Below are 230,686 nucleotides of genomic sequence, written 5' to 3'. Positions count from 1 at the left end.
CACGCGAGTAGACCGCCTCGATGGCGCCGGGGAGCGTCCATCCCTCGTAGGGCGTGTAGTCCATGCGCTGGTTCTGGGTCTGCGCCGAGATGGTCGTGGTGCCGTTCGGGTCGAGCACCACGATGTCGGCGTCGGCCCCGCTGACGATCGCGCCCTTCGTCGGGAAAAGGCCGAACTGGCGGGCCGGTGCGGTGGCGGTCAGGTCGACGAACTTCTCCAGCGAGATCTGGTTCTTACGGACGCCTTCGGCGTACATGACGATCATCCGGTGCTCGACGCCCGGGCCGCCGTTGGGAATCGCGCGGAAGTCGGCCTCGCCCAGCCTGCGCTTCTCCTCGAAACAGAACGGGCAGTGGTCGGAACTGACGACGCCGAGGGTGCCGGCGCGCAGCCCGCGCCAGAGCGCGGCGCGGTGTTCCTCGGTGCGCAGCGGTGGCGTCAGCACCACCTTCGCTGCCTCGAAGCCGGGCGCGTCGTAAAGCGAGCGGTCCAGCGTCAGGTAGTGCGTGCAGGTCTCCCCGGCGACCGCCCGGTCCTGGGATCGCGCCTCGGCAACGGCCTCGACCGCGCCCTCGGTCGACAGGTGCACGAAGTAGATCGGCGAGTCGGCCATGCGCGCGATCTGGATCGCCCGGTGCACGGCCTCGATCTCCGTGGACGGCGGACGGGAGATCTCGTGCGATCCCGGGCCGGTCTTTCCCGCCGCCACCAGGTCGGCGGCGAGGCGGTCGATCACGTCGCCGTTCTCCGCGTGGACACACACCTGCCCGCCGATCCGGCCCGACTCGCGCAGCACGTTGAACAGCGCGCCGTCGTGCAGCATGAGTGTGCCGCGATAAGCCATGAAGACCTTGAAGCTGGTGACGCCGGTCTGCATGATCTCGGTGAACTCGTCCACGGCGCCGTCATAGAGATCGGTGACGCACATGTGGAACCCGTAGTCGATGGCGGCGCGCCCCTGCGCCTTCGCCCGGTGCTTGTCCAGCGATTCAAGGAGCTTCTCCCCCGGCCCCTGCATCGCGAAATCCACCAGAGTGGTGGTGCCGCCGCACGCCGCGGCCCTGGTGCCGGTCTCGAAGTCGTCGGACGTGGTGGTGCCCATCATCGGCGAGTCGAGGTGGGTGTGCACGTCCACGCCACCTGGCAACAGGAGCCGTCCGGAACAGTCGACCCGCTCCACGTTGTCGATCGGGAGGCCGGAAAGATTGCCGATCGCCTCGATCTTGCCGTTGTGCACCAGCACGTCCGCATCGACCGAACCGCCGCTGTTGACGACGCGGCCGCCGGTCAGCATCAGGTATGTCATTGCCAGGCCTCCTCAGAGGGGGTCAGGTGAGCCCAGGGCGAAGCCGCCTCCAGCGCACCGGCCACCGCGAACAGGTCGACCTCCCGGAGCGTCTTCGCGACGATCTGGAGGCCTACCGGCATCCCGGAGCGCGTGAATCCACACGGCACCGAGCCCGCGGGGTTTCCGGTGAGGTTGAAGGGATAGGTGTAATAGACCCACGACACGATGTTGCGATCCGCGAGATCCGGCGGAACGTTCACGCCGGCCGCCAGTTCCGCAACGGGGAGAGTGGGGGTGATGAGCACGTCGTACGGCTCGAGGAAGCGTCTGAACTGCTCCCTGAGATCGAATCGCTTGAAGTGCTTGAGGAAATAGTCTTCCACGGTCTGACTGTAGAGCACGTCCCCCAGAACCGCCGCCACTGCTGGATCCAGCAGTTCGGGTGTGTTGTCCAATGCGGACTTCAGCCTCGCGCCCACTCCGCCGTAGAACTCCGCGTTCCAGAGCTCGATCGGATCCTCACCGAATACGCATTCAACCGTTTCGACGTGACAGCCCGCTTCCTCCAGCCGCCCGACCGCCGAGGTCGTGAGCTGTCGAACCTCGTCGTCCAGGGGCGCGTACCCCAGAGTCGGGCTCCAGGCGACCCGCAGGTCCGCAACCCCTCGCCCGCAGGCTCCGACGAAGTCGGGTACGGGCTGCGCGACGCTTGCGGGGTCCCGAGCATCGAACCCCGACAGCACCTGCAACAGGTGGGCGGCGTCACGAACGGTTCTCGCGATCGCTCCCACGTGGCCGAGGGAGGGCGTGGCACTGGCCGGGAAGACCGGCACCCGTCCGTACTGGGCCTTGATGCCCACCAGGCCGCAGAGCGCCGCCGGGATCCGGCAGGACCCGCCACCGTCGGTCCCCAGCGCCACCGGGGTCACACCGGCCGCCACGCCGGCGGCGGCTCCTGCACTGGATCCGCCTGTCGATCTGCCGGTGTTCCAGGGATTGCGGGTGATGCCGGTCAACGGGCTGTCCCCGCCACCAGCCTTGCAACCGAACTCCGTGGTGGTCGTCTTGCCCAGAATGCACGCGCCCGCCGCCCTCACCCGGCTGACCGAAGGCGCGTCCGCTGGGGCCACGTTGTCGGCCATGACCCTCGAGCCGAAGGTCGTGCGAACGTCGGCGACGTCGATCAGGTCCTTCACCGAGATCGGCACCCCGAGAAGCGGCCCGGCAACAGCGCCTCTGCTCACTTCCGCGTCCGCCTTGCGGGCGGCGTCCAGCGCCAGCTCCGGGGTCCTCGTGACGAACGCGTTGAGGGTCGGCTCCACGGAGTCCAGTCGGTCGAGGGCTGCGCTGACCACCTCCACGGCGGATGCCTGCTTGCTCGACACGAGGTGGCTGATCTCCAGCGCCGTCATGTACGCAAAGTCCGTGGCCATCAGCGGATCGCTACTCCTCGAGGATCGCGAACGCGCGGGTCGGGCCCCCGGTGCCGTTCGCCAGGGCGAGCGGCACTCCGTAGAACATGAACTCCCCCTTCCCCACCAGCTCTTCGAGATTCACCAGCCACTCGTAGTGAGTGATGCCCCGGTCCCGGCAGACACGGTGGTTGTAGAAGTAGTTGTGGTTCGGCGCGTCGGTGGAGGGTCCTTCGACGCCGTGCACCTTCGAGCCCCGGTCCGCGAGCCAGTGCGTTGCCGCCGTGCTGATGCCGGGATTGCTCGTCACCACCTCCGGCCTGGGGTAGTGCCGCTTGTGCAGGCCGGTGTTGAGAAGAACGATGTGGCCCTCAACCCTGACGCCGGACGCTGCTTCCGCCCGCTCCATGTCCTCGACCTCGATCATTCCCAGATCGGGAATATGCGTGAGGTCGAAACACACGGCCTTGCCGAAGAACATCTCGAGCGGCATCTCGCCGATCTTCATGCCGTCGGGTTTGACGTGGAAGAACGAGTCGACGTGGGTGCCGATGTGGTCGAGTGTCCCGATGTAGGACGTCGCCATCGACATCGGGTCATCGGGAACTCCGAGGCCGAGCTCGACGGAGTCCTCGTGGCGGATATGTGGCACATGGACCGGCCGCTGGAAGAACTTGTGGCTCGGCATGTTGTCGTCTATGGGAAGGGATAAGTCGATCACACGTTGAGTCATCGATACGAGCTCCTGGGAGGGGGGTGGAAGGGCATCTCAGTCACGCCGCACCTGGTGAGGCGAGACGTTGCGCGCGCCGAGGATGATGATTCCCGAGGCGAAGATCGGCAGGCATCCCCAGATGAAAGCGGCTTGGTCCCAGCTGTGGCCGCTGGCGAGCGCAAAGGTGATCAGCAGGCCACCGATCACGGCGCCGACCTGACCTGCTGCGTTGATGATCGACCCGCCCGTCGCGCGGGTGTGCACGGGGAAGCTCTCGCCGTTGAAGAACAGCAGCGCCGAGTAGGGGCCGATCAGGAAGAACAGACCGGCGCTGTACAGGGCGATGATCAGGCCGTAGCTGCCGTCCGGAGCCAGCAACATGCCGCTGAAGGACAGGCCCGAGAAGATCCAGCCGATCGCGATGGTGTTGCGGCGCCCGATCCGGTCACCCAGCCAGCCGTGGAAGAGGTAGCCGGCGAACGCGGTGGCGTTGGAGATGATGAGGATTGCCAGCGCGTTGTCGAAGCTGATGTTCTTGCCGCTCTCAGCAGTGAGCAGCGATGTGCCGAGGATGGAGAACGTCAGGACGCCGAGCCAGCTGAGCAGGAAGGCGGAGCCGATCACGAGTGTCGACCGCAGCGCCTCGCCCGTGAATGCCGAGGTCAGCGGCGCCGAGCGGTTGGTCAGATCGATGCCGGCCGCATCCGCGAGCGCGACGGCCTCCTCGCTCCGACCCTCGTCCATGAGCTTCTCGGCCTCGTGGCGGACGGCGAACTGCGGGCTCTCCTTGAGGTAGCGGGCGGCCCACACCATGAAGATGGCGGGGAACACCGCGACGATGAAGCAGAGTGCCCAGCCGCCGACGGGGAACAGCAGGTAGATCGACAAGGCCGCCAGTACGGAACCGACGGGCCAGCCGGACTGGACCAGCGAGTAGATCAGGCCGCGGCGACGCGCCCTGGCCGGGTCGGAGTACACGTGGGCGAACATCTCGTTCAGGTACGTGGCGTTGATCGCCTGCTCGGCGTAGCCCAGACCGGCGACGGACCGCACGAGGATGAGCAGCACGATGCCGATGCCGGCCACGGCGCCGACCACCCAGCCGGCAACAGCGGTCATCGCCGACGCCAGCGCGGCACCGATGACCGCGATGATGATGCCCTTGCGGCGGCCCAGTTTGTCGACGAGCGGGCCGACGCCGAAGGCGACCAGTGCGGTGCCGATGGTCACCCAGGTGTTGATCCCCGTCGACTGGGAGGAACTCCAACCGTGATCTTCGGCGAGCTTCGGGAGAAGGTTGCCGAACAACACGAAATCATAAACGGCAAAGGTCCAAGCGAAGAAACAGACCCACGTTGCGATCCGCACGTCCCGTTCGGTGACGCGAGGCACCTGCGATACCCTTTGTGCTGAAGCATCCATTGCTTCGACTCCGTTTCGAACAGTACGCACCCGGATCCGTGGACGTCATGGAGGTGCGCGACTACCCAGCGGTGCTGCCGGCGGGCAGACCGAAGTGCACGTGCGATTCGTGAGCCGGCAGCGTTGTGCCGCACGGCTCACAGACCTCTTGATCAGTGGATGTGCAACGGGCGGGAAGCGGTTCGTTGCGTCGTCAGGCCGGGGACCGCCTCGGGGACGCCCGGGACCCGACGGCCCTCATCGGCTCAGCGGTCGGCCGTGGACACTCATCTCTGGAAAGAGATCGTCGTCACCTCCGGGGGAGCGTGTACATGTCTCGGGGGACTCAGGCGAAGTCCACCGGAAGCGGGTCGCCTCGGCCCACCCGGTCGACGATGAGCGAGTAGTGCTCCGGCCGCCGGTGCGCGTCGAAGTCGAACACGCTCTGCCGGTACGGCTCGGAGTAATCCAGGTCCACAGTGGCCATCACCACTTCGTCGCCCTCGGTACGCGCCTTTGCGAGGATCTCACCGGAAGGCGCGGCGATCGCGGATCCACCGATCATGTGGCATCCGTCCTCACTTCCCGATTTGCCGGCGGCGGCCACCCACACGGCGTTCTGGTAGGCGCCGGCGCGGAGCGACAGCAGATGCGTTTCCATCTTGGCGTGCGGTTCCTCCTGCCACCCCGGCACCTCGATCGGGGTGTTGTAGCCCAGCACCACCACGTCGGCGCCTTGCAGAGCCAGCACGCGGTAGACCTCCGGCCATCGACGGTCGTTGCACAGACATATCCCGAAGCGGACACCGTCCACCTCGAACACGCCGAACCCGAGGTCGCCCACCTCGAAGTACCGCTTCTCGAGGTGCTGGACGGGGACATCCTCGAGTTTGTCCGCATGGCCGGGCAGGTGGATCTTGCGGTACTTGCCGACGATGCCGCCCATGGAATCCACAAGGATTGCAGTGTTGAAATGTTGTCCGTCGGGGGTGAGCTCGGCGTAGCCCAGGTAGAACCCGATCCGCAACTCCGCTGCGCGGTCGAAGAGCGGCTTGACCTCGGCGCTGGGCATTTCGGTCTCGAAGTACTGGTCCATGACCGCGATGTCGTCGGCCCAGTAGCGGGGGAAGAACGTCGTCAAAGTCAGCTCGGGGAAAACTACGAACGATGCGCCCTTATGGTGGGACTGCTCCAGCAACCGGATGAGCCGCTGTACTGCCGTCGCCCGGCCCTCGGAAGGCTGTATGCCTCCAACCTGGGCCACCGCAAGATCGAACTTTCTGTCCACGGTTTCCTCCAGGACGCAAACGTTCGCTCTAACGTTTGCGTAACGTATGTCGCGGGATTGCCGTCGTCAAGGGACCTGCGCGGGTCGAGCACTCTTGGCGCCGATCTCGGGGCGACGCGGCGGATCGGCGTCGGTCCGACCCGGTGACGTACCCACCGTCGAAGCGCGGGGGTACAGGGTCGGCTGCAGCAAGCGGGACCGCACCTGGCGGCCGCGCAGCAGCGAGAGCAGCACCCGCATGCTGAGTGCGCCCATGTCGAACAGAGGCGAGTGCACGGACGTCAGCGGTGTCGGCAACTCGGAAGCCACGTCCAGGTCGTTGAAGCCCACGACGGCGACATCTCGGGGGGCTTCCAAGCCCCGGTCGCGCATCGCGCCCATCACACCGACCGCCGCGAAGTCGCTCGCGGCGAAGATGGCGGTGGGTGGACGGGGCAACGACAACAAGTGATCCCCCGCCTCGCGGCCCGAGCGCACGTCGAAGCCCGAGGGGATCACATAGTCGTCCGGCGGCGGATACCCCGCCGCCGCGTAGGCCCGCCGGAACCCGAGCGTCCGCTCCGCCCCGGTGCTGGCGTGCGGGTCTCCCGCCACGATCCCGATGCGCCGGTGGCCGAGTGAGAGCAGGTGCTCGGCAGCCAGGCGACCGCCCTTCAGGTCATCGGTGCTGACGGAGATCTCCCGGGGCATTCGGCGTGCCACCAGCACGTAGGGCACGCCGCACCCCTGCAGCTCGGAAATGAGATTGGAGTCCGTCCGCGAGTCGCCCACGATTATCCCCTCGACCTGGCGCGACAGCATGAGGTCCAAACGTGAACGCTGCAGGTCCGGGCGGTCTCGGGTATTGACCACCACCGTGTTGTAGCCGGCGTCTATCGCCGTTTGGTCGATGCCGTCGTAGATGGTCGCCAGGACCACGTCGGTCAACCGCGGCACCATTACGCCGATCATCTTGGTGCGTCCCGTGCGCAAGGACAGGGCCGCGGCGTTGCGCCTGTACCCCTGCTCACCTGCCAACTGCCGCACGCGAGTGACCGTCTCGGCGCTCACTCCGACCGGGTTCTCGCTCAGCGCGCGGGACACCGTGGAGACGTGCACGCCCAGCTGTTCGGCCAGCAGAGCCAGTGTGACGGTCCCGCGAGGAGCGGGAGACTTGCGGCTCGGCATACGTTGAATTCTGCCGCAGCCGACGCCTCCTGCGCTCGGGAGGTACACGGTCGGTACAACCAGATCGTCAGCCGACACGGGATGCGCGACCCCGACCGATCCACGGACTCATTTCCGACGGAATGGCCGACTTGCTTCGAGTTCGAGGCTTTCGTCGTCTTCAGAAAGCATCCGATCAACGCGATGGCAAGAATGCTGAACTTTGGTACCGTCGCAGCCAATATCTTTTGTCGAAGCGAGTAGGACAGGGTGGAACCATGACATCCACGGCTTACGTCCCGCGTGTCCACTTGGTGGGCAGTATTCCGCTGGAGAATTCGGAAGCGGCACTCCGGACGGCAGCGACGCTCGGCAGCGGAATCGCCCGCATCCCCGATGGCGAGACCGGAGAACGCTCCAACTGGATCCGCTGGCAGCACAGCGTCTTCACCCGAAACACACAATTCTCGGAAACCCGCTCACATCGCCCTCAGTACAGCGCACGCAACTTTCTGACCGTCGCCCCAGGGGTCGCTCCGGACGACGTCGCGATCGGACCGCTGGGCTACGCCAAAGCAGCCGTGGACAGCTACCAAGTTTTCGTGCAGCTGCGCTCGGAGGGGATCATTCCCGCTGCCACCCGCTTCCAAGTCGGCCTGCCCACCCCGGTCGGCGTTGTCATCAACTTCTTCGAACCGGCCGCTCGACCGCTCATCGAGGGCCCGTACCAGACTGCCCTGCGCGCCGAGCTCGAGACCATTCTGGCCGCCATTCCCGGCCCCGACCTCGCCATACAATGGGAGGTCGTATGGGAGTTCGCCATGATCGAGGGTTGGCTTTCAGAAGCTGAATGGTGGGGCGCCGACACCTTCGCCGACATCATCGACAGGCTGGTCAGCCTGGGCAATGCGATACCCCCTGAAGTCGAGCTCGGATTTCACCTCTGCTATGGCGACGCCAACCACAAGCACTTCATGGAGCCCACCGACACCCGGGCGATGCGAGATGTCGCCAACGCCGTCCGGCAGGCAGTGCATCGAAAAGTGGATTGGGTGCATATGCCGGTTCCCCGAGGCCGCGCCGACGTCGACTACTTCGCCCCATTGTCAGAACTGGACCTCGACGACGACACCGAGCTCTATCTCGGCCTCATACACCTCACCGACGGGGTTCCAGGAGCCAACCGGCGCATCGCATCTGCACGATCCGCAGTCAGCGGGTTCGGCCTGGCGACGGAATGTGGATTCGGCCGCCGGCCACCCGAGTCCATCCGACAACTCCTCGCCATACACCGCGATCTACTCACCGCTGCGCACGATTAGATCGGCAGGCCACGCCGTCGGTCCGGTCGACACATTTTATTTCATGGACCACTGCGAGTTCGCAATGCGGGCTGCGCACAGCAACGCCGCGCACCGCTGCTACTCGACACTCAGTGGTTCCGCAGCGCCGAGATCAGGTCCTTCTTCGACATGCTCGACCGCCCGGGGATGCCGACCTTCTTCGCCCGGTCGTACAGCTCGGACTTGCTCATGTCGTCGTAGCTCGACGACCGCCCGCCACGCTTGGAGACGGTCTTGCGCCCCTCAGCGGCCGATGCGTTCGCTATCCGAGCTGCCTTCTCCTTGGACGCACCTTTGTCCCGCACCTTCTGATACCGCTTCTCGTCCTTGATACTCGGGTTCGGCACCGCGACCTCCTCGATCCACACACGATCCGGCCCAGCCGGCTCGCCAAGGGGCATGCCCCGCACACCCCCCGCGAAACACGCTCCGCTCCCCGGGACACCCGCGTGCGCTCTCGGGTCCGCGTTCCGGCCTGCCGTTCGGGGTACGCCAGTCGGGACGGAGTCGGCCGACGGTGCGTCGCGGACAGGGAGGACGTCACGATGGTGGCGCGGACGGTGACGAGGAAGCTGATCGACGAGCACCTGGTCTCGGGCGAGCCGATCGCGGGCGAAGAGATCGCCCTGCACATCGACCAGACCCTCACCCAGGACGCCACGGGCACCGTGGTCATGCAGGAACTCGAAGCCATCGGCCTGGACCGCGCCCAGACCGACGTCAGCGTCCAATACGTTGACCACAACCTTCTGCAGGCCGACGAACGTAACGCCGAAGATCACGAGTTCCTGCGGTCGGCCGCCCGCCGTTACGGATTGTGGTTCTCCAAGCCGGGCAACGGCGTCTCCCATCCCACGCACATGCAGCGGTTCGGCGTGCCCGGGGCGACGATGGCCGGGTCTGACTCGCACACCTGCGCGGCCGGATCCTTGGGAATGCTCGCCATCGGCGTCGGCGGCCTCGAGGTGGCGCTGGCGATCGCCGGCGAACCCCTCTATGTACGGATGCCCGAGGTCTGGGGAGTGCGGCTGGACGGTCGGCTTCCGGACTGGGTATCGGCGAAGGACGTCGTGCTCGAAATGCTGCGACGCCACGGCGTCGACGGTGGCTTCGGCCGGGTGATCGAGTACCACGGCCCGGGGTTGGCCGGCCTCTCCGCGATGGACCGCCACGTCATCGCGAACATGGGGGCCGAACTGGGTGCGACGACCACCGTGTTCCCCTCCGACGCCGCTGTGGCCGACTTCCTGCGTTCCGAGGACAGGCAGGACGCCTTTCGCGAGATCACTGCGGACCCAGGAGCTTCCTACGACGTCACGGACGAGATCGATCTCTCCGAGCTGGAGCCGTTGATCGCTCGTCCGTCGTCGCCGGGCAACGTCGTGCCGGTGCGGGAGTGCGCAGGTGAGCCGGTCGGTCAGGTCGTCGTCGGCTCGTCCGCCAACCCGGGTCTGCGGGACTTCGCCGTAGTCGCGGCAATGGTCGACGGCCGCCAGACGTGCGACTCCGTCAGCTTCGACGTCAACCCGTCGTCGCGGCAGATCTTCGAGGACATGACCCGGATGGGAGCAACGTTCCAGCTCATCGCCGCGGGCGCACGGATCCACCAGACGGGCTGCCTGGGCTGCATCGGAATGGGGCAGGCACCGGCGGTCGGGCACAACTCGCTGCGCACCTTCCCCCGCAACTTCCCGGGCCGATCGGGCACGGCCGAGGACGCGGTGTGGCTCTGCTCCCCCGAGACCGCGGCCGCCTCCGCACTGACCGGCGTCATCACCGACCCCCGTGACTTCGCTCGCGACAACGATCTGCCGTATCCGGCTCCGCAACTGCCCGCCGAGGCGTCGGTCAACACCGCGATGCTCGTGGCGCCGTTACCGGCCGAGGACGCGGCGGAGATCGAGTTGGTCAAGGGGAGCAACATCTCCTCCCTGCCAGATCTGTCCCCGCTCCCGGACGCACTCGACCTCCCGGTCCTGCTCGCGATGGGCGACAACGTCTCGACCGACGAGATCTCGCCCGCCGGAGCGCGGGCTCTGCCCTACCGCTCCAACATCCCGAAACTTGCCGAGTTCACGTTCACCCGTATCGACGAGAACTACCCGGCTCGAGCCGCGGAAGCCGGCGCCCATGCCGTGGTGGCCGGGAAGAACTACGGACAAGGGTCCTCGCGTGAACACGCCGCGATCACCCGGCGGTACCTCGGTCTCGCGATCGTGATCGCCAGGTCCTACGCCCGCATCCACTGGCAGAACCTGGTGAACTTCGGCGTACTGCCACTGACCTTCGCCGATCCTGCCGATCACGACCGGATCCAGCCCGGCGACGTCCTGCACCTCGCGGATCTGCACTCGACCCTGGCCACCTCGAAAGAGCTCACCGTCACCTGCGGCAACAACGACAGAGCGTTCACCGTCACGCACCAGCTGTCTCCGCGACAGATCGACACGATCCTGGCCGGCGGACGGATCCCGCAGCTCGCCGAACAGCAACGGTCCGGATAACCGACCTTGAGAGGAAGGAATGCGTATTCCTCGCTGATTAGATCGCGCCGCCGGCGGGAAGGTTGTCGCATGAGCGTCAGGTCCTGGATCGGTAGATGGCCGGTGTACCGGCAGGCCACGGGGACGGACCGCCTGGGTCGGGGCAGTGCCGCCCGGTCGTCGCGGACGGATCTGAAGCGTGCCCGCACGAGCCAGGCCGACCAGGTGACGAAGTCGATCTGCCCGTTCTGCGCGGTGGGCTGCGGGCAGCGGGTCTTCGTCAAGGACGGCGAGATCATCCAGGTCGAGGGGGATCCGGACTCGCCGATCAGCCGCGGCCGCCTCTGCCCGCGCGGGTCCTCGACGCTCTCTCTGGTGACCTCACCCAGCCGGGTCACGAAGGTCCGTTACCGGCGTCCTCACGGCACCGAGTGGGAAGACCTCGACCTCGACACCGCCGTGGACATGATCGCCGATCGGGTGCTCGAGACCAGGGCGCGTACCTGGGAGGACGTCGACGAGAACGGGCAGCACCTACGCAGGACCATGGGGATAGCGAGCCTCGGAGGGGCAACCCTCGACAACGAGGAGAACTACCTCATGAAGAAGCTGTACACGGCCATGGGCGCGATACAGATCGAGAACCAGGCCCGTATTTGACACAGCTCCACCGTCCCCGGTCTGGGGACCAGCTTCGGTCGCGGCGGCGCGACGATGTTCCAGCAGGATCTGGCCAATTCCGATTGCATCATCATCCAGGGCTCGAACATGGCGGAGGCGCACCCCGTCGGGTTCCAGTGGGTGATGGAGGCCAAGCGGCGCGGGGCCACGGTGATCCACGTCGACCCCCGGTTCACGCGGACCTCGGCGGTGGCCGACCTGCACGTGCCGATCCGGGCGGGCAGCGACATCGCCTTCCTCGGCGGCCTGATCAACTACGTGCTTCAGAACGAGGCGTACTTCGCCGAGTACGTCACGGCGTACACGAACGCGCCCACGATCCTGCGTCAGGACTTCGCCGACACCGAGGAGCTCGACGGCCTCTTCTCCGGTTACGACCCGGAGTCGAGCAGCTACGACACCGAGACCTGGCAGTACGAGGGCACGGAAGTCACGGCGGCGGCCGGCGAGCACGACCCGTACGCGACCGACGAGCCCGCTGGCGACGACGAGACACACGCGAGCTCGGACGAGCGGATGCAGGAGTCGAGCGGGGCCGAGGAGGCGGGCTCGGGTGGTGCCTCCTACCGTCCGCAACCGACGCAGGACCCCACCTTGCAGCACCCGCGCTGCGTCTTCCAGGTGCTCAAACGCCACTTCGCGCGCTACACGCCGGAGATGGTGGAGCAGGTCTGCGGAATCCCACCGGAGACGTTCGAGCGGGTGGCCGTCGAGCTGGTGCGCAACTCCGGGCGGGAACGCACCAGCGCGTTCGCCTACGCCGTCGGCTGGACCCATCACACCGTGGGTGTGCAGTACATCCGCACCGCGTCCATCCTGCAGCTGTTGCTCGGCAACGTCGGCCGGCCAGGTGCGGGAATCCTCGCCCTGCGCGGTCACGCATCGATCCAGGGCTCCACCGACATCCCGACCCTCTACAACATCCTGCCCGGGTACATCCCGATGCCACACGCCCACGAGGAAGAGGACCTCGCGAGCTTCCTGCGGGCCGACGTGGGGCAGAAGGGGTTCTGGGGCAACATCGACGCCTACACGGTGAGCCTGCTCAAGGCCTGGTGGGGCGACGCCGCCACCGAGGAGAACGACTACTGCTTCGGGTACCTGCCCCGCCTCACCGGCGACCACAGCAACTTCCAGACCGTCGTCGATCAGATCGACGGCAAGGTGCCCGGCTACTTCGTCATCGGCGAGAACCCCGCTGTCGGCACCGCCAACTCCCGGCAGCAGCGGATGGGCCTGGCGAACCTCGAGTGGCTGGTCGTACGAGACATCAACATGGTGGAGACGGCCACCTTCTGGCAGGACGGCCCGGAGATCGAGACCGGCGAGATGCGCACGGCCGACATCGGTACCGAGGTGTTCTTCCTGCCCGCGGCCACCCACACCGAGAAGGACGGCAGCTTCACGAACACGCAGCGGCTGCTGCAGTGGCACCACAAGGCGATCGACCCACCCGACGACGCCCGCAGCGACCTGTGGTTCTACTACCACCTCGGCCGGAGGATCCGGGAGAAGCTCGCCGGCTCCACCGACCCGCGGGACCGCCCGCTGCTCGACCTGACGTGGGACTACCCCACCGAAGGCCCGTACGACGATCCGAGCGCCGAGTCGATCCTGCGCGAGATCAGCGGCACCGGGCCGGACGACAAGGCCGTCTCGGGCTACACCGCCCTCAAGGCCGACGGATCCACGCGCTGCGGATGCTGGATCTACAGCGGCGTCTACGCCGACGAGGTCAACCAAGCCGCGCGCCGCACCCCGGGCCAGGAGCAGACCTGGGTCGCCCCGGAGTGGGGATGGGCGTGGCCGATGAACCGGCGCACGCTCTACAACCGGGCCTCCGCCGACCCGGACGGCAACCCGTGGAGCGAGCGCAAGGCCTACATCCGCTGGGATCCCGACGAGGGCATGTGGGTCGGTCCCGACGTGCCCGACTTCGAGGCGACCAAGCCGCCGGACTACCGGCCGCCCGACGGGGCGCGGGCGCAGGACGCCCTCGCGGGCAACGAGCCGTTCATCATGCAGTCCGACGGCCGTGCCTGGCTGCACGTGCCGGCCGGGCTCGTCGACGGCCCGCTGCCCGCGCACTACGAGCCCCAGGAGTCGCCGGTGCGCAACGCGCTCTACGGGCAGCAGAACAACCCCGCCCGGCAGCGCTACGACCGTCCGGAGAACCGCTACCACCCGGATCCGGGAGAGCCCGGCGCCGACGTGTTCCCGTTCGTGTTCACCACGTTCCGGATCACCGAGCACCACACGGCAGGCGGGATGAGCCGCTGGACGCCCTACCTGAACGAACTGCAGCCCGCCATGTTCCTCGAGGTCTCCCCCGAGCTCGCCGGCGAGCGCGGTCTGGAGCACGGCGGATGGGCCACGGTGGTCACCGCGCGATCGGCTATCGAGGGCAAGGTGCTGGTCACCGAGCGGGCGAAACCGCTGCGCCTGGGTGGCGGGCGCACCGTGCACCAGATCGGCATCCCGTGGCACTGGGGGCCGAACGGGCTGTCGACCGGCGACGCGGCCAACGAGCTGCTGTCCGTCTCGCTGGACCCCAACGTCCACATCATGGAGACCAAGGCCGCTACCTGCGACATCCGGCCGGGCCGGCGGCCGCGCGGGCCGCAGCTCGTCGAGTTCCTGACCGAGTACCGGCGCCGTGCCGGCCTGGAGGACACCGCATGACCAACCGCCTCTCTGGACCGCTGCCCGACCCGTCCGCCGATGCCGGCTACCCGGCCGACCACCCGGAGCGGGTCGGGTTCTTCACCGACACCAGCGTCTGCATCGGCTGTAAGGCATGCGAGGTGGCCTGCAAGGAGTGGAACGCCCTGCCGTCCGAGGAAGCCGGCGTTCCCGGTGACCTCACAGGGATGAGCTACGACAACACGGGCGGGCTCGGCGCGAGCACCTGGCGGCACGTCGCGTTCGTCGAGCAGACGGTGCCGGCACAGCGTTCGGCCACGGTCGATCTCGGCATGCCGGCCACGGGGCTTCCCGACGCGGCCAACGACGGGCGTGGGGACGCCACCGAGGTCCGCTGGCTGATGTCGTCGGACGTCTGCAAGCACTGCACGCACGCCGCGTGCCTCGACGTCTGCCCGACCGGCGCGCTGATCCGCACCGAGTACGGCACCGTCGTCGTGCAGAACGACGTCTGCAACGGCTGCGGCTACTGCATCCCGGCCTGCCCGTACGGGGTGATCGACCAGCGGCCCGGTGACGGCGGCGCGTTCAAGTGCACGATGTGCCACGACCGGCTCGGTGCGGGCCTGATGCCCGCCTGCGCCACGGCCTGCCCCACCGAGTCCATCCAGTTCGGGCCCCTCGACGAGCTGCGTACCCGTGCCGCGGAGCGGGTGGACGCGCTGCACGCCGCAGGCGTCACCGATGCCCGCCTGTACGGACACGACCCGAACGACGGCGTCGGCGGTGACGGGGCGTTCTTCCTGCTCCTCGACGAGCCCGAGGTGTACGGGCTCCCGCCGGACCCCGTGGTCACCACCCGCGACCTGCCCTCGATGTGGCGCCACGCGGGTGCGGCGGCGGCCGCGGTCGCGGGCGTCGTGGTGGCGGCATTCCTGGGAGCGCGGCGATGAGCCGCCGTCGCCCGGTCGACGGGACGACGAGCTGGACCGGGGACCGGGTCGGCGGCTGGGCCCCGTACGGCACCCGCGACGACCGGGCAGGCGCCACCGCGCCTGGTGGAGCCGGACCGGGAGGTGCGGGACCCGACCGGCCCACGGCCGAGGCTCCCCGGAATCGGCCGGGCCGGCGCCGCGGCGAGCAGCTGATGGTGCCCGAGGCCGACTTCCGCTCCTACTACGACCGGGCGATCATCAAACCCCCGGTCTGGAAGGTCCCCGACGTCCCGACCTACCTCTACCTCGGCGGTGTGGCGGGCGTGTCGGCCGTGATGGCTGCCCTTGCCGATGCCAGTGGACGCCCTCTCCTGCGCCGCGTCGGGCGCCTGGCGGCGGCGTTCGGGGCCACGGTCAGCGTCGGCGCGCTGGTGCACGACCTCGGCAGGCCCACCCGCTTCCTGAACATGCTGCGAGTGTTCAAACCGACCTCACCGCTCTCGGTCGGTTCGTGGATCCTGGCCCCGTTCGGGACGCTGGCAGGTGCCACCGCCGCATCCGAGCTCACCGGCGTCGCCCCCGGGCTTGCGCGCCTCACCGGGGCCGGGGCCGGCGTCCTCGGCCCTGCCCTCACGACCTACACGGCCGTGCTGCTCGCCGACACCGCCGTACCCGCGTGGCACGAGGCCTACCGGGAGCTGCCGTTCGTCTTCGCCGGAAGCGCCCTGGCCAGCGGAGGTGCCGTCGGGATGCTGGCCGGGGGCGAGGCGGGCCCGGCCCGCAGGATTGCCGTGACCGGCGCAGTCATCGAACTGGGCGCGACAGCCGCGCTGGAACGGCGGGTCGGGCCGGTGGCCCGCGCCTACCGCACAGGGCGTGCAGGCACCGTACTGAGAATGGCCCGCGCCGCCACGCTCGCCGGCACCATCGGCACCGTGCTCGCTGGTCGCTTGCGCCGTCGGCAACGACTCGTGTCGCTGGTGTCCGCGGCCTTGCTCAACGCCGGGTCGGCTGCCACCCGCTACGGGATCTTCGAAGGCGGGATGGCATCCGCACGAGACCCCGAGTACACGGTTGTTCCACAACGGCAGCGGCTGACCGACGCGCAGGGTGCCGCCACGACGAGGGACGACCCGGCGCCCCGCTGAGAGTTCTGCGAGGCCGTCCGTCGGCGGGCCGGCCCGCGGGCGCTCGTTGGGCGACAGAGCCATGACCGGCCGGTCTCATGATCGTCAATGTGGGACCGGGAACGGTGCTGGACACGGGTATGCGGCCCACAACGGTGATCATCCTCGCGGGCGGTCCGCGGCCGGCGCGGTTCGTCGACGTACAGCAGGGCTTCGGCCGCCGAACGCGATCGTGGCGGGGTCGGTGATCACGTAACCGCACATGCACGCAGAATTCTGCGTCGCGCGGAGTACAGGCGCGCCGTCCGTATCATCGGCGCTGTCCATTATATATGCAATCCGCGAGATGCTCGGCGGTGTATTCTGCGATAGATCGATTGCACCGCCGGGATCGCCGCAATACGCAATGCGGACAGCGTGGTTGGGACCGCCAAGATCGTCCACTCGGCGTGGAGTAACGGGATTCTTCGGACCGAATTCCCTCATGGGCAGTTTGGGCATAGGCCAGGGCATTCGTCAGGTCGGGGACATCGTTCGCGGTCTGCTGGGAACTAGCCCGGCGTGATACAGGATGTGAGGACATGGATCTCGAGTTTCGACTTGGTGAGCCACACGATCTGTCGGCCCTCGCGGATATGGAGGCGGCCGAGGACACCGCTCGCTATCTGACGGTCACCGGCATCGCGTGGCACGAGAAGGCGTTCGACGATCCCGACCAGGAGCACACCGTGGCCGAAGTCGATGGCGTTCCCGTCGGCTATGCCCTGCTCGCGGGCCTTGCGGGCCCGGAAGAGCCGGATCGCGCGATCGAGATCCGACGGATGGTCCTACGCCCCGAGTGGCGCGGCGCCGGCCGCGGCCGGGCCGTGTTGCAGGCGGCGGTCACCCGGGCCGACAAGGTACACAAGGCCGGCCGGGTCTGGTTGCGCGTGAAGCCGCAGAACGCCCGCGGGCGAAAGCTGTTCCTCTCCGAAGGCTTCGTGGAAGACCACGTGGAGAACAACGTTTTCCGTGAGCCGGACGGCTCGTACTCGGACCTCATCGTCATGACCCAGACGTTCGGGCCCGCTTGACCGACAGTCCTTGGTGCCCGCCGCGGCCCATCCGGGACAGAGTCCGGCCCGTCCGGCGGTCCTACCGGTAGCTCTGCGGGGAACGGTGGAACTGCTTTGCCTGCGCGGGATCGTGGCCGAACAGCAGCGTGGCGCTCTCCTCCTGGGCGATGCGCTGGAGCTTGGCGGCGGACTCGGCGGCAGCCTCGGGGTCGGCCTGGCCGCCCCACGACGCGTGATCGAGGTTGTCCTGGGTGTAGACGGCGTCACCGCAGACGACCATGTTTCCGGTCTCCGGCAGTCGGACCATGACCGACTCGTGCGCCGGGGCGTGGCCAGGAGTCAGCAGGACCTCGATGCCGGGGAACAGCTCCATCTCGCCGTCGAGCAGCTCGTACTTCAATTTCGGCAGGTTCCAGTACTGGTTGGGGAACCTGCCGTTGTCCTTGGCGAAGTCGTAGTGCTCGCGCTGGACGAAGAACGTGGCCCGTTGGAACAGGTCGTTGTTGCCGGCGTGGTCGAAGTGCAGGTGCGTGTTGATGACGTAGTCGATGTCGGTGGGCCGAACGTCGAGCTCGGCGAGCCGCACCTCGATGTTGTCCTCGGGCTGCATCTCCGGAACCAGGACGTCAGCCACCTCGGTGCCCCGCCACGTCGCCAGCGGGTCGGTGATGTGGAGGCGACTCATACCCGTGTCGATCAGCAGGTTCTTTCCGTCGTCGAGCTTGATCAGGTACGAGGGAACCGGCAGCTTGACGAGGTTGCCATCGCTCACCCCGGGCGCGACCACCTCGTAAGGGCAGTTACAGGTGCCCAAGGGGATGATGTACATCTCCACGCGAGTTCACTCCTCCAAGGCTGCTGACCAGCCAGTGCACGGACGGACGCGTCACCGCGCCCCGATCGGCGAGGACGACGCCCAAGGATCTTGCGGGACAGGGCCATGATCCCAGTCTGTTAGCCCCGGCGCTGTATGACCTGCCGACAGTAGGCCGACAGAGCAGGCACCAGCCTGCCCCGCCCGCCCGGCGATAATCATCGTTTGGACCGCACACACCTGGTGGCCACCGCGCACACGTCCTGCCATGTGTGCGGCGGCCACGAGGTATGTGCCCTGAGAGTTCAGCCTGTGGGGGTCGGGGGTGCCGCGCGCGGAGCCGGCGGCTGTCCGGGGTGGACGCAGTCCTCGACCGGCCTGCAGCCCGGCCTACGCCGAGCGCTGCGGACACCACGTTCTGCCATGTGCCGGCGCACCGCCACCACAGCCAGCAGCGACCGCAGCACCCCGGGCCGTGTGCCGCCCGGCAGCCGGTTCCGACTTGCTGATCATGGACAGCTATCGGTCCGGCCGCCCAGCAATACGGGCGGCCCGCCCGCCGCGATGATCATTGTTTGGGGCCGCGCAACCGGGTCCAGCACGGCTATCGACCCCGATCTGTCGATCATGGCCGGCACCGAGGCCGTCTCCCGCCGAGCGCCGGCCCGCCGGGGACGGTGATCGTCACTTGGGGGCGCACAACCGTGCGTCGCCCGGCTGCCGGTCCCGAATTGCTGATCATGGACGCTATCGATCCGGCCCGCCCAACAAGGCGTAAGCCGCCTCGCCCGCCGCCGAGGATGATCATTGTTTTGGGCCGTTCGTCCGTGTCCAGCACGGCTGTCGCTCCCGATCTGCCGATCATGGTCGGCACGGGGGCCGTCTCCCGCCGAGCACCGGCCCGCCAGGAGCGTTGATCGTCATTCGGGGCCGCGCAACCGTGTGCCGTCCGGTTGTGGGTCCCGAACCGCTGATCTCGGTCGGGTACAGAGCCTGGCCACCCATCAATCGGGCCGTACGTTCGCCCCGGCAGGTTCTGGGGTACGTCCGGGAATGGCCCAGCACCCGGATCCGCTGGACGTCCTCGGCGAGGATGAACGCGCTGGCTTGCCCCGCCGCGAGCCGGACTTCGTGGAGCCCATGCTCGCCCTCCTCACCCACGACCACTTCTCCGACCCGGAGTGGTTCTACGAACGCAAGCTCGACGGCGAACGGATGCTCGTCGTGCGTGACGGCCGGGGCACCAAGCTGTACTCCCGCACCCGTCACCCGTTGGAAGGCACGTATCCGGAGGTGACGGACGCGCTGGACGCATCGGCGCCGGAGAAGTTCGTGGCCGACGGCGAGGTGGTGGCGTTCGACGGAGACGAGACCAGCTTCTCGCGGCTGCAGGCGCGGCTCGGCATCACCGACCCCGACCGGGCGCGGGCCACCGGGGTGGCCGTGATCTTCTACCTCTTCGACGTGCTGGGGGTCGGCGGGTACGACGTGACGGCGCTTCCGCTGCGCTCGCGCAAGCAGGTGCTCCAGGCGGCTGTCGACTTCGCCGACCCGCTCCGGTTCAGCACCCATCGCAACACCGACGGCGAGGAGTACCTGCGGCAAGCGTGCGAGCGGCGCTGGGAGGGGCTGATCGCCAAGCGCGCGGACTCCCCGTACCGGCCCGGGGCGCGCTCCGGCGACTGGCTCAAGTTCAAGTGCGTGCGCGGGCAGGAGTTCGTGGTGGGCGGGTACACGGACCCGGCGGGCTCCCGTATCGGGTTCGGGGCCTTGCTGGTCGGCTACCACGACGGTGACGGCGCGCTTCGATACGCGGGAAGGGTCGGCACGGGTTTCGACCATCATGTGCTGGTGAGCCTGCGGGCGCGGTTCGACGAGATGGGGACGGCCGCTTCGCCCTTCGCGGACCAGGTACGCGAGCGCGGGACGCACTGGCTGAGACCCGAACTGGTGGCGCAGATCGGGTTCACCGAGTGGACGCGCGACGGGAGGCTGCGCCATCCCCGCTACCTCGGGCTCCGTGACGACAAAGCGGCCTCTGACGTGGTGCGTGAGGAGCCGCCCCGATGACGACGCAGCAGGAGATCTCCCGGCCGGACAAGGTGTTCTTCCCCGACCCGGGCTACACCAAGGCCGACCTCGCCGAGTACTACGAGTACGTCGCGGAGTGGATGCTGCCCCACCTCGCGGGGCGGCCGCTCGTGCTGCACCGCTTCCCGGACGGGATCGGGAGGTCGGGCTTCTACCAGAAGCAGGCGCCGGACCACCTCCCCGATTTCGTGGCAACCACGACGGTCGCGTCCGGTAACGAGCGCGGAAGCGTCCGTCACCTGATGGTCGGTGACGTCGACACCCTGCGGTACCTCGCCGACCAGGCCTGCCTCGAGCTGCACCGCTGGCTCTCGCGCGCCGACCGGATCGACGAACCCGACCTGCTGGTGATGGACATCGATCCGCCGGAAGGCGTAGATCTCGCGGTGCTCCGCCGCACGGTGCGTGCCACCACCGAGTTGCTGGAGGACCTCGGCCTCGCGACCTATCTCATGGCGACCGGTGGGAGCGGATACCACGTCGTCTCGCCGCTGGACCGCTCGGCGAGCTTCGACGACGTCCGTGAGCTGGTCAGGGGCGTGGCCGCGCGGCTCGCCGCCGACGCACCCGACGAGCTCACAACGGAGCAGCGCATCGCGGCCCGGCGGGGCCGGATCTTCCTCGACACCAACCGCAACGCCTACGGCCAGACCGCCGTCAGCCCGTACTCGCCACGGGCCCGGCCCGGTGCCCCGGTCGCCACCCCCATCGAGATGACGGAGCTCGGAAAGGTCGCCCCAGGCGGTTACGACCTGCGCAGCGTCCGGCGGCGGCTCGCGCAGAAGGGCGACCCGTGGGCGCGGATCCACGACGACGCCCGGTCCGCGGTGGACGCCAAGAGGCGGCTCGACGAGCGAGCCTGAGACCGACACGCGGTGTCAGCGGTCCCGCGCGGGCCGAGCGGGTGGGAGCCGTTCCTGCAACGGGCGATGAGCACGTTCCGGCTCAACCGGCGTCTGCGTCACCTCGGTCGCGATCCACGGCGCCGACGGCCGGGGAACGGCGCTCCAGAGCGTGGCGATCGAGGAACCCGAGCACGACCCGCTCGGCCTCGTCGGAGAACTCCTCCCAGTAGCCGTGCCGCGCGCCGTCGATGATGTGGACGGTCGAGCCCGGGATCCGCTCGGCGAGCAGGTACGCGTTCTGCGGAACGTTGGTCGGGTCGTCGCTCCCATGGATGATCAGGGTCGGCGCGGTGATCGAGGGCAGCCGGTCCCACGCGTCATGTGCCTGACTGGCCTCGTAGTGCCGGGCCTGCGTGAGCGGCGGGGTGCCCACCCGCCAGTCCTGGCACACGCCGGGCCGCTCGGAACGGCCCTCGAGCCATGCCGGGGTGAACATCATCGCGTCCAGGCCCGCCTTGTCGTCCGGCCTGGCCAGCAGCGCGTTCGCCCAGTCAGGGCGTGGCACGCCATGCTTGTCACCAGGGGTTGTGGCGCCCAGCACGAGCGCACCCACCCGATCGGGATGATCGATCGCGACCCACTGTGCCACTCGCCCACCCATGGAGAAGCCGTACACGTGCGCCCTGGGCACGTCGAAGGCATCGAGAACGGCCACGGCATCCGCGGCGAACCCCGGTGTGGAGTAACCGTCTTCCGGCGACTCGCTGCGTCCCGTCCCCCGGTAGTCGAACACAAGCACCCGGTGCCGCTCGGCGAGCCGGTCGATCACCGCTCCCCACATGAGGTGGCTCGACGACTGGCCTGCCAGCAGGAGCAGCGGATCGCCCGACCCGCGCTCCTCGGCGTAGAGGCCCGCCCCGTCGCGCGTCCTTACCAGCACCGTCCACTCCTTCGTCCGGTCCGTGATCATCGTCCGGCGGAACAGTACGTCCGCGGAGTCGAGATTAGGGTCATGGACGTGCCGCCACCCTCGGTCCCGCTGCAGAAACTCGGGTTCCTCACCATCGGCTCGTTCGACGGCGCCGACCCCCGCGGGGGCCACGAGAGCACCCTCAGGGTCATCGAACTGGGGGAACAGCTCGGATTCGACGGGGCCTGGCTGCGTCACCGGCACCTGCAGTACGGCATCTCCTCCCCCGTCGCCGTCATGGCCGCGGCCACCCAGCGCACCAGCCGCATCGAGTTGGGAACGGCCGTCATCCCGTTGGGCTGGGAGAACCCGCTGCGACTGGCCGAGGATCTCGCCACCGTCGACATCCTGTCCGGCGGCCGGATCAACCCCGGCGTGTCCGTGGGACCGCCCATGCGTTTCGCCGAGGTCCGCGAAGCGCTCTACCCCGACACCGCCGACGTCGAGGACTTCACCTACGAGCGTGTGAAGCGCCTGGTCGGGCTGATCCGCGGCGAGCCTGCCAGCAGCTTCCAGGGCACCGTCGGCATCGAGGAGTTCTCCGACCACGTGCAGCCCCACGCCCCTGGTCTCGCCGACCGCATCTGGTACGGCGCCGCCAGCCCCGGCTCCGCCCGGTGGGCAGGCGGACAGGGCCTCTCGCTGCTCACCAGCAGCGTGCTCAAGGCCGCGGGACCCGACGACACCACCGACTTCGCCACCCTGCAGCACGCCCAGATCCAGACCTTCCGTGCCGAGCACCCCGACGGCGCGAACGCCCGCGTCTCCCAGGGTCTCGTCGTCATCCCCACCGACACCGCCACGCCCGAGCAGCGAGCGAAGTACGCGGCCTACGTCGAGGCCCGCACCCCACGCACCGCCAGGCCGCAGGGTCCGGCCAACATGCTCTTCGCCCCCGACATCCTGGGCACCTCCGAGCAGGTCGCCGAGGCGCTCTACGCCCATGCCGGCTTCCGCGACGTCAACGAGGTGGTCTTCGCTCTGCCGTTCGGTTTCGATCACGCCGACTACGTCCAGATCCTCACCGACATGGCCACCTCGTTGGGCCCGACCCTGGGCTGGTCCCCCCGGAAGTGACCAGCGACGCAATGAGTTGAAATCAAACAATGATTGTCACCTGGCGACACCATCTGCGGCGACCGTAAATTCGGAGCATGATCGCAGAGTTGTGGAGGTCCGTTGACGACTACTTCAGCACACTACTGCTCGACCCCGATCCGGTGCTCGATGCCGCGCTCGAGGCAAACAGGGCCGGTGCACTTCCATCGATCGATGTCTCCCCGCAACAGGGCAAACTGCTGCATTTACTAGCCTGTTCGATCGGGGCCCGCCGGATCCTGGAAGTCGGCACCCTGGGCGGCTACTCGACCATCTGGCTGGCCCGCGCCCTCCCGCCGGACGGGCGGCTCATCACTTGTGAGATCGACCCGCACCGCGCCGAGGTGGCCACATCCAACATCGCGATGGCCGGACTCGCCGACGTCGTCGACCTGCGCGTCGGCGCGGCCGACCATACGCTCAGCATTCTCGACGCAGCTGTGGACGGGCCGTTCGACCTCACATTCATCGATGCCGACAAGGGTTCGGGCACGGAGTACTTCGAGCACGCCCTGCGGCTCTCGCGGCCTGGAAGCCTGATCATTGTGGACAACGTGGTCCGCGGCGGCCGCGTGGTCGACAACGAGACCACGGAGCCCACCGCGGTGGGTAGCCGCCGACTTGCCGAGGCCGTGGCCCGGGAGAAGCGGGTGAGCGCAACCGTGATCCAGACGGTGGGTGCGAAGGGATACGACGGTTTTCTGCTCGCGCGGGTCGAGTAGAGGTGGCCGATCCGGTCGATCCATTCGCCGAGTGAGTCCGTACGCGCTTTGGCATCGCGGTCGCCGTCCCGACCGCACCCTCGACGAGCTGCGCAGGCAACTCGACGTTGTCCGGCAAGGAGCTGCTCCGGCGCCGGCTCACAGCGAGGCAGGGCCGGCGTGGCGGTTCCGCCGCCCGCGCCGACCAAGCGACCACGGACGCGGGGCCAGATTCGCCGTCTCCGAGGAAGATCACCGAACCGGCAGCGGGAACCGTGGCATCGACCGCTACCGGCCCCGAACCGACGATCATCATCGAACCGCGCTGGGCTGCCGGTGGGTGGCAACGCCGACCACCGGGGCAAGATCGCCATTTCGGCCCCGGGAACGGCAGCATCTGCCGCTGCCGGCACCCAACCGACGATCATGACCCGCGCGCCGGACCCGCACAGCCACAGGAACCCGTCCCCATCCGGGATGAGCGCCGACCGGACGCGGGAACCGCGCCACCCCACCGCTGCCTAGCCGAAAAAACGATCATCGGGAGCCCAGGGCGCTGGACTCGAGCGAGCACGCCGGCTTCTGGGGGAAGATCGTCGGCCGGGACCCAGGAACGGCATCATCTACCGCTGCCCGCACCCAAACGTCGATCACCGAACCGCGCCGAATGCCGGATGCGAGCGCAACGCCGACCACTGGGGCAAGATCGTCATTCTGGACCCGGGAACGGCACTATCTCCCGCAGCCAGCACCCAACCGTCGATCATGACGCCAGGAAGGCAGGGCCAGACGAGCCCGCCGGATCTCCGGAGATCGCCGAACCGGCACGCGGCGCCGCGTCACCCACCGCTGCCGGGGCGAACCGCCGAACGGCACCGGGTTCCCAGTGCCGCAACTACGCCGGCGTCCGACCGGAAGATCGCCAGTCTGGTACCGGGAACCGCATCATCTGCCGCCGCCCGTTCCCAACCGTCGATCATGAGCCGGACTGAAGAGCCAGAGCTTGTCACCTCCCGGCGCAACCGCCCAGCCAGATCGTGGCCATGGCGTCAGTTACCCCGTCTGAGCAGCTGTCGTAGACATCAAGCGTAGACATCGGTCGTAGCCTTGGGGCATGGACGCGTACCGGCCGCCCCACGGCCAGGGAGGAGTCCAGGCGTCTGCTTGGTACGAGCCTGGTGTTCGTCTGGATGGTGGTCGCCGCAATCAAAGGTCTGGGTTCTTGCGGCCGTCCGCCCCTCCCCGAGCTCAGATCACTGCTCCTACTGGCTGAGGAACGCCCAATGACGAGCAAGCCGCTCCCCCGGCGCCGCGACGCAGCTGCCAGTCGCGAACGACTGTTGCGCGCTGCGGCTGAGATTTTCGCGAATCGTGGGTTCGAGCAGAGCACTGCCCGTGACATCGGTGAACGCGCCGGGGTCGATCCGACGATGATTGCGCGGTACTTCGGCGGGAAGGCACAGCTCTACATCGCCGTCCTCCAGGCGGAGGACAGCTCCGACACACCGGCCGATATTCGCGACCGCAGCCGACTGGCAGGCCTTCTCGACCGCTTCGGACGTCAAGGCCCCGGTCCGATCCTTCAAGCTGCCGTACGCCCGTACGACGACCCGGCAGCCCAGGCCGCCGCCGCTGCCGCACTCGAGAACCGCCTCATTGATCCACTGCGTCAACGGCTTGCTCGTGAGGGCGAAGAGCATCCTGATCTCTTGGCCGAACTGCTGGTCGCGGCGTTCATCGGTGTTGTCATCAGTCGCCATGCCGGAACCTTCGAGCACCTTGCCCAAGCCACGACCGCCGACGTCCTCTCACTCCTCGACGGTCTGCTCGGGGCTAGCTGATTCGAGGCCGGATCTTCGCCGACGGCCGGATCACGGCCATCTGCTCCACGCTCCGACGGCGAACGCCCCGCCGGACCCACCTCTGCCACAGACCGAGCAGGCCAGCCGCCGGGCTCGCGGATAGCGGGAGGTGATCATCGCCCACGGGCGGTCACCGCGGCGCCTCGGTCGGACCGGCGCCGATCCCCACCAGCCGAGCAGGAAAGCCACCTCACTCGCGGAACTGCCGCCGTCTGCGATCTCCAGTCCACGCTGCACCGTATTGGCGTCGGCGCACCGTCACCGCGCGAGAGTCGCCGTCCGGAGTCCTCGGTCGCAGCGTCACGCCCGCTGCTCGACCTCCGCCCGCAACGCCGGGAAGTCCGGCGCGAACGACTGAGCACTCTGCAGTACGCGGACGAGCGCGCCGGTGCTTCCGGCGTCGGACCAGACGCAGACCGAGACCGGCACGCCGTTGAGGGTGCCGTCGCCGCATCGGGCGAGTCCACCCAGCGGCCCGGGATCGGCCTCGATGTAGCTGTCGACGCTGAGCTCCTCGCTCACGCCGGAGATGAACTGGCTCAGCCGGCTCTGTGGTGTGCCGCTGGTCGAGGCCACGGCTGTGACGATGACGATGTCCTGGGTCGCGGCGTTGCCGTAGATCCCCTGCGCGGTGGCCGTCACCTCCGGCACCCCCGAATCGTCGGCGCTTTCATCACCGCCCGCGGTGCCGATACGCGGTCTGTCCCCCAGCGTGTCCGGGGCCACCACGGTGATCGTCGCAGCGGAGTCGGGAACTGCCGGGCCAGAGGCCCCGGCCGCTGTCGCTCCCGACCCTGCATCCGGCTGTCCGGACTGCGACTTGGCCCGCAGCGCTGTCGAACCACCGAACACGCCGGTGACCTTGTCGGGGGCCACGGCGTAGGCCCCACCGACCGCTGCGGCGCCCAACGCCACCACCACGGCGGCGATCAAGCCGACCCGGAGCCAGGGCTTGCGGGACGCGTGGACCCGTGCACCGTCTGCGCCGGTCACCACCGGAAACTGCGCTGGGCTCGCGGGCCTGGAGTACGGGATGGGGTAGGGCTTCGTGTGTGGATCGACCGGTTGCGACATCGCTGACTCCATCTCGGCGCGGACTACATGATCGTCACGCGTCTTACGAGAATCCGGTTCAGCGCCGCGTCGACGCCGGCCCGATCCGTCCGGCCTCATCAAGGGCGCCTGGCCGCCGGGTGCGCTGTCATCGAGGCGAGCGGAGGAGGTGGCCGCGGTTCAGCGGCGCCTCCCGTAGCGTCTTTCGAGCATGAGAGCGGCCAGTCCGGCTGCGATCATCGGAACTCCCATCGCGCAGATCACCGTGCTCGGCGACCACTTCGCCGTCAGCGCCGCGCCGACCACGATCGGTCCGAGGATGCCGCCGACCCTCCCGACCCCCAAGCGCCCAGCCCACCCCCGTGGAGCGGATCGACGCTGGATAGAACACGGTTGTCAGAGCGATCAAGCTGTTCATCCCGCCGACGATGCAGGCCCCGGTGAGCAGGGCGGCCGCAAGCAGGACCCACAGCGGCGCCCTGAGGGCGAGCCCGGTGAGCGCCACGAAGAGGAAGCCGCCCATTTGCTGAGCAGCGACAGTCGCGTACGCGCCGATACGGCCCATGGCCGGGCCGGTGACGACGGTCGCCGCCAGGCCGCCGATGACGATGAGTGTGGTGACGGTGACGACCACCGCATTGTCGAAGTGCAGTCCGGTCATGATCGTCGGCAGCCAGCTCTGCAGCGAGTAGAACTCAGCAATGTTGACGCCGAAGATGATCCAGAGCAGGACGGTACCCAACATACGGTTTTCCGTGAAAACGGTGGCCAGGGCGGTTCGCTTCGCCGCGTCCTCCGCTTCCACCGCGAATGCCGGGACATCGCCGGCCGGCAACGAGCGATCCATCCTGCGTAGGACACGCAGAACGCGCCGCGCATCGGCACCACGCCGGATCATGAACACCGGCGACTCCGGCAGGAACCGCAACAGCAGCACCACCAGCACGAGTGGGGCGAGCCCGCCCGCCCAGAACATCGATCTCCAGCCATACGCCGGTAGCAGCCAGCCGGACGCCACACCGGCGAAAGCGATGCCGACCACGAAGCCGGAGTAGATCACCAGCACGAACGTGGCGCGAAGCCGTTTCGGACTGAACTCCCCGGCCAGCGCCACGCAGCTCGGGCCCGCCGCACCCAGTGCCAGGCCGGTGCAGAACCGCAGCACGATCAGCTCGGTCACGTCACCCGCCCACGCCGCGCCGAGCGTGCACCCGGCGAACCCCATGGTTGCGCCGATGATCATGCGCTTGTGTCCGAGACGATCGGACAGCGGAGAGATCAGGAGATAGCCGACCATCAGTCCGACAAGCGCCGAGGAGAAGATCGGACCGAGGAGCTGAACGGAAAGGCTCCACTCGTGCGCGATCATCGGGGCCGTATAGCTGATGGCCTGGGTGTCGAACCCATCGAGGAGCATGACGAGGCCACACAGGCTGATCACGCCGTACTGGAAGGGACTGACACACCGTTCGTCGATGAAACCGGGCAGGCGCAGTGCTGACGGGCTCAGTGACATCCTCATTCCGCTCCGGGGCGCAGGCGACCCCCTCGGTAAATGATCAGGATCAGGTCGGCCATAGGACTGAATCGCGCCGCGGGCCGGGTATCTACCCTGGCCACGGAGGGTCACAATTGTTCGTTATTGACGAACGGGAACAATCGAATGTTCTGAGGCCCGTGCCGGACCTGCGGTTTCCCCAGAGCATCGGTGATGCCTCGCGAGGACAGTCGGAGCGCTCTTACATGCGTCATCGGCTGTGCACCGTCGCGGGGAACGACGACGGAAAGGGCGGCGATCACGTCGCCGCTCGGTGAGTACACCGGAGTCCCGACACCCAGCGCGTCGGGCGTGATGTATCCGTCGCAGACGACGTAGCCGCGAGTGCGGATATTGGCGAGTATTCGCCGCAGCTCGGCCGGATCGGTCGGGGTGTTGGGCGTATAAGCGCGCATCGGTGCCGACAGGAAAGAATCCTGCATGTGGAGACTGGCGTGCGCCAGCAGGACCAGTCCGCCCGTGGTCGCGTGCAGCGGTTGCCTGTCGCCGACCTGGGTGACATTGGTTACCGCGCTTCGGGTGGACAACCGCTCGATCACGAGCGCGTCGCAGCCCTCGAGAACGTAGAGCTGCGTGTGTTGGCGGGTGGCTGCATGCAGATCCTCCATGAATGGCATCGCAGCCTCGCGCAGGCCGAGCGCACGGGGCGCCCTGGACGCGATCTCCCAAAGTCGGACGCCGACATGGAGCCGGCGATCGCTGCCGCGCTCCAGCAACCCCATCTCGAGCAACTCGGCGACAATACGATAAACGGTCGGCACCGGGAGCCCTGAACGTTTCGAGATGCGGCTGACAGTGAGCGCAGAGTTGTCCTGATCGAAAGTCTCGAGCACAGCCAACACCCGCGCGAGCGCGGACCGCCCGGCTGACTTATGGGCCATCGCCATCCTTTCCGCTCTGCGCGAGATCGCGTGGGCGATCCCGTGAGACCGATGGTGCAATCGCGGATGTCTTCCGCAGCGTCCGCGCCTCTGCGGGTAGCAGCGTACGGGTCAGAACGCACCGGACAATGGAGTGATCCAGCGGATCTCTCGCGCAGCGGGCTTCGCACACCCGGCGGATCCTTACGAAAGTTCGCGAGATCCACTGGACAGTGCGCGTGGCCAGTACTAGCGTTGTCGAGAATGACAGTCGCGACGCGCTCAGGCCAACAGCGATTTCGATGAACGAGAAATTTTTCGACGGCCATGGTTCCGGTCGAATGCCGGTGCATCCGGCAGGTTCGATGGGGATGAGTCGCGCGATAACGCCGACAAACCGGCTTTGGCTGGTTGCCGTCGGGCCTTCCGCCTGGCCGACGTGCGGACGCAGCGACGGCTCGTGTAGCGATTTTGCGAAGATGGTGCCGTAGGGGCGTGTACGGGCTCGGAGAGTGGTCCCGTTTCGGTGCGATCCGGCGCAACGCGGTGTATGAGGGGACCCGCGGCATTGAGCACGAAAGTCGGGCGCAACGTCGCAGACCTGGGCCAGGGAGCGGTTCCGGTTCGCGGTGATCACGGCGAAGCGGTGGAGCGGCCGCTGCCGACCAGCCAATCCTGACGGAAATCGATCATTCCGGCCGCCTGCCGCACAGTCCATGACAGGGCGATCGGCTCCGGCCCGGATCGGCTTCTGCTGCACATCGGCTCGGCAGCGAGCTCCGCGGCGGCCGTCGCCGGTCGAGGTGGCGCCGCGATGGTGTGAGCCACTCCTCGACAGTGACACGCCATGACCTGCATCACCCCTGTCCCTCGCGTTAGCCATCAGCCGTAGACATCGAGTGTAGACTTCGTACGTCGCCTACGGGTCGGCATCGCCGGGACAGGGGCTGACTGGGTCGGGCTCAGGCTCGGTGCTTGGGGCAGATGGTCGCGCTGTAGATGACGCGGCGGCCGCCGTGGACGGTGGTGCGCCCCTCCTCCTCGAGCCCGAGTTTGGCGGCGACCCGCTGCGAGGGGATGTTGGCGGGGTCGATGATCGCGATGAGGCGTCGCAGGCCGAGGACGTCGCGGGCGAAGTCGCGGCAGGCTGTGGCCGCCTCCGTGGCGTAGCCGTTGCCCTGCAGGCCGACGCGGATGTGATAGCCGACCTCGATCTCCTCCGCGCCGTCCACTCGCTGAGGTGTGAGCCCGCAATCGCCGGCGAACTCGCCGGTGGCGCGGACGAGTACCACCCACAGCCCGAATCCGCGCCTGCGGTAGAGCTGCTGATTCCCATCGATCCATGCCTGCGCTTCGTCGCGGCGCTTCGGCGCGGGGTAGTAGCGCATCACCTCTGGATCACCGCGCAGTGCGGCCATGTCGCCGAGATCGGCGCTGGTCATTTCCCGGAGGATGAGCCGAGGAGTGGTCAGCACGGTGCGCGGGTTGTCCCCGCCCTGGTGCGGTGCAGAGCTCATGCAGAAGATCATCAACATGCAGTCACCCGACGTCGATCGGCCACGCTCGTGAGTGCACCAGCCAGCGCACCGGGGATACCCCCACCACGTTCCGCGCCCGCACACGCGGCAGCCTCGGCTGACCGGCGGTCACACGGCCGTCGAAGATTGTCCTCGGCGGATCAGCCGGGAGGAAAACCCTACGTGAGCTGGGGTGTTGTGGCTCCGGACGGTGGGGCTCGCTCTATCGCTCCCGGAGATTCGAGCGCGCATGGTTCACCTATCCCCGCCGCGGGCCGCCTGCAACGCAGAGGAAGACAGTGACCAGCGCATCCGACGTCCTCATCCGCGAATCGTCGCCTTCGGACGAGCCTGCGATGGTGAGCTCACGCGACTGCACGGTGATCGCAGTGCTGCTCGTCTCGACGTTCGTCGTCATCCTGAACGAGACGATCATGAGCGTGGCCCTGCCGGTGCTCCTGACGCACCTGCACGTGGACGCGAGCGTGGGCCAGTGGCTCACCGCAGGCTTCCTGCTCACGATGTCGGTGGTCATCCCGATCACCGGTTTCCTCATCCGGCGCGTGCCTACGCGGTTGTTGTACGGCATCGCGATGACGCTGTTCAGCGCAGGCACCCTCATCGCCGCGCTGGCGCCGGACTTCCCCGTCCTGCTCATCGCGCGTGTCGTGCAGGCCAGCGGCACCGCGATCATGTTTCCGCTGCTGACGACCATCGTCATGACGGTCGTGCCGCCGGCGCGCCGAGGCACCGTGATGGGCCACATCTCGATCGTCGTCTCGGTCGCAACGGCCGTCGGACCGACCGTCTCCGGCGTTGTGCTGAGCCTGTTCGGCTGGCGGTTCATGTTCTGGCTGGTGCTCCCGATCGCGATCAGCGCCCTGGTGCTGGGCCTGCGCCGGGTCTTCGACATCGGCGAGCGCAGCCGCGCACCGATCGACGTGCCATCGGTCGTTCTCTCGGCCCTCGGCTTCGGCGGTCTCGTGTACGGGCTGAGCATCATCGGTGGATCGTCGGGAAGTACATCGTCTGTCGTCGCGTGGATGTCGTTCGCCGTCGGCGTCGCCTGCCTGGCGATCTTCGTCGCCCGGCAGCTGGTGCTCCAGCGCACCGACCGCGCGCTGCTCGACCTGCGCACGTTCCGGTCGCGGACGTTCACGATCGCCACGGCGATGATGATGCTGGTGATGGCGATCTTCCTGGGCACCGTCGTCTTGCTGCCGATCTACCTACAGAACGTCCTGATGCTCGCGCCGCTGTCCACCGGCCTGCTGCTGCTCCCGGGAGGCCTGCTCATGGGCGTGCTCGGACCGGTGGTGGGTCGCCTGTACGACCGCTTCGGTGCACGAGCGCTCGTCATGCCCGGCGCCGTTGCGATCAGTGGCGCCCTCTGGACAACCACGATGTTCAGCCCCGAGAGCCCGATCATGGTGGTGGTGGGCTTCCACCTGCTGCTCTACGTCGGACTGGCGTTCGTCACCACACCGCTCTTCACCGTCGGACTCGGCGCGGTGTCCCCAGACCTGTACTCCTACGGGAGCGCCATCTTCGGCACCACCCAGCAGCTCGCGGGCGCGACAGGGGTGGCCCTGCTGGTCAGCGTTCTCGACCGGCAGTCGGCGGACCTCGCCGCCGGGGGCGCATCTGTCGTCGCGCAGACGGCGGGCGGGGTGCACGGCGCGTTCGTCGTCGCCGCCTGTCTGTCACTGATCGTGGTCGCCTGCGCCTTCTTCGTGCCAAGGCGCGCAGCGAACGCCGGGCCGGCACAGGAACGATCTGTCCCGTGCTCCGAGCCCGTCCGCTCGGGCGATCCCGCACTGCGGCGGCCCCGTCGGACCGGGGCAGCTCTAGCCTGCCCGCTCGCGGCTGCTGCGGTCCGTGCGGTGACCGATCTCCGGACGTTCCTTCACCCCGGCCGGGACGTACAGCACGCGTGCCGGTGACCGGCCCACCGGGACCGGACGCACGTGTCGTCAGCGTCGCTGCTGATATCCCGAAGCCGGCCCTGCGGTCTCACCGGCCGTGGGGCGTCGGCGATTCAGGCCGTCGGACGTCGCGGGGCACCGCGCACGGTGCACCAGAACGCACTCAGCTCCCGCGGATCTGAGGCCTGTCGCATCCGCGTGGATGTCTGCTCGCCGAATCGTCCACGCAGCGCGCGGGCGGCCGCACGCTCCGCTCCGCGAATGAGCTCACCGGCGTGGACGGGGACCCGCGAGCACAACACGGCGATGAAACCGAAGCGCCGCTGCCCGCTCCGGACCTTCTTCCGCCACGCCGGCAACCACAGGATCTCGGCACTCATGGGCGGTTCGCTGTCACCGCATACCGCGCGGATAAGCGCGGCCTCGAGGACATGTGGATCTGTCTCAGCGGGAGCCTTCACGCGAACGACGGCCATCACCGGATTCCCTGCCCCCGCATACAGGGTCTTGGCCTGCCGCGACTGTTGCTTGCCCATCAGTCTCCCGAAGATCAGGTGAGCGTCGATGCTCAGCGCTCCTACGATGGCACACGAAGGTGAGAGACAGGCCCACACACCTCGAACCCGACACATCGTCAGGCGACGGTGCTGGTCGGCCCCGGCGAGAGACTCAGCCGGTATCGCCCGTGTCGCTGTGAGCTGCCCCGACCGGCTTGGACTCCGGTGAGCCGCGCTGGCGCAGGTATACGGCCAGCACGGCCATCGAGCCGACAGCCAGCATCTCCGACTGCCAGTTCTGCGTGGTCCGGTTCCAGAAATCCGGCTCACCGAGGTAGCCGAGCCAGCTCACGGGGTCCTGGCGGCCACGGAGTTCCTCGACGTTGTACGCCGCCCAGCCGGCCACGGACTGGGCACCCCACGACAGCAGGAAGATACCGCCCATCACGAGGCCGAGGGAGCGGGAGAACACCGGAACGCGCCAGTCGCCCGCGCGTGCCCAGCGTGGCGAGTCGGCCGTGGTGTGACGGCCGACGAGCTGGTCCTTGTCCGACTCCGTTCCGGCCTCGTCCACCGGCTTCGATTCGGACGATCCCCGCTGCACGAGCCACACAGTGGCGAAGATGTAGAGGAAGAACTGCAGGTACTCCGACTGCCAGTTCTCCGCGACGTCCACGGCGAACGACGAGGATGTGAGGTACTGCCCGAGCGAGACGGGTTCACTCCCGTCGCTGACCTGCTGGTCGTTGAAATTGGCATGCCCCGAGAACGCCTGCCCGGTCAGCATGACGAGGAACAGCACACCGAAGACGATGCCGAGCCCGTTATCGTGCAGCACCCGCCACACGCCGCTGCGCTTTTCGGACGTTCCCACCGAGGTGCTCATCGGCCCAGCAGTCCGATCGCGATGAAGTACGCGAGGCCGACTCCGATAACGGCCAGGTAGATCACGAACAATGCACGTGTCGATGTCATGGGCCCTCCACGCGGCAGGCGTACGGCGCATCTCCGCGGGACCGGCAGCCCGCGGCGGTGACCTTCCACCCATCGCCGGTCTTGGTCAGGAACACGGTGTCGCCGACGAGGTGCACCTGCGCCTGGTCGCCCCACACCGTCGAGGACTGCACCGCCCCCCGGGGAAGCTCCAACTGGGCCGTTGCCTGGGCGCACGGCCGGCCCGACTGCGCCTCCACCGTCGCGACGGTGGCCGGTGCGAGCATCTGGCATCGGTCGGACGGGTCGGCCGCCGCCGCAAACGCTGAGGCCACCCGCTCCACCTGCTGCTGCTCCAGATCGGCGCACCCGCACAGCAACAGGGCCGCAGCGACCACCACCGCAGCCCGCACCTGCACCGATGACCGACGATGCATGCGATCGCCTACCCCTCACCCCTTGATCGGCAAACCGCCGTGTCGTGGTCGACGACCAGTTCACCGTGCCGTCGGGCTCCGGAGCGTCGGTGGGTCTCAGGGTCCGAGCGTCGTGCGCGGGGGGATCACCACCGAGGCCGCCGATCACACGCGTTTGATCAATGATCGCGGTCGGGAACTCACGATGATCCTCTGGGGCCACCCGCGCGGCGGCTGACCAGCCGACCTCTTCCCGAGGCTCGGCTGGACGAACGGCGAGGTTCGGACCGCTTCCGTGGACCGTCCACAGTGCACTGACATGCCCCCGCGGACCGCACCCGTATCGGCGAAGAAAAATCCGATCCTCAGGATCGCGTTTCATCCGGGGCACCGAACGGGAAGCTCTGAGACCAGATCACTCACCGAGTCATTCGTTCCTCGAGGAGGCCCACGGTGGACGCCACCGTACTTGCCCTAATTATCGTCGCGGTGGTGCTACTGGTTGCCGTCGTGGCGATGGGTGCCATGCTCGCGAAGCGCAGGCGGTCTGAACAACTGCAGAAGCAGTTCGGACCGGAATACGAGCGACAGGTCATGGAGACCGGCGACCGCAAGGCGGCTGAGTCGGACCTGCAGGCCCGCCAGCAGCGCCGCGACAAGCTCGATATCCGCGATTTGGACAACGAGGAGCGATCCCGGTTCCAGCACGAGTGGAGCACGGTGCAGCGCGGCTTCGTCGACAACCCGGAACGCGCGCTGGATGGAGCCGACGCGCTCGTCGTGAGCGTGATGAAGGCCCGCGGATATCCGGTCGGGGACTTCGACCGGCGCGCCGAGGACCTCTCGGTGGATCACGCCGACGTCGTGCGTCACTACCGCGACGCCCGCGCCGTCCGCGACGCCTCGGCACGCAGCGGGGCTCGCGACAACGGCGATGGGGTGGACACGGAGCAGCAGCGCCAGGCACTCACGTCCTACCGCTCGCTGGTGGAGGCGCTGCTGGGCTCGCGTTCGGCGGATCACGCCGACCCCGACACCGGTAGGAACGCCGACCGCACCGACACCAGCACCCCCATGCACACCACCACGACCGATGCCTACCGACCGACTCAGGAGCCCACACGATGACGCGGCACGTCCCACGCAGCGACCACGACAGCAACACCGGCGCCGACCTCCCGGAGACCGTCGCCGATCCGCGCGCAGGCCAGGACACAAGAGTCGACGGCACCCGTCGCGGTACGACCCACGACGGCGACATGGGCGCCGGCCGCACGACGACCGGAGCGGACCCGCGTGGTGGATATGACGCCGACCGGGGCACGGCCCATGACGGCGCGATGGGCACCGGCCGGGCGACATCCGTCCCCGGCGCCCGCGCAGATCAGGACATGGCCGTTCACGACGCCGGCCACGGCACGGACCACGGGATCGGCCAGGCCGCTACGAGTCGACAGGTCAACCACACACAGGCGAATCAGTCCGCCCACGCCGATGGCTCCGCCGAGTCCGACCGCGAGCCCCTCGTCCCGCAGCAGCGGGCCACGGAGTACGGCCGCCGCTGGGATGCCGTGAAGGGCGGCTTCGTCGACGAACCGCGACAGGCCGTGGCCGAAGCCGACCAGATCGTCGCCGAACTGCTCGAGGAACTCCAGAAGTTGTTCCACGACCAGCGCCGCGACATCGAGCAGGGTATCGACGCCGAATCCACGTCGACCGAGGACCTGCGAATGGCCTTGCGCCGCTACAGCAGCTTCTTCGCCCGGTTGCTCTCGGTCTGATCTGCAGGAATCACAAGGACTCGGACCATCCGACGGTGGCGGCCAGGAACTGTCCTGGCCGCCACCGTCGGATTCGCATGCCTACATTTTTCGATCCGACCTTCATGATTCGCTCCCGTCGCGTCAGCGACAATTCCGGCAGCGGCTCGTAGACGGCTCCCGCGCACCCCGATCCGAATCCAACGACCGCAACAAATCGGCGAGCCCGCCGGCAGCCCGGCCACGGAGCCTGGCGCTCGTGCGGACGCGCAAGATGGTGGGACATGTGAGCCGGTATCCGGCCTCGTCGAGTCGCCGCCAGAGGCCGTGGTCCTCGCCGGGTCCGTCCGCCGGAAACCCCCCGACGGCGACATAGGCGTCGGCCCGCACCCCCAGGTTGGCGCCGTAGACGTGCATGTGCCGATCACCGTCCAGACCGTTGGAGACGAGCGCGTGGTACTGCCGCTGCGCCGTGATCGAGAGACGGTTTCCCCCTCTGAGATCCGCCAGCCCGGCAACACCACACGCCCCGGCGCGGGCGTGCCGCAGGTGCGCGAGGGCCCAGTCCGGCGGCACCGTCGTGTCGGCGTCCGTGTGCAGGAGCCATGTGGCGTCGAGCGGTTGGGGACGGAGCCGCTCGAGTGTCAGCCGAACGCCCAGGTCGCGGACGGCGCCCACACCCGAACCGGCCACGGAGTGCCGTTGTTGCACCGACGCGTCGGCGCACCGGCTGCCACGACGCCTTGCATCGGCAGCGCCTCCGGTGATGGACGACGGCATCGACGACAGGCAATGGCCGTGCGGGTGCAGCACCTGCCGGACGCCGGTCGCCGCGATGCTCACTGCCGTTGCTGCGGGCCAGTGCCGCACCAACTCGTCGACGAGTGCGGGCGTGCGGTCCGAGCAACGGTCGAGCACGACCGTGACCGCCGTTGTGATGCCGCGCGGCAGCTTGTCGATCGCCACGCGGACACTTCGCAGGCACGCGCCGATTCGTTCCTGCTCGTCACGCGCAGGAACGACCACCCCGACCGCGACGATCCGGCGCCGGCTGTTCACCTGCGCCGCAGGACATGCAGCAGGAACTCCTCGTCAGTGTGCTCCACCAGGACGTCGAGCTCTGGACGAGCGGACAACAGCCGATGGGTGGCGCCGGCATCGCGCGGAGCCTCGGGCGGCCAGCCGCGCCAATGGACCACGACGACGTCGGCACCGGGTTCCAGTGCTGCCAACGTGCGATCCACGGTCGCTGCGAGCGTGGCGTCGTCGAGGTAGTAGAGGACCTCGCTGAACACGGCGAGATCCACCGCCTGCGCCGGCACCGCCTCGGGCAGTGCGGCGGACGTGACCTGAACCCCGTCTGCAGTGAGGCAGAGCCGCCGAGCGCGCGCGGCGGCCGCCGGAACGGGATCGGACGCGAGCACCTGATCACACCGGCCGGCGATCTCCAGGGTGAGCTCGCCCGTGCCGCAGCCCGGCTCGAAGGCGGCGCGGTAACGATCTCGAGGCAGGCTCGCGAGCACGACGGAACGCTTGCGCCGCTCGTACCAGGAATCCGCGTGCCATGGGTCTTTGCCCTCGGCGTAGAGAGCGGCGAAGCGTTCGATCGGGGCCGACTCGACACGCGGCTCCCGGAACAGCAGGTCGGTGTCGCGATCAACATGGTCGAGCAGTCCGGCGGCGAGAACCGGTGGCGAGCCGTCCGGCCCTGGCTCCAGCTGCGACGCGAAGCACCGGACGGCCCGGCGACGCGCCGTGCGAGCCGCCTCGTCGAGCGGCACGACTCGCGCCCGTTCCCATGGCACGGACGGGTCGGTGGGATCGATCCACGCCCAGGTCCAGATGGGATAGGACCACCCGTGCGCCGAGACCGGTGCCGCCGCAGCAGTGGCGAGGCCGACGGCTCGGTGGTCGGGATGCGGGTCGTCGGGCCACGGCGCCAGGTAGGCGTCGGCGTCCGCCAGAACGGGTTCGAGCGCCTCCCGTAATTCATCGGCGTGTGCATGCAAAGCGGAGTCCGGCAATCCGAGCCACAGCACCGCGACCTCGTCCAACGCCTGCACCCGCAGTGCAGCGGCCAGCTCTGCTCGACGGATGAGCCCGAGCTCGCGCCGTGCCACCTCCCCCAGTCCCGGGTAGGCGGCCTCACCGTCGGTGGCCACGACGAGTGTGATCACCGAGCCCGCCCTGTGCAGGGCACGCAGCGCGCCACCGGCACCGAGGGTCTCGTCGTCCGGATGCGCGGCCACGACCACGACACGCTCGTGCGCCGCCGCGTCGAAGGATGGCGGACGGCGCATCTCGATCATCCGGCTCCACGCGGACACCGGTGTGGTCGGACGCACCTGCGCCGGCGCGGCCGTTGCTTGGGCTCGGACGGCCGGGGACGGCTGAGCGGCGCTCACCGCGCAGCCCACATCGCCAGCACGCTCGCGCCGAGCGCCGCATGGTCGCGCTCGCCGTGATGCTGCCGGATGTACAGCGACAGATCAGCCAGCGTTCGGGCGAGAGCACCGTCGCGACTGAGCGCGGCCGCGCCGACCATCCGTGGGACACGCTCGACGACCTCGCGCGTGGCCCGCTCCACCGCGCAGCGCACCGCCGAGAGGCTGCAGGTGTGATCAGCACCTGGCGCGGCGTCGAGTGCGTCGGCCGTGCGCTGCAGCAGGGCGAACGCGGCCTCCATCAGGGCGTGCAGCTCGCCGAGATGGGCGAGCTGGTGGGGATCAGCGGGCGAGCGCAGATGGGCGACGGCACGGTCGAGCAGGCCGACCGCACCACCCCACCACACCGCTGCCACGCCGCCGCCGCCCGCGGCGAACCCTGACCGGGTGGTGTACCAGCCTGCCGGGCCGACCAGCGCGTCGAGCGACACCGGGACACCGTCGAACCGGACGTCGACGGTGTCGGCCGCGGCCATCGCCGCTGTGGCCCACGTGTCCGGTTCGGGCACGAGCCCGGGCTGATCGACGGCGATCTCGACCAGCACGTGGCCGTCGGCCGGCTCGGGTGCGTCGGCCACGACGAGAGCGCGGTCGATCGTGTGCGCCCCCGAGCAGAACCGCACGGTGCCGTGCAGCCCCAGTCCGTCGCCGGACGGGACGAGGCGGGCGCCGGTGCCACCGGATCGGGAGGCCCACACGCCGTAGAGCGTCTCGGGCCGCGCATGCCGCGCAGCCTCGGCCAGGATCGCCACGGCGTCGGTGTGGCCTTCCACGAGCCGGGCCAACCCGAGGTCGCGCCTGCCCCATCCGGCAAGACCCGACCACCGCTCGGCCGTACGCCCTCCGCGCGGAAGCGGGAGCTCGAGTTCTCCGGCGGACAGCAGACCGCGCAACTCGCCCTCCCCGGGTGCGACGTCACAGGGATGGTCGTCCCGCCGTCGCGCATTCACCATCGCTCGCACGACGATCTCTTACCCGAGCTCAGGCGATCCAACCCTCGCCGGACGCTGCGCCGGCTCCACATGTAATGCCGAGCTCCGACAGCCCGACGCCAGCCCCGGCGGGGTGCCGATCGTCCCCGGCAGAACCGACCTACACCCGGCCTCGCTCGCGCTCGGCGGCGTAGAGTCCGCCGGCATGGACGCGGCCACGCGCGTTCTCGTCCTGGCCAACCGGACGGCGGATTCCCCCCGGCTGGTCCGGCAACTCCTCGCCCGCCACGCCCTGGGCCCGATCGCCGTGACCATGCTTGCTCCCGCAGCATGGGAGGTCCAGGACCCGCACGGGGGCACGGAGTCTGCGTGGCGGCGGCTGCGGGCGGCGCAGAAACTCTTGCAAGCCGACGGGATCGAGGTCTCCTGCAGGATCGGCGACCCGGACCCGATGACCGCGTTCGAGCGCGAGTGGCAGTGCCGCCGCTACGACGAGATCGTCGTCTCCACCCTCCCGAGGTATCTGTCGAGATGGCTGCGCATCGACCTGCCCCATCGGATCAGGAAAGCCGCCGACGTCCCCGTCACGCACGTGATCGCCTCTCCTGAACCGGCGGACGCGAGCTGAGCAGGGCACACGATCCTCACAGTCAGTCCAGGCAGAACTCGTTGCCTTCGGGGTCGGTCATCACGATGAAGCCGGCGCTCATCGGGGGAGCAGGCTCCTCGCGACGTACCCGCCTCGCTCCCAGCGCGACGAGCCGGTCGCACTCGGCCTCCAGCGCCGCCATCCGCTCGTCTCCCTGCAGTCCGGGAGCCGCACGAACGTCGAGGTGGAGACGGTTCTTGGCGACCTTGTCCTCCGGCACCTGCTGGAAGAACAGCCGGGGGCCGTGCCCGTCCGGGTCCTCGATGGCCGATCTCGTGTTGCGCTGCTCCTCCGGTACGCCGACCCGCGCGAGGAAGTCGTCCCACGCGGCCAGCGGGTCGGCGTCCTCGGGCAGGTCGACTCCGGGCGGGCCGGGGTGGACGTAGCCCAGTACGTCGCGCCAGAAGGAGGACAGCGCCCGGGGGTCGTGGGCGTCAAAGGTGACCTGGATGTGGCGGCTGCTCGATTCGTTCATGGGGCCACCCTGGCACCATTAGCGGACAGGGTCGGTCCGCTATCTCTGGCAAGGTGGCGACATGCCCGTGGCAGGCGGTGACGAGCTAGGTACGACGGAGCGGGTGCTCACCTTGCTCGGGCTGCTGCAGCAGCGCCGGGTCTGGACCGGTCCCGAGCTCGCCGACAAGCTCGGGGTCACGCCGCGCACGGTGCGGCGTGACGTCGAGCGGCTGCGCACGCTCGGCTATCCGGTGCGTGCCAGCCAGGGTGTCGGCGGCGGCTACCAGCTCGGCGCGGGTCAGGATCTGCCGCCGCTGCTTCTCGACGACGAGGAGGCGATCGCCACCGCTGTCTCGCTGCTCGCCGGCGCGGGTGGCGCGGTCGCCGGCTCCGGCGACGCCGCACTCCGGGCGCTGACCAAGCTCGACCAGGTGCTGCCCACCCGGCTGCGGCACGAGGTGCGCGCGCTCTCCGGCTCGGTGGAATCCTTCGGCGGAGGCCGCACGCCTGTTGACCCCGAGGTGCTCATGACGCTGGCCAGAGCCTGCCGCGACGAGGTCGAGGCCGGTTTCGACTACCCGTCAGGGCGCGAGGTGCGAGCGCGGCAGGTCGAGCCGTACCGCCTTGTCGCCTCCGACCGTCGCTGGTATCTCCTCGCCTACGACCTCGATCGCGACGACTGGCGCAGCTTCCGCGTCGACCGGATGACTGATGTGTCGCCGCGGTCCTGGTCCTTCCGCCCGCGCGCGGCGCCCGATGCGGCGACGTACGTGCAGGAGGGCGTGGCGAGTCGGGTCTACCCGCACCAGGCGCGCTTCCTCGTGCACGCGTCGGCCGACACGGTGCGCGCGCAGATTCCCGCGTCGGCGGCCGTCGTCAGACCGCGAGACAGCGAGCTCTGCGAGGTACTCAGTGGTGCCGGCAGCCTCGACTTCGTGCTCATGCACGTGCTTCTGCTGGGGCACGACTTCGAGGTACTCGACCCTCCAGAGCTCGGGAGGCGCTGTCGCGCGCTGGCGGAGAAGCTGCTGGCGGCCGGTGCAACGATCCCACCGGAGTCATGAGCCGCCCGAGAAGCGCTGCCGTACCCGGCCCGACGGGCGTCGGCTCGGTCAGCCTGAGCCTGGGTGGTTGAGGGGCAGTGGGAGTTCGGCGTTCAGGGTGGTGCCTTCGCCGGGCGCGGTGTGGATGGTGAGGTGGCCGCCGAGTGCTTCGGCCCGGTCGGTGAGTCCGAGCAGGCCGGTTCCGTGGGTGGGGTCGGCGCCGCCGTGGCCGTTGTCGCGGATGCGCACCCGCAGCACGGTGGTGGTGTCGTGGTGGGTGGTGTCGATGGTGACGTGGATGGTGGTGGCGTGGGCGTGTTTGGCGGTGTTGGTGAGGGCTTCGGCGACGAGGTAGTAGGCGGCGGTCTCGATCGGTTCGGGTAGTCGGGTGTTGGTGTGGATGTCGAGTTCGACGGGGATGGGGCTGCGGCGGGCGAGGGTGTGGAGTGCGGGGGGTAGGCCGCCTTCGGCGAGGAGGGCGGGGTGGATGCCGCGGGCGAGTTCGCGTAGTTCGTCCAGGGCGTTGTCGGCGCGGGTGGCCAGGTCGTCGAGTTGGGCGGCGAGTTCGTCCGCGTCGGGGGGCACCAGCGCCTGTGCGGCGCGGGCTTGCAGGGCGAGGGCGACGAGTTCTTGTTGGGCGCCGTCGTGCAGGTCGCGTTCGATGCGGCGGCGGGTCTGGTCGGCGGTGGTGACGATGCGGGCGCGGGAGGTGGTGAGTTCGGCGTAGAGCTGGGTGTTGTCCAGGGAGACGGCGAGTTGGCCGGCGATGAGGATGACCGCGTCGAGCCGGTCGGTGGTGAAGGCGGCGCGGATGAGTCGGTTCTCCAGCAGTAGCACCGCGCGTAGCCGGCCGCGGCTGAGGATCGGCACCGCGAGCAGTGAGCAGCAGTCCCGGTCGGTGAGGTAGGGGTCGCGGGCGAAGCGGTCGTCGTCGGTGGCGTCGGGGACCACGAGTGGTTGTCCGGTGCGTTGGACGTAGCGCAGCACCGACAGTGGCGCCAGATGCTCTTCGGTAGTGCCGGTGACCTGGGAGGTTTTGCTGTCGGGTGTGGGGAGTAGCCAGTCGTTGCGTTCGGTGTTCCACAGCAGTAGCTGTACGTCGGTGGCGCCGGTCATCTCGCTGAGTACCTCGACGACGCGGGCGTGCAGGCGGTCGATGGTGGTCTCGGAGCTCAGGGCCTGTGAGGCGGACAGAATGCCCAGCAGATCGAGTGTGCCCGTGGTCACTGTGCCGTGTTGATGCAACAGATCAGCCGGCTGGTCACCGCCCTGCCCCGCGGTCGCGTCGGAGTGTGGCCGCAGGGTGGGGTAGGCCCAGTCGAGCTGGTCGACTTTCGCGCTCGCACCCCAGTCGGCGTAGAGCTGGCGGGCCTGGGCGAGCAGATCACGGCCGGCGTGGTCCAGGCCGCGGGCCAGGTAGAAGCGTGCGGCACGTTCGGCGATCAACGCCCGGTGCCACGGTCGTGCACGGCCGGCGACCTCCCGGCGAGCAGCGTCGAACCCCAGCCCTGCCGCCCGGAAATCACCCACCACCCACGCCCGCTCGGCCTCGAGCAACCGCAGCAGATGAAGAAAGTTGTCCGGCGCGTCCGCAGCGCGATCGGCCAGCCAGCGCGTCATGTCGTCCAGTTCGGACAGCAGGGCGGTGCGCTCGGCGGCATGGCCGGCGCGGGCCTGCTCGGCGAGGGCGAGTCCGTACAGCAGGTGGGCCACGGCGGTCGGGTAGAGCCCCAGAGCAGCTGGGAGCAGCGGCATCGCCGCGGCGGTGTGACGCGCCGCGACGACCGCATGGCCGAAGACGGTTGCAGCGACTGACCGCGCGATGTGTGCCAGGAGAAGAGCCAGCGGGTTGTCTGCGTACCGGTCGGCGGGAACCGCGTCATCGGCCGCGGCGAAGCTTTCACCGCGCATCACGCCGGCCAACCATCGGTAACTGTCGAACACCTGGCCGGTCTGTTCGTTGCCGGTGCGCCGTGCGAAGGCCAGCGCCGTCTCCACCTGGTCGACGAGCTGGTCGAGGGTTGGCGCGCAGTCGAGCAGGTTGTAGACCGTCGGGTAGTAGGTGTAGCCGGCGTAGGCCAGGTCACCACCCGCGATCAGCCCCTCGCGGGCGCGCTGAGTGGAGGCGAGAGAGTTCTCGATGGGCTCGAACCAGCAACTGAGGGCGGCGAACAGATAGCGCGCCTGCGAGGTCTCGGGCTCGTAGCCGCGGGCTTCGCCGACCTCCACGAGCCGCTGCACCGCGCGGTATCCGACGATGCTGGCACCGCGCTGTGCCACGGCGTGGAAAGACGCGATGGAGGCGGGACCGACAAGAGTTTGTCCCGGTCCGTGCTCGATCCAGATCCGCAGCGCCTCCAGGCTCAGCCAAGCGGACGTGGCGTGGTCGGCGACGAAGTAGCCCGCCACTTGGATCGCGTTGATCAGACGGGTCGCGGCGAGCAGCGTCGGATCTGTGATCTCCGGCCGGGTCAGCTCGTCGGAGATGTCGGTGTCCAGCCACCGGTACAGATACTCGTACTGGCGGTCGAGCTCCTGGTCAAGCCGGTCCCCCGCCGGAACGATGATGCCGCACTCGTGCAGTGACTCCAGGCCGAGAGCGATCGCTTCTGCGAAACGTTTCCGGTGGGTCAGGCTGCGTACTTGCACGGCCGTCGCGTCGGCGCGTCGGATCGCGTCGGGACACAGCCGCTCGAGGGTGCGGTACTCCTCGTCCGCCTCATCGAGGCGCCCCAGGCTGTAGAGGGCGGCGTGGCGGCCGGTGTGCACCTCGATCAGCGTGGCGGTCTCGCGCAGGTCGATCAGCCGTAGCGCGGCGACCAGCAGCGCGTTCACCAGGGCGTACTCCCCGATCAATCTGGCCTGTTCAGCGGCACGGCGCAGCAGCCCCACCACCAGTTGGTGCTCCGCCACGCCGGCGACGGCGTCGATCACCGGCAGGTACTGCTCAGCCGCCGCCGCGAACAGCTGCGGCACCTCGGCGAGGCGCCGGGCCATGGCCAACTGCAGCACGCGTCGCCGCTGCGGGTCCAGCCCATCCAAGATGACCTCGCGGGTGCGGTCGTGGCGAAACCGCACGGCCTCACGAAGCCCGGGCTCCACCACGAGGACGCCCTCGTCGAGTGCGGGCGCCAGCTGCTGGTCAACCACGCCCGCCGGTGCAGCTGTGGCGGTCTGCAGCAGGCCTGCCTCGACCCGCCCGCCCAGACACGCCATCGCCTCGACCACCGCGCGGGACGTCGGCGGCATCGCCTCGACCCGCGCCGCGAGTAGCCCGCCCACCTCGGACTCGCCCAGCCGAGCACGTGCGGCTCCGTCGTCCCACCGCCACCCGGCGGCCGTCGGAGAGAGCACACCCTCACGGCGCAACGCGTTGAGCAGCTCAACCGTCTCGTACGGATTGCCGGAGGTGTGCTCGTTGATCACCTCGACCAGGCCCACCACGGCGGCCCGGTCCACGTGCAACATCTCCGCCACCATGGTGACCAGGCCCGGCACTGGCAGGTTGTCCAGTCCCAGCCAGCGCACCCCGGCCTGCTCACGCCACCGGGACATCAGCACGGTCAGCGGATGCGCCGCGTCGACCTCGGATTCGCGGTAGGCCCCCACCAGCAACAGACCCTCGACCGGCTCCTCGGACAGCACGAGATCGACGAAGCCGAGCGAGCTACGGCCGCCCCACTGCAGATCGTCGACGAAGATCACCACCGGGCGTTCCCGCGATGCGACCGCCCGCAACCCCTGCATCCCCACTTGCGGCGCCCGCACCTGCGCGGTCAGCGGATCCCCCGCATCGGGCGCCACCCCCAACAGCGCCGCGAACTCCGGCACCACCGCGCTCAACAGGCCCGCGTTCGGACCGAGCGCCGCGAGGCCCCGCTCGCGGACCTCGCCGAGTTTGTCCTCCGGCTCCGCCAAGAGCAGCCGGCCCAACGCCCGGAACGCCTGGAAACCCGCGTCGAACTCCAGATCCCGCCGGTACTGGTCGAACTTGCCGGCCACGAACCAGCCGTCGCGTCCCGTCACCACCGGCCGCAGCTGATCGACCAGCGCCGTCTTGCCCACGCCCGGCGCCCCACCGACCAGCACCCCTCGGCAGCGGCCCGTCAGCGCCTCCTCGAACGCCGTCTCCAGCATCGCCAGCTCGGGGTCGCGTCCCACCAGCCGTGATGGCGGCAGCAACCGCAGCGGAACGTCGTGCTCGCCGATGCGCACCGGAGTCGCCGCCGGACGTGTTCGGATGTCGAGGACCTGTTCCAGGTCGTGGGCCAGGCCTTCCGCGGTCTGGTAGCGGTGGTCGGGTTCCTTCGCCAACAGATGCATGACGATCTCGGACAACGGCCCTGGTAGAGCCGGGTTCACCTGCGCCGGCGGCACCGGCACGCGGGCCAGGTGATCGTGGGTGAGGCGCAGCGGGTCACCGGTACCGAACGGCGGCCCGCCCGTGGCCAGCTCGTACAGCGTCGCGCCCAGCGCGTACAGATCGGCGCGTTGGTCCACCGACCGGCCGGTGCGCCCGGTCTGCTCCGGGGCCAGGTAGGCGAGCGTTCCGACGATCTCGCTGTGGTGGGTGAACGCCGGGCGGATCTCGGCGAACGAGGACGCCAACGCGAAGTCCACCAGGCACGGGTCCCCGCCACGGGAGATCACGATGTTGGCCGGAGTGATGTCTCGATGCAGCACCCCACGGCGGTGCATTCCCGCCACGGCCTGGGCCAGCTTGCCCGCCAGCCGGATCAGCTCATCGACGGCCACCGGCGTGGCCAGCCCGGACAGGGTGGTCTCGCCGGCGTCCGCCAGCACGACCGAGCCCGGGTACTGCGGCGCGTCCACCAACTGCGCGACCCCGACGACACCGCGCAGCCGCTCCAGGATCGCCACCTCGTGCCGCAGCCGCCGCTGCGCGTCCGGCCCCAGCGGCTCCTTACGGACAACGGCGCGCCCAGGCAGGGACAGCCGGGTCACCCGCGTGCGTGCGCTCTCGTGCAGCAGTACCTCGGCCCGAGCGGGCGGATCCCGGCCCGGCGCCATCCTGTCCGTCCCCATCCGACACCTCCGCGGCCGCTACCTACGCTTGACCGCCGACCTGCGCAAGTTCCGGTCCTCTGACCGCCGGTGGCCGGAGCATCAAGGCCGGCGGGGCCAACAACGCTGAGCATCCCCCCGGGTAGCTCGGAGACCGACGATCATGGCTGTGGCCGTGAAAGGAGTCTCTGTAGCAGCACCGGAGACGTACCCGACGAGCTGCGCGAGCGTGCGGTGCGACTGTACCGGGTGACCGAGCCCGAGCAGATGATCCGACGGCCGGCGAGACCCGCGCGCCGAGTGCGGCCAGAGTTGGCCCGTCGCGCGATCACGGCGGCCGGCTCACGCGACGAGGCACGGCGTCAGCCGTAGTAGTCGTTGCCCCGGGAGAACTCGACGAATACACAGGCCTCGTCGCCGACGGTCCAGGCGTCGTGGCCGGGCGGCAGCAGCATGACGTCGTTCGCCCCGAACTCCTCCTCGCTGCCGTCATCCATCACGACGTGCAACCGGCCGCTGAGCACGAGTCCGACGTGTGGCAGCTCGCAGCTCTGGGTGCCTGCGTAGGACTTGAGGTCGTTCGACCAGCGCGCGCCCGGATCGAAGCGCACGCGGGTCACGTCGACTCCGTCCAAAGTGGCGGTCTGCTTGCTGATGAGGCCGTGGACATCAGGCGTGACAGCGTCCAGGTCGGCCTTCTGCATGGCTGGCGATGCCGTGGACCTCACGGGCCCCACCTCCAGGGATTGTCGATCGTCCGGCAGAACGGAGCAGAAGAGGGATCGGGTGCAGAACAGGTCTATCGGGAGCCCAGCAAGCGGCGGGCAGCTGCATCGAGCACGAAACCGAGCAGCCCGATCACGAGGATCACGGCCATGACCTTGTCGTAGGCGAGCTGGTCGCGGGAGTTCAGGATCTCGTACCCGAGCCCGGAGGTGACCCCGAGCATCTCGGCGGGCACGAGCACGACCCAGGCGATGCCCAATGCGAGCCGTAGCCCGGTCAGGATGTGGGGGCGGATCGCCGGGAGCACGACGGTGACCAGGGCCTCGGTGCGTGTCGCGCCCAGCGCGCGGGCGGCGAGCAGGAAGCCGGGGTCGATCGAGCGGACCCCGGCGGTCGTGTTGAGCACGATCGGCCAGATCGCCGCGGCCGCCACGAGGAAGAACACCGGCCGATGCCCGATGCCGAAGAGCCCGATCGCCACCGGCGCCCACGACAGCGGGGAGATCATTCGCAGGAATTGGAACACCGGACCGGTGGCCGCATCGAGGAGCGGTAGGAGTCCCACCGCGAGCCCGATGGCGAGGCCGAGCACGGCGGCGACGAGCAGCCCCACGAGCAGTCGCCACAGGCTCGTGGCGACGTCGTCGAGGAGAACACCCTGCCGTGCGAGGTCGACGACGGCCGGCAGCGCGTGCTGTGGTGCGAACGCGCGCAGCATCGAGTCCGGCGCCGCCAGGACGGTGGTGGCCAGCCACCACAGGGCAGCCGCGACGACGATTCCGAGAACGGCCGGGAACAGGGTGCCTCGCGGTGGAGATGCCCCCTGCGACGGGGCGGGACGAGCGGACGCGGTCACCGTCACGGGAGGAGCCCTTCGGTGCGGGAGAGCGAGGTGGGCAGGCCGAACGCCGCAGGCCCACCGGACGCGGCCAGGCTCGCGGTGACGAATCGGTCATCGACCAGGTCCGCATGGACGGTGGCGGGGTCGAGGCCGTCGAGGAAGCGGGTGTCGCCGTCGACGACGGTTTCGCGCATCGCGGCGACGAGGGCCGTCGTGTAGCTCGCGTACGGATACGGCGCGAAGCCGATCCGTTCGCCGTGCCAGTCCGGCCGGTCGAGAACATCCGCATACTGCGCCGGGGAGCGGTCGAGCGCCTTGGTGACGGCTGGCAGCGGCTGTGGCAGGTAACGGCCACTCGTGAGCAGCGCCGCCGTCTCCTTTCGGTGCCCGCTGATCCACAGCTGGGCACCGACCAGCGAGTCCGTCAGCGCTCGCACGGTCTCCGGTGACCGCTCGACGAGCTCGCGGCGGACCACGACCACACAGCACGCGTGGTCGCGCCAGACGTCACCGAGGAAACGCAGCACCCGGCCGACCCCACGGATCTCGGCGGCGGCGTTGAACGGATCGGCGACGACGTAGCCCGCGATCGTGCCGGTGTGCAGGGCGGGCAGCATGTCGGCCGGGCTCATCACGACGAGACCGACGGTGCGCTGTGCTGCGGACGGTGCCTGGCGCACCACCGGCACGAGACCAGCCGCGCGCAGCATTCGCTGGAGCACGATGTTGTGGATCGACCACCAGAACGGGATCGCGACCTGGCGCCCGGCGAGGTCGGAGAGATCGTCGACGTCCGGGCCGACGGTGAGCGCTGAGCCGTTGGTGTGGTTCCACGCCAGCACGCGAAGCTGCGCGCCCAGGGCGTAGCGCAGCTGGATGGCGAAGGGCATCAGCATGTGCGCGACGTCGATCTCGCGGGCCAGGAACGCCTGCGCCAGCGACTCCCAGGCACGGAACAGCACGGGCCGCTCGACGGGCACGCCTGCCGCGGCGAATCTCCCGTCGGCGTGCGCGACGAGCAGCGGGGACGCGTCGGTGATGGGCAGGTAGCCGATCCTGGTCAGACCGCCGGCGCGCGCCGTCGACCGCGACGCGGTCGCCAGGTCGGCGATCCCAGCCACACCGCCGACCGCACCGGCGGCGCCGAGCGCGAGGCCGCCCGCGAGCAGCGCCCGGCGGCCGATCCGGCCGACCGTCACGTCGCTGCTCCTGTGGCTCCGGCCGCGACCTGCGAGCGGTAACCGGCAAACAGCTCCGTACGCAGCGGGTGAGCGGCGAGTTCCTCGTGTGCGACGGGGGCCAGCCGCTCCCACCGACCCGCGATGCCCCCCGTGCCGTCGAGCAACGCGATCTCGGACGCGAGGTAGAGCGCCTCGTCGACGTCGTGGGTGACCAGCACGAATGCGAGGCCCAGCCGGTCGGCGGTCTCCCGCAGCCAGGTCTGCATTCCGCGACGGGTTGCGGGGTCGAGGGCGCTGAACGGCTCGTCCAGCAGCAGGACCTCCGGCGCCACCGCCGCCGCTCTCGCGATCGCGACCCGTTGCGCCTCCCCACCGGAGAGCTGGCCGGGCCGGGCCGGTGCGAGATCGGCGAGCCCGAACAGCGCCAGCAGCTCGTCGACCCGCACCGGGTCGAAACGCTGCCGGTTGGCCCGGTAGCGCCCACCCAGTGCCACGTTCTCCCGCACGCTCAGCCAGGGCAGCAGCAGCGGCTGTTGGAACACCGTGCCGATCACACCGGTGCCGCCATCGGGCCTGCTGACCGCGCCGCCGTCGAGCGGTTCCAGCCCGGCGAGCAGCCGCAGCAGAGTGGACTTCCCGCTGCCGCTCGGGCCCAGCACGACGAGCCGGGCGTCCCGCTCGACGTCAAGGTCCACGCCGTCGAGCACGACCCTGTCCGTGTAGCGCTTCGTGGCTCCGGTCAGGCGGAGCGCGACAGTTCCCACCGCAGTTGTCCTTCCGTCGGGGCCTGGACCGGCAGGAACGACGCCTCCCGCAGGCGGCGGGCGACCGCGCTGTCGGACCGGTAGCCGGCGCCGCCGCGGAGTGTGGCCTCGAGCCGGGCCGCCGCGACGGCCACCGCGGCGGCGTCCAACCGAAGCCGCAGAAGCTCGGCCTTATCGGGGTCTCCGGGACGAGCGGCCCAGCGGTGCAGCCGCTGCTGCACGCCCGACAGGCGGGCGCTGATCTCGTCATGGTCCGGTTGCAGGGCGACGTTCACCCCGGTGACGTGGGTGGCGCTCTCCGTCACGCACCGGGCGGCGAGGCCGGTGCAGAAGGCCGACTGCAGGAGGAGGAAGCCCGGGCGGACCGCAGCGACGAAAGCCGCCAGATCAGTGGACAGCACGGCATCGGGTCCTACGGCCACACCATCGAGCCGGACCGACGACGATGCCGTCGCATCCATGGCGAGCAGCGGCGGAGCCGGGGCCACCTGCACCCCCGGATCGGAGAGCCGGATCCGGACCACGGCGCGCTCCGCCGTGACGGGATCCTCACCGATGCGCACCGGGAGCACGGCCACGGCGTCCGAGTACAGCTGGGAAGCCCAGTGGATCGGCCCGTGCAGCCGCAGCCCGGTCGATGTGCGCACGGCGACGACGGGGACGGGCGCGATTCCTGCTACGTCCCGCAGGGCGGGGGCCATCGCGGTGCAGCCGGCCAGCGCTCCGCTGCCGACACCCTCGACGAGCTCGGCGTCGGCGCGTGCGGCGGCGTTGAGGTAGGTGAGGACCATCCGCTGTGCCCAGAGGGAGAACGCCGTGCTCAGGCACTCCCCCGCCACCTCCTCGACGAGACCGATCACGCGCACGAGCGGCGCGTCGAGCAGCCCCAGCGCGCCGGCGAGCTGGACGGTGGCCCGCGGGTCGGCCCGCCCGGCGTCGACGTCGGCCGCGCGCTCCCGGGCCCGCGCGACCACCGGAGCGGCAACGTCAGCCGCTACCGCCGTGAGCGTCGCACCGGATCCGTCCGGACTCACCGGGACGTCCCGGGGTCGAGCGCGTGCAACCGGTCGATCGGGGTGTCGACGGCGGCCCGGCCGAGGCGCACCACGTCCTCATCCGGGGCGTCGTAGAAACACAGACACTTCTCCATGTCCTCACGGACGTAGGTACGCAGGAAGCTGACCTCGGGCACGTCGGCGTACCGCGGCGCCTTCGCCCGCTTGCGCTCGAGGTAGGACTCCATGTCCAGCTCGGCGGGCAGATCCCACTCGACCAGGTAGCCCGCGCGCGGGCGGGCGGCCTTGAGCGCGGCCAGGTCGGCTCCGACGAGACGAACCTCGTCCGGGCCGCTGATGCCCGCGGCGGAGGGCACGGTCGCGCCGGTGAACGCGTCGGCGAGCACCACCGCACCACTCGCCTCGACGATGGCGAAGACCCGGTCCAGCCCCGCGGTGACCTGCGACTCGATGAGATCACCCCCGGCGTCGGCCGCGGCCTTGACCACCTCGTCGAGAAGTGCGTTCACGGCCGTCCGCTCAGCAGGCGCGACGGTCAGCTCGAACAGGAACAACGGCATGGCTCTCTCCCAAAAAGCGACACAGGCGTCGGCCGAGGCGCGCGCGGCGGCGCGACGCCACTCGGATGAGTGGCGGGGATTTCCCGCGGAAAGGGTCGGCTCAGACCGACCTGGACAGCGAGGCCCGACACGCCGCGGAGACGACCCGAAGGAGGTCGACGTGGCGGCGCTGCACCAGCAGGGCGGGGCTCACGCGGCTGACAGTAGCAGACAGAATGATCGGTCTGAAGTACGTGAGGTCTATGCTGATCAGATGGCTTCCATCGGCGGTCGTCCGCTCCCGGCAGAGAGGCTCGTCAGCAGCGCGGCGCGGCTGTTCGACCGGCACGGGATCCGCGCGGTGGGCGTCGACCAGCTCGTTGTCGACGCCGACGTCGCCAGGGCGAGCCTGTACCAGAACTTCGGGTCCAAGGACGGGCTCGTCGCGGCATGGCTTGAGCAGCAGGACCGGCTCGACCGGGAGGGATACGCACGCGCCGTACGCACGATGGCCGATGACCCCGCTCCACGGATTCAGGTCCTCTTCGACAGGGCCGCTGCCGCCGCGCGGCGACGTCGTTTCCGGGGCTGCCTCTACCTGAACGCGGCCACCGAGTTCCCTGACCCCGCCCACCCCGTCCATTCCGTCGTTGCCACGCACCGCCACTGGCTGCATGCCGAACTCGCCGCAACGCTTCGACGGGCCGGCGCGGCCGACCCGGAGGGCACCGCCCAGCGGATCCAGCTGATCTACGACGGTGGACTCGCCGGCAGCAAAGCCGCACGCTCAGCCGATCCGATCCGACTCGCCGCGGAAATGGCCGCCGACGCAGCCGTCGCGGCGCTTCCGGCCCCGACCGTCACGGGCAGCTGACGCCGACGAGACGGATCGGACGACAGAGGGGCATACCTCCTCGGGCGGTCGGTCACCGGTCAGTCCTGGAGGACCGGCCGGGCAGCGCGATAGGTCACCCCGGCGATCGGGTGGTCGTGCAGTCAGTTCACGTCGGTCCCCGACGATGACGTTCGGCCTGTCACATTCGGGCCGCCCGTGGCGTCCTACGTGTGGGCATCGATCGCGATCGGGCGGGTTGCGCAGGGATGGTGCGCCGGCCCGGGAGGGGGGCATGGGGAATGAGTACGACGTCAACGTCGGCGTCCCGCGGCAGTAGCCGGACGGCGGGCGCTCTCGACGGGCTCGACCAGCGATACCACCCGGCCGCGGGGCTGCGGAGGCAGTTCAACAAGGTCTTCCCGACGCACTGGTCGTTCATGCTCGGTGAGATCGCCCTGTACAGCTTCATCGTGCTGCTGCTGTCGGGCACCTACCTTGCGCTGTTCTTCGACCCCTCGATGACCGAGGTCGTCTACGACGGCCCGTTGGACAATCTGCGCGGCGTCCACATGTCGCGGGCCTATGAGAGCGCCTTGCACATCTCGTTCGAGGTCCGCGGCGGCCTGTTCATCCGGCAGGTCCACCACTGGGCGGCCCTGCTGTTCATGGCAGCGATGGTCGCCCACATGTGCCGCACGTTCTTCACCGGCGCCTTCCGCAAGCCGCGCGAGGCGACCTGGGTGATCGGTGTGCTGCTGATGCTGCTGGGCTTCTTCGAGGGGCTGACCGGCTATACGTTGCCCGACGACCTGTTGTCCGGCACCGGCCTGCGAATCGTCTCGGGAATCACGATGACGGTTCCGGTGATAGGAACATGGGCCCACTGGTTGCTGTTCGGTGGCGAATTCCCGGGCCATGAAGTGATCCCGCGGTTCTACATCCTGCACGTGCTGCTCATCCCGGGCATCCTGCTGGCCCTGATCGCACTGCATTTCGGGCTGGTGTGGTTCCAGAAACACACTCAGTTCCCGGGCCCTGGCCGCACCGAGCACAACGTGGTAGGCGTGCGGATCCTGCCGGGGTTCGCGGCGAAGGGGGGCGCGTTCTTCGCGGTCACCGTCGGCGTGATCGCCATCATGGGCGGGCTCTTCCAGATCAATCCGATCTGGAACTTCGGCCCCTACAACCCGGCGCACGTCTCGGCCGGCTCGCAGCCCGACTGGTACGTCCTGTTCACCGAAGGGATGGCCCGCATCTTCCCGCCGTGGGAGCTCTCGCTCGGGAACTACACGATCCCGTCGGCGTTCTGGGGTACGGCAGCCTTCCTGCCGCTGCTGTTCATCATCGCCGCCATCTATCCCTGGGTGGAGCGGCGGTTCACGAAGGACAACGCGCTGCACAACCTGCTGCAGCGCCCGAGGGACGTCCCCGTGCGCACATCGCTGGGCGTCATGGGCATCTCGTTCTACGCGGTTCTCGTGCTCAGCGGCAGCAACGACCTGATCGCCTACTTCTTCAACATCTCGCTCAATGCCACCACCTGGGCAGGCCGGATCGGGGTGCTGGTCGTCCCGCCGATCGCCTACTACGTGACCTACCGGATCTGCATCGGGTTGCAGCGCTCCGACCGCGCAGTGCTCGAGCACGGCATCGAGACCGGCATCATCCGCCGCCTCCCACACGGCGAGTTCATCGAGGTCCACCAGCCGCTCAACGGGGTCGACGCGCAGGGCCACCCGATCCCGCTGGCCTACCAGGGCGCCCCGGTGCCCAAGCGGATGAATCAGCTCGGCCTGGGAGGCGCGCCGGTGCACGGGTCACTGCTCACGCCCGACCCGCCCGAGCAGACCGCGGCCCTGGAGCGGGCCCGAGCGAAGGAGACCGCTATCGCGAACGGCGATGTGCTGACGGTTGCCCGCGCGAACGATGGGCCAGGGGATCGTCCTCATGCCTGACGTCATCACCGCGCCCTGACGCCGGGCGCACCGCTGGGCCGCGCACGAGCATCGGCGCTTCACCGTCAGCTCCAAGATCCGTCGACCCGATTACTTACCCAACGTTTGCGTGACGCGGAACCGGGATGCTACGACCAGCAGGGACAGGCTGTGAACCGTGACCGGGTGCAATACTCGTGAGGGCCCTCGTACCGCCCCGCCGGGCGTTCTGAGGTGCCGATACGACACGCGGCCCGCGGGGAGGCCGGGTGTCGGGCTGCGCCAGGAAGGTGGGCCGCGAGAGTCTCCCGGTCATCCAATGGAACCACCTCTCTGTGCGAAAAAGGCCGGGCCGTGAGGCTCGGCAGAAAACGTATAGAGAGGTAGGGTATGCACTTCGCCATCGCCATTCCGCAGTTCGCCACCGACCCGCGAGAGGTGCGTCGCTTTCTGGGTCGTGTCGAGAACCTGGGTTTCGACGGCGCGTGGACCCAGGAGCAGATCATCGGCAGCAAGTCGGCGATCGGTAGCAAACCTGTGATCAGCCCACTCGAGCTGCTCGCCTATGCCGCGGCCTGCACGGAGCGGATCCGGCTGGGGTGCGCGGTGTTCGTGACACCGCTACGCAACCCGGTGCACCTGGCCAAGAGCATCACCTCGCTGGACCAGCTCAGCGGCGGCCGGATCGACGTCGGCGTAGGTATCGGCGGCCAGAACCAGCCGTTCGCGGCATTCGACTCGAGACCGGAGCATCTGGTTACCCGCTTCACCGAGGGCCTGGATCTGATGAAGCGGTTGTGGACCGAGCAGGCGGTCACCTTCGACGGCCAGTTCTGGCAGCTCGTCAACGCGCCGATGGAGCCGAAGCCGGTACAGCGGCCGCACCCGCCAATCTGGTTCGGCGCCAACCACCCGAAAGCGGTCCGCCGCGCGGTCAAGCTGGGCGACGGTTTCATCGGTGCCGGATCCTCGACCACAGCCCGGTTCGCAGATCTGGTCAAGATAGCTCGCGAGGCCAAAGACGAACTCGACCGCCCCGACTTCAAGATCGCCAAGCGGGTTTACGTGGCCCTCGACGACAACGTCGATCGCGCCCGCACCCGCATCGGCGAGGTACTGGACTCCTTCTACAACCGCGGCGACATCACGCCAGTCGCGGTTTACGGCGCCGCGCACGATGTGGTCCGCGGACTACGCGAGGTCGCCAACGCGGGCGCGGAAACCATCGTGCTCAACCCGATGTTTGACGAATACGAGCAGGTAGAGCAGCTGAAGGCTGAGGTGATCCCTCAACTGAGCTAACAGCTCTCGGCGAGCAGGTCGTGCACGGCGGCCTCGATGTGTTCGGCGTCGATACCCGCCGCGCTCAGCAACTCCTCGGGCGTGCCCGACCCAGGCAGCTCGTGCACGCTGAGGTGGACGATGTTCAACGATCTCGGCCCGTGTGCGAGCAGTGCGTCCGTTACCGCTGACCCGATGCCGCCCTCGGGATGGTGGTCTTCGGCCACCACGAACCGGCCGTTCGTCGCGTCCGCCGCGGCGATGAGGGTCTCGGTGTCGACGGGTTTGACCGAGTACAGGTCGATCACCCGCACTCGGACCCCGCGCTCTGCGAGTCGGTCGGCCGCGGCGAGGCATTCGTGGACCGTCACGCCCGCGCCGACGATGGTCACCGCGTCGGATGGGTCGGACCGCAAGGTCTTCGACCCGCCGACCGGGAAACGTTCGCCCGTCTCGTAGAGCACGGGGTAGGCGCCGCGCGTCGTTCGCATGAAGCTGATCCCGGATCTGCCGACCATGGCGTGTACCAGGGCCGCGGCGCTGGTGGCATCGCTGGGATACAGGACGGTGGAGCCCTGCACCGCGCGCATCATCGCGAGGTCCTCCAGTGCCATCTGCGACGGCCCGTCGGCACCGATCTCGACACCGCAATGCGAGCCGACCAGGCGCAAGTTCGCCTGGGAGATCGCCGCCATCCGGATGAAGTCGTAGGCGCGGGTGAAGAACGCGGCGAACGTGGAGGCGAACGGGATGTAGTGCCGCACGCTGAGACCGACCGCCGCGGCGACGAGTTGCTGTTCGGCGATGAACATCTCGAAGTAGCGGTCCGGGTAGGCCTTCGCGAACTCGTCCGCGTGGGTCGAGTTGCTCACCTCACCGTCGAGGGCGACGAGATTCGGGTACTGACCGCCGAGTGCGGCAAGAGCGTCGCCATACGCCTGCCTGGTGGCGACCCTGTCACCCACCGAGTAGCTCGGAAGAGTCGCCGACGTGCCCGGTCCGTCGACTGCAGTGGCCGCGGCAGAGTCGATGTCGGGCACCGGCCCGCGCACCAACAGGTTGCGCTCGCCACCGAGTTCGGCGATGGCGCGCTCGGCCATGTCCTTCGGGAACGTCCTGCCGTGCCACCCTTCCCGGTCCTCGACCTCGGAGAATCCACGGCCCTTGATGGTGCGCGCGAAGATCACGGTGGGCCGGCGTGCAGCACCGTCCGCTGCTTCGGTGAGCACGGAGTCGATCTCGTTGACGTCATGCCCATCAACGGTCAGCACGCGCGCGCCGAAGGCCTCGGCCCGCCGGACGTAGGTGTCGATGTCCCACTCGAGCTCGGTGGGCCCACGCTGACCGAGCCGGTTGACGTCGACGATGGCGGTGAGGTTCCTCAGCTCGTAGTAGGCGGCCTTGTCCAGGGCCTCCCAGATGGACCCTTCCGCCATCTCGCTGTCGCCGCACAACACCCACACCCGGTACGGCAGACGATCCAGGTACTTGCCGGCCAGGGCGACGCCGACGCCGTCGGGCAACCCCTGGCCGAGCGACCCCGTGGCGACATCCACCCACGGCAGCACCGGGGTGGGGTGTCCCTGCAGACGGCTGCCGAAGCGCCGGTACTCCCCCACCAGTTCCTCGTCGGACACCACACCGACCGCCTTGAATATCGAGTAGAGCAGCGGCGAGGCATGCCCTTTGGAGAAGATCAGGTGGTCGTTGCCGCGGGCGCCCGGCTCGTCCCAGTCATAGCGCAGGTGCCGAGCCACCAGCACGGCGAGGATGTCCGCGGCAGACATGCTCGAGGTGGGATGCCCGGAACCGGCGCTGGTGCTGGATCGGATGGAGTCCACCCGAAGTTGCTGGGCGAGTTCGCGCACCGTGGAGAGATCGATCGTGGTCAGCGGCTGACGTGGTCCGGTCACGGCGATTCGCCCCTTACCGCAAATGAATCAGTCATGGTCATTTCGGGTCCTCCCAGCAGGCAGCGAGAATGGATGCCGAATTCGTCGCGGCCGCAGCGAGCCACCAGATCCTGCGACCTGACGCCAGGTCGTAGCCTAGCCGCAATCTCCGTCAGCCCCCCTGGATGAAGGCGAGCAGGTCGGCGTTGATCCGATCCTGATGCGTGGCCGTCAAGCCGTGCGGGGCGCCGGGGTAGTAGATCTCCTGAGCGCCTGCGATGAGCCGTGCCGATTTCGGTGCCGAATCCTTGACCGGCACGATCTGGTCGTCCTCGCCGTGCAGGACCAACGTCGGAATATCGAACTTCTTGAGATCCTCCGTGAAGTCCGTCTCGGAAAAGGCCTTGATACTCTCATAGGAATTCTTGAGGCCGGCCTGCATGCTCCACAGCCAGAACTGATCCAACATGCCCTGTGAGACCTTGGAACCTGGCCTGTTGGCGCCGTAGAACTGTGGAGCCAAATCCTGATAGAACTGCGATGGATCTTTTGCGAGACCTGCCCGGAGGCCGTCGAAGACCTCCAGCGGTAGACCTTCTGGATTTGCCGCGGTCTGCAGCATCAACGGCGGCACGGCGGCGATGAGCACCGCCTTGGCCACTCGACCCGTCCCGTGCCGGCCGATGTACCGCGCAACTTCCCCGCCTCCGGTGGAGTGGCCGACCAGCGTGGCATCGTTCAGGTCGAGCGTGTTGAGCACCGCCGCGAGATCGTCGGCGTAGCCATCCATATCGTTGCGGGTCGATGTCTGGCTGGAGTGTCCGTGGCCGCGCCGGTCGTGCGCGACGACGCGGAAGCCGTTCTGTGCAAGGAAGAGCATCTGCACATCCCAGGCGGCGGAGCTGAGCGGCCACCCGTGCGAAAAGGTCACGACTGGCCCCTCGCCCCAGTCTTTGTAGTAGATCTCGGTGCCGTCGTCAGCTGTGATCGTACTCAATTCCTTGATCCCTTCCTGATGGCCGAATGAAGCCGCCGACCATAGCCGTCGTGGTCGTGATTGTCATGGCCTCTCCGGTTGCCGTCGCTGCTTCTGGAATTTCGACCCCGCTTCGCCGTGAGAGACCACTCTTCGGGGTGGCAGGCGCGCGGCGCCCCAGGGTGTCTCCCTGGGTTCGCACGGCCGACCCCCGGCGAAGAAGCGGCTCCCTCCCCGGTGGCGCGGAACACACAGGGCAGCCGATCACCGGGCCCGCAGCGTGTTGACGGTGAACAGGGCGTGGTCGTGTCGCCGGCCAACGGGTAGCGGACGGCGCCCGTGGTAGGCATTCGGCGCGGTCATGGAGGTTTCATTCACAAGAACCGTTGGAGGAGTCGTGGCGACGGAACCTACGAGCCCGGTGCTCGTTCTCGGGGCGACCGGCGGGCAGGGCGGCGCGGTGCTGCGTGCTCTCCGCGACTCCGGCCGTGCGGTACGGGCGCTGGTCCGCGACCCTGACGCGCCTGCGGCGGCGCGCCTGGCCGCGTCCGGTGTGCAGCTCGCCGCGGGCGGTTTCACCGACCGTGCCGCCCTCACCGGCGCTATGGCGGGGGCGGCGGCGGCTTTCGCTCTGACCACGCCGTTCGAGTCCGGGGTGGACGCCGAGGTCGTGCAGGGCCGGGCGATCCTGGGTGCCGCCGCTGATGCGCGGTTGCCGCATCTGGTGTTCGCCTCGGTGGCGGGTGCGACCTCCGGCTCCGGCGTACCGCACTTCGAGAGCAAGGCCGTGGTGGAGCGCGAGCTCGCCGGTGGGGACGTGCCCTACACGATCGTCGCCCCTACGTACTTCTTCGACAACGCGCTGGGTGGCGAGGCGGACATCCGCGCTGGGGTGCTGACGCTGCCGCTGCCCGCAGACCGGCGGCTGCAGCAGCTCGACCGCAACGACCTGGGCCGGTTCGTCGCCGCGGTGCTCGCGACGCCGGAGCGGTACGTGGGTGCACGGATCGAGATTGCCGGCGATGAGCCGACGCCGGCACAGATGGCCGCTGCCCTCGCCGCGGCGCTCAAGCGACCAGTACGTCACGAGGAGGTGCCGATGGCCGCGATCGGGAATCCGGACATGTCCGCGATGTGGAGCTTCCTGCGCGGCGAGGGCTATCAGGTCGACATCAGCGCCCTGCACCGCGACCATCCCGAGGTCGGCTGGACGTCCTTCGCCACCTGGGCCGACCGCGCGTTCGGCGGAGGTACCCGCTGATGAATCCCCCGATGCCATGTCCCGACCGACGACGGACTTGATCAATGAGCCCGAGCCGCGATGTGAGTGTCAGCTCTCGAAGCGCCAGGTCGGTTTCGGACTGACACCGTCCTGATGGGACCAGGCCCGCCGAGCGCGTGCTTCCGCGGACTCGCGCCTGGCCTCCGTTGGATCGAAAAGGGCGGCTCGGGCCACGATGCACCGCGCGGCTTCGATGGTTTCCCAATCGACTACCTTGCCGTCGACGCGCACCGCCGGCGTGTCCGAACCACCAGTGGCGGCGAGCACCCGGCGCGCCCACGCGAGCGTGCTCGGTGGCGGCGCGAATGCCGTGTTGGTCATGCGAAGCTGCCGCGGGTGCAGACACAACTTGCCGGTGAAGCCGAGACCGACCACGTGCCGCAGGTCCTCACCCAGCGCCACCATGTCGTTCAGGTCGACGCTCGGTCCGTCGATCGGACCGGGTAGCCCGGCTGCACGGCTGGCGATCACCAGGCGCGAACGTGCATAAAGCAGGGCAGCCGCCTCGTCCATGACACCCAGCTCATGCCTGAGGTCCGACGATCCGAACGCCAGCCGCAAAATTCCATGCGCAGCAGCGATACGCCCGGCGTTCTCGATACCGGCGGCTGTTTCCAACAGCGCCACAATCATCACATCCGCACGCAGCTGCGCTTTGAGCACCGCGACCTGATCCACAGATTCGGTTCTCGACAGAATGATCCCCTGCAACCCGGGACCGGCGACGACCGCGCGAATACTCTCGCTGGACAGGTCGATATCCGAACCGTTCACCCGCACCCAGGCGGTACCGCCTCCACATAAATGGCGTGTGACCGCGTAGAGAGCCCGTTCCTTGTCGTCGACGGCGCTCGACAGGTCGAGAACCAACGCGTCCGCCTCTCGAACCGCAGGTGTGCCGAACCGATCCGGGTGGTCACCGGGAACGAGTAGCCACGTTCGCGCATCGACGTCTTCAATTCTGTCCACGTTGGTCTCCTTCATCGGCGCTGCCCACGGGAAACTCGGCCCGCCTGCGACCCGTGCCGGTGTCGGCGATCGCAGACGCGCCGAGTCCCGTTCACACGGTAGACCGACCTGTCTCATCGCGCGGAATCGACGACTTCCCGTGGTCCGCAGATCGGGTAGCCGACCGGTCCGGAGGCCGGAGAATCCCAGAACGAGCTGTGCACGCCGTCGTCGCGAAGGTTGCCCTCATTGGTCCCTTCCCACGTGAATTCGTCAACTTGTAGCGTTGTCTCACATATCCGAATCGTTCGGAGCTACGGAGCGCAGTGCCCCCGGCCCGCGCACCACGATGCCGAACCGGAGGACACTCTCTTGCCAGGACGTTTGCTGTCGACCCCGGGAATCCCCCGGGTTCTTCTGGCTCGATCACGGGAAACGAGCAGGCTGTCCCGGCCGGGTCGGCGGGCGACCTGCCGGCCCGCGCTCGCGATCTGCCGCCGCTTCTGCGGGCTGATGCTACGGAGACGGAACGGCGTGGAAGGCCCACCGAGGACAACGTCACCGCCCTGCGCGAACCGCCGGTCCCCCGGCTTCCCCGTCGGGATGGTCATGTGGACCACCCGCAAGGCCGTGCGCCTGCTGCCCGATGTCAACTCCGTGCAGCGGATCTGGCGCGACCTGGAGACGATGTCGCGCCACCAGATCCTCTCCCTCGACCTCGACCACGAGATCTACGGACGCGCGCCGCTCGGCGTCGATCCGCAGGTCAGTCCCGCATCTTAGTCGGCGAGCGTCGCCCCTCCAGCGATCGACCAGCCGAACGGCGCCGTGCCCGCGATCCCGGTTCGCGAGGTGGTGCGCGATCGGCAGCAGGCCGAGGGGTACTGTCAATCGACAATGATTGTCAATGCAGATATGCGCGTGTGCTGATGTGAGGAGTGCAAGTCATGCCATTGCTCGGGCTGCGGTGCGGTGCCGCGATCGCCGGTGCCGCCGTAGTTGGTCTCGCCGTAGCCGGTTGCGGATCTTCCGCGGACACGTCGTCGGCCCCGCCCACGACGAGCGGCGCGGCGCCCGCCGCAGCGATCCCGGTGGTGGCCTCGACCAACGTCTACGGCAGCGTCGCCGAGGCGGTCGGAGGTGATCAGGTCGAGGTGACATCCATCATCAACAGCCCCGATGCCGATCCGCACGAGTACGAGACCACGCCTGCGGATGCCGTCAAGGTGGGTCAGGCCAAGGTCGTGATCATGAACGGCGGGGGGTACGACGACTTCGCGGGGAGGCTCGTCGACACGGCGAGCACCAAGCCTGCCGTGATCAACGCGGTCGATGTCTCGGGGCTCGAGACTCAGGTACCTGCGGGTGAAGAGTTCAACGAGCACGTCTGGTACCACCTCCCGACGATCAAGAAGGTGGCCGACCAGCTGGCGAAGGACCTCGGAGCCGTCGACTCGGCCGACGCGTCGACCTTCACCGCGAACGCGGCGGCGTTCAACGCCAAGATCGACACGCTGATCGCAAAGCTGGATGCGGTCAAGGCCCAGCACCCGGGGGACAAGGTCGCCGTCACCGAGCCGGTGCCGTTGTACATGACCGAGGCGGCAGGCCTGCAGAACGCCACGCCGGAGAAGTTCTCCGAGGCCATCGAGGAAGGCACAGACCCGTCTGCCGCCGTCCTGAACGAGACGCTCGGGCTCTTCACCGACAAGACCGTGAAGGTGCTGCTGGCCAACTCGCAGACCGAGAGCCCGGCCACCCGGCAGGTGGAACAGGCTGCCACCGCGGCGGGGATTCCGGTCGAAGGCGTCACCGAGACGCTGCCGGTGGGTGTCGACGACTATGTGGCCTGGCAGTCGCAGCAGATCGACACGCTCGCCAAGGACCTCGGCAACTCATAGGCCAGATGGTTCGAGAGCGGGGCTCGTGGACAGCCGGCATGCGCACCAGCTCCGCTATCGGCAATAGGCGATTCACCAGAGCGACGTACCATATCGATGGTGAGAGTGGTTCATCTCATGAACACACCGCATCGAACGGAGGTCGAGATGGAGCAAGATAACCTCGGGTACGAGCGCGATATCCGTCCGCTGTTCCGCGACAAGGACGTCAGCTCGATGTCGTCGACGTTCGATCTCGCGTCCTACGACGACGTGCGTGCCAACGCCGACGGCATCCTCGCGAGGCTCTCGGATGGGTCGATGCCCTGCGACGGTGCGTGGCCGGAGGAGCAGGTCGCGCTCTTTCGCAATTGGGTGAACATCGGATGTCCGGCCTGAAGGAGATCACGTCCACAACCGGCGCCGATTCAGCAGTTGTCTCGTAACTGACCGGCTACCCGCCGTGCCCGTCAGGGCAGTTGGACCGCAATGACCTCTGCGGCGATCTCACCGTCCGGACCGAGATAGGTGATCTTGTCGCCTGCGCGAGCACGGACCAGAGCCCGACCGAGCGGGCTGTCGCGGGTCACGGTCTGCGTCGGGTCGGGGGCCTCCTCGGGGATGGCCACGACCAGCATCGTGTTGGTGGTGCCATCGCTGAACCGCACGGTCACCTCCGTGCCGTCGGGAAGAGCGTCCGCGGCGGACCGCTCGGTCCGGCCCGCGAGCACCTCGGTGATCTCCCGGATGCGGTCGGTCACCCGGCCGAGGTCGTCGACGCGTTCGAGGCGCTGCGCCTGGTCGCCGTAGTCCTCCACGGCATCGTTCTCGCCGACGGCCTCGACGAGCTCGTGGCGTTGCGCGCTCAGCTCGGCAAGCTCCTGCTCGAGGCGTTGCTGGATCTCGCTGGTCAGCCGCGGCCCTCTGCCGGATGGCTGATCGTTCATGGTGCTCGCCTCCTCAGCGCTGGTCGACCCCGCGCGGTCGCGTCCCGCGAGGACCGCGACGTGAGCGCCCGGGTTTCCGCTCAACCTCACGACCGTAGCCCTCGGGACCGGATCCATCCTCCGTCCGACCAAGAGATCGCCGCTCGGGCATTCGGCTGAACGGCTCTGCCGGGGTTGCGTCGAATGGCGCTGGACGAGCGTGGCGGGTTCCGGCCCGGGCCGCGGCGAATTCTGTGTGCCACGCCACGAAAGTCCGATTCGGCGACTTCCTCGTCGTGGCAAATCGAGACTCGAACAGAAACGCCGGATACCTGCCAGCATTACTCCGAGGGCTCCCGTCAGCACCTGAAGATGACGACCGCTGGCGGTGATGCGCAGAGTGTGGCGGCTCCGTGATGCTGTTGCTGCGAACAGACCGGCCACCGCCCTCCGTGGCGAAGTCGGTCCGTGACGGTCGGGAGGTCAGTCGCATGAAACAGCAGGTACCCCGAGGGCAGGTGCGAACCTTGGCGAGCCATGCCTTGGCGCACTGGCTGGCCGCGGAGGACCAGGCGGAGGACGCCGGGCGACTCGACGCAGACGACCGGCTCACATGCCACGTCCACGGCCGGTGGATCCACCAGTGCGTCTCGTCACGAGTCCACGTCAACCCGGTCACGCGACACCGCTGGTGTCGTGACTGTGAGACGGAACTGACCGTTGCCGTGGACGAACTGGCGCGAACGGTGACCATGCGATGCCCACGCTGCAACCAGGGCAGCAGCACGGCCACCACCAGGCTGTTGACGGCCTGCCGTACAAGCCTCAGCCACGCAGGCGGCACGACCCCGGCACGCATCGCAGCGTGATTCGCCGGGTCAGCGCGTCCAAAACCGCACCGCAGCCGAAGCACTTCATGCCGTAACGGTAGGCAGGCTCGCTCCCGGCCTGTCCCCCCTGGAGTGCCTTCGTCAGTCGACCGGCCCGTATCGCACGGGGTCCTACCCCGCGCCAGAACGTCCGGGCGACGAACAACAGCGTCATCACCAGCAAGCGCAATATCTGAGGGAGAATGTCTTGACTGTCCAATGCGAAGAGGTGCGACATCGTCGCCTAGATGTGGCGCGACGCCGAAAGAACACGCAGAACCCCGCGGTCTCGGATCGCGGACCCATCAAGGCTGCGGCTGCGAAAACAGCGGACGGTCAGGCACCTGCGGACATCGGGACGCTGCGTCAGCTGTGGCGGTTCCGTAGCTACGGCCAGGCAGAGCTGCGGTGGCTGGTGCTCGGTGTGGGAATGCGCGCGCTCGAACTGGCCGCCGATCTGGCTACCCCGTGGCCGTTGGCACTGGTCATCGACGACCTGCTTCGGGGTCAGCACAAGAGCGGCCCGCTCAACCACGTGGCCGCGTGGTTCGGCGGATCGCCAGTGGCCATGCTCGCAGTCGCCTCGGTAGCGGTCCTGCTGATCACTGTCGCGTCCGGGGTGTTCGATTACCTCGGCGACGTGTTCATGAACGGCGCCGGCGAACGAATGAGCTCGCGCATCCGGTCGGACGTGTTCGGCCATGTGGAGCGGCTACCGCAGGAGTACCACGACCGGCAGGCCATCGGGGAGTTGACCAGCCGGGTGGTCACAGACACCGAACGCATCGAGGGCAGCCTCACCGACCTGTTCTCCGTGCTGCTTCCGGGCGTACTCGCCCTGCTCGGCACCGCCGTCGTACTGATCGCGGTGGATTGGCAACTCGGGCTGATCACGCTCTGCGCGGCGCCGCTGGTGTTCCTCACGGCCGTCCGCTATGCGCGGTTGACCCGGGTGAACTCCCGCCAGCGACGTGCCGCGGTGGGCGAGCTGACCGGGTTCGTCACCGAGTCGCTGCAGGGCATCCGCACCGTGCACGCATTCGGCAGCCAGGACCTGGAGGACCGGCGCTTCGGCTCGACCAACAGCCGGGTGCTGAACATCGGGCTGCGCGGAGTGGACCTGAGCGCCCGGTTCACCCCGGCGCTGGAGTCGGTCGCCGCGATCGGTACCGCCGTGTTGCTGTTCGTCGGCGGCTTCGGCGTACTGCACAGCTGGTGGACCGTCGGGCTCCTGGTCGTGGTCACCAACTACCTGCAGAACATCCTCAAACCGATGAAGCAACTCGCCAAGCTCCTGCCCAGCTTCACCCAGGGCGCCGCATCGGCCGAACGGGTCGCGGCCATCCTGGACGAGCCTCGCGCACACGTCGCCTCTCCGGTGGGCATGCCCGCCCGAGTCGGCGGAGAGATCGAACTGCGCGGCGTATGCCTGGACTACGGGCGCGGCCCGGTGCTCAACGGGATGGACCTGACCATCGAGGCCGGAGAGCGGATCGCGTTGCTGGGCGGCAACGGCGCCGGCAAGTCCACCACGCTCGCACTGATCGGTGGGCTGTACCAACCGACCTCGGGACGTGTGCTGCTCGACGGACTGTCGGTGCCTGACGTGGCCGAGCACTGGCTGCACCAGCAGGTGGCCATGGTCCTGCAGGACACGTTCCTGTTCTCCGGCACCCTGGCCGACAACCTGCGCTACGGCCGACCCGACGCAACCGACGAGGAGGTTGCCCAGGTCGCCGAGGACGCGCTGGTCACCGAGTTCGCCGACCGGCTGCCCGACGGGCTGAACACCACCATCGCCGCAGGCGGAGTCGGACTGTCCGGCGGACAACGCCAACGCGTCGGCATCGCCAGAGCCCTGCTCGTGGACGCTCCCGTCGTGCTGCTGGACGAGCCCACCGCCGGGCTCGACAACACCGCCGAAGAGCTCGTCGTGCTCGCACTGACCCGACTGGTCGAAGGCCGCACCGTGATCATGACCACCCACCAACCGGCACTGACCCGACTCGCCACGCGCACCGTGAACCTGCAACGGGGCCGTGTGCTGGAGGGCGAGGCGCCGCTAACCGTAGGGGCGGCCGCGTGATGGCCGGAATAAGCGAGTGGCCGCGCGCGATCGGGCCGGCCCCGGACAACCAGGTGATCATGATCATCCGGCACGCGGAGAAGCCGAAACGTTCCCGCCCGGCGCTGGCCATCACGCCTGAGGGGGAGCATTCCAAGCACTCCCTCACGGTCGCCGGGTGGATGCGCGCGGGGGCGTTGGCCGGGCTGTTCGCGCCGCACGGCGCGGAACCGCCTGCCGGGTTGTACCGGCCGGACGCCGTATACGGCCCGGCCTACGAACCAGGCCGCAGCGTGCGATCGGTCCAGACCGTGACACCCGTGGCCGCCCGGCTCGGACTCGACGTCGTCACGAGCTATGCCGCGGGCGAAGAGGCATATCTGGCCGACGAGCTCAGAACACGCCCCGGCGTCACCCTGGTGGCCTGGAAGCACAGCGCCATCAGCAAGATCGCCGAGTACCTCGGCGACGTCACGCCCACACCACCCCTACGCTGGCCGGGCTCCCGATACGACATCGTGTGGACCTTCACGAGCAACGGAAGCGGCTGGCGGTTCGAACAGATCCCGCAGATGCTGCTGCCCGGCGACCTGCCCTACCCGATCACCGATCCAGCCCTTGTGGCAGCGGCCGCCTGACACGTCGTTCCGCCCCGAGTCACCCCTCAGCTCGGGTCGGCACGACCGTGACAGACGGGACCGGCACCGGCCCTGAGCGCTCACGCGCCTCGGGGCCGGTGCCGGTTCGTTGCGTCAGAAGGGATTCCGACTACACCAGCAGCACCACGGGACCGCCGTTGGCGCCCGCCATGGCGCGCTCCAGCGCGGTCGCCGCGTCGGCCAGCGGCAGCGCGGCGCCGACGGAGAGGCGCAGCCGGCCGTTCCCCAGCAGCGTGCACAGCTCCTCGAGCTGCGCGGCGTCGGGGCGCACGTAGACGTCGGAGACGCTGATGCCGCGGATGCTCTCCGGCGGATCGCCGGTGATGGTCGCCATCCGGCCGCCGTCGCGCACCGCCAGGACGGTGTGCGGGCCCCCACCACGGGCCGTGTTGACCGCGGCGTCGACGCCCACGCCGCCGGTCAGCTCTCGGACGAGCTCGGGCCAGCGGCTGTCGTGGTAGTTGAGCACCTCTGCTGCTCCGGACCCGACCGCCCGGGCGGCGCTGGACGGTCCGGCGGTTGCGATGACCCGCGCCCCGCGGATGGCGGCGAGCTGCACGATCAGCCCACCGGTCGTCCCACCGGCGCCGTGGACGAGGACGGTGTCCCCCTCGGCGAGCCCGAGCGAATCGGACACCACCTGCACCGCGGTCAGCGCAGGCACCGAGAACGCGCCGGCGACCTCCCACGACACGCTCGGCGGCTTCCGCACGACCAGACCGGCGTCCACGACGACGCGCTCCGCCCAGCAACCCTGCTCACGCAGCTGCAGCGGGTGACCGAGGACCTCGTCGCCGGGTCTCAGACCCAGGACTTCGGAACCCACCGTGATCACCCTGCCGGCCGCCTCGACCCCGAGCGCCATCGGCGCCTCCCGACCGACTTTCCACTCACCGGTGCGGACCAAGTCGTCCCAGTTGCCGACGCCGGCCGCGGCGACCTCGACCACGGCCTCGTCCGGACCGGGATCACGGGGTTCGGGAAGGTCGAACACCTCGACCTGACCACCGAACTCGCGCACTCCGGCGGCACGCATCACACATTCTCACTTTCATCGCGGACGGTGGACATTCTGAAGTCCGGACCGTGTGGACCTGCGGTCACGTTGCCCTCTTCACCCGAGACCGTAGGCACGGGCCGACGATTCCGCCACTTCCTGTTCATCCTTTGCTTGGAAGGTATATGCCGGTGACAGCACGGGCGGGGCGAGCCGTCCGGATCGATGGTCGCCACGAACGACAGCTGTGCCTGTGCCACGATGTTCCGGACGTCCTCGTTGATATATGCCATCACTTCTCCCGATCATCCAATTGCCGCTGAGGTCGAGCGAGCTCAGACGGTGGGAGCCGACTCAGTAGTCGCGACTACTACCGATCGTCATGGCTCGTACGGTACGAGGCGGAAGCGGGTCGGCCGGGATCCAGTTGCTCAGCAGTTTCAAGGACCGGTCAGTCGGCGGAGGCAAATGGCGGTTTCTGCTTTCAGCAGCCGGCCGGGAGAAGTCAGGGAGAGGGTGCGACCCGGTCCAGGAACGTCAGGTCGATCTCGACGGTCGGGAGTGGGACGTGCAGTAGCACGGTGCCGTCCGCCCTGACCTCGGCGGCGGTCTCGTGGCCACGCACCAGCACCCGATAGCGGCCAGGGGCGGGCAGCATGGTCGACGTCCGCAGCAGCCCGTCGACGCAGCGGCCCCGCACCACGTGCGGGCGGCCGAGCACCTCCGCGGCCCGAGCCGGGTCACCGGCCCGGAGCAGCTCGCGGACACGGGTGGACGAGCAGCCCGGGACGAGGTCGACTCCGTGGGCGGTGAAGTCGTGACGCAGACCGAGGTGCGTCAGGAGCCGCACGTCGCCGGCCCCTCGGTGTCCGAAGCGGAAGTTCGCGCCGACGACGACGTCGGTGGCGCGCAGCGACCCGACGAGGACGTCGTGCACGAAGTCCACGGCGGGTGTGCGGGCCATCGTCGTGTCGAAGGACAGAACGAGCACGGCATCGGCCCCGTACTCGTGCGCAAGCTCGACCCGGCGATCCAGACTCACCAGTGGGGCGGTGTCGCGCGGCGGTCCGGCGACCGTTGCCGGGTGCGGGTCGAACGTGGTGAGGACGACGGGCCTGCGTCGGCGCCGACCCACCTCGGCCGCGTGGTCGAGGAGACGCGCGTGGCCACGGTGGAGCCCGTCGAACACCCCGAGCACCACCACGGAGCGGCCCCACTGCGACGGGATGCGGTCGGTCCCGTACCAACACCTGATGGTGCGCGGGGCGGGATGGAACATGGTGGCCGTCATCGGTCGTCTCTCAGCCGGCGCATCGGGTGTCACGGGACGCTCAGAGCGGAGGGGTGCCTGCAGAGCGGGGTGACCCGGACTGTCATGTACTCGAACAGCGGCAGGTTCCACAGGATGTCGTGCATCTCGTCGGAGGACTCCACGTCGAAGATGCTCACGTTGGAGTACTGCCCGACGACCCGCCAGAGATGTATCCACTTACCCTGCGTCTGGAGGTCACGGGAGTAGGCCTTCTCCCTGGCCAGGACCTCGACGCGGGCCCCGGCATCGAGATCGTGGGGGATGTCGACGTCCATCGTGACGTGGAAGAGCACGGACTCAGGCCGCCCTCCGGAAGGCGCGGATCTTGTCGGGGTCGAGTTCGACGCCGAGACCCGGGCCGTCGGGCAGATGGAGATGGCCGTCCGCGTAGCGGAGCGGCTCGATGGCCATCTCCTCGGCCATCAACAAGGGTCCGAAGAGCTCGCTGCCCCAGCTCGCACCTGGCGCGGCGCAGGCGAAGTGCAGTGAGGCGGCAGTGCCGATGGGCGACTCGATCGACGTCGCCCCGTGCGACGGGATCCCCGCCGCGGCTCCGATCGCGGCGATCTCCACGCTCGCACGCAAGCCGCCGCATTTGGTGGTCTTGACCGCGAGGATGTCCGCGGCACGCAGTCGGGCGATGCGCAGCGCGTCGGACGGCGTCCGCAACGACTCGTCCGCCATGACCGGAACGGGCAGGACCGCGTTGATCTCCGCGAGCGCCTCGACGTCATGTCCCGGAACAGGCTGCTCGACCATCTCGACCCCCGCCTCCGCCAGCCGGGGCAGATGGGTGAGCGAGGTGAGCCGGTCCCAGCGCGCGTTGAGATCCACCCGGACGCCCGCGACACCCACCAGCTTCTCGGCGACGGCCTCGACTCGGTCGACGTCTGCGGCCGGTTCCTGGGCGCCCATCTTGAGCTTGAACGAGTGGTGCAGGCCGGCGTCGAGCTTGCCGAGCGCCTCCTCGACGACGATCGGGGCGGCCTCGGCGCCGAGCGCCCAGGTGACGGGAACGGAGGTGCGGGCCAGGCCGCCGAGCAGTGTGTGGACGGGGACACCGAGGCAGCGCGCCCAGGCGTCGTGCAGTGCGACCTCCACCGCGGCCTTGGCGAACAGGTTCGCCGCGACGACGTCGGCGACGTCGCGCAGTAGCCGGGCAACGTCGTCGACCCGCCGTCCCAGCAGCACGGGGGCGATGTACCGCTCGATGATCACCTGCATGGTCTCGACGGACTCGCCGCCCCACCACGGACCTGCCGGAACGACGCCTTCCCCCGTGCCCGTGACGCCGCCTGCGGTGCGGACGAACACGTAGAGCACCGGCTGGGCGTCCATGCTCACCCGTGCGAACCGGTGGGGCCTGCGCAGCGGGATGTCCACCAGTACGGTCTCGACACGGTCGATCCGCAGATCGTCGCTCACGTTTTCGGATGCCTCTCAAGGGGCGGGCCGACCCCGGGCTGGGTGCGGGGCCGGCCCTGGAAAAAGGTCAAGAGCGCTCGAGCACGAAGTCGTAATCGACGCGGAGGCGGCCGTCGGGACCGGGACTCGGGTCGAGAATCAGGTCGTCCTTCACGGCCGAGGCGACGTCGCCGTCGATGTACTCGCCGCCGGCGAAGTAGAGCTGTGTCGTGATCTGACGGAATCCCTCGGCCCGGACCATGAGGTGCAGGTGTGCCGGGCGCCACGCGTGCCATCCGGCGGCCTTGATCAGCTTCCCGGTCGGTCCGTCTGTCGGGATCTGGTACGGGGCGGGCAGGATCGTGGTGATCTCGAAACGCCCGTCCTCGTCCACGGTGACGACGCCTCTGAGCAATCCCTCCGGAAGGTGAGGGGCGAAGCCGGAGTAGAACCCGTCCGCGGCGTTCTGCCAGATGTCGACCTCGGCATTCCGCAGCGGCGCTCCCGCGAGGTCGAGGACCTGCCCAGCGAACACCAGCAGAGTGCCCGGCTCGTCGTCGCGCATCGGGAGCGTGGTGACAGCAGGGAAGCGCTTCTGGCCGGGAAGGTAGTACGGCCCCTCGATCGAGCCCACGGTTCCGTGCTGCGACTCTGCCGCAACCTCCTCGACCACGTGCTCGACGAAGACGTCGAGGAACAATGGCCACTCGCCGTGCTCGCCGACCTCCATGAGCCAGCGCTTGGCGGCCTGGAACTCCGGGTAGGTGATCTGGTGTTCGCGGATGACGGCGTTCACCGCGTCGATCACGTCATGGGCGACCGTGTTCAGCCGCTCCTGCGACGACTCGGCCTGGCCGTGGCGTGCGGCACTGGCGCGCGCCGCCTCCGAGGCGTTTGCGCCGGAGCCGGCAGCCGTTGGGCTGACGTCTGGCTTGGTCGTGGTCATGTGTCCTCCTTGTGGTTACGCGTCAGCGGCAGAGCTGGGACACAACGTCGTTGTTGCCGATCGGGTCGGGAACCGACTCCTGTCGAGGTCGTCCTCGGTCAGCACAGCTCGACCAGGTCCGTGAGCCACAGCCGTGCGGCGGTGAACTCCGGGTAGGTCACGTCGTGCTCGAGCACGACGTCGTGGATGGCGGCGAGGATCGCGGAGACGATCGCGCTGACCCGTTCGGGGTCGGCGTCGGCGTCGGCGTGCTGGAGGCTCGCCAGGAACGGTTCGGTCGCCGAGCTGCCTGATCCTGCGCCGGTTGGTGGATTCCGTCTCGTGGTCATGGGCAGCTTCTGATCTGGATCTGGATCTGGTTCGGTGGTGGGTCTGGTCCGTGAGGGGTCAGGTCGAGGTTTTCCCCTTCCGATCGAGCAGGCCGACGACCTGACTGTCACCCGGGTTGATGAGGTCGGGCACGGTCCAGCCGTGGAGGTCGTACTCGGCCATGCACCGTTCGGCGAAGCCCTTCATCGCGTTCGCGGTGCCGGACTGCTCGGCGGCGAAGAGCAGTTCCGCGCGCACGCCCTCGTGATTGCCCGAGTAGTTGCGCTCGTAGAGCTCGTGGCGACCGCCGAACTCGGAGCCGATCGTGTCCCAGATCAGCTTCATCAGCTTGACCCGGTCCACGGCGTCGTAGCCGTTCGAGCCACGCACGTACTTGTCCAGGTAGGGGCGCACCTGCGGGGACAGGAAGTCGGCACTGTGCGAAGGCAGGTAGATGAGCGAGGCGCCCAGGTCCTGCATGATGATCTCGCGCACGCGCGGGTACCCGAGCGTCATGAACCAGCGATAAGCCATCCCGTAGTCGACGTTGGGCAGCTTCGAACCGTTGACCCACTCGTTCGGATTGGCACACATCGCGTCCGACAGACCCCAGAACATGTTGCGCCAGGCGATGACCTCACCGACGCGGGTCTGCACACCGCGGAAGTCCTTGCTGCCGGTGACCTCCACACCCTTCAACAGCAGCCCGGCGATGAAGTCGAGCTTGACCGCCAGACGCGTCACGCCGTGGAAGGTGAATCGCTGCAGGAACCCCGAACCGGGGAAGAACGTCGAGACCTTCTCCGGGTCCCCGTAGCTGAACACGTTCTCCCACGGGATCAGGACCTTGTCGAGCACGAAGATCGTGTCGTTCTCGTCCATCCGCGAGGACAGCGGGTAGTCGAACGGGCTGCCCATCACGGTGGCCTGCTGGGCGTACGACGGCCGGCAGATCAGCTTCATCCCGGGTGTGCCCATCTGCACGGTGCAGACCAGTGAGTACTCCCGCTTCTTGATCGGCAGACCGTAGTGGGCCAGGAAGTTGTAGTGGGTGATCGCCGACCCGGTGGCCACGACCTTCGCGCCCGAGACGACGACACCCTTGTCGTTCTCCTCCTCCACGTGCATGAACACGTCGGAGACCTCGTCCGGGTCGCGGTGCCGGTCGACCGGCGGGTTGACGATCGCGTGGTTCCAGTACAGGACCTTCTCCTGGGACTCCTCGTACCAGCGCCGCGCATTGCCGGCGTACGGCTCGTAGTACTCGGAGTTCGCGCCCAGCGTGCCCAGGAACGCCGCCTTGTAGTCCGGGGAACGGCCCATGAAGCCGTAGGTCATCCGCGCCCACTCGGCAATCGCGTCCCGGTCGGCCTTGAGGTCCTCCGCCGAGTGCGGCGTCCGGAAGAACGGGTGCGTGACCCCGGTGCTGCCGGTGTCGGTCGGCGTGGTGAGCACCTCGGCCTTGGCCGGGTCGTGCATCGAGTCATAGAGCCGGGCGGTCATCCGCACCGCGTTGCGAAACGCCGGATGAGTGGTGACGTCGGCGACCTTCTCCCCGTAGAGATACACCTCGCGCCCGTCACGCAGGCTCTCGATGTACTCGTCGCCGGTCATCGGGCGGGTTGCCCGGCCATCGGCGCTGGTGGGGGTTGGGACCGAATCCTGTTGTAAGGTCATGCGTTCCTCATTCCAGGGTGACTCATATACCAGTCGATAGCCGCCGGCGTCCGAAATGCGGTGCCGGTTCGGTGCTGACGACTCCCGCGTCAGCAGCCGGCGGAGGAGAACCAGGAAATTCCGCCGGGTCCGTCGGCGGAGTCGTCCCAGAGCAGCGGGTCGTGATTGCCGCCGAGATGGTGGAATTTTCCGGTGTGAAACAGCAAGGGCCGTCCGTCGTAGATCCGGAACTCCTGCACCTCGCCCAGATAAAGCACGTGGTCACCGCCGTCGTAATGCTGCCACGGTACGCACGAAATATGCGCCAGCGTCCCACCCAGTCGCGGAGAGCCGCAGTCGCTGTCCGCCGCCCATGCCACGTCCTGGTTGGGCCGGCCGGCGAAGTGCAGCGCGAGGTCCTTCTGCGCCGCTTCGAGCACATTGACCGTGAACGGTCGCGACTCGACCAGGCCACAGACCTTCGACCGCCGGTCCAGCGACACCAGTACCAGCGGGGGTTCGAGGGACACCGCGGTGAACGCGTTCACCGTCGCCCCGTGTGGTGCCTCGTCGTCGCCACGGCAGGTGATCACCGTGACCCCTGTGGTGAAGTGCCCCAGACATTGCCGGAGCTCTCGCGGATGAATCGCCATCGCTTGCCCCTCCGGTTCGTACCGGTTCTCCTGACGTGTACGGGAGCGTCACGGTCGAGGGGCGCGGCGGGACCGGCGTTCTTCGAGCTCGTCAGCGCCCACCGGGATCAGCATCGGCTGACCGGGTACGCAGAACATGGTGACCAGGAAATGGGTCTCGACGTCGGCGAGATTGTTGCCGTCCTGGTAGTGGATCACGTCGCCACCCGGCTCCCAGAAGCTCTCGCCGGCGCGCACGACACGCTGGGGCTCGCCCTCCAGCTCGAATATCATCTCGCCCTGAACCACGTAGCCGAAGGCAGGCCCGGTGTGCCGATGGGGCGGGTTGCCGGCGCTGCCCGCAGGCAGTTTGACGAGGAGGGTCATCACCTCGGAGGAATCGGGCAATGGCGGAGTCGGCACGGAGCTGATGACCTCGAACTGCGGCGCGGGCGTCGTTCGGTTCGGGTCGTCGATGTGGTGCGAGTGGTCAACGGACATGACTACTCCTCACTGTTCCTGTAGGCGACCTGACGTCACCGGCTTTCAGTTATGACGAGACTGCGCCCCCCATCTGTGACATCCGACCGCAGTTCTGCGGTCGTAGATAGCAGTGGCTTCTGCCACACGACAACCGCGTCCATCCCCGCATATCTGTGCTGAGCACGGACTTCGTGGCCGGCGGGTCGGAGGAGCGACCGGGTGCTCCCCCGACCCACCGGATCATGCGTGGACCCGCCGGGAATTACAGGTCACCGGCGCCGGACCGCTAGGGCTTCGCCTGTGGGTCGACCACCGGTCCGGGGTGGCGGAGGTGCTTGCGCGCCTCCAACTCCTCGGGCTCGACGTAGGTGAGCATCGGCTCATCGGGCTTGCAGGCCATGACGACCACGAATCGTGCCCAGACGTCACCAGGGTTCGCTGCCTGGTAGTGGATCCGGTCGCCGCCGGGCTCCCAGATCGTGTCGCCCTGCCGGATGACGACCGGTGCATCTCCCTCCAGCTCGAAGATCATCTCGCCCTCCAGCATGTAGCCGTAAACCGGGCCGGAGTGCCGGTGCGGCCGCGATCCGGGGTTGTTCGGCGGAATCTCGACGACCGCGGTCATCATGTGTCCGGCCGACGGGAGCTCCGACATGTCGTGCTCATCGAGCACTTTGATCTGGGTCTCGAGCTCAGGAGAACTCATGTCAGGTACCTACTTTCGACGCATTCTCGTGTTGTTGATCTGCAACTGCTGACCGCGCTGGTGGCGCGGTGCTCGGAGACGGCCGCAATCGGCCGAGTGATGCGGTGACCGGCGTGCCGGAGGCTCGTCTCGGCGTCGTCGACCGGTGGATGGATCTCCACTCCGCATTGATGGAACGGGCCGTCACCCGCCCGGCCGGCGGAAGCCCGCGCGCCAGCTCGGGTGAGCAGGCGTCCAGCCCGCTGCCCTGGCCTTCGCGTTGGAGACGGCGCGACCGACGGGGGCACCCTCGGGGAGCGGCGCCGTCTGCGGCGCGGGCGCACCGATGCCGGTCGCGTAGACCGGCAGCCATTCGGTCGCAGGCGCGGGCTCGTCGTCGACGACGTGGTAGGTCCCGTCGGGCCAGTCCAGGGACTGCACGGTCGCCGCGACCGCGTCGTCGACGTGCACGAACGACGTGATCGCGGGGTTCGCTTGCACCTGCCCTGCGGACACCGCAGCCGCGATCAGCCCGCCGGGCGCGTACCAGGTCCCGGGCCCGTAGAGGATGCCGTAGCGCAGCACGGTGGCGCGCGGGAGGCAGCGGGCCAGGCCCTCCATGACGTCGACGGCCGTGCCTGGCACGATCGGGTCGTCCTCGGTGGCCGGGGTGTCGCCGTCCGGGAAGACCCAGGTGATGCTCTGCACGATCATCCGGTCGACGCCCGCGGCCGTGGCACCGGCGACGAGGTTCGCGGTGCCCTCGCGGCGGACCCGAGCGTTGGCTTCCCGGTCGTTGCCGCTCAGATCCGTGAGCTGGTGCAGGACGAGATCAGGCGCCGCCTCGGCGAGCGTGGCGGCCACCCATACCGCGTCACGGACATCGAGGAGTACCCCGCGGGCACCGAGGCTCGAAAGGAGCGCGAGCCGGTCCTCACGGCGGGTCGTCGCGACCACCTCGTGCCCCGCGGCGACGAGCTCGGGGAGGAGCCGGGATCCGATGACGCCGGTTCCACCAGCAAGCAAGATTCGCATGCCCACAGGACGGAGCAGCCCACCCGGACGTGAGGCGCCCGACGTCCGGGCCTTGCTCCGTCACAGTGACGGAGGGAGATCACCATGACCGCGCAGGAGATCGACGCCGAGGTGATCGGTGAGCGGCGGCATCTGCTGTCGCTGGCGTTTCGCATGCTCGGCACCGTGGCCGAGGCGGAGGACGCCGTCCAGGAGACCTACATCCGGTGGTACCGGATGAGCCAGACCCAACGCGACGCCGTCGAGGTCCCCCGCGCCTGGCTGACACGCGTCGCGAGCCGCGTGTGCCTCGACGTGCTGGGCTCGGCCCGGGTGCGGCGGGAACGCTACGTCGGCCCGTGGCTGCCCGAGCCGGTGCCTTCCCTCGCCTTCACCGACCCGACGCTCGACGACCCGGCCGACCGGGCCACCCTGGACGACTCGATCAGCACGGCCCTGCTCGTGGTGCTGGAGTCGATGACCCCGGCCGAGCGGGTCGCGTTCGTGCTGCACGACGTCTTCGCGATGCCGTTCGGTGAGATCGCCGAGGTCGTGGGGCGCACGACCGCCGCCTGCCGCCAGCTCGCCGCCTCGGCGCGGCGACGCGTGCACGGCGCCCGGAGCGGCCGGGTCCCCCGAGCGGCGCACGACGCGGCCGTTCGCGCGTTCGCCGCGGCGGCGCGGGCGGGCGACCTCACCGGGCTCGTCACGGCGCTGGACCCGGACGTCGTTCTCCGCTCCGACGGCGGCGGCCTCGTGCGGGCGGCCCTGCACCCGGTTCGCGGCTCGGACAAGGTGGCCCGATTCCTGCTCGGCGCGCTGAGGAAGAACCCTGCGACAGACGTGCTCGAGCTGGAGACCCCCGACGGCCTCGGCTTCGCGCTGTGGGTCGAGGGCCGGGTGGTCGGCGTCGTGACGCTCGAGGTCGCCATGGACCGGGTCACGGACGTCCGGATGGTCCTCAATCCCGAGAAGCTGACTCTCTGGAACTGACTCCTCACGATCTCGGCAGCTGCGTCGTCCTCTCCGGTAACAGAACCGGAAGGGGACGGACACATGGCCCAGCAGGCAGGCATCGCCCGCACCGACGCCGATTACCGACGCATCGGCATCCGCCCGGACGTCGTCGCGGAGTGGGAGGACGGCGCCCGCACCGACGGGCGCCGGGGCACCTACGAGTGGTGGTACTTCGACGCCCACCTCGACGACGGCGCCACGCTCGTCGTCATCTTCATGACGAAGGACCTGTCCACGCCGGGAAAGCCGCTGAGCCCGATGATCCGGCTGAACCTCGACGTGCCCGGCGGCCACCAGCACAACGTCATCCAGAGCTTTCCCGCGACGTCGTTCTCGGCCCGGACCGAACGCGCCGACGTGCGGATCGCCGGCAACGTCTTCTCCGGCGACCTCGCCCACTACGAGATCCGGGCCGACGTCGGCGGCGTGCGGGTCGACGTCACCCTCGACGCCGAGATCCGGCCGTGGCGCCCGCACACGGGCTACGTGGTCTTCGGGGAAGAGCAGGATCTCGAGTTCTCCTGGCTCCCTGCCGTCCCGCAGGGGACGGTCCGCGGATCCTACGAGGTCGCGGGCGTGCGCACCGAGATCAGTGGCGTCGGCTACCACGACCACAACTGGGGCAACGTCGGGATGATGTCGATCATCAACGACTGGTACTGGGCCCGCGGTCAGGCCGGTCCCTACTCGGTGATCGCCTCGTACGTCACCGCCCACGAGAAGTACGGCTACGAGCCGATCCCGATCTTCATGCTCGCCCGCGACGGCCGCGTCGTCGCCGACGACGCGTCGCGGATCCGCTTCGAGGCACTCGACACCTACCTCGACGAGAAGACCGGCAAGCCCGTGGCCCGCACCACCCGATACCACTACGACGACGGCGACGACGGCTACGTCGTCACCTTCACGAAGCAGCGCGACCTGGTCGCCAACACCTTCGTCGAGCAGATCAAGGGCTGGCGCAAGATCGCCGCGCGGCTGAGCGGCGTCGACGGCGCCTACCTCCGCTTCACCGGCGACCTGACGATCGAGCACCACAAGAACGGCGAGACCGTCGAGACGTTCACCGAGGAGGCGATCTGGGAGCTGATGTACTTCGGCCACGCCCGAACCGAGACGCTCCGGCGATCGAGTCCCGCGAGCTGACGGCGGCCGCCGCGGGACCGATGACCGAGATCATCAGCTCAACGGTGGTTCGCCGAGCTCGAGCCCGCGTGTCCGGAGCAGACGCCGCCGCTGCCGTCGCCAGCGGCGGCCACCCCCGATGCGTTCCATCGCGTAGGTGAACTCGACGTACTCGGCGTCGTCCTGGTCCTGTTCGAAGCGCCGGCGTGCGGCATCCACCTCGGTCGACGAGAGCCCGCCGCTCATCCGACGACGGGTTCGTCGAGGAGGGCGACGGCTGAGGCCGTCCGGATACCTGTGGTCATGTGTTTGCCTTTGAGCCGATGTGTGGCCGCCGGCCTGCGTCAGTGATCGACGGCGGCTGGGCCGAATCGATGTCGCGCATGCGAGCGCCGATCCGGCGGTGCCGACCATCGTCGTCGGGCGAAGCGGCGGTTGGCCCTGTGGAAGTCCCCGGTCGGATCCCTGGGCCGGCCCGGGCGCCCATCCGCTCGATCGCGCCGCACCGTGTGACGCAAGCGACGGCCGTCCGGGGCCGCGGAGCGCGGCACGCTGTCACAGATGGGGAACGCAATCCCGTCTTTGAAAGGGGGTCGGTGACTCCGGGAAACCTGCCCAGGTGACACGGAACCGTCGTCAGAGCCGCATTACCGCTGAGCCATTTCGGCCGGACAGGAGATTCGCACGATGGCCGTACGACGCACGCGCACCACTCAGACCGCTTCGCACTGGGGCGTGTACCGGGTGGAGACCGACCGCGACACCGGCGAGGTGGTGTCCACCAGCGGTGTGCCGTTCGACCCCGACCCGTCGCCCATCCAGGCCGCATTGCCCGAGGTGGTCAGGGGCCGGTTACGGATCGACCGGCCCTACGTGCGCGAGGGCTACCTGCGCTCGGGTGCCGTCAGCCGGGAGCAGCGGGGTGCTGAGCCGTTCGTTCCGGTCAGCTGGGACGCCGCGCTCGACCTGGTGGTCGACGCGCTGTTGGCGGCCAGGGCTGCGGGTGGAAACGAGTCGTTGTACGGCGGCTCGTACGGCTGGGCCAGCGCGGGGCGGCTGCACCATTCCCCCAGCGTGCTGAAGCGATTCCTCGGGCTGTTCGGCGGCTACACCGACAAGATCGGAAACCACAGCTTCGGCGCTGCACTGGGCGTCATGCCCTACATTCTCGGCCGTTCCGACGTCAGCCGGCTGGTGGTGCCGTGGCCGGAAGTGGTGGCCAACACGCGGCTGTTCGTGATGTTCGGTGGCGCGTCGTTGAAGAACGCGCAGATCGATTCGGGTGGCGCGGTCAACCACGACAACGCCGAGTGGTTCCGAAGGGCGCGCGCGGCCGGGGTCGACGTGGTGTGCGTCAGCCCCTACCGGCACGACGTCCCCGACGAGGTCGCGCCGCAGTGGCTGCCGATCCGGCCCAACACCGACGTGGCGCTCATGCTCGGCCTGGCCCACACGCTGGTCGCCGAAGGCTTGGTGGACCGGGGGTTCACGCACACGCACTGCACGGGCTACGCCGAGTTCGAGCGCTATCTCACCGGCGATGAGGACGGCGTCGCCAAGGACGCCGGGTGGGCGGCCCGCGTGACGGGCCTGCCGGCGTCGACGATCGAGGCGCTGGCACGCCGGATGGCGGACACCAGGACCCTGGTCAACACGGCGTGGGCGGTGCAGCGCGCCCACCACGGCGAGCAGGCGGTGTGGGCGACTGTCGCCCTGGCCGCGATGCTCGGCCAGATCGGCCTGCCCGGCGGCGGGTTCAGCCTCGGGCACGGCGCCATGAGCGGCATCGCGCTGCCCTGTCCGGCAGGGATTCCCCGGCCGAAGTTGCCGCTGGGGCCCAACCCGGTAGCGGTGAAGATCCCGGTCGGGCAGGTGCACGAACTGCTGTTGCGACCCGGCGAGACCTTGGAGCACGACGGCAGGTTGATTCGGCTGCCACCGACCGAGCTGATCTACTCGGCGGGCGGGAATCCCTTCCACCACAACCTGAACCTCAACCGGTTCGTCACCGCCTGGCAGCAGCCCGGGACGGTGATCGTGCACGAGCCGTGGTGGAGCCCGCCGGCGAAGTTCGCCGACATCGTGCTGCCGTCCACCACCACGATGGAGCGCAACGACATCGCAGCGGCCGAGCACAGCCGCTATTGGATCGCCATGCAGCAGGTGGTGGCGCCGTATGCGCAGGCGCGCAACGACGTCGACATCTTCGGAGAGCTCGCGGACCGGCTCGGGTTCGGTGCGGAATACCACTGCGGCCGGACCGAGATGCAGTGGCTGCGATACATGTACGACGAGGCGCGAGCCACCGCCCAGGACCGGGGGTTCGACCCACCGGATTTCGACGAGTTCTGGGCGAGCGGCTCGTACGAGTTCCCGATGCTGGCAGAACCCGCCACGCTGCTCGCCGACTTCCGCGCCGGGCAGGCGCTGAACACGCCGTCCGGGAAGATCGAGCTGGTCAGTGAAGCGATCCGGGCGTTCGGTTACGACGACTGCCCACCGCATCCGACATGGCTGGAACCGGCGGAGTGGCTGGGCAGTCCGCGGGCCGTCCGCTACCCGCTGCACCTGCTGACCAACCAGCCCACGCACCGGCTGCACAGCCAGCTGGACAACTCGACGCTGTCCCGCGCGGCCAAGGTGTCGGGCCGAGAGGCGATCCTGATCAACGCCGAGGACGCCGCCCGCCGCGATCTGCGGGGCGGCGACGTCGTGCGGGTGTTCAACGACCGCGGCGCGTTCATCGCCGGCGTGCGGATCGTCGGGTCGGACACGTTGCTGCCCGGTGTGGCACAGATACCTACGGGCGCGTGGTACGACCCGTTGGAGCCCGGCGTGGCCGGCACGCTGGAAAAGCACGGCAACCCGAACGTCGTGACGTCCGACCAGGGCACCTCGAGGCTCACCCAGTGCCCGGCCGCGCAGACCTGCCTGGTCGAGATCGAGCGATGCGACACCCCGCCACCGGTCACGGCGTTCGACCTGCCCGAGGTGCTGGACGCACCCCACGTCCACCGCGAATAGCTGTCGCCGCCCCACACACCTCGTGGCCACCGTGCACACATTCGGACATGTGTGCGGTGGCCAACCGGTGTGTGCGGCGGGCGGTGATCACATGAACGGCAAGGTCGGAGCCTCGTTCGCCCACGCCAGAATTGTCTCGGCGTCATCGGTCGGCGGATAGATCAGCTCAGCGTTGATCATTTGCTTGACGTTCTTGGCGTCATCGCGGGTCGCGACGACCTTTCGCGTCCACCCTGTGGTCAGGACTGCGCCGGCCGGACCGAGATCGAGGCACGTCACATACGCGGGTGGCGCGAAGACCATCTGCTTCGTGCCGAGCAGGTCCGCGGCCGCGTTGACGCCGGCGAAGTGGCCCTGCGGCATGGCGTACTGGCAGCTCTGGGTCACTGTTTGCCCCTCCTCCACGAGCGGTGCTGCGGTGTCTCCCGCCGCGTAGACGCCGGGCACCCCCACGACTCGGAGGAAGTCGTCGACGGCCAGGCGTCCCAGGCGGTCCCGGGGCGCGGGAACCTGCTCGGTCAGCGGGCTGGCGACCATTCCGGCCGTCCAGATGACGGTCGCTGCTGCGATCTCGGATCCGTCGGAGAGCCGCGCTCCCTCAGGTGTCGCAGACTGCAGGCTCACTCCGAGTCGTCGTTCGACCCCGAGCTCGTTCAGTGCTTCGAGGATCTGCGGTCGCGGACCCTCGCCGAGCTCGTGCCCGACATTCTCGTTGCGGTCGACGAGGACGACCCGAACCTGCTCCGTGTCCCCCGCGACGGCCCGCAGCCGCCAGCCCAGCTCGGTCGCGATCTCGATGCCGGTGAAACCCGCACCCACCACGACGACCGTGAAGCGGCCCTCGGAATCCGGCCTACTCGGAAGCCGCTGAAGATGGGCATCCAGAGCCGCAGCTCCGGCGAGCGTGTCGATGTCGAACAGGTACTCGGCTCCCGGCAACGAGGGACGGACAACGTGACTGCCCGTGGCCAGAACAAGCCGATGGTAGGGCAGGACCGTCGAGGTTCCGTCCCGCCCGATCCCGATGACCTCCCGATTCTCGGTGTCGATTCCCGTGATCGTCGCCGCCACCCGTCGGACGCCGATCGGACCGAGAACCCGGTCGAGCGAAAGACGCATCCGCTCCGGATCGGCTTCGTAGAGGCGCGGTCGGATCACGAGGTCATCCCCCGCACTGACGAGCGTGACGCGCATGTCCGACTCGGGCACTCCTGCCGCCCGGCGCTGGCCGACCGCAGCTACCGCGGACCACACACCCGCGAACCCGCCACCAATGATCAGAACTTCGGACACCAGGTTTCTCCTCGATGCTCGGCGATATCATTGATAAGCAGGTCGTCAGCGCTCCGTACGAGAGGATCCAGGTGAAGCTGGTCCATGGGTGCTCGTTGCGAAGGCCTGCTCACGGCTGTAGACGAGATCGAACGCCGGTGGTGTGACAGGTTTCGCGCTCGGTAGATGTGCGTCACAGGGCGAACCGCCCGTCTGAACGGCCATCGTGTGACCTGCGAACATCTCCCGCTTGTCACAGATAGTCGGTCACTCTCGTCATATCCGCATGAACAAGAGCAGGCTGATCTCCCGGCAGGTCACAGTTCGCGGCCCCACCGACCTTCTCGCCACAGCGCTCGCCGACGCGGACAGCCGCAATGAGCTGGCGGCGTCGCGGGCCAGGATCGTGAAGGCCGCTGACGAGGCGCGCCGGCGATTCGAGCGCGACCTCCACGACGGAGCGCAGCAGAGAATCGTCTTGCTGGCGCTGGAGCTGCAGAATGCGGAGGCAATGACGCCGGAGGGTCACGAGGACCTGCGGGAACAGCTGGCCCACATCGGCAAAGGGCTTGCCGGCGCGCTCGAGGACCTGCGGGAGCTCTCCCGCGGCCTCCATCCCGCGATCCTCTCCGAGGGCGGCCTCGAACCGGCCCTACAGGTACTCGCCCGTCGCTCGGCGGTGCCTGTCGAGCTCAGGGTGGAAATCAACGGCCGATTCGAGGAGGGCATCGAGGTCGCGACGTACTACGTCGTCTCCGAGGCGCTCGCCAACGCCGCCAAGCACGCCGACGCGTCGATGGCCGAGCTCGATGTCCGAACTCGGAACGGCGTTCTGGACCTCGTGATCCGTGACAACGGTATCGGCGGGGCCGACCCGGCCAGGGGCTCGGGACTCATGGGCCTCAAGGATCGCGTCGAGGCACTCGGCGGGACGATGACAGTTGTGAGCCCCGTGGCCGTCGGCACCTCGATCCACGTCGAACTACCTGTCGGTCTCTCGGCCTCTCCATGGCCGGCAAGACATTGACCGACAATCTCTCGCACAAGAACGCGACCCACGCTTTATCACACGTGCCGAGACAGCGATCCAGGCACCGAATGCTGGATGTCCAGGGCAGTTTTCGAATGATTCCTCGATCTGCTCCGAGCGGCCGACCCGGTCGTGGTCCGGACACGGTTCTCGCAGGTGGAGGGGTCTTGCGAGAACCGTGTCCGTGGAGTCGAGCAGTGCCGTCGTCCACCGCCTGTTCACGCCGTTGTCATCGCGTCTCCGTGCTAAAACCTCGATGCTGATGTTCGCCCGACTCCGCACATCCGGGAGAAAATGACAGCACCCGATGATCCCGGATTCGATGCCGGCGATGATCCGGAGACAGACGCCACAGCAACAGAACTGATCTAGCTGCCACAAACCGCACGTACCGCGTTGCGCGAAGCAATCGCGCGACGCAACGTTGCCCTAACGCAATATGGGGAGGGCGAAATATGTGCGGAATCTGCGGGTGGGTGGATTACGAACGGGACCTGACCGCGCCCGACGCGCGGCGGGCGTTAGCGGACATGACGGCGACGATGGCCTGCCGCGGGCCCGATGACGAGGGAACGTGGGTGGACGGCCCGGTAGGCCTCGGACACCGCAGGCTCGCCGTCATCGACATCCAGGGCGGCCGGCAACCGATGACGCTTCAGGAGGGCGGCCGCACCGCCTCCGTGCTCGTCTACAGCGGCGAGACCTACAACTACCGCGAGTTGCGCGAGCGGTTGGCCGGGGCGGGCCGCCGGTTCGACACGAGCAGCGACACCGAGGTGGTGCTGCAGGCCCACCGCGAGTGGGGCAGGCGCGACCCGCGTGACGCCGTGCGCGAGCTCAACGGGATGTTCGCCTACGCCCTCTGGGATCCCGCTTCCCGGGAGCTGTTGCTCGTGCGTGACCGGCTCGGCGTCAAGCCGCTCTACTACTACCCCACCGAGCAGGGAGTGCTGTTCGGTTCCGAGCCCAAGGCGATTCTCGCCAACCCCCGCGCGGAGCGGGTCATCGACGCCGACGGGCTGCGCCGGGTGCTCGGGTTCGTCGCCGATCCGCACAACGCCGTGTTCCGCGGCATGCGCGAGGTGCCACCCGGCCACATCATCCGGGTCACCCGAGAGGGCATCGAGGAGCTGCGCTACTGGCAGCTGGCCGACACCGGGCACACCGACGATGTGCCCACGACGGTCCGGCATGTTCGTGAGCTGCTCGAGGACACGGTCCGACGACAGCTGATCTCCGATGTGCCGCTGTGCACGCTGCTGTCGGGCGGTCTCGACTCCTCGGCCCTGACCGCGCTGGCCGCCCGCTTCAGCGAGGAGCGGATCCGGTCCTTCGCCGTCGACTTCGTCGGTTACACCGACAACTTCAAGCCCACCGCGATCCGCGGCACACCCGACGGACCGTACGTGCAGGAAGTGGCGAAGTTCGTCGGCACCGACCACACGGACATCACCCTGTCCTCTGCCGAGCTCATGGACCCGGAGGTGCGAGCGACCGTATGGCGTGCCCGCGACGTGCCGACCACGATGGGCGACGGCGACACCTCTCTCTTCCTGCTGTTCCGGGCAGTTCGGCAGGGCTCGACGGTGGCTCTGTCCGGGGAGTCGGCCGACGAGGTGTTCGGTGGCTATGTGGGGTTCCACGATCCCAAGATGGTCGCGGCGGACACGTTCCCGTGGTTGATCGGCGCTTCATTTCGCGTCGCCGACGTACGCCAGTTCCTGGACCGCGGACTGCTCCAGAAGCTCGACCTCCCCGGCTACGTCGACGACCACTATCGCAGGGCGCTCGCGGAGGTGCCCGAGCTGACCGGCCCGATAGCGGCGAACCCGCACGAGCGGCGCATGCGCGAGATCTCTTACCTCTTCCTCACCCGGTTCCTCCCGCAGTTGCTCGACCGCAAGGACCGGCTGAGCATGGCCGTGGGTCTCGAGGTCCGCGTGCCCTTCTGCGACCACCGCCTCGTCGAATACGTGTTCGGCACCCCGTGGGCGCAGAAAACCTTCGACGGGCGGGAGAAGAGTCTGCTGCGGGCCGCCACCGCGGACCTGCTGCCGCAGTCGGTGGTGCAACGGGTCAAAAGCCCCTACCCGGCTACCCAGGACGCGGCCTACGACGAGATGCTGCGCACCAAGGTCACCGCGCTGATCAAGCGACGCGACTCCGCGGTGGCCCCCCTCCTCGACACCGACGCCGTCCCCGGGGATCCCAGCACGTTGGAGGTCGGCAGGGCAGGGCTGGAGCAGATGCTGTCGCTCGAAGCTGTGCTGACCGGCTACGGCGCCACGCTCGCCCTCTGAGGCGAACCGGTTGCCGGCCCCGCTCCACCAGAGAGGCAGAACGCCGTCTCCGGGCTGACCCACATCACAACGCGGACCGAGACGCCGGACGACGGCGACACACCTTCCGTGGAGTCGCGCCTGGCGAGCTCGGCGAAGACGCCGCGATCGTCTTATCCGCGCTTCATCGATTGGGAAAATTATGCCTTTATCCCTTTTTGGCAATTAGTATTTGTAACAGTGTGTCGGTGAACTGAGGTCGAGCTCCGAACCGTGTGGCAAGAGTGACGGTCGATCGGCCGGTCATTCGAGAGGGGAGCCGACGACGACGGCGCGCCACGGCCGTGCCTGTGATTCGTCGTCGTAAGTTGATCAGTCATTTCCGGACGCGGTAGCGCAGGTGGGTCACGGAGCCCGCGACGGGTTCACCCACCGGGATCAACTCGGCACGCTCCCCGGCGAACAGCCGGGTGCCCTCCCCCAACAGCAGAGGGACGAGGTGAATGAACACCTCGTCGAGCAGGCCCGCCCTGAGCAACGCCCGAGCGACCTCTGCACCCAGCACCCGGACGTCCTTGTCACCCGCGGCCTCCGTGGCGTGCCGGGCCGCGTCCTGCAGCCCCTCGAAGGTGAACGTCCCGCCGTTGTCACCGAGGAGGTCCTCCCGAGTCCGGTGGGTGACCACGAAGGTGGAGACGCCAGGCCAGGGCGTACCGCCCCACGGGCGTAGGCCGAGGTCGAAGGTGTGCCGTCCGATGAGGGCGGCGCCCACCGTCGCGTTCAGCTCCCTCGAGACGGCCAGGTCGACCTCGCCGTTCGGCCCCTTGCCGGCGTGCCACTCGTGCAACCGTTCGCCGCCGTCACCCATGGGCTCCTCGTCGCGGACGTTCGGCCCGGTCGTGAACCCGTCCAAGGACATCGACACATCCAGCACGATCTTGCCCATTGCGAGCCTCCTCGATCTGCCGGCGCCGCCGTCCGGCGCCGCTGCCGACCTTGGCCGGTGCGTCGCGATCCACCGATACTTTTAGCCAGAACTAAAGGCTCGACCCGCGGACGGAACCAGCGTGGAGACTCGATGATCGTGTGGCGGCTGCTGCCGGAGGACGTCGCGCGGATCAGGTTCGCGTTCTCGCCGCTGTTCGAGCTCGTGTTCAGCCTGGTGGTGCTGCGCGCGCCGGGCGAGCACTCGTTGCACCTGCCCTGGGTGCGTGCGACCCGCTCCTCGGTGGCCGATCTCGATCTCGCCGAGGTGTTCGCGATCGCTCCGGTGCACGGGTGGATCGCCGACTTCATCACCCCGGCGCCATCCGAACCACAGCCCGACATCGCCACCGAACTCGACGCGGTCCTGCGTACCGAACCGCAGCGGGTGATCAGCGACATCGCCGACGTTCCGAACGTGCCCGAGGAGGTGGCGCACCGGATCCGGGCGGACCCCGATGCCGCCCTCATCCGCATCGTCGACACGCTCCAGAGGTACTGGGACGTGGCGATGGCCGAGCACTGGCCCCGCATCCTGCGCCTCCTCGACGCCGACGTGCTGTGGCGGTCACAACGACTCGCCGGCGGCGGCTTGCACGCGCTGTTCGACGACCTGCACGAGACGGTCACTCTCGACGGCGACCAGCTGACCGCGGCCGATCCTTTCGAGTACACCGGACAGCTGTCGGGAACCGGGCTGACCCTGGTGCCACACGCAATGGGGTGGCCGTGGGTGCGCAAGTTGACCGGTCGCCGGAAGCCGGGGTTCGCGGGCGAGCCGTACCAGCCGATGATCGCCTATCCGGTCCGAGGCGTCGCCACCTTGTGGGAGGCCGCTCCACCACCACCGCCCGATGCACTCGCCGCCCTGATCGGCCGGACCCGCGCCGGCATCCTCAGCACCCTCGCCGAGCCGGCCACCACGACCGATCTCGCCCGCCGGATGGGGCTCACTCCCGGGGCCGTCAGCCAGCACTTGTCCGTCCTGCACGCGAGCGGACTCGTATCGCGGACCCGAACCACCAGAACAGTGCTCTACCGCAGAACCGCACGGGGCGACGTACTGGCCGAATAACCAGCCACGGGTCGGCCGGTGGCGTGCGGGTTGATCCTCATACACTGTGTCCGGACATGCTGTCCAATGATCGGGGAAGCCCTATGACGGTTCAGCGGCCCGCATTCGTCCTGGTTCCGGGCGCCTGGCACCTCCCGTCCACCTGGGATCTACTGCGCGGGGAGCTCGACGCCCTCGACTACGCAAGCCGTGCGGTGAAGCTGCCCACCACCGGCCCCGACCCGCGTGGCGGCCTGCGAGAAGACGCCGAGGCGATCCGCGCAGCGATCGAAGCAATCGGCGGTCCGGTCGTCGTCGTGGCCCACTCGTACGCCGGCATCCCTGCCACCGAGGGCGCGGCCGGCCTGCCCGACGTGCGGCGCCTCGTCTACCTGGCCGCCTACGTCCCGGACGTCGACGAGTCGATGTACACCCTGCACGGCGCTCCCGCCCCCGACTCGGCGGAGGGCCTGTTCCCGATCGGCTCGGACCCACGGGCCCAGCTCTACGCCGACGTCCCCGAGCCGGTGGCCGACTTGGCCGTCAGCCGGCTCGTCGACCAACTCCACCAGCCGTTCGCCGACCGCGTGACCAGGGCCGCGTGGCACACCGTCCCGTCCGCCTACATCGTCACCGAGCAGGACGCGTCGCTCCCGGTGGAGCTGCAGGAGCAGATGGCCTCCCGCGCCAAGACCACTTACCGGATCCCCACCAGCCACTCGCCGTTCCTGTCCCGTCCCGCCGAGCTGGCCGCGCTCCTCGACGAGATCGCCAAGGGCTGACAGCAGCCCACACGGTGCGGTGAAAGGCCGTGTCACGGACCGGATTGCCCGACCGAGGTCGCGATGGCCGAGCCTTCTTCCCGCAGGGCTCCGACGAGAGCGTCCACACTCGGCGATCGGTCGGGCCGGGTCACGACGACGGCCGAGCGACGGACCGGTCGCGGGTCGTCCACGGCGATCAGGCGGACCCCGGACGGCACCGTGTCCGCGGCCAGGGTGGGGATGACGGCCAGCCCGAGCCCGACGGCGACGAGACCGAGCCGGGCGGTCCAGTCCCGCACCGTGTACGCGATCCGCGAGGTGTCGGACAGGCCTGGCCAGACGCCGAACTGGGGGCCGTCACCACCATCGCCGACGATCCACGCCTCGCCTTCCAACTCGGCGACGTCGACGGTGCCACGCCTGGCCAGACGGTGCGTCTCGGGCACCGCCACCACGAGCCCACCCTCGATCAGCAGGTCGATGCGCAGATCGTCGAGCCGGTAGGGCGGCAGGTCCGCGCCGACCGCGATCACGGCAGCCTCCAGATGCCCCGCCCGCAAGCGGCGCAGGTGCGTCGGCGTTGATCCCTCGCGCAGGATCGTGACGACGGCGGGATGCCGTCGGCGCAAGTTCGCCAGCGCGCGCGGCACGAGCACGCCGAGCGCGGACGGGAACGCTCCGAGCGCGACCCGCCCCTCCAAGCGGTGCCGAAGTCCGCCCAGCTCCAGCAATGCGGCGTCGGCACGGTCGAGCAGCGAGCCGGCATGCCGCAGCAGCACGACACCGGCCCTGGTCGGCCGAACCCCACGGGCCAGTCGCTCGAACAGCGGGGCGCCTGCCACGTCCTCCATCGCCGCCACCTGCCGCGACACCGCGGACTGCGTGTAGCCCAGCGCGTCCGCCGCGGCGGTGAACGAGCCGCGGGCCGCCACCTCCTTCACCACCCGCAGGCCGACCAGGGTCAACTCAGCCATCCCACCCACCGCTGTCCATGACGCCAGTCTGACTCATGCGCGCTACGCATGCCTCAGATGCGAGACCTTCGCTGGTGGGATCGCTTGCTCCGACCTACCGTCGAGCGCATGACCACGACCTGGTTCATCACCGGCACCTCCAGCGGCTTCGGCCGCACCCTCACCGAACTGCTTCTCGAGCGCGGCGACCGCGTCGCCGCGACCCTGCGCACCCCCACGCGTCTCGACGATCTCGCGGCCCGGCACGGCGACCGGCTGTGGGTCCGCGCGCTCGACGTCACCGACACCGCGCAGATCCGCGAGGTCGTCGACGCCGCGTTCGCCGAGCTCGGCCGGATCGACGTCGTCGTGTCCAACGCGGGCAGCGGCGTCATCGGGACTGCCGAGGAGTTGACCGACACCCACATCGACACCCTGATCGCCACGAATCTCACCGGTTCGATCCAGCTCGCCCGCGCCGTCGTGCCCCACCTGCGCGCCCAGGGTGGCGGCCGCATCCTGCAGCTTTCGAGCATGGGTGGGCACATGTCCTTCCCCGGCTTCTCGCTGTACCACGCCACCAAGTGGGGCATCGAAGGCTTCTACGACGCGTTCGCCCCCGAGGTGGAGCCCTTCGGCATCCACACCACCTTGGTCGAACCGGGCATGATCCGAACGCCCTTCTACGACGCCGTGGTGCACGCGAACCCGCACCCGGCCTACGCCGACAACCCGGCCGTCATTCGCGGCGACATTCCCCTCGAGCAGATGGCAGGCGACCAGACCAAGGTCGCCCGCGCGATGATCGACCTCGCCCAACTCCCCTGTCCCCCGCGCCGTCGGCTACTCGGCTCCGATGCCTATGCCCGCGTTCACGATGCGCTGACCCAGCGCCTCGAACAGTTCGAGAGCCAGCGGGACATCGCCATGAGCACCGACGCCGACGACTACGTCGCAACCGCGGCGATGGCGTAACAGCGCGTCTTACGCGTGGCTATTGAATGCTGCCGAAACCGACCGCGAGAGCGGCCCCTAGGTACAGCATCTCTTCGGCCGTGCGCAGATCCAGCCGGCCGGCCATGGACTTGGGCGGGTTCGGCATCCGCGCCGCGTAGACGTTCGCCGGGAACATCACCACCATCAGCGCGAGAAGGCATACCGCGGCGGCGACGCGGGTGGGCGGATACAGCAGCCCGGCTGCGCCGAGGAGTATCAAGATTTCCGGTTGGGCCGTCGCGAGCGGTCAGGCCCGCGTACGCCCCCAGGCCGACACCAGCGGCGACGTCGCAAGGTCGGGCAGCAGGCCCGCGTCGAGGTTGGCGAGGTGCTGGTCGATGTCCGCGTCGGTGGCGATGTCCGCGGCGACGAGCCGGTGGCGGATCTGCTCGACGGTGGCGCGCTCGAGCACCGTGCACGCGGGATCGGTGATCGGGAAGTACGCGTCAGCTCCAACCTCGACGAGGCCGAGCTCGCGCAGGAGCCGCGGCAACGTGCGACCGTAGGCGAGGTCGGCGGCGCGGCCCGCCATCAGGCTGCGGAACCCGTGGCGGAGGCGGTTGGCGAGCTGCTGCGCGGGCCCGTACTCGTCGGGGCACAGCAACGGCTGCAGCCCGGGGTCCGCCTCTTCGATCAGCAGCACACCGCCGGGCCGCAGCGCCCCGACCATCAACGCCAGCGCCTCCTCCCGGCTGGCGACGTGCGTGAGCACCAGGCGCGCGTGCACGAGGTCGAGGCCCGTCGCGGGCGCGGGGTCGGCGCCGACATCGTGGCATCGCACGTCCACGACCGCCTCGCCCACGTCGTCGAACGCCTCGTCCAGCCACGACGTGTCGATGTCGGTGACGACCACCTGGCCGCCCGGGCCCACGCGCTCGGCGAGCCACCGCGGCACCGACGGACCGCCCGCGCCGACCTCCCAGCACCGCCACCCCGGCTGCACGCCCAGCCCTTGCAGATGCCGGAACGTCGTCGCGTCGAACAGGTGGGCGAGCGCGTCGAACCGCACGCCCGCCTCATGCTGTCGATTGGCCAGCAGATAGCCGTCGTCATCGCGCACGCCGCCATGGTGGCAGTCAGCGGACTCGTCGAGCGGTCAGCGTGCAGCGAGGCGTAACGAGCGCACGGTCGAGCGGACCACCTGTTCCTTCACAAGTGCGGCTTTCCGGCCGGTCACGATCATGTCTTTGGGCTTGTCATCCGCACCGACGAACTGAACCAGCCCATTGCGCCGTCCCAGGCTCATGACTTGCGCGTAGTAGCGGAAGGACAAGGGCTTCGGTCGCTGTCCACGCAGCTCGGCAACGATGTTCCTCCCGGCGCGCGACCCGAGCGGCAGAGCGGTCGCGCACGCCATCCGCAGTTCCCCGGCGGCCTCGGTGCGCGCTGCGGCCGCGTCTCCGACCACGTAGATGTCGGGGTGGGAGACCGATCGCAACATCGCGTCGACCTCGATCCGTCCGTCGACGGTCAGCGCCAGGCCGGCGGAACGCGCGACCTCGGCGTTGGCCCTCAGGGACGCCGTCCACACGATCACGTCGGCATCGAGATCCTCCGGTGCCGCCGGGCGGCCCTCCTCGAGGTTGATATCCAGATCGCGGAACATCGAGCGCACGTGGGTCCGGCCCTTCTGCGACAGGGCGGGTCCGACCTCGCCCGCGGTGACCATGCTGATCTTCCAGGCCCGCTCGGCCTCGGCCAGCTCAGTCGCCATCTCCACGCCCGTCGCCCCACCACCGACGACCGTCAGCGTGCCCGGGCCGTCGTCGAGCCGCTTGCGCAGATAACGCGCAGTTTCGGACGTGAACAGGCGCCCGTCTTCATGGGAACCATCTCCGACAGTCTGCGTCCGGCTGCCGAGCGCGTAGACGAGGAGGTCGAAGGGGTGCCGCCTGTGGTCGTCGGTGACCACCTCCTTGTGGACAGGGTCGATGTCCGTCACGCGGGCTGCCACATGCGTGACGCGCTTCTTCCGTAGGAATGACGACAGCGGGTGAGAGATGTCCTGTCGTCCGGCAGCTACCTCGTGCTCCCGGACCCGCTCTGTGAAGTGAGCCGCGGGATCGATCAGCGTGACGTCGGCCGCATCGGCGGCATGCAGCGCGGCCATCAGCCCGCCGTACCCGGCCCCGAGCACGAGAACACGATCGCCGGCCGGTTTCCTCTTGTTGGTCATGGCAGCACGACGAATCGGGGTCGGCCCGTGTGACATGGGGCGGCCGCCCGCCGGGCCGCCGCGCGTCGGGATGAGACGACGGTCGCGGTGTCACACGCCCGCGCGCTGCGTCGTCACATCACGGGTGCGGGCGAAACCGCGCAGCCGAGGCAGCGAGAGGGTGGCCGGAGATATGCAGGGAGCGGTGTATGCCGCAGCAAGGGGCCGGCCATGAACGACGAACGATCCCTCGCTACCGCCTACACGCGGGCACGCCCTCGACTCGAGCGGCTTGCCTATGCCATGACAGGTAGCCACGCCGAAGCCGAGGACGTCGTGTCCGACAGTTGGCTACGGCTGATCGCAGCACACGCGAATGAGCCCGTGCAGAACGTCGAGGCCTGGGCCACTGTGGTCGTCGCTCGGCGCGCCCTCGACACCCTGCGCTCCGCCCGCGTACGCCGGGAGACGTACGTCGGGCCGTGGCTTCCCGAGCCGTGGCTCGAGGCGCCTCCGGCATCAGATCCCGCCGAGCGGGTCACACTCGACGACTCCGTCAGCTTCGCGCTCATGGTGGTGCTCGAGACGCTCAGTCCTGCCGAGCGCACCGCATGGGTCCTCCACGACCTGTTCGGCATGGAGTTCTCCGAGGTCGCCCGGGTTGTCGGACGGACCACCGCCGCGGTGCGACAACTCGCCGCGCGGGCTCGTAAGCACGTGGCTGCCGGCACGCCACGGGTCACGGTCGACCACGCCACACACGAGGCGGTCGTCGCCGCGTTCAGGCGAGCCACGATCGACGGCGACCTACCCGGCCTGATGACCGTGCTCGATCCGGACGTGACTCTCACCAGCGATGGTGGCGGAAAGGTCCGCGCGGCCCTGCGACCCGTGCATGGAGCGGATCGGGTTGCGCGGCTGCTCATAGGACTCGCGAGCCAGTTGGACGGCGACCACCGTCCGAGGTCGGTGACGGTCAACGGCGCACCCGGGTTCGCGATCCTGAAGGGCAGCGAGTACGACTTCGTGATCTCTCTGACGGTCGAAGACGCTCGTATCACCCGGGTCGACATGGTGCGGGCGCCCGACAAACTCGCCACGCTGCCCTCGGATTCACAGTCATCTGCATATTGCACGCGATCAATCACGTGATCGACGCGGGACGCAACCGAGCAACTCCTCCGGCACCTCCACGAGCCGGCTGCGCAGGTACTCCCCCAGGCCCTTCGCCTGCGGGTCCGGTCGGGTCGACGAGGCGACACCCGCGCCGAGGATCCCGTGCACCACGACGTTGAGCGCCCGCAGATTGGGTAGCGGCCACACGTCGATCGGCAGGTCCGCGGCCTCGGGCCCGAGCAGCTCGCGAGCCTTGTCGGCAGTGAAGAAGCCGCGCAGCCAGGCGTACTCGGCATCGGTGCGTGTCCACAGCCCGACGTTGGCGTTGCCGCCCTTGTCCCCCGACCGCGCCCCACACACCACTCCCAACGGAACCCGCACGCGCGGCCCGTCGGCGATGGGCGCGGGGACGGGCACCTGCGGCGGCGGAGGCACCTCGCCGACCTCCGGATCGTCGATCACCCGTCGCTCGCCGTCGGGAAGGACGACCGTGTGCTGCACGGCCGAGCGCGCGACGGTCGCGGGCCGGTAGATCCCGTACGCGGACTCCGGGGTGGGCGGGGTGGTGGTGTGGAAGCCTGCGTACCCGCCCAGCGCCAGCTCCATGGTGGCGTTGGAGAACGCGCGCCCGACCTTGCGCGGGTCCGGGTCCTTGACCGTGATCCGCAGGTGGGCGGTGGCGCGGTCGTTCGACGGCGCGTCCGGGGTGTCGAAGCGCAACAACCGGACGTCGACCTCGGCGAACCGGTCCTTTCCGCCCAGCACCTCGAACAGGAGGGCCTCGGCGTGCGCGGCCTTCGCCTCGATGTCCAGCCCGGTCAGCACGAGCGTCATGGTGTTGCGGAAGCCACCGGCGTCGTTGAGCGCGACCTTCAGCGTGGGCGGCGGCGGGCTGCCGCGCACGCCGGAGATCCGCACCCGGTGCTCGCCCTCCTGGGCGAGGCGGATCGTGTCGAAGTGCGTGGTGCAGTCCGGACCGAGGTAGGCGGGCTCGGCGATCTCGTAGAGCAGCTGGGCGGTGACGGTGCCCAGCGAGACCAGACCGCCCGTGCCCGCGTGCTTGGTGATCACCGACGATCCGTCCGCGGCGACCTCGGCGATCGGGAACCCCGGGTAGCGGCGGTCGGTGATCTCGTCGAGAAAGGCGTAGTTGCCGCCGGTCGCCTGCGGCCCGCACTCGATCACGTGCCCGGCGACGACCGCGCCGGCGAGGGCGTCCCAGTCGCCGTGGCCCCAGCCGTGCCACCACGCTGCCGGCCCGGCGACGAGCGAGGCGTCGGTGACCCGCCCGGTCACGACGACGTCGGCTCCGGCCGCAAGAGCTTCGGCGATCCCCCAGCCGCCGAGGTAGGCGTTGGCGGACACCGGCTTGCCCTCGACGGGCGGGGTGATCGCCCCCAGCGAGCCGCGCAGATCGTCGCCCTCGACGTGCGCGACCTTCACATCCAGCCCGAGCCCGGCGGCGACCTTCCGGACAGCCGCGGCCAGTCCGGCGGGGTTCAGCCCGCCGGCGTTCGCGACGATGCGGATCCCCTTGTCCAGGCACGTTGCGAGTACCGCCTCGACCTGCGTCAGGAACGTCCGCGCGTATCCCGCGGAGGGATCCTTGGCCTGCGCCTTCGCCAGGATGAGCATGGTCAGCTCGGCGAGGTAGTCGCCGCACAGCACGTCGATCGGTCCGCCATCGACCATCTCGCGGGCGGCCTCGATCCGGTCGCCGTAAAAGCCCGAGCAGTTGCCGATCCGGATCGCGCGCCTGCTCATGTCGACTCCTCGCCTGCGCTCGTCGGCCGCGCCACTGCCGTGAACTGCCCTGGCTCGCGGCCCTTGCCCGCCTCCCCGGCGAAGGCCTGCCCGATCTGGGTCCACTCCCGCGCGGCCGGCCCGGTGGCCGTCAGCGCGAGGTCGTCGCGGTGGCGCCGTTGCGTGATGAGGAGGGCGAAGTCCAGCGCTGGGCCCGTGATCCGGTCGGCCGCGTCCGCCGGGCCCCACGTCCACAGCGTCCCGTCGGGCGCGTCGAGCTCGACCCGGACCGGGACGTCCGGCATCGCACGGCCGCGGACCGCGTAGCTGAACGCGCGCGCTCCGACCCCGATGTGGGCGACGTGCCGCAGTCGTGTGCTCGGCTCGCGCGCCACCCCGAGCGTGTCGGCGACGTCCTGGCCGTGGGCCCAGGTCTCCATGATCCGCGCAGTCAGCGATGACGCCGCGCTCATCGCCGGCCCGAACCACGGAACCCGCACGCCCGGCTCGAGCCCGCGGAACGTCTCGACCAGTTGTTCCCGCGACCGGTCGAACCAGCGCAGCAGCTCGGCCCCGGACAGGTCGCGATAGCGCGCGGCGACGGCGTCCGGGTCCACCCCGCCCGCGGCCTGAATCCGCTCCAGCTCGGCGCGGAAGGCGTCGGGGTCGACGGCGGACTGCACGGCAACATCGTCGAAGTACGCCAGGTGCGAGACCTGGTCGGCGATCGTCCAGCCCTCGGCGGGCGTGTCGCGCCGCCAACTGTCCTCGTCGAGGCCGGCGAGCAGCCCGCGCAGCTCGGCGGACTCAGCAGTGAGGTCGTCGGCGAGCGCCGTCATCGAGACGGGCACGGCTACCTCCCCTGCCAGACGGGAGCCCGCTTGTCGCGGAACGCCGCAGGCCCCTCCTGCGCGTCGGCCGACAGGTACACCGGCGCCCAGATCTCCTCCGCCCGGTCGTAGGCCTCCGCGCGGGTGTGCTCGGCCGACAGGTACGCGGTGCGTTTCGCCGCACGCACCGACAGCGGGGCGTTCGCCGCGATCCGCTCGCCCAGCGCCTGCGCACGTTCGCGCAGCTCACCGGCCGGCACCACCTGGTTGACCAGCCCGACCTCGCGGGCCCGATGGGCATCGAGCGGATCGCCGGTCAGCAGGATCTCCAGCGCCACCCGCGGGGGTACGAGCCACGACAGCGGCGCCGCCCACGGCGACCCGCGGCCCACCTTGACCTCGCTGACGGCGAACCTCGCATGCTCGGCGGCGACGACGAGATCGCACTGCTGGGCGAGCAGGAAACCGCCCGCGTACGCGACACCGTTGACCGCCGCGATCGTCGGCTTGTCCACAGCCACGTTGCGCCCGAACTGCGGCAGGAAGTCCGGTGGCGGGATCTCCAAGCCGGTCTCGGCCATCTCCTTGAGATCACCACCCGCGCAGAACGCCTTCTCCCCGGCTCCGGTCAGGACGAGCACGGCGGCGGACTCGTCGGCGACGAACCGGCGCGTGCCCTCCCACAGCCCGTCGCGCACCTCCTTGCTCAGCGCGTTGCGGGTCTCGGGGCGGTCGATCGTCAGCCAGGCGACGCCGTTCACCACCTCGTAGGTCGTACTCATCGCTCGCTCACGTGAACATCCTCCGCAGCTCCGGGCGGTTGAGCTTGCCGCTTCCGGTCCGCGGCAGCGCTTCGACGATCTCGATGCGACGCGGCTTGTGCATGCCGCGCAGATTCGGGTTGGTGGCGCACCACTGCGTGATCTCCTCGACGGTCAGGCCCGCCCGCTTCGGCACGACCACCGCCGTCACCTGTTCCACCCACCGCTCGTGTGCGGTGCCGATCACCGCGACCTCGGCCAGGTCGGGATGGCCGGCGAGGTGCTCCTCGACCATCTGCGGGAACACGTTCTCGCCACCCGAGACGATCATGTCGTCGATCCGGTCGACGTAGTACAGATAGCCGTCGGCGTCGCGGGACATGAGATCGCCGGTGCGGAACCAGCCGTCCGACCACTTCTCCGGTGCCTCCACCCCCCAATATCCGGGCGTCACCGCATCGCCCTGCACCCAGAGCTCACCCACGCCCTCCTCGCCCGGCTCGAGATCCGCACCGCCGTCGACCGGAACCACGCGGGTGGACACGACCTGCTCCAGGGGCTTGCCCATCGAGTTGGAGCGGCGGACGTCGCCGGGCGCGTAGGAGACGGCCAGCCCGCTCTGCTCGGTCTGCCCGTAGATCTCCACGCCCCGGATCCCGGTGCCCGCCTCGAGCCGCTCGATCGCCGCGGTGGGTGTGCGGGAGCCACCGAACATGCAGATCCGGAACGAGTCGAGCACGACGGGCTGCTGCATGGTCCGGTTGCCGACGTCGATCATCATCGTGGAGATCAGGCCGCCGAACGTGGGCCGCAGCCGCTGGACGAGGTCCAGCCAGACGGTGACGTCCCAGCGCGGCATGAAGGTGATCTGCCCGCCGCGCAGCAGGATCGGCAGGCTCCCGAGTTGCAGGCCGCCGACGTGGAACAGCGGCATGCAGTTCAGCACGTGGTCGGCTGCGGTGAGCTGATAGAGGTCGATGACGCCGTCGACCTGGGCGGTGATGTTGCGGTGCGTCTGGCGGACGCCCTTCGGCACCCCGGTCGAGCCGGAGGTGTACATGATCAGGGCGTCGTCGCGGTCGAGCCGCGGGATTACCGTGTGGACCGGCTCGTGGGCGGCGAGGGCAGCGGCGAACCCACCGCCGGGCCCGGTCGTGAGGATCTCCGGGGCGGCTCCGTCGAGGAGGGTCGTGAGCCGTTCTACATCGCCGGGCAGGGCGACGAGCCTGGTCAGCCCGGCATCGATGATCGCGTGCCGTAGTGGCCCGTCCGGGAACAGGTAGTTCAGCGGGACGCCGACGGCCCCCGCCTGCCAGGTTCCGAGCAGCCCGATCAGGTACTCGGGGCAGTTGGGCAGGAAGAACCCGACCCGCTCGCCGGGCGCGAGACCGGTCTCGTGCAGGTGGGCGGCGAACCGGGCGCCCTGCTCGGCGAACTGCGCGTAGCCGATCTCGGTCTCGTCCAGCCGCAGCGCGACCTGGCCGGCATGGTCGGCCGTGGCGCGGCGCAGCAGGGTGGCGATGTTCATCGTCGAACTCCCCTCCGGAAAGCCTCGGACCTCTCGACGGCCGGCCGCTTCACCCGGCCGTCTCCGGCCCGGGCTCCTCCACCACGGCCAGTACCTGTCCGGTGTTCACCTGGTCGCCGGGCGCGACCGCGATCTCGGCGACGACCCCGTCGACCGGCGCCGCGACGGTGTGCTCCATCTTCATCGCCTCCAGCACCACCAGCGGCTGCCCCGCTGTGACCGCGGCGCCGCGGGTGACGAGCACCCGCACCACGCCGCCGGGCATGGGCGCCAGCAGCGACCCGGCGTGGGCGACGGCGTTCGGGTCGGCGAAGCGCGGCACCTCGGCCAGCGCGGCGGATCCGTCGGGCCCGTCCACATACGACCAGCCCGGGACGCGGTGCACGGCGTAGGCCCGTCGTACGTCGCCGACCACCAGCTCGACGGCGTCCGGCGTCGCCCGCAGGAGCCCGACGGGCAGTGGCTCGCCGTTCACGGCCAGCTCCAGCCCAGTCCGGCGGAAGGCGTAGGTGACCTCGAGGGTCTGCTCGCCGAGGGTGTAGGCGACGCGCTGTGGCATTCCGCCGACGTTGCGCCAGCCCGACGGGAGCCCGCCCACCACCCGCGCCGCCGCCCGGTTCGCGGCCTGGGCGGCGAGCGCGGCGGCCGCGGCGTGCACCGCGCCACCTGCGGCGACCGCGCTGAGCACGGCGGGATCGTTCCTGGTCAGGTAACCGGTGTCGGTCCGGCCGGCGAGGAACTCCGGCTCACGGAGAATCCCGACGAGCAGATCCCGGTTGGTCGTCACGCCGTGGATCTCGGCCCGCTGCAGCGCCCGGGCCAGCGTCCGTGCCGCATCGGTGCGGGTGCGGCCGTGGGCGATCACCTTGGCCAGCATCGGGTCGTAGTGGGTGCCGACGACCGAGCCGTCGACGACACCGGAGTCGACGCGCACGCCGGGCAGCGCGGGCACGTGGAAGTGGTGCAGCGTGCCGGTGGCGGGCAGGAAGCCTGCGGGGACGTCCTCGGCGTAGAGCCTGACCTCGATCGCGTGCCCGGTGATCACGGCGCCGGTGACCTCCGGGGGCAGCGGCTCACCCTCGGCCACCCGCAGCTGCAGTTCGACCAGGTCCAGCCCGGTGACCAGCTCGGTGACCGGGTGCTCCACCTGCAGCCGGGTGTTGACCTCCAGGAAGAAGAACCGCCCGTCGCGGTCCAGCACGAACTCCACGGTGCCGGCGCCGGTGTAGCCGATCGCCTTCCCGGCGGCCACGGCCGCGGCGCCGAGCTCGGCGCGCAGCGCGTCGTCGACGACCGGCGACGGGCTCTCCTCGACGATCTTCTGGTACCGGCGCTGGATGGAGCACTCACGCTCGAACAGGTGCACGACCTCGCCGTGAGTGTCGCCGAGGATCTGCACCTCGATGTGGCGGGGGTCGACCACGAACCGCTCCAGGAACACCGTGCCGTCCCCGAACGCCGACTCGGCCTCCCGTCGCGCGCCCTCGACGGCGGCTGCGAGCTCGGCGGAGTCACCGACGACGCGCATGCCGCGCCCGCCCCCGCCGAACGCGGCCTTGACCAGCACCGGGAACCCGATGTCCGCAGCGACCGCGGCGAGGTCGGTGTGCTCGGTGACGGTGGCGCCGGGCAGGACCGGCACCCCGGCCTTCTCCATGAGGGCCTTGGCCTCGATCTTCGACCCCATCGACGCGATCGCGTCCGGCGAGGGACCGACGAAGATCAGCCCCGCCTCCGCGCACGCCCGGGCGAAGTCCGCGTTCTCCGACAGGAACCCGTACCCGGGATGCACGGCGTCGGCGCCGGTGGCCGTCGCCGCCGCGACGACGAGGTCACCACGCAGGTAGGTCTCCGCCGGAGTGGCCCCGGGCAGGCGCACCGCCTCATCGGCGAGCCGGACGAACGGAGCGTCGGCATCCGGGTCGGAGTACACGGCGACGGTGGCGATGCCCACGGCGTGGGCGGTTCGCATGACCCGCGCGGCGATCTCCCCGCGGTTGGCGACCAGGAGCTTGGAGATCATGCCTTCACATCCGGAAGACGCCGAAGCCACGGCGGCCGGCGACGGTGTTCGAGTGGACGGTGGACAGCGACATGCCGAGCACGGTCCGGGTGTCGCGAGGGTCGACGATGCCGTCGTCGTAGAGCCGGGCGGTGACGAAGAAGGCGTGCGACTCGGCCTCGATCTGGGCCTCGATCGCCGCGGTCCGGCTCCGGTCGGCCTCCTCGTCGAACGGCCTGCCCTGCGACGCCGCCGACGCACGGCCGACGATCGACATGACGCCGGCGAGCTGCGCCGCGCCCATCACGGCCAGCTTGGCGCCCGGCCAGGCGAACATCAGCCGGGGGTCGTACGCGCGGCCGGACATGCCGTAGTTGCCCGCCCCGAACGACGACGCCATGTTGATGGTCAGGTGCGGCACGGTGCTGTTGGTGACGGCGTTGATCATCTTGGCGCCGTCCTTGATGATCCCGCCCTGCTCGTACTGGGCGCCGACCATGTACCCGGTGGTGTTCTGCAGGAACACGAGCGGGGTGTCGGTCTGGTTGGCGAGCAGGATGAACTCGCTGGCCTTCTTGGCCTCCTCGCTGAAGAGCACGCCACGGTGGTTGGCGAGCACACCCACCGGATAGCCGTGGATGCTCGCCCATCCCGTGACGAGCGACGTGCCGTAGAGCGGCTTGTACTCGTCGAAGTCCGAGCCGTCGACGGTGCGCGCCAGCACCTCACGGGGATCGAAGGGCACCTTCGGGTCCGGGGAGATGATCCCGAGGATCTCCTCGGGGTCGTAGCGCGGCTGCTCGGGGTGCGCCGCCGCGGGCGGACCGAGCTTGCGCCAGTTGATGCGGGACATGATCTGACGGCCGAGCCGGATGGCGTCGTGCTCGTCGGTGGCGAAGTAGTCCGACAGCCCCGAGACGCGGGAGTGCATCTCCGCGCCGCCGAGCGACTCGTCGTCGGGCTCCTCACCGGTGGCCATCTTCACCAGCGGCGGGCCACCGAGGAACACCTTGGCCTTGCGGTCGACCAGCACGGCGTAGTCGCACATGCCCGGCACGTACGCGCCGCCCGCCGTCGAGTTGCCGAAGACGATCGCGACCGTCGGGATTCCCAGCGACGACAGCTCGGTCAGCTCGTGGAAGATCCGCCCGGCGGGCACGAACAGATCGGCCTGGGTGGGCAGGTCGGCGCCGCCGGACTCGACGAGGTTGACCACCGGCAGCCGGTTGACGCGCGCGATCTCCAGCGCGCGCAGCGTCTTGCGTAGCGAGTAGGGGTTCATCGCGCCCCCGCGCACGGTGGGGTCGTGGCCGATGACCATGCACTCCACGCCGCACACCACGCCGATGCCGGTGAGCACGGACGCGCCGACCGTGAACTCGGTGCCCCACGCCGCCAGCGCCGAGAGCTCCAGGAACGGACTGTCGGCGTCGAGGAGCAGCTCCAGGCGCTCGCGGACGGGGAGCTTCCCGCGGTCGCGGTGTCGCTGCATGTAGCGCTCCCCGCCGCCCGCGACGACCAGCTCCAGCTGCTCGTCCAGCTGGGCCAGCACCTCGAGCTGGGCCTTGCGGTTGCTCGCGTAGGTCTCGGAGGACACGTCGAGCTGCGACCTCAGGACGGTCATCACACTTCCCCGTAATGCCCGGCGTGCAGCTCCCGGACCACGTTCTTCTGGATCTTGCCGGTGGACGTGCGGGGCAGGGCGTCGACGACGATCACCGACTTCGGAACCTTGTAACCGTCGAGCCGCTCCTTCAGCCGCACCCGCAGCGCGTCCGGGTCGATCTTCTCTCCCGGTTTCGGCACCACGACCGCGGTGATCGCCTCGCTCCACCGCTCGTGCGGCAGACCGACGACCACGACCTCGGCGACCGCGGGCTCCGTGTCGTACACCGCGCGCTCGACCTCGATCGAGGCGACGTTCTCGCCGCCGGTCTTGATCACGTCCTTGGAACGGTCGGCGAACCAGAGCACGCCGTCGTCGCTGAACCGCCCGACGTCGCCGGAGTGGAACCAGCCGTGCGCGAACGCGGCGGCGGTGGCGTCGGGATCGTGCAGGTAGCCCTGCATGGTCGACGGCCCGCGGTAGACGATCTCGCCCTGCTCGCCGCGGGGCAGCAGCCGACCCTCGGGGTCCATGATCCCGACCTGCACACCAGTCAGCGGGGTGCCGACCGCACCGACGTGGGAGAGCTGGTGCTCGGGCCGGAACAGCGTGGTGATCGGGCTCATCTCGGTCTGCCCGAACAGCAGCGCGAAGTCGCAGCCGAAGCCCGCGAGGCAGGCCTCGATCTGCGCCTTGGGCATCGGGGCCATGGCGTAGACGGCACGCCGCAGCGACGACAGGTCCCGCCCGCCGAACGACGGATGGTCGAGTGCTGCCCGGTACATCATCGGAAGGCCGAACACCTGCGTGATCCGCTCACGCTCGATCGTGTCGAGGAAGCTCTCGGGGTCGAAACCGCGGTGGACGACGATCGTGGCGCCGACGACGACCGCGGGCGTGCAGAAGGCGTTGAGCTGCGCGGTGTGGAACATCGGCATCATGGCGATGAAGCGGTCGTCGGACCGCCAGCCCGAGTCGAGCGCCGCGGACATCGACTCCAGGTGGATCGCCAGGTGCGTGGCGACGACGCCCTTCGGGAACGACGTCGTTCCTGATGTGTACAGATAGGACAGCGGGGCCCGGTCCTCCACCACCATCTCGGGTGAGGCGGTGTCGTCGGCGAGCAGCGCGTCCAGCGTGGTCCATTGCCGGTCGGCGGGCTCGGCCGCGTACTCCTGCCCGGTGCCGGGTGCGACGACCACGTCGGCCACCGCGGCCACCTGCGCGACCGCAGGGCCGATGGCCCCCACGAGCTGGCTCTCCACCACGATCCCGCGGGCGCGGGAGTGCCCGAGCACGTATGCGATCTCGTCGGCGCGCCAGCCGAGGTTGACCGGCACGCAGACCAGACCGAGCTTCGCGCAGGCGTAGTAGACGGCGAGGAACTCCGCGCTGTTGGCCGAGGCCAGCGCGAGTACGTCGCCGGTCGCGTAGCCACGTGCGGTGAGCCCGTGCGCGAGCCGGTTGACCCAGGCGTCGAGCTCCGCGTAGCTGAAGCGGCGGTCGCCGTCGACGAGCGCGGGCGCGTCCGGGCGGGCGAACGCCACGCGGGTCAGCGCATCGCCGACGTTGACCCGCTGGATGAGGTTGTGGTGCAGGCCCATCGCAGGTCCCCCTAGTAGGAGCGCGGGAGGCCCAGGCTGTGCTGGGCCACGAAGTTGAGGATCATCTCCCGGTTCACGGGTGCGATCCGCAGCAGCCGGGCCAGACCCCAGTAGGGCAGCAGCCCGAACTCCGCCGACACGCCGTTGCCGCCGTGGGTCTGCATCGCGGTGTCGACGGCAGCGATGGCCGCCTCCGCTGCGGCGTACTTGGCCATGTTGGAGGCCTCCCCCGCCGGCAGGCCGCGGTCGTGCAGGGCCGCTGCCCGGTGCGTCATCAGCGCAGCCAGCTCGGTCTCGATCTTCGCCTTCGCGAGTGCGTGGGCGACGCCCTGGTGCGCACCGATCGGCCGGCCCCACACCTGCCGGTCCCGGGCGTACTGCGCCGCGCGGCCCAGCGCATAGCGGGCGATGCCGACACACAGCGCCGCTCCGGTGATCCGTTCGGGGTTGAGGCCGTGGAAGACCTGCCGGAAGCCCTGGCCCTCCTCCCCGACGAGCGCCGAGGCGGGCAGGCGCACGCCGTCGAAGTGCAGGGTGAACTGGCGCTCGGGGAGCATGACGTCGACCGGCAGCGGCGTGGCGGTCAGGCCGGGCGCGTTCGTGGGAGCGAGGAACAACGAGAGCTGCGCCGTGCCGCTCTCGTCGCGACCGGTGCGCGCCACGACCAGCAGCGCCTCCGCGGTGTCGACGCCGGAGATGTAGTACTTCTCGCCGTCGAGGACCCACTCGTCACCGACGCGGCGGGCCGTCGTGGCCAGTTGGTGGGTGTTGGAGCCGGCGTTCGGCTCGGTGATCGCGAAGACGACCTTCGTGCGGCCGCTCGCGAGCCCGGGTAGCCACTCCTTGCGCTGCTCCTCGCTGCCGAACTCGGCGATCACCTCGGCCGAGATCGCGGCGGTGACCAGCAGGAGCAGGATCGGAGCGCCCTTCGCCGCGATCTCCTCGCAGACGATCGTCAGCTCGGCGAGCCCGCCGCCGCCTCCGCCGTACTCCTCGGGCACGTTCACCCCGATGAACCCGGCGGCGCCGAGCGCCTGCCACAGCTCCGTGCACTCCTGCCCCGCGCGGGCGTGCTCCGCGTAGTAGGCCCCGCCGAAGGGCGCGGCGATCGCCCCGACGGCTGCCCGCAGATCCCGGTGCTCGTCGCTCTCGACGACCTCCACGCTGACTCCAAAGTGATTCGTCGTTCACTCGTGGTGGACCGTACCGTGCGGCTGTCATGATGAATAGATGACGGCTGCGCCCTCCTCCACCGCGCGTGCCCCACGCGACCCCGGTCGCCGTGAGCGCATCCTCGCCGTGGCCGCCGAGCTCGCCGCCCGACGGGGCTTCCACACGATCGGGATGGCCGACATCGGAGCAGAGGCGGGCATCGTCGGGTCGGGCGTGTACCGGCACTTCGACAGCAAGGACGCCATCCTCGTCGCCCTGCTCGACCGCGTGATGGACCGGCTGCAGGAGGGTGCGGCGCGCATCCTCACGGAGGCGCCGGACGACGCCACCGCCATGTCCGCGCTGGTAGAGGACCATGTTCGCGTCGCCATCGAGGACCGCAGCGTGCTGGCGGTGTATCACCGCGAGGTGCACAACCTGCCCGAGGAGGACCGGCGGCGGCTGCGCCGGCTGCAGCGGCACTACATCGAGGACTGGGTGGGTGTGCTCGCCCCACTGCGGCCCGATCTCGCCGACGGCGAGCTGCGGCTGGCCGTGCACGCGGCGATCGGCGCGATCCAGTCCACCCTGTTCTTCCACAGCGGCCTCGACCCCCACCGGCTCGCCACGCAGCTACACGGGATGGCTCACGCCTGCCTCGGGGTGGAACCTCCCGCGCCATCGCAGTAGTGAACCGATCTTCACTTCATCACTTGTCGTGTGGTGCCGCTCACGCCATGCTGTGAGCCGGGGACGCGACGGCGGAGGGGTGGACGATGACCGCGACGAGCGACAGGACAGGTGCCGGACCGACGGTGGACCACGAGCCGCACGGGCTCCCCCACCACCCGCACGGCTCGGAACTGCCCGCCGCCGCGACCATCGATGTGGAGACATTGCGCGGGCGGCGCGCCGTCAACCGTTGGGAACGCACGTCGGTCGGCGACGTCCTGGAACGCATCACTTGGAGCCACCCGGACAAGCTCGCGCTGACCGGGGTGGACGGCGCCTACGGCGACGAGCGTTTCGCCGCGGTCACCTACCGGCAGGCCGATGCGATCGCGAACCAGTTCGCGCACGCTCTCGCCGCCGCCGGCCTCGCCCCCGGCGACCGGGTGCTGCTGTTCTGCGAGAACTCGGTGGAGGCCTACCTCGCCAAGATCGGGGCCGCGAAGGCCGGCATGGTCGCCGTACCGCTCAACCCCGCCCTCGCCCCGGACGTCGTGGAGTACCTCATCAGGCTCACCGAACCAGGGTTCGTCGTGGTCGACGCCGAGCTCTGGCCACGGCTCGAGCCCGTGCTCGGCGCCACCGGCCCGGCGGTGGGCGCCACTATCACCGTCGGTGGTGGCGCAGTGGGCGGCAGCCCCACGTTCGCCGACCTGATCGACGGCCGGCCGGTGACCGAACCTGAGGTGCAGATCCACGGCGACGACATCTGGCAGCTGTTGTTCACCTCCGGCACCACCGCGATGCCGAAGGGCGTGATGCTCTCGCACCACTGCGCCCACGTGGCCGGGCTGAACTTCGCGCTGTCGCTGTCGCGCGGCCTGCGCCACGACAGCGACCTGCGCGTCTGCACCCACCTACCGATGATCTACCACGTCGGCGACGAGATCTTCCCCATCGGAGCCTTTCTCGCCGGTGGCGAGCTCGTCATCGGCCGGCGTCCGGCTCCCGGGCCCGTCGCAGCGTCTGTCGCGGCGTCCCGGGCCACGGCACTGTGGGCAGGGTCGCCGCAGTTCGTCGCCGCCCTGGCCGACGAGATCGACCGCCGCCCCGAGCTCGATCTGACGTCCCTCACCACACTCGTCTACGGCTGGGGCGCGCTTTCCCCGTCACTGATCGAGCGGTTGGAAGCGAGGACAGCACCGGGCTTCGTCACCCTGGGGATCTTCGGCCAGACCGAGGCCATCGCCTGCCACCGGTTCTGGCCGAGCCGTTGGCCCGAGGTACACGCCCGCACCGCCCCGGCCGCGAACTACGTGGGGCTTCCGAGCGGAATGCTCGCCTCGGACGTCGTCGACGAAGCAGGCGAGCCGGTGCGCGGTGGGGAAGCCGGTGAAGCGGTCTATCGCTCGCCGATCATGATGGCCGGCTACTACCGCGACCTCGACGCCACCCGCGAAGCATTTCGCGGCGGCTGGTTCCACTCCGGCGACAGCGTGGCCATCGACGACGACGGGCTGCGGATCATGCTCGACCGCTACAAGGACATCGTGAAGACCGGCGGCGAGAACGTCTCGAGCCTGCGCGTCGAGGCCGTGCTCCACGAACACCCGGACGTGCTCCGCGCCGCCGTGATCGGACTCTTCCACGAGCGCTGGGGCGAGGCCGTCACCGCCGTGGTCGTTCCGCGCGACGGCCGCCGTCCGGCCACCGAAGATCTCATCTCGCATTGCCGAGCCCGACTAGCCGGGTACGAGACGCCCAAAGCCGTTATTTTCGTCGAAGAACTGCCTGAGACGGTCGGGGGAAAGATCCTGAAGTACAAGCTGCGCGCCGAGCATGCACGGTTGTACGTATAGCCGCGATCCCCGTCACGACGGCTCACAAGAACAATTCACCACCGTGGTCGGTGCCCGGCAGCTGTCCATCCACGCGACGTAGCCTGATCAAGGCCGCAGTCTGCACGCCATCCACGGAAAGGCCCGCGATGGACAGCGACACGATGCTCAGCACCACACGCTCGGTCCGCTTGAAACTCGACCTCGACCGTCCCGTCGAGCACGAGGTCATCGACGACTGCCTGCGCCTCGCGTTGCAGGCCCCCACCCCGGCGAACATGCAGAACTGGCGTTGGCTCGTGATCCGCGACCAAGACGTGAAGAACGAACTCGGAAAGCTCTTCCGCGAAGAAGGCACCACCTATATAGCGGAGGAGGCTGCGGGCGCACCCGAGCACGCACTCCGGTCGGCCAGACACCTGATCGACGTCATCGAACGCGTCCCTGTGCTGGTCGTGCCGTGCCTGCTCGGCCGCCCACCAGCGGACAACAACCCCTTCGACCTGTCGGTGTTCTACGGCGGGATCTTCCAGGCCACCTGGAGTTTCCAGCTCGCCCTACGCGCGCGGGGCCTCGGATCCACCTTCACCACCTACCACCTGCGGCGAGCGGCAGACGCGGCGAAGATCCTGCGCCTTCCGGGCGACGTCACCCAAACCAGCCTCATACCCGTCGCCTACACCACGGTCACGGACTTCAAGCCCGCGCCACGCTTACCTGTCAGCGAAGTCGCCTACGCGGACCACTGGGGCACGCCATTGCTCTGAAGACTCCGTGTCCAAATTCGAGGTCAGTTTGCGCTGCGTCCGGCAGACTCCAGGTGCGTCCGCCCATTCGACGTGGACAGGCCGCCGTCGACAGCGATGCTCTGGCCGGTTATCCACCGACCCGCATCGGAGGCGAGGAAGCCGACGACGTCGGCGATGTCGGATGGACGGCCCAGCCGACCCAGCGGAGTGCGGGCGACCAAGGCTTCCACCGGTACCGAGGCCGCGGGAAATCCCTCGGTGTAGGTCGGTCCGGGTAGGACGCTGTTGACGGTGATGCCACGTGGGCCTACCTCGTGGGCGAAAACGCGGACGAGTTGCTCACCGGCGGCTTTGCTGGCCGCGTACAGGGCCTTCTCGGGCGGGCCCGTGCGGGTAGCCGTCGAAGAGATGAACACGATCCGACCTCCGTCACGCATCCTGCGTGCGGCCTCGCGGAGCGCGAGAAAGGTGGCCTGCGCGTTGAGTGCGAAGGTGTGCGCGTAATCGTCGTCGGTAGCTGTGGCCACGGGGCCCGTCGCGAAGCCGGCCGCGTTGAGCACCAGCACGTCAAGGCCGCCGTAATGGCGCTCGGCCGAATCGAAGAGGGAGAGCAGCTCGGCGGGGTCGGCCGCGTCCGCACGCTCCGAGGCGGCGCGTCCACCCTGGCTCTCGATGGTGGCGACCACGTGCTCGGCCTCGGCTGCGTGGGTGCGGTAGTTGACGACGACAGCCGCGCCATCAGCGGCCAGGCGCAGCGCGGTGGCTCGACCGATCCCTCGTGAGCTCCCGGTGACCACCGCGACCCGGTCGGCAGCCGCCCCGACCTCGCGTGACTTACCGTGCACGGACAAGATCCAGCACGCGACCGGCCAGGTCCACGGCGTGCTCGACGCTCGTGGCTCGGTCGCGGAAGGTGAGGTCGACGAAGGCGTGGTCCACCGCGGCTTCGTCGCGAGCCCGCAGGATGGTCTCGGCCATGCTGTCCACCGAGTCACCGGCCTTCGTGTTGACCCGGAGGATGACGTCCAGCTCGTCCGGATTCCGGCCCGCTCGAGCAGCCGCATCCCGGATGCGGGCCATGGGGGCCGTGATGGTGGTCGGCTCGAAGGGGCCAGGAGTCACCGCGGGGAGGAAACCGTTGGCGCGGCGTGCCACCCGGTTCACACCGGCCGGTGTGAGCGCGGGCATGTAAATGGGTGGGCCGGGCCGCTGCACGGGCTTGATGTCGACGTAGCTCGCGGCTGTTGTCCAGAACGAGCCCTTGTGTTCAACGGGGTTCGTGCTCCAGAACGCCGCGAGCGCGTCGAGGCATTCGTCGAGGCGCGCGCCTCGCTCCGCGATCGGTATGCCGACGGACCGGAATTCCTCAGGAGCCCATCCGGCACCGAGGCCGGCGATCAGCCGGCCACCGCTGAGCTGGTCGATGGTGGCAAGGGAACGGGCGAGCAGAGCCGGGGAGTACCAGGGCGTGATCAGCACGCTGCTGCCCAGCAGCGGCCGGGTGGTCACAACGGCGGCGACCGTGAGCGCCGCGAACGGGTCCAGTCCTGCCCGGAACTCTTCCGGAAATGAGGTGGTGCCCGGATAGTTGATCTCTGGTTCGAGCGGGGCCAACAGCCGGTCGCCCACCCACAGGCTGTCCGCCCCCATCTCTTCGACCTGGCGGGCGAACATTGCGATGCCTTCCGGGCGGTGCGCATGGCTGCCGAACTGCGGCAGATTGAAGCCGATCTGCATTTTCGGACTCCTCGTCCGTGTCATGGGCCAGGACGACGTTCGGAATTCGCCGCACCCGGCGGGTCAGCCGGCCGCCGGGTCAGCCGGCCAAGAGTTTCCTGTGCCTCTTCGCGCAGTTTCGCCCGCACCGGCGCGGGCATGTCTCGCAGAATGATCTCCACGTCCTCCGGGGTGCCCACCTGATCGAGGAAACCGACCAGAAGATGCGCCCCCACTCCGGGTGTCGTCGCGCGGACCTGCCGGACGAAGGCCTCCCACGCCTCTTCGGAGACGTGCTCGCTCAGCGCCGGGAGCAGGATGGGCTCCTCGTTCTCCAGATGGGCATGGACCAGGTCGCGGACAGCGACTGCCGCGTCGACGAGCGCGGTGCGGCCGGGTTGATCGATCGGGGCCGCAGCGAGCGCCTCGAGTGCCGCCTCCAGTTGGTCGTGCTCACCGCTGAGACGGGTCAGCGGCTCGGCGGCTCCAGGGGCCTGCTCCTCGATCATCGGCCAGAGGAGGTCGTCTTCCGACTTGTGGTGGCTGTCCAGATGTACGACGAGGAAGTCGCGTAGCTCGGCCAGGGCAGCCCCGGAGGCCGCCGGGTCCGCTGCGGCTTCTGCCAGCACGGTGCTGGCTCTGCGATGGGTGTCATGCACGAGGCGGGTATGGACGACCGCGGTCACCGTGGAGCCCTTCACCCACGCCACCATATGAGTATAGGCTCCTATGGTCAATATTCGGCACTGTTGCCGCTAGTAGCATCCAGCGATGCGCTCGTACAACTCACCGCGGCGTCGGGACGCCGCGCTCGCCACGCGCGAGGCGATCCTCGAGAGCGGACGGAGGCTGTTCCTCGCCGATGGCTTCGCGCAGGTGACAGTTGCGGACATCGCCAAGGACGCGCGAGTGGCCGTCCCGACGGTGTATGGCAGCACCGGCGGCAAGGCAGCGATTCTCGAAGCGCTGCTGGCGCCGGCGGTCGAGGACCCCGCGGTCGAGCAGACCCTCACCGGAATCGCCACGACCGACGACCCGCGTACGGTCATCGCGATCACTGCGGCGGGCACCCGGCAAGCACACGAGCGGCACTGGGAAATCGTCTGGGGTCTGCTCTACCGCAACCTCACCGAGCCGTCCGCGGCGCCCGTCCTCGACGCGAATAAAGCCGCCTACCTCGGCGCCCTCACGGCCGTAGCCGACCGGCTCGCCGCACTGAACACGCTGAAGCCGGAGCTGGACCGCACCGCCGCGGTCGACCTGCTCTGGTTCCACCTGGGTCGGCCGGCCTGGTACACCCTCGTCGGCGACCGGGGCTGGGACTTCGACCGAGCCGAAACATGGCTGGCCGCAGCAGCCCAGCACGCACTGCTGGACACGCCGGCATAACCAGAACACGGCACACATTCAGTGACTACGGCACAGACGTTGTGCCGTGTGTGCGGCGGCCTGGAGGTGTGTGCGGTCGACGGCTACCGCAGCGCCGCTGTGCGGCGGATCGCCACGCGGTTGACCGCCCACAGCACGACCCCGACGAGCAGCACCACGACGACTCGCAGCAGGACCTCGGCCTCCTGCTGGGTCAGTAGTGCGACGCACACCAGCGCTCCCAGAACCGGCAGCGCTGTCGGGGCGCGGAAATGCTTGTGGTCCACCTGCTCCCGGCGCAGCACCAGCACCGAGACGTTCACCATCGCGAACACGATCAGCAGTAGCGCAACGGTCGTTGTCGCGAGCACGGCCAGCCTGCCGGTGAACACGAAGATCATGGCGACCGCGGTGACCGCGACGGCGGCAACCCACGGCGTGTGCCGGGTGGGGTGCACCGTTGCCAGGCTTCCATGCAGCACCTTCTGGTCCGCCATGCCGTAGAGCATCCGCGATGCGGAGAGGAGGTTGATCAACACACCGTTGCCCACGGCGAGCGCGGCGATCACGGTGAACAGCGCGGCCGGCACGGCCAGCGGGCTCTGCCGCAGGACCTCGAGCAGCGGGGCGGATGACGTGGCGAGCCGGTCGCCGCCGACGACGACCGACGCCAGCACCGCGATGGTCAGGTACAGCGCCGCCGCCGTCAGCAAAGCGATCACCAGCGCTCGGGCGCACGCCCTGGTGGGATTTCTGGTTTCCTCCGCCATGTTGGCAGCGTCCTCGAACCCGACGAACGCGAAGAAGGCGAGGCTCGTGGCCGCCACGACGGCCGCGATCACCGAGGCGTCGGCCGCGCCGGCCTCGGCTCCACCGCCGGTGGCGGCGAAGTCGGTGAGGTTGCCCGCTGCGCCGGTGCCGACCATGATCGCCGCGATCGCGGCAAATATGACGAGTGCGAGCCCGCCGAGCTCGATCACGGTGAGCACGCTGTTGAAGCGCGCCGAGAGCGACACCCCCAGCACGATGATCGTCCCGAGCACGATGATCACGCAGACTGCGGTGACCAGGGTCGGGACGGAGAGCACCTCCTCGATGTACCCACCGGCGGCCAACGACAGCGTCGATGCGGAGTTCACCGCAGAGGCGACCATCGCGAACATCACCATGAACGTCACGAACGGTGCACGGAACGCCTGATGCACGTACGTGGCGGCGCCGCCTGCCCTGGGGTACTTGCTGGACAGTTCCGCGTAGCTGAACACGGTGAGGATCGCGAGCGCCAACGCCACCAGAAACGGGATCCAGATCGCGCCGCCGACGTGCGCCGACATCTGGCCGACCAGCCCGTAGATGCCTGCGCCCACCACGTTGCCGAGACAGATGAGGACGAGCTGGCGCTGGCTCAGCGATCGGCGCAGGCGGCCGTTCGGCTGCTCATGGACGGTGGGACCTGCGACATCAGCGTGCTCCATGCGGATTCCCCCCGGCCGCCACAACCGAACTAATCACCCAATCCGGTCAATCGAGGCAGCATGGCTGTGATCGAGACCGATGAGGAGAGCACGAGCGCCGCAGGCAACTGTCATGATCACCGCTGTGCTGGTGATGATCGCTCTGGTGCAGCTCCCGGGCACACTCACCGTCCGACGGCTGGACGAGCGGCTGTGAGCGCGGCAACGGGTCGGCCCCGGCTGTTGCTCAGCGCGTTCGTCATGGCCACCACGTCGCACATCCTCGAAGGCCAGTGGCGCCATCCCGACGCCCAGCAGCACCGCTTCGACGAGTTGTCGCTGTGGACGGACCTCGCACAGCAACTGGAGGAGGCCCGGTTCGACGCGATGTTCTTCGCCGACGTCGTGGGGCTGTACGGCAACTACCGCGGCAGCTGGGACACCTTCGTCACCGAGGGGTTGCAGATCCCGTCCCACGATCCGTCGGTGATGATCTCGGCTCTCGGGGCGGTGACCGAACACCTCGGCCTGGCCTGGACGAGCTCCGTGATCCAGGAGCACCCGTTCACGTTCGCACGCAGGGCGAGCACCCTCGACCACCTGACGAAGGGCCGGATCGGCTGGAACATCGTGACGTCGGCACTGGAGAACTCCCACCGCAACTTCGGGATGCCAGGGCTCACCCCGCACGACGACCGGTACAAGTGGGCCGACGAGTACGTGGATGTCGTCTACCGGCTGTGGGAGGGCAGCTGGGACGACGGCGCACTGCTGCGCGACAAGGCGGGAAGCCGCCACGCCGACCCCAGCCGGATCCACAAGATCCGCTATCGGGGCGAGCGGTACTCCGTCGAGGGGCCGCACCTGGTGGCGCCGTCACCCCAGCGAACGCCGGTGCTGTTCCAGGCCGGCACCTCGCCGGCCGGGATGGCGTTCGCCGCCCGCAATGCCGAGGCCGTCTTCATGTTCGCCGGCTCGCTCGGCAACGCGGAGAAGGTGACGACGACGGTGCGCAGGCTCGCGGTGCAGCACGGCCGTGCGGCATCCGACCTGCGGTTCTTCGCCGGGCTGTCGTTCGTGGTCGGCAGCACGGAGGACGAGGCCCGCAGGCGGAAGGCCGACTACGACTCCTACATGTCGCCCGAGGGGCTCGCCGCGCACATGCTCGGCGGCATGGGCGTCGATCTCGGGGACGCCCCGCTCGACACGCCGTTGAAGGACCTGGAGGTCGAGGGTGGCCGGGGAGTGCTGCAGGCCATCATCGACTCGGTGCCGGGTGGCAACCCGACGATCGAGGACATGGTGCGCTACCGCGCCGAGCGGATGCGGCTGGTCGGCACGCCGGAGCAGATCGCCGACGAGCTCGAACGCTGGCAGGACGCGGGAATCGACGGCATCAACATCATCAATCACGTCATCCCGGGCAGCTACACCGAGGTGATCGACGGGCTGCTGCCCGAACTGCGGAAGCGCGGGTTGGCGCAGACCGATTACCGCGCCGGAACCTTCCGCGAGAAGCTGTTCGCCGACGTCCCTGGCAGACCGCCCGGCGACGGCAGGCTCGACGCGCGCCACCCGGCCGCTGTCCACCGCGGAGCGTTCCGCGACACCGCTCGATGACGGTGGTCGAGGCGATCACGTACGCAGGCGCCGGCGGAATAGCCCCACGCGTCCGGGCCTGATCGAGCAGTGTCGGTTGGATCACTTCGAGAGCGCGACTCCTGTGCCTCGCGACCGGGTATTCGTGATCGGCGATGAAGCCAGCCACCACCGACCGGTCGCCCTGGCGGCGAGCACCGAGAACGGGCTGGACCCGCGAACCGCGCCCGTAGTCACCACACCGGCCGGCTGAGGAAACCCGCCGCAGCAGATTCGAGGGCTCCCTTCCGAGGGCGACCCCGGCAGCCGCTGCCGAACCCGAACGGGAGCCACCATGTCGACGATCTCGGCACCCTGCCCGCTGTACCCACGTCGACAACGGGGCGCACCAGGCCGGCGGGCGTTCGCCGTGCCCGTGACGCAGCGGGAGATTCTGCTGCACGGCCAGCAGGTGACCTTCCTCGAGGCGGGCGCCGACTGCGACGGGCCGGTTGTCGTATTGCTGCACGGACTGGCCAGCAGCTCGCGGACCTGGTCATCCGTTCTGCCGCTCCTGGGCCGCCACGCCCACGTCATCGCCCCGGACCTGCTCGGTCACGGCCAGTCTGCGAAACCCCGCACCGGGGACTACTCGCTGGGCGCCTACGCGACCGAGTTGCGTGACCTGCTGCTCATGCTGGGCCTGGACCAGGCCACCATCGTCGGGCACTCGTTCGGCGGCGGCGTCGCGATGCAGTTCGCCCACCAGTTCCCGGAGATGACCGAACGCCTGGTCCTCGAGGCGAGCGGCGGCCTCGGCCAAGGCGTCACGATCGCCCTGCGCGCCGCAACGCTCCCCGGCACCCCGCTGCTCCTCCGCGCGCTCTCCGCAATCACCCCACCCTGGCTCGCCAAGGCCGTCCACTGGGCCATGCACGCCCTGCCGACGCTCAACGGACCGGATCTCGACGGCCTGGCCAGCGCATTCGCCTCCTTCACCGACGACGGAGCACGCGGCGCCTTCGCCCAAACCGTGCGCGGCGCATTGGATTGGTCGGGCCAGCGCCTGGGCGGTCTCGAGCGGCTCTACCTCCTCGCCGACGTTCCGGTACTACTCATCGGCGGCAACAGGGACTCGGTCATTCCGTTCCAGCACACGGTGAGTGCTCACGAACTGCTGCCCGCCAGCCGCCTGGAGATCTTCGACGGAGCGGGGCATTTCCCCCATACCGAGCAGCCGCGCCGATTCGCCGATCTGCTGGCCCATTTCCTCATCAGCACAAGCGCATCACACTCGGACCTGCAGTCGCTGCGCCGCCGCTTGCAATCATCGGGCCCGACCGGTTGCGAGCCTCCGACAGAGGCAGGACGCACTGCGCGGTCGTCCTGACGGAGGAGAACGGCCTTCCGGTCCGGGCCATCACACATCAGCGGGCGGCCGAGGCTCCGCAGCCACCGTGACGGTCTCGCCTGCCTCGAGCATGAGCAGTCGGTCCCTCAGCCCGCGGCGCGCGAATGCCGGAGGGATCGCACTCGACTCCTGCGTGAGGTGCTTCCAACCCTCCAGATGGATCGGGATCACCGTCGGGGCGCCGAGGATCTCGGCCGCCTGGGCGACCTGGTCAGCGCTGAAGGTGAGGTAGGCGTCCATCACCGGACTGCGTGCGTGTCCGCCGAAGATGATCGCGATGTCGACAGGACCCGCGTGATCGGCGACATCGCGGACCACCGCGAGCGCGGCGTTGTCACCGCTCACGTAGACGGTCGGCAACCCGACGCCGGACAGAACGAACCCACGGACTTCTCCGGTCAGGTGCTCGGTGCCCGCGGGCCCGTGCTGAGCCGGCACTCCCGTGATCCGCAGCTCCCCACCGTCCGGCCGGCGCAGGACGTGGCTGCGCCACAGCGGCAGTTCACAGGTGACACCGCCGAGTCGCTCCGCCGCGCCCGCGGTGCTGAGCACCAGCGGCACATCGTCGAGGAACCGCCGTCCGGCGTCGTCGAGGTTGTCCGGATGCTGGTCATGAGACAGCAGCACCACGTCCACCCGGCCGATCTCGTCGGCCGGCACCGCAGGCCCGGTCGTCTTGACCAGGTTCCGCTCCCCGACCGGGTGGTCGCCGGGAGGGTCGAACGTGGGATCGGTGATCAGCCGCATTCCGCCGATTTCGATCACTGCCGTGGGGCCACCGACCAACTGGACCGTGATCGATGCGCTGACGTCCGCGAGGACCGACGGATCAGATGAGGGCGACACAGTCATAGCTTGATGCTGCCTCGACGACGACGCCGGGCGTGAGCGGCCGGGAAGCTGATTACCGATCGATTCCAGCCACGTCGAGCCGTTTTCCGCCAGGGTGCCCGACCGGCAGCCTTGTCGTCCACGTCGGGTAGGGCAGAACCAGTCACGGCTGGCCGGAATCAATCGAAAGTCAGCCTGGATTTCGCTCACGGTGAACTGGATTCGCGGCGCACTGTCGAGGTATGAGTGCGTCGTCAGCACGGGCGGGAACACCACCGTGCACCTGACGCCCTGCAGATCGGGAGTAATCCCGGCGGAAGGTACGTCAGGCTGTCGGGGTGAGCGGGAAACTCCCCATTTGTTTGTTCAGCCTCCCTGGAAGATCTGGATGCGGTCATGGTCGCCCGCTGCAGCAGCACCATAAATCGATGTTGCGAGCCGACGTGCACTGTCAGGCCCGCGGAAGATGGAGTGCAGTGTGAGTGGCACCGTGAACGTGCAGGCAACTGTGGCGATCGTCGGCGGGGGCGCGAGCGGGACCCTCAGCGCACTTCACCTGCTGCGCACCAGCAACGACCCCGACCTCCGAATCACGCTGTTCGAGCCCGACCCCCGCCGAAGGCACCTTGGCGTCGCCTACGGCACGACCGATCCCCGGCATCTGCTCAACCTCCGCGCACAGATCATGAGCGCATTCCCCGACGAACCCGACCACTTCGCGAACTGGGCCCGGCGCGCCGAACGCGGGTGGACACCCACCGACTTCCTGCCACGCATGGTCTACGGCGACTACCTGCAAGACCTGATCACCCAGTTCGGCGGCCACCGACTGACCACCGTCGCCGCCACGGTCCAGGACATCGAGCCCCACGGCGGTGGCTTCGAGATCACGACCGACAGCGGAACCTCCCAGGCCAGGAACGTCGTGCTCGCCTACGGCGTCTCCGCTCCCGGCCGGCTGGCCACGGCACACGGCCCGGTTCCCGACGCCTCGTGGCACCTGCAGAACCCGTGGGATCTCGGAGCCCTCGCCCACCTGCCCGACGACGCCACCGTCGTCCTCGCCGGCAGCGGCCTCACCGCCGTCGACGCGGCCATCACCCTCCTCGAGGACGCACCTCAGCGGCGGGTGGCGATGGTCAGCCGCCACGGCGAACTCCCCCGAACCCACCTCGAACACGTACTGCCCGACTGGCCCACCGCGATCCCGTCGGGCCCACTGACCGCAGACGGAGTCGCCGAACTGGTCTATGACCAGATCGGCGCAGCCCAACGCCGTGGTGTCGACTGGCGTGCAGTCGTCGACGGCTTGCGCTCACAGTCCCAGTCGATCTGGCGTCGCTTCGACCAAGCCCAGCGCCGGCGTTTCCTCACCACTTACGTCCACACCTGGCACGTGCATCGCAACCGGATGGCCCCCCAGGTCGCCGCCCGGATCACGGCCTACCGCGACACCGGGCGACTCACCCTCCATTCCGGCGGAATCCGCCACGTCGACGATCTCGCCACCCGCTGCCGCGTGCATCTCGCCAACACCACGCTCGAAGCCGACGCACTCGTCAACTGCACAGGCCCCCTCAGCGACATCACGATGACCACCAACCCGCTCCTGCGAGCCCTGCTCGACCACGGCACCATCACCCCCGACCCACTCGGACTCGGCGTGGCCTGCACCGAAAGCGGTGAACTCCTCGACGGCCACGGCGCGGTCGTCCTCGGTGTGTACACCCTCGGCCCACCCAGCAGGGCCACCGCCTGGGACGCCATGTCCGTCCCCGAAATCCGGAACCAGGCCGCCCGGCTCGCCGCGCACATCACCAGCACCAGTGCAGTAAGCCATGCCGCGATGCCCGTCGCGGGACAATGAAAGCGCAGAACGAGCCGACCGTGATCGGCAGACCCATCAGATGAGCGAGTCCGAATTCGGGCAGCGTCGTAAGTCGGCGATTCTGGCCATCTCCTGCATGGGGGTGTTCGTCGTCGGCTTGGACAACACCATCATCAACCTCGCCCTGCCCTCGATCGGCCGAGAACTGCAGGCCTCGGTGTCGAACCTGCAGTGGGTGATCGACGCCTACACCGTCGTGCTCGCGAGCCTGCTCCTGCTCGCCGGTTCGGTCGGGGACCGGATCGGCAGGAAGCGCGTCTTCCGGACCGGCCTGGTCCTGTTCGGCCTGGGGTCGCTGCTGTGCAGCATCGCCCCGAGCATCCAGCTACTGATCGTGTTCCGGATGTTGCAGGCCGTGGGCGGGTCGATGCTGAACCCCTCCTCGGTGTCGATCATCACGAACACGTTCCGCGAACGCGGAGAGCGGGCCAGGGCCATCGGCATCTGGGGTTCCGTGGCGGGGCTGAGCTGGGCGCTCGGGCCGGTTCTCGGCGGCCTGCTGGTGGACGTTGCCGGCTGGCGGTCGGTGTTCTGGATCAACACGCCGATCGCGTTGGTCGCCGTGGTACTCGTGGCGCGGTTCGTGCCGGAGTCCCGCGCAGACCGACCGCGGTCACTCGACCCGATCGGGCAGCTGCTGGTGATCGCACTGCTCGCCACGGTGACCTACGCGATCATCGAGGCGCCGCAGCTCGGCATCCGCTCGCCATGGATCATCGGCTGTGCGGTTGTGGCGGTCGTGTCGGCGATCGCGTTCGTCCGCTACGAGAAGCGCACGAACGAGCCCCTGCTGAACATGGGCTTCTTCGCGAGTGCGCCCTTCAGCGGTGCCGCGCTCATCGCAGTGGGCTCATACGGCACCGTTGCGGGGTTCCTCTTCCTCAATGCGCTCTACCTGCAGGAGACACGAGGGTTCTCCCCGCTGTCCGCCGGCCTGCTCACTCTGCCGGCGGCAATCATGATCGCGCTGCTGGCTCCCATGTCGGGACGAGTCGGGGGGAACCATCCACGCATCCCCGTCACGGTCGGGACGCTGGCGATGGCGGTGAGCTCGTTCCTGCTCGCGCAGCTGACTGAGCACTCGCCACTCTGGCAGGTGACCGGCGCCTATGCCGTGTTCGGGCTCGGCTTCGGATTCATCAACCCTGCGATCACCAATGGGGCCGTCTCGGGGATGCCTCCGTCGCAGGCGGGAGTCGCGGCGGCGGTGGCGTCCGCGGGACGACAGGTCGGCGCGACGCTGGGCGTGGCGGTGCTCGGCTCGGTGGTGACCGCGCGGATCGTCGGGCCGGTATCGACCGGCTTCGTCTCAGCTGCGCATCTCGGCTGGTTGATCATGGCCGCGGCCGGCCTGGGGCTGTTCGCGGTCGGGTTGTTGACCACGGGCCGTTGGGCACTGCGCACCGTTCAGGTGTTCGACGAGCCGCTGACCGTCCGAGCGGAGTAGTAAATTGCGGACGTGCATTAGGTCTGACGACCTCGGTCACGCGCATCACCAGCCCGGCAGGCTCATTGCAGCGTGATCTTCCGTTTCGAGCGTGGCAACTTCCGCCCTTGCGGTCGAGGACTCCGGCAAAGGGCATAGTTGTGTGGTGCGGACCGAGCCTCGCTCGGGCGAAATGATGTTCGGAGGACTCGATGACTCGTGACCGAGCCACCATTGCAGTGGTGATGTTCGACGGGGCACCCATGTTCGAGATGTCGGTGCCGATCAGTGTCTTCGGGGTCGATCGCACGGCCAACGGGGCGCCGCGGTTCAACCTCCTTTCGGTGCACGGCGATCCCGGTGTGCTCACCACCACCGGTGGCATCCAACTCAAGGTTCCCAACGGTCTGGAAGCACTGCAGCACGCCGGGATCGTGATCGTTCCGTCGTGGCGCAACTCCGGGGAACTCCCGCCAGAGCCCATGCTGCGGGCGCTGCAAGAGGCGCACGACGACGGTGCGCTGATCGTGGGACTGTGCATGGGTGCGTTCGTCCTGGCAGCCGCTGGGCTGCTCGACGGCCGACGCGCAGCGACCCACTGGTATCACGCCCCGGTCCTCGCAGCCATGTGCCCCCAGGTCACGGTCGACCCGACCGTTCTGTACGAGGACGACGGTGACGTTGTCACCAGCGCCGGCACAGCCGCCGGCCTCGACGCCTGCCTGCACGTCGTGCGCCGGTTCTGGGGAGCGGATGCAGCCACGGCCATCGCCCGCCGAATGGTCGTGCCGCCCCACCGAAGCGGAGGCCAGGCCCAGTACATCCGCCAGCCCATCCCCGATATCTCCACGGATGACGACCTCGGCAAGGTGATGACCTACGCCCTGGAACACCTCGACGAGACCCTCGACGTCGAATCCCTGGCCGCCCGAGCGCACCTCAGTCGACGCACCTTCGACCGACAGTTCCGGGCAGCGACCGGCATCTCCCCCCTTCAATGGCTGCTCCACCAACGCATTCTGCGCGCGCAACAATTACTTGAACACACCGCCCTGCCAGTCGACGCCATCGCCCGACAGGTCGGCTTCTCCGCTGCCGTTTCCCTGCGTCCGGCGTTTCGTCGGGTCGTCGGCGTCAGCCCGCAGGACTACCGCACCACCTTCCGAGCGAAGGAAACCAACCACAGTCGGCCGAGACCGACCGACGATCACCCGCAGGACAGCTGCTGCACCACGGATCGCGTGGAAGATCGCGCGCCGTCAACAGGGCCCTGATCCCGGCGAAGCCGATCACTGCTGCCTTCTCCATAAAGCGCGACCACGAATAGAAGGAGAAACGCGGCCCTAGGTCTGGTTGTCGGGATGGTGGCCTTGCCTTGTTGAGCATCGCCTCGCGGGCGCCAACGCGGATCGGAGCAGTCGAGGGGTCGGTCCGCCAGGCCCTCACCCGCTGGCGACAACGTCAGCAAGGCCATCTTCCGGGCAACTTGGCCCGCTGCTGCAGCAGCTATTCGGGCCGCGGTCGGACCAACTCTCACCACCGCCTCGCTGAAGGTCCTCTCCCGTCGAACGCCGGCTCGTCGGTCACGACATCGAGGTTGAGGACGCTCCAACACCGGCAGCAGGTAGGCATCAGCTGCACTCAGTCGCTTGCCGTCAACGATCGTGTGAACTCCGCCCAGCCGAACCCTTCCTCCACGCCGCTGTCGATGTCATCCACCACGCGGTGGCCGACCTGCCGTGCCGCCTCCAGCGCGACCTGCGACAACGGGTGCGGCGCAGCGTTCGTCCCCAGCCGCACCCGACAGCCGCGGAGTACACGACCCGCCGTACCGGCACTGACGATGACGAAGTCGTACGACTGTGAATGATTCTTCATCAAACGATCTCCATGCAGATCGGACTGAATCAATCCTCGGTCGGTCGCTCGCCCTGCTCATCGCATTGCTCTGTCTTGGATTTCGAGGATCGGTGCGGTATTTCAGAGTTCCGCCGCTGCCTCCCGCAGGTACATCTCCAGTCGCTTGATCGATGCGGTCACGCCTCTCGTATCGAGCCGGCAGGTGTAGAGACGACGGACGAGTGTGGGTTGCCGGATGGGCAGAACCACGACGCTCGGCGGAGCGTCCAACACCAACAACCGCGGCAACAGCGCGACGCCGAGACCCGCCGCGGCGAGATTGAGCGCAGTGCGGAAGTCCATGCCATCGAAGTCCAGACGATGTCCGCTTCCCCGGTCGCCGTCGACGGGTGACGCTGCCAGGTCGCGGAAGTCGACCGCGGTGTTGATCCATGCGTCCGACGGCAGGTCGGCTGGGGTGACACCGCCAGCTCCGGCCAGGGGATGACCGACGGGAAGGACGACCATGATCGGATCGTCCATGAGGTGTTCTTGCATGAGCCCGGCGGGCACTGGCCCGGGAGCGTGTTCGTAGTCGAAGGTGATGGCCAGGTCGATCTCTCCCCGGAACAGCAGCGCATGGGTTTCGCGCTGCTCCAGTTCACGGAGTGTGATGTGAACTGCCGGATGGGTCGCACGTAGGCGTGCGAGCGCGGGAGGGACGATGGAGGCTGCCGCCGAGATGAACGCGCCGAGCCGCACCTCGCCGCCGGTTCCGTCCGCGAGCGCCGCGAGCTCGGTGGCAGCGCGACTCATCGACATGCTGATCGCGGCCTCGGTGTCGAGAAGGACCTGCCCGGCCTCGGTCGCACGGACGGGCCGCCGGACCACGACTCGCGCACCGACCCGTCGTTCCAGTTCCGCAACCTGCTGCGAGACCGCGGACTGGGTGTAGCCCAGCTCGTCCGCGGCAGCGGCGAACGAGCCGAGCCGCACGACAGCCGCAAGGGTCACCAGATGCCGCGGATCGAACGACCAAGACATGAAGTTAAGGATAGCTTATCGACCAAGAAGATATCATTGCTTGCACTAATCCAGAGGCGTGGCCGACGCTGGACGCATGGACTTCACGCAATTCGACACCGCGATCAACAAACTCCCCCGACGGCGGGTCGGGTTCTACCCCACTCCGTTCCACGCCTTGCCCAACCTGTCGGCGGCGTGCGGGATCAACCTCTTCATGAAGCGCGAGGACCTGGCAGGCCCCAGTGCGATCAGCGGAAGCAAGATGCGCCTGGCCGAGTTCATCCTGGGGCGGGCCCTTGAGAACGGAGTGACCCACGTCATCACCCAGGGCGAATACCTGACCAACTCGGGTCTGCAGTTCGCCGCCGCCTGCCTGAGCGTAGGAATCACGCCGATCCTGGTTCTGACGCGGAACGTAGCCCGGCATGGTGAGCTCGGCGAGTTCCGCGGCAACTATCTGCTCAACAAGACGATGGGTGTCGAAACCCACGTCATCAACGTCAGCGGCAACGTCTGGCATTCTCCGGACGAGGCTGCGCGGATCACCGACGCCATTGCCATGTGCAAGGCCGAACTGGAAGCACAGGGGCACGAGGTCCTCGTTGTCGGGACCGGTGGTGCGCACCCCGACGGCTTCGTCGCGCACGCCCTGACGTTCCGGGAGATGCTTGAACAGTCCGATGCCGCTGGGGTCGAACTCGACTACGTTTACCACACGATCGGCACCGGGACCGCGCTGCCGGGGATGCTGGCAGCCAAGCTGAGTCTGGGACACCCGGTGAAGTTTCGGTCGATCTCCATCCAGAGGTTCAACGACGGAGACCGGATGAACCCCGGCGTGATTGTCGAACGGACCAAGGCGGTTCTGGCCATCTTGGGCGCGCCCGTACCCGACGACGCGACGATCCGCGCCGAGATCGACATCGACCAGCGCTTCATCGGCGAGAACTACGCCGTCGCGTCCGCCGAAAGCACAGCAGCCATCCGCGAGCTGGCCCGAGCAGAGGGCGTCTTCGTCGGCCCCGTCTACACCGGCAAGGGACTCGCAGGATTGCTCGACCACGCCCGCAGCGGGCGGATCCCCGTCGACAGCAACGTCGCGTTCCTGCACACCGGAGATACCGGCAACCTGTTCGAAATCCCCCAAGTCGTCGGCCACATCGCCGACTGAGCCCGCAGCCTATGATCACCGAGGTCGCCTAGTGGGGCCACCGATCGCGGTGAGGGTGACGATGACGGCGATCAGGTAGCCGGTAGCGGCGAGGATCATGGGCAGCCGCAGGTGCGGCAGGTCCGGGCCTGCCGCACCGGACCGCTGCAACGCGGTGCTGCCGAGCAGGGCGATGCCGAGCGCTCCTCCGGCCTGGCGCGCGGCGTTGAGGGTGGCGGCGCCGAGTCCGTTCCACTGCGGCCGGAGCCCGGCCAGCGCGACCCCGGTCATCGCGGGCATGCACAGGCCGACACAGCCCGTGATCGCGCCGAAGACCGCCAGCGCCACCGTCCCCGAGTGGTCGCCGCAGGCGGCCAGCAGGCACGTGCCGAGCAGCCCGCCGGACAGCCCGAGCGCCATGGGCAGCCGGGGGCCGAACCTGCTGGTGACGCGACCGGAGAACAGGGCGCCGAGCGCGGTCACCGCGGTCAGCGGCAGCAGTGCCACGCCGGTGACCGCGGCGGACTCGCGCAGCGTTCGCTCCAGAAAGATGGTGATGCAGAACAGCACGCCGTAGAGACCGAAATTGAACAGCAGCCCGACTCCGGTCGCGCCGCTGAATGCCATGCTCCTGAACAATGCCGGCGGCAGCATCGGCTCGCTGACACGCTGCTCGGCCACCACGAAGCAGGCTCCCAGTGCCACGGCGACGGCCAGCAGGCCCAGCACGAGCGGCGAGCTCCAGCCCAGCGTCGACGTCATGGTCAGCGACGCGGTCAACGCGACAAGGGAGGCGACGGCGAGCAGCTGGCCACGCAGATCGGGCCGGGTCGCGGCGTGGCGCGGTATCTCCGCGGTGCGCGCGGCGACGAGGGCTATCGACACCGCGGAAACCGGCACCACCACGAGGAAGATCGAGCGCCAGCCCAGCGCCGCGACCAGCCATCCGCCCATCACCGGGCCGGCGGTCAGGCCGATGCCCGAGACACCGCCCCAGATACCCAGCGCACGGGCCCTGGCGACGGGTTCCGGGTAGCGGTGCGCGATCAGGGCCAGCGAGCACGGCACCACCGCTGCCGCGCCGATCCCCTGCACGGCCCGCGCCGTGACCAGCGTGGTCGCGTTGGGCGCCGCCGCGCATACGGCGCTGGACACCGCGAACAGCGCGGCGCCGCCCTGGTAGACGCGGCGCGCCCCCCAGCGGTCGCCGAGGCTGCCCGCAGTCAGCATCAAGGCTGCGAACGCCACGGTGTAGGCGTTGAGCACCCACTGCAGGGTGATCACCGATGCTCCCAGGCCCCTGGTGATGTCTCCGGTCGCGACGTTCACCGCGGTGGCGTCGAACAGGACCAGGAAGAAGCCGAGGCAGATTCCGGTCAGCGCGAGCCCGCCGCCGCGCTCGGGGCGGGTCGGCATACTCGGGTGAGAATGTGCAGTAGCCATCGAGATTCATTATGGCTACGGAAAAATACCTGCTAAATGCGAAGTATTTTCAGATAGGGTTCGGAAAAGTCGAAGGCTGGACGTGCCTTGGACGTATCACCAAGACAGGGGCTGTCAGTGGACCTCATCGATCTCGACCTCGTGACGGCGGTCGCGGAGACAGGAAGTATCACGCACGGCGCGGCCCGCGCCCGGCTGTCCCTGCCCTCGGCCAGCGGGCGCATCCGCAGCCTGGAGCACACCCTGGGCGTGACGCTCTTCGACCGTGGCCGCCGCGGAGTCGCCCTCACGCCGGCAGGACAAGTGCTGCTCCGCCATGCCAGGTCCGTGTGCCACGCGATCGGCCAACTGCGCACGGAACTGGACGAGTACGCGCAGGGACACGGCGCCACCGTCCGCGTCCAGGCCAACACCGCCGCCACTGAGAGCCTCATGCCCGCCGTCGCCGTTTCGTTTCTCGCCCAGTACCCGCACGCCCGCATCGACCTGGAGGAACGCCCGAGCCACCGCATCATCGCGGCCGTGGCCGAACGCCGCGCCGATATCGGAATCGTCGCCGACTCCGTCGAACTCGGGCAGCTGGAAACCCGGGTGGTCCGCCCGGATCCGCTGGTAGTCGTCACCCTCCCTGACGACCCGCTGGCCCGCCTGCCCCGGGTCCCGTACGCCGACGTGCTCGGCCGCGCGTTCGTCGGCCTGAACGTCGCCAACCCGTTGCAAGAGCACCTGGAGACGCACGCCCAGCCGCTGGGCACCCAGCCGAGGTATCGCGTCCGGCTGCCCAGCATCGACGCGGCCTGTCGCGCCGTGGCCGGGGGAATCGGCATCGCCATCCTGCCCTGGTACAGCGTGCGGCGCCGGCTCACCAGCGGCACCCTGGCCGCCATCCCCCTGGCCGAACCATGGGCGGACCGGCGGCTGGTCGCCTGCTTCACCAGCGACCGCGATCTCTCGGACACGGCCCGCGCGCTCCGCGACCACCTCCTGGCCCACGCCGACGACAAAGACGACATGGACGAACCGCCATCAGGCGGCGAGTGGGGGTAGGAATGCTCGCAGGGCCGGTGTCATGCCGGGAGCCGCAGCGGTCCGCCGGGCCGAGTCGCTGTCCATTCCCTGATGCGCCCGGCCAGCGAGTCCGTCCATCCGGGCGGACGGATGACCGGGGAACGGCAGCGGTGCCCGGTCAAAGCGATCCTGTCGATTCGCGAATGGGTGACCACGTAGGCACCGAGTGCGGGAATGCCGGGCACGATGTTGAGCGCTCCGGCCGGCAGCCTGGACTCGACAGCTGCCTCGGCGAGCAGGAAGTGGTCGAGGAGGAAGTCGTCGAAGACCACCTCGGAGTACGGCGTCACCACGACAGTCGGCTTGACCACCACCGGGCAACCCGCCGCCAGCGCCGGACAGATCGTGATGAACCCCTGCATCTGCGGGAAGCTCCACGGCACGACCACCCCGACCACCCCGATCGGCCCGCGAGCCGGGCAGACGTGCTCGACGGCGTGGAGGTTGTCGATGACGTCGGCGCATCCGCGCAGCCACTGTGCCGGTGAGGCCGCCCCGGGCGGCTGTGGCGCCGCCGGTCCCAGGCCGCCGCGGGCGAACTCGGCCCTGCGCTCGTCGACGGCGTCGGCGAAGCCGCGCAGCGCCTCCGCCCGCGCGGCCGGGGCGAGCCGGGCCCACCCGGCAGGACCGTCGAACGCACGCCGGGCGGCGTCCACCGCGGCATCGACGTCGGCGCTCTGCGCCAGCGGCATCGTGCCGATCGGCCCGCTGTCCGTCGAGACGATCGTGATCGTCTGAACGCTGCTCGGTGTCGCCGAGACACCGTCGATGTAGAGGTTGTCGTAGTACCGCATTCCTAGCCCTGTCCCGATCGGATTTCGCACATCGTCAATCGGGCAGCGTGGCCTCACCGCGGAGCCACCGACGCAGAAGTTCTTTGCGCACTTCTCCGGCGGGGTTTCCGGGCAGGGCGGGAAGGACCTCGGCCCGGCTCGGGTGGTGTTCTGGTGGGCTATCCCGACCCCGACGGTGAGCTGGCGTGCGCCGTGATCCGACGTCATCGACGTCGGGATCGCTCGCCGGCGTCGCCTCGACGTCGCTGACCGGGATCATGCAGGCGCCGCCGATCCGGTCGGCCACGCGGCCGAGCAGCCGGATGCCACCGCGGCTGTCCGGGACGGCGAGGTCGCCGGTGTCGTACCTGCCACCGTCGTTGTGCGCGACGAGGTTCAGCTCTACAGGAGCTGCCTGGTAAGGACAGCGACGCGCCGATTCGGTCGTCCGCGGGCGCGACGTCACGCGGAAGGTGTGCGTGTTGGGCACCGGCGGGAGCGCCGCCGACGGTGATCGGGAGTGGCGTCGGGGGGTGCCCGGAAAGCAGCCGCGGCGAGCAGCGGGGCCGCCGCTGCGAGCAGCGCGGCGAGCTTGGCCGCGGCCGCGGCCTCGGGTCTTTCCAGGGACCAAGTTGGACGTGCAGAGCGAGCGGGTAACGCCGCTCGCGCGCGGTTGGCCGGCTAGTGATCAGGCGACGGTGGCCTCCGACTCGGGAAAGTCGATTTCGGTCTCAGCGACGTTGTTAATAAAGTTGGTCAAGAGAAACTGGACAGAGAGGGCTATTATCTCGATAATCTGGGGATCGGTGTAACCGGCATCGCGCACGCTAGCGAGATCGGCGTCCGTAACCTTCCCGCGCGTCTCGGTCACTCGTTTGGCAAACTGCGCTGCTGCCGCGCGCTTCGGGTCGCTCGAGCTACCTTCCCGGGCGAGTGCGATCTCCGCGGCCGGCATCTTACCGAAGGTACCTGCGACATGGCTGTGCGCTGAGACGCAATAGGCACATGCGTTGACCTCCGAGACTGCCAGCGAGATGTAGTGGCGAGTCGTGGCATCCAGGGTCTTGGAGAGCTCGCGCTGTAGACCAGTGACACCGGTGAGCACAGCCGGGCTGGATGCCATGAGTCGGTAGCCGTTCGGCATGAAGCCCAGTTGCTTGCCGATGGCGTCGAGTACCCCGTGGGTGGTCTCCGGAGCCTCATCACGGGTGGGAATGTTCAGGCGAGGCATGAATGGTCCTCCTTCTTGGCTGCACAAGGAAACAAGGCAATTTGCCCGTTTGTCGTTCTTTCGGTTCGACTTCCGAAGTTGTCGGCCGCGGCGCGCGCTGTCGCCAGTACGTCCTCGACGCTCAGCTGGTTTTCGTCCGGAACTCCGGCCGACCAGTACAAGGCCCCGCTCGACGTGGCAATCGCCGTGGCCCCGGCAGCCGCGATCATGTGCGCACTCCCGGCGTCCCACACGTTGGCCGGCACCAGCGGGGCTTGCGCGTGCAGTGCATCGAATCGTTCCGCTCCTGCTTCATTTGCCCCTTCTTTCTTTGTGGAGGTGGATCTGGCTCCGGTTGGCCCGCCAGGCGCGGCACTGCAGTGAACTGGCCACGGAGTCCTAGCGGGCTATCGACGCTGATAGGGCGCACCGGTACCAGGCTCGGCGCGATGTCGCTGGTGGCTCGCCCGCGCGCATTCCCGTTGGTATGCGTCGGCCCGGTCCCACCGGCCTGCGGTCCGGCCGGACGCCGCAGTCCAGTCCACACCAAGCTAACCAGGCTGAACTCCTTAGTCCAGTATTCACAGGTTGAAGTCCGATACTCGCTAGACCGTTTCGCACCTATCATCCGATTCATCTCGGTCACTTGTCGCTGACAGGGCATCACTGGTTGACGGTTGTGCGTAGCTGGCTCCCAAAGTGGAGTTAGCACTGCTCAGGCGCTGGACTCAACAGTCCTAATTAAGCGTTAAGCTGGCCCGCATGAGATCAGGTCCGAGGCGGCCGGCGCCGTGGATGCGTGTCGCGGTCGCGATGCTCGCCGTCGGCTGGGGTGCGAACCAGTTCTCCTCGCTCCTGCTCGTCTACCGCAGCGCCTCACACCTGCCCGACACGTTCGTCTCGCTGGCGTTCGCCACCTACGCGCTCGGGCTGATTCCGGCGCTGCTGGCCGGCGCAGCCCTCGCCGACCGCGTGGACCGGCGCCTGCCACTGCGACTCGCCGTGGTGCTCATCGGGGTCGGAACGCTGCTGCTGGCCGCCGGTTCGGAGACCTCCTGGTTGCTGCTGGCGGGACGATTCGTCTCCGGCGTCGCCTCCGGCGCCGCCCTCGCTCCGGGCAGCGCATGGATCGCCGAACTCTCCCACCAGGACGGGCCGGGCGTCGGCGCGCGGCGCTCGACCATCGCCCTCTCGATCGGTTTCGGCTTGGGGCCTCTGGTCACCGGGTTGATCGCTCAATGGGCGCCCCTGCCGGAGCTCACCCCCTACTCGGTGCACATCGTCCTCACGGTGATCGCGCTGCTGGCGGTATGGAACGTGCCGGACAAGCCCGGGGTGACCCGGACCCGACTATCGAGCCGCCGCGCCGAGATCCGCGCCACCCTGCTCTCCCCCGCGTTTCTGCGCACCACCCCGGCCACGGCCCCCTGGGTGTACGGCACTGCAAGCACCGCCTTGGCGATCGCCCCGAACATCCTCACCATCCCCGGCTTCGGCGTGGTGGTCAGCGGCACCGCGGCAGGGCTGACCCTCGGCGCCGGCGTCGCGATCCAACCCCTGGCCAAGCACTTGGACCGCAAACGCCCTGGCCAAGCCCCCCGCACGGGATTGATCCTGGCCACCATCGGCCTGCTGATCGCAGCGGCAGCGTTCGAGGTCCACATCGTGTGGCTGATCGCACCGATCGCGCTTGCGCTCGGCGGTGCCTACGGGCTGCTGCTGGTGTCCGGCCTCAGGCGGGTCGAAGACCTCGCCCACCCCGACGACCGGGCCGCGGTCAACGCGTTCTTCTACGCACTCACCTACGTCGGCTTCGCGGCCCCACTCGTCTTCTCCGAACTGACTGCACACCAGCTCAGCCCGTCCGCCCTGATGATCGGCGGCGCCGTCATCGCCGCGGCGACATCGGCTCTCCGACAACGGCCCGCGGAGCCCGACCCGCTGTAGTCACCCGCGGCTGTGTACGAGATCGCCCTTTCAGGTGGCGGCCGTGCTGGGCGTGACGGTGCGCAGGAACAGGGCCTGATCGATCTGGCCGAGGAAGGTGCCGTCGATCGGGAAACTTCAATGCGCCAGATGGCAGTCCACTTGCCTCAGTCAAGATGACGACTCCCAGGTCACGAGCTGCTGGCGTTGCCAGATTCGCTGAGCCAGGACACCGGCGTGCGCCGGACATCAGAGTCCCAGCGCGGCCACATGGGCCCACACACGCGCGGGGTCACCCGGCGTGACGCGCATACGCCGGTATCTCTCGCCGTCCACTGTGGGGGCCGTGGGCACGGTGGCGTCGATACCGAGTTTGGCCGTCATCGCGCCTTGCGCGGACGGATCGAGGCTGCTGCCCTTGGCATTCGGGACGACGAGCAGGTCGCGGTCGGCCTGCACGCGCGTGGCGACCGCCCACGCGACCTGCTCGTCGTCGAGCACATCGATGTCGTCGTCGACGACCGTGACCTGCTTGACCGTCTCTGCCGTGAGGAACAGCGTCAGGATCGCCGTGGTGACCGCACCCGGCGCCCGGTTGCGGAGCGCGACCACCGCCGTCAACCGGCAGGAACCCGATTCCGGCAGCCGCAGTCCCACGACGTCCAGGCCGGCCCCGCGCAGCGCGCGGGTGCACAGCGCCTCGCGCGGAACACCGCCTGCGTACAGATGCTCTCGTCCGCCGGAAAGGATCGTCTGGAAGAGCGCGTTGTCGCGATGCCACCCTTCGATCAGCTCGATGACTGGCGCAGGCGCCGCAGGCCCGTAGGTGTGGGGGTACTCGCCGAACGGGCCCTCGTCTGCGCGTCGCCCGGCCCGGAATCGGCCCTCCAGCACGACCTCGGCGCGTGCCGGGACCAGCGCGTCGACGGTTGGAGCGGGCACCAGCTCGATCGGTGTGGGGGCGAGCGCGCCGGCGACCGCATAATCGTCGAGACCGCGTTCGGCGGGAGCCTGGCTGGCCAGCACCAGCACTGGATGGACCCCGATGACAAGCGCGACATCGAGGTCCTCGCCGGCGGCTTCGGCCTCGGAGAGGATGCGCCGTAGCCGACAAGGCAGCACCAGTACCCGCAACTCACGCTCCCCCACGGCCAGCATCCTGTTGATCGACAGGTTCATCCGACCCCTCATCGGGTCTCGTACCGCCAGCAGCGCCGAAGTCAGGTAACGGCCCGCGTCGTGCTCGTGCTGCCGCACCAGCGGCAGCACCGAGAGCAAACCCTCACCGTCGAACCGGTTCGCCAGCACCGGTGCATCAGCGGCGTCGACCTGCGGGCAGGCACCCGGCCAATCCAGTGCCGCGGCGAAGCGTTCGGCCACATCGCCGGGTTCGCAGTTGAGCGCGAGCCCGAGGTGTTCGTGAGTCGGAATCGTGTTGCCGACCAGGGGGAACCGGGCACCGACCACGTCCTCGAACAGAACGGCGCGGGCGCCGTCGGCACGTTCGAGTACCGCGGCGATCTCCTGATCAGGCTCGATCGACGCCGCAAGGCGCGCGAGGTCACCGCGCAACTCGAGCAGATCAAGCCACGACCGGAGATCGCTCATCACCACACCGTCCTCTTTGTCACCGAATCTCCACGCTCACCACCTGACAACCGATTCGATCGATCAGATTTTCAACGTCGGGTTGTACAGATCGAGCCAGATGGCCAGGTCAATGGTCCGTTCCAGGCTTCGGCGGACGCTCGGGCGCGCAGGCCCGTCATCCGCTACCGCGTTGGTCAACCATTCCTGGTCAACCAGCTCGACAACCGGATGCCGTGAGCCGAGCACGTAGTCGCGACAGATTCCGCGAAGCTTGGCCACGTAGGTCGGGTCCTGGGTAGCCGGGTAGTTCGCCTTCGTGCGGCCCAGCACCGAGCTGGGCAGACGGTCAGCCGCTGCCCCTCGTAGCAGAGACTTCTCCCTGCCGTCATAAGTCTTGAGCGACCACGGAACGTTGTAGAGGTACTCGACCAGCCGGTGATCGCAGAAGGGAACCCGCACCTCCAGACCGACCGCCATGGACAGCCGGTCCTTGCGATCCAGCAGCAGGCGAAGGAATCGGGTCAGGTAGAGATGGCTCATCTGGCGCATCCGATAGTTGTGATCATCATCGTGGTCCAGACGTGGAACCTCTGCGACCGCACTCTCATACGTGTCCTGGATGTAGTCAGGCAATTCCAGTGCGGTCCGCAGACCAGCATCGAGTGTTTCGGCATCGACGCCCCTCATGGGCGTCACGTCGGTCAACCAGGGAAAAGTGCGGGCCTGCTGCGCCTCTCGACTGAAGAACTCCCGATAGCCACCGAAGACCTCGTCGGCCGACTCCCCCGACAGCGCAACCGTGGAACGGGCCCGGATCTCCCGGAACAGCAGATACATCGAGGTGTCCATGTCCCCGAGCCCCTGCGGGATATCTCGGGACCGCACGACCGCGGCTCGGACCTCGAGGTCGGTCAGTGCGTCGGGATCCAGCAGGATGTCCTGGTGCTCGGTGCCGGCGTGAGCGGAAACCGCGTGTGCGAACGGGGTGTCCGGAGCATCACGGGCGGCGTCGGCAACGAAGCGCTCCGTCTGGCCGGCGTAGTCGACGGAGAAGCTGCGGACGGTCTCGTCGTCACACGCCAGCTGGGAAGCGGCGATCTCGGTGATGACGGAGGAGTCGAGACCTCCGGACAGCAGGGTGCAGCGCGGCACGTCCGACACCAATTGACGGGCGACGATGTCCTCGAGCAGTTCCCGGACGTGGACGACGGTGGCGTCTCGCGAATCGGTGTGCTCCCGAGTGGGCAAGCTCCAATAGCGCACGGCCCGGGTGCCACCTCGCTGAACGGTGACCACGCAGCCAGGCTCGACCTCACGCATGCCCTCCCACACGGCCGCAGCGGGCGACTTGGTCTGGCTGAACATGTCGCGTAAGCCGTCCAGACCCACGACATGCTCCGCAAGCGGGTTGGCGAGGATGGCCTTGGGCTCCGACCCGAACAGCACACCGTCCTCGGTTTCGTAGTAGTAGAGCGGCTTGACGCCCATCCGGTCGCGGATCATGACCAGTCGTTGAACCCGGGCGTCCCACACGGCGAATGCGTACATCCCGTTCAGCCGCTCCGCCGAGGCGATACCCCATTCCAGGTAGGCGCGCAGCACGACCTCGGTGTCCGAATGAGTCATGAAATAATGACCCCGAGCGGCGAGCGCATCACGAAGCTCTCTGAAATTGTAAGCCTCGCCGGAGTAGACGAGCACCACCGAGCCGTCGGAAGTTTCTTCGACCATCGGTTGCCGACCGCCCGCCAGGTCGATGACGGACAGGCGCCGGTGCCCTAGAGCAGCGTGGTCGCTCAGCCACGTGCCCCGATCATCAGGGCCTCGACATGCCAACGTATCGGCCATCGCATCGACGGTGTCCGGTTCGTTGCGCAGATCAGCGCCGAACGCCACCCAACCCACGATTCCACACACGGAAACCCCCAAGCCTTTGGTTTTCGGGACGAAGACACGAGAGAAGCGCAAAAGAACCCGGATTTCATACGGGTGCGACTACCGGGGCCTGATGCCAGAAGAAGGGATGCCACCTGCCCTGCGGGCAGTCCGCCCACGGGCTGCTTCTGCCTCGTCGTGATCTATGCCGCCGGCCCGGGAAGGCCGTGAACGTTCGCCGGACCCCGGTCCAGCACCGGAGTGCGGTCCCGAGTCTCCAGCGCCCAGTCGGCAACCTCGTCTTTGCGGGCGAACCATACCGCCGGCTTGCTCGTGGCGTAGGCCAGGAAGCGGTTCAGCACACGGACACGGTTGGCGTGGCCCGAGATGCGGTCGTGCAGGCTGATCACCATCATCCGTCGACGGGTAGCGCCCTCCTCGTACAACTGGTCGAACTCGTCTCTCAGCGCCTGCTCGTAGGCGGCTGGATTCCATCCATCGAGGGGAAATGAGACAATGTCGTTCATATGAAAGGTGTAGGGAACGGTGACGAAGTCGCCGTTCTTGAGCGGCACGATGAACGGTTCGTCACGGCTGGGCTCGTCGAGATGGTAGGTGAAACCAAGGCCCTGGAGGATGTCCAGGGTGCTGACACTGTTGCGCACCCAGTACGCACTCCATCCCCTGGGCGTCTGCCCGGTCGCCCGCTCGATGCTTGCGACGTTGTCCGCAATGAAGCGGCGCTCGGCCTCGGGATCCAAGTTGTAACTCGGCTCCCACGTCCTGCCGTGGGCCGCCGCTTCGTGTCCACGGCGGACGATCTCCTGCGCCAGATCCGGCGCTTTGTCGACCGCCTGGCCGATCATGAAGGCGCTCAACTTGACGTTGTATCTGTCCATCAGGTCGAGAAGACGCGGAGTTCCCTCGTAGATGCCGTACTGGAAGACGCCGTTGGTCGGCATGTCGGGAAGGTCGCGCTCAATGGGATCAGGAATGACACCGCCGGCACCGGAGATGGGCTGCCCGCCGCCTTCGAACATCAATGAGAAGCTGACCGCCAAGCGAGCGTTGTTCGGCCAGAACGGCGCTTCGTTCGCCATGGATCTCTCCGGTGTAGAAGAAGTAGAGCGAGCAAGGTTCGACCAGAATAACCGAGCAGGCCGACAAACTCAGGGCAAGCCCAGCAGGGTTCGTAGCGGCCGGCGATCGCCGCTGATTATGTCTGCGCGCAGCTGATGATCTGACCATACGGGGCCTGCACCTACCGTCGTGACACTTGCGGGGGCCACGTATCGATCAATTCCGGCCGTTCCGTTCTACTCCAACTGGCGGACGCTGCTCGTACAGCCGCCCTTGCCTGTTCGAACTCGACAACACCAGGATCGGGCATAGTGGTGTGGTGGGGTGTGGATCACGCCACTCCAGCCCGCGATGTTCGGAGGATCCGGTGACTCGTGACAAAGCCACCATCGCAGTGGTGATGTTCGACCGAGCATCCATGTTCGAAATGTCGGTGCCGGTCAGCGTCTTCGGCGTCGATCGCACATCGTTCGGGGCGCCGCGGTTCACCCTTCTGCCGGTTGCCGCAGATCCCGGCGTGCTCGCCACCACCGGCGGCATTCGGCTCCACGCACCGAACGGTCTCGAAGCACTGGAAAAGGCCGGGATTGTCATCATCCCGTCGTGGCGGGACGCCAAGGAACGCCCGCCGGATCTGTTGCTGCGAGCGCTGAGGGAGGCGCACGAGGGCAACGCGCTGATCGTGGGGCTCTGCATGGGAGCCTTCGTCCTAGCGGCAGCCGGGTTGCTCGATGGGCGGCGAGCCGCGATGCACTGGTACTACGCGCCGTCGCTGGCGGCGATGTATCCGAATGTCACCGTCGACTCGACGGTGCTCTACGAGGACGACGGCGACATCGTCACCAGTGCCGGGACGGCCGCGGGACTCGACGCCTGTCTGCACGTCGTACGCCGGCTCTGGGGGGCCGAAGCAGCAACGGCGATCGCCCGCATGATGATCGTGCCGCCACAGCGGACCGGGGAGCAGGCACAGTACATCGAACAGCCGATCCCTGGCGTGCCGGCAAACGATGCACTCGGCAAGGGATGGCATATGCCCTGGAACATCTCGACGAGGCATTCGACGTCGAGATGCTGGCAGGCCAGGCGCACCTGAGCCGACGGACGTTCGACCGGAAGTTTCGCGCGGTGACCGGCATCTCGCCCCTGCAGTGGTTGCTGCACCAGCGGATCCTGCGGGCCCAGCGGTTACTGGAGAACACCGAACTGTCGGTCGACGTCATCGCGCGACAGGTTGGCTTCGCCGCTGCGGTCTCACTGCGTCCGGCGTTTCGTCGGATTGTCGGAATGAGCGCGCAGGACTACCGCGCCGCGTTTCGCGCGAGAACACTTCGTCAGAGCCGCCGCGAATCGATCGAAGAGCCGTCGGAATGTGGCTCCGAGTGATGCATCGGGTGCCATCGCCAGGGTTCGCCCTCCACATTTACGCCTAATCAGATATTCGCCTGTGCGGCGATATGGACCGGGTCGAGGTCAGCGGCGCGCATGCTGCGCACGGCGGCGGTGGCCACGTCGCGCAGCAGAGCGGCCTCGTCGATCTGCTGAAAGCGCCGGTCTCGCAAGATCAGCCTGCCGTCCACGACGACGTCGCGCACGTCGCTTCCGCGGGCGCTGTACACCAGCGCCGCCTCGAGGTCGGCGGCCGGCGTGAGATGCGGCTGGGACAGGTCGATGGTGATCAGATCTGCACGCTTGCCGACCTCGAGCGACCCGATCTCGTGATCGAGGCCTATTGCGCGCGCACCCTCGATGGTCGCCATGGCCAGCACGCGACTGCGCCCGAGGGCGGTCGGATCGTCGGTCGCCGTCTTCGCCGTGGCGCAGGCGTATTTCATGGACTCGAACAGGTCTTGGCCACAGTTGGCGGCCGGCCCGTTGGTGCCCAGACCGCAGGTCAGGCCGGCGTCGAGGAACGGCTTGATCGACGGGAAGCCGGTGCCCCAGAACAGGCGCGTCTGTGGATCGAACACGACGGGCGTGCGGCTCTCGGCGAGCAACTCGATCTCGGTGTCGGAGATGTCGGACACCGCTGCGGCCTGCGTGGCCGGACCCAGGCATCCGGCACGGTGCAGCAGCTCGACATTTCGCCAGGGCTGCGGATGATGCCGGGCGATCATCCGGTTGAACGCTGGAGACTCGGCGACATGCATGTGCATCCCGAGCTCGAGCCGGTCGGCAAGCGCGCGTGAACGCCGCATCTCCTCCACGTCAACGACCCAGGGCAGCAGCGGCCCCAGCGACAGGCGCAGCCGGCCGTCCTCCGCACCATGCCAGCGCGCCGCGAGGTCGGCGACGGCCCGATCCTGCTCGTCGATCGACTCCACGAAATCTGCGGCCTGGTTGCGCGACTGATGGGCACGGGCCAAGATCGCGCGCACGCCGCTGTCGCGCATCGCTCGGAATGCCGTTTCCTCGGGCACTTCGTTCGGCCGACGCGGAAAGAAGAAGTTCTCGACGAGCGTGGTGTTGCCATTGCGGAGGTTCTCGAGGCATCCGAGCAGCTCGGCAAGATAGAGCGCACCCTGGTCGGTTGCGCGCATCAGCGCCATCCCGATCTCGAGCCAGTCGAGCAACCTCTGTTCCACGCCGATGGTGCGACCCAAAGTCATGCACAAATGTGTATGACAATTGACGAGCCCGGGCATCACCAGCTTCCCACCGGCGTCGATCACCTCTGCATTGTGGTCGACGGGGACGCCGACCGCGGGGCCGACGTAGGCAATGCGCCGATCTTTGACCAGCACAGCGCCGTCAGCAATGACGTCCCGAGCGTGATTCATGGTCAACAAGGTGGCCGGCCGGATCAGCAGCGCACTCACTGCTCCGCCCTGACCACAGCGCGAATGGTCATCGTGTTCCGCGCCGCGACTTCGACCTGCCCCGATGGCGCAAACCTGCTCGGCACATGAGTGCTGATGATGTACCCATGCCTTGAGAATGCCCCGCGCCTCCGGCACACGGTGAGCGATATTCGAGATCATCTTCGATCGGTTCCGGCCAGGCGTGATACGTATCTCTCAGCAGACCTCGGGGAGAGATACCTGAGGCGCTCCTCGAACTCCGCGACCCGGTAGAAGGACACCTACGCATGAATCGCTCGCAACCCGTCGACTCGTTCACCATCGCCTACCACGACACCGGGCCCGCCGACGCAGCATCTGTCGTGCTGCTGCACGGTTGGCCGGGCGACTCGCACGACTATCGGGCGGTGGTGCCGCTGCTGGCCAACCGATACCGCGTGGTCGTTCCCGACCTGCGCGGTTTCGGCGCCTCCGATCGGCACCTCGTCGACCCGGACACCCACTACAGCCCGTCTGCTCAAGCGCGGAGCGTCGCCGGGCTGATCGACCAACTGGATCTCGGCGCGCCCGTCGTCGGCGGATACGACGTCGGCAGCCGCGTCGCGCAGACCCTGGCAACGGAGCATCCCGACAAGGTCCGGGGACTGGTGCTCTCCCCACCGCTGCCCGGGATCGGCGAGCGATGGCTCGCTCCCGACATCGTTCCCGAGCTGTGGTACCTCTACTTGCACCGGTCACCGCTCAGCGTCCGGTTCATCGACGGCCAGCGCGACAAGGTGCACGCCTACCTGCACTACTGCTGGGGGCACTGGTCGGGCCCTGACTTCGTCGTCGACGGGCCAGAGTTCGAGCGGCTCGTCGACGACTACGCGCGCCCCGGCGCCTTCGAGGCCTCCACGAACTGGTATCGCGTTGGGCCGGGCTATGTGGCCCGCAGTCTGGCCGAGACGCCGCCCGACCGCGCGAGTCGGATCAGCCGGCCCACCCACGTGCTGTGGCCGGAGCACGACCCGCTGTTTCCCCGTGCGTGGTCCGACCGACTCGACGAGTTCTTCGCCGACGTCCACCTGCACCCCGTTGACGGCATCGGCCACTTCACCCCTCTCGAGGCGCCGGCGGAGTTCGCCCGACTCATCGACCTGCACGGACAGGGCTGAGCCATCGGCATTGAAACGCACGATTGCGTCCGGGCAGAGATCGCCCACGGGCGTAGGCGCGCTTCGCCATCAGTCGTCTCATCCTCTGGTTGCTGCGCAGGGCGGAAGAGACTTGGCCAGCTCGCGATGACATTGCGGAGCCAGCCTGCCTGGTAGTCCGATCACAGGTACTCGACGAGGCGGAACGATAGTGCCGGATTGGCTATGAATCCGCCGCCAGGCTGAGTAAACGATCCAAGAGGGACGACCCGGAGATATCAAAGCACTCCGAATTTCCGCAATATCATCCTTCCCTTGCGGGTCCTCCATCAACGCCGACCGCCCTATAGGATGATAGACACACTCAACGACACGCGCACGACACTATTCAGCATGTCGCCGTTGCACACTTGCCACTCCCCGGACCTAATCTTACATACAATCAGTGAGTCGAGAGTCGAGAGTCGAGAGTCGAGAGTCGAGAGTCGAGAGTCGAGAGTGCGCGCAACCGCGGCGAACTCGATAGGACACAGCATGTTCCCCCATGCCCATTCGCCCATCGCCGCCGCGCACAATTTACAGAATACCCTAGCAGTCAACCTGCCGACCCTTAATCGTCAGCGCCCGGTCCAATGCAAGCCCGTGTAACCACCGTGAATCTCGCCGGGGTCGTCGAGGTACGGACCACCTGACAGTTCCAGACCATACCGATGCCTTGCTCCTACAATCTGCGCCACTAGATAGAATGAGCGTGCCAGCGGATCACCATCCCTGGGCTTCTCGTCCATCATTCTTCGAAAAAATTCATCCGATGCCTTAAGAGCGCCAGTATCGAGGCCGAGACGATTGAGGATAACCCGCAATTCAAATGAAGGTGGGACTCGCAACAAGGGGTCAATGAGACTGCATATCCGCAGGAAGATCTTGCCTCGCTGCGATACCCGGAAGAGCATCCGCCCAAGAGCAAACTCCAGCATGCCAGAGCTGAGGAGGGTCTGAACCTGCCGACTCAAGGTGTTTCCACTAATCGACACATCCTGCTGCTTCAAGGCGGCAACCGTTCGCCGTTGGCTGTCGTATCCATTTACAGCAATGTACTCTAGAAGGGTCAGTGTCAACCCGAAGTTGGCTGATCGAGAATCGGACAAAAAGTAATCCACATCGGTTCCCGCAAGTCGACCGAAGATCACATTTAAGAGCAGGTCGTCGATGATTTGGTTGCGCAGAGAGTCGCGAACGACCTCGCGCTGCACTTCATTATCCGCGTCGAATTCACTCGGATACCGATACGTGCGCAGCAGGCTCACCCGATCGGGTTCGGAGCGCCGAAATCGATGGATCACCTCCTGAATGCGCGCCTCGTTGCGCGTCGAGTGCTCGTATAGATAGACCGGGATGCTATCGAGATTCTCCAATAGTAGAATATTCAGATCTTTCTCTATTCCCGCCGCATGATGGGTCAAGGTCTGTCCAGCTACCAGCCGCTCTCGGTTCGCCGTGAGCGCACAAGCGAAGTCAAGCTTGCCGCGATCAGCCTCCGGGTATCCATATATCCTTGATTCCGACAGCTCCTCGACGATCGCCAGGAAGCTCTCGGTTACAAACTCGTGCTCCACTGATCGTGGCATTTAGTCGTACCTTCCGGCCCTGCGTTCAACGTCCACGCATCCTCTCGTACGATCTGGCTCAGTGTTACCCTCGTAGCTGGGAGAACCTTCTGTACGTCGTCGTAACGCTCCAGCTGCCACGCTGCGTCGCCTAGCCACGGGGTCCAGAGCAGCCGTCCCACCTCGATTCCGGCCCGTGCGTGGCGGTCAGCGCCCGTTGCATCTCGTCGGCCGTGACGGGCGCGTCGCGGCCGAGCCGCTGCCTCTCCTCGCCGACGACGACCACGCGGTGGCGCCCACCCGATAGCGGCAGCAGGAACCCCGACGCGAGCGACGGCAGCGCCAGCGGTCGACGAGCCTGGCGGGCTTCCTGGTCGCTGGCTTTCCGACAGCCGCTCACGAGACCTGGCCGCTTCCATCAGGGTGTGCGAGTTCTGAAACGGACAGAATTGCGACGAGATCTCTGGGCAGGCTCCTGGCTTCATAGATCACCAGCAGAAGCCCGCGCTACGCACGAATCCGGAACCGGCATCCAGGGCCTGATTTCGGCGTCGCTCAGGCGACGAAGGCCTCGATCGCCGCCAGACCATAGACGCCCGCGTGGATCAGTGCGCCGGCAGTTTTCGCGTTGACGCCACCCAGGGCGTATACGGGCAGAGCACTTCCCTTCGCGATTTCACCTGCTGCTGCAACCCCCAGTGGGTTTGTGGCGGAGGCGCTGTTGCTGGGAAACACCGGCGAGACCACGACCGCCTCGGCGCCGCAGCGCTCGGCCGCATGGACGGCGGCGGCGTCATGGGCGGCGACGGTGAGACGCCAGGCCGGATGGGCCGCGCGGAGGGTCGGGCCCGTCTCGACCAGGCGTTGGGGCAGATGCAGCCCATCGGCCTCGATCGTTTCGGCGAGGGCGGGATCGGCGCCTGCCAGCAGGACGAGCCGCCGGCGGCGGGCGATCTCGGCGAGGCGGAGGCCGCGCGCAACGGCGTCGGCCGCGCCGAAGGGCCGATAGACGATTCCCGCCCCCGTCGGCAGGCGCTCGGCGACAGCCTCCGGCTGGGGCGTTCGCACAGGATCGGTGAAGAACAGCAGGCGAGGTAGGGGGTCGCTCGTTCCGACCCATAGGCGAAGTCGCGCGGCCGTTCTGGAGAGAGTGTCGAGGCTGTCCGTTCGCTGATCCACCACTTCTGGCACCTCCGTCGCCCACGCTGCGCCGCGACGGCCGCAGTGGCCAGCCCCACCACATCTCGACGTGAGTGGGCACACGCGCACACGCACCCAAATCGGCCCACCTTCGGTGATGCCGGACATCGGCGTCGAGACGGCGCCTGCACCGAGAGAGCGACGGATACTCGACAAGCCGCTGCCCGAACGACGAGACCGCGGGGGCATGCGGCAAGTGATGCCGATCTATGAACCATTGCACATGTCTTTGTCCCGCGGGACCGCCAAGCGTAACGTCGAGCGCGGCTCTTATACGTATAAGGCACATTGAACACACGATACAGCCGAGGGTTAGGACCGGTTCGCCGGCTCGGCATCACGAGATAGAGAACGCCGAATTCGTAGGTTTCTACACCGAACACCCCGGCCGAGCTTTGCACGTTAACGAGGAGCTGCGCAGTGAAATGGTGGAAGCTCGCATTGTTCGTCGGCGCGTTCGCGGTGGGGAGCACCGAGTTCATCGTGGTGGGCCTGCTGCCCCAGATCGCGGCCGACACCGGGGTCACGGAGGCCGCGGCCGGGCAGCTGGTGAGTGTCAACGCGGTGGCGTTCGCCATCGGCGTCCCGGTCCTGGCCGCCGCCTTCGCGCGCGTTGATCGGCGACGCGTCCTGATCGGTTCACTTGCCGTCTTCGTGGCCGCTCACCTCATGGCCGCGACAGCGCCCGACTTCACGGTCCTGCTCGCGTCACGGGTCCTCACGGGCGCATCGTTCGGGCTCTACCTCGCCACCGCGCTGGCGGTGGCCGCGCGTCTGGCCGGACCGGCCAATCGGGCCGCGGCGATGGCCACCGTCGTCTCGGGAGTGACCACTGCGACCGCCCTCGGCGTGCCCGCGAGCACCCTGCTCGGTCAACACACCGGATGGCGGGTGCCATTGGCCGCCATCGCAGCTCTGGCCGTTGTCGGACTGGTGCTCGTCCTGTTCACGGTGCCAGCCCTGGGAGCAGACAACGGTCCGCCGCTCCGCGAGCGCTCGACCGCCCTCCTCGCTCGCCCCGTCCTGGTGGGGCTCGCGGCGGTCGCGCTGTTCTGGGCGGCGTCCTTCACCGCCTACACCTACCTCGTCCCGATGCTGGAGAACCGCGCCGGCGTCCACGGAAGCCTGGTCACCGTGGTGCTGTTCATCGCCGGACTCGGCGCCGTGTGTGGCAACGTGCTCGGCGGGCGGGGCGCCGACCGATGGCCGCGCGCGACAGTGCTCATCACCGCTGCGATCACGACAGCATCCCTGTTCGCTCTGCTGCCCGCCTTCAGAACGCCGGCAGGTGCCATCGTGCTGGTCGCGGTCTGGCAGCTCGCGGCGTGGTCGTTCGTTCCCGCGGCGCAGGCCGCGCTCTACAGCGCCGGCGGACAGGCCGGTGACCTCGTGGTCTCGTTCGTCGTATCCGGCTTCAACATCGGGATCGTCGTGGGAGCCGGGCTCGGCGGCATCGCGCTCGACGGCGCCGGGCTCCCCGGGGTCGGCTTCCTCGCGGCCGGGCTTGCGGTGGTCAGCCTCGTCCTCGTCGCCGTCATGGCCAGGATGTTGCCCGCCACCCAGGTCGGCGCGCGAGCCGAGACCGCACCGGCGACCGCGACTCCGGCGCGGTCGGAAAACTGCGCCCCTGATGTGACCGCACCGGCGGCGGCGGTGACCGCCGCGCGGTCGGCCCGGTCGTCGTCGACGACGCCGTGAGTCACATATACGCCCGTAGACTTCGCTGACCACCGCGGTCTACGCTCGTGAACATGGCGGTGCAACTCAGCGGCGGACGCGCTCTCGGCACGGGGTCCGCTCGCCGGATCCCAGCGTCGGCCTGAAAGAGTACTGATTCACAGCGAGGCACAAGGACGACCATGCGATTCGCTTTCAAGACCTCACCGCAGAACACGACGTGGCCCGACATGCTGTCGATGTGGCGGACAGCCGACGACATCGACGTCTACGAATCGGGTTGGACCTTCGACCATTTCTATCCGATCGAGGGCGATTCGTCGGGGCCCTGCATGGAAGGCTGGACCACGCTGACCGCATTGGCCCAGGCCACGAATCGACTGCGGCTGGGCACCCTGGTCACCGGGATCCACTACCGCCACCCCGCGGTCCTCGCCAACATGGCGTCAGCCCTCGACATCATCTCCAACGGACGCCTCGAGTTGGGCATCGGCGCCGGCTGGAACGAAGAAGAATCCCGCGCGTATGGAATCGAGCTCGGTACCGTGAAGGAACGCATGGATCGCTTCGAAGAGGCGTGTCAGGTTCTGATCGGGCTCTTGAGCCAGGAGACAACCGATTTCGACGGTCGGTTCTACCAACTGCAATCGGCGCGCAACGAGCCCAAGGGGCCGCAGCGGCCACACCCGCCGATATGCATGGGCGGCAGCGGCGAGAAGCGTACGTTGCGGATCACCGCTAAGTACGCCGACCACTGGAACTTCGTCCTCGGCACCCCGGAAGAGTTCGCACGAAAACGCGACGTACTCGCCGCCCACTGCGCGGACGTCGGCCGTGACCCCAAAGCGATCACCCTGTCGGCGCACATCTGGCTCAACGCCGAGCGCGACTACCTAAGCGTGATGGACGAGGCGGCAGCCTTCGGCGAAGAAGGTCTGGACCTGGCCATCATCTACCTGCGACCGCCACTGGACGCCACGGTGCTCGAGCCGCTCGCCGAAGCGATCCGAGACTCCGGCCTGTCGCTCCGAACTCCGGAGCCGTAGTGATGTCAGCGGGGCCGCCTCGCAGCTCTACGGCTCCACAACTCCGTTGTCACGAGTTGCTCTTTGAACGAAAGCGGTCCTTGGTTCGCCGCCACGGCGTGGTTCAAGCTGCCTGAGCCCCCCAGCAGAACCCGGACCATGGAGGATCTGAAGTGGCGTTTTCCGACGATCGCATGATCGGGGTTTCGATCAACAATCTGACCGGGATCACCGGTCATCGTTACGGACTCGGCGAGATGCTGGATGCGGCATCAGCGGCGGAAGCCCTAGGTTTCGACGGCATCTGGGTGCACGACGCCCCGCTGGGCCGCCGCACGATGGCGTCCTACGACAGTCCGTCGATCCTCGCAGCGGTCGCAGCCAGGACGCGGACCCTGAAACTCTGCACGGGGATCCTGCAGCCCCATCTGCGCAACCCGGTGGCACTGGCGCTCACCTGGGCCACCATCCACGGGATCTCCGAAGGACGGCTGGTGATGGGCGTCGGCACGGGGGCCGGCAAGGGCACGCTCGTCAAGCGCGAGTACTCGGCGCTCGCGGCACTGCGTCACAAGGCCGATCTCGATCCCGACATGCTCTACGCCGAACGCGGCCGGCTCTTCACCGAATGCATGGAGGTGCTGAACCGGCTGTGGCGCGAGGACAAGTTCTCCTATCACGGCGAGTTCTACCACTTCGACGAGGTGACCCTCGGGGAGGCACGGCCACAGACCCCGCCACCGACATTGATGGGCTCCGGAATCTACGTACCCAAGGAATGGGGTGGCCCCGCCTCGCACATGTGGAAGACGGAGAACGCCGGGAAGTTCATGCTCGGCAGGTACAAGCGCGTCGTGAACCACAGCGACGGGTGGATCGCGAACCACACCACGCCGGAGGAATTCGACGAGGGCTGGGCGAAGATCAAGGCCTACGCCACGGAAAAGCACCCCGGCAAGGCCCTGGCGGCGGCCTACAACTGCTTCGTCCACGTGGACGACAACCGGGAGAAGGCGCGCGACGCGGCCATCAGCTACTTGAACCAGTGGCACACGATGATCACCGACGAGGTCGCCGACCGGTGGATCGTGACCGGCCCCGCGGAGGAGGTCGCCGAGAAGCTGGTGGACTACCAAAATCGCGGCGTCAACATCTTCCAGCTCATGTGCGCTTCACCGGACCAGCGCGAACAGATGCGCCGCATCGGCGAAGACGTGGTCCCGTTGCTGCGATAAGCATCTCCCGTCCATTTCACGAATTCACGAAAGGGACCTGCCGCGTGATGACTTCGCTGGCGGACTATCTGGACAAGGGTGCGTCGCTCGGTCGTGACGAGCCTTGCCTGACGCTCGACGACACGAGCCTCACCTACGGAGAGGCACAGGACCTGAGCTGTGCAGTGGCCCGAGCCCTGCACCGCTCGGGTGTGCAGCCGGGTGACAAGGTCGGGATCCTCTCGGCCAACGACGCGGTTGCCTACGTCTGCGTGTTCGGGATCGCCCGCCGCGGCGCGGTGTGGTGCCCGATCAACCCGCGCAACGAGGCGGACGAGAACCGGGATCTGCTCGACCTGATGGACTGTTCATGCCTGATCTTCCAGAGCAGGTTCGCACCCTTGGTGGAGCGCGTCGTGGCCGAGCTGCCCACGCTGACGTTGCTGGTGTGCCTGGACGCCGAACTCGACGGAGCGGTGTCGTTCGAGAACTGGGTGGCCGCCGCCGCGGCGGACCCGATCGGTCCGGCGCTCGCCGCGCCACCCGACGACATCGCGGTGATCATGGGCACCAGCGGCACGACCGGCCGGCCCAAGGGCGTCATGCTGACGGTGCGCAACTTCGAGGTGCGCTCGGCGATGACGCTGTGGGGTTATCCGTTCGAGGGCCGCCCGGTGTTCCTGGCGATCTCCCCACTCACGCACGCGACGGGCATGTTCTGTCTCCCGATGCTGTCGCTCGGGGCGGAGATCGTCGTGATGCCGAAGGCGGACCTGACCGCGTTCCTGAGGCTGATCGAGCGTCACCGCGTGACGCATTCGTTCCTGCCTCCGACGTTGATCTACATGCTGCTGCAGCACGACGGCCTCGCGGCCGCGGATCTGTCCTCGTTGCAGTGCATCATCTACGGCTCCGCCCCGATCTCCGCCACACGGCTCGAGGAGGCACTGACCGCCATCGGCCCGGTGATGGGGCAGGTCTACGGGCAATCCGAGTCTCCGAACATGACGATGCTGCCGCCGCGCGATCACTTCAACACCGACGGCACCGTGGCCGGGTCGCGCCTTGCGTCGGCCGGCAGGCCCGGTCCGCTGACCACGCTGGAGATCATGGACGGCAAGGGGCGGATTCTGGACCGAGGCGAGCGGGGCGAGATCGTCGTGCGCGGCCCGGGCGTGTCACCCGGCTACTACAAGAACCCGGAGGCCACGGCCGAGGCGTCGCGGTTCGGCTGGCACCACACAGGTGACATCGGCTACCTCGATGAGGAGGGCTACCTGTTCATCGTGGATCGCGCCAAGGACATGATCATCACGGGCGGTTTCAACGTGTACTCGGTCGAGGTCGAGCAGGCCTTGATGACGCACCCGGCCGTCCGCGACTGCGCAGTCGTGGGGCTGCCCGACGACAAGTGGGGCGAGCGCGTCACAGCGGTGGTCGTACTGACGCCCGGCGCTGAGGCAACCACCGCCGAGATGATCGAGTACATGAAGAGGCGGATCGGCAGTGTGAAGGCACCCAAGGAGATCGTGGTGTGGTCGGACCTGCCCCGTTCTCTGATGAACAAGGTGCTCAAGACCGACGTGCGGGCCCGAATGACGGCGGCAGGCTGATGGCCACCGCTCCGCAGGTCGAGCGGACGGACCGGGATCACGATGAGTTGCCGAGCGTGGTGGTGCAGCGCAGGGTGGAGTGGCACGACACGGACGCGGCGGGCCACCACCATCACGGGGCGGTGCTGCGGTGGGTCGAGTCGGCGGAGTCGGTGCTGTTGCACCGCCGCGACGCGACGGCGTTGTACGGCCGCATCCCACGGGTGCACTACGAGGTCGACTATCTCCACCGGCTGTACTACGGCCAGGTCGTGGAGATCGAGGTGGCCGTGGAGCGGATCGGCACGAAGTCGGTGCAGTACTCCTTCGTGGTGCGCAGTGGGGACACGGTGGCTGCCACCGGCAACCTGGTGGTGGCGATGGCCGCCCGTGACAAGCCCGGCGCCGTCCCGCTGCCCCCGGAGATACGGCGTGCGCTCACCACCGGTGGCCGTCAGCGACCGGAGACCATCGGCTGAGCGGAGCCGGGTCAGCTTCCCCATTCAGCCGAGTCAGGCCGGAACGACCGACTCGGCCGTGGGTGACCTCTGCCGAACAGGAAGTCGGATCTCGTGCCGGGACTGCCCCGGTTGTGAAACGGCGGCCGCCCTAACGGCGCTCGATGAAGTCACGCGCAGGCAAGGGACCGCCGGGGAATTGATGGAGCCTTCCACCCGTCGCCAGGTCACCGAGTGGTACGCCCGCGAAGCCCAGACGCTGGATCATGAGGCCGACGGTCTGCAGCGCACCGGCCCCGTCGCCGGAGTAGAAGATGACCCGCCTACCGCCGTCGACCTCCGGGTTCGATCCGAGCGTCTCGGGGCTGTAGGTGTTGAACGCCTTGACCACCGCAGCCCCGTGTGCGTGGCCGGCGACGACCTCGCTCGAGGTGAGTCCGCCCAGGTCGAACGGCTGGAACGTCGGGGCCTCAAGGGGGTTGGAGGTATCGATCAGCACCCGGCCGTTGAGGTCGAGCCCGTTCAGAGCGGCCGGAATTCGGCTCCACTGCACCGCCAGCACAACGACCTCGGCCGCCGCGGCGTCCGCCCTCGTCCCCGCCCGCACCCCGGACTGCCGAGCCAGTGCGGCCAGGGTCTCCGGCCCGCGGCTGTTACTGAGAACGATGTCCGACTCGCCGACAGCGGTCAGCCGTCGCACGAGTGCCTGGGCGATCGCACCCGCTCCGATGAAGCCGTATCTCATCGGTGAAATCCTCCGTTGACGTCGGGGTCAGACGCTGAATCCGCGGGCGTGATCTCGTCGCCGGCGCTCACGCCATGAAGCCTCCGTCGACGAGGAGCGTCGCTCCCGTCATGAAGGTCGCGTCCGGGCCGACGAGGAAGGAGATCGCCCCCGCGATCTCCTCGGGCCGCCCGTAACGGCCCAACGGGATCATCGCCCGTTGGGTGTCTGCGAACGGCCCGGTTTCGGGGTTCATGTCGGTGTTGACAGAGCTGATCTGCACGGAGTTGACGAGGATGCCCCGAGATCCGAGGTCCCTGGCCCAGCCGCGGGTGTATGCGTCCACCGCGGCCTTCGTCGCTGCGTAATCGCCGAGTCCGGGGAACGGCGCCCGGTCGGCGCCCGTCGAGCTCATCGAGACGATCCGACCGCCATCGCCCATCACCCGCACCGCGGCACGTGTGGTGGCGACGAGGCCACGGACGTTGGTGGAGAGCTGGCGGTCGAACGCATCCACATCGGCGTCGACCGCGTCGATCGCGCCGGTCAGGAACACTCCGGCGTTGTTGATGAGAATGTCGAGCCGGCCGAATGCGTCCATCACCGAGTCGACCAGGCGCGCTGCCTGTTCCGGATCGGACTGGTCCACGGCGAAGGCCGCGCCGCGCACTCCGCACTTCTCGATCTCCTTCACGACATCCTCCGCCTGCGCAGTGGACGCCCTGTAGCTGATGGCGACGTCAGCGCCCTCGCGGGCGAGCCGGACAGCTGTCGCCGCGCCGATGCCACGGGATCCGCCCGTGACGAGGGCGGTCTTGCCGGCCAGCGTCTTCTCGGTCATGAGTGCTCCGGTTCCGGCCGCACATCCGGCCGATCATTGAATGAATGTTCGTGATCATCTCGGCAGTGCCGGCCACGTCACGGGGCATCGCCGCATGCCTGGCCAGAGAGAGGAAGGCCCGTCCCGAGGAGACGGGGCCCGCACATGAACCTCCACCCCGTCGTCCTCGACGGTCCTCTTTGCTACGGCTTCCCCACTGTTTTATTGATCGTACGATCAATATATAGGATCCACGAGCGGTCCTGTCAACACGCAGAGCACTCGCGGCGAAAGCGATCTCGGAACCCTGCCGGAGCTCGCGCCACCGCGCGCGGCGCGCCATCAGCGCGAGGTGACGGGGACGCCCATCCTGCCGAAGAACTCGACCATTCCCCGGGGGGAGTCGTCGGCGAAGCACAGGTCGAGCCCGCGAGCGGACTGCCGGGCGGCGTCCGCGGCGCGCGGGAACATCGCCGTCTCGTACTGGTGGAGCGCGCTCTCGACGTCGTGACCGTGCTCGATCAGCGCCAGCGCAAGCTCACGAGCGTCGTACATCGCGGCGTTCGCGCCCTCGCCGGCGAACGGCGACATCAGGTGGGCGGCATCGCCGACCAGGGTCACGCCCGGGATGCGCGGCCACGAGTGACCGGTGGGCAGGGCGTAGATCCGGCGAACTGCGATCTCGTCGTCGCAGTGGCGGATCAGGTCGGTCAGCGCCGGGGTCCAGTCGGCGAACTCCGCCAGCAGGGAGGTGCGGGCGGCGGCCACGTCCGACCAGTCGACGCCGCGCGTCTCGATCCAGTCCTCGGCGGTCCGCAGCATGGCTCCCAAGTGCATGTCGCGGCCTCCGTGCCCGCCGAGGTTCTTGTTGTCCGACAGGGCGAACAGGCTCCCGGTGCCGACAAGGGCGGCCGAGTCGGGCACCTTGGCCGGGGCATCGGTGACGTGGAACTCGACGCAGCTGATCCCGGCGTACTCCGGGGAGGCGCTCGAGAGGAGGGGGCGGACTCGCGACCAGGCGCCGTCGGCACCGATCAGTAGATCGGCGGTCTCGCGCGAGCCGTTGGCGAAGACGAGTTCGTACCGCCCGTCGGCCAGGCGGCGGGCCCGGCTGAGCTTGCGGTCCCAGACGACCCGTCCCGGGTGGAGCGAACCCAGCAGCAGGGCGCGCAGTTCCGTCCGGTCGATCTCGGGTCTGCCCGAATTGCCGTCGGAGACCTGGTCGATGAAGACGGTGCCCGCCTTGTCCATCACCCGCATCGCCTCCGCCTGCGGCCGGGTCAGCCGGCGGAACTGCTCGTACAGCCCCGCTTCGCGCAGGGCCAGCTGGCCGGACTCGACGTGCAGGTCGAGCAAGCCGCCCTGCCGCCGGGCGTCGGCGGTGGCGTCGAGTTCGTAGACGGTGCTGGCGATGTCGTGCTGCTGCAGGATGCGGGCCAGCACCAGCCCGCTGAGGCCGCCGCCCACGACGGCGATGGACGGGGAGGACGAAGAGGGCATGGCGACACCTCGAACGAGATCGACGAGTTAGATGTGTACAGCGTATGCGACTAGTCATTTACACCGTATGCGGCTCGTAGGATGCACGCAACACACGCAAGGAGCGCTGCCGTGACCGACGAACCGCCGCCCGTCATCTGGGCACGACTCTCCGGCCAGGGGCGGGGGCCGGTGCGCACTCTCGACTACCGGGCCATCACCGCGGTCGCGATCGCCCTGGCCGACGAGGACGGGGTCGACGCGGTCTCGATGCGCAAGGTCGCGGGGCGGATGGACCACAGTCCGATGTCGCTCTACCGGCACGTCGGCAGCAAGGACGACCTGACCGAGCTCATGTACGACGCGGTGCTGGGCGAGCTGGACCTGACCGGGATCCCGTCAGGGAGCTGGCGGGCGGACGTCGCCCGGCTGGCCCGGGAGATGCGCCGGCTCCACCACGCCCACCCGTGGATCACCCGGTTCGGGCACCGGCCGACCCTGGGACCCAACGCCCGGAAGTTCCTCGAAACCGGTCTGGCCTGCGTGGACGGGCTCGGTCTCGACATCGACGGAATGTTGGACGTGCTGTCCACCGCCCTGCAGTTCACCCGGGGTTTCGTCGTGCAGGAACTGGGAGAGGTCGAAGCGCAGCAGCGCACCGGCCTGGACTTCGCGGCCTACCAGCGCCAGACCGGGCCGTTCATCACGCAGTTGCTACAGGGCGGCGAGCTCCCATACCTGCAGCGGCTGATCCTCGAAGCCGAGGACCTCCCCGATCCGGACGTGGTGTTCGAGCGTCGCCTGACGATGGTGCTCGACGGGGTGGCGGCCGGGATCGGCCGCCCGGGCTGACGACGGGGTTTCACCTCCTGAGCAATAGCGGAGGGCGGCGGGAGAGCTGAGCGCCGTGGTGCTGCGATCATCGTGCGATACCCGCGAGCGTGGAATCGCATCGTCACGCAGCGGCGAGCCTCGCTCGCGCCGATGCCCTCCTCTTCGGCCGGGTGACGTACCGCTGGGGCGGTGGCGATGCGGTACGAGCCGAGGAGCTGGTTCTAGTCCGGTGACCACATGGACGTAGATGGGTGCGCCGTCGGCGCGAGTCGTTCATGCCTCCCAGGGCAGACGTCGCATGGTCAGATCGACGAGGCTCAGCAGCGTCTCGCGGTCGGCGCCGGACGCCGCCTCGACGGCGATGCCTTCAGCTAGGGCGACCACGTACCGCGCGGCATCGCGCGGTTCGACGTCCGAGGAAAGGTCGCCGCTCTCCTGAGCCCGGGCGAAGCGCTCGGTGAGCATCACCTGGGCGGCCTTGCGGCGATCGCACAGGTCCTGTCCGACCTCCCGGGCCGCGTCTCCGGTGACGAGCGCGCCCTGCACCAGGAGGCAGCCGCCAGGAGTGGTCTCTCCCGTGGAGCTCTCCGTGGCTCCGGTGAGCCAGCGGCGGACCACCTCCCGGACGCTGCCGGCCTCGAGGCTGTGCGCGCCGTAGGAGAAAGAAGTGGCGACGTATCGATCGACGACCTGTGTGAACAGTCCGGCCTTCGAGCCGAAAGCGGCGTAGATACTGCCCGGTTGGAGGCCTGTCGCTTCACGGAGGTCGGCCATGGTCGCGCCTTCGTAGCCCTTGCCCCAGAAGACGTTCAGCGCCGCCTGCAGGACCTCGTCGACGTCGAACTCGCGGGGACGCCCCCTCGCCATGACCCGCCTCCGAATTGCGAAGTGTGCGTTCAATATAAGGCCTGACACCCCGTCGTCCTCGCGTCACCGTCGACCACAGGACTCGCGCTACGCGTGATCGTCGATGGTTCACATGAAATTGCGCGTGTGGAGGGCGGAGAGTTCGGCGGCCTCGTCGGGTGGGAACCCGAGCCGGGCCAGGCGCTGTCGGCGACCGTCGTCCATGGCGTGATGGAGCTCCTGTACCGCGTCATGGCCGTCTGCGATGGCGGTGGGGGTCCAGGAGCCGGCGGCCAGTACGACGAGCGCGTCGAACACATCGGCGTTGAGTCCGGCGGTGTCGGCCAGGGCGTCGTGTCGGCGTTCGATCGCCGCGCGCAGTTTGCGGGTCGCGGCTGCCCTGGTGTTCGAGGTGGGCAACGCCGAACGCGACGTGACGTGCCTCGTCGACCCGAGCGAGGCGAGTGATCTGAGCGGTGACCGGGTCTGGTGCGTGCCGCTCGAGAAAGGCCAGCAGCGCGAGGAAGCTGCCCTCCCCGAGAACGGAGAGCAGGAAGGACGCCAGCGAGAAGTCCGGTTCGGCGAGCAACGTGGCCAGCGACGACCGTCCACCGGCCGAGGAGGTCCCCATCTCCCCGCCGTGCAGCAAGGCCCGGCGGGTGAACACGTCCATGTGGCGAGCCTCGTCCGCCGCCTGCACGGCGAGCAGTTGCTGGACCTCCCGGAAGTGCGGGTGCACGCGAGCTAGCAGTCCGGCGGGGACGACGAGTGCGGCCTGCTCGTTCTCCACGAGGTAGGTCATGACCTGCACGACAGCCGACTCCACGTCGGTGGGCACGTCCGCGCTCGCGTCCCAGTCGACCGCGGTGGCCGGGTCCCACTGCGCGGCGGCGGCGTGCGCGTAGAGCCGTGGCGCGAGGTCGGCCCAGACGACGTCACGATCGTCGAGGTCGAATCGCCCCTCCGGCCCGCCGGCCTCGACCAGGGCACCGCGGGCGGCGAGACCCCAATGGGCCGGTGGACGGGCGACGATCCCGTCCGGTCCGGGCCCACCGGCGCGTTCCGCGCCCGCCCACCGGTCGGCCTCCGCGGAGCCGCGCACGAGCTCCCAGGTGGCCGTGCGGTCCGGGACGGCGGCGAAACCGTGGCCCTCGCGGCGGGCCCAGGCGCGCAGGTGGACCCCGAGGGCCGGATCGCCCCCCGTGACGGTGACCCGGCCGCCGATCGGCACCTCGCGCAGCGACCTGCGGACGAGGAGATGGGCGCCCCGCTCGAAACCCAGGAAGTCGAGGTCGAGCGGGGCACCCGAGCGATGCCCGTGGATCACGGGTCGTACTCCCGCGCGGTGACCGTGCCGGTGGCGTCATAGAACCGGGCCTCGTCGACAGCTCGGGCGAGCGGGCCGAAGCCGCTCGTGCGGCCCGGCACCCACTGCCTGAGCCCTTCGAGGTCGAGCAGCGGGCGGACCTGCGGGTCGGCGTAGGACATCGACTCCAGCAGACGCACGAACTCGTCGGCCTCGGCGGCGGGTGCGGTGTCGACGATCGCCATCGTGCAGTGGTCGTAGACGTCGGTCTGACCGAGGATTCGGGTCGACCCGGCCGGTAGTGTGCCCTCCTGGCCGAACAGCAGGTGATTGCCATCGATCATGCATGCGGCGTCGACCTCGCCGGCCACCAGCGCGCGGGCGGCGTCGCGTTCCCCGCCGATATGGTCGCCGTGCAGGCCCGCCCCGACGTCGAAGCGGCGGACGCGCAGGTCGTCGACACCGGCGTGACGCAGGAACGACAGTGGGATCAGCGTCGACTGCGGCGAGTCGACCGCTCCCACGCCGACGGTGCGGCCCGCGAGGTCGGCGAGTGAGGACGCGGGAGAGTCGGCGCGGACGACGACCACCGAGGTGAGGTCCTGGTCGGTGTCACGCATGACCGCCGAGCGGACCGCGCGCCCCTTCGCGGCGGCCAGCCGCTCGGAGCGCAGCCATGCCAGTGGCGAGTTCCACGCAGCGTGGATCCGCCCATCGGCGAGGTCCTCCACTTGGCGCTCGTAGTGCGAGAACAGGACGTAGTCGAAGTCCAGGCCCTGCCGGCGCAGCCACTGCCGAAACCCGTCCCAGATAGTGACGACCTTGGGGTCGTAGGCGACCGCGCCCATGATCAGCGTCATCACGCACCCCCGAACAGCGGCAGCCCGAGCGTGGCGCGACCGACGAAGTCGTGCAGCGCCTCGGTGGTCGGTGCCATCACCCGCGCGGCGAGGGCGTCGCGGTAGCGGCGTTCGATGCCCAATTCCTTGCGGAACGCAGCGCCGCCGCACAGCCGCATCACCCCGTCGCCGACCTCGGCTGCGGCCTCGGCCGCGACGGCCTTGACCTGAAGTACCCGCAGCGTCGCGTCCTCTCGGCCGCTGCCCAGGGCGGCGAGGGTGTCGGTCAGGAACGCGCGGGTCAGGTCGACCCGGGTACGCAGGGCCGCGAACGCGAGGCGGCTGGTCGGCTGCTCGGCCAGGCTCTGGTCGAGGTGCTCGAGCCTGGTGCTCGTCAGGTGGGCGGCCGCCTCCTCGACGAGGGCCTCCATCAGCCCCAGCGAGACTGCGGCGTTGCCCACCAGGAAGGTGGGCAGCGCGGATCCCAGTGCGACGTCCAGCCCGGCGCCGTCGTCGCCGAGCCGCGCCGAGGTGTCGACAAGGGCGCCGTCCGCGGCCATGGGGCGTGAGGCGTTGCCGCGGAGCCCGAACCCGTCGAACTCGCCCGCGACGCCGACGCCCGGCGTGCTCGCGGGCACCAGCCACAGCGTCATCGGGCCCTCCGCGGTCACAGGGCGGCTCGACCAGACGTAACTGTCGGCCTCACCGGCCGAGGTCACCCAACTCTTCGCGGCATCCAGCCGCACCTGGCCGTCAGCGGCGGTCGCCGTGCTCACCGGCGCCCAGAAATGGCTGCGTGACCCACGCTCGGAGAATGCCAGCGTGCTCAGGTGCTCACCTGCGGCGATCGCTCGCCGGACGTCGTCCGGGCCGTGGCTCTCGAGTACCGACACGGCGGCGTAGTGCATCAGCACCACCATCGCGACCGAGGCGTCCGCACGAGCGATCCGCTCCAGGGTCACGGCGACGTCGGCGAGCGAGCCACCGGCTCCGCCGACCTCGGAGGCACTCAGCAGGCCCAGAACACCGGCGCCGGCCAACGCGTCGATGTCGGCGCGGGGGAACGCGCCGGTGCGGTCGACCTCGGCGGCCGACGGCGCGATCGTCTGATCGACCACGTCGACCAGGGCGGATGGGGGTGAAGTGACAGCGGTAGGCAACACACGCTCCTCGATGGACCGCAGGGCGGTCACGACGGAGCGGAGAGCTCAGCTCGATCCAGGTACGCCGCCGCGACCGTAGGGGCACCGCCCGACCGGACGGCAGACAGGGACAGCTCAAAGACGACGGAACACAGCCCCACCTCCCCCGCTGGGAGTGAGACCCGCGCGAGCGCAGCGGATCGGCACCCATGATTGGGCGTCCCCGAGAGAAAGGGCAAGGACCCCATACCGGACCGCGCTCGCGGCCTGTCGGCGCGGACCTCCCCCGCCCTGCGTCGACGCGCTCGCCTTAGTCGGCCACGACCATGTCCGGTCGACGTCGCCTCGACACCATGTGGTCGACGCTCAACCGTCCAGAACCGGCCGCAGCGAGCGCGAGTGCGGTCGCGCCGACCAACCCGGCCAACTCCCAGCCGCCGTTGGAGACGAACACACCGGACCCGACGTGCACGAACAACACGGCACCGAGCATCACCAGCGCGACGAGGACACCGACCACCGCTGTCGCTGCGCCGATCAGTATCAGGAGACCGCCGAGAAGTTCGACCGCGATGACGAACATCGCCGAGACCGGAGCGGCGGGAATTCCGTTTTCAACGAAACCCTCGGTAGTTGCGTCGATGCCCTTGGTCATGAGCTTCTGCCACCCATGAGCGATGAGGACGATGCCGAGGGCCAGCCGAGCCAGCAGGAGCGCGACATCTCGGGCCCGGCCGGGTAGAGCGCGGATCATCTGTGGAACCTCCCAGCTATATGACCTTGCACATTCCGGGCAAGGTCACGAACACGCCGGATTCAGCCATGGGATACCCGCAGATGGGCCGGTGGCCACACCACTACGCATGCCGGAACGCCGCCAACCGCGTTTCGCACCAGCCGGTCTCCGCGATTGCCGCACTCAACTCACCCGTGCGGAGTCTCGGGAGCCGGCCGCCCGGAAACCCTCCCCCAGCGCGGGTTTGCCGCGCCGCGCACGGTCAGCGGGCGGGCGGACCGGCAAGAACCTCGTTGAACGCCTCGGTGGACGACGGGTGCGTGTAGATGGTGTCGCGCAGCTCGCTCGCGGTCACGCCGTGGCGCATCGCGAGCGCGACGACGTTGATCATCTCCTGCGAGTCCACACTGAGCAGCGCGGCGCCCAGCACGAGGTCCGTTTCGCTGTCGACCACGAACTTCATCAGCCCGCGCGTCTCTCCGACGATCTTGGCTCGCGGCATCGCGGCGATGTCCGCGATCGCTTTCTCGACCACCTTCACCGAAAGCCCGCGTTCGCGCGCTTCGCGTTCGGTGAGGCCGACGCGGGCGAAGGCCGGGGTCATGAACACCGTGTACGGCACGAACTTCCGGTCCGCGGTGGATCGTTCGCCGCGACCGATGAGCTGGTCGGCGACGATGCGGTTGTCGTCGAGAGAGATGTAGGTGAACTGCGGGCCTCCGTTGACGTCGCCGATCGCGTAGATGTGCGGCTGGCTCGTGCGCAACACCTCGTCCACCTCGACGGCGCCGGACGGGGTGGTGCGCACGCCGGCGCGGTCGAGGCCCAGGCCCTCGGTTGCGGGCTTGCGGCCGGTAGCCGCAAGAACCTCGTCGGCCGCCAGCGTGTGCGTCGCTCCATCGACTTCGTAGGTGATCTCGACCCCGTTGTCGATGTCGCGCACTCGCGTGACGTGGGCTCCGGAGATGAACTCGACACCGGCTCCGCGCAGAATGCCGGTGGCCACCTCGGTGATGTCCTCGTCCTCGCGCGCCATGATCCGCGCGGCCGGATCGAGCATCGTGACGGCGCTGCCGAACTGGGCGTAGATCGACGCGAACTCCACACCCACGTAGCCGGCGCCCACGATCGCCAGGCGCTTCGGCAGGTGGTCGATATCGATCAGGTCGGTACTGGTGAGCAGGTGCGCGCTCTCCCGCAGGCCCGGGATGGGCGGAAGCACCGGCACGGCCCCGGTGTTGATCACGATGGTGTCGGCGGTGAGGTCGAGCATGTCCACCTGACCGGCAGTGACGCGCACGGTCTTGGCGTCGAGGAACGCCGCCCGCCCGGTGATCACGGTGACCGAGTCGAGCATGTCGAGCATGGCGTAGTTCTTGCTGCGCATGGCCGTTGTGAGCGCACGCGTCTGTTCGACAGCCGCCCGGTGCCGTTCGCCGGGGCTACCTACGCCGGGGCGCTCGGCGTGGTGGACGAGCGACTTCGTCGGGACGCAACCGATGTTGATGCAGGTGCCGCCGTACATCTTGGACGACTGCTCCACCATCGCGACGCGCTTGCCGAGCCGCCCCATCGTCGCGGCGAGCGTCTTGCCGCCCTTGCCGAACCCGATGACCAGGACATCGAAGTGCGTAGTCTCCATGTGTGCACGGTCCACCTCCGGAAGCGAGACGACCACGCGCTGACGCCTCACTTTTCGTCGGGATCGACTCATGGACGGCGTGAGCCGCATCGTCCGACTGGCGCGGCTCGAGGGCAGGGTCGATGTGCGCTGCCTGCTGGCCGGACGCATCACGCTGGACAACGCGCCGGCGGGGCCAGGAGAGGTGCCGTTCCACCTGGTGCTGGACGGCCGCTGCAGCGTGATCTCGGGCGCGTCGGCTGTGAACATGGGCCCCGGGGATCTGGTGCTCCTTCCGCACGGCGATGCGCACCGCGTGGCGGCGACCACGGGGCCGCGGCGCCAGTTCGTGGAGGAGCCGGGCGCGGCATTCCCGACCCGGCGGACGGTCGACGCCAAGCCCGAGCTGGACCTCTTCTGCGGCCACTATCGCTCGTTGTCGGCCACTGGCGCGCTGCTGTTCCGCTTGTTGCCCCAACTGGTGCACGTCACGCTGGACGCCCCTGCGTTCACCCTGGCGGAGGTCCTGCGTGGCGAGGCCCGTGCCGACGGCCCCGGCACCGGTGCCGTCGTCGCCGCGTTGTGCGACGCACTGCTCGCCATGACCCTGCGCAGCCGTCCCGATCAGCGCCTCGGCACGCCCAGTCTCTGGACCGCCATGGGCGACGACGCGCTGGGCCGTGTGATCGCTGAGGTCGTCTACCGCCCCGGCGAAGCGTGGACGATCGACCGCCTGGCCGCCGGGGCTGCGATGTCGCGGGCCACGTTCCTGCGCCGCTTCTCCGCCCGCACCGGTACGACCGTGGCGACGCTGGTGACGGCGATCCGGATGATGGTGGCCGCCGACCTGCTGGCGCATTCGGACCACTCGGTGGGCCGGGTGGCGAGTGAGGTGGGGTACCGCTCGGAGTCCGCCTTCACGCAGGCGTTCCGCGCCACGCTGGGAACGTCACCATCGCGCTACCGGAAGGACGCCGTACTGGGCCGATGACCGAGCCGGTGCGCAGATGAGCGCGGCGGGCACCTGCTGAAACCACTGCTCCCAGCGATGGCGTCGGGCCCTGCCACGTGATCTCGGGGTGCCCTCGCCGTGCGGGGCGCCTGTCGTAACGAGCCGCGACAGTTGTTAAATGACTGACGGGTGTGGCGGACAAGCGATAGGAGCAGGGCCAGTGGTGACCCGCGCGGAGCGGAACTCAACCGACCCGGATCTAGGAGTGCTCGCGGGCCGACTGTTGTTCGCGGTGCAGCGCGAGCTGTTCACGGCGCTGGCGGAGCTAGGCTTTGATGATTTGAAACACAGACACGGAGCGGTTCTAGCGTACCTCGATGCCGACGGAGTACGCCCATCCGAGCTGTCTCGTCTATCACACCAGTACAAACAGAACATCGGGACACTCATCGACGAACTGGAAGCTCTGGGGTACGTGGAGCGGCGGCCGGACCCGAGCGATGGTCGGGCCAAGCTTGTTTTTCCGACCGAGCGCGGCCTGGCCCAGATGCGCGCGGCCGACCTCATACTGGCCGCCATGCAGCGGCGGCATGCACAAATCGTGGGGCGCGAGGAATATCAGCGGTTCAAGCACATCTTTTTTCAAGTCACCGAGAATCAACGCGGTTACATTCGCCACCTTCCCGACGAGTGATCGGTTCTCGGAATGCTGTAGTACCGCTTCCGAGCCTCCTGTGGGTTCTCCTACGGGTGGATAGAGCGCATCCGTCCCGGCACGTCCGTTTTCACTTTCGGCGATCATGAAACTGTCGGGACCACTTGCAGCGTCTTCCCGGCTCCCCCCAGTTGACCACAGGGGCCATCGCGGGGACGGGCGTTTCATCGTCAGCCGGGGAGGCATTTCCTCGTTGAGGATTTGCGGGAGCGTTTCTCTCGGGGCCGGGTACGGTCCTCGCACCCGGCCCCGTCCGGGACGGTGTCAGCCGGCCTTCGGCAGAGTGATCCCGAGACGCTCGGCGATCCACGCACGGACCGCAGGCCAGATCTCGGGGTTGGCCGGGTCGACGGTGTCGAAGTGGCGTCCCCCGGCGCACTCGACGAACTCCGCCTGGCCGCCCTGCGCGGTGATCGACTCGGCGAAGGCGCGGCTGTAGCTCGCCGGGACCGCCTCGTCAGCGTCACCGTGCAGGGCCAGTACCGGCACCCCGCTCGCGCGCATCTGCGCAGGCGAGGTGACGGCGAAGCGCTCGGAGTCCTTGTCGGCGTGCGCTCCCACCAGCAACGGGACGATGCCGCCCGTCACCGCCGCGGCGACAGCCGGCCACACCTCCGGCCGGGCGGGCGGCGGGGCACCCCAGATCGGCTCGGCGTCCATGTCCTCGAGGGCGGTGCCGAACTTCTCGCCGTCGGCAGCAACCAGATCGAGCACCCCCGACAGCGACACGACACCAACCGGGCGCGCGACCGGGTCAGCACCGACCGCGCCCGTCGGCAGCGCCCCGCGCAGGCCGGCCCACGTCGCGAGATGCCCCCCGGCCGAGTGCCCGACGAGCACGATCCGCTCCGCGTCGACGGCGGGATCGATACCCACGATCGTGTCGACCGCGGCGGCGACGTCGGCGAACGTGCCCGGCCACCCCCCGCCTTCCTCCCCCACTCGACGGTAGTCGACGTTGTAGACCGCGATCCCGAGCGACAGCAGGTCCTCGACCACCGGCAGGATCTGCCTGCGATCCCACATCGCGGTCCAGAACCCCCCGTGGACGAGCACCACGCCCGGGAAGGGCCCGGATCCCTCGGGCAGGTACAGCTCGCCCACCTGGGAGGGATGCGGGCCGTACGCGACGGTCCGCACCGTGCGCGGCCCGTCCTCGGCGTCGTCGTATCGCGTCCCGCGGCGGGCCTCGACCAGCGAGTCGATCGTCGCGAAGAACGCCGCGATCTCAGGCAGGTTGCCCCCCTTTGCGGACGATTCGTCGTACGCGGCGTCGTCGGCCCACTCAACGGCGTCGAGCCACGTCCGCTCGTCCAGGCGGATCAGCTTGGCGGCGATGAACCCGCGGCGGTCAACGCGAAACGCCTCGATCATGGCGTGGCGTGCGCTCAGCATCTCGGAAACGCGATCGTTTCCGACGATGAACGTCGTGAGTTCGATGACGGACACTACTCAGCTCCAATTCTTCGAGTTCCGATGGTCTGCGGAGCCGCAGTCAGTGGGCCTCGCGGGCGCCGCTGACGGACTCCTGAGGTTGTAAGGCAGGCGCGACAGTGGGTGGCGCCGCGGCAGGGCTCGGCGGGAACAGCGTGCCGGCCACGAGGGCCGCGATCGAACGCACGGCGATCCCGCCGATCAGGACCGTGATGGCAGCCAGAACGATCCACGCCCAGGCGACGTGACCGAACGGCCTCGTGACCACGAGCCAGTGCAACACGACGGAGGCCACGGCCGCCCACGAGAAGGTGAACGCCCAGAAGCTGATCGAGAATTTCAGCCGCAGGAACATGGGCAGCAGCCGAATCTGGGAGAGGACGATCAGCACCCCGTAGCCGGCGAGGAACTGCGCGATCCCGTCGATGCGCCCGCCGTTGAGGCCGAACCAGGCCAGGCTGGCGACGGCGGCGGGAGCGACCTCGATCGCGAGTGTGGGCGTCAGCGCGGCCGGGAGCGCCGGGCGGAAGAAGAGCCGGGCAAGGATGATCGACCCGAGGACGAACCAGCACACCACGCCGTAGCCGAACATCACGTGACCGAGCGTGGGCTGACCGACCGCGGCAGCGCTCATCGCCGCGACCAGCCCGCCGGCGACGGTGGGCAGGAAGTAGCCGGGGTGAAGCTGGTCGAGCGCGTAGTCGCCATAGATCAGCTGCCCGGTGAACCACGACCCGTGAATCACTATGAGGACGATGAACAAGTCCGTCAGCGCGGCGCCGGCCGCCGGAGCGAGCGGGGCTATGCCGGCGGAGCCCAGAACCATCGGCGTGATCAGGGCGACGGACATCAACGGCCCGAGGACCGGATGGGTCAAGTCGCCACGAAGCACGCCATGCTCGAGCGCAGACGCGAGGTACGCGACGAGCACTGCCACCCAGGTGACTGCGGCGACGGCCAGGAGCGCCTGCGCGATGCCCTGCGGGGCGAGCCCGGCGCCGGCTGCCGCCGACCAGGTGCCCGCCAGCCCGGCCAACCCGAACGCGGTGCCGAAGATGTTCGGTGGAATGCGGGGCATCGTTCCTCCTCGGGCGCTCATCCGGCACCGGCCCGCGCGATGTCGAGGCCGACCTCTTCGGCCGTCACGGCCGGCTCGACGGTGTTGCGGATCCACTCGTGCCTCGACTTCGCGCGCCCCGTCGTGGGGTCGGCTGTGTCCGCGACGGTGAAGGTGTGTAGCAGCAAGGTGTCCTCCCGGACTCCCGGACGGTCGGCGACCTCAGACGGCGGACCGCTCCCCCATGCGCTCCCGGACGCCGGGCGCGACCTCTTCGGCGAAGAGCCGGATCTGCTGCTCGTCCACCTGTTCCGGCCACAGCACGAACGTCGTGAACGGCTGCTCGGTGGCCAGCCTGGTCAACAGCTCGACCCAGCCGGCGACATCGGCGCGGACCGGATCAGCGCCGGACTGCGCGAGCGAGCTCGGCGTCGGCGACCCCGCCGCGATGGTCCCGACAAGCTGCGCGACGCGCCGGATATCGGCGGCATCGCGGCCTGCCTCGCGTGCTGCCCGGCTCAGGACCTCGTTGCTCTCGGCCCAGCGCTCGTAGGGCAGGTACGAAGGGATCGGCGCTGCCCAGCCGTCGGCGGCGCGTCCTGTCAGCGCGAGGCTGCGTGGGCCCTGTGCGCCGATCCAGATCTCCACGCCGCCGGGGCCCGGCTCCTGCCCGCCGATCCCGCGGACTCGATAGAACTCGCCGTCGTGGTCGACGCGGGCATCGGCACGCCACAGCCCGCGCATGATCGTGATCCCTTCGTCGAGCGCCCGCAGCGCCTCGGGCGGGGTTCGCCGGGGCGCGCCCATGGACTCGATCGCATCCCAGTAGCCGCCTGCCCCGAGCCCCAGATGGAAGCGGCCCCCGGACACCCGGCTCAGCGCGCTCGCCGTGCGGGCCAGGACGGCGGGCGGGCGCAGCGGCAGATTGGCCACGTCGGGAAACAGCTGGATCCGCTCGGTGCGGGCGAGGAGATCGCCGATGACAACGAACGCGTCGAGGTATCGCCGGGCGTAGGGATGGTCCTGGACGCCGATGTACTCCAGCCCTGCCTGCTCGGCCACCGCCGCCAGCCGACGGGTGGCCTCGAGATCGAGCGTCGGGATCAGGGAGACGCCGAACCTCAACTCTGACATGGGGTTCTCCTTTTCGGCTTGCCCGGTTCGTCGTGGGCGTGCTGACGAACGTGGAGATCGCCAACTAGTCGAGTATTGTGATCAATTCGGTCGAACCGCATATGAAACACATCTACCGGAATTTCGGCGCTACGTCCCCCTTCGCGACACGGAAGACCACGGCACGTCGAGCTCCACATCCGGGTGGATGCCGACGGCGCGAACCGGCCTGAACAAGACATTCAGGACGAGAACCCTGGTGTAGCCGGCAAGGGAGGGGCGATCCTGCAGATCCGATAACTCTGCGGGATAGCGGCTTGGCGCTCTGTCGGACGCGCTGGGGGCCGAGATCGGCGGTCCGGACCGACCGGATGGCGGCGGGCGCGTCGGAAAGCAACCGGATGCTCTTGTCCGTACAGGTCGCGGCCGGGGCCACATGTTCCAGCGCGATCGTCTTGCCGTTATGGCGGCCGGCACGGGGGTCGTGACCGAGCGCAGCATGGACCTCGCGTCCCCGGCCATGCAGATGCCGGCGGCCTATCTCGGTCGGTTGTTCGAGATCGCCGACAGTCTCACCGCGCCGCAACGGATGGACGCCGGGCACGCCGCGATCGACCTGCTCGTGATGGCGCTGCGGGACGTCGTCCCCTCGGTACCGGGCTGCGACGGCTCCGCGGAGGTGCTGCTCGAGATGATGCGCAGGCACGTCCGCGAACACCTGGCCGACCCCCACCTGCAGGTGGAGGAGCTGGCGCGGCGGCACCATGTCTCGGTCAGTCACGTGTACGCCCTGTTCGAACGGATCGGGACCACGCCCCGCTGCCTACCTCCGCGAGCAACGCCTGCTCCCAGCACAGGTGATGCTGTCCGACCCGAGGCACGCCCGCCTCCCGACGTCGGACATCGCGGCTGCGGCAGGGTTTCTCGACCGCAGGACGTTCGAACGGGCGTTCCGGCGGCAGTACGGGATGACGCCCGGCAACTTGCGCAGTGAGCATTGCCACTCCGGGTCTGCTCCCGCAATCCCCAACGAGGAAATGCCCCTCCGCTGACGAGAAAACGCCCGTCCCCGAGATGGGCCGGTGCGGTCAACTGGGATCACAAGGTTGGGCCTCAAACACGTTCATGCCGACCGCCTGCAAGCCGTCGCGACGGTTCCATGACCAGCGATCGTAAGACGGACGTGCTCCTCCGGGCATGTCTGATTCGCGCGCAGCCCCACCGGCCGGCGGAGTGAGCACCCGGAAGGACAAGTGATCGAAACGGAACCCAGGCCCGCAACGTGGCGAGCAGCGGCAGCCACGGTTGTCTGCGCTTCACGTATCTCCGCGGGCGCACCGGTACGGCGCTTGCTCCCTGTCTTGGTCATGCGCGAAGCGGTTCGTCCTCGCGCAGGAGGGTGATCGGCTCATTGTCTGCTCGAGCAGCCGCGGAGGCGAGGAGTTGTCCGCCCGAGATGCAGCAATGACGGGGCACGCGGACAGCGTCGTCGCCCAGATCATTCGCATGGCCTGAATTCGCATTGACATGGTCTGCGCTGTCGCTGAGTTCGTTCCTATCGACGCGAGCCAAGTGATCGACGCCGTGACAAACGAGACGGCCGTCAGCGGCGAGACCCTCGCGGTCGGTGCCGGCCAGAGCACCACCAAACGTCGGACGAGGAGGAGATCAGCATGGCAGGACGTCTCGAAGGCAAGGTCGCTCTGATCTCCGGCGCGGCGCGGGGGCAGGGTCGGTCGCACGCGGTGCGGCTGGCGCAGGAGGGCGCGGACATCATCGCGTTCGACCTGTGCCGCCAGCTCGACACGGTGGCCTATCCGTTGGCTACGCCGGAGGACCTCGCGGAGACGGTCAAGCTGGTGGAGGAGTGCGACTGCCGGATCGTGGCGTGCGAGGCGGACGTGCGGGACGCGGCGGCGGTGCGGGCCCTGGTCGAGGAGGGGGTGCGGGAGTTCGGCCGTTTGGATGTGGTGTGTGCCAACGCGGGCATCGGCGGGGTCGTGGAGAACACCTGGACGATGACCGAGGACGAGTGGGAGGAGATGATCGCGGTCGATCTCACGGGGGTGTGGAAGACGGTGAAGGCGGCGGTGCCGGCGATGATCCAGGCCGACAACGGCGGTTCGATCGTGATCACCAGCTCGGCTGCGGGTCTGAAGGGTATGCCGGGCGCGGCGCACTATGTGTCGGCCAAGCACGGCCTGGTCGGTCTGATGCGCACCTTGGCCAACGAGTTGGCTCCGTACTTCATCCGGGTCAACACGGTGCACCCGACGGGGGTGAACACCCCGATGATCGTCAACGACTTCATGGCGCAGATGCTCTCCAGCGCGGACGGCTCGTTCAACCTGCAGAACGCCCTGCCGGTCGAGATGGTCGAGCCGGTGGACGTCTCGAACGCCATCGTGTGGCTCGCTTCCGAGGAGGCCCGCTACGTCACCGGTGTGTCGCTGCCGGTGGACGCCGGGTTCCTCCAGCGGTGACCAACCCGGCCACCCGCCAGGAGGTTGCTCATCTTCTGGGGCAACCCAAGAGGAAGTGTGGACATGTTGTCGAAGGTGTGTGTCGTTCGGTCGGACAGGTCGGACGTCGGTGAGGTCGTCGACATCATGTCGACCGCCTTTTTCGACGATCCTGTATGTCGTTGGTTTTTTCCTGACGAACGTCAGCGAGAGACCCAGCATCCCCCCTTCTTCTGGCCACTTGTCGAGGAGGCCTACACCAATGGGGAGGTCTACCTGACCGACGATCGAGCAGGGGCGGCGCTGTGGCTGCCTGTCGATGTATCGGCCCACACCCGGCCTCCGGACCTTGCCAGGATGTACGAGGACTCCGTGGGGCCGAGCAGTGCTGCTCGAATAGGAGTTTTCGGGGCGCTGAACGCGGCAATCCACCCCACGTCGATCAACCATGACTATCTGCCGTTCATTGCGGTTCGCCCTGAATGGCAGGGTAGCGGACGCGGGGCAGCATTACTCGATCATCGGCACGCCTGGCTGGACGAGCACAGTAGGCCCGCCTATCTGACTGCCAGCAACCAGCGGAGCGCGAAGTTGTACGAACGCCTCGGCTATCGCCGCCTTGCCGGCACCATCGACATGCCCGATGGCCCGAGCCTGTATCCCATGTGGAGAAATCCCATCTCGTCGTGATTCGGCGGGCGGTGAGGGCCCGTAATCGTCTGCCAACCCGACGTGGTGATCGACTACTCGCGCACTTCGAAAGGAATCACGATGGGTCTGGTTTCGTCCCATCGCCGGCATGCCGTGGTCATCGGCGCGTCGATCGGCGGTGCGCGACGCCGCCAAGGCGGATCCGGCGTCCGGCTTCTCGTGCGGTGATCGGACAGGATGATCGATTGTGCTGGGCGGCGGTTCAGGGCCGACATCTTCTTCGCACCGGCCCGATCCGATGCACACCGTTCCGTTAACCGGCACTCTCGACCATTCGACGGGATACGCAGAAACATTCCCCGGCACACACCGCACACGCGGATATGACCCCCGAGAGGGATATCGCAGCGATGCGTGCAGTCCTTACGGTCGGTATGCTGATCCGACGAATGGAAAATTCATCTGACCTCATTACAGTTCGGCATATTCGCCGGCCCCGTTCCGTCCGGCTAACGAGGACCCGACGCGGCGGTCGCACGTCGGGCACCTGCCGGCGACTGGGAACAAGACCGGAAAGCCGCCCCATGCGGATCTGTTCACAGAGAGGACATGCTTATGACCCGCTCCCGCGGCCGCACCGTGGACATCCACGCCCACGTCTTCACACCTGCCTGCCAGGAGCTCGTCGCCGGTCTCATGGAACCGGAATATGAACCGTTCTCCTACTACACGAGTGCGGAGACCAAGGAGCACCAGGCCCGGCACGTCGCCGAGATCGCGCCGATGATGACCGATCCCGTCATCCGGATCGCCGATATGGACAAGATGGGTATCGACATCCAGGCCATCTCGGTGGCGCCCCCGCAGTTCTACTACTGGACCGACGTGGAGCTGGGCCGGCGGCTGGCACGGATGCAGAACGAGAACCTGGCCTCGATGGTCCACGACCACCCGGACCGCTTCGTCGGGCTCGCCACAGTGCCGCTGCAAGATGTGTCCTCGGCCGTCGCGGAGCTGGAGTACTGCGTGCGGGAGCTCGACTTCCGCGGCGCGGAGATCAACACGAACGTCTTCGGGCTCGACCTCGACGACCCCCGGTACCGGCCGTTCTTCGCGAAGGCCGAGGAGCTCGACGTCATGGTGCTGGTGCACCCCAACGGCTTCACCCAGGGCCAGCGGTTTCAGAAGTTCTACATGTCCAACGTGATCGGCAATCCGCTGGACACGACCATCGCCCTCAACCGGATCATCCACGGCGGGGTGCTGGAGCAGTACCCGGGATTGAAGCTCTGCTTCGTGCACGGCGGCGGGTACCTGCCGTTCTACTCCGCTCGGATGGACCACTCCTACGAGCTGCGCCCCGAGGGCCGCCACCACATCACGCGGTTGCCGAGCGAGTATCTCAAGCAGGTCTACGTGGACTCGATGGTCTTCGACTCCGTGCACCTGCAGTTCCTGATCCAGCAGATGGGGGCCTCTCACGTCGTGCTCGGCACGGACTACCCCTTCGACATGGGGCACTACGACCCGCTGGGGCAGCTCGAGGGCGTGCGCGGACTGAGCGACGAGGACAAGGAGCTCATCCGCAGCCGGACCGCGTCGCGGCTGCTCAACATCAAGGACTGACGCCCGGTCCCTTCTACGCGACCGACCGGATCTGCTCCTCGCGCGGGCACCACAACGAGCCGTTCCCGCAGTACATCGCCGGGTGGCGGCGCTACACCCAGTACGTCGAGCCGGCCAGCCGGGCACGCGGCGACATCGAGAAGGCCGCGGCGGCCGCAGGGCTTCGGCGGAGACGACACGTCTGCGGTGCCGGCGCCTCGCCGGCTGGTGCGTCGATCAGTGGGCGCCGCCTGCCAGGAGCCGAGGCCAGGTCGAGCGTTGCAACGAAGGACTCTGGAAGTCGCCCCTCCAGTAGTCCGAATTTATTACGACCAGCGGTGTCATGAGAACGTAAGAGATCCGCGGTGGCCCGACCGCCTGAAGCCCCTCATAGTGAGGCGTTCGACGTCTCCGCCGAGATGCGAGTTCGCCCGATATCGTACGATTTGATCGTTCCGACCTGCCTATATGATCGCCCAGTGATCGAATTGAGCTTCCGGTCTCCGGTGACGCATTGATGAACACGCGGCTACTCAATGGCGCTCCCTACCCCACAACCTTGCGATGAGTCCAGGCCTGTGATAGTCGTGGACTATGACTACTTCGGCTCGGTGTGGGAACTCCTGATACCGGCCGAACTCCTGTTCGGCGATTCGCTCGCGCCGAGCACCGACGTTGCAGCGTGCCCCGACCTGACGGTCAGTGCCGACCGCTTGGCTCGCCCGATTTATGCCTATTCATGTCCAGATGTGAGGAGAAGTCATGTCGAACAGATTCACCGAGCGGCTGACCCGAGACAACGCCGCGGTGGTGCTCGTCGACCACCAGGTCGGCCTCTACAGCGGTGTCCGGGACATCTCGGTCGGCGACCTGAAGCACAACGTCGTGGCGCTGGCGAAGGCCGCCCAGGTGTTACGGCTTCCGCTGGTGGTCACCACGACCGCTGCAGACAGCATGTGGGGCCCGCTCATCCCGGAACTGGCCGCAGCACTGCCTGCGAACCTGGAGGTGATCGACCGGTCCACCGTCAACGCCTGGGACGACGAACGCGTCGTCGGCGCCATCCGGGCAACCGGTCGAAAAAAGCTGATCCTTTCCGGAGTGTCGACTGAAGTGTGTTTGGCGCTTCCGGCGATGGCCGCGATGGCCGAAGGATTCGACACCTACGGCGCGATCGACGCCTCGGGAACGTTCTGGCAGGCAAAGCGGGAAGCCGGTCTGGCGCGGATGACACAGGCAGGTGTAATCCCGGTCGACTACTCGAACGTGATGGTCGAAATCCTCGCCGACAATGCCGACCCGCTCGCCGTGGACGTCTACGCCGCTCTCGACATGCCCTTCGCTGTGCTCGTGGGCCAGATCGCCGACGCTTACACCAAGCGCTGAACTGAAAAGGGTGTCGACACCCGGGTCAGCCGCTATGCGGTCGACCCGACCCTCCGGTGTGCAATGTCGGGCCCGGGAAGATGGGAGTGCAGCGTGAGTGGCACCGTGAACGTGCAGGCAACTGTGGCGATCGTCGGCGGGGGCGCGAGCGGGACCCTCAGCGCACTTCACCTGCTGCGCACCAGCAACGACCCCGACCTCCGAATCACGCTGTTCGAACCCGACACCCCCCGCCGACACCTCGGCGTCGCCTACGGCACAACCGACCCCCGCCACCTGCTCAACCTCCGCGCACAAACCATGAGCGCATACCCCGACGAACCCGACCACTTCGCGAACTGGGCCCAACACACCGGCCACGGGCAGACACCCACCGACTTCCTGCCACGCATGGCCTACGGCAACTACCTGCAAGACCTGGTCAACCAGTTCAACGGCCACCGACTGACCACCGTCGGCGCCAACGTCCACGACATAGCACGCCACGAGGGTGGCTTCGAGATCACCACCGACAGCGGAACCGCCCAGGCCAGGAACGTCGTGCTCGCCTACGGCGTCTCCGCTCCCCGCCGACTGGTCACCGCGGCAGGTCCGGTCCACGACGCGTCGTGGCACCTGCAGAGTCCCTGGGATCTCGAAGCGCTTGCCCGCGTGCCCGACGACGCCACCGTCGTCCTCGCCGGCAGCGGCCTCACCGCCATCGACGCCGCCATCACCCTCCTGGACGACGCACCCCAGCGCCGGGTGGTGATGGTCAGCCGACGCGGCGAACTCCCCCGAACCCACCTCGAGCACGTACTGCCCGACTGGCCCACACCCATCCCACCCGGCCCCCTCACCGCCGACGGAGTCGCCCAACTGGTCTACGACCAGATCGCCGCAGCCCAAATCCGCGGCGTCAACTGGCGCGCAGTCCTCGACGGCCTGCGCCCGCAATCGCAGTCGATCTGGCGTCGCCTCAACCACAACCAGCGCCGACGCTTCCTCACCACCTACGAACACACCTGGCACGTGCACCGCAACCGCATGGCCCCCCAGATCGCCACCCGGATCACCGCCTACCGCGACACGGGACGGCTCACCGTCCACGCCGGCGGAATCCGGACCGTCGACGACCTGGCCACCCGCTGCCGCGTGCACCTCGCCAACACCGCCCTCGAAGCCGACGCACTCGTCAACTGCACGGGCCCCCTCAGCGACATCACGATGACCACCAACCCACTCCTGCGAGCCCTGCTCGACCGCGGCACCATCACCCCCGACCCACTCGGACTCGGCGTGGCCTGCACCGAAAGCGGTGAACTCCTCAACAGCTGCGGCAACGTCGTGCCGGGCATGTACACCCTCGGGCCGCCCACCAGAGGCACCGCCTGGGAAGCCATATCCGTGCCCGAAATCCGCAACCAAGCCGCCCGGCTCGCCACGCACATCACCAGCACCAGTGCAGTAAGCCGCACCGCGATGCCCGTCACCGGACAATGAAAAGGCAGAACAAGCCGGCGCGGATCGGCAGACCCGGCACGATCGGTCGAGAAGTGCAGGCCTGCCACTCGCGATCGCGTAATCAGCGACAAGACGATCCTCGATCCTCAACTCACGCTTGGCTGACGGCGGTCACCCGCTGACTGCCCCGACAGATCTGTGCAGATCGCTTACCCGAGCGATCGCGACGTCGACGGCCCCACAGGGCCCGCGCGAAGGAGAAACAATGAGCATCGACATCCCTGCCGGTCGATACGCCATCGATCCGGTCCACTCGTTCCTACAGTTCGCCACCCGCTTCGTGGGCGCGCGCGTGCGGGGGAGATTCAGCGGGCTGTCCGGCACCCTGGAGATCGCCGAGGATCTTGCGAAGTCCTCCGTCCAGGCGCAGATCGACGTGGCCACCCTGTCGACCGGAGTCGGCGAGCGTGACGACCACCTGCGCTCGGCGGACTACTTCGACGCGGCGAGCCACCCGGTGGCGACGTTCGCCTCGAACGGCCTCGTCGCGGACGGCGACCGCTTCCTGCTGGCAGGCGACCTGACCATCCGGGGCACGATCCGGCCCGTCGAACTCGAGGTGCGGTTCACCGGCGATGGCGAGGATCAGACCGGAACCTTCCGCATGGGCTTCACCGCGTCCGGGCGCGTCTCGCGATCCGCGTTCGGCGTGAACGGCAACGTCTCGAAGGTGGGCGGGCCGCTCCTCATCGGTGACGCGACCGACATCACCCTCGAACTCCAGGCCACCCGCGAGAGCTGACCTCACATCCGCGCGGCCGGGCCCGCCCACGCCAACGAGATTTGGAGCACTGCGACGATGAGCCGCCGAACCACCGCCATGTCGGTCAGTAGTGCGGGTGCGGAGTTCACCCGCCGGGAGCTGACGATCGACGATCCCGCCGCTGACGAGGTGCTCGTCCGCGTCGAGGCCGTCGGCATGTGTCACGCCGATCTCGCGGTGCGGGCAGGGGAATTCCCGTTCCCGCTGCCGGGTGTCGCGGGCCACGAGGGCGCCGGACGCGTCGAGGCAGTCGGGGCCGGAGTGACCTCGGTGCACCCCGGCGACCGGGTGATACTGACCTTCGACTCGTGCGGAGTCTGCGTGTGGTGCGTGTCGGGCGAACCGTCGCGCTGCTTGGAATTCGTGGCGTACAACTTCACCAATGGTGCGCGCCCGGACGGCACACCCACGTTGTGGGACGGCGACACACCGGTGCACGGCAACTTCTTCGGTCAGTCATCCTTCGCCGGCTACGCGCTGGCCCGCGAGCGCAACACCGTCCGGGTCCCGGACGTGGCGGCCGACGTCGCGTCCGCGGTGCTCGCGCCGCTGGGCTGTGGCATCCAGACCGGCGCGGGGGCGGTGCTCAACACGCTGGCTCCCGAGGCGGGTGGCACGGTGGCCGTCTTCGGGGCGGGCGTCGTCGGGTTGTCAGCGGTGATGGCGGCCGCGATGCTGCCGGTCAGCAAGATCGTCGTCGTCGACGTGCAGGACGCGCGCCTCGATGTCGCCCGCACGCTGGGCGCGACGGACGTCGTCAACTCCCGCACCGAGGACGCCCGCGAGCGGGTCACGGAGATCACTGGCGGCGGGCCGCAGTACCTGGTCGAGAGCAGTGGGGTGCCCGCGGTGCTGGCACTGGCGATCCAGACCCTCGCGATCGGCGGAACCGCCGCCGTCGTGGGCGTGCCCCCGTTCGGCGCCACCGCTCCGATCGACGTGGCCGACCTGGTCAACGGCAGCAAACGGATCATCGGCGTCGTCGAGGGACAGAGCAATCCACCGGTCTTCCTGCCCCGGCTGGCCGTGCTGGTGGCGACGGGTCGATTGCCGGTCGAGAAACTCGTCGGCATCTTTCCCCTGGAGGACATCGAGAAGGCCGCGGATGCCATGAAGGCGGGTACCACGATCAAGCCGGTGCTCGTCCCGTCATGACCGTCACGCTCAGCCCGGGTCCGGCCCTGGCACACGGCCTGCTCGCCTCGGTGGACGAAGTGATGCCGTCGCACGCTCCGACTCGCTATGCCGAGCCCGACCGCTCCCCCTCCTGCCGGCCGGCCACACGCACGGGCGCAGCGTGGCCGGCCGGCGTGGGGCGGAATCGTTTCTGTGTGTGCTTCCCGGGCTTCCCGGGGAAATGCTCAGGAGAGGAAATGACGTCGAATATCACGCTCGAACAGCACCTCGAGACCTGTACCGAGTGCAGGGAAGGTAGTCGATGCGCTCCGCGAACTCCAGAGTTGCTGACGGAGGTACCCCTCGAAGCCCTGCTGGACGGTCCGCCCGACGATGCGGACCTCCTCCTGCAGAGAACGCTGCGGCACGTTCGAGCGGGGTCAGCGGCGGTCGAGGGTAGACGTCGATCCCTGCCCACCGCGCCGTCGTCATCGACCTACGCGACAAGGCGCTCGCGGATCTCGTCGCGTGGCCCCCGTGTGATGCACGGAATCTGCATGGGAGTCCACTAATTGATCCACCTTCTCCGTGCACAACCAGCCGCGCAGGCCTGAGCACATGCTGAACAACCACGAACCGTCCAGTGCGGCGACGTATGAACACGACGCGACCCATGAAACCCCCTCTCTCGGGGCGGCCACACCGTGGCGAGCGGCATGGCGTCTCGATGCGCCCGGGAGGAATCACCATCCGCATGAGCGGCATTGACTGGCAGGACGTCGCCCTATTCGGCGAGCGAGCCTGCGGCTCGCTCGATCCTGTCGCCGTCCAGCGGCGGACATTGCCGGACTTCATTCGCCTGCTGCAAGCCGACTCGGGCGCGATCCACTTGATCGATCATCGCCACCGGGGCTTGGTCGCGACGATCAAAGGCGCGCCGGTGAGCATGCTCGTCGACTTCGAGTCGATCTCCCGCCACACGGACGTCTACGTGCAGCGGTCGTTCACCACTCGGTTTCCCGTGCACGACGCAATGATCCACAGCCAACGGAGCGAGCACCAGCAGTCTCCGGTGGGCCTCGTCCTGTCGCGCTACGGTTTCGAGCACTGCCTGTTCACGCTGCTTCTCCACAGTGGCAGGCCGGTAGGCACGGCCACTGTTGCACGACGGATCGGGCGTCCGCACTTCACTCCGCAAGACTTGGCTGTGGCCCACCGACTGGGCGGCTTCCTCTCGATCGCGCTGGCCAACGCGGTCACGCATGCACGGGGCAGGCCGGTGACGGAGCCCTTGGTCCCGCCCAACTGGGCGGACGGAGACACCCAGACCCTGCGGCTGGACGGCATCCAGACCGGCGACCACGACCCGGCCGCCGGCGCCGGTTGCGATGTCACCGAGGTACTGACCAAGCGCGAACGTGAAGTGCTCGTGCTCGCCATGAGTGGGCTACAGAACGCCGAGATCGCCATTGACCTGGGGATCGCGACGAACACAGTCAAGCAGCACATGAAGCACATCTTCAACAAGATCGGTGTGCGCTCTCGCCTCGATGCTCTCCGCTACCTCCAGAGCAAGCGATGCGGACTGTGATCCATGGCTCGAGGGGATATCTGCTGCGCCGCAGCAAAAGTGTGCGTTCGTTGACGCTCTCCTTCTCCGCCGTCGGACGTGAGCAGCCTCGGCAATATGACCCTCAGGGGTTATCGCCATGGCACACGTAAAGAGATCACGATTGGACCATGCACAGTCCGGCCGAATCGCCACGGCAGCAACGAGGCGTAATAGGTATTCGATGACGCGCGCGCCTGCCATCGACCGTGTCCGTTCTCGGCTGATCGAGGCCGTTCAGCCCGAATACGGCCGGATTCCCATGTTCATCTACTCCGATCCGGACGTCTATCGGCTCGAGATGTCGACCGTATTCCGAGAGGCGTGGCTGTTCGTCGCCCACGTGTCCGAACTGCCCGAGGTGGGTTCGTTCGTGGTGCGCGACATGGGCGAGGAGTCGGTTATCGTCGCTCGCGGCGACGATCGGACGGTCAGGGTGTTCCTCAACTCCTGCCGGCATCGCGGCATGCGTCTGGCATGTGCGGACTTCGGTTCCACCAATGTGTGGCGGTGCCCGTACCACGGCTTCAGCTACGGGAGCAGGGGCGAGTTCCTCGGCACGCTGGTCGGCGCGCCCTTTGAGCGAGTCGCCTACCCGGGCGGCCTGGACCGCGACGCGCTGCACCTGATCGAGGCGAAGGCCGACATCTACCAGGGACTGGTCTTCGCCACGTGGGGCAAGCACTCACCTCAGCTCGTCAGCTATCTCGGCAATGTCGCCTGGTACCTGGACCTCGTGGTGGGGCGCGCCGAGATGGAAGTGGTGGGGGTCCCCCAGAAATGGGTGGTTCCGACCGGCTGGAAACTGCCGTGCGAAAACTTCGCCGCTGACGCCTACCACACAGCTACCGCACATTCGTTCCTGGCTCGGCTGGGGCTGGTGGAGACGGTGGGCTTCGGTCGCGACGGCTACCACGTCGACCCCGGTGGCGGGCACGGCCTGGGGGTCGGGGTGCACAGCGATCAGGGGGGCTCGTACTTCCCGGTCGAACTCGCGGAGGAGTACGCCAACAGGCTGAGTCCCGATCAGCTGAGGCTGTTGAAGCGGGTCAAGAATCTTCACGGCAATGTCTTCCCGAACCTCTCCTTCCTGATCCCGAGCTTCATCGACGTCGACGGGCGCCGGGTCAGCGGGATGATGTTGCGGGTGTGGCAACCCATCGCCCCGGACAAGGTGCAGGTGTGGTCCTGGCACCTGGTCGAGAAGAACGCCCCGGGCTGGTGGAAGACCCTCGGGCGCAAGATGTACACCCAGACCTTCGGCGCGTCCGGCATGTTCGACCAGGACGACACGGAGAACTGGGAAGCCCAGACCCACAACGCCACGGCGTCGCTCAGCCGTGCGGACGAGGTGTTCCTGCATTACGAAATGGGCCTGGGCATGCAGCCGTTGCCGGACTCCCCCGGACCGGGGGACGTCTACGACGGCAAGTTCAACGAGGCGGCCGGGCGCACGTTCTACCGCACATGGTTGGACTACGTGGTCGGACGGGAGCTCGTATGACCGCCACACCGTCCCGCGTCGACATCGAGACGCGGATGGCGGTCCATGATCTGCTGGTCGACGAGGCAGCGCTGCTGGACGCGGGTCGCTACGAGGAATGGTTGGAGCTCTTCACCGACGATGTCGAGTACATGGCCCCGATCCGCGTCACTCGTAAGGCCGGCCACCCGGACGTGGTCGAGGACATCTGCTGGTTCGACGACAATCGCCAGTCGTTGGGACTGCGAGTGCGGCGGTTGGGCACCGACGTCGCATGGGCTGAGGATCCTCGATCGATGACCCGCCGGTTCGTCACCAATCTCAGGATCACGGCAAACGAGGACGGCTATCAGGTGGTGGGCAATCTCTTGCTCTTCCGTAGCCGAGGCGACCGTGGGCGCTACGACCTCATCGTCTGTGAACGCACCGATCATCTGCGGTTGGTGGCCGGCGAGCTGAAAATCAGCAGGCGGCGAGTCCTGCTCGACCAGGCCTCGCTGGGAACGAAGAACTTGGGGATCTTCTTGTGACCACGACCCGATGCCAGCGGTACAGAAATTGAGCCCGCTCACGGTTGATCAGCGCAATTCATTCATTGCGGCGCTGCTGGGTTGGATGATGGACGCGTTCGACTACTTCGTCGTCGTGTTCGTCTACGCCCACATCGCCGAGGACTTCGGCATCTCACTGACGCAGGTAGCCTTCATCACCACCGCGACGCTGGTGATGCGCCCGGTCGGGGCGATCATCTTCGGGCTGTGGGCCGACCGCAAGGGACGTCGTATCCCCCTGCTCGTCGACGTCTGCTTCTACTCACTGGTCGGATTCCTCAGCGCGTTCGCACCCAACTTCACCGTGCTGCTGATCCTGCGCCTGCTCTACGGCATCGGCATGGGCGGCGAGTGGGGCCTAGGCGCTGCCCTGGCCATGGAGAAGATCCCCGTCCGCCGTCGCGGCTTCTTCTCCGGCCTGCTGCAGCAGGGCTACTCCCTGGGCTATCTGCTTGCCTCGCTGGCCTCGCTGCTCGTGATCACCGTGCTCGGCTTGTCCTGGCGCTGGCTGTTCGCCCTGAGCATCCTCCCTGCCCTGATCAGCCTGCTGATCAGGGCTCGTGTCCGCGAATCGGAAGTCTGGACCGACACCCGCCGGCAGATGCGGATGACCAACTCGTCGTTCCGCGACGTGTTGCTCAACCCCGCGATCGTGCGCCGCTTCGGCTACCTCATCCTGCTCATGACCGCCTTCAACTGGCTCAGTCACGGCACGCAGGACATCTACCCCACCTTTTTGCAGGCCGTCCACGACGGCGGCGCCGGCCTCCCGGCGGCCACCGCCACCGGGATCGCCGTGCTCTACAACATCGGCGCAACCCTCGGCGGGCTCGTCTTCGGCACCCTGTCCGAACGCTACGGCCGCCGGCACACTGTCGCCTTCTGTGCCGTGCTCGGGCTGCCCATCGTGCCGCTGTTCGCCTGGTCGCAGACCGCGGGCCTGCTCGCCCTGGGCTCATTCCTCATGCAGGTCATCGTCCAAGGCGCCTGGGGCGTCATCCCCGCCCACCTGGCCGAGATGTCCCCCGACACCATCCGCGGCTTCTACCCCGGCGTCACCTACCAACTCGGCAACTGCCTCGCCGCGTTCAACCTGCCCATTCAACAGAGCCTCGCCGCCACCCACGGCTACCCCTACGCCCTGAGCGTCACCATCGTCCCCGTCCTCATCGCCGTCGCCGTCCTCACCCTGCTCGGCACCGAAGCCAAAGGCATCCATTTCGGCAAGAATCTCGGTACCGCTGTTACCGGCCGCGGAACGCAATGAAGATCGCCGCAACAGGCGCCGGTGTTCGGGAGTACGGACTCCACCACCTTCTACGGGCAACCGGCGACGTCCGCCACCTCCAGGTCAGCCTGACCGAAGTCCTCAACGGCCTCCGCAGCCCTCGCCCCTCCCATACGAATGCGCTCCGAGGCACGACAAGCAGCCTGCCCGCCTGACCGCCGCCCGACCCGGCGGCGGCCGACATCTGTGCGAACCGGCGTCCGATGAACATGTCGCCGCTCCGGACCGCGTGGAGCGGTCCCGCTCGGTTTCCGCCGGGCCCATGCCCGTTCTTTCTCACGCAACGCGAACCCGCCGGTACCGCTCGTGGTAGCTCTCCATGAGCGGTACCGGCAGTTGAACGGATCGCCGCTCTCAGGACCCGGCCGCGGCCTGCCTGATCAGGTCGGCCACCACTGTCGGCTGCGACTCGTAGATCGCGTGGCTGCCGACGATCTCCGACACGGTGGCCCCGGCACGCGCGGCCATGGTGCGCTGGGCGGCCGGAGGAATCATCCGGTCCTCCGTCGCGACCAGGTACCAGCTCGGCTTGGCCCGCCAGGCCGGCTCCGTGACCGAGCCGGCGAGCGCTTCGAGACCCCAGGGCACCTGTGCGTCGGCCATGAAGGCCGCCCGCTCGGCACTGACGTCAGCGGCGAAGGAGGCGTGGAACTTCTCCTTGTCGAGGAACAGGTAGCCGTCGCGCGGCGGAAGGATCGGCGGAACCGGCACGCCCGGGGGCGGGTCGGCGATGAGGGTGTTCACCGACTCGCCCTTGTCGGGAGCGAAGGCGGCGATGTACACCAACGCGGCGACCTTGTCGTGGGTGCCCGCCTCGCTGATCACCGCCCCGCCGTAGGAGTGGCCGACGAGGACGGTCGGGCCGTCCTGCACGTCGAGGATCTGTCGGGTGGCCGCAGCGTCACCGGCGAGTGACAACGTCGGGTTCTGGACGATCGAGACGTTGTATCCGTCCCGCTTGAGCAGGTTGTAGACATCCTGCCATCCGGATCCGTCGACGAAGGCGCCGTGGACGAGGACGACATTACGAGGGCTCATCGTGGAGGTTCCTGTCTCCGAGGTGGGTCGGAAGCCTAACGCCGGACCCGGTGGCGCCCAGGTGCCCCGCGCGCAGCCGCCCATAGGTAGGCAGCCGACGTGTCCCCCACGGGGCTCACACCCGTAGTGCTCCTCGCAACCTCCAGCAGTGGACGCGCGCGATCAAATCGTTATCGAAACCTTCCCGAAATGGCCTTGCGCGAGGAGATGGTCAATCGCCTCTTGCGCCTCGTCAAAAGGAAAGACTCGGTCGATCGACGGCCGAAACTTGTGAGCAGAAATTGCTCGACACATATCGGCCGTGTCCTCGACACTGCCGACAGTCGATCCGACCACGGTGATATTCTTGGCCATGACCACAACGTTGGGGAACGCCGGGCTCTCACGGCCGCCCACGAAACCGGCACAGGCGATGTGACCACCGATTCTGGCGGACCGAACCGACTGGGCAAGCGTTTGAGCGCCGCCTACATCGATGATCACGTCCGCTCCGCGCCCATCGGTCATGTCCACGACCGCAGCGCTCCATTCCGGCGTCCGCCTGTAGTTGATCGTGTGGTCCGCGCCCAGTTCGCGTCCGCGATCCAGCTTGGAGTCCGAGGATGATGTGAGGATAACCGTGGCACCGGCCATCTTGGCGAACCCGAGAGCGAAGAGCGACACACCGCCGGTACCTTGAATCACGACACTGTATCCAGGCTTCACGTTCGCCTTCGAAAAAGCGCGCCACGCCGTCACGCCGGCGCAGCCAAGGGTTGACACTTCGACGTCCGACAGGTGAGCAGGTGCAGGTACCAGGCAGGCCGAAGAGACGCAGACGTGGGTCTGGAGCATCCCATCCACCTGGTCACCATGGATGAGCGAGAGACCATCGGCCGTTGGATCGCCGGCCTGCCACCTCGGAAAGAAGGAAGGGATCACACGGTCGCCGACTGCAACATTCGTGACATCTGCACCGAGTTCGACAACTTCAGCGCTGGCGTCGACGAATGGGACCCGCGGCCATGTCAGATCAGGCAGTTCGCCGGTGACCACCCCCAGATAGTCTTTATAATTGACACTCGTGGCGTGAATGCGCAACAGAACTTCTCCGGCCCGCGGGCGAGCCGCCGCACGAGTGATCGGTTCCGTCAATCTCCCAGGACTGTCAATCACATAGGCAAGCGATCGCAAAATCGGGTTCCTCTCGTCATCCTTCGGCGAATTGGACCGTAGCGAACCGAACGTCACCGGAGGCCCAGGTACCGAGATTACTTGACGGCACGACGCCCGACGGTCGACGCCGTGAGTATTGTCCCCGTCCCCGAGATGACCCGGCGCGGTCCACCGATGCGAATGGGCGCACTGCTCCGGATATGTCCGATTCGCGCGTGGTCAGGTTCCGGTTGTCCGCGCGACGCAGCAATGCATGAAATAATGGCCGTCGACGGTTCGAGTCAACCCTTCGACGGCCGCGCCTGCCTCGTCACCGACGGCCTCGGCCGATCCCGTCCATCCACTGCAGGAACGGCAGTCACCTCATGACACAGCACGATCTGATGCCCGCCGCGGCATCGACCCGGTCCACGTCGCCGGCGCGGCTGACGCGCCGTGGCTTCCTCGCTGCCGGTGCCCTGTCGGCAACCGCGTTCATCACAGCGTGCGGCGGGTCTGCGAGTGCCCCGCCGTCGGGCCCCAGTTCGGAGGTCGACATCTACAGCTGGGCCGACTACTTCTCCGAGGACAACCTCAGGGCGTTCACCGCGGCCACGGGGATCACGCCGAAGATCAGCACCTACGACGACAACGACACCTTGGCGGCGAAGCTGGGCAGCTCGGCCGCCACCGGGTTCGACCTCGTCGTCCCGACATCCGGCTGGGTCCCCTTCTACGCCGCCCGCGGCGAGATCGAGAAGATCGATACCCGCCGGGTCGACCTGTCCACGCTGGACCCCTCGCTGCTGAGCCGCAACTACGACCCGCACAACGAGTACTCGATCCCGAAGGACTGGGGCGTCGTCGGCGTGATCTACGACCCGCGCGCCGTGGGCGGGAACATCAGCACGTGGCAGGACTTCCTCGACGCCGGCGAACGCCCGAGTGTGCAGGGCAAGATCCGGCTGTCCAGCTCGGGATGGGAAAACGTCGGGATCACCATGTGGGCGCGGGAACAGGACTGGAACACCACCGACCAGTCGGTGATCCGCGCCGCCGGCGACCGGCTCAAGGACTGGGCGACCCGCGCGAAACCGCAGCTCGGAGGCACGGAGGTCGACCCGCTCGTGAACGGCTCGATCGTCATGAGTTTCTACGACCAGTCGCAGGCACGGCGCGCGATCATGCAGAACCCCAGTCTGCGCTGGGTGGTGCCGGCACCGACGAGCGAGCTGTGGGTGGACTGCTACGCGATCCCGAGGGGCGCCCCGCACACCGACGCCGCCTACGCGTTCCTGGATCACCAGCTCACAGAGCAGGCGCAGGTCACCGACACCCAGTCGCTCGGGTATCCCGCCGCGCTAGCCGGTCTGCAGCAGAAACTGCCCCCCGGCACCGACCACGCCGACCTCATCTTCGGCGGTCCCGGAGTCGACCTCTCCCGACTCACCAGTTTCGTGGTCAACCCCGACACCGTCACCGTCTACCAGGAGATCGAGACCGAGCTCCGCGCGCTCACCTGACTCCCAGAGCGGCGGGCCCACGGACACTGTGAAGATCTTGCCCGGCCGCTCTCTACTCGATGATCTCTCGGGTCACCTGGGTCTTCGGCCAGACGACTCCGACGCTCGTCATCCCCTTCGTCACGTCCATCTCGGGTCATCGCCTTCTTGAGCGCGGTTGACCGCACCGGGCTTTCTCGGGGAAGGACACCGTCTCGTCAACGGGGAGGCATTTCCTCCTCGAGAGTTGCGGGAGCAGATCCGGAGGGGCAATGCGCGCGGCGCCAGTTTCCGGGCGTCACCCCGTATTGCCGCCGGAACGCCCGCTCGAACGTCCTGCGGTCGACGAACCCCACCGCAGCCGCGATGTCCGACGTCGCGAGGCGGGCGTGCCTCGGATCGGACAGCATCACCTGTGCCGCGAGCAGCCGTTGCTCGCGCAGATGCGAAGCGGGTGTGGATCCGATCCGTTCGAACAGGGTGTAGACGTGACTGACCGACACGTGGTGCCGCCGCGCCAACTCCTCCACCTGCAGGTGCGGGTCGGCGAGGTGTTCGCGGACGTGCATCAGCATCATGTCGAGCAGCACCTCCGCGGGGCCGTCGCCACCGGCTACCGAGGGGACGACGTCCCGCAGCGCCATGGCGAGCAGGTCGATCGCGGCGTGCCCGGCATCCATCCGTTGTGGCGCGGTGAGGCCGTCGGCGATCTCGAACAACCGACCGAGGTAGGCGGTCAGAATGTGCATGCCCGGGGACGTGGGGTCCATGCTGCGACCACAGGCCTCGGTGATCTCGGCGCCACGTAGCGGCAGCAACTCGCGGGAGAAGGACAAGACGAGATGCCGCGTCTCGGTCTGCGAGACCCACGTGAAGGGAGTGCGCGCCTCGTGCAAAAACCCCATACCGGCACCCAGCTCGGCGAGTCGGCCGTGTTGGGAAAAGCGTCCCCGGCCGGCCACCTGTACGGCGAAGAGCATCCGGTCGTCTTCCGACGCCCTCGCTGCCATCTGCTCGGTCCGGTCCGCCGACCTCGGCCCCGAGCGCAACTGCGAGAGTGCCAAGCCCTCGCCCAGCTCCTGCACCGCCATCCGCCCGCGGACGTCGGGAGCCGTTCGGATGATCACCGGTATAAAGAACTCATCGGCAACCTCTTCGAACTCCTCACTAGAGAACTCGCGGATCCGCACGGGCCCGAGGCTAACCCGCAGAGCTGCGTGGCGACAAACTATTCACGTTCCGATTTGTGTGGATGGTGTCACCTGGAGACGCCATTTGCACTCGCCTGGCGCGCGTTGTCCACGGACGGGCCGCGCGCGGGAAAGGATCGGCATCATCACGGCGATCTCGCGCCCGTGCGTCGACGCGAATGTCTTCAGATTCTCGAGGCCGACCACGGCTGGACGGCGTCGAATTCTTCGTTCATGTGCCCCTGGTTTACGGCGTCTATACGGGAGGGTCCGTTCGACACGGTCACGAGCCGGTCTCGCCCCGGATGAGCTGCGCCGCGCGTTCGGCGATGGCATAAACAGTTGCGTTGAGGTTGGCGGACACCGGGGACGGCATCACCGACGCATCCGTTACCCGCAGACCGCGCAGGCCGTGCACCCGCAACTCGTTGTCGACCACGGCGTCGGAGTCGGTCCCGATCCTGCACGTACCCGCATAGTGGAAATAGCTGCTGGCGCCGGCGCGGACGTACGCGCGGAGATCCTCCTCGCGCCGCAGGTCGGCGCCAGGCTCCGACTCCTCGCCTCGCCAGGGGGCGAAGGCGGGCATCTGCCCGAGCTCGCGGGCGAGATGCAAGCCGGCGACCACGGCGTCGACGTCGCGGATGTCGATGTAGTAGCGCGGGTCGATCAGCGGCGGAGCGCCGGGAACAGCGGAGGCCAGCCGCACCGACCCACGACTGAACGGCGTCATGAGCGCGACCGTGATCTCGTAGCCTTCCCCCAGTCCGGGACCCGGCTTCATCTGCTGACGCAACGGCCGCGACACGATCATGATCTGCAGGTCCGGACCGTCAAGACCATCCCTGCTGCGGAGCACCCCCTTGATCTCTCCGTCGTTGCCGTTCGACGGCGGGACGGCTCGGGCCGAGTAGTAGACGACGCCCGACACCGGGTGGTCGTGCAGGTTGGCGCCCACGCCAGGAAGATCGGCGAGCACCGTGATCCCGATGTCGTCGAGATGGCGCTGCGGACCGATCCCCGATGCCAGCAACACCTGCGGCGATCCGATGGCCCCGGCGGTGAGCACGACCTCCCCGTCGCACTGCGCGATGAACGTCTGCGGCCCGATGCTGTACTCGACCCCGCTGCACCGGTCGCCGTCCAGGACGACACGGTGCACCAGTGCGTCGGTGACCAGGTCGAGGTTGGGCCGGTCGAGGGCCGGGCGCAGGTAGGCGTCGGCGGCGCTCTGGCGCCTGCCCTCGATGATGCTCATGTCCGTGACCCCGAAGCCTTCTTCGAGGCCGCTGTTGATGTCGGCGATCCGATGGCCGGCCTGCCTGGCCGCCTCGAGCGCGGCTTCCGCGATCGGGTGCGGCGGAGCAGTCGGCCCGGGCCGCAACGGCCCGCTGTCTCCGCGCACGGCGGGGTCTCGTCCGTCGAGGTGTTCGGTGCGCTTGAAGTAGGGCAGCAGGTCGGCGAACCCCCAGCCCTCCGCCCCGGCTGTGACCCACGCGTCGTAGCTCGACCGATGCCCGCGCAGAAACGCCATGGCATTGATTGCCGACGAGCCGCCGAGCCCGCGGCCGCGCGGCAACTCCAGGGCTCGTCCGCTGCTCTCCAGGACGACGGTCTTGTCCCGCCAGTCCATCGACGAGCCGATGAGTGTCGACCAGGCCTCGGCCGAGGCAACGGCCTCCAGCGGCGTACGGGAGCCGGCCTCCAGCAGGAGCACGCTGACGTCGGGGTTTTCCGAGAGACGCGCGGCGAGCACACAGCCCGCGGTTCCCGCACCGACGACGATGAAGTCATGACAACGGGCCACAGAACTCACGGATCGGACTTTCTGTTCGGGTGCCGACGAGCGCGCGTCTTACCCAGTATCGGAGGACGCGCACGTAGCCGCAATCATGGATCCAGACATTTCCGTAATCAGCAATACGGCCCGCATCGGTGACGTGATCTCTGTCGAGGATTTCTCCCCCGCAAGGCGCGGTTCTCGTGCTGGGGGCTAGGCAGCCAGATGGCCGTTGATCCAGGAGTTGATCCGTGCCTGCGCATGTTTCCCGAGCGGCGGAACGGAGCTCATGAATCCGTGGATGGCTCCGGGATACACGTCGATCTCGGCCGCATTGCCGGCCGCACGCCAGCGCTCCGCCATGAACAGGGCGTCGTCGAGCAACGGGTCGAGCTCCCCGATGGTGAACAGAGCAGGCGGCAAACCGGTGAGATCGGCGTACAGCGGGGAGATCGTGGGGTTGCGCAGCACCGCGGACGTGTCCGGGAAGACCAGTTCGCGGGTGCTGCGCAGGAACGACGTGTTGACGATCGGCGTGGCGGGAGTCGCCAGGCGCTCGGCAAGGGTCAGGGTGGGGTCGAAGATGCCGTAGACGAGGCTGACTCCGGCCAGGCGGTCGATCGCGCCGAGCATGTCGCGAACGTGCAGAACCGACAGCGCCGCAAGATGGGCGCCTGAGGAGTTTCCGGCGATGAGCAGCTTCTCGGTGCCGAACTCGGAGACCGCGTTGTCGAGTGACCACTCGACGGCGGCCAGCACGTCCTCGATGCCGGCCGGGTAGGGATGTTCAGGCGCCAGTCGGTAGTCGACACTCACCGTCGCCACGCCGGCGTCCCGGGCGGTGAGTTCGTTGGCGTAGTCGTTCTCTTCGGGTTTGCCACCGAACCAACCGCCGCCGTGCACGTCGAGCAGGACGGCACGAGCCGTCCCGTCCGGCCGGATGATTCGAACGCGCACATCACCGGCGGCACCCGGAATCAGCTTGTCCACAGCGCCGTCGGCTCGCGGTGCGTGGTCCGCCGCTGACCGCAGCATCGCCAGCCCGTCAGGCGTTGCCGGGTCGGGCAGCGACCTGGACGTCTTCTCCGCGGTGATCGCCCGCGCAGCCTCGCGGTCGACGTCCGGAATCGGGACCTTGTTATAGAACATGGATGTCTTTCTTGCCCCTCTGCCCTGATGAGATAAGCGATCAACGGAGCCGGCGGCTGCACCGCGTCTGAACCTTCCCTCCTCTCCTGATCTCCGGCTCTCCCGAGCGGCTGCGGGCTGCGCGAATCAGACATCACGATCGCCGATCATGAATTCTGAGAGCCCGAGCCCCAGTTGACCGCACCCGGCCGTATCGGGGACGGGCGTTTCCTCCTCAGCGCGGAGGCATTTCCTCCTCGAAGGTTGTGGGAGCAGACCCGGAGTGGGCAACGCTCACGGCCCCAGCGCGATCAGTCCTGCAGCAGCGGTGCCTTGCGGGCACCGAACACGACGACCCCGGAGACGAAGGTGCCGACCGCGCCGACCAGAAGCGTGGCGTGTGCCCAGGTCGAGCCGCTCGCGAGCATCGCCGTGACGATCACCCCGGCCACTATCGCGCCGGGCTGGGACATGGCGTTGAGGAACCCGGTGCCCGTGGCGCGACACGCCGTGTCGTAGCACTCGCCCATGTAGAACAACATCGCCGAATACGCACCGGTCAGGAAGAACAAGCCGAGCGAGTAGAGGATCACCACGGCGATCGTGCCGTTCGCCACCGTCAGCATGAATGCGAACAAGATCCCGGCGATGATCCAGCCGAACCCGATGACGTTACGGCGGCCCAGCCGGTCGCCGAGGAAGCCGTGGGTCACGTAGCCGAGGTAACCAACGGCGTTCGCCACGATGAGCAGCACCAGTGAATTCGTGAAGCTCACGTGCTTGCCCTCGGTGAGCACCGTGGTGCCCAGCACGGCGAAGAGCTGCATGCCGGCCGCGTTGATGAACCACGCGATCCCGAGCACCACCGTGTTGCGCCGCGCCTGACCCGTGAAGATCGCCGCCAGCGGAGCGGCGGGCCGCTCGTCGACGCCGTAGGAGCGCGCCAGCTCGGCGGCCTCGGCGGCGCGGCCCTCCTTGCGGAGCCTGCGCAGCTGCAGTTCCAGCTCGAACTGCGGGCTCTCGCGCAGCCCGCGTCGCATCAGGGCGATGACCACCGCGGGGAACACCGCGAGCAGGAAACAGCCCCGCCAGCCGATCACCGGCAGGAAGATCGCGACCCAGGCGGAGGCCAGGAGCACACCGAGGGGGAAGGCGCCCTGCACGAGACTGTAGATCAGTCCGCGGTGCTTCTTGATCTTCTCGTCGTCGGTGACGGCGTAGATCTCGGAGAGATAGGTGGCGTTGACCGCCTGCTCGGCCAGACCGAGACCACCGAGGGATCGGACACCGATGAGGTACGCGGCACTCGGCGTCACGGACGAGAGAGCCGACGCCACCGCGGTACCGGAGACGGTGAGGATCATGCCCTTGCGGCGCCCGATCCGATCGGTGATCGGCCCGACCGCCAGCGCGATGACCGCGGTGGCGACCGAGACCAGCGTGGAGACGAGGGACGCCGTGGCGTCGTCCCAGCCGAAACTGGCGGAGATCTGCGGCAGCAGGGTGCCGAACATGATGAAGTCGAACACCGCGAAGAGCCAGGCGAAGAAGGCGATGATCGTCGCCTTCCGGGTGGCGCGACTTCCTATTCGCCGAAACGAGTTGGTCGCGCGAGTGACACCGCTCTCGGGTGCAGCGGACATGGCGGTGGCCCCTTCACAATTGGCCGAAACGAAATGACGAGACTCTCAGTAGCGCGGAACAGCTCCAGTGGGACGAGTTACCGCGGACCGGCCGCGCACCCAGCTCGTACGACGCGCCCGCGAACCGTTCGACATGACGGCCGTGTTCGGCATTGCCGATCACGGCAGACTGCCCATCGGCCCAGGCCGTGATCGCTCGCACGTCCGGCATCCCGCCACGGGCAGGAGTCGGATATCGGCGCCGAACAGCGCCAGACCCCTACGGCGCGGAACCCCCGCGCCACGACGTCGAACGAGCAAATCGAGTGGCTAGCCATTCTGGAACTCTCCTCACACTGTGAGCGCCTCCAGAAGTTTACAGTACCTGACTGTAACGAAACACAGCCGGAAAGACCCTCTACGACCGGTTCTCACTTTTCCGCGACTTTGGACGTGTAGACGCCGGATGACGTGCCAACGTCGGCCGTCGCGGCATTTCGCCACGGCACGTTGCGGTCAGTGATCTGGGCGGGTGTCGCTCGCCTTGTCGGTGGTTGTGTCGGTGAGGACGACAGCGTCGAGTGCGACCAGGCCGTCGGGGGTCAGTCGGAGCGGGTTGATCTCGATCTCCTCGAGACCCGCGTTCGCGACGAGCAGGTCACCGAGCCTGGCCGCGATCCGACCGAGGGAGGCCGGGTCGAGCACGGGCCCGCCGCGCCAGCCGTCGAGCAGCGCGTGTCCGGCCAGCTCGCCGGGCATCTCCGCGGCTTCCTCCGGGGTGATCGGGGCCAGGCGAATGGCAACGTCGGAAAGTGCCTCGGCCGTCGTTCCGCCCAGTCCCAGCAGCAGGATCGGGCCGAACACCGGGTCGCGGCGGGCGCCGAGGACGAGATCGACCCCGGGCGGCGACATGGCCTCGACCAGGTATCGGGTCGCGCCGGCGGCGTCGAGCCGGTCCAGCGCCTCGTCGAGCGCGGCGGGGCTGGTGACGCCGAGGTGGACGCCGCCGATCTCGGTCTTGTGGAGGATCCCGGCGTCGAGGATCTTGACCGCGACCGGGCCACCCAGTTCGACGAGCGCGGCATGCGCCTGGGCGCGGTCGTGGCACGCCCGCCGAGGCGGCGTGTCGATGCCGAGCCGGTCGAGCAACGCCTTGGCCCGGTGCTCGTCATGAGGACCGTCGACGCCGGTGGGTACCGGCTGCGGGGTGCGCGTTCCGGTCGTCCGCGACAGCGCGCGGGCGTCGACGATCAGCGCACCGACAGCCGCCGCCACGCCTCGAGGATCGGTGGCCACCGCGATCCCGGACTCGAGCAGTGCGCGGCGGGCGGCGACGACATCGTCGCCGGTCCCGCCGAGCCCGATGACGACGGGGACGTCCGGGACCCGGCCGCTCTGCGCGGCCGCGACGAGGTCGACCGCATCCGGCTCGAACAGTGCGTACCCGGCGATCACGCCGACCTGTGGATCGGAGGCGACGGCGCGGAGGATCTCCCCCAGCTCGGGCCCGGGCCTACCGGTGTCGACGGGGTTGTTCTGGTAGGTCAGGGGCGGCAGCAGGGTCGCGAGAGTGCTCCGCGTGTCAGCGGCGAGCTCGGGAACACGGGCTCGTCGGCCACGCAGGTCGTCGAGCACCAGGAGCCCAGGTCCGGCTTGGGCCGTGACGATGCCGACGCCGGCATCGCGGGTGGCCCGGGCTCGCGTGGTCGACAGGGCTCCGACGGCGTCGACCAGCTCGCGCTCGTCGTCCACGAGGACGGCTCCGGCTTGGGTCAGCGCAGCACGGGTGGCGCGCCACGAGGTTGCGAGCGCACCGGTGTGGGAGGCGGCGAAGGCTCCGACGTCGTGCCGGCCGACGACGAGCGCGACGACGGGCTTGTGGGAGCTCAGGCGGCGCACGGCGTCGACCAGCCGGGGACCGTCGGCGACGGACTCGACATGCAGGGCGACAGCACGCGTGTCCGGATCGGTCGCGAGGTGGTCGAGAACATCCGGTGTGGAGATGTCGACCGCGTTGCCGATCCCGACCGCGAGGCTGATGCCATGCCCGGCCTCGACCAGCAGGAAGGACAGTGCGTGGTTCACCCCGCCACTGGCGGCGACGACGGCGACCCGGCCGGGGCGGACCCGGGCGACGCCGGGAACGAAACTGGCCGTCAGACCGGCGTGCGGGGCGAGGAATCCGCTGGTGTTGGGCCCGAGCAGCCGGATCCCGGTGTCGGCGACGACCTCGGCGATCGCTGCTTGCAGCCCGACCCCCGCCCCGCCTGCTTCGGCGAAGCCACCACCGCAGATCACGGCCGCGCCCGCACCTGCACGCGCGGCATCCGCCAGGACGGGAGGGCAGGCTGCGGCAGGTACGCAGATCATGGCCAGGTCGACCGGTCCTGCGTCGGCGGCGTCCATGACGGACGGATACATGGTGTCGTCGCGGCCGTTGACCAGCGCGAGGTGACCGCCGCGCGCAGCGAACCCGCCCAGTGAACGGGCGAGGCTCGCGCCGAGCTTGCCCGGACTCCGGGAGGCCCCGATCACAGCGATCCCGCGAGGGGCGAAGAGCGCGGAGAGGCCGACGACGCGTCCCGCCGCATCGCGACGTGGCACGGTGCCGGTCATACGGGTACTCCCGCATCGAACGTCTGCGTCGTCATGGCGTCGCTCTGCCTCCCCTTGCTAGTACTTCGTGGCGGTCGCGACGGGCGGGCCCGAGCGCGGCCCGTACGGCGCCGCGTCGAGCCAGGCGCCGGCGCGCTGCCAGCGCGGCGCCAGCAGTGCGGCGGCGTGCAGCTTGAGCCGCATCCGCGGATCCCTCGGCTCCATGTGGGCCAGCGCGGTGCCGGCCGCGGCGCGGTTGTACTCCGCCGCGGTGCGCCGCTCGGCCGCGAAACGTGCGATCGCCGCGCGGCCGTCGGCCTGCAGCGCGTCGGCGATCGCACCGGCGGCCGATGCGGCGTCGGCGATCCCGGAGTTCATCCCGCGCGCGCCGAAGGGCGCGAACAGGTGCGCCGCCTCGCCGATGAGCAGGACGCGGTCGTGACGGTCGGTGAAGGTGTCGGCGATCACCTGGAGGAACTGGTAGGTCGAGACCCACGTGACGCGCTCGACGTACGCAGCGGGCATCACGGCGCGCAGCCAGTCGCGCACGCCCTCCTCGCCGCCGAAGACGTCGGGATCGTCGTCGACGCGGCACTGCAGGTCGACGCGCCAGCCGCCCGCGAAGGGCACGAGCAGGACGTTGCGCCCGTCGACCGCGGGGTGCGCGTAGTGGAAGACGCGCTCGGCAGGCAGCGGCGCCGCCGGGTCGTCCTCGACGTCGACCACGACGAACGAGTTCGCCGAGCGGGTCCCGGACATCTCGATGCCGACCGCCGAGCGCACTGCGGAGCGGGCGCCGTCGGCGCCGACGACGTATGCGGCGCGCCGGCTGCGTCCGGCCGTGGTGGTGACGGTCGCCCCTCGCTCGTCGGTCACGACACGCTCGACCTGCTCGCCCCAGGCGATCTCCACGCCTGCGTCGAGGCAGGCGGCGAGCAGGTGCCGCTCGGTGCTGACCTGCGGCAGGCTGGTCGCCGCAGGGAGCCCGCCCCCGTGCGCGGGCGGATACGTGCGGGCGTAGACCTCACGACCGTGCCAGAAGGTGCGCTTGGTCGACCACATCATGCCGTCGGCGACGATCCGGTGGCCGAGGCCGGGCGAGACGGCTTCCAGCGTCTTCAGCGACTCCTTGTGCACGAACAGCGCGCGGCTGCCGGGCCGCGGGCGCCCCTCCTCGCCGGCCTCGAGCACGACCGGGCGCAGCCCGCGTGTGTGCAACGCGAGCGCGGCGCTCAGGCCGACGGGACCGGCACCGACGACGAGCACCTCGCGCTCGTGCAGCGGATCGGGAGTGGTCTCGTGTGCGGTCATCTGCTGTCACTCCGGTCGTGGTCGCAATCGGTGGAGTCCGCGCGCGAGACGGGCGGCGCGGGCTCCGCGAAGAGGTCGAACTCGCTCTCGAGCGGCGTCAGCTGCACGCTCAGCGCGCCGCGCACGGCCACGTCGACGAGCTCCGGCGTGAAGCCCTCGGAGCGGACGGCGTGCTGCACGGGCCGCGGCTGGGACCAGAGACCGAGCTCGGCGCCGCGGACGCCGAGGACCTGCCCGGTCACGCCGGCCGAGCGCTCCGAACAGAGCCACGCGACGAGCGGCGCGACGTCGCACGGTCTCGAGCTTCGCGCGTGCTGCTTGAAGCGCTCGAGCGCCGGGGTCGCGGGCGGGATCGACGCCGTCATGCGCGTGTAGGCGAACGGGACGAGGTAGTTGACCGTGATCCCGCGGCGGTCGAGCTCGAGCGCCGCGCCGCGCATGAGGCCGAAGAGGCCCGCCTTGGCGACGTCGTAGGCGCCCTGCCCGACGCTGCCGACGAGTCCGGCCGCCCCGCCGACGTAGACGATCCGCCCCCATCGGGCCTCGCGCATCGCCGGCACGAGCGCGCGCGTCAGCTGCACGCCCACGTGCAGGTGCGCGCCGAGGACCTCGTCCCAGTCGTCGTCGCCTGCCGTGTGCAGCAGTCCGTCGCGCAGGGTGCCGGCGGCGTGCACGAGCACGAGCGCGCTCGCTGACGTCCAGTCGGCGACGCGCTCGACCAGTTCGCGCGCGGCCGCGGGCGTGCGGCAGTCGACCCCGAACGCCTCCGCGGCTCCGCCTGCGGACCGGATCTCGTCCGCGACCTTCTGCGCCGGTGCGGGGTCCGGGCGGCGCCCGTCGAGCGCCACGCCGGGGTCGACGACCGCGACGTGGAAGCCGTCGGCTGCCAGCGCGAGCGCCGCGGCGCGTCCGATGCCGCGCGCGCCGCCCGTGACGACCGCACAGCACGATCCGACGGGCGTGCGCTCAGGGCGCGGAGTGCTCACTCGCCGGCCCCGCAGTGACGTCCGATGTGGCCGGCGTCTTGCCGCCGAGGAAGTCGACCAGGCGGTCGTGGAAGAAGTCCGTGCGCGCGCCGACGAGCACCGCCTCGCGCTCCCACTCGGTCTGGTTCTCGATGGGCGAGATCGTGCCGTGGTGCATGAGGAACTTGACCTCGCCGAGGATCTCGGTCGGCACGCGGTTCAGCGACTCGGCGAGCGCCCAGCACTCGTCCATCACGTCCTCGGTCGGGACGACCCGCGTGACATAGCCCCACTCGAGCATCTCCTGCGCCGTCGCGGCGTGGTTGGTCATGATCCAGTCGATCGCGCGGCGCAGCCCGACCATGCGCGGCAGGTGGTAGGTGCTGCTGGCGTCGGGCCCGAGTCCGATCGAGACCCACGAGGGGATGACCCGCGTGTCCTCGCCGATGACGGCGAGATCGCAGGCCGCGATCAGCCCGAGGCCGCCGCCGACGTTGGTGCCCTGCGCGCCGACGATCAGCGGCTTCTTCATTCGTACGATCGTGTGCATGATCGAGTGCCAATAGAGGCTCGCGCGACGGAAATGGCGCTGGACGGCGATCTTGTCGCCGTTCGACGGGACCTCCTTCATGTCGAAGCCCGCCGTCAGGTTTCCGCCGACTCCGCTGATCAGAATGCACGCGACCGCGGGATCGAGCTCGGCCTCGTAGAGGCGGTCCTGCGTCTCCATCAGCATGTCGACGGTCATTGCATTGCGTGCCTCGGGGCGATTGATCCGCAGCCAGCCGGTGCGGTTCACAACCTCGTACTCGATGTGGCTCACGACGTTTCCTCTCGGTCGGGATTCAGGGGTTCAGGTGTCCGGGCTGTCCGGCGGACGGGATACCCCGCAGCCCGCCCTCCTGCTCCAGGTCTCGTGCGACCCGCTCGCGCAGGGTGCGGCGAAGCACCTTGTTCATCGCATTGCGCGGGAGCCGGTCCCACACGAAGTAGTGGCGCGGGCGCTTGTAGTTGGCGAGCGAGCCATCGCGGCAGAAGGCGTCGAGCGCGTCCGGCAACGGCGTCGCCGCGCCGTGCCCCTCCACGTACGCGACCGGGAGCTCACCCCAGCGCTCGTCAGGCGCGCCGACGACGGCTGCGCCGCCGACCGACGGATGACCTTCGAGGAAGGACTCCACCTCTTGCGCGTGCACGTTCTCGGCGCCGCACACGATCATGTCGTCGCAGCGCCCCTTGAGCTCGTACCAGCCGTCCTCGGTGGCGACGGCGGCGTCACCGGTCCGGTACCAGCCGCCTGGGCACTTCTCGCGCGTGAGCTGCGGCTGGTCCAGGTAGCCGGAGAAGGCGGCAGGCGAGTCGGTGCCGACGAGCAGCTCACCCTCCTCACCGGGCGCCGCGAGGTCGTCCGGGCCGCCGCCCAGGCGGGCCACGCGCACGCGCGAGAAGAGCCCGGGCCGCATCACCTGGGGACGTGACGTCTGCGGGCCGGCGTAGAGCGAGTTCATCAGCTCGGTCGTCCCGTAGAGCTGCCAGACCGACGCCGGCAGCGCGGCGACCACGCGGTCGAGCAGCGCGACCGAGATCGGCCCGCCGGTGTGCGCGACGATCTCCAGCGAGCGCACGCTCGCCTCGGATCGCTCCGCTGCGGCGAGCAGGTCGTAGAGCTGCGTCGGCGACGCGAGCAGCGAGCTGATCCGCTCGCGCTCGACGAGCTCCAGTGCCGCGGATCCCGACCAGCGCTCGAGCACGACATAGGTCCCGTTCAGGCTCAACGTCGCGAGCAGCGCACCGTAGAAGCCCATCACGTGGTTGATCGGCAGCGCCCCGAGGCTGCGGTTGTGCGGTCCGAAGCTGAGGCCGCCCTGGGCGGCGAGCCAGACGACCCGCGGGAGGGTCGCCCGGTGCGGCACCACGATCCCCTTCGGCAGGCCCGTCGTCCCCGAGCTGTAGAAGACGAACGACGGGTCCTCGGGCTGGGGGTCGTGCAATGGCAGGTCGTCGTGCCCGTCCGACGCGACGTCGTCGAGCGAGCGCAGCCCGTCGACGCCGTCGCCGAGCGTCAGGACGTGGTCCTCGGCCCCGATCGCCTCCGCGGCGGATGCGACCAGCGCCTCGTCCGGGCGCACGATCGCGTGCGAGATGCGACCGCTGACGAGCAGCTCCGCGACCGTCTGTGAGTCCATGCGGTGGTTCATCAGCGCCGCGACCGCGCCGAGGCGCTGGAGCGCGAGGATCGCCACGACGTGGTCGAGGGTGTTGCCCGCCACGGTGGCGACGCGGTCGCCGGGCATCAGGCCGATCTCGTGTAGCCCCGTGGCGGTGCGGTCCACGCGCTCGCAGAGCGAGCGATAGGTCAGCGAGCGCCCGTGCGTGGGATCGACGAGCGCGACGCTGTCCGGCGTGCGCTCGGCCGCGGCGCGCACGAGGGCGTCGGCAGTCTGCACTGCCGCGTTCATCCGCGCTCCCGTATGGGCTGTGCGCGGCCGGGCTCGCATCCGGTTGTGGATCGCCGGAGTTCCACGTCGTCCTCCTGCCGTCGTGACGAGGGCGTCGGACCAGTCGTCACGAGAACCAAGGTTGCACTATCCATGACGGTCGTCAAGTTCGAAGTCATGGATTGCACGACGGGAAGCCGACGGCCGTGTCGCGAGTGCGTCCGATCTGTCGTCGATCACGGCAGTGGTGTGGGACCGGACCGCCGCAGCAAGTTCCGGCGCGTAGCCGTCTAGGATCTGCTGGACCCGCACGACGGCGATCGGCGCGAGGCTGTCGTACAGCTCCGCGAACAGACTGCGCGCCGCGGCCCGCGGCCACTCCGACGGCAACAGCTCCGCCGGCAGCTCCGGGTCGAGCCTCGGGAACCCGCGCCACGCATCCATCACCCGCGTGCGTACGACGAGCGCCTCGGCCGTGCCGACGCCGCCCGCGCGCATCCGCTCCGCGAGCTCACGAAACTCCGCGACGAACGCGTTGTACTCCGCACACAGACCATCGAGGTCCCACGCCGCGAGCAGCTCCTCGCCCTGATCGGGCGCACCGCCGACGAAGACGCTCGCACGGTCGATGCCGAGCTCAGCCAGCTCCCGCCGAACCGCCTCGATCGGGCGATGCGGCGAGACCCACACACCGTCGTAGAGCGGCGCGAAGCCCAGCCACGACAGCCTCGCGCGCAGCAGATGACGCAGCTGACGCTCGCGCTCGGGCACCGAGAAGCAGACGAGGGTCCAGCTCCCGTCCCACGGTCGGACGTCGACGCCGAACCGCAGGATGCGCTGCCGTCCTTCCACGAGCACCTGCGCGGCGTGCTCGCTGAGCCTGTAGTGCGTGTGCCGTCCGGTGCGGGAGGACTCGAGCAGGCCGCGCCGCTGCAACCGGCTGAGCGCCGCCCGCGCACTCGCGTCGGTCACGCCGAACTCGGCCAGCAGCTGCACGAGCGCTGCCGAAGGGAGGTGCTCGCGGTGCCCGTACCAGTAGTCGCCGAGCAGCGTGAGCAGCAGATGCTGCGGTTGCAGCCGCTCGCTCATGCCAGCCGCCGGCTCACGTTGCAGGGCGCGAGCGTCGCCGTTCTCATGCCGGATACCCATGACGATATATTAGACGACCGTCACATTTCGAGTTGTATGTCGCAGCACCACCGCGTGGCTCGCGGGGCGGTCCGCCGGGCTGGGCCCGTCCCACGCCATCCGGTGGCAGGCCTGCCTCGGACTTACCTGAACAGGCATACCCGCGCCCGGAATGCGCATTGGACCTGCATCGCGTGTCGACCCGACGATGAACGGCGTCGGTCCCTCCGCACCTCGTCCGCCGCGTGGGAAGGGCCTCCGACGAGTCCCCCGACAGCCGGCGAGAGGCGATGATGCTCCAGATCAGGAACTACGTCGGCGGACGGTTCGTCGACGGCGCGAGCACCTTCCCCGACGTCGACCCGACCACCGGCACCACTGTCGCCGAGGTGCATGAGGCAGACGCCCCGCTCGTCGACCAGGCCGTCCTGGCGGCCCGTGCAGCGCACGAGGGGCCCTGGGGACGTACCACGGTGGCCGATCGCTGCCGCCTCCTGCGCCGGTTGGCCGACCTCGTCGACGCGAGGGCCGAGGACCTGGTGCGCGCGGAGGTCATCGACACGGGCAAGCCGGCGGCCACTGCCCGCAGCCTCGACGTCGCCCGCGCCGCGGCCAACCTCCGCTCGTTCGCCGATACGGCAGCGGCCGAGGGTATGGAGTCCTACCTGCTCGAACACCCCGGAGGCCAGGCGCTGAACTACGCGCTGCGCAAGCCGCTCGGAGTGGTCGCCGTGATCGTCCCGTGGAACCTCCCGCTGCTCCTGCTCACCTGGAAGCTGGCGCCGGCCCTGGCGTGCGGGAACACGGTGGTGGTGAAGCCGTCCGACGAGACCCCGGCATCCGCGACGCTGCTCGCGGAGCTCGTCGAGGAGGCGGGCTTCCCCGCCGGGGTCTACAACGTCGTCCACGGCCGCGGAGCCGGCTCGGCCGGTGAGTTCCTCACCGGTCACCCCGCCGTCGACGGGGTGACCTTCACCGGGTCCTCGGCCACCGGGGCCGCGATCATGCGAGCAGTGGCGCCGCGGGTGCGGCCCGTGTCCTTCGAGCTCGGCGGCAAGAACGCCGCCGTGGTGTTCGCCGACGCCGACCTCGACGCAACGCTCGACGGCCTCGCGCGGTCGGTGTTCGCCAACACCGGCCAGGTCTGTCTCTGCACGGAGCGCGTCTACGTCGAACGCGGCGTCTTCGAGGACGTGTGCGCCGGGCTCGTCAAACGCGCGGAAGCGCTGCACCTGGGCGCTCCCGACGACGAGCGCACGACGACCGGGCCGCTGATCTCCGCCGCCCACCGCGCGAAAGTCCTGCGCTATCTGCGGCTGGCGGAGGAGTCGGGGGCGCAGGTGCGCACCGGCGGGGACGTCCCGGACATGCCGGACGCACTGAGCGGCGGCTGGTGGCTGCGGCCCACGCTCTGGACCGGACTCACCAACGCCGACCGCGTCATGCGCGACGAGGTCTTCGGTCCGGTGGCCGGGCTGATCCCGTTCGACGACGAGGACGAGGCCGTCCACCTGGCCAACGACACCGAGTACGGCCTGGCCGCGGCCGTGTGGACCAGTGACCTGCGCCGCGGCCACCGCGTGGCACAGCGGATGGACGTAGGGATCGCGTGGGTCAACACCTGGTTCCTGCGCGAGCTGCGGTCCCCGTTCGGGGGGACCGGCCTGTCCGGGATCGGCCGCGAGGGCGGCCGGCATTCCCTCGACTTCTACACGGAGACGACGAACGTGTGCGTGGCCCTGTGACTGCCAACGACGCTGTGACCGACAACGGCACCGTGACCGACGACGACACCCCCGACCGCCGCAAAGCCGTCCTGGTCGCCGCCGAACGGCTGTGGGACGCGCGGGTGAGCGCGACCCCGTGTACCCCTGTGCGCGACGTGCTCGGCGCCGCCAACGTCGATGCGGCGTACGCGGTGCAGGAACTCGTGCTGGAGCGCCGGACGGCGACAGGTCGGCGCCTCGTCGGCCGCAAGATCGGCCTGACCTCACCTGCCGTCCAGGCCCAGCTCGGGGTGGACCAGCCGGACTTCGGGCCGATCCTCGACACGATGGTGCGGGCCGACGGGGAGCACGTGCACCGCAGCGAGTTCCTGCAGCCCCGGGTGGAGGGCGAGGTGGCGTTCGTACTGGGAGCCGACCTCGACGACCCCCGCTCGACCGTCGTCGACGTCCTGCGCGCGACCGACTTCCTGCTGCCGGCGATCGAGGTCGTCGACTCCCGCATCGCCGGCTGGGACATCGCCATCACCGACACGATCGCCGACGATGCGTCATCCGGGGCCGTGGTCCTCGGCACGACTCCGGTGTCGCCACGCGGGCTGGACCTCACCGAGGTGGCCCTCGCGCTCGAACACGACGGCGAACTCGTCTCCAGCGGCGTCGGGGCGGCGTGCCTCGGCTCCCCCGCCCGGGCCGTCACGTGGCTCGCGCGCGAGTCCGCGCGCCGGGGCCGTCCGCTGCGCGCGGGCGAGGTCGTGCTCTCCGGTGCCCTCGGCCCGATGGCCGATCTCACCCGTCCCGGGCGCTATCGCGCGGAGCTGTCCGGGCTGGGGCACGTCGAGCTGCTGCTGGTCGACGACGAGCCGAGCCACAGGGAGGCGACGCGATGACGGTCCCGGGCGTGCAGCACGTGGCCCGACTCCTGGAGGACGCGGCACGCACGCGGACACCGCTGTCCCCCCAGGCCGAGCTGCCCGACCTCGACCTGGCCGAGGCGTATGCCGTGCAGCGAGTCCTCGTCGGGAACCGCGAGTCGCTCGGCGACCCGCGCGTCGGCGTCAAGCTCGGGTTCACCAGTACGGCCAAGATGCGGCAGATGGGCGTGGACGACGTCATCGTCGGCGCGCTCACCGCCCGCATGCGGGTGCGCGAAGGCGGCCGGATCGACCGGTCGCTGCTGATCCACCCGCGCGTCGAGCCGGAGATCGCCTTCCGGCTGTCCCGCGACGTCGACCCGGCCGACCCGCGAGCCGATCTGGTGAGCGCCCTCGACGCGGTCGCCCCCGCCGTCGAGCTGATCGACTCCCGCTTCTCCGGGTTCGCCTTCGACCTGCCGCGCGTCGTGGCCGACAACACCTCGGCCGCCGCGTTCGCCGTCGGGCACTGGATGCCGCTCGACACCGCACTGTGGACGCACCTGGCGAACGCGGCGGTCACGCTGTCGATCGCCGGGCGGCCGGTGGCCTTCGGGTCGACCGCCGCCGTCCTCGGCGACCCGCGCCGGATCGGCGCCGCCCTGCTGGGGATCGCCGCCGAGCACGCCATCCCGCTACGGGCCGGGGACATCGTGCTCGCCGGAGCCGCCACCGCGGCGCTCCCGGTCGACACCGCGCACGTCGAGGCGCGGGTCGCCGGGCTCGGGCGGGTCGCGCTCACGATCACCGGCACGCGGGACGGCGGGGAGCGCACATGACCGAGTCGCACCTGGTCGTGGCGGGCAAGGCCCGGCCACGGGGGCGGTTCCCGCACGCACGCAGGGCAGGACCGTTCCTGTACGTGTCCGGAACGAGCAGCCGGCTGCCCAGCAACGAGATCGTCGGAGCTCGGGTCGACGCGATGGGCACCGTCGACCTGGACATCCGCGCGCAGACAGCGGCGGTGATCGAGAACATCCGCGACGTCCTGCGCGCCGGCGGCGCCGATCTGAACGATCTCGTCCAGATCACCGCCTACCTCGTCAGCATGAACGACTTCGGTGGCTACAACGAGGTCTACGGCCGCTACTTCGACGAGACCGGTCCGGCGCGCACCACCGTCGCGGTCCACCAGCTGCCGCATCCGCACCTGCTGATCGAGATCCAGGCTGTGGCGTACACCGGCCGGCTCGACCCGACGCCCCTCTCCCCGACAGGAGGAACACCATGACCGACACCGGTGCGCCCGTGGACTTCACACAGTGGATCGCCGAGCACGAGCCCTCGCTCAAGCCGCCGGTCAACAACAAGGCGCTCTTCACCGGCAGGGACTTCATCGTGCAGGTGGTCGGGGGTCCCAACCAGCGGACCGACTTCCACGTGGACCCCTACGAGGAGTGGTTCCACCAGATCAAGGGCGACATGCACATCGACGTGATCACCGACGATGGGCCGCGGACCGTGCACGTCCGGGAGGGTCAGACCTGGCTCCTGCCGGGCCACGTCCCGCACTCGCCGCAGCGCCCGCAGGCAGGGTCGATCGGCCTGGTGATCGAGCGGGTCCGCGAGGAGGGCACCCTGGAGAAGTTCCAGTGGTACTGCGCGGAGTGCGGAGGTCTCGTCCACGAGGTCGAGCTCCAGGTCCGCGACATCGTGGCCGACCTCCCGCCGGTCTTCACCGCCTTCTACGCCGACGAGAAGGCCCGCACCTGTGGCAAGTGCGGTGCGCTGCACCCCGGGAAGGGCTGAGGTGGACCCACGGGGAACCGTCGACGTCCACTCCCACTACGTCCCGCGCGGCTGGCCGCTGCTGCCGGGGGGACCGGATGCGCCGCGGCTGGAGATCCGCAGCGAGCGCGACGCGATGATCATGCTGGGCACCCGCGAGTTCCGCCGGGTCGGCGCCGACGCCTGGGACCCCGGTATCCGGCTCGCCGACATGGACGACGACGGCGTGGCCGTGCAGGTGCTCTCGCCGACCCCGGTGTTCTTCTCCTACGACGCGGCGCCGGGCGCCGCCACGAAGATCGCGCGGATCTTCAACGAGCTCGCGCTCGAGATCACGAGCGCGTCCCCGCGGCTCGTGCCCTTCTGCCAGGTCCCCCTGCAGGACATCGACGCGGCGTGTGCCGAGCTCGAACGCAGCCTCGCCGACGGACACGTCGGTGTGGAGATCGGCAACCACGTCGGCGACGAGGATCTGGACGCCGGCGGAATTCGGACATTCCTCCAGCACTGCGCGCGGCTCGGCGTCCCCGTGTTCGTGCACCCGTGGGACATGCCGCAGTCGCCACGGCTGGACCGATGGATGGCCCAGTGGTTGGTCGGCATGCCCGCCGAGACCCACCTGTCGATGCTGGCGCTGGTGCTCGGCGGTGTGTTCGACGACGTCAGCGAGGACCTGCGGATCTGCTTCGCCCACGGTGGCGGCTCGTTCGCCTACTGGCTCGGGCGCATGGACAACGCCTGGCACCAGCGACCTGACGTCATCGCGACGTCGAAGGCACCGCCGTCGTCCTACGTGGGCCGGTTCAGCGTCGACAGCGTCGTCTTCCGGCCGGAGTCCCTGCGGTTGCTGGTCGACACGCTGGGGGTCGGCTCGGTGATGGTCGGCAGCGACTACCCGTACCCGCTGGGAGAACGTCCGGTAGGAGCCGTGGTGGACCGGTCGCCTTTCCTCGACGACGACCAGCGTGCGCTGATCCGGCGGGGGAACGCCGAGCGGTTCCTGGGTGTCGAGCTCCCGACGCTCTCGCCCTCGTCGGGGCGGGCGGCCGCGCCGGCGACATGACCGGAGACCCGGACGGCCGAGGTCAGGGAGAAATCCGCTCCACGGCCTCGGCTGTCCGGGTGTCGTGCACCCTCCGGGCGGCCTCGAGCGGGCCGGCGGCCCGGACCAGGCAGAAGATGAACGCCAGTGATGCCGGGTTGAGGCGCCGTCCCGTGCTCATCGTCGCGCCGACGGTCTGCCGGATCCCCGCGAGACCGATGTCGAGGACCGTGAGCCGCTCGTCCTCCTGGGCGATCAGCGTCGGCAGGAAGGCGACGAAGTCGCCGTCGATGAGGAGCTGGCGGACCGTCAGGAACGCCGTCGACTCGACGACGTTCTGCGGCACGCTGATCCGGCGGCTTAAGAAGTACTCCTCCAGCTCCCGGCGCAGCACCGTCTCGGGCCCGGGCAGGATCCACGGGTGCTCGCTCAGGTCCTCCGAGCGCACCGCAGCCCGGCCCGCCAGCGCGTGCTGCGCGCCGACCACGGCCGTGATCGGCTCGTGGTACAGGTGGCGCTGTGTCATCCCGGCCGGAGGCGGCGACGTGAGCCGTCCGACGATGAGGTCGACCTGACCGGATTCGAGCTCCAGCAGCAGCGACTCCGGTGTCCCTTCGCGGGTGACGACCGTGACGAGCGGGCTCTGCGCCTTGAACGCGGCGATGGCCCGCGGAACGAGCAGGTTGGCGCCCACCAGGTGCGAACCCACGATCACCCGGCCACGACGCGCGTCGGCGATCTCGTCGAGGTGCCGCGCCGCCTGGCTGATCTGGGCGAGGACGGCACAGGAGTGCTCGACGAACGCCGCACCGAACTCGGTCGGAGTGACCCCGCGCGAGGTGCGTTCGAACAGCGTGACGCCGAGGATCTCCTCGAGCTCGCGCAGCCGCCGGGTCAGCACGGGCTGGGTGACGTGCAGCGCGTTGGCCGCGGCGACGATGCTCTGGTGCTGGGTCAGCGTCTGGACCAGCACCAGATGTCGGATCTTGAGCCGCCCGTCGAGCAGACGGCTCTCCCGGCCGTTCATCAGACCGTGGCGGCCGAGTGCTCGTGGACCGTCCGCCCGCCCACGATGGTCTCGAGCACGCGCAGGTCCAGGAACTCGCTGTCCGGCACGTCGAGGACATCGCCGGAGAGGATCACCAGGTCGGCGAGCTTGCCCGGCTCGATGGACCCCTTGAGGTGCTCCTCGAACGTCGCGTAGGCGTTGTTGGCGGTCCAGATGCGCAACGCCTCCATGCGGCTGACCTTCTCCTCGGGCATGAGCTCGCCGGCCAGGGTGTCCTGGGAGAACGTCGTCCACAGCCCGAGCAGCGGCCGCTGCAGGTCGTACGGGATGGCCGGGGTGTCCGTCCCGCCCGTGACGAGCAGGCCCGCGTCGAGCCAGGAACGGACGGGCTGCCCCCACTCCCGCACGGTGTGCTCCAGCGGCGTCAGGTCGCTGTCGTGCGCCACCAGCTTCAGGGCCTCCATGGTCTTGTGCATCTCCATGGCCCGCCCCGCCCCGAAGTAGGCGAGCATCGGGTTCGCCGCGATGATGACGCCGAGCTTGCGCAGCCGCTCGTGGTGCACCGGGTTGATGAGACCGAAGGCGTGCTCGTAGCTCCAGCGCTTCCCGGCCAGCGGGCTCTCGGCATCGGCGGCCTCCAGCGCGTCGAGGATCACCGTGATGTCGTCGCCGAGGTCGCCGGGCGTCCCGTGGATCGCGAAGCGCCAACCGAGCCGGTTGCCCTCACGGATGACGTGGTCGAGCTTGCGCGGCGTCGTCGTCCAGTAGCCGTAGTTCTGCGCGACGAGCTTGAGCCCGCCGATGCGCACCCACTCGTTGCCGAAGCCCTGCCGGGGTCCGAAGTAGGCACGCAGGGTCTCGGTGATCCGCTCGATGCTCCAGTGCTGCATCGGCAGCCCGAGCAGGAGGTCCATCCGGACCGTCGCGTCACCGTCGCGCGCCACCTCGACGTAGGCGTCGAGGTCCCACACCGACGTGCCCATGTCCCGGGTCCCGGTGATCCCGGCCGCGTTGAGCGTGCGCATCTGCGCGACGACGGCCCGCTTCGAGGTCTCCCGGTCGTACTGCAGCAGGTCCCACAGCTGCGGCTCCTGGCCGAGCCGCACCCACCACGCCCGCCGCGCCAGATCCCCGGCTCCGACGATCAGGTGCCCGGTCGGGACGCCCTCCTCGTCGCGCACGATGTGGCCCTCTGACAGCTCGTCGGTGCCGTCGGGGTCCGGGGTGGAGGGCCCGATACCCGCCATCTCCAGCGCCAATGTGTTGACGATGACGTTGCGGCCACCGTCGGCGATGTAGACCGGGTTGTCCGGGGCCACGGTGTCGAGGTCGTGCCGGTTCGGGAAGCGGCCGTCCTCGATACCGCCGCGGTAGAGGCACGACGTCGTCACCCACTCCCCCGGCTTCGCGTCCCGCACCGCATCGCGGATCCGAGCGAGGATCTCCGGGATCGACCGGGCCGTCGCGACGTCGACCTTGGCTCCGACCTCCGCCGCCTCGAACCCCGCCATCATCGGGTGGGTGTGGTTGTCGATGAGGCCGGGGATCACCGAGGTGCCCCGCAGGTCGACCTCCCGCGTCCCGCGCCCGGCCAGAGCCCGCACCTCGCGGTCGCTGCCCACCGCGACGATCCGGTCGTCCGCAATGGCCACCGCCTCGGCCACGGACGATCGCGCGTCCACGGTCACGATCTTCCCGCCGTGCAGGATCGTGTCCGGAACCAGCCGCCCTGAATCGATCTTCACGCCACCACGTCCTTCCCGCTCACCCGCGCCGTGCAGGCGATGAGTGCTTTCGAGGCGCGGTCCGCTCCCGTGCCGAACAGCACGAGGACCGCGTCGTTGTCCTGGAGCACCCGCCCCACCGTCGGCGGGGCGAGCCGGAACGTCGTGCGCGCCCCGACCCGGTCGACCACCAGCGGAGGCCCGCCCCCGTCGAAGGTCACCAGGCCCTTCACCCGCACGACGCTCGGGCCGAGCCCGTCGATCCAGCTCATGAACCGTGCCCGGTCGAGCGGCTCCGGCACCGAGAGCGTCACGACGGGCAGCGTCATGTGCTCCCGGGCCTCGGGTTCGGGCACGTCGCGCCGGCGGGCCGGGACGGCCTGGGGAGCGAGCAGCGACGCGACGGCGTCCACCGCCTCACCGCCGCGGACCGCCGGCGCGACCGAGTTGATCATCGTGAGCCGCGAGGGGATCAACTCGACGTCCGCGGCGGGCGCCACCGCGGTCTTGGACAGCACGAACAGGTCGGCGGCCACCATCTGCCGGTAGGCGACGGTCGCGTGCCGCAGGTTCGCGTCGAACTCCTGGCAGTCGACCACCGTGACGACCCCGACCAGCGCCAACGGGGTGTCCGTCCGGTTGTTCGCGACGACCTCGACGACCGCGGTCGGGTCGGCCAGGCCGCTGGTCTCCACGACGATGCCGTCCAGCCGGTCCGCCCGCGCCGTCAGCGCGGCCAGCGCCGCTTCGAGGTCGCCAGTGTTGCGGCAGCACAGGCAGCCGTCGGCGAGCTCGACCACGTCGTCGGTGCTCTCCTCGATCAGCGCACCGTCGATGCCGATCTCGCCGAAATCGTTGACCACCACGCCGAGCCGCGCACCGGCGGCGCCGCGCAGCACCCTGTTGACCAGCGTCGTCTTCCCACTGCCCAGGAACCCCGTGATCACCAGGACGGGCAGCACCGTGCGGTAGGCCATGCTCAGACGGCGGGATCGCGTGGCTCGAGCGCGGCCACGAGCTCGGTGTCCACGCCCACCGGACCGAAGTCCTCCGCCCCGCCCGGGCTCCCGATCGGCTCGTTGCGGCCGGGGAGGGGCTCGGCGAAGAAGCGGATGTTGTCGGCGACGTGCGCCGCGTACTGCTCTGGGGTCTGCTTGTCGAGCGTGATGGCGTCGACCGGGCACACCGTCTCGCACTGACCGCAGTCGATGCACTCGTCAGGGTTGATGTACATCTTCCGCTCGCCCTGGTAGATGCAGTCGACCGGACACTCCGCGACACACGAGCGGTCCATCTTGTCGACGCAGGGCTCCGAGATCACGTAGGGCATCGCCTGCCTCCTCTCCTGCTCATCCGGCCGCGATATCGACCGCGGCCGGCGTCATGCCTTCAGCACGTCGGCGACGTCGTTCCAGGCGACCTCGGAGAGATCGACGGGATCCGCGACCGCGCCGCACCTCGTGCAGGTCCGCTGCTCGATCGAACCGTTGAACTCGACGGCCACGTCCCAGTACTTCTGCTGCGGGACATCCGCGACGAACTCGACGGAATGCAGCAGCGCGTTGCACGAGGTACAGAAGAACGCGGCGGCCTCGGTGACGGGGGCGGCCGCCTTGAGGCGCACCTGCAACGCCTCGGTGTCCGGCAGCACCCGCGACGGCATCCGGGCGGGCAGGTAGGTGACGGTGCCGGCCTCGAAGTCGAGGGTCTTCACGCCGCTCGGCGTGCGGAACTCGACCGTGCCCGTGCCGGCCATCGTCACCAGCAGCTCGTCGCGGGCGGTGACCAGGTGGAAGGGCTGGGCGACGCTGTTGCGGCTCAGGTGCGGCGCCGGGTCGACGCCCACGGCGGCGAGGGGGAAGTCGTCGTAGGAGCCCCAGGTCTTCTTCCCCTCCTTGAAGATGTTGATCGTCTTCTTGCGCATGGGATACTCACGTGCGGCGGTCATCGCGCGATCTCCCCGCCGAAGCCCGCCTCGGCGCCGGCCTTCTCGATATCGCCGCGTGCCCGGTTGGCCAGCTCGATGTACTGGGTGTATCGCCTCCAGCCGGCGATGTAGTTCGGGAACTCCTCGTTGTGGTGTCCGCACGCCGAGCAGATCCGGTCGGTCTCGTTGAACGCATCGACCGCATCGGCGTACAGCCGGATGTTCGGCAGCTCCTGGTAGTACGGGTGCGGCGGGCCCACGTGCATGTCGACGTCGAGGCGGAAGATCACCTCGTTGCACTCCGAGCAGCGGAAGATCTTGGCCTCGTTCTGCGGCGCGGCGTCGCGCATCCGGATGGCGATGATGCACATCTGGTACGCCTGCATCACCGGAGCCTTGGGCTTGTTGAGGAACATCGTCACACCGTGCGTGGTGTCCTGGATGTGGACATGCCCCGTCTTCAGCGGCGCACCCTCGGAGGCCATGCTGATGACGACTTCCTGCTGGTCGTTGTAATGGTAGAAGTGAAACCGCGGCATGTCGGGAATCGAGTACGAGAACGCGGTGACCGGCACCATGTCGCCCGGCCCGAAGAAGTTGAACATCTCCTTCTGCTGCTGCATCCCCTGATGGGTCAGCATGTGCTCGAAGCTGTTGGCCGCGCGCGGCTCCTTCGTGGGGCCACCCTCGCCGAACCACTCCAGGGTTTCCTGGACGGGCGGGTCGATCTGAACGGTCATTGCGGTTGTCTCCTCCCGGACGGGAACGGAACGGAACGAGTCAGACGGACGCGGTCAGCTCCGCGAGCGAGGTCTCGTACTGGATCTTCGCGATCTCGTCGAACGGCCAGCCGAGCCGCTCCATCTCCAGCTCCACCTGGTCCGCGTTCTCTGCCTCGTAGATGTTCACGATCGTCCCGTCGACGAGGTTGGCGTAGGCGTGCACGAAGGTCGCGTGCTCGTTCTTGACGATCTCCGGGGCGGACTCACCGAACTGCTCGGGGGTCACGCCGGGCGCGTGCAGAATCACGAGGAACTTGGCCATGGATGTCTCCTGGAGAGAAGCGGTGCGCGGATACCGGGTCGCGGACCGCGACGCCGGTACCGGCGCCGGCCGATCGCCGATCTTCCCGACGGTGACGCCGGATACCTGTTGTTCGAACCATATCGACAGGGCCTCGCCAGAACACGGGTATCCGACACCCCGAGCCGGAACAGGTATCCCCGCGGGTAAGAAACGGGTAGGTCTACCCCTTGACGAAAAGGGCCTTCCCGGGCGCGTTGTCGATCCGCTGGCCCGCCGCTACAGTCCGGTCCACCGCTTGCGCCCTTCGTCCCGGCTGGGATGTGTGCCCGCCTGCGGTCCCGACCCCGTTGCGCCCGTGCGGACCCGTGTCCCCGCAGCCGGCCGCGCGACCGGTGTCCGTGTTCCGACCACACCCCGGGAGCTGCCGATGACCGACACCGAACCGACCGCCCGGACGACCGCGGGGGTGGTACGTGGCCGGACCGAGAACAGATTGCAGGTCTTCCGCGGCGTCCCCTACGCCCGCCCGCCCATCGGTGAGCGGCGCTGGCTGCCCGCCGAACCCGCCGTCCCCTGGTCCGGAGTGCGCGACGCGTCTGCCGACGGCCCCTTCTGCCCCCAGCCGGGACGCGGACCCGTCCCGTCCCTGCTCGGTTACACGATCGACCCGGCCGCCATGTCCGAGGACTGCCTCACCCTCACCGTCTGGACCCCGGGTGCCGACGACCGCCGCAGGCCCGTCGTCGTCTGGATCCACGGCGGCGGATTCCTCACCGGCGCAGGCAGCCTGCCCCTCTACTCCGGGGCGTCGCTGGCCGAGCACGGCGATGTGGTCGTCGTGGCGATCAACTACCGGGTCGGTCCCTTCGGCTACCTCGACTGCCACCCGGACGACCGGTCAGCGGGCAACCGCGGCCTGACCGACCAGGCGCTGGCCCTGCAGTGGATCACCGACAACGTCGCGGCGTTCGGCGGCGACCCGGGGAACGTCACCGCCGTCGGCCAGTCCGGCGGGGCGTGGTCGATCCTGACCCTGCTCGGGATGCCGGACGCACCTCCGCTGCGGCGCGCGATCCTGCAGAGCCCCCCGCTGGGCTCGCCGATGCGGACCACCGACGACGAGATGCGGATCCGGGAGCTCTACCGGTCCGTCCTCGGCGTCGGTGACGACGCCACGCTGCGGGCGCTGCCGGCGAGCGCGCTGATCGCAGCGGTGCCGGAGATGATCGGCCGCACCGCGGAGTGGGGCCGCTACCTGCCGGTCTTCCAACCCCACGTCGACGGCCGGTACCTGCTCGCCTCGGTCTGGGACGACGTGCCGACGCACTCCCCCCACACCGAGATCATGATCGGGTGGACGAGCAGGGAGTTCGCGTTCTTCTTCGGACGCGAGCCGAGGCCGGAGGACGCGCCGCCTGCCCGGCTCGTCGAGCGGATGCGGTGGAGCTTCGGAGACGCCGCGGACAAGGCCCTGGACCGCTACCGGGACCTCTACCGGACGGACTCGGTGCAGGAGCTTCTCACCTGCTACGCGGGCGATGAGATGTTCCGGATCCCGTGTCTCGACCGGGCGGCGGCACTCTCCGCGGGCGGCCTCTCCGTTCACGCCTACGAGTTCGGCCTGTCGTTGCCCGGCAGCACGGCGGCGTTCGGCGGGGCGCACTGCCTCGAGCTCCCGTTCGTGCTCGGCACGTTCGACGCGATGCGCCGCGGCGACGCGGTGCTGACCCGTGACGTCGACGCGGACACCGCACGAGCGGCGACGGACGCCATGCGGTCCGCGTGGCTCGCGTATGCCCGCGACGGCGATCCCGCTGTCGGGGCGACCGCGGGTTGGGCCCCGTTCACGGCGGACGCCCCGAACGGCATGGTGTTCTGCGAGGCGGGGGCGGTGGCAGCCCCCACCGGCGACCTCGACGCACCGTTGCGCGCCGTATGGGACGACCTGCGCGTGTGACCGCCTCAGGAGACGGCCTGGTGACGGACCACCCAGGCCGCTACCTGCACCCGAGACGACAGGTTGAGCTTGGCCAGGATGCGCTCGACGTGTCCGCTGACGGTGCGCTGCGAGATGACCAGCTCGTGGGCGATCGCCCGATTCGTGAGACCCCGGCCGATGAGGACGGCGACCTCCAACTCCCGGCGGGTCAGCGGGCTCACCTGCGGGGCGGCGGGCGCGGTGAGCGCAGGCGTGAGCGATGCCGCGACAGGGGGTGGCGGCGCCGCCGGCTCCAGCAACGACCGCATGTCACCCGAGACGGCGAGCTCGGCACCCGTGCGGTAGGCCCGGGCGAAGGTGTGCTTCCCCACGGCCTCCCGGATGCCCTGCTCGGCCTCGCGATGGTGGACCAGCAGCGCGGGCAGGAAGGTCGGCACGCTGTCGGTCCGGTGGCTGAGCGCGTCCGCCGCGCCGAGCAGCGCGGCTGCGCGGAAGGAGTCCCGGTCACCCGCCGCGATCCAGGCGAGCGCCTCCAGACAGACCGCGACGACCAGCGGATGGCCGACGTCGTCGGCCACGCGCAGGCCCTCCCGCAGCCGGGCCGCGGCGTCCTCACCCCGGCCACTGCGCCAGAGCGAGACGCCCTTCCCCCAGAGCAGGTAGGACCGGAACACCGACTCACCGCGCGCCGCGGTGATGGCGAGTGCCTGCTCGAAGCATCGCCCTGCCCGCTCGCTGTCGGACCCCAGGTCGTAGGCGAAGGCCAGCATGGTCAGCGCTGAGAGATGGAGGATCTCCTCGGCACCCGGGCCACCCAGCACCGCGACGGCGACCTCGAGCTGCGCCCGGGCCCGGTCGACCTCGGCGGAGAAGAGCGCCGCGATCCCGTCGGTCAGCGCCACGATCCCGTGCACCAGGGGATCCGCGCTCACCGTCCCGGTCGCCCTGGCTCTGGCCACCAGAGCGAGAACCGCCTCGAGATCGCCTTGCGACGCGGTGAGTACGCAGTCGGCGAAGATGCCGGTCGCGAGCTCGACGGAGACCTGCCCGTCGTCCTGCGCGAGCATTCGATCCAGCCAGTACCGCCCCTCGCTGAAGAGTCCTCGGGCGTTCCAGAACGGGAACAGCGCGACCGCCGTCCGCAGCCCACGCTGTGGGTCCTGGAGCGCGCAGCGGTCGAGTACGTCGCGGAAGTTCGGCAGCTCCCGTTCGAGGCGAGCGATCCACTCCAGTTGGCGGGGCCCGATCCACTCGTCGTGGGCGGTTCCGGCCAGGTCGCTGTACCAGTGGGTCAGCCGCTCGACCACCTCGTCCGCGCGCCCCTGCTCGCGCGCCTTCTCCTGCCCGTACTCCCGCAGCGTCTCCAGCATCCGGAACCGCGCCGGCGCGGCGTCGGAGTCCTCCCTCGTGAGGATCGACTTCTCGATCAGCGACGTCACGATGTCGAGCAGGCCGTCCGCCCCGCAGATCGCCGCCGCGGCCTCCATGTCCATGCTGCCGGCGAAGAACGCCACGCGGGACCAGACCCGCTGCTCGGGCGGGCTGCAGAGCTCGTAGCTCCAGTCCATGCAGAGCCGCAGTGTCTGCTGACGCGTCGGTGCACCGCGGCCGCTGTGGGTCAGCAGCGCGAACCGATCGGCGAGCCGTTCGAGGATCTGCGACGGCGACAACGTCCGCAGCCGCGCCGCGGCGAGCTCGATGGCCAGTGGCAGCCCGTCGAGTCGCCGGCAGATGTCCGCGACGTCGCCTGCCACGCCGTCGGTGAGAACGAACCCGCGGGCAGCGGCCGCTGCTCGTTCGACGAACAGCGCGACGGCGTCGGACTCCACCAGGCCCGCGGGCGTGATGTCGTCGGCGTCGCGGGGCACCGCCAGCGGCGGGACGCGCAGGAGCACCTCACCCGCGGCCCGCAGCGCCTCACGGCTGGTGCACAGGATGTGCACGCGCCGGCACCGTCGGAGCACCCGATCACAGAACGCCGCGACGGCGTCGACGACCTGCTCGCAGTTGTCGAGCACCAGGAGGCAGTCGGCGTCGGCGAGCCTGTCGACGAGCGCGTCCTCGAGGGGCTTGTCGGCAGGCGCCAGGACCCCGAGCGTGCCGGCGACCACGTTGACCAGCAACGACGCGTCCGAGAGCTCCCCCAGCTCGACCAGCCAGACCCCGTCCGGGAAGCCCCCACGCACCTTCTCGGCCGCCCGCAGCGCCAGCCTGGTCTTGCCCACCCCACCGATCCCGGTCAGCGTCACCAGGCGGGCTGTGCGCAGCAACCTCCGGGTCTCGGCCAGTTCGTTGTGCCGGCCGACGAACGTCGTCAGCTCGATGGGCAGGTTGTCGACGGCCCCCGACCGGCCCAGTGCTGCCGTGCCCGCGGGCGCGCTGCCACCAGCTGCGGCAGCGCTAGCGTCATCGCCGGGCATGCCGGCCATTGAACCAGTACCGCCGCCCCCGACGAGTCCCCTTTGGACGGGATACCACGGCTCCGGACCGACCTATGCCCCAAGACCGAGGTCTGCCCTCATACCCGCGTGTCCCGGGTCTCGGGCATCAGGTAGAAGGCGATGCCACTGACCAGGGCAGCCACGACCACGATCAGGAAGATGATCGACCTCGATCCCTGGGCTGCCAGGTAGGTGACGATAATCGGGAAGGTCCCGCCGATCACGCTCGCCGAGACCGCGTAGGCGAGCGACACTCCCGATCCGCGGGTGGCGGTCGGGAACTGTTCGGCCATCGTGGCGGAGATACAGCCACCCATCATGGCGACGATGACGTTGCCGACGATCGTCACGAGCAGTACGAAGCTGGTCGAGCTGGAGAGCAGGACGTAGGTCGGGTACGCCCAGATCGCACTCGCCACCGCGAACGCGATCATCATGGGCCGTCGGCCGAACCGGTCGGCGAGGATCGCCATCACGGGAATCAGCGGCAGGTAGACCACAGCGCCCAGCAAACTTATCTGCTGAGCCATGGCCAGCGGGATATCGGTGACCGACGAGATGTATGTCGGAAGGTAGATCTGCCAGGTCAGAAACGCGACCATGGGCAGTACACCGATGATCATCACCCGCACCAAGCTGCGGCGATCCCGCCCGAGCAGGTCGTGCACCGGCCGGGGAGCGTCGTCCTGAGAGTCGCGATGGGCGGCGAAGGCAGGCGTCTCGGTCACGCTGCGGCGAAGCACCAGCCCGACGAGGGCGAGGACGGCACCCAGCAGGAAGGGGAGGCGCCAGCCCCACGAGGACAACGCGTCGGCCGGCAGCAACGAGGTGACCGCCGTCGCCACGCCGAGCGCCGCGAACAGGCTCACACCGCTGCTGAAGTCCCTCCAGCTACCGGCGAGGGCTCGTCGACCGGGCGGGGCGAACTCCAGGAGAAAGGTGGCGGACACACCGCCCTCACCGCCGGCGGAGAAGCCCTGCAGCAGTCGCATGAGGCCGAGCAGAATCGGCGCGGCGAGACCGAGGGTGGCGTAGGTGGGGAGCAGACCGATGACGAGGCTGCCGAGACCCATCAGCAGGATCGCCAGGGACAGTGCGTTCCGTCGACCGCCGGCGTCGGCCAGCCGACCGAGGACGAGACCGCCGATCGGCCGCATCAGGTAGCCGAGGGCGAAGGTCGAGAACGCGAGCAGCAGGGACGCGGCCTGGTTACCCGTCGGGAAGAACTGGGCGGCGAAGACCGGTGCCATGTAGCCGTAGATCGTCCAGTCGAAGAACTCGGTGAAGTTGCCGATGGCGCCTGCCCATACGGCGCGCCAGCGGGGAGTCGTCGGTGCGTCGGTAACCGATACAGCCCGGCCGGGGTTCTCGTTCATCAGAGATAACTCCTGCATGCGACACGAAACGGGGCTAGTTCGGGGTGAGGCCCCGGAGAGCGTCGTCAAATGGCTGTTGTCGGGCTATGGCGCGACGCCAGGGCAGCAACGCCTTCGCGGCATCGACTCCGACAGCGCCCACCACCCGACCATCCGCCTCGTACACGACGAGGCGGGACACACCCGCGCCCGGATCGAGCACTCGGACGGTGTCGGGGTTGCGGGTGGTCCCGTATATCTGCAGACGGTGCCCGTACTGGTCGGACCAGACGTAGGGCACCGCCACGAAGGCCTGGTCGTCCCCGAGGAAGTTCCCGGCCGCGACGCGACCCTGCGCGTGAGCGTTCGTCCAGTGCTCGACGCGGAGCAGGCGGCCGGTGTCCCGGTCACGCCATCGGGCCACATCACCCGCCGCATAGATACCCGGTGCGGCGCAGAGCGTCTCGCTGCAGATGAGGCCGTCGTCGAGCTTCAGCGCATCGTCGCCGGAGAGCCAGTCGGTGCTGGGTGCGGCGCCCACTCCCACCAGGACCAGATCGGCGGGAACGACCTGGCCGTCGTCCAGCACGGCTGCGTCGACATGCCCGTCGCGCTGGTTCAGCGACACGACCGTCCTGCCACAGTGGACAGTGACGCCTCGCCGTCGGTGCAGCTCGGTCCACTCGGCACCGACCTGCTCGCCCAGGCCCCGCTCCAGGAGCGTCGCGCCCGCCTCGGCGATCGTCACGGGGAGCTCCCGCTCGCGGGCGGCCACGGCGAGCTCGGCGCCCACGAATCCACCGCCCACGATCAACACCGTTGAGGCACGAGCGAGTGCCGTGCGCAGACGTTGCGCGTCGGCGAAGGTCCTCAGCACGTGGACGCCATCGCAGCCGCTCAGACCGTAGGGCCAGCGCGGCGTGGCACCGGTGGCCACGAACAGGCCGTCGTAGGGCAGCTCCGCGCCGTCGTCGAGGTGGACGGTTCGGCTCGTGCTGTCCACACCCACCGCGCGGGTGCCGAGGCGCAGGTCGGTACCCACGAGATCGTCGCGGCTGCACAGCGGGGCCGCGACGCTCGACGTGGCGTTGCGGATGCCCTCCTTCGAGAGATGCGTGCGGTCGTACGGCATCACGTTTTCGTCACTGACCAGCGTGATCGACCCGGTGAACCCGCGTGTGCGTAGCGTCTCGACCACCGTCGTCCCGGCCCGAGAGGCGCCGACCACGACTACGCGATCCGCACCGGTCACGTCTCCACCATGGCGAGCACACCGGCCGGGCAGTCCCGGATCGCCTGCTCCACGGCCACGCGCGCGGACTCCGGCGGATGCGCCAGCAACAGGATCACCTTGGCGTCGTCGTCGTCGAGGTCGAACACCTCGGGTGCTGCCAGCGCACAGTCGCCGCAGCTCGTGCAGCCGGCCCGGTCGATGCTGAGGGTCATGCCCATTGCGCAGCCCCCTCCGGACTCCACTCGACGATCAGGCTTTCGGGACCGCGGAAGGAGATGTTCCTGGGATACGTCACGGTCTGCCCTTCCGCCAACCGGAGGTCGGGGAAACGGCGGGCCAACATGCCGATCACGGTGCGCACCTCGACCCTGCCCAGATGCTGGCCCAAGCAGAAATGGGTTCCCTTGCCGAACGAGAGCTGCACCCGCGCGTTCTCGCGCTGGATGTCGAACACCTCAGGCTCGGGGAACACACTCGGATCGTGATTGGCGGCGCCGAAAGCGAGCATCAACCGTGCGTTCGCGGGGATGTCGACACCCCCGATGGTGACCGCCTTGGTCGTGACTCGCCGCCAGGCGATCACCGAGGAGTCGAACCGCAGCGTCTCCTCGACAGCGGAGTCGACCAGCGTCGGGTCCGCGTGCAATCGCTGCCACAGACCAGGGCGGGAGAGGAGGTTGCGCAGGGCATTGCCCATGAGGTTCGTCGTCGTCTCGTGACCGGCGAAGCTCAACGCGAAGATGACGCTCGCGATCTCCTGATCGTTCAGCGCGCCATCGTCGGACTCCCGCTGACGAAGCAACTGGCTGGTCAGGTTGTCGCCCGGCGCCTGCGCCTGCTGCTCGACGAAGCGCTCACAGTAGTCCCAGAACTTGACCATGTTCGTGGCCGCGCGCAGCTGGTAGTCGGCGTCAGGGCGCCCCCAGTTGATCTCCAGCTTGTCTCCGCACCACTGCTTGAGCTGCTCGACGTCCGCATCGGGGAATCCGAGCAGACGGAAGACCGTGAGCGCAGGCAGCGGGAACGTCAGGGCGGGCACGATGTCCACCCGGCCCAACTGCGCGAAGTCATCGATCAGGCGCATCGAGAACTCCTCGATCCGCTGCTGCAGCTTCGCCACCTTGCGCGGCAGGAACAGCGGCGCGAGGTGGAGGCGGATGCGACTGTGGGCCGGCGGGTCGAGGTTGGACAGGACCGGCACATTGCGCAGGCCCCGCCTCAGAATATCCTGAGCCTCGTCCGTCAATGCTGACAACGGAGCTTGCGCAACCGTCGCGGAATATGTCGCGGGGTCGGACAGGATGGCCGCGATGTCCTCGTAGCGAGTGATCACCCAATAGTCGATCGAGGGCACATGATGAGCCGGCCCACTCTCCCGCAGATCGTTGAGGATCGAATACGGCTCCGCCAGATATTCATCGGAAAGAGGATCGAACCCGTGGGCTACCGGACATCCCGCCACTGCCGACATCGAATGGTCCTCCTCGAACGTCCATGCGTACTCCCTGCGCACCCTGTGACAGCGCCCGCGGGTATGAGCCAGGTCGCAGGTCAGACTCGGCCCGCAGGGCCGTGCACACAAGAACCTTTTCCGGCTCGGACCATGCCTGTTCGGCTATGACGACAGTCTCGATCATCGAGCGCGGTTTGCGCGACGGTGATCTATCCGGGACCCGTACCCAGCCGTCGGCGCGAGTTGGGGAAGGGCAGCAGTTCGGCCCGCACAGGAGGCTCGTCGGGATAACCGGAGACGTGCCTGTCTCGCGCTGCGAGTACTCCAGCGAGGGTCTGTGGCACGAGAACCGTGATGACCAGAAGAAGCGGAATCGTCCAGCCGCCGGCCGCCTGATGGACCACACCCAGCGCGAGTGGACCGAGCGCCGCCAGCACATAGCCGAAGCATTGCGACATGCTGGACAACTGCGCTGCGTGCCGAATGTCCGGTGCCCGCCGCATGATGCAGAGCAGGGCCAGACTTGTCGCTGCGCCCTGGCCGAGTCCGAGCAACGACATCCACAAATACGCCCCAGCGATCGGCGCGACCATCAATCCACCGAGGGCAATCACGTACAGCACCGAACCGGCCACCACAATCGCCGCGGTCCGTGCTGCTCCCCCCGCGAGCAGCGGAGCCAGGAATGCCCCGACGATTCCCACGACGCTGCTCAGCGAGAGCATCACGCCCGCGGTCACGTCGCTCATTCCCGCGTCGGACAGCAGAGTCGGCAGCCAAGCCACAACCATGTAGAAGGTCATCGCCTGCAAACCCATGAAGCAGGTGACCGCCCAGGCGAGCGGGTTGCGCCAGAGTCCACGCACCGGATGCGCGGCCGCCTGTGTGTCGGCAGCAGAAACTCGGGTGTGCCGACGAGTCTGGGGCAGCCAAACGATGATCGCCGCGACTGCCGGCACACCCCACAACGCGAGCACGCAGCGCCAATCCAGCCCGGTCGCCCGCTCCAGTGGGACGCTCAATCCAGCGGCGATGGCAGGGCTTGCGAACATCGTCATGGTGTAGAGCCCGGCCATCAGGCCGACTCTGCGCTCGAAGTCGCGCTTTATCACTCCCGGCAGTAGCACGTTGGCGACCGCGATGCCGGCACCGATCAGCACTGTGCCGGCGAGGATCGCCGCCAGTGGCTGCAGCAGGCGAATCGCCGCACCGGCCGTGATCAGCACCATGGTGAGCAGCAGCGTCGGTTCCATGCCGAGCCGTCGGCCCAGCCGAGGGGCGAGCGGCGCCAGCACGCCGAAGCACAGCACCGGCAGAGTGGTCAGCAGTCCGGCGGTCGCCACCGACAACCCCGTGTCGGCGCGAATCGCACCCAGCAGCGGGGACACGGCGACCACCAGCGGCCGCAGGTTCGCTCCCAGCAAGATGACGCCGACGGCCAGTAAGGGTGTGGAACGAGCCCGCGTCATCATCGCACCGTGGCCTGGTCGGTGGCTTGCGACCCGTCGAATGTGTCAACATGCCCACCGATGTAATCGAGTTCGAATTGCATCTGATCCATTCCCCCGTTCCAGCACGATCTCCACTCTCGTTCCACCGGGTTCACAGAATGCGCGCCTTCTATCTGTCGGCGACGGGCGAGGACGCGATCGGCCGTAGGTGTCGTAGCGAAACACCGACGGCGATGATCGCGGCGAAGATGACCGCAAGGTAGATCGAGAGACCATTCCAGCCTGATCGGCCGTACCAGACGCCGCCGACGGTGCCTCCGATCGAAGAACCGAGGTAGTAGCAGAACAGGTACGCCGCAGGGCCCGAGCCGCGCAGTTGTCCTGATCGGGCGCCGACCCAGCCGCTGGCCACGGAGTGGGTGGCGAAGAACCCGATCGTGACCAGGACCAGACCGATCACGATCACCGCGACGTGGGAGCTGAGCATCAGGACCACCCCGGCGAGTGCTACGAGCGCGCTGGGCCAGAGCACTGCTCGGTAGCTGAACACACCGACCAGCCGGCCGGCCACGGTGGACGCCCCCGCGCCCGTTACATAGATGACGAACAGGGCGCCGACCAACGCCTGCGAGAGCCCGAACTCCGGAGAGAGCAGCCGGTACCCGAGATAGTTGTAGACGGTCACGAACCCGGCCATGTCCAGGAACCCGATCACGTAGAGAGCTGTCAATCCCCGGTCGCTGAAGGTTCGTGACCCGCTACCCGGCGCCGCGGCGAAGCGCAACGGGACGGGGCGGAAGTTCCGCGACGGCAGGATCGTCGGAATGAAGACCACAGCGGCGAACACCGACAGGACGCTCACCGTCGCGAGCGCTACGCGCCAACTGGCGAAATCGACGACCGCTCCGGCCAGCGTGCGTCCGAGCATGCCGCCGAACGCGGTACCCGCAACGTAGAGGCCCATCCCCGAGCCCAGGGAACTGTGGTGGAGTTCCTCGGATAGATACGACATCGCCGTGGCCTGGAGCCCGGCCAGGGCACAGCCCTCCAACCCGCGTAGCACCAACAGAACCGCAAAGCTCGGTGCGAACGGAACAGCCAGGCCGATCACGGCGGTTGCGACGATGGAGATCGACATGACCTTCGTGCGTCCGTGGGTTTTGGAAACTGCGGCGAGCGGGATCGTCGAGAGCGCGAGCACTGCCGTCGGCACGGACAGCGTCAAGCTCGCGATCGCCGGGCTCACCCCGAACTGCCGACCGACCGCCGGGAACAGCGCCTGCATGCTGTAGAGCACGGCGAACGTGGCGCAGGCCCCGGCCACGAGCGCAAGGTTGACACGACGGAACTCGCGGGTTCCCCGGCGGTGTCCGACCTCGTCGGCGGCCACGAGTTCGCGCGTGATCGGATTCTCGGATGCACTTATCACAAGATTGACGCTAGGCACGCGCGAGCCATCCGTCCTATAGGATTTCGGATGCCAGTCGATCCAGAAATGAGTACGATGTGGTCATGGCAGGTACGGCGGAAATCATTGCCGCAGACCTCACACCGCACCTCACTCTGTTGCGGGCAATGCGATCTCACGGTCATCTCAGCGCGGCCGCGGAAGCCGCCGGTGTGCCCCAGCCGACTGCCACCCGCTGGATCGGCGACCTGAGCAGCACCGTCGGGGTTGCGTTGACCAGGCGGGTCGGGCGGCGATCGGAGCTGACCGCGGCCGGAGTCGCTCTCGCCGATGCGGTCGTCACCTCGCACCAGAGCTTGGCCATAGGGGTGGCCCGGGCATTGGAGGCCGCGGATCCGGCGCGAGGCCATGTGGTCTTCGGGTTCCTGCGCAGCTTGGGCACGACCAGCGTGCCCGCCCTGCTGCGCGGCTTCCGGTCCGAATACCCTCATGTGCGGTTCAGCCTTCTGCAGGCCGGCCATCACGAGCTGCTCGAGCGGGTTGCTGCGGGAACGGTCGATGTCGCCTTGAGTTCCACTCTGGCCGTGCCGACGGATCTGCATTCGGTGGCGTTGTATCGAGAGCCTCTCGTCCTGGTCGTGCAGGCCGATCATCGGCTGGCGAAGCGCCGGCGAGTCCGTCTGGAGGAGTGTCGCCACGAGCCGTTCGTGAGTCTGCGGCCGGGGGTGGGATTCCGCAGCCTGGTCGACAGCCTGTTCACTGCGGCGGGATTCAGTCCTGCTCACGGGTTCGAAGGCGACGACGTGGAGACCGTCCGGGGCTTGGTCGGGGTCGGTCTCGGGGTGGCGGTTCTGCCGGCCCGTGAGGGCGGACCGCTTGCCGGTACCGCGGAACCGGGCCTCCGACCGCATCGCCACCGCGAGATCGGGCTGATCACGTCGAACAAACGGCGCCTCGAGCCCGCGGCGGCCTCGTTCTATCGCTATTCGCTCGAGAGCTCGTTCTGACGACGACCTCATGGCCGGCTCGGTGACGAGTACGAGAGGCACGCATGGTCAGGCAACGATGTCGACCGTCGGGTCCAGGCGGATGTCGAGCACGAGCGGGCGGGTGCGGTTCGCGAGCAATTCCGAGACGGCGTCGAAGTCGGAGGTCTTGGCAACCGACATCGCCTCCGCGCCGAGGCCCTCCGCCACCCGCTCGATGTCCGGCCAGCTCATGTACGAGTGCGCGGGATCGACACCGTGCACCACGAACTTGTGGTACTCAGCGCCATAGGCCCCGTCGTCGAAGACCACCACGATCACGGGAAGCTGCTCGCGGACCGCGGTGGCCAACTCGGCGGGATTCATCATGAATCCACCGTCGCCGACGAGGCAGACGGTCGGGGCGTCCGGGCGCGCCACGGCCATGCCGATCGCACCCGCCAGACCCAGTCCGATCGCGCCGAATCCGCCCATCGCCGTGAACCGGGAGGCGTCATCGGTGTGGATGTAGGGCCAGGCGGCGTTGACGAACCTACCGATGTCGCTGACGACGTTGCGCCGGGCGGGCAGACGCTCGTCGACCTCGGCCGCCGCGACACGCACGTCGATAGTCCTGCCGTTCGAGCGATCCTGGAACTCGGACCGGGGATCGACGTCAGCGATGAGGCCCTGCGCCCGATCGAGCCAGGCTCGCTGCGACGTGTGTCCTGCCTCGCGCAGGAGGGCGATGAGCACACTCGCTACATCGTCGGCGTCCCCCACCACAGCCTCGTCGGGCCGCAGATACCAGCCGAATCTGCCCGGATCGGAATCGATCTGAACGATCTTCTTCCCCGAGGTGAGCTCGCCGCGCATTGTCGTGTGCATGTTCAGGCTCGCCCCGAAGGCGACGATGCAGTCGGCCTCGGCAAGCACGGTCGATGCGGCCGAGTGTGCGAGGTTGCCGCAGATGCCGAGGTTGCCCGGATGACCGGCGAACAGGTCCTTGGCCAGCACCGATGTTGCGAGCGGAGCGCCGATCAGCTCCGACAGCTCGGCCAGCGACCTCGCCGCACCGGCGGTCACCGCGCCCCGCCCGGCCAGGATCACCGGGCGTTTCGCCGAGACGATCAGGCCCAGCGCGGCGTCGAGCTGCATCTCCCCCGCGACGGATCGCGCTCGGTGGGAGGGCGCCCGCAACGCCGCAGGATCGACCGAGACGGACGCGAGCAGCAGATCGAATGGCACATCGAGTAGTACCGGCCGGTCCTCGGCGACGATTCTCTGCAACGCGCGACTCAGGTCTCGGTACAGCGACTCCGGCCGATAAACACGCTCGAACCCGGCACCCGCCGCAGCTGCGAAGGTCGAGAGGTCGAGCCGCTGAAAGTGGGTCGGCTCGGCCGGGGTCGCGCCGGTCAACAGCAGCACGTGGCTGCGACTGCGCACCGCCTCGACCAGGCCGGTGAGGGCGTTGGTGACACCGGGCCCGTGGGTGACGGTCGAGAGGCCGATCCGCCCGGTAGCCCGCGACCAGCTGTCCGCCATCGCCACCGCGCCCGTCTCGTGGGCGGCAGCGACGAACCTGCCACCCCGCTCGCGGAACGCCGAGACGTAGAGCATGTTCGCGTCACCCATCAGCCCGAAGACCGGCGCCTCGTCCTGCTCGATCAAGGCGTCGGCCAACGCCTGGTAGAGCTTCATTCAATCTCCCCCAATCCGGCAAAACGCGCCTACTGCCGTGAGTCGGCGCGCGCTGCGGTTCCCGTGGATCTCACGCTAAGCACCCGGAAACATCTACGTCCAAGACAGATTGCAGCCCCCGTCATATCGTGGAGATATGTCGGGCTCCGAACTACGGTTACTTCGCTACTTCGTCGCCGTGGCGGAAGAACGCCATTTCGGTCGGGCCGCTGAGCGCCTGCGCATGGCTCAGCCACCGCTGAGCCAGCAGATCCGCAAACTCGAGCAGGGGCTGGGGACCGAACTCGTCGACCGCTCGTGCCGGCCGATCGCCTTGACCGAGGCAGGGCAAGCGTTCCTCGCTGAAGCGCGACTGTGCCTCGTGCACGCCGAACGTGCCTTTGCCGCAGCGAGGCTCGCGGCCGCCGGCCAACTGGGCCAGGTCCGCATCGGTGCGATGCAGGCCGCCGTCTCCGGCGTCCTGTCGCACGTCATCCGCGAGCACCGGCGCAGCCATCCCGACGTCGCACTGGAGGTGGTGGACCTCGGGACGTTCGAGCAGGCACACCAACTCGTCGAACACCGGCTCGACATCGGCTTCCTGCGCGGTCCCATCGACGACGCGTCACTGACCGTCGAACCGCTGCTCGACGACCCCTTGATGGCAGTTCTCTGGGACGATCACCCCCTGGCCGGCGAGGAACGGCTCTCCCCGTCGGCGCTGTCAGGGCAACCGACCCTGCTGTGGACGCGGGCCGCGGCACCCACCGTGTACGCCGACGTCGTCGAACTGTTCCGGCGCCACCAGATCGATCCCCGCATCGTCGACGAGTCGCCCCGCGTCGAATCCGTCCTGGCCCTGGTCGCAGCCGGCCTCGGCATCGCGTTCCTGCCCACCTCCTTCGTGAACCTCGGCCGACGCGGGGTGCGATTCGTCCCGCTCACCGGCTCGGTCCCGGATCGGCCACTGGTTCTCGCCTGGCGGACCGACAACGCGTCCGCAACCCTGTCGGCTTTCGTCGACGCCGCGCGCAGGTCGGTTCCGTGCTATCTGGCGGATCTGACAGCCCGGCACCCGTCTGTGCGGCTCTGAGCCTCAGCCGCTGATACGCGAAATCAGGCTGGGATACCGCCCGCGACTTCATCACCGCGCTCCACTCAACGCCGGCCTGCGTGAGGCGGGCGCCGGTGACAACCCAGCTCAACCGAGCTTGGCGATGACTTCCTCGCGGATCCGTTCGAGCGCGTCGATCCGCCTCTGACCGCCGCCGAGCGTGACGTCCGGGACCAGCAGCTCGTCGATGCCCGCCTCGGCGTACCGGCCGAACGTGTCGAGCAGTTCCTCGGCGCTGCCCATCACCACAGGCCGACCGGCCGCCACCAACCGTTCGCGGCGCTCCGCAGCCTCGGTGTCGCCCGGATCGATGACCTCGAACAGCGCCTGGGTGGACCGGCGGACGGTGGCGGGGTCGCGGCCGATCTTCTCGCAGTGCGTGCGGAACACCTCGCCCTTGTGAGCAGCGACCTCCGGCAGGCTCCAGTGGTTCCACTCGTCGGCGTACTTGGCGACGATGCCCAGGGTGACCTTCTCCCCTGCGCCGCCGATCAGCAGCGGCATCGCGGCCGGTTTGGGCTCCAGCGGCGCACCGGTCAGCTGGTAGTACTTCCCATCGAAGTCCGTACGGTCCTGGGTGAGCAGGCCCTTGAACACCTGGCAGGCCTCGTCGAGGCGGGCGAGCAGATCACGGGGGCGCGGCAGCTCGATGCCGTACGCCTCGTGCTCGTTGACCTGCCAGCCGGCCCCGATTCCCAGCACGAACCGGCCGCCGCTGATCTGGTCGACGGTTGCGGCCTGGTTGGCCACGACGGCCGGGTGCCGATACGTGTTGCCGAGCACCATCGATCCGAGCCGGACCCGTTCGGTCCGGCTCGCGAGCGCGGCCAGCACCGCCATGCACTCGTTCATCGGGACCCCGACGCCCTCAGCGCCGTTTGCCATGAAGTGGTCGGCAACCCAGACGCCGTGCCAGCCGGTGCGTTCCGCGTACTCGGTGGCCTCGAGGGTGTCCTGCCACGGCTGCGAGCCCACGGGCCACAAGGAGAAGTCCATGTTCCGACCGTAATACCCGAGCCGGGGCTATCTGGTCACATGCGGCGAGGATCGTGATCGACGTCCCGCGGCGCTTCGTCGCACTCCCGTCGAAGATCGCGGGGAAGGCTCAGTCGCGTTGAGCCACAATCACCACGCCGGGGCCGATTTGCCCCTCGGCGGGAAGTCGCAACTCGGCTACCGGTCGCAGTCCTGCCTGCTCGACCAGCGCGGCGAGCTGTTCCGGTTGCCATTGGTAGGTCGTCCAGCTGACCGCGACACCGCCGTAGGCTTCGGTACGAGCCACATCGCTGTCCCCCACGTGCGTCGCGACGATCAGTTGCCCGCTCGGCATCAGGGCCCGGGCGAACGACGACAAGACCTGCGGCAGAACGTCGCGAGGCAGGTTGAACAACGACCACCACCCCATTACTCCACCCAGCGACGAGTCGGCCAGATCGAGATCGGTCGACGAGGCCACACTGAAGCTGCACTGGGGGTACAGACGGCGTGCGTGCTCGATCATGCGAGGCGACAAGTCCACGCCTGAGGCGTCCACACCGCGATCAGCCAGATACGCCGTCACGGTGCCTGGGCCGCACCCGACGTCGAGTACCGGACCCAGCCCGCCGACCGCGTCGGCGAACACGTCCATTGCGGCTCGTAGCCACGGCTGACTGCGGACGTCACCGAGGCCAGTCGTCGCCACCATGTCCACGTAGTTGTCCGCGACGCGGTCGTAGGACTCGCGAACGATGTCGAGATCGGCCGGACGACGCACTGATGATGAACAGCCCATTGGGTCGACCTTAGGAGAGACAGCAGCACGCCTACGCCAGCGACGCGCGCACTTTGCCGACACCGTTATACGTTACAATTCAGCTCTGTAACTTTTCCCCTTTCGAGATGCTGTCCAGCTCATCCAGGGAGAAGCATCATGACCGCTCAGCGGCCCACACTCGTTCTTGTTCCGGGCGCCTGGCACCTCCGTCCACCTGGGACCTACTGCGCGGGGAGCTCGACGCCCTCGACTACGCAAGCCGCGCGGTGAAGCTGCCCACCACCGGCCCCGACCCGCGTGGCGGCCTGCGAGAAGACGCCGATGCGATCCGCGCAGCGATCGAAGCAATCGGCGGTCCGGTCGTCGTCGTGGCCCACTCGTACGCCGGCATCCCTGCCACCGAGGGCCTCACCGACCTGCCCGACGTTCAGCAACTCGTGTACCTGGCCGCCTACGTCCCCGACATCGGCGAGTCGCTGTTCAGCCTGCACGGCGCCCCCGATCCCGACTCGACGGAGGGCCTGTTCCCGATCGGCTCGGACCCGCGGGCCCAGCTCTACGCCGACGTCCCCGAGGCGGTGGCCGACCTGGCCGTCAGCCGGCTCGTCGACCAACTCCGCCAACCGTTCGCCGACCGCGTGACCCGGGCCGCGTGGCACACCGTCCCGTCCACCTACGTCATCACCGAAAACGACGCCGCAATCCCGGTCCGGATTCAGGAGCAGATGGCCCTTCGCGCGAAGAGCATCCGTCGGATCCCGACCAGCCACCCGCCGTTCCTGTCCCGTCCCGCCGAACTGGCCGCGCTCGTCGACGAGATCGCGGTCGCCGGGCCGTGGATCTAACGGTGTCTCGGGCCTGACGCGCTCAGCCTGATGGCAGACGCCTGGGTCAGCTGCGGGGTGGCCCCGCGGCGATCCGCGCGTGCAACTTGTCCGGTGAGAGTTCCGACCCGTCCTGGAACCACCAGGTGACGCCGGCATCCTCGTACTCCGCCGCGCGCCGGGCGTCGGGAGCGGCTGCCTCGCTCGGCGACCAGATCGCAAGGTCGCCGTCGGATCGGCCGCCGGCAGCCACGAACTCGCCGCGGATCGCGCGGACCTCCTCCGGCGTCGGGAGCCGGAAGTCGTCGGCCTCGTCGCGTATCTGCGGGAACAGCCCATCGGCTTTCCGCGCAGCGCGAACTGGACCCTTCCGCGGCCAGAAACCACTCGTCCAGACGGGCACCGCAGCGGGCGGGAAACGGACGTCCGCGGCCCGGTAGTACGTGCCGGCGTGGTCGACCGGCTCTCCCGACAGCAGCGCGTGCAGAAGCGCCGCCCCCTCGTCCAGCCGGGCGGCCAACTCGGCCCTCTTCGCGGACTCGCCGAACCTCGCGTAGTCCCACCCGACGCCGGCGCCGAGACCCAGGATGAGCCGGCCACCGGACAACGACTGCAGCGTGCTCGCCTCGAGCGCGAGCTTCGCCGGCCGCCGCCGCGGCAGGGGAACGACCATCGGGCCCAGCTGAATCGTGGTAGTGGCCTGCGCAATCGCAGCGAGCACGACCCACGGATCTGCGACCGGCGGGTCGTACTCGTCGGGGGTGATCAGGTCCCACATGAAGAAGCCGTGCCAGCCGGACGCCTCCGCAGCGACCGCCAGGTCACGAAGGACGCCAGGGTCGCCGTAAGAGCCGAACGATGGTACGTAGATTCCATAGCGCACAAATCACCCGAACCACCCATAGCGAGACAGCATTCCCTCAGCTGCATCAGGGTCGCGGCCGCATGCTCGGCGAGATGGGCCCGCCCAGCGCCGGCGTCACGGACGGGTCGCAGATCATTCAGTCGACGCGGTCGTCGTACTCCTCGCGATTGTCGAGTACTTCGTCCATGTGTGCCTCGGCCCACTCCTTGATGCCGCGCATCATGTGCTGGAGCGAGAGACCGAGGTCGGTCAACTCGTAGGTGACCGTGACCGGCACGGTCGGCGTCACGGTGCGGGTGACCAGGCCGTCGCGCTCGAGCGAGCGCAGCGTCTGGGTGAGCATCTTCTGGCTGACCCCGGCCAGCCGGCGGGACAGCTCCGAGTAGCGCATCGCCCGCGGCTCGCCGATGCAGTCGCCGCCGGGGTGGTGCGGGCCGTCGCTGCCGAGCGCCGCCAAGATCAGCGCGACCCACTTGTCGGAGATCCGATCGAGCAGCTGGCGGCTCGGGCACCCCGCCAGGAACGCGTCGTAGTCCGACTGCGCCTGTGCCCGCTTCTGGGCCGCCGTCAGCGTTGGCATCGACCGTTCCTTCGCACCGAGGGGTGAGTAACGCACTTCGAAGTGCGCACTCCCCATTGGAGAGTTACCCGTCCACAGTGATGTGGCACAGCGCCGAACACAACCCTTTACGGAGCGAAACCATGGGGATGTCCACCTTCCGCACCGCCGTCGTCCGCACCCCGGGCGGACCCGACTCGATCGAGATCATCGACGTTCCCGTCGTCGAGCCCGGGCCGGGCAAGGTCCGGGTCGAGATCGCCGCTGCAGCGATCAATCCCGTCGACCTGGGGGTCGCCGGCGGCCGTTTCCACGCGATGGGATTGGTCAACCAGCCCGAGTACACCGGTCTGGGCTGGGACTTCGCCGGCACTGTTGTCGCCACCGGACGCGGGGTGGACTTGGCCGTCGGCACCCGGATCGCCGGCATGGTCGCCGGCTTCGACCGCGACTTCGGTACCTACGCCGAGCAGCTTGTGGTATCGGCCGCCGACCTCGCCGTCGTGCCCGACGGGCTGAACCTTGTCGCGGCGTCGACGCTGCCGCTCAACGGGCTGGCTGCGGCCCAGATCGTCGATCTGCTCGGCGACGCGCCCGCCGATGACAACCGGCTGCTGGTGACCGGCGCGGCCGGCGCTGTCGGGGGATTCCTCACCCCGCTCGCGCAGGACCGCGGCTGGCACGTGACCGGTCTGGCCAGAGCCGAGGACGAGGAGTTCGTCCGCAGCCTCGGCGCCGACTTCACCACGCACGCCGAACCGGGCTGGGACGCGGTCGCCGACGGTGCCGCACTGCAGGGACGTGGCCTCGCCCTGGTCCGCGATGGCGGGACCTTCGTCGGCGTCCAGCCGAGCGCCGAGCCCGCGACGGAGCGTGGGATCAGCGTCCACGCCGTGGTAGCGCACCCCGACGGCCCTCGACTGGGCGACCTGCTCGCCCGCGCCGCCTCCGGCGAACTGCCGGTCCGGGTGCACGCAGTCCTACCGCTGGACCAGGTCGCCGACGCCCACCGGGCCGTGGCCAAGGGCGGGATGCGTGGTCGCTACGTGCTCAAGCCCTAACCGTTCAACCGGAGCATCGGCAGTGTTTCGTCGCATTGTTCGCTGCTCGCAGCGGGGTGCAGCAGCGACTCTAAAATCCCTCTACCCGCGGCAGGCCCCAGCCCTGCCAGACCGCTACCAGACGTAGGGCGAAGCAGGCCAGCCCGCCCACGGCGGTGGCCCAGTCCGTGGGGACGCTGAGCGCGCGCATCACCACCAGCACGGCGGCGCCCGCCAGAGCGGCGGTGGCGTAGATGTCGACATGCAGCACCAGCGGCACGCGGGCCAGCAGCATGTCACGGATTACGCCGCCACCCGCCCCGGTGATCGCGCCCATCAGCGTGGCGACGAAGGGGTGGATGCGGCGGGCGAGCGCTTTGCCCGCACCGGAAACGGCGAACAGACTCAGCCCCGCCGCATCGAACGTGATCACGAACGGAAAGGGGATCATCTCGATCGGCCCATGGAGCAGGAAGGTCAGCGCGCCGACAGCGAAGGCGACGACCGGGTAGCGGAAGTCCCGGATGGCGATCGGCGGCACGTCACCGATCAGCAGGTCTCGTACCACCCCGCCGCCCAGCGCGGTGCAGAACGAAAGGACGAGCACGCCAAGCAGGTCAAGGCCGGCTTGGATCGCGGTCAGCGCGCCGCCCATGGCGAACACGGCGGTGCCGCCGAGATCGGACGCGAACAGCAGGCGTTCGTTCCAGCTTTTGCCCACGCCCTTCGCCGAGCCCGATATCTCCGCCCGAATTGGGTTTTGCCGACGCAGGACGCCCAGGCCTTCTGTTGGCTTCGCACTCATGATGAAATCCGTCTCAGCGCAGCTACAGTTCGTTCGGACAAATCGGCCGAATCGACACAACACGCATAAGATCCATGCAGGTCGGTTCGGGCTGCCCGATCCCTGGAGTTCGCGCGAAATACCGCTCCACCGTCGTGGCCACCACCAGTGCCTCGGGCCGACAGCAGCAGATCGCGCACGGCACCCCCCGCGGGGCACGCCGCGCCGTCGAGCTGGTTCGGGCCGCACTGGCACTGAGCGGGGCTCGGCCGCTACCGCTCGGCGAGCCAGGGGTAGCGGTCCGTATCGCGACCGGCGTAGTCGGGATCGAAATAGATGAACACGCGCTGGATCAGGAAGTCGCGGATCTCGAACACGTCGCACCAGCGGCCTGCACCCCAGCCCGGCTCGTCCGCGCGCCATGGCCCGTCCCTGTGCTCACCGCGGTTCGTACCCTCCGCGACGACCATGTCCGAGCCCGAGAAGATCCAGTTGATCGTCGCGTAGTCGTGCTTGATCTCCTTGAGGGTGGAACCAACATCGGAGAACAACTTCCCGACCGATTCCTTGCCCGCGGCGATGCCCCACTTGGGGAAGAAGACCTCCGCATCGTCGGCGAACAGGTCGAGGATGCTGCCGCCGGTACTCGTCGTACCGCCGCTGTCGAACGCCTTGAGAGATTCCAGTGCGACGGACTTGCGTTGTTCGTCGGTCATCGATCCGGTCGTGACGGCCATGCCTTCCTCCAGGTTGATGGCGTTGTCAGCGGATACGGGCGAGCAGGTCTGCTCGGCGTGGGCCGCAAATGCCGCACGGTGGGCGTCGGCGATGATCTGGCCTCGGTGGCGCGGAATCCGCGTGAGCGTCTACGTGGTGTCGGGCGTGCTTCCCGCCGACAGTGGGGAGCGCGCCGTCTCGCTCATCGGTGGGGAGTGTGCGGTCAGGTTCCAGACACTTCCAGGTTCGTGTCCAGTCCTGCGGGACTCTCTTCTCGATGCCTCGGGATCTACCGGTCAACCTGGTGCCTGTGCAGGATTATCTTCCAGCCGCGGTCCTGAACGGGTTCACGGACGGATACGCCGAGGTCAACTGAATCCGGTTGCACTACGTGAGCGGCGGGACAGGGGACCCGTTGGTGCTCCTGCCCGGATGGCCCAGGACGTGGTGGCAGTTCCACAAGATGATGCCCGCGCTCGCAGAGCGGTATCGAGTGATTGCCGTCGACATCCGCGGCATGGGCGATTCGGACAAGCCCGCGAATGGCTACGACAAGAAGACCATGGCTTCCGACGTCTACCAGCTCGTGCGCGCGCTCGGCTATGACAAGGTGGCCGTTGCCGGAGAAGACATCGGCTCGATGGTGGCCTTCAGCTTCGCCGCCAATCACCCGGAGGCCACCACAAGGCTTGCGCTCTGGGAGCCCGGACATCCGCACGAGGCCTGGCGCACTCTCCCCGTGCTGCCCGTTGCCGGACAACGCCACTTGTGGTGGTTCGCGTTCAACCAGGTTCCCGGCCTGCCGGAGAAGCTGCTGGCCGGGCGCTTTCGGCTGATCCTCGACTGGTCCGTCGACTACATAGCCAGGGATCCCGAGGCCATCGACGAGCGCAGCAGGGTGATCTACACGGAGGCGTACGAGAAGCCGGGAGCGGTCAGCGCGGCCAACCGCTGGTACCAGACCTTCGGGCAGGACATCGACGACGCAACGACGTACCCGGTCCTGAAGATGCCGGTATTGGGCTTGGGCGGCGTTTACATCTCCTTCCTCGAAGCAGCCATGGAGGGGCGTGCGGACGACATCCGGTATGTCGAACTGCCGGGTGCGGGGCACTACCTGGCAGAGGAACGGCCGGACGAACTGGTGCGGGAGCTGATCGACTTTCTCGGCTGAGCCAGGCACCGTTCGTACTTCCGCTCCGGAACGGCACGGCCTGTTGCCTGCTGGATTCTGCCGTCGCTCGCGTTGACCGCTTGATCGACAGCCTGCGCCGACAGCGTTGAGTTGCGACGAACGCGCCGCGGATCGAGCCCTGTCGGTCGAGCCGCGGGTCTCCCCAGCGGCCGCCGCGCAGCCTGCCTGCCCCCAGGTGAACGAACGGCACTCTGGTCCAGCCCTATCGGACCGCCGCGCCACTCGTCTAGCCGAGACCCGCGGGCACGCGCAAAGGGTCGCGTCCCGTCGAGTGGTGTAGCTCGGTCCGGGTGAGGCTCTGCGGTTCAGATCATG

At 68.6% G+C, this 230,686-nt stretch carries 206 protein-coding genes (1 of these 206 cut by a window edge); 83 read left to right on the top strand and 123 right to left on the bottom strand.

Annotated elements, in window-relative coordinates:
* The 6 genes from hydA to ABD743_RS10345 all read right to left on the bottom strand — a co-directional run.
* Positions 1–1,306, bottom strand: the 5' portion of a protein-coding gene (gene hydA, locus ABD743_RS10370) for a dihydropyrimidinase (RefSeq protein WP_344721134.1). It extends 77 nt beyond the left edge of the window; only the first 1,306 of its 1,383 coding nucleotides appear in the window; it begins with the start codon at positions 1,304–1,306; its stop codon lies off the left edge, out of view.
* Positions 1,303–2,721, bottom strand: coding sequence for an amidase (locus ABD743_RS10365; protein ID WP_344721132.1), 1,419 nt, complete (start codon positions 2,719–2,721; stop codon positions 1,303–1,305). The genes hydA and ABD743_RS10365 overlap by 4 nt, the downstream gene beginning before the upstream one ends.
* Before the next feature lie 10 nt (positions 2,722–2,731).
* Positions 2,732–3,433, bottom strand: coding sequence for a cyclase family protein (locus ABD743_RS10360; protein ID WP_344721129.1), 702 nt, complete (start codon positions 3,431–3,433; stop codon positions 2,732–2,734).
* A 36-nt stretch (positions 3,434–3,469) separates the two neighbouring features.
* The gene (locus ABD743_RS10355) at positions 3,470–4,837 is read right to left on the bottom strand and encodes an MFS transporter (protein WP_344721127.1); all 1,368 of its coding nucleotides are present in this window, start codon (positions 4,835–4,837) and stop codon (positions 3,470–3,472) included.
* 325 nt (positions 4,838–5,162) lie between these two features.
* Positions 5,163–6,104: an N-carbamoyl-D-amino-acid hydrolase gene (locus ABD743_RS10350; RefSeq protein ID WP_344721125.1), complete on the bottom strand. Its 942-nt coding sequence runs from the start codon at positions 6,102–6,104 to the stop codon at positions 5,163–5,165.
* 66 nt (positions 6,105–6,170) lie between these two features.
* Positions 6,171–7,271 carry a LacI family DNA-binding transcriptional regulator gene (locus ABD743_RS10345; RefSeq protein ID WP_344721124.1) on the bottom strand — a complete coding sequence of 367 codons (1,101 nt, stop codon included), beginning with the start codon at positions 7,269–7,271 and terminating at the stop codon, positions 6,171–6,173.
* Positions 7,272–7,528: 257 nt separating this feature from the next.
* On the opposite strand from ABD743_RS10345, the gene ABD743_RS10340 reads away from it, so the two are divergent.
* A complete protein-coding gene (locus ABD743_RS10340) occupies positions 7,529–8,572 on the top strand; it encodes a hypothetical protein (RefSeq protein ID WP_344721122.1) in 1,044 nt (347 codons plus the stop codon).
* A 110-nt stretch (positions 8,573–8,682) separates the two neighbouring features.
* Here ABD743_RS10340 and ABD743_RS10335 read toward each other — a convergent pair whose 3' ends face one another.
* Positions 8,683–8,940: a DUF7218 family protein gene (locus ABD743_RS10335; RefSeq protein ID WP_344721120.1), complete on the bottom strand. Its 258-nt coding sequence runs from the start codon at positions 8,938–8,940 to the stop codon at positions 8,683–8,685.
* 198 nt (positions 8,941–9,138) lie between these two features.
* Between ABD743_RS10335 and ABD743_RS10330 the strand changes: the two genes are divergently transcribed.
* The 5 genes from ABD743_RS10330 (at position 9,139) to ABD743_RS10310 (ending at position 17,535) form a co-directional block, all read left to right on the top strand.
* The gene (locus ABD743_RS10330) at positions 9,139–11,097 is read left to right on the top strand and encodes an aconitate hydratase (RefSeq protein ID WP_379658982.1); all 1,959 of its coding nucleotides are present in this window, start codon (positions 9,139–9,141) and stop codon (positions 11,095–11,097) included.
* Positions 11,098–11,166: 69 nt separating this feature from the next.
* Complete coding sequence (gene fdh / locus ABD743_RS10325) at positions 11,167–14,439, top strand: formate dehydrogenase (protein WP_344721118.1); 3,273 nt, start codon at positions 11,167–11,169, stop codon at positions 14,437–14,439.
* Entirely contained in the window at positions 14,436–15,353 is a 918-nt protein-coding gene (locus tag ABD743_RS10320; protein WP_344721116.1) for a 4Fe-4S dicluster domain-containing protein, read from the top strand. Before fdh ends, ABD743_RS10320 begins: the two co-directional genes overlap by 4 nt.
* Positions 15,354–15,547: 194 nt before the next feature.
* A complete protein-coding gene (gene nrfD / locus ABD743_RS10315) occupies positions 15,548–16,483 on the top strand; it encodes an NrfD/PsrC family molybdoenzyme membrane anchor subunit (RefSeq protein WP_379658986.1) in 936 nt (311 codons plus the stop codon).
* Between the two features lie 560 nt (positions 16,484–17,043).
* Positions 17,044–17,535: a GNAT family N-acetyltransferase gene (locus ABD743_RS10310; RefSeq protein WP_344721112.1), complete on the top strand. Its 492-nt coding sequence runs from the start codon at positions 17,044–17,046 to the stop codon at positions 17,533–17,535.
* Between the two features lie 61 nt (positions 17,536–17,596).
* Here the strand turns inward: ABD743_RS10310 and ABD743_RS10305 are convergent, their stop codons facing one another.
* Positions 17,597–18,346 (bottom strand): N-acyl homoserine lactonase family protein, encoded by a 750-nt coding sequence (locus ABD743_RS10305; protein ID WP_344721440.1) that lies wholly within the window; start codon positions 18,344–18,346, stop codon positions 17,597–17,599.
* A 1,125-nt stretch (positions 18,347–19,471) separates the two neighbouring features.
* Between ABD743_RS10305 and ligD (ABD743_RS10300) the strand changes: the two genes are divergently transcribed.
* Together ligD (ABD743_RS10300) and ligD (ABD743_RS10295) are read left to right on the top strand one after the other, a co-directional pair.
* Positions 19,472–20,401 carry a non-homologous end-joining DNA ligase gene (gene ligD, locus ABD743_RS10300; protein ID WP_344721438.1) on the top strand — a complete coding sequence of 310 codons (930 nt, stop codon included), beginning with the start codon at positions 19,472–19,474 and terminating at the stop codon, positions 20,399–20,401.
* Entirely contained in the window at positions 20,398–21,285 is an 888-nt protein-coding gene (gene ligD / locus ABD743_RS10295; protein ID WP_344721110.1) for a non-homologous end-joining DNA ligase, read from the top strand. Before ligD (ABD743_RS10300) ends, ligD (ABD743_RS10295) begins: the two co-directional genes overlap by 4 nt.
* An 82-nt stretch (positions 21,286–21,367) precedes the next feature.
* Here the strand turns inward: ligD (ABD743_RS10295) and ABD743_RS10290 are convergent, their stop codons facing one another.
* Positions 21,368–22,237, bottom strand: a complete 870-nt coding sequence (locus ABD743_RS10290) for an alpha/beta fold hydrolase (protein ID WP_344721108.1) — start codon at positions 22,235–22,237, stop codon at positions 21,368–21,370.
* Between the two features lie 48 nt (positions 22,238–22,285).
* Between ABD743_RS10290 and ABD743_RS10285 the strand changes: the two genes are divergently transcribed.
* The 3 genes from ABD743_RS10285 (at position 22,286) to ABD743_RS10275 (ending at position 25,877) form a co-directional block, all read left to right on the top strand.
* Positions 22,286–23,314, top strand: a complete 1,029-nt coding sequence (locus ABD743_RS10285) for an LLM class flavin-dependent oxidoreductase (protein WP_344721106.1) — start codon at positions 22,286–22,288, stop codon at positions 23,312–23,314.
* 77 nt (positions 23,315–23,391) lie between these two features.
* Positions 23,392–24,057 (top strand): O-methyltransferase, encoded by a 666-nt coding sequence (locus ABD743_RS10280; protein WP_344721105.1) that lies wholly within the window; start codon positions 23,392–23,394, stop codon positions 24,055–24,057.
* Between the two features lie 1,262 nt (positions 24,058–25,319).
* On the top strand, positions 25,320–25,877 hold the full coding sequence (locus ABD743_RS10275) for a TetR/AcrR family transcriptional regulator (protein ID WP_344721104.1): 558 nt from the start codon (positions 25,320–25,322) through the stop codon (positions 25,875–25,877).
* 321 nt (positions 25,878–26,198) lie between these two features.
* Here ABD743_RS10275 and ABD743_RS10270 read toward each other — a convergent pair whose 3' ends face one another.
* Both ABD743_RS10270 and ABD743_RS10265 read right to left on the bottom strand, forming a co-directional pair.
* Complete coding sequence (locus ABD743_RS10270; protein ID WP_344721102.1) at positions 26,199–26,972, bottom strand: hypothetical protein; 774 nt, start codon at positions 26,970–26,972, stop codon at positions 26,199–26,201.
* A 127-nt stretch (positions 26,973–27,099) separates the two neighbouring features.
* Entirely contained in the window at positions 27,100–28,320 is a 1,221-nt protein-coding gene (locus ABD743_RS10265) for an MFS transporter (protein WP_344721436.1), read from the bottom strand.
* Here ABD743_RS10265 and ABD743_RS10260 point away from each other — a divergent pair.
* A complete protein-coding gene (locus tag ABD743_RS10260; protein ID WP_344721455.1) occupies positions 28,201–28,452 on the top strand; it encodes a hypothetical protein in 252 nt (83 codons plus the stop codon). The two genes, ABD743_RS10265 and ABD743_RS10260, sit on opposite strands and share 120 nt — an antisense overlap.
* Before the next feature lie 125 nt (positions 28,453–28,577).
* Here the strand turns inward: ABD743_RS10260 and ABD743_RS10255 are convergent, their stop codons facing one another.
* Positions 28,578–29,390, bottom strand: a complete 813-nt coding sequence (locus ABD743_RS10255; RefSeq protein ID WP_344721100.1) for an IclR family transcriptional regulator — start codon at positions 29,388–29,390, stop codon at positions 28,578–28,580.
* 941 nt (positions 29,391–30,331) lie between these two features.
* Positions 30,332–30,886, bottom strand: coding sequence for a GNAT family N-acetyltransferase (locus tag ABD743_RS10250; RefSeq protein ID WP_344721099.1), 555 nt, complete (start codon positions 30,884–30,886; stop codon positions 30,332–30,334).
* A gap of 299 nt (positions 30,887–31,185) precedes the next feature.
* Between ABD743_RS10250 and ABD743_RS10245 the strand changes: the two genes are divergently transcribed.
* Positions 31,186–32,829 carry a DHA2 family efflux MFS transporter permease subunit gene (locus ABD743_RS10245; protein ID WP_344721098.1) on the top strand — a complete coding sequence of 548 codons (1,644 nt, stop codon included), beginning with the start codon at positions 31,186–31,188 and terminating at the stop codon, positions 32,827–32,829.
* 95 nt (positions 32,830–32,924) lie between these two features.
* Here the strand turns inward: ABD743_RS10245 and ABD743_RS10240 are convergent, their stop codons facing one another.
* The 3 genes from ABD743_RS10240 to ABD743_RS10230 form a co-directional block, all read right to left on the bottom strand.
* Positions 32,925–33,191 (bottom strand): hypothetical protein, encoded by a 267-nt coding sequence (locus ABD743_RS10240; RefSeq protein ID WP_344721097.1) that lies wholly within the window; start codon positions 33,189–33,191, stop codon positions 32,925–32,927.
* A 289-nt stretch (positions 33,192–33,480) separates the two neighbouring features.
* Positions 33,481–34,182, bottom strand: a complete 702-nt coding sequence (locus ABD743_RS10235) for a DUF6766 family protein (RefSeq protein WP_344721096.1) — start codon at positions 34,180–34,182, stop codon at positions 33,481–33,483.
* Between the two features lie 97 nt (positions 34,183–34,279).
* Positions 34,280–34,678: a hypothetical protein gene (locus tag ABD743_RS10230; RefSeq protein ID WP_344721095.1), complete on the bottom strand. Its 399-nt coding sequence runs from the start codon at positions 34,676–34,678 to the stop codon at positions 34,280–34,282.
* Between the two features lie 432 nt (positions 34,679–35,110).
* Between ABD743_RS10230 and ABD743_RS10225 the strand changes: the two genes are divergently transcribed.
* Both ABD743_RS10225 and ABD743_RS10220 read left to right on the top strand, forming a co-directional pair.
* Positions 35,111–35,785: a hypothetical protein gene (locus ABD743_RS10225; protein WP_344721093.1), complete on the top strand. Its 675-nt coding sequence runs from the start codon at positions 35,111–35,113 to the stop codon at positions 35,783–35,785.
* Positions 35,782–36,438, top strand: coding sequence for a hypothetical protein (locus ABD743_RS10220; protein WP_344721091.1), 657 nt, complete (start codon positions 35,782–35,784; stop codon positions 36,436–36,438). Before ABD743_RS10225 ends, ABD743_RS10220 begins: the two co-directional genes overlap by 4 nt.
* A 123-nt stretch (positions 36,439–36,561) precedes the next feature.
* On the opposite strand, the gene ABD743_RS10215 is transcribed toward ABD743_RS10220, so the two are convergent.
* From ABD743_RS10215 to ABD743_RS10205, 3 genes are all read right to left on the bottom strand, one after another.
* A complete protein-coding gene (locus tag ABD743_RS10215; protein ID WP_344721089.1) occupies positions 36,562–37,476 on the bottom strand; it encodes a glycosyltransferase family 2 protein in 915 nt (304 codons plus the stop codon).
* A complete protein-coding gene (locus tag ABD743_RS10210) occupies positions 37,473–38,726 on the bottom strand; it encodes a PIG-L family deacetylase (protein WP_344721088.1) in 1,254 nt (417 codons plus the stop codon). Before ABD743_RS10210 ends, ABD743_RS10215 begins: the two co-directional genes overlap by 4 nt.
* A gap of 92 nt (positions 38,727–38,818) precedes the next feature.
* Positions 38,819–39,814, bottom strand: a complete 996-nt coding sequence (locus ABD743_RS10205; RefSeq protein ID WP_344721086.1) for an acyl-CoA dehydrogenase family protein — start codon at positions 39,812–39,814, stop codon at positions 38,819–38,821.
* A gap of 184 nt (positions 39,815–39,998) precedes the next feature.
* Between ABD743_RS10205 and ABD743_RS10200 the strand changes: the two genes are divergently transcribed.
* Positions 39,999–40,421 carry a hypothetical protein gene (locus ABD743_RS10200; RefSeq protein ID WP_344721084.1) on the top strand — a complete coding sequence of 141 codons (423 nt, stop codon included), beginning with the start codon at positions 39,999–40,001 and terminating at the stop codon, positions 40,419–40,421.
* Between the two features lie 22 nt (positions 40,422–40,443).
* Here the strand turns inward: ABD743_RS10200 and ABD743_RS10195 are convergent, their stop codons facing one another.
* On the bottom strand, positions 40,444–40,917 hold the full coding sequence (locus ABD743_RS10195) for a VOC family protein (RefSeq protein ID WP_344721082.1): 474 nt from the start codon (positions 40,915–40,917) through the stop codon (positions 40,444–40,446).
* Between the two features lie 61 nt (positions 40,918–40,978).
* Here ABD743_RS10195 and ABD743_RS10190 point away from each other — a divergent pair, with 61 nt between their 5' ends.
* Entirely contained in the window at positions 40,979–41,962 is a 984-nt protein-coding gene (locus ABD743_RS10190) for a helix-turn-helix transcriptional regulator (RefSeq protein ID WP_344721080.1), read from the top strand.
* Positions 41,963–42,010: 48 nt separating this feature from the next.
* Here the strand turns inward: ABD743_RS10190 and ABD743_RS10185 are convergent, their stop codons facing one another.
* The 8 genes from ABD743_RS10185 to ABD743_RS10150 form a co-directional block, all read right to left on the bottom strand.
* A complete protein-coding gene (locus ABD743_RS10185; protein ID WP_344721078.1) occupies positions 42,011–46,987 on the bottom strand; it encodes an AAA family ATPase in 4,977 nt (1,658 codons plus the stop codon).
* 341 nt (positions 46,988–47,328) lie between these two features.
* Positions 47,329–47,694, bottom strand: a complete 366-nt coding sequence (locus ABD743_RS10180) for a cupin domain-containing protein (protein WP_344721076.1) — start codon at positions 47,692–47,694, stop codon at positions 47,329–47,331.
* 71 nt (positions 47,695–47,765) lie between these two features.
* Positions 47,766–48,554, bottom strand: a complete 789-nt coding sequence (locus tag ABD743_RS10175; protein WP_344721075.1) for an ABC transporter permease — start codon at positions 48,552–48,554, stop codon at positions 47,766–47,768.
* On the bottom strand, positions 48,551–49,732 hold the full coding sequence (locus ABD743_RS10170) for an ABC transporter substrate-binding protein (protein WP_344721073.1): 1,182 nt from the start codon (positions 49,730–49,732) through the stop codon (positions 48,551–48,553). Before ABD743_RS10170 ends, ABD743_RS10175 begins: the two co-directional genes overlap by 4 nt.
* Complete coding sequence (locus ABD743_RS10165; protein ID WP_344721072.1) at positions 49,729–50,478, bottom strand: ABC transporter ATP-binding protein; 750 nt, start codon at positions 50,476–50,478, stop codon at positions 49,729–49,731. Before ABD743_RS10165 ends, ABD743_RS10170 begins: the two co-directional genes overlap by 4 nt.
* Complete coding sequence (locus tag ABD743_RS10160) at positions 50,454–51,512, bottom strand: acyl-CoA dehydrogenase family protein (RefSeq protein ID WP_344721070.1); 1,059 nt, start codon at positions 51,510–51,512, stop codon at positions 50,454–50,456. Before ABD743_RS10160 ends, ABD743_RS10165 begins: the two co-directional genes overlap by 25 nt.
* Positions 51,509–52,054 (bottom strand): DUF4242 domain-containing protein, encoded by a 546-nt coding sequence (locus tag ABD743_RS10155; protein WP_344721068.1) that lies wholly within the window; start codon positions 52,052–52,054, stop codon positions 51,509–51,511. Before ABD743_RS10155 ends, ABD743_RS10160 begins: the two co-directional genes overlap by 4 nt.
* Before the next feature lie 100 nt (positions 52,055–52,154).
* Positions 52,155–52,247, bottom strand: coding sequence for a putative leader peptide (locus ABD743_RS10150; RefSeq protein WP_344721067.1), 93 nt, complete (start codon positions 52,245–52,247; stop codon positions 52,155–52,157).
* A gap of 60 nt (positions 52,248–52,307) precedes the next feature.
* Here ABD743_RS10150 and ABD743_RS10145 point away from each other — a divergent pair, with 60 nt between their 5' ends.
* The 3 genes from ABD743_RS10145 (at position 52,308) to ABD743_RS10135 (ending at position 56,104) form a co-directional block, all read left to right on the top strand.
* Positions 52,308–52,907, top strand: coding sequence for a TetR/AcrR family transcriptional regulator (locus tag ABD743_RS10145; protein WP_344721066.1), 600 nt, complete (start codon positions 52,308–52,310; stop codon positions 52,905–52,907).
* A gap of 260 nt (positions 52,908–53,167) precedes the next feature.
* Entirely contained in the window at positions 53,168–54,823 is a 1,656-nt protein-coding gene (gene qcrB, locus ABD743_RS10140; protein WP_344721064.1) for a cytochrome bc1 complex cytochrome b subunit, read from the top strand.
* Between the two features lie 369 nt (positions 54,824–55,192).
* Positions 55,193–56,104 carry an LLM class flavin-dependent oxidoreductase gene (locus tag ABD743_RS10135; RefSeq protein ID WP_344721062.1) on the top strand — a complete coding sequence of 304 codons (912 nt, stop codon included), beginning with the start codon at positions 55,193–55,195 and terminating at the stop codon, positions 56,102–56,104.
* On the opposite strand, the gene ABD743_RS10130 is transcribed toward ABD743_RS10135, so the two are convergent.
* Both ABD743_RS10130 and ABD743_RS10125 read right to left on the bottom strand, forming a co-directional pair.
* Complete coding sequence (locus tag ABD743_RS10130; RefSeq protein WP_344721060.1) at positions 56,101–57,996, bottom strand: transketolase; 1,896 nt, start codon at positions 57,994–57,996, stop codon at positions 56,101–56,103. The genes ABD743_RS10135 and ABD743_RS10130 overlap by 4 nt on opposite strands.
* 151 nt (positions 57,997–58,147) lie before the next feature.
* The gene (locus ABD743_RS10125; RefSeq protein WP_344721059.1) at positions 58,148–58,972 is read right to left on the bottom strand and encodes an alpha/beta fold hydrolase; all 825 of its coding nucleotides are present in this window, start codon (positions 58,970–58,972) and stop codon (positions 58,148–58,150) included.
* Between the two features lie 376 nt (positions 58,973–59,348).
* Here ABD743_RS10125 and ABD743_RS10120 point away from each other — a divergent pair, with 376 nt between their 5' ends.
* Complete coding sequence (locus tag ABD743_RS10120) at positions 59,349–60,212, top strand: NmrA family NAD(P)-binding protein (protein ID WP_344721057.1); 864 nt, start codon at positions 59,349–59,351, stop codon at positions 60,210–60,212.
* Positions 60,213–60,281: 69 nt separating this feature from the next.
* On the opposite strand, the gene ABD743_RS10115 is transcribed toward ABD743_RS10120, so the two are convergent.
* On the bottom strand, positions 60,282–61,217 hold the full coding sequence (locus tag ABD743_RS10115; protein ID WP_344721056.1) for an HpcH/HpaI aldolase/citrate lyase family protein: 936 nt from the start codon (positions 61,215–61,217) through the stop codon (positions 60,282–60,284).
* A gap of 573 nt (positions 61,218–61,790) precedes the next feature.
* Between ABD743_RS10115 and ABD743_RS10110 the strand changes: the two genes are divergently transcribed.
* The 3 genes from ABD743_RS10110 (at position 61,791) to ABD743_RS10100 (ending at position 63,460) form a co-directional block, all read left to right on the top strand.
* On the top strand, positions 61,791–61,964 hold the full coding sequence (locus ABD743_RS10110; RefSeq protein ID WP_344721054.1) for a hypothetical protein: 174 nt from the start codon (positions 61,791–61,793) through the stop codon (positions 61,962–61,964).
* Positions 61,965–62,128: 164 nt separating this feature from the next.
* On the top strand, positions 62,129–63,082 hold the full coding sequence (locus ABD743_RS10105) for a metal ABC transporter solute-binding protein, Zn/Mn family (protein ID WP_344721053.1): 954 nt from the start codon (positions 62,129–62,131) through the stop codon (positions 63,080–63,082).
* A 147-nt stretch (positions 63,083–63,229) separates the two neighbouring features.
* Positions 63,230–63,460 (top strand): hypothetical protein, encoded by a 231-nt coding sequence (locus tag ABD743_RS10100; RefSeq protein ID WP_344721051.1) that lies wholly within the window; start codon positions 63,230–63,232, stop codon positions 63,458–63,460.
* A 71-nt stretch (positions 63,461–63,531) separates the two neighbouring features.
* Here the strand turns inward: ABD743_RS10100 and ABD743_RS10095 are convergent, their stop codons facing one another.
* The gene (locus ABD743_RS10095) at positions 63,532–64,008 is read right to left on the bottom strand and encodes a GreA/GreB family elongation factor (protein WP_344721049.1); all 477 of its coding nucleotides are present in this window, start codon (positions 64,006–64,008) and stop codon (positions 63,532–63,534) included.
* A gap of 1,098 nt (positions 64,009–65,106) precedes the next feature.
* On the opposite strand from ABD743_RS10095, the gene ABD743_RS10090 reads away from it, so the two are divergent.
* Positions 65,107–66,942: an ABC transporter ATP-binding protein gene (locus tag ABD743_RS10090; protein ID WP_344721047.1), complete on the top strand. Its 1,836-nt coding sequence runs from the start codon at positions 65,107–65,109 to the stop codon at positions 66,940–66,942.
* A complete protein-coding gene (locus tag ABD743_RS10085; protein ID WP_344721045.1) occupies positions 66,942–67,559 on the top strand; it encodes a hypothetical protein in 618 nt (205 codons plus the stop codon). The genes ABD743_RS10090 and ABD743_RS10085 overlap by 1 nt, the downstream gene beginning before the upstream one ends.
* A 130-nt stretch (positions 67,560–67,689) precedes the next feature.
* On the opposite strand, the gene ABD743_RS10080 is transcribed toward ABD743_RS10085, so the two are convergent.
* The 11 genes from ABD743_RS10080 to ABD743_RS10030 all read right to left on the bottom strand — a co-directional run bounded on the left by ABD743_RS10080 (position 67,690) and on the right by ABD743_RS10030 (position 77,039).
* A complete protein-coding gene (locus tag ABD743_RS10080) occupies positions 67,690–68,616 on the bottom strand; it encodes a quinone oxidoreductase family protein (RefSeq protein WP_344721043.1) in 927 nt (308 codons plus the stop codon).
* A gap of 466 nt (positions 68,617–69,082) precedes the next feature.
* On the bottom strand, positions 69,083–69,868 hold the full coding sequence (locus ABD743_RS10075) for an adenylyltransferase/cytidyltransferase family protein (protein ID WP_344721041.1): 786 nt from the start codon (positions 69,866–69,868) through the stop codon (positions 69,083–69,085).
* A 29-nt stretch (positions 69,869–69,897) separates the two neighbouring features.
* Entirely contained in the window at positions 69,898–70,182 is a 285-nt protein-coding gene (gene catC / locus ABD743_RS10070; RefSeq protein WP_344721039.1) for a muconolactone Delta-isomerase, read from the bottom strand.
* Between the two features lie 4 nt (positions 70,183–70,186).
* Positions 70,187–71,314, bottom strand: a complete 1,128-nt coding sequence (locus tag ABD743_RS10065) for a muconate/chloromuconate family cycloisomerase (protein WP_344721037.1) — start codon at positions 71,312–71,314, stop codon at positions 70,187–70,189.
* Positions 71,315–71,381: 67 nt separating this feature from the next.
* Positions 71,382–72,239, bottom strand: a complete 858-nt coding sequence (locus ABD743_RS10060) for a dioxygenase family protein (RefSeq protein WP_344721035.1) — start codon at positions 72,237–72,239, stop codon at positions 71,382–71,384.
* Positions 72,240–72,337: 98 nt separating this feature from the next.
* A complete protein-coding gene (locus tag ABD743_RS10055) occupies positions 72,338–72,568 on the bottom strand; it encodes a dioxygenase (RefSeq protein WP_344721033.1) in 231 nt (76 codons plus the stop codon).
* Between the two features lie 58 nt (positions 72,569–72,626).
* The gene (locus tag ABD743_RS10050; protein ID WP_344721031.1) at positions 72,627–74,225 is read right to left on the bottom strand and encodes a 4-hydroxyphenylacetate 3-hydroxylase family protein; all 1,599 of its coding nucleotides are present in this window, start codon (positions 74,223–74,225) and stop codon (positions 72,627–72,629) included.
* 89 nt (positions 74,226–74,314) lie between these two features.
* Positions 74,315–74,857, bottom strand: coding sequence for a flavin reductase family protein (locus tag ABD743_RS10045; protein ID WP_344721029.1), 543 nt, complete (start codon positions 74,855–74,857; stop codon positions 74,315–74,317).
* 48 nt (positions 74,858–74,905) lie between these two features.
* A complete protein-coding gene (locus ABD743_RS10040; protein ID WP_344721027.1) occupies positions 74,906–75,337 on the bottom strand; it encodes a cupin domain-containing protein in 432 nt (143 codons plus the stop codon).
* A 268-nt stretch (positions 75,338–75,605) separates the two neighbouring features.
* Positions 75,606–76,025: a cupin domain-containing protein gene (locus ABD743_RS10035; protein ID WP_344721025.1), complete on the bottom strand. Its 420-nt coding sequence runs from the start codon at positions 76,023–76,025 to the stop codon at positions 75,606–75,608.
* A gap of 183 nt (positions 76,026–76,208) precedes the next feature.
* Positions 76,209–77,039, bottom strand: a complete 831-nt coding sequence (locus ABD743_RS10030; RefSeq protein ID WP_344721023.1) for an NAD-dependent epimerase/dehydratase family protein — start codon at positions 77,037–77,039, stop codon at positions 76,209–76,211.
* Positions 77,040–77,123: 84 nt separating this feature from the next.
* On the opposite strand from ABD743_RS10030, the gene sigJ (ABD743_RS10025) reads away from it, so the two are divergent.
* Positions 77,124–78,011 carry an RNA polymerase sigma factor SigJ gene (gene sigJ / locus ABD743_RS10025; RefSeq protein WP_344721021.1) on the top strand — a complete coding sequence of 296 codons (888 nt, stop codon included), beginning with the start codon at positions 77,124–77,126 and terminating at the stop codon, positions 78,009–78,011.
* Positions 78,012–78,074: 63 nt separating this feature from the next.
* Positions 78,075–79,181: a lipocalin-like domain-containing protein gene (locus ABD743_RS10020; protein WP_344721019.1), complete on the top strand. Its 1,107-nt coding sequence runs from the start codon at positions 78,075–78,077 to the stop codon at positions 79,179–79,181.
* Between the two features lie 33 nt (positions 79,182–79,214).
* On the opposite strand, the gene ABD743_RS10015 is transcribed toward ABD743_RS10020, so the two are convergent.
* Positions 79,215–79,406, bottom strand: coding sequence for a hypothetical protein (locus tag ABD743_RS10015; protein ID WP_344721018.1), 192 nt, complete (start codon positions 79,404–79,406; stop codon positions 79,215–79,217).
* A gap of 441 nt (positions 79,407–79,847) precedes the next feature.
* Between ABD743_RS10015 and ABD743_RS10010 the strand changes: the two genes are divergently transcribed.
* Positions 79,848–82,184 (top strand): molybdopterin-dependent oxidoreductase, encoded by a 2,337-nt coding sequence (locus ABD743_RS10010; protein WP_344721016.1) that lies wholly within the window; start codon positions 79,848–79,850, stop codon positions 82,182–82,184.
* Between the two features lie 87 nt (positions 82,185–82,271).
* Here the strand turns inward: ABD743_RS10010 and ABD743_RS10005 are convergent, their stop codons facing one another.
* Positions 82,272–83,477: an NAD(P)/FAD-dependent oxidoreductase gene (locus tag ABD743_RS10005; protein WP_344721014.1), complete on the bottom strand. Its 1,206-nt coding sequence runs from the start codon at positions 83,475–83,477 to the stop codon at positions 82,272–82,274.
* A 265-nt stretch (positions 83,478–83,742) separates the two neighbouring features.
* Between ABD743_RS10005 and ABD743_RS10000 the strand changes: the two genes are divergently transcribed.
* Together ABD743_RS10000 and asnB (ABD743_RS09995) are read left to right on the top strand one after the other, a co-directional pair.
* Positions 83,743–84,483 carry a sensor histidine kinase gene (locus tag ABD743_RS10000; RefSeq protein ID WP_344721012.1) on the top strand — a complete coding sequence of 247 codons (741 nt, stop codon included), beginning with the start codon at positions 83,743–83,745 and terminating at the stop codon, positions 84,481–84,483.
* Positions 84,484–84,941: 458 nt separating this feature from the next.
* A complete protein-coding gene (gene asnB / locus ABD743_RS09995) occupies positions 84,942–86,786 on the top strand; it encodes an asparagine synthase (glutamine-hydrolyzing) (protein ID WP_344721011.1) in 1,845 nt (614 codons plus the stop codon).
* A 355-nt stretch (positions 86,787–87,141) separates the two neighbouring features.
* Here the strand turns inward: asnB (ABD743_RS09995) and ABD743_RS09990 are convergent, their stop codons facing one another.
* Positions 87,142–87,711 carry a dihydrofolate reductase family protein gene (locus tag ABD743_RS09990; protein ID WP_344721009.1) on the bottom strand — a complete coding sequence of 190 codons (570 nt, stop codon included), beginning with the start codon at positions 87,709–87,711 and terminating at the stop codon, positions 87,142–87,144.
* A gap of 132 nt (positions 87,712–87,843) precedes the next feature.
* Here ABD743_RS09990 and ABD743_RS09985 point away from each other — a divergent pair, with 132 nt between their 5' ends.
* Positions 87,844–88,824, top strand: coding sequence for a DUF5937 family protein (locus ABD743_RS09985; protein ID WP_344721007.1), 981 nt, complete (start codon positions 87,844–87,846; stop codon positions 88,822–88,824).
* A gap of 83 nt (positions 88,825–88,907) precedes the next feature.
* The gene (locus ABD743_RS09980; protein WP_344721006.1) at positions 88,908–89,585 is read left to right on the top strand and encodes an alpha/beta hydrolase; all 678 of its coding nucleotides are present in this window, start codon (positions 88,908–88,910) and stop codon (positions 89,583–89,585) included.
* A gap of 32 nt (positions 89,586–89,617) precedes the next feature.
* Here ABD743_RS09980 and ABD743_RS09975 read toward each other — a convergent pair whose 3' ends face one another.
* Complete coding sequence (locus tag ABD743_RS09975; RefSeq protein WP_344721004.1) at positions 89,618–90,541, bottom strand: LysR family transcriptional regulator; 924 nt, start codon at positions 90,539–90,541, stop codon at positions 89,618–89,620.
* 108 nt (positions 90,542–90,649) lie between these two features.
* Here ABD743_RS09975 and ABD743_RS09970 point away from each other — a divergent pair, with 108 nt between their 5' ends.
* Positions 90,650–91,495, top strand: a complete 846-nt coding sequence (locus tag ABD743_RS09970; protein ID WP_344721003.1) for an SDR family oxidoreductase — start codon at positions 90,650–90,652, stop codon at positions 91,493–91,495.
* A gap of 19 nt (positions 91,496–91,514) precedes the next feature.
* Here the strand turns inward: ABD743_RS09970 and ABD743_RS09965 are convergent, their stop codons facing one another.
* Genes ABD743_RS09965 through ABD743_RS09955 form a run of 3 tightly spaced genes read right to left on the bottom strand, consistent with a single transcriptional unit; the run spans position 91,515 to position 93,692 of the window.
* Positions 91,515–91,736: a DoxX family protein gene (locus tag ABD743_RS09965; protein ID WP_344721001.1), complete on the bottom strand. Its 222-nt coding sequence runs from the start codon at positions 91,734–91,736 to the stop codon at positions 91,515–91,517.
* Positions 91,737–91,763: 27 nt separating this feature from the next.
* Positions 91,764–92,576 (bottom strand): class I SAM-dependent methyltransferase, encoded by an 813-nt coding sequence (locus ABD743_RS09960; RefSeq protein WP_344720999.1) that lies wholly within the window; start codon positions 92,574–92,576, stop codon positions 91,764–91,766.
* Positions 92,577–92,612: 36 nt separating this feature from the next.
* The gene (locus ABD743_RS09955) at positions 92,613–93,692 is read right to left on the bottom strand and encodes an NAD(P)/FAD-dependent oxidoreductase (RefSeq protein WP_344720998.1); all 1,080 of its coding nucleotides are present in this window, start codon (positions 93,690–93,692) and stop codon (positions 92,613–92,615) included.
* A gap of 210 nt (positions 93,693–93,902) precedes the next feature.
* On the opposite strand from ABD743_RS09955, the gene sigJ (ABD743_RS09950) reads away from it, so the two are divergent.
* Positions 93,903–94,823: an RNA polymerase sigma factor SigJ gene (sigJ, locus tag ABD743_RS09950; protein WP_344720996.1), complete on the top strand. Its 921-nt coding sequence runs from the start codon at positions 93,903–93,905 to the stop codon at positions 94,821–94,823.
* Here sigJ (ABD743_RS09950) and ABD743_RS09945 read toward each other — a convergent pair.
* The 8 genes from ABD743_RS09945 to ABD743_RS09910 are packed head-to-tail and all read right to left on the bottom strand — an operon-like array spanning position 94,812 to position 106,024.
* Complete coding sequence (locus tag ABD743_RS09945) at positions 94,812–96,551, bottom strand: acyclic terpene utilization AtuA family protein (RefSeq protein ID WP_344720994.1); 1,740 nt, start codon at positions 96,549–96,551, stop codon at positions 94,812–94,814. The genes sigJ (ABD743_RS09950) and ABD743_RS09945 overlap by 12 nt on opposite strands.
* Positions 96,548–97,381 (bottom strand): TIGR03084 family metal-binding protein, encoded by an 834-nt coding sequence (locus ABD743_RS09940; protein ID WP_344720992.1) that lies wholly within the window; start codon positions 97,379–97,381, stop codon positions 96,548–96,550. Before ABD743_RS09940 ends, ABD743_RS09945 begins: the two co-directional genes overlap by 4 nt.
* Before the next feature lie 2 nt (positions 97,382–97,383).
* Positions 97,384–98,142 carry an enoyl-CoA hydratase/isomerase family protein gene (locus tag ABD743_RS09935; protein ID WP_344720991.1) on the bottom strand — a complete coding sequence of 253 codons (759 nt, stop codon included), beginning with the start codon at positions 98,140–98,142 and terminating at the stop codon, positions 97,384–97,386.
* Between the two features lie 7 nt (positions 98,143–98,149).
* Positions 98,150–99,649 (bottom strand): class I adenylate-forming enzyme family protein, encoded by a 1,500-nt coding sequence (locus tag ABD743_RS09930; protein WP_344720990.1) that lies wholly within the window; start codon positions 99,647–99,649, stop codon positions 98,150–98,152.
* 49 nt (positions 99,650–99,698) lie between these two features.
* Positions 99,699–101,672 (bottom strand): ATP-binding protein, encoded by a 1,974-nt coding sequence (locus ABD743_RS09925; protein ID WP_344720989.1) that lies wholly within the window; start codon positions 101,670–101,672, stop codon positions 99,699–99,701.
* A gap of 4 nt (positions 101,673–101,676) precedes the next feature.
* The gene (locus tag ABD743_RS09920) at positions 101,677–103,275 is read right to left on the bottom strand and encodes an acyl-CoA carboxylase subunit beta (RefSeq protein WP_344720987.1); all 1,599 of its coding nucleotides are present in this window, start codon (positions 103,273–103,275) and stop codon (positions 101,677–101,679) included.
* Positions 103,275–104,861 carry a long-chain-fatty-acid--CoA ligase gene (locus ABD743_RS09915; protein WP_344720985.1) on the bottom strand — a complete coding sequence of 529 codons (1,587 nt, stop codon included), beginning with the start codon at positions 104,859–104,861 and terminating at the stop codon, positions 103,275–103,277. The genes ABD743_RS09920 and ABD743_RS09915 overlap by 1 nt, the downstream gene beginning before the upstream one ends.
* Positions 104,862–104,872: 11 nt before the next feature.
* Complete coding sequence (locus tag ABD743_RS09910) at positions 104,873–106,024, bottom strand: acyl-CoA dehydrogenase family protein (protein ID WP_344720983.1); 1,152 nt, start codon at positions 106,022–106,024, stop codon at positions 104,873–104,875.
* A gap of 67 nt (positions 106,025–106,091) precedes the next feature.
* Here ABD743_RS09910 and ABD743_RS09905 point away from each other — a divergent pair, with 67 nt between their 5' ends.
* The 3 genes from ABD743_RS09905 (at position 106,092) to ABD743_RS09895 (ending at position 109,287) form a co-directional block, all read left to right on the top strand.
* Positions 106,092–106,703, top strand: a complete 612-nt coding sequence (locus tag ABD743_RS09905) for a TetR/AcrR family transcriptional regulator (RefSeq protein ID WP_344720981.1) — start codon at positions 106,092–106,094, stop codon at positions 106,701–106,703.
* An 86-nt stretch (positions 106,704–106,789) separates the two neighbouring features.
* Positions 106,790–108,541, top strand: a complete 1,752-nt coding sequence (locus tag ABD743_RS09900) for an AMP-binding protein (RefSeq protein ID WP_344720980.1) — start codon at positions 106,790–106,792, stop codon at positions 108,539–108,541.
* A gap of 128 nt (positions 108,542–108,669) precedes the next feature.
* Positions 108,670–109,287 (top strand): nitroreductase family protein, encoded by a 618-nt coding sequence (locus ABD743_RS09895; protein WP_344720978.1) that lies wholly within the window; start codon positions 108,670–108,672, stop codon positions 109,285–109,287.
* A 23-nt stretch (positions 109,288–109,310) separates the two neighbouring features.
* On the opposite strand, the gene ABD743_RS09890 is transcribed toward ABD743_RS09895, so the two are convergent.
* Genes ABD743_RS09890 through ABD743_RS09880 form a run of 3 tightly spaced genes read right to left on the bottom strand, consistent with a single transcriptional unit; the run spans position 109,311 to position 111,671 of the window.
* A complete protein-coding gene (locus tag ABD743_RS09890) occupies positions 109,311–110,114 on the bottom strand; it encodes an SDR family oxidoreductase (RefSeq protein WP_344720977.1) in 804 nt (267 codons plus the stop codon).
* A complete protein-coding gene (locus ABD743_RS09885) occupies positions 110,104–111,006 on the bottom strand; it encodes a TIGR03619 family F420-dependent LLM class oxidoreductase (RefSeq protein WP_344720975.1) in 903 nt (300 codons plus the stop codon). The genes ABD743_RS09890 and ABD743_RS09885 overlap by 11 nt, the downstream gene beginning before the upstream one ends.
* 20 nt (positions 111,007–111,026) lie before the next feature.
* Positions 111,027–111,671, bottom strand: a complete 645-nt coding sequence (locus ABD743_RS09880; protein ID WP_344720973.1) for a hemerythrin domain-containing protein — start codon at positions 111,669–111,671, stop codon at positions 111,027–111,029.
* A gap of 85 nt (positions 111,672–111,756) precedes the next feature.
* Here ABD743_RS09880 and ABD743_RS09875 point away from each other — a divergent pair, with 85 nt between their 5' ends.
* Entirely contained in the window at positions 111,757–112,374 is a 618-nt protein-coding gene (locus ABD743_RS09875; RefSeq protein WP_344720971.1) for a TetR/AcrR family transcriptional regulator, read from the top strand.
* A gap of 83 nt (positions 112,375–112,457) precedes the next feature.
* Here the strand turns inward: ABD743_RS09875 and ABD743_RS09870 are convergent, their stop codons facing one another.
* The gene (locus ABD743_RS09870) at positions 112,458–113,828 is read right to left on the bottom strand and encodes an APC family permease (RefSeq protein ID WP_344720969.1); all 1,371 of its coding nucleotides are present in this window, start codon (positions 113,826–113,828) and stop codon (positions 112,458–112,460) included.
* Between the two features lie 192 nt (positions 113,829–114,020).
* Between ABD743_RS09870 and ABD743_RS09865 the strand changes: the two genes are divergently transcribed.
* Together ABD743_RS09865 and ABD743_RS09860 are read left to right on the top strand one after the other, a co-directional pair.
* Complete coding sequence (locus ABD743_RS09865) at positions 114,021–115,427, top strand: LLM class flavin-dependent oxidoreductase (protein WP_344720968.1); 1,407 nt, start codon at positions 114,021–114,023, stop codon at positions 115,425–115,427.
* Positions 115,428–115,740: 313 nt separating this feature from the next.
* The gene (locus ABD743_RS09860) at positions 115,741–116,775 is read left to right on the top strand and encodes an alpha/beta fold hydrolase (RefSeq protein ID WP_344720966.1); all 1,035 of its coding nucleotides are present in this window, start codon (positions 115,741–115,743) and stop codon (positions 116,773–116,775) included.
* Between the two features lie 30 nt (positions 116,776–116,805).
* Here ABD743_RS09860 and ABD743_RS09855 read toward each other — a convergent pair whose 3' ends face one another.
* The gene (locus tag ABD743_RS09855) at positions 116,806–117,648 is read right to left on the bottom strand and encodes an MBL fold metallo-hydrolase (protein WP_344720964.1); all 843 of its coding nucleotides are present in this window, start codon (positions 117,646–117,648) and stop codon (positions 116,806–116,808) included.
* 457 nt (positions 117,649–118,105) lie between these two features.
* Here ABD743_RS09855 and ABD743_RS09850 point away from each other — a divergent pair, with 457 nt between their 5' ends.
* The 3 genes from ABD743_RS09850 to ABD743_RS09840 all read left to right on the top strand — a co-directional run bounded on the left by ABD743_RS09850 (position 118,106) and on the right by ABD743_RS09840 (position 122,215).
* Complete coding sequence (locus tag ABD743_RS09850; RefSeq protein WP_344720962.1) at positions 118,106–119,494, top strand: FAD/NAD(P)-binding protein; 1,389 nt, start codon at positions 118,106–118,108, stop codon at positions 119,492–119,494.
* A gap of 40 nt (positions 119,495–119,534) precedes the next feature.
* Positions 119,535–120,962 (top strand): MFS transporter, encoded by a 1,428-nt coding sequence (locus tag ABD743_RS09845; protein WP_344720960.1) that lies wholly within the window; start codon positions 119,535–119,537, stop codon positions 120,960–120,962.
* A gap of 191 nt (positions 120,963–121,153) precedes the next feature.
* Positions 121,154–122,215 carry a GlxA family transcriptional regulator gene (locus tag ABD743_RS09840; RefSeq protein ID WP_344720958.1) on the top strand — a complete coding sequence of 354 codons (1,062 nt, stop codon included), beginning with the start codon at positions 121,154–121,156 and terminating at the stop codon, positions 122,213–122,215.
* A 367-nt stretch (positions 122,216–122,582) separates the two neighbouring features.
* Here the strand turns inward: ABD743_RS09840 and ABD743_RS09835 are convergent, their stop codons facing one another.
* Positions 122,583–122,852 carry a hypothetical protein gene (locus tag ABD743_RS09835; protein ID WP_344720956.1) on the bottom strand — a complete coding sequence of 90 codons (270 nt, stop codon included), beginning with the start codon at positions 122,850–122,852 and terminating at the stop codon, positions 122,583–122,585.
* Positions 122,853–122,921: 69 nt separating this feature from the next.
* Positions 122,922–123,824 carry a LysR family transcriptional regulator gene (locus ABD743_RS09830; protein WP_344720954.1) on the bottom strand — a complete coding sequence of 301 codons (903 nt, stop codon included), beginning with the start codon at positions 123,822–123,824 and terminating at the stop codon, positions 122,922–122,924.
* A 76-nt stretch (positions 123,825–123,900) separates the two neighbouring features.
* Between ABD743_RS09830 and ABD743_RS09825 the strand changes: the two genes are divergently transcribed.
* Complete coding sequence (locus ABD743_RS09825) at positions 123,901–124,977, top strand: 1-aminocyclopropane-1-carboxylate deaminase/D-cysteine desulfhydrase (protein WP_344720952.1); 1,077 nt, start codon at positions 123,901–123,903, stop codon at positions 124,975–124,977.
* 15 nt (positions 124,978–124,992) lie between these two features.
* On the opposite strand, the gene ABD743_RS09820 is transcribed toward ABD743_RS09825, so the two are convergent.
* Positions 124,993–126,372: an MFS transporter gene (locus tag ABD743_RS09820; RefSeq protein WP_344720950.1), complete on the bottom strand. Its 1,380-nt coding sequence runs from the start codon at positions 126,370–126,372 to the stop codon at positions 124,993–124,995.
* Positions 126,373–126,516: 144 nt separating this feature from the next.
* On the opposite strand from ABD743_RS09820, the gene ABD743_RS09815 reads away from it, so the two are divergent.
* Positions 126,517–127,446: a LysR family transcriptional regulator gene (locus tag ABD743_RS09815; RefSeq protein WP_344720948.1), complete on the top strand. Its 930-nt coding sequence runs from the start codon at positions 126,517–126,519 to the stop codon at positions 127,444–127,446.
* A 20-nt stretch (positions 127,447–127,466) separates the two neighbouring features.
* On the opposite strand, the gene ABD743_RS09810 is transcribed toward ABD743_RS09815, so the two are convergent.
* The 4 genes from ABD743_RS09810 to ABD743_RS09795 all read right to left on the bottom strand — a co-directional run bounded on the left by ABD743_RS09810 (position 127,467) and on the right by ABD743_RS09795 (position 129,737).
* Positions 127,467–128,261 (bottom strand): aldehyde dehydrogenase family protein, encoded by a 795-nt coding sequence (locus ABD743_RS09810; protein ID WP_344720946.1) that lies wholly within the window; start codon positions 128,259–128,261, stop codon positions 127,467–127,469.
* A gap of 34 nt (positions 128,262–128,295) precedes the next feature.
* Positions 128,296–128,730, bottom strand: a complete 435-nt coding sequence (locus ABD743_RS09805) for a hypothetical protein (protein ID WP_344720944.1) — start codon at positions 128,728–128,730, stop codon at positions 128,296–128,298.
* A 198-nt stretch (positions 128,731–128,928) separates the two neighbouring features.
* Positions 128,929–129,471 (bottom strand): carboxymuconolactone decarboxylase family protein, encoded by a 543-nt coding sequence (locus ABD743_RS09800; protein WP_344720942.1) that lies wholly within the window; start codon positions 129,469–129,471, stop codon positions 128,929–128,931.
* Positions 129,459–129,737 (bottom strand): isocitrate lyase/phosphoenolpyruvate mutase family protein, encoded by a 279-nt coding sequence (locus ABD743_RS09795; RefSeq protein ID WP_344721434.1) that lies wholly within the window; start codon positions 129,735–129,737, stop codon positions 129,459–129,461. Before ABD743_RS09795 ends, ABD743_RS09800 begins: the two co-directional genes overlap by 13 nt.
* A 475-nt stretch (positions 129,738–130,212) precedes the next feature.
* Between ABD743_RS09795 and ABD743_RS09790 the strand changes: the two genes are divergently transcribed.
* Positions 130,213–131,397, top strand: coding sequence for an MFS transporter (locus ABD743_RS09790; protein WP_344720940.1), 1,185 nt, complete (start codon positions 130,213–130,215; stop codon positions 131,395–131,397).
* Positions 131,398–131,625: 228 nt separating this feature from the next.
* On the opposite strand, the gene ABD743_RS09785 is transcribed toward ABD743_RS09790, so the two are convergent.
* The 3 genes from ABD743_RS09785 to ABD743_RS09775 form a co-directional block, all read right to left on the bottom strand.
* Positions 131,626–132,984 (bottom strand): UbiD family decarboxylase, encoded by a 1,359-nt coding sequence (locus ABD743_RS09785; RefSeq protein ID WP_344720938.1) that lies wholly within the window; start codon positions 132,982–132,984, stop codon positions 131,626–131,628.
* Between the two features lie 63 nt (positions 132,985–133,047).
* Entirely contained in the window at positions 133,048–134,883 is a 1,836-nt protein-coding gene (gene asnB / locus ABD743_RS09780) for an asparagine synthase (glutamine-hydrolyzing) (RefSeq protein WP_344721432.1), read from the bottom strand.
* 161 nt (positions 134,884–135,044) lie between these two features.
* The gene (locus tag ABD743_RS09775) at positions 135,045–135,941 is read right to left on the bottom strand and encodes a polysaccharide deacetylase family protein (RefSeq protein ID WP_344720936.1); all 897 of its coding nucleotides are present in this window, start codon (positions 135,939–135,941) and stop codon (positions 135,045–135,047) included.
* Between the two features lie 377 nt (positions 135,942–136,318).
* On the opposite strand from ABD743_RS09775, the gene ABD743_RS09770 reads away from it, so the two are divergent.
* Positions 136,319–137,017 carry a DJ-1/PfpI family protein gene (locus ABD743_RS09770; RefSeq protein WP_344720935.1) on the top strand — a complete coding sequence of 233 codons (699 nt, stop codon included), beginning with the start codon at positions 136,319–136,321 and terminating at the stop codon, positions 137,015–137,017.
* 32 nt (positions 137,018–137,049) lie between these two features.
* The gene (locus ABD743_RS09765; protein WP_344720933.1) at positions 137,050–137,307 is read left to right on the top strand and encodes a helix-turn-helix domain-containing protein; all 258 of its coding nucleotides are present in this window, start codon (positions 137,050–137,052) and stop codon (positions 137,305–137,307) included.
* Between the two features lie 47 nt (positions 137,308–137,354).
* Here ABD743_RS09765 and ABD743_RS09760 read toward each other — a convergent pair whose 3' ends face one another.
* On the bottom strand, positions 137,355–138,740 hold the full coding sequence (locus tag ABD743_RS09760) for an amidohydrolase family protein (RefSeq protein ID WP_344720931.1): 1,386 nt from the start codon (positions 138,738–138,740) through the stop codon (positions 137,355–137,357).
* A 269-nt stretch (positions 138,741–139,009) separates the two neighbouring features.
* On the opposite strand from ABD743_RS09760, the gene ABD743_RS09755 reads away from it, so the two are divergent.
* Positions 139,010–139,879 carry an alpha/beta fold hydrolase gene (locus ABD743_RS09755; protein WP_344720929.1) on the top strand — a complete coding sequence of 290 codons (870 nt, stop codon included), beginning with the start codon at positions 139,010–139,012 and terminating at the stop codon, positions 139,877–139,879.
* A 596-nt stretch (positions 139,880–140,475) separates the two neighbouring features.
* Here ABD743_RS09755 and ABD743_RS09750 read toward each other — a convergent pair.
* From ABD743_RS09750 to ABD743_RS09740, 3 genes are all read right to left on the bottom strand, one after another.
* Positions 140,476–141,486, bottom strand: coding sequence for a hypothetical protein (locus ABD743_RS09750; protein WP_344720927.1), 1,011 nt, complete (start codon positions 141,484–141,486; stop codon positions 140,476–140,478).
* Positions 141,487–141,616: 130 nt separating this feature from the next.
* Positions 141,617–141,865 carry a hypothetical protein gene (locus tag ABD743_RS09745; protein ID WP_344720925.1) on the bottom strand — a complete coding sequence of 83 codons (249 nt, stop codon included), beginning with the start codon at positions 141,863–141,865 and terminating at the stop codon, positions 141,617–141,619.
* A gap of 155 nt (positions 141,866–142,020) precedes the next feature.
* Complete coding sequence (locus ABD743_RS09740; RefSeq protein WP_344720924.1) at positions 142,021–142,644, bottom strand: thiamine phosphate synthase; 624 nt, start codon at positions 142,642–142,644, stop codon at positions 142,021–142,023.
* A 441-nt stretch (positions 142,645–143,085) separates the two neighbouring features.
* On the opposite strand from ABD743_RS09740, the gene ABD743_RS09735 reads away from it, so the two are divergent.
* The 5 genes from ABD743_RS09735 (at position 143,086) to ABD743_RS09715 (ending at position 148,652) form a co-directional block, all read left to right on the top strand.
* A complete protein-coding gene (locus tag ABD743_RS09735; RefSeq protein WP_344720922.1) occupies positions 143,086–144,363 on the top strand; it encodes an MFS transporter in 1,278 nt (425 codons plus the stop codon).
* Between the two features lie 161 nt (positions 144,364–144,524).
* Positions 144,525–145,388 carry an LLM class F420-dependent oxidoreductase gene (locus ABD743_RS09730; protein WP_344720921.1) on the top strand — a complete coding sequence of 288 codons (864 nt, stop codon included), beginning with the start codon at positions 144,525–144,527 and terminating at the stop codon, positions 145,386–145,388.
* 152 nt (positions 145,389–145,540) lie between these two features.
* Positions 145,541–146,602 (top strand): LLM class flavin-dependent oxidoreductase, encoded by a 1,062-nt coding sequence (locus tag ABD743_RS09725; RefSeq protein ID WP_344720919.1) that lies wholly within the window; start codon positions 145,541–145,543, stop codon positions 146,600–146,602.
* Between the two features lie 47 nt (positions 146,603–146,649).
* A complete protein-coding gene (locus tag ABD743_RS09720) occupies positions 146,650–148,194 on the top strand; it encodes an AMP-binding protein (protein WP_344721430.1) in 1,545 nt (514 codons plus the stop codon).
* Positions 148,194–148,652, top strand: coding sequence for an acyl-CoA thioesterase (locus ABD743_RS09715; RefSeq protein ID WP_344720917.1), 459 nt, complete (start codon positions 148,194–148,196; stop codon positions 148,650–148,652). The genes ABD743_RS09720 and ABD743_RS09715 overlap by 1 nt, the downstream gene beginning before the upstream one ends.
* A 130-nt stretch (positions 148,653–148,782) precedes the next feature.
* On the opposite strand, the gene ABD743_RS09710 is transcribed toward ABD743_RS09715, so the two are convergent.
* The 3 genes from ABD743_RS09710 to ABD743_RS09700 all read right to left on the bottom strand — a co-directional run bounded on the left by ABD743_RS09710 (position 148,783) and on the right by ABD743_RS09700 (position 151,675).
* Positions 148,783–149,376 carry an NADPH-dependent F420 reductase gene (locus ABD743_RS09710; protein ID WP_344720915.1) on the bottom strand — a complete coding sequence of 198 codons (594 nt, stop codon included), beginning with the start codon at positions 149,374–149,376 and terminating at the stop codon, positions 148,783–148,785.
* Positions 149,377–149,443: 67 nt separating this feature from the next.
* Entirely contained in the window at positions 149,444–150,196 is a 753-nt protein-coding gene (locus ABD743_RS09705; protein WP_344720914.1) for an SDR family NAD(P)-dependent oxidoreductase, read from the bottom strand.
* 321 nt (positions 150,197–150,517) lie between these two features.
* Positions 150,518–151,675, bottom strand: coding sequence for an FAD-dependent oxidoreductase (locus ABD743_RS09700; RefSeq protein ID WP_344720912.1), 1,158 nt, complete (start codon positions 151,673–151,675; stop codon positions 150,518–150,520).
* Positions 151,676–151,786: 111 nt separating this feature from the next.
* On the opposite strand from ABD743_RS09700, the gene ABD743_RS09695 reads away from it, so the two are divergent.
* The gene (locus ABD743_RS09695; RefSeq protein ID WP_344720910.1) at positions 151,787–152,506 is read left to right on the top strand and encodes a TetR/AcrR family transcriptional regulator; all 720 of its coding nucleotides are present in this window, start codon (positions 151,787–151,789) and stop codon (positions 152,504–152,506) included.
* Between the two features lie 255 nt (positions 152,507–152,761).
* Here the strand turns inward: ABD743_RS09695 and ABD743_RS09690 are convergent, their stop codons facing one another.
* The 6 genes from ABD743_RS09690 to ABD743_RS09665 form a co-directional block, all read right to left on the bottom strand.
* Positions 152,762–153,355 (bottom strand): TetR/AcrR family transcriptional regulator, encoded by a 594-nt coding sequence (locus ABD743_RS09690; RefSeq protein ID WP_344720908.1) that lies wholly within the window; start codon positions 153,353–153,355, stop codon positions 152,762–152,764.
* A 229-nt stretch (positions 153,356–153,584) separates the two neighbouring features.
* Positions 153,585–154,661 (bottom strand): ferritin-like domain-containing protein, encoded by a 1,077-nt coding sequence (locus ABD743_RS09685; protein WP_344720906.1) that lies wholly within the window; start codon positions 154,659–154,661, stop codon positions 153,585–153,587.
* Positions 154,658–155,500 (bottom strand): phosphate/phosphite/phosphonate ABC transporter substrate-binding protein, encoded by an 843-nt coding sequence (locus tag ABD743_RS09680; protein ID WP_344720904.1) that lies wholly within the window; start codon positions 155,498–155,500, stop codon positions 154,658–154,660. The genes ABD743_RS09685 and ABD743_RS09680 overlap by 4 nt, the downstream gene beginning before the upstream one ends.
* Positions 155,500–156,597 (bottom strand): acyl-CoA dehydrogenase family protein, encoded by a 1,098-nt coding sequence (locus tag ABD743_RS09675; RefSeq protein ID WP_344720902.1) that lies wholly within the window; start codon positions 156,595–156,597, stop codon positions 155,500–155,502. The genes ABD743_RS09680 and ABD743_RS09675 overlap by 1 nt, the downstream gene beginning before the upstream one ends.
* Before the next feature lie 334 nt (positions 156,598–156,931).
* Positions 156,932–157,375: a DoxX family protein gene (locus tag ABD743_RS09670; protein WP_344720900.1), complete on the bottom strand. Its 444-nt coding sequence runs from the start codon at positions 157,373–157,375 to the stop codon at positions 156,932–156,934.
* 244 nt (positions 157,376–157,619) lie between these two features.
* Entirely contained in the window at positions 157,620–158,999 is a 1,380-nt protein-coding gene (locus ABD743_RS09665) for an FAD-dependent oxidoreductase (protein WP_344720899.1), read from the bottom strand.
* A gap of 70 nt (positions 159,000–159,069) precedes the next feature.
* Between ABD743_RS09665 and ABD743_RS09660 the strand changes: the two genes are divergently transcribed.
* Both ABD743_RS09660 and ABD743_RS09655 read left to right on the top strand, forming a co-directional pair.
* Complete coding sequence (locus ABD743_RS09660) at positions 159,070–159,969, top strand: AraC family transcriptional regulator (protein ID WP_344720898.1); 900 nt, start codon at positions 159,070–159,072, stop codon at positions 159,967–159,969.
* A 184-nt stretch (positions 159,970–160,153) separates the two neighbouring features.
* Positions 160,154–160,624, top strand: a complete 471-nt coding sequence (locus tag ABD743_RS09655) for a MarR family winged helix-turn-helix transcriptional regulator (protein ID WP_344720897.1) — start codon at positions 160,154–160,156, stop codon at positions 160,622–160,624.
* A gap of 285 nt (positions 160,625–160,909) precedes the next feature.
* On the opposite strand, the gene ABD743_RS09650 is transcribed toward ABD743_RS09655, so the two are convergent.
* Genes ABD743_RS09650 through ABD743_RS09635 form a run of 4 tightly spaced genes read right to left on the bottom strand, consistent with a single transcriptional unit; the run spans position 160,910 to position 164,270 of the window.
* The gene (locus ABD743_RS09650; RefSeq protein WP_344720896.1) at positions 160,910–162,094 is read right to left on the bottom strand and encodes an alpha/beta hydrolase family protein; all 1,185 of its coding nucleotides are present in this window, start codon (positions 162,092–162,094) and stop codon (positions 160,910–160,912) included.
* Positions 162,095–162,140: 46 nt separating this feature from the next.
* Complete coding sequence (locus ABD743_RS09645) at positions 162,141–163,157, bottom strand: SLAC1 family transporter (RefSeq protein ID WP_344720894.1); 1,017 nt, start codon at positions 163,155–163,157, stop codon at positions 162,141–162,143.
* A gap of 17 nt (positions 163,158–163,174) precedes the next feature.
* The gene (locus tag ABD743_RS09640; RefSeq protein ID WP_344720893.1) at positions 163,175–163,324 is read right to left on the bottom strand and encodes a hypothetical protein; all 150 of its coding nucleotides are present in this window, start codon (positions 163,322–163,324) and stop codon (positions 163,175–163,177) included.
* Between the two features lie 34 nt (positions 163,325–163,358).
* Positions 163,359–164,270 (bottom strand): LLM class flavin-dependent oxidoreductase, encoded by a 912-nt coding sequence (locus ABD743_RS09635; protein ID WP_344720890.1) that lies wholly within the window; start codon positions 164,268–164,270, stop codon positions 163,359–163,361.
* A gap of 743 nt (positions 164,271–165,013) precedes the next feature.
* On the opposite strand from ABD743_RS09635, the gene ABD743_RS44435 reads away from it, so the two are divergent.
* The 12 genes from ABD743_RS44435 to ABD743_RS09570 all read left to right on the top strand — a co-directional run bounded on the left by ABD743_RS44435 (position 165,014) and on the right by ABD743_RS09570 (position 178,645).
* Positions 165,014–165,301, top strand: a complete 288-nt coding sequence (locus ABD743_RS44435; protein ID WP_379658974.1) for a helix-turn-helix domain-containing protein — start codon at positions 165,014–165,016, stop codon at positions 165,299–165,301.
* Between the two features lie 621 nt (positions 165,302–165,922).
* Complete coding sequence (locus ABD743_RS09625; protein ID WP_344720886.1) at positions 165,923–166,732, top strand: mycofactocin-coupled SDR family oxidoreductase; 810 nt, start codon at positions 165,923–165,925, stop codon at positions 166,730–166,732.
* 63 nt (positions 166,733–166,795) lie between these two features.
* Entirely contained in the window at positions 166,796–167,401 is a 606-nt protein-coding gene (locus ABD743_RS09620) for a GNAT family N-acetyltransferase (protein ID WP_344720884.1), read from the top strand.
* Positions 167,402–167,977: 576 nt separating this feature from the next.
* Entirely contained in the window at positions 167,978–168,988 is a 1,011-nt protein-coding gene (locus ABD743_RS09615) for an amidohydrolase family protein (RefSeq protein ID WP_344720882.1), read from the top strand.
* Positions 168,989–169,774: 786 nt separating this feature from the next.
* Entirely contained in the window at positions 169,775–170,353 is a 579-nt protein-coding gene (locus ABD743_RS09610; RefSeq protein ID WP_344720880.1) for an isochorismatase family protein, read from the top strand.
* 93 nt (positions 170,354–170,446) lie between these two features.
* On the top strand, positions 170,447–171,835 hold the full coding sequence (locus ABD743_RS09605; protein ID WP_344720878.1) for an FAD/NAD(P)-binding protein: 1,389 nt from the start codon (positions 170,447–170,449) through the stop codon (positions 171,833–171,835).
* A 226-nt stretch (positions 171,836–172,061) separates the two neighbouring features.
* Positions 172,062–172,598, top strand: coding sequence for a YceI family protein (locus ABD743_RS09600; protein WP_344720877.1), 537 nt, complete (start codon positions 172,062–172,064; stop codon positions 172,596–172,598).
* 57 nt (positions 172,599–172,655) lie between these two features.
* On the top strand, positions 172,656–173,774 hold the full coding sequence (locus ABD743_RS09595) for an NAD(P)-dependent alcohol dehydrogenase (RefSeq protein WP_344720876.1): 1,119 nt from the start codon (positions 172,656–172,658) through the stop codon (positions 173,772–173,774).
* A gap of 715 nt (positions 173,775–174,489) precedes the next feature.
* A complete protein-coding gene (locus tag ABD743_RS09585; protein ID WP_344720874.1) occupies positions 174,490–175,326 on the top strand; it encodes a LuxR C-terminal-related transcriptional regulator in 837 nt (278 codons plus the stop codon).
* Between the two features lie 142 nt (positions 175,327–175,468).
* Positions 175,469–176,848, top strand: a complete 1,380-nt coding sequence (locus ABD743_RS09580; protein ID WP_344720872.1) for an aromatic ring-hydroxylating dioxygenase subunit alpha — start codon at positions 175,469–175,471, stop codon at positions 176,846–176,848.
* On the top strand, positions 176,845–177,357 hold the full coding sequence (locus ABD743_RS09575) for an aromatic-ring-hydroxylating dioxygenase subunit beta (RefSeq protein WP_344720870.1): 513 nt from the start codon (positions 176,845–176,847) through the stop codon (positions 177,355–177,357). Before ABD743_RS09580 ends, ABD743_RS09575 begins: the two co-directional genes overlap by 4 nt.
* Positions 177,358–177,367: 10 nt before the next feature.
* Positions 177,368–178,645, top strand: coding sequence for an MFS transporter (locus ABD743_RS09570; protein WP_344720868.1), 1,278 nt, complete (start codon positions 177,368–177,370; stop codon positions 178,643–178,645).
* 375 nt (positions 178,646–179,020) lie between these two features.
* Here ABD743_RS09570 and ABD743_RS09565 read toward each other — a convergent pair whose 3' ends face one another.
* Together ABD743_RS09565 and ABD743_RS09560 are read right to left on the bottom strand one after the other, a co-directional pair.
* Positions 179,021–179,704 (bottom strand): alpha/beta fold hydrolase, encoded by a 684-nt coding sequence (locus tag ABD743_RS09565; protein ID WP_344720866.1) that lies wholly within the window; start codon positions 179,702–179,704, stop codon positions 179,021–179,023.
* 162 nt (positions 179,705–179,866) lie between these two features.
* Positions 179,867–180,934 (bottom strand): zinc-dependent alcohol dehydrogenase family protein, encoded by a 1,068-nt coding sequence (locus ABD743_RS09560; protein ID WP_344720864.1) that lies wholly within the window; start codon positions 180,932–180,934, stop codon positions 179,867–179,869.
* A gap of 290 nt (positions 180,935–181,224) precedes the next feature.
* Here ABD743_RS09560 and ABD743_RS09555 point away from each other — a divergent pair, with 290 nt between their 5' ends.
* On the top strand, positions 181,225–182,361 hold the full coding sequence (locus ABD743_RS09555; RefSeq protein WP_344720862.1) for a polyamine ABC transporter substrate-binding protein: 1,137 nt from the start codon (positions 181,225–181,227) through the stop codon (positions 182,359–182,361).
* A 197-nt stretch (positions 182,362–182,558) separates the two neighbouring features.
* Here the strand turns inward: ABD743_RS09555 and ABD743_RS09550 are convergent, their stop codons facing one another.
* The 10 genes from ABD743_RS09550 to ABD743_RS09505 all read right to left on the bottom strand — a co-directional run bounded on the left by ABD743_RS09550 (position 182,559) and on the right by ABD743_RS09505 (position 196,515).
* Positions 182,559–183,530: a helix-turn-helix domain-containing protein gene (locus tag ABD743_RS09550; protein WP_344720860.1), complete on the bottom strand. Its 972-nt coding sequence runs from the start codon at positions 183,528–183,530 to the stop codon at positions 182,559–182,561.
* A gap of 283 nt (positions 183,531–183,813) precedes the next feature.
* Positions 183,814–185,346, bottom strand: coding sequence for a GMC family oxidoreductase (locus tag ABD743_RS09545; RefSeq protein ID WP_344720858.1), 1,533 nt, complete (start codon positions 185,344–185,346; stop codon positions 183,814–183,816).
* 177 nt (positions 185,347–185,523) lie between these two features.
* Positions 185,524–186,459: an alpha/beta hydrolase gene (locus ABD743_RS09540; protein ID WP_344720856.1), complete on the bottom strand. Its 936-nt coding sequence runs from the start codon at positions 186,457–186,459 to the stop codon at positions 185,524–185,526.
* A 290-nt stretch (positions 186,460–186,749) separates the two neighbouring features.
* The gene (locus tag ABD743_RS09535; RefSeq protein WP_344720854.1) at positions 186,750–188,081 is read right to left on the bottom strand and encodes an MFS transporter; all 1,332 of its coding nucleotides are present in this window, start codon (positions 188,079–188,081) and stop codon (positions 186,750–186,752) included.
* Positions 188,082–188,576: 495 nt separating this feature from the next.
* Positions 188,577–190,676, bottom strand: coding sequence for an acetate--CoA ligase family protein (locus ABD743_RS09530; RefSeq protein ID WP_344720852.1), 2,100 nt, complete (start codon positions 190,674–190,676; stop codon positions 188,577–188,579).
* Between the two features lie 57 nt (positions 190,677–190,733).
* On the bottom strand, positions 190,734–191,966 hold the full coding sequence (locus ABD743_RS09525) for an FAD-dependent monooxygenase (protein WP_344720850.1): 1,233 nt from the start codon (positions 191,964–191,966) through the stop codon (positions 190,734–190,736).
* Positions 191,963–192,952 (bottom strand): SDR family NAD(P)-dependent oxidoreductase, encoded by a 990-nt coding sequence (locus ABD743_RS09520; RefSeq protein WP_344720848.1) that lies wholly within the window; start codon positions 192,950–192,952, stop codon positions 191,963–191,965. Before ABD743_RS09520 ends, ABD743_RS09525 begins: the two co-directional genes overlap by 4 nt.
* Positions 192,933–193,754, bottom strand: coding sequence for an enoyl-CoA hydratase/isomerase family protein (locus ABD743_RS09515; RefSeq protein ID WP_344720846.1), 822 nt, complete (start codon positions 193,752–193,754; stop codon positions 192,933–192,935). The genes ABD743_RS09520 and ABD743_RS09515 overlap by 20 nt, the downstream gene beginning before the upstream one ends.
* A gap of 22 nt (positions 193,755–193,776) precedes the next feature.
* Complete coding sequence (locus ABD743_RS09510; RefSeq protein WP_344720844.1) at positions 193,777–195,387, bottom strand: AMP-binding protein; 1,611 nt, start codon at positions 195,385–195,387, stop codon at positions 193,777–193,779.
* A 126-nt stretch (positions 195,388–195,513) separates the two neighbouring features.
* A complete protein-coding gene (locus ABD743_RS09505) occupies positions 195,514–196,515 on the bottom strand; it encodes a PaaX family transcriptional regulator (RefSeq protein WP_344720842.1) in 1,002 nt (333 codons plus the stop codon).
* 224 nt (positions 196,516–196,739) lie between these two features.
* Between ABD743_RS09505 and ABD743_RS09500 the strand changes: the two genes are divergently transcribed.
* From ABD743_RS09500 to ABD743_RS09475, 6 genes are read left to right on the top strand one after another with little or no spacing between them, the layout of a single operon-like run.
* Positions 196,740–198,239 carry a 2-hydroxymuconic semialdehyde dehydrogenase gene (locus ABD743_RS09500; RefSeq protein WP_344720840.1) on the top strand — a complete coding sequence of 500 codons (1,500 nt, stop codon included), beginning with the start codon at positions 196,740–196,742 and terminating at the stop codon, positions 198,237–198,239.
* A complete protein-coding gene (locus ABD743_RS09495; protein ID WP_344720838.1) occupies positions 198,236–199,108 on the top strand; it encodes a 2-keto-4-pentenoate hydratase in 873 nt (290 codons plus the stop codon). The genes ABD743_RS09500 and ABD743_RS09495 overlap by 4 nt, the downstream gene beginning before the upstream one ends.
* Positions 199,105–199,911 carry a 2-keto-4-pentenoate hydratase gene (locus tag ABD743_RS09490; RefSeq protein WP_344720837.1) on the top strand — a complete coding sequence of 269 codons (807 nt, stop codon included), beginning with the start codon at positions 199,105–199,107 and terminating at the stop codon, positions 199,909–199,911. Before ABD743_RS09495 ends, ABD743_RS09490 begins: the two co-directional genes overlap by 4 nt.
* Positions 199,908–200,363 carry a RidA family protein gene (locus tag ABD743_RS09485; RefSeq protein ID WP_344720834.1) on the top strand — a complete coding sequence of 152 codons (456 nt, stop codon included), beginning with the start codon at positions 199,908–199,910 and terminating at the stop codon, positions 200,361–200,363. Before ABD743_RS09490 ends, ABD743_RS09485 begins: the two co-directional genes overlap by 4 nt.
* Complete coding sequence (locus tag ABD743_RS09480) at positions 200,360–200,881, top strand: 3-hydroxyanthranilate 3,4-dioxygenase (RefSeq protein ID WP_344720831.1); 522 nt, start codon at positions 200,360–200,362, stop codon at positions 200,879–200,881. The genes ABD743_RS09485 and ABD743_RS09480 overlap by 4 nt, the downstream gene beginning before the upstream one ends.
* A gap of 1 nt (position 200,882) precedes the next feature.
* Positions 200,883–201,923, top strand: coding sequence for an amidohydrolase family protein (locus tag ABD743_RS09475; RefSeq protein WP_344720829.1), 1,041 nt, complete (start codon positions 200,883–200,885; stop codon positions 201,921–201,923).
* A 22-nt stretch (positions 201,924–201,945) separates the two neighbouring features.
* Here ABD743_RS09475 and ABD743_RS09470 read toward each other — a convergent pair whose 3' ends face one another.
* The 7 genes from ABD743_RS09470 to ABD743_RS09440 are packed head-to-tail and all read right to left on the bottom strand — an operon-like array spanning position 201,946 to position 207,606.
* A complete protein-coding gene (locus tag ABD743_RS09470; RefSeq protein ID WP_344720827.1) occupies positions 201,946–202,929 on the bottom strand; it encodes a LysR substrate-binding domain-containing protein in 984 nt (327 codons plus the stop codon).
* Positions 202,929–204,656 (bottom strand): amidohydrolase, encoded by a 1,728-nt coding sequence (locus tag ABD743_RS09465; RefSeq protein WP_344720825.1) that lies wholly within the window; start codon positions 204,654–204,656, stop codon positions 202,929–202,931. The genes ABD743_RS09470 and ABD743_RS09465 overlap by 1 nt, the downstream gene beginning before the upstream one ends.
* On the bottom strand, positions 204,653–205,612 hold the full coding sequence (locus ABD743_RS09460; RefSeq protein ID WP_344720823.1) for a CobW family GTP-binding protein: 960 nt from the start codon (positions 205,610–205,612) through the stop codon (positions 204,653–204,655). The genes ABD743_RS09465 and ABD743_RS09460 overlap by 4 nt, the downstream gene beginning before the upstream one ends.
* A gap of 2 nt (positions 205,613–205,614) precedes the next feature.
* On the bottom strand, positions 205,615–205,965 hold the full coding sequence (gene fdxA / locus ABD743_RS09455; protein WP_344720821.1) for a ferredoxin: 351 nt from the start codon (positions 205,963–205,965) through the stop codon (positions 205,615–205,617).
* Positions 205,966–206,016: 51 nt separating this feature from the next.
* On the bottom strand, positions 206,017–206,583 hold the full coding sequence (locus ABD743_RS09450; protein WP_344720819.1) for a cupin domain-containing protein: 567 nt from the start codon (positions 206,581–206,583) through the stop codon (positions 206,017–206,019).
* A complete protein-coding gene (locus ABD743_RS09445) occupies positions 206,580–207,302 on the bottom strand; it encodes a hypothetical protein (protein WP_344720818.1) in 723 nt (240 codons plus the stop codon). The genes ABD743_RS09450 and ABD743_RS09445 overlap by 4 nt, the downstream gene beginning before the upstream one ends.
* A 40-nt stretch (positions 207,303–207,342) precedes the next feature.
* On the bottom strand, positions 207,343–207,606 hold the full coding sequence (locus tag ABD743_RS09440) for a hypothetical protein (RefSeq protein WP_344720816.1): 264 nt from the start codon (positions 207,604–207,606) through the stop codon (positions 207,343–207,345).
* 409 nt (positions 207,607–208,015) lie between these two features.
* Between ABD743_RS09440 and ABD743_RS09435 the strand changes: the two genes are divergently transcribed.
* Positions 208,016–209,545 (top strand): carboxylesterase/lipase family protein, encoded by a 1,530-nt coding sequence (locus ABD743_RS09435; protein WP_344720814.1) that lies wholly within the window; start codon positions 208,016–208,018, stop codon positions 209,543–209,545.
* A gap of 5 nt (positions 209,546–209,550) precedes the next feature.
* Here the strand turns inward: ABD743_RS09435 and ABD743_RS09430 are convergent, their stop codons facing one another.
* The 7 genes from ABD743_RS09430 to ABD743_RS09400 all read right to left on the bottom strand — a co-directional run bounded on the left by ABD743_RS09430 (position 209,551) and on the right by ABD743_RS09400 (position 218,890).
* A complete protein-coding gene (locus ABD743_RS09430; RefSeq protein WP_344720812.1) occupies positions 209,551–211,947 on the bottom strand; it encodes a LuxR C-terminal-related transcriptional regulator in 2,397 nt (798 codons plus the stop codon).
* A gap of 98 nt (positions 211,948–212,045) precedes the next feature.
* Positions 212,046–213,344: an MFS transporter gene (locus ABD743_RS09425; RefSeq protein ID WP_344720810.1), complete on the bottom strand. Its 1,299-nt coding sequence runs from the start codon at positions 213,342–213,344 to the stop codon at positions 212,046–212,048.
* A gap of 34 nt (positions 213,345–213,378) precedes the next feature.
* A complete protein-coding gene (locus tag ABD743_RS09420; protein ID WP_344720809.1) occupies positions 213,379–214,575 on the bottom strand; it encodes an NAD(P)/FAD-dependent oxidoreductase in 1,197 nt (398 codons plus the stop codon).
* Positions 214,572–214,769 carry a ferredoxin gene (locus ABD743_RS09415; RefSeq protein ID WP_344720807.1) on the bottom strand — a complete coding sequence of 66 codons (198 nt, stop codon included), beginning with the start codon at positions 214,767–214,769 and terminating at the stop codon, positions 214,572–214,574. Before ABD743_RS09415 ends, ABD743_RS09420 begins: the two co-directional genes overlap by 4 nt.
* Positions 214,766–216,028 carry a cytochrome P450 gene (locus tag ABD743_RS09410; RefSeq protein WP_344720805.1) on the bottom strand — a complete coding sequence of 421 codons (1,263 nt, stop codon included), beginning with the start codon at positions 216,026–216,028 and terminating at the stop codon, positions 214,766–214,768. Before ABD743_RS09410 ends, ABD743_RS09415 begins: the two co-directional genes overlap by 4 nt.
* Positions 216,029–216,219: 191 nt before the next feature.
* The gene (locus ABD743_RS09405; protein WP_344720804.1) at positions 216,220–217,398 is read right to left on the bottom strand and encodes a CynX/NimT family MFS transporter; all 1,179 of its coding nucleotides are present in this window, start codon (positions 217,396–217,398) and stop codon (positions 216,220–216,222) included.
* 232 nt (positions 217,399–217,630) lie between these two features.
* Positions 217,631–218,890: an MFS transporter gene (locus ABD743_RS09400; RefSeq protein WP_344720802.1), complete on the bottom strand. Its 1,260-nt coding sequence runs from the start codon at positions 218,888–218,890 to the stop codon at positions 217,631–217,633.
* 83 nt (positions 218,891–218,973) lie between these two features.
* Between ABD743_RS09400 and ABD743_RS09395 the strand changes: the two genes are divergently transcribed.
* Positions 218,974–219,876 carry a LysR family transcriptional regulator gene (locus tag ABD743_RS09395; protein WP_344720800.1) on the top strand — a complete coding sequence of 301 codons (903 nt, stop codon included), beginning with the start codon at positions 218,974–218,976 and terminating at the stop codon, positions 219,874–219,876.
* 48 nt (positions 219,877–219,924) lie between these two features.
* Here ABD743_RS09395 and ABD743_RS09390 read toward each other — a convergent pair whose 3' ends face one another.
* A complete protein-coding gene (locus ABD743_RS09390) occupies positions 219,925–221,538 on the bottom strand; it encodes a thiamine pyrophosphate-binding protein (RefSeq protein ID WP_344720798.1) in 1,614 nt (537 codons plus the stop codon).
* A gap of 136 nt (positions 221,539–221,674) precedes the next feature.
* Here ABD743_RS09390 and ABD743_RS09385 point away from each other — a divergent pair, with 136 nt between their 5' ends.
* Positions 221,675–222,610, top strand: a complete 936-nt coding sequence (locus ABD743_RS09385) for a LysR substrate-binding domain-containing protein (RefSeq protein ID WP_344720796.1) — start codon at positions 221,675–221,677, stop codon at positions 222,608–222,610.
* A 108-nt stretch (positions 222,611–222,718) separates the two neighbouring features.
* On the opposite strand, the gene ABD743_RS09380 is transcribed toward ABD743_RS09385, so the two are convergent.
* Complete coding sequence (locus tag ABD743_RS09380) at positions 222,719–223,627, bottom strand: TIGR03560 family F420-dependent LLM class oxidoreductase (RefSeq protein WP_344720794.1); 909 nt, start codon at positions 223,625–223,627, stop codon at positions 222,719–222,721.
* 109 nt (positions 223,628–223,736) lie between these two features.
* On the bottom strand, positions 223,737–224,387 hold the full coding sequence (locus ABD743_RS09375) for a class I SAM-dependent methyltransferase (protein ID WP_344720792.1): 651 nt from the start codon (positions 224,385–224,387) through the stop codon (positions 223,737–223,739).
* Positions 224,388–224,512: 125 nt separating this feature from the next.
* Here ABD743_RS09375 and ABD743_RS09370 point away from each other — a divergent pair, with 125 nt between their 5' ends.
* Positions 224,513–225,232 carry an alpha/beta hydrolase gene (locus ABD743_RS09370; RefSeq protein WP_344720790.1) on the top strand — a complete coding sequence of 240 codons (720 nt, stop codon included), beginning with the start codon at positions 224,513–224,515 and terminating at the stop codon, positions 225,230–225,232.
* 46 nt (positions 225,233–225,278) lie between these two features.
* Here the strand turns inward: ABD743_RS09370 and ABD743_RS09365 are convergent, their stop codons facing one another.
* Positions 225,279–226,094, bottom strand: coding sequence for an LLM class flavin-dependent oxidoreductase (locus ABD743_RS09365; protein WP_344720788.1), 816 nt, complete (start codon positions 226,092–226,094; stop codon positions 225,279–225,281).
* 118 nt (positions 226,095–226,212) lie between these two features.
* Complete coding sequence (locus ABD743_RS09360) at positions 226,213–226,656, bottom strand: winged helix-turn-helix transcriptional regulator (protein ID WP_344720786.1); 444 nt, start codon at positions 226,654–226,656, stop codon at positions 226,213–226,215.
* A gap of 122 nt (positions 226,657–226,778) precedes the next feature.
* On the opposite strand from ABD743_RS09360, the gene ABD743_RS09355 reads away from it, so the two are divergent.
* On the top strand, positions 226,779–227,696 hold the full coding sequence (locus ABD743_RS09355) for an NADP-dependent oxidoreductase (RefSeq protein WP_344720784.1): 918 nt from the start codon (positions 226,779–226,781) through the stop codon (positions 227,694–227,696).
* A gap of 70 nt (positions 227,697–227,766) precedes the next feature.
* Here ABD743_RS09355 and ABD743_RS09350 read toward each other — a convergent pair whose 3' ends face one another.
* Both ABD743_RS09350 and ABD743_RS09345 read right to left on the bottom strand, forming a co-directional pair.
* Positions 227,767–228,480 carry a trimeric intracellular cation channel family protein gene (locus tag ABD743_RS09350; RefSeq protein WP_344720782.1) on the bottom strand — a complete coding sequence of 238 codons (714 nt, stop codon included), beginning with the start codon at positions 228,478–228,480 and terminating at the stop codon, positions 227,767–227,769.
* A 251-nt stretch (positions 228,481–228,731) separates the two neighbouring features.
* The gene (locus tag ABD743_RS09345) at positions 228,732–229,196 is read right to left on the bottom strand and encodes a nuclear transport factor 2 family protein (protein WP_344720780.1); all 465 of its coding nucleotides are present in this window, start codon (positions 229,194–229,196) and stop codon (positions 228,732–228,734) included.
* A 398-nt stretch (positions 229,197–229,594) separates the two neighbouring features.
* On the opposite strand from ABD743_RS09345, the gene ABD743_RS09340 reads away from it, so the two are divergent.
* Entirely contained in the window at positions 229,595–230,350 is a 756-nt protein-coding gene (locus ABD743_RS09340) for an alpha/beta fold hydrolase (protein WP_344720778.1), read from the top strand.
* The last annotated feature ends 336 nt before the right edge of the window (positions 230,351–230,686 follow it).

It is taken from the genome of Pseudonocardia yunnanensis (genome assembly GCF_039534065.1).
GTDB classification, from domain to species: Bacteria; Actinomycetota; Actinomycetes; order Mycobacteriales; family Pseudonocardiaceae; genus Pseudonocardia; species Pseudonocardia yunnanensis.
The sequence above is the reverse complement of the archived record's forward strand: the minus strand, read 5'-3'. Positions and strand labels throughout refer to the sequence as shown.

Coding starts and splice junctions, on each gene's coding strand:
- ABD743_RS09540 (WP_344720856.1), bottom strand. CDS start 186,459: ATGTTCTATAACAAGGTCCCGATTCCGGACGTCGACCGCGAGGCTGCG.
- ABD743_RS09690 (WP_344720908.1), bottom strand. CDS start 153,355: ATGGCGAGGGGGCGTCCCCGCGAGTTCGACGTCGACGAGGTCCTGCAG.
- ABD743_RS10320 (WP_344721116.1), top strand. CDS start 14,436: ATGACCAACCGCCTCTCTGGACCGCTGCCCGACCCGTCCGCCGATGCC.
- ABD743_RS09635 (WP_344720890.1), bottom strand. CDS start 164,270: ATGTCAGAGTTGAGGTTCGGCGTCTCCCTGATCCCGACGCTCGATCTC.
- ABD743_RS09555 (WP_344720862.1), top strand. CDS start 181,225: ATGACACAGCACGATCTGATGCCCGCCGCGGCATCGACCCGGTCCACG.
- ABD743_RS10095 (WP_344721049.1), bottom strand. CDS start 64,008: ATGAACGATCAGCCATCCGGCAGAGGGCCGCGGCTGACCAGCGAGATC.
- ABD743_RS10355 (WP_344721127.1), bottom strand. CDS start 4,837: ATGGATGCTTCAGCACAAAGGGTATCGCAGGTGCCTCGCGTCACCGAA.
- ABD743_RS09660 (WP_344720898.1), top strand. CDS start 159,070: ATGGACGGCGTGAGCCGCATCGTCCGACTGGCGCGGCTCGAGGGCAGG.
- ABD743_RS09925 (WP_344720989.1), bottom strand. CDS start 101,672: ATGATCTCCAAGCTCCTGGTCGCCAACCGCGGGGAGATCGCCGCGCGG.
- ABD743_RS10330 (WP_379658982.1), top strand. CDS start 9,139: ATGGTGGCGCGGACGGTGACGAGGAAGCTGATCGACGAGCACCTGGTC.
- ABD743_RS09730 (WP_344720921.1), top strand. CDS start 144,525: ATGCGATTCGCTTTCAAGACCTCACCGCAGAACACGACGTGGCCCGAC.
- ABD743_RS09895 (WP_344720978.1), top strand. CDS start 108,670: ATGGACAGCGACACGATGCTCAGCACCACACGCTCGGTCCGCTTGAAA.
- ABD743_RS09350 (WP_344720782.1), bottom strand. CDS start 228,480: ATGAGTGCGAAGCCAACAGAAGGCCTGGGCGTCCTGCGTCGGCAAAAC.
- ABD743_RS09390 (WP_344720798.1), bottom strand. CDS start 221,538: ATGAAGCTCTACCAGGCGTTGGCCGACGCCTTGATCGAGCAGGACGAG.
- ABD743_RS09930 (WP_344720990.1), bottom strand. CDS start 99,649: ATGAACATCGCCACCCTGCTGCGCCGCGCCACGGCCGACCATGCCGGC.
- ABD743_RS09800 (WP_344720942.1), bottom strand. CDS start 129,471: ATGCCTCGCCTGAACATTCCCACCCGTGATGAGGCTCCGGAGACCACC.
- ABD743_RS10280 (WP_344721105.1), top strand. CDS start 23,392: ATGATCGCAGAGTTGTGGAGGTCCGTTGACGACTACTTCAGCACACTA.
- ABD743_RS10145 (WP_344721066.1), top strand. CDS start 52,308: ATGGCTTCCATCGGCGGTCGTCCGCTCCCGGCAGAGAGGCTCGTCAGC.
- ABD743_RS09980 (WP_344721006.1), top strand. CDS start 88,908: ATGACGGTTCAGCGGCCCGCATTCGTCCTGGTTCCGGGCGCCTGGCAC.
- ABD743_RS09615 (WP_344720882.1), top strand. CDS start 167,978: ATGACCCGCTCCCGCGGCCGCACCGTGGACATCCACGCCCACGTCTTC.
- ABD743_RS09720 (WP_344721430.1), top strand. CDS start 146,650: ATGACTTCGCTGGCGGACTATCTGGACAAGGGTGCGTCGCTCGGTCGT.
- ABD743_RS09490 (WP_344720837.1), top strand. CDS start 199,105: ATGACGGTCCCGGGCGTGCAGCACGTGGCCCGACTCCTGGAGGACGCG.
- ligD (WP_344721438.1), top strand. CDS start 19,472: ATGCTCGCCCTCCTCACCCACGACCACTTCTCCGACCCGGAGTGGTTC.
- ABD743_RS09750 (WP_344720927.1), bottom strand. CDS start 141,486: ATGCCACGATCAGTGGAGCACGAGTTTGTAACCGAGAGCTTCCTGGCG.
- ABD743_RS09620 (WP_344720884.1), top strand. CDS start 166,796: ATGTTGTCGAAGGTGTGTGTCGTTCGGTCGGACAGGTCGGACGTCGGT.
- ABD743_RS09975 (WP_344721004.1), bottom strand. CDS start 90,541: ATGGCTGAGTTGACCCTGGTCGGCCTGCGGGTGGTGAAGGAGGTGGCG.
- ABD743_RS09785 (WP_344720938.1), bottom strand. CDS start 132,984: ATGAGCGATCTCCGGTCGTGGCTTGATCTGCTCGAGTTGCGCGGTGAC.
- ABD743_RS09810 (WP_344720946.1), bottom strand. CDS start 128,261: ATGCGGTACTACGACAACCTCTACATCGACGGTGTCTCGGCGACACCG.
- ABD743_RS10190 (WP_344721080.1), top strand. CDS start 40,979: ATGCCCGTGGCAGGCGGTGACGAGCTAGGTACGACGGAGCGGGTGCTC.
- ABD743_RS09875 (WP_344720971.1), top strand. CDS start 111,757: ATGCGCTCGTACAACTCACCGCGGCGTCGGGACGCCGCGCTCGCCACG.
- ABD743_RS10015 (WP_344721018.1), bottom strand. CDS start 79,406: ATGAGCGGCGGGCTCTCGTCGACCGAGGTGGATGCCGCACGCCGGCGC.
- ABD743_RS09360 (WP_344720786.1), bottom strand. CDS start 226,656: ATGCCAACGCTGACGGCGGCCCAGAAGCGGGCACAGGCGCAGTCGGAC.
- ABD743_RS09870 (WP_344720969.1), bottom strand. CDS start 113,828: ATGGAGCACGCTGATGTCGCAGGTCCCACCGTCCATGAGCAGCCGAAC.
- ABD743_RS09435 (WP_344720814.1), top strand. CDS start 208,016: ATGACCGACACCGAACCGACCGCCCGGACGACCGCGGGGGTGGTACGT.
- ABD743_RS09710 (WP_344720915.1), bottom strand. CDS start 149,376: ATGAGATACGGCTTCATCGGAGCGGGTGCGATCGCCCAGGCACTCGTG.
- ABD743_RS10205 (WP_344721086.1), bottom strand. CDS start 39,814: ATGGTGAATGCGCGACGGCGGGACGACCATCCCTGTGACGTCGCACCC.
- sigJ (WP_344721021.1), top strand. CDS start 77,124: ATGACCGCGCAGGAGATCGACGCCGAGGTGATCGGTGAGCGGCGGCAT.
- fdxA (WP_344720821.1), bottom strand. CDS start 205,965: ATGCCCTACGTGATCTCGGAGCCCTGCGTCGACAAGATGGACCGCTCG.
- ABD743_RS09915 (WP_344720985.1), bottom strand. CDS start 104,861: ATGGGCCTGCACCACAACCTCATCCAGCGGGTCAACGTCGGCGATGCG.
- ABD743_RS09970 (WP_344721003.1), top strand. CDS start 90,650: ATGACCACGACCTGGTTCATCACCGGCACCTCCAGCGGCTTCGGCCGC.
- ABD743_RS10020 (WP_344721019.1), top strand. CDS start 78,075: ATGGCCCAGCAGGCAGGCATCGCCCGCACCGACGCCGATTACCGACGC.
- ABD743_RS09470 (WP_344720827.1), bottom strand. CDS start 202,929: ATGAACGGCCGGGAGAGCCGTCTGCTCGACGGGCGGCTCAAGATCCGA.
- ABD743_RS09565 (WP_344720866.1), bottom strand. CDS start 179,704: ATGAGCCCTCGTAATGTCGTCCTCGTCCACGGCGCCTTCGTCGACGGA.
- ABD743_RS09625 (WP_344720886.1), top strand. CDS start 165,923: ATGGCAGGACGTCTCGAAGGCAAGGTCGCTCTGATCTCCGGCGCGGCG.
- ABD743_RS09445 (WP_344720818.1), bottom strand. CDS start 207,302: ATGACCGTTCAGATCGACCCGCCCGTCCAGGAAACCCTGGAGTGGTTC.
- ABD743_RS10000 (WP_344721012.1), top strand. CDS start 83,743: ATGAACAAGAGCAGGCTGATCTCCCGGCAGGTCACAGTTCGCGGCCCC.
- ABD743_RS09820 (WP_344720950.1), bottom strand. CDS start 126,372: ATGCCGACCCGCCCCGAGCGCGGCGGCGGGCTCGCGCTGACCGGAATC.
- ABD743_RS10035 (WP_344721025.1), bottom strand. CDS start 76,025: ATGAGTTCTCCTGAGCTCGAGACCCAGATCAAAGTGCTCGATGAGCAC.
- asnB (WP_344721011.1), top strand. CDS start 84,942: ATGTGCGGAATCTGCGGGTGGGTGGATTACGAACGGGACCTGACCGCG.
- ABD743_RS10040 (WP_344721027.1), bottom strand. CDS start 75,337: ATGTCCGTTGACCACTCGCACCACATCGACGACCCGAACCGAACGACG.
- ABD743_RS10250 (WP_344721099.1), bottom strand. CDS start 30,886: ATGAGCTCTGCACCGCACCAGGGCGGGGACAACCCGCGCACCGTGCTG.
- ABD743_RS09440 (WP_344720816.1), bottom strand. CDS start 207,606: ATGGCCAAGTTCCTCGTGATTCTGCACGCGCCCGGCGTGACCCCCGAG.
- ABD743_RS09825 (WP_344720952.1), top strand. CDS start 123,901: ATGGACTTCACGCAATTCGACACCGCGATCAACAAACTCCCCCGACGG.
- ABD743_RS44435 (WP_379658974.1), top strand. CDS start 165,014: ATGTCTCGGTCAGTCACGTGTACGCCCTGTTCGAACGGATCGGGACCA.
- nrfD (WP_379658986.1), top strand. CDS start 15,548: ATGGTGCCCGAGGCCGACTTCCGCTCCTACTACGACCGGGCGATCATC.
- ABD743_RS09535 (WP_344720854.1), bottom strand. CDS start 188,081: ATGTCCGCTGCACCCGAGAGCGGTGTCACTCGCGCGACCAACTCGTTT.
- ABD743_RS10060 (WP_344721035.1), bottom strand. CDS start 72,239: ATGACCACGACCAAGCCAGACGTCAGCCCAACGGCTGCCGGCTCCGGC.
- ABD743_RS09355 (WP_344720784.1), top strand. CDS start 226,779: ATGGGGATGTCCACCTTCCGCACCGCCGTCGTCCGCACCCCGGGCGGA.
- ABD743_RS10030 (WP_344721023.1), bottom strand. CDS start 77,039: ATGCGAATCTTGCTTGCTGGTGGAACCGGCGTCATCGGATCCCGGCTC.
- ABD743_RS09450 (WP_344720819.1), bottom strand. CDS start 206,583: ATGACCGCCGCACGTGAGTATCCCATGCGCAAGAAGACGATCAACATC.
- ABD743_RS10045 (WP_344721029.1), bottom strand. CDS start 74,857: ATGGCGATTCATCCGCGAGAGCTCCGGCAATGTCTGGGGCACTTCACC.
- ABD743_RS09885 (WP_344720975.1), bottom strand. CDS start 111,006: ATGCAGATCGGCTTCAATCTGCCGCAGTTCGGCAGCCATGCGCACCGC.
- ABD743_RS09370 (WP_344720790.1), top strand. CDS start 224,513: ATGCTGTCCAGCTCATCCAGGGAGAAGCATCATGACCGCTCAGCGGCC.
- ABD743_RS10230 (WP_344721095.1), bottom strand. CDS start 34,678: ATGCATCGTCGGTCATCGGTGCAGGTGCGGGCTGCGGTGGTGGTCGCT.
- ABD743_RS09705 (WP_344720914.1), bottom strand. CDS start 150,196: ATGACCGAGAAGACGCTGGCCGGCAAGACCGCCCTCGTCACGGGCGGA.
- ABD743_RS09905 (WP_344720981.1), top strand. CDS start 106,092: ATGACGGCTGCGCCCTCCTCCACCGCGCGTGCCCCACGCGACCCCGGT.
- ABD743_RS10110 (WP_344721054.1), top strand. CDS start 61,791: ATGTGGACCACCCGCAAGGCCGTGCGCCTGCTGCCCGATGTCAACTCC.
- ABD743_RS09585 (WP_344720874.1), top strand. CDS start 174,490: ATGAGCGGCATTGACTGGCAGGACGTCGCCCTATTCGGCGAGCGAGCC.
- qcrB (WP_344721064.1), top strand. CDS start 53,168: ATGAGTACGACGTCAACGTCGGCGTCCCGCGGCAGTAGCCGGACGGCG.
- ABD743_RS09830 (WP_344720954.1), bottom strand. CDS start 123,824: ATGTCTTGGTCGTTCGATCCGCGGCATCTGGTGACCCTTGCGGCTGTC.
- ABD743_RS09985 (WP_344721007.1), top strand. CDS start 87,844: ATGATCGTGTGGCGGCTGCTGCCGGAGGACGTCGCGCGGATCAGGTTC.
- ABD743_RS10080 (WP_344721043.1), bottom strand. CDS start 68,616: ATGCGTGCCGCCGGAGTGCGCGAGTTCGGTGGTCAGGTCGAGGTGTTC.
- ABD743_RS09920 (WP_344720987.1), bottom strand. CDS start 103,275: ATGACCGTCCTGAGGTCGCAGCTCGACGTGTCCTCCGAGACCTACGCG.
- ABD743_RS10365 (WP_344721132.1), bottom strand. CDS start 2,721: ATGGCCACGGACTTTGCGTACATGACGGCGCTGGAGATCAGCCACCTC.
- ABD743_RS09855 (WP_344720964.1), bottom strand. CDS start 117,648: ATGACTGTGTCGCCCTCATCTGATCCGTCGGTCCTCGCGGACGTCAGC.
- ABD743_RS09530 (WP_344720852.1), bottom strand. CDS start 190,676: ATGACCGGCACCGTGCCACGTCGCGATGCGGCGGGACGCGTCGTCGGC.
- ABD743_RS10340 (WP_344721122.1), top strand. CDS start 7,529: ATGACATCCACGGCTTACGTCCCGCGTGTCCACTTGGTGGGCAGTATT.
- ABD743_RS10185 (WP_344721078.1), bottom strand. CDS start 46,987: ATGGGGACGGACAGGATGGCGCCGGGCCGGGATCCGCCCGCTCGGGCC.
- ABD743_RS09665 (WP_344720899.1), bottom strand. CDS start 158,999: ATGGAGACTACGCACTTCGATGTCCTGGTCATCGGGTTCGGCAAGGGC.
- ABD743_RS10100 (WP_344721051.1), top strand. CDS start 63,230: ATGGAGCAAGATAACCTCGGGTACGAGCGCGATATCCGTCCGCTGTTC.
- ABD743_RS10305 (WP_344721440.1), bottom strand. CDS start 18,346: ATGTACATCATCCCCTTGGGCACCTGTAACTGCCCTTACGAGGTGGTC.
- ABD743_RS09990 (WP_344721009.1), bottom strand. CDS start 87,711: ATGGGCAAGATCGTGCTGGATGTGTCGATGTCCTTGGACGGGTTCACG.
- ABD743_RS10135 (WP_344721062.1), top strand. CDS start 55,193: ATGCACTTCGCCATCGCCATTCCGCAGTTCGCCACCGACCCGCGAGAG.
- ABD743_RS09680 (WP_344720904.1), bottom strand. CDS start 155,500: ATGACGCTGATCATGGGCGCGGTCGCCTACGACCCCAAGGTCGTCACT.
- ABD743_RS10195 (WP_344721082.1), bottom strand. CDS start 40,917: ATGAACGAATCGAGCAGCCGCCACATCCAGGTCACCTTTGACGCCCAC.
- ABD743_RS10050 (WP_344721031.1), bottom strand. CDS start 74,225: ATGACCTTACAACAGGATTCGGTCCCAACCCCCACCAGCGCCGATGGC.
- ABD743_RS10155 (WP_344721068.1), bottom strand. CDS start 52,054: ATGCCGTTGTTCCTGTTCGAGCTGACCGTCGCGCCTGCTGAGCGGACG.
- ABD743_RS09600 (WP_344720877.1), top strand. CDS start 172,062: ATGAGCATCGACATCCCTGCCGGTCGATACGCCATCGATCCGGTCCAC.
- ABD743_RS09775 (WP_344720936.1), bottom strand. CDS start 135,941: ATGGCGAACGAAGCGCCGTTCTGGCCGAACAACGCTCGCTTGGCGGTC.
- ABD743_RS09595 (WP_344720876.1), top strand. CDS start 172,656: ATGAGCCGCCGAACCACCGCCATGTCGGTCAGTAGTGCGGGTGCGGAG.
- ABD743_RS10240 (WP_344721097.1), bottom strand. CDS start 33,191: ATGAGTGCCGAGATCCTGTGGTTGCCGGCGTGGCGGAAGAAGGTCCGG.
- ABD743_RS09510 (WP_344720844.1), bottom strand. CDS start 195,387: ATGAACGCGGCAGTGCAGACTGCCGACGCCCTCGTGCGCGCCGCGGCC.
- ABD743_RS10200 (WP_344721084.1), top strand. CDS start 39,999: ATGGACGCGGCCACGCGCGTTCTCGTCCTGGCCAACCGGACGGCGGAT.
- ABD743_RS10220 (WP_344721091.1), top strand. CDS start 35,782: ATGACGCGGCACGTCCCACGCAGCGACCACGACAGCAACACCGGCGCC.
- ABD743_RS09645 (WP_344720894.1), bottom strand. CDS start 163,157: ATGCCCCGCATTCCACCGAACATCTTCGGCACCGCGTTCGGGTTGGCC.
- ABD743_RS10010 (WP_344721016.1), top strand. CDS start 79,848: ATGGCCGTACGACGCACGCGCACCACTCAGACCGCTTCGCACTGGGGC.
- ABD743_RS10210 (WP_344721088.1), bottom strand. CDS start 38,726: ATGATCGAGATGCGCCGTCCGCCATCCTTCGACGCGGCGGCGCACGAG.
- ABD743_RS09700 (WP_344720912.1), bottom strand. CDS start 151,675: ATGCCCTCTTCGTCCTCCCCGTCCATCGCCGTCGTGGGCGGCGGCCTC.
- ABD743_RS09860 (WP_344720966.1), top strand. CDS start 115,741: ATGTCGACGATCTCGGCACCCTGCCCGCTGTACCCACGTCGACAACGG.
- ABD743_RS09715 (WP_344720917.1), top strand. CDS start 148,194: ATGGCCACCGCTCCGCAGGTCGAGCGGACGGACCGGGATCACGATGAG.
- ABD743_RS09505 (WP_344720842.1), bottom strand. CDS start 196,515: ATGGGTATCCGGCATGAGAACGGCGACGCTCGCGCCCTGCAACGTGAG.
- ABD743_RS09485 (WP_344720834.1), top strand. CDS start 199,908: ATGACCGAGTCGCACCTGGTCGTGGCGGGCAAGGCCCGGCCACGGGGG.
- ABD743_RS10310 (WP_344721112.1), top strand. CDS start 17,044: ATGGATCTCGAGTTTCGACTTGGTGAGCCACACGATCTGTCGGCCCTC.
- ABD743_RS09460 (WP_344720823.1), bottom strand. CDS start 205,612: ATGGCCTACCGCACGGTGCTGCCCGTCCTGGTGATCACGGGGTTCCTG.
- ABD743_RS10085 (WP_344721045.1), top strand. CDS start 66,942: ATGGCCGGAATAAGCGAGTGGCCGCGCGCGATCGGGCCGGCCCCGGAC.
- ABD743_RS09425 (WP_344720810.1), bottom strand. CDS start 213,344: ATGAACGAGAACCCCGGCCGGGCTGTATCGGTTACCGACGCACCGACG.
- ABD743_RS09385 (WP_344720796.1), top strand. CDS start 221,675: ATGTCGGGCTCCGAACTACGGTTACTTCGCTACTTCGTCGCCGTGGCG.
- ABD743_RS10290 (WP_344721108.1), bottom strand. CDS start 22,237: ATGATCACGGACCGGACGAAGGAGTGGACGGTGCTGGTAAGGACGCGC.
- ABD743_RS09755 (WP_344720929.1), top strand. CDS start 139,010: ATGAATCGCTCGCAACCCGTCGACTCGTTCACCATCGCCTACCACGAC.
- ABD743_RS10255 (WP_344721100.1), bottom strand. CDS start 29,390: ATGGCCCATAAGTCAGCCGGGCGGTCCGCGCTCGCGCGGGTGTTGGCT.
- ABD743_RS10275 (WP_344721104.1), top strand. CDS start 25,320: ATGACGAGCAAGCCGCTCCCCCGGCGCCGCGACGCAGCTGCCAGTCGC.
- ABD743_RS10075 (WP_344721041.1), bottom strand. CDS start 69,868: ATGACGGCCACCATGTTCCATCCCGCCCCGCGCACCATCAGGTGTTGG.
- ABD743_RS09430 (WP_344720812.1), bottom strand. CDS start 211,947: ATGCCCGGCGATGACGCTAGCGCTGCCGCAGCTGGTGGCAGCGCGCCC.
- ABD743_RS10105 (WP_344721053.1), top strand. CDS start 62,129: ATGCCATTGCTCGGGCTGCGGTGCGGTGCCGCGATCGCCGGTGCCGCC.
- ABD743_RS09415 (WP_344720807.1), bottom strand. CDS start 214,769: ATGACCCTCAGCATCGACCGGGCCGGCTGCACGAGCTGCGGCGACTGT.
- ABD743_RS09570 (WP_344720868.1), top strand. CDS start 177,368: ATGCCAGCGGTACAGAAATTGAGCCCGCTCACGGTTGATCAGCGCAAT.
- ABD743_RS09575 (WP_344720870.1), top strand. CDS start 176,845: ATGACCGCCACACCGTCCCGCGTCGACATCGAGACGCGGATGGCGGTC.
- ABD743_RS10270 (WP_344721102.1), bottom strand. CDS start 26,972: ATGTCGCAACCGGTCGATCCACACACGAAGCCCTACCCCATCCCGTAC.
- ABD743_RS09345 (WP_344720780.1), bottom strand. CDS start 229,196: ATGGCCGTCACGACCGGATCGATGACCGACGAACAACGCAAGTCCGTC.
- ABD743_RS09410 (WP_344720805.1), bottom strand. CDS start 216,028: ATGTCGGCAGTGGCGGGATGTCCGGTAGCCCACGGGTTCGATCCTCTT.
- ABD743_RS09670 (WP_344720900.1), bottom strand. CDS start 157,375: ATGATCCGCGCTCTACCCGGCCGGGCCCGAGATGTCGCGCTCCTGCTG.
- ABD743_RS10265 (WP_344721436.1), bottom strand. CDS start 28,320: ATGATCGCGCACGAGTGGAGCCTTTCCGTTCAGCTCCTCGGTCCGATC.
- ABD743_RS09840 (WP_344720958.1), top strand. CDS start 121,154: ATGACTCGTGACCGAGCCACCATTGCAGTGGTGATGTTCGACGGGGCA.
- ABD743_RS10345 (WP_344721124.1), bottom strand. CDS start 7,271: ATGCCGAGCCGCAAGTCTCCCGCTCCTCGCGGGACCGTCACACTGGCT.
- ABD743_RS10115 (WP_344721056.1), bottom strand. CDS start 61,217: ATGAAGGAGACCAACGTGGACAGAATTGAAGACGTCGATGCGCGAACG.
- ABD743_RS09525 (WP_344720850.1), bottom strand. CDS start 191,966: ATGACCGCACACGAGACCACTCCCGATCCGCTGCACGAGCGCGAGGTG.
- sigJ (WP_344720996.1), top strand. CDS start 93,903: ATGAACGACGAACGATCCCTCGCTACCGCCTACACGCGGGCACGCCCT.
- ABD743_RS09935 (WP_344720991.1), bottom strand. CDS start 98,142: ATGAGTACGACCTACGAGGTGGTGAACGGCGTCGCCTGGCTGACGATC.
- ABD743_RS10055 (WP_344721033.1), bottom strand. CDS start 72,568: ATGACCACGAGACGGAATCCACCAACCGGCGCAGGATCAGGCAGCTCG.
- ABD743_RS09395 (WP_344720800.1), top strand. CDS start 218,974: ATGGCAGGTACGGCGGAAATCATTGCCGCAGACCTCACACCGCACCTC.
- ABD743_RS09380 (WP_344720794.1), bottom strand. CDS start 223,627: ATGGACTTCTCCTTGTGGCCCGTGGGCTCGCAGCCGTGGCAGGACACC.
- ABD743_RS09480 (WP_344720831.1), top strand. CDS start 200,360: ATGACCGACACCGGTGCGCCCGTGGACTTCACACAGTGGATCGCCGAG.
- ligD (WP_344721110.1), top strand. CDS start 20,398: ATGACGACGCAGCAGGAGATCTCCCGGCCGGACAAGGTGTTCTTCCCC.
- ABD743_RS09845 (WP_344720960.1), top strand. CDS start 119,535: ATGAGCGAGTCCGAATTCGGGCAGCGTCGTAAGTCGGCGATTCTGGCC.
- ABD743_RS09790 (WP_344720940.1), top strand. CDS start 130,213: ATGAGATCAGGTCCGAGGCGGCCGGCGCCGTGGATGCGTGTCGCGGTC.
- ABD743_RS09945 (WP_344720994.1), bottom strand. CDS start 96,551: ATGAGCAGGCGCGCGATCCGGATCGGCAACTGCTCGGGCTTTTACGGC.
- ABD743_RS09900 (WP_344720980.1), top strand. CDS start 106,790: ATGACCGCGACGAGCGACAGGACAGGTGCCGGACCGACGGTGGACCAC.
- ABD743_RS09955 (WP_344720998.1), bottom strand. CDS start 93,692: ATGACCAACAAGAGGAAACCGGCCGGCGATCGTGTTCTCGTGCTCGGG.
- ABD743_RS10360 (WP_344721129.1), bottom strand. CDS start 3,433: ATGACTCAACGTGTGATCGACTTATCCCTTCCCATAGACGACAACATG.